Below are 230,686 nucleotides of genomic sequence, written 5' to 3'. Positions count from 1 at the left end.
AGCATAATTATATCTACTTTCTGCAGCAGTACATATATCGTAGTCGATATTAAAGTGTACAAACCATAAGTTATAAGCTCTTTACTGTTGATTTTCGAGATACTTTGTCTTTTTAGTTTGATTGATATTTTTTTGGACGCAGCTATGCTGATTAACAGCATAACAGATACCAAAAAGTTAATAAAAACATATAATATTATAAACCCCTGAAAATCGATCCACTTTACTGCAAGCATTAAAATACCAGCGGTAGTAAACAGCCGCAAAAGAACATCTTTTAAAAGGCCCGAAAAAACAGTTTGGTAAATAACCCTTCCTGTCATTTCAAGAAAATTAAAGCAAATGGTAAAAAAAGTAAGCGGTATCAGGTAATAATAATATTTTAAAAACAATGGCGATTTTTGGATATAACTGGCAACAATAATTGGCTTAAATACTATAAAAAGCAACGTTGCCGCAATAAAGCCAATTAACGAAACCATTGCCGCCCAATGCATAAAACCTTTATGCTCGCGGTCTTCTGTACGGTGATAGGCAAAATACCTGGCAATAATATTAGGGATACCCAACGATGCAATAATTGAATATAAAATGGCTATACCGCCAATTAAGTTAAATAAGCCATATTCCTTAGTGCTTAAATAAATAGGGTACAATAAAACCAAGTTTATATAACCTATAACCATACCGGTATAAGTTATAAGTGTATTTTTATAAGCGTTTTTTTTAACAATGCCCATGCACAGTATTATATAAAGCTGAATTGTTTAAAAATATTTACTAAAAATAGTCCTGTTGTTTAAAAGCTGGCCTGCTAAAACTTTTCGTTATCTGCTTTACCTAATTTCCCCCTGAGCCCATCCTTTATCGCTACCAATAATTTTGAGTACGCTTCCCTTTTCGAACTTATCAAACTTATCACTTTCAGATAGCTTAAATACAACCCTTTGTTGAGTTTAAAAACCAGCATATTGCTGATAAAGTTATTGGAGTAAAAAAACATCCGGTTTCTGACATGATAATATGTTCGGAAATTCCATTGATCAAGTAAATGAGAGTGAAAGGGCCTTCGCTTGTAATCTAATCCTTGCGATTTGTCAATATCAACTATCTTGCATAGAGGTATTAGCCAGATAATGCCCTTATTTTTGGTAATACGATAAGTGTACTCAGAATCGTCGACATATAAAAACAGCCTTTCATCAGGAAACCCAATATCATTAATTATTGTTCTGTGAAGCAATAATCCCCCATAAGGAACGTATGGCATCTGAACCCGGCTTTTATACGGCCCATCTTTCTGAAATTTATAGTTCAACTTACGATATTGGTTAGCTAATATCCTGAAAACATTAAATCCCATAAAATCGTTAAAAGTCAGGTAGCGAAGAGAATTTTCTCCTTTTGCTATTTTTACGTGTTGTATTCTGTCTTCGCGAAGGCAAAACAGAGCCTTCTTGTTGTTGGCACCTTCAATACTTTGCCATTCTGTCAGCAGCTTGGTAAGCACATCGGCATCGGGCAGGTTATCGTCGTCAAGCAGGAAAAAAAAATCGGCTTGGGTGTTTTCTACGGCATGTTCAATCGCCGTTTTATACCCCCCTGCTGATCCTGTATTCTCGGTATTACTTATAACAATTATTCTACTGTCTTCCAGTTTTTTTACTTCATCTGTCACACTATATGCCGAAGCATTGTCAATAACAATCACCTGCGTTATTTGATCATAGGCAAGTACGCGTTTTAGTACTTTTTCCAGAAACCGCCACCTATCGCCATAAGTAACAGTTAAGATACATACACTATTTTCTAAGCCTGACATCGGTCGTCAAAATTATCATTTTATCACTAATAACTAACATGTTTTAATTTATCAAACAATTGCAGTGTCAACCGTATAGTAGCATTTTTCAAGGTGGACGCTACTGTACAAATCCCTAACAATCTGGTATCCGATTTGCGTTAATTGCAAAAGTTGATTTATAAATATTTTAGGATGGCTTATTCATGAGCGGGCAAAACACCGGCAAATGATATTGTAAAGAACCGTTATTTACCTATACGAGGCTATATTTCGATGTTTATCGCAGTACAGCGATAAAAGGCTTTACAACTGACACCTGAAGAAACTGATTTGAAATAGCCCTTCCGCCACAAGCTTAAAAAAAAATCTGTCTGTTATAAAAGTACCGGCGCTGGCTTATGGCATTAAAATCAGGCTATTGCTTAATGCCGACAATGGTTAAATGATGTGGGAAAGATGAATCGGTAATAAGTACGGTAACGTTGAGGTAATTAAATATCTGGGTTAAAAGATCGAGGTTATACACATGTTGGTGCATACAGCGATTATTAATATTATCTAAACAACGTTGTTTAAATTGGTCCATATCGGTCACTCCCCCATCGCGTTCAAAATCATGTAAGGTTAGTACCTCATCAAGATGTGTTAAATCATTTTCATCAGTATTTTTATTATAATCGTCAATCAGGTGCTGCAGTTTAGTGATAGGCCGTTTATGATCAAAGGTATATTTTGGATTCGGCAAGATGAGTGTAAGCGCCCCGCCGGTTTTTAATACTCTGAGCCATTCTTTTAGCGCCTTTATTGGGTTGGCAATATGTTCCAGGCTGTGGCTGGATAAGATAAAATCATATGATGAGGAAGCTATAGGGTTCAGGTCGATACCATCTAAAATATATTGATGCCCAACCAAATTTGCACCTGTACTATAAGTTGGCCCCTCTTTTATCGTGTTTTCCCACACGGTGTTGTTGCTGAAGTTGACTCCATCAACCTGTTTGGCCAAAGGGTAAACAGGTATATAACCTTTAACTCCGAATATCGGACTTGGTCCACCAATTTCGAGTCCTCTTTTTTCGCGGTATAAATAGGATATTTTATTCAACGAACCCAATTTGGTACGAAATTTCGAGTACAAATATTGCGCTAAACGCATTGGGGTTTTAGATAGCGTTGTAATGTACTTTATTTCCCAGTTTAGCTTTTCTTTAAAGGTCATTAGATAAATATAGAGGGTATCGCAGTAAATTAAGCCGCAAATATAGGCATATTCAATATTCATACAACACTAAGGGTGCCAGGCGAAGAAACAAAAGGAACTTTCTTCGTTTTCAAATATCACACCGATACAACCTAATTACAAAAACCGGATCAACAAGGATGAATCGAGATATAATTGGACACCTATGAATGTTGTGCTTGGGCGGCCCAGGGTATTGATTTTGCCGTGTTCCATACTGAAAGCTTCCCGGGTTAGGAGAATAAGCCGGTATTTAATAAAAGGCCATGCCTATTTTCAGCATTAGTATGCTCAATACATGTTTTTGGCTTTCTTTTAGACGCCAATAAAAAAACGGCATTAATTAACAAGTTGGGTAACTGGGAGAAGAATAAAATGCTGCTATTGAAGCTTACCTGTCTTTTTAGTGATAAAATGCAGCCATCCTTTTAGCATAAACCTGAGTTTTATCATCTTATGCTTTTCATATAATAAAACATGCCTCAGATCTCTAAACATGCTTAAAAATACATTATAACAAAAGTTGGGATAATGCCGCCAGTACTTGAATATAAACATTAGTTTATTTCTTGTAATATAATACCGCCTTATCTCGTTGTAATTAAGCGCGGTTATTTGGTAGCCCGCAGGCGATTGGTGTTTGGTTGCATTGCCCAGGCCGTGCGAAAGGTGTACAGTATTAAGCCTTAGCACCTTAAAGTTATGCATATTTAGGCGCAGGCAGTAGTCCCAATCAACCGCATCAATAAAATATCGTTCGTCAAAACCGTTAATCTGCCGGTAAGCAAACAGACTAATTAGGTTTCCCGATGTCATGGTTGTTAGCACCACATCATCATGAGTTGCCGGCTTAACAGAAACATTGGTTTGATGAAATGGCGATACAATACCAGTAAACTCGTCATCCTGCTGTATTGCAAATTCAATTAGCCGTAAAATATCACCCGGCTCAAATTTGCTGTCCTGATCCATCGTGAGCAACCAATCGGCTCCGTTAGCGATGGCCAGCTTTGCACCCTGGTTTAAGGCATTAGCGATGCCCTGGTTGGTTTGGTTTTTTATATATACGCATTTAGAAATGGCGCTTAGCCCGTTAATAATACTTAAATCGGTCTCGCCAGAATTATCAATAATGTACAAATGCTCCAAACCATCGATATATGATTTGATATTACCAACAACCGAAATATCAGGCTGATATAGAACTACCACACCTTCAATTTTATTTTTCTGCATCAGCTTATCAAATTAAAAACGGCAGGCATTCGGGCATTATCGAGCATGTAGCCATGTTTACAAAAATATACAAAAGCAAATAACTTAGGTATCGCATTAATTATTGTTAAAAAAAAGAGGCAAACCTAAGCTTGCCTCTCTCAATATTATAATTCATCCACCAAATTATTGGCTTGTGAATTTCTTAGCGTTAATTTTACGCTCGTTTTCGTTCAGGTAGATTTTACGTAAACGGATGCTTTGCGGCGTAACCTCGATGTACTCATCAGCCTGGATGTATTCCATTGATTCTTCTAACGAGAATTTAATGGCCGGCGCAATCCGCACGTTGGTATCGCTACCAGATGCACGCATGTTGGTTAATTGTTTGCCTTTTGTTAAGTTAATAACCAAATCGTTATCACGGATGTGCTCGCCTAATACCTGTCCTTCGTAAATATCAACTCCCGGATCAACGTGGAACCTGCCACGGTCCTGTAATTTATCAATTGCGAAAGCGGTGGTTTTACCTGTATCCATAGATACCAATACACCATTTAAACGGCCTGGGATAGTACCTTTCCATGGCTCGTATGCTTTAAAGCGGTGTGCCATAATAGCCTCGCCACCTGTAGCTGTTAATACGTTGTTACGTAAACCAATGATACCACGTGCCGGGATATCAAACTCCAGGTGTTGTAAATCACCTTTAGGTTCCATCACCAACAGGTCGCCTTTACGTTGTGTTACCAGCTCAATTACTTTACCTGCAACATCGCCAGGTACATCAACAATAAGCGTTTCAACCGGCTCGCATTTAACACCGTCAATTTCTTTAACGATAACCTGCGGCTGGCCTACCTGCAATTCGTAACCTTCGCGACGCATGGTCTCGATCAATACTGATAAGTGAAGAATACCACGACCATACACCAGGTATGAGTCAGGCGATTCGGTTTCAACAACCTTAAGTGCCAGGTTTTTCTCCATCTCTTTGTACAAACGGTCACGTAAGTGGCGCGATGTAACAAATTTACCTTCTTTACCAAAGAAAGGTGAAGTATTGATGGTGAACAACATGTTCATGGTTGGCTCATCAATTTTGATAACTGCCAGTTGCTCTGGTTTTTCAAAATCGGCAATGGTATCGCCAATATCAAAACCTTCAATACCTACTACCGCACAGATATCGCCCGAGCTAACTTCTGTAGCGCGTACTTTACCTAAACCTTCAAAGGTATAAAGCTCTTTAATTCTTGATTTTTGAATAGTGCCATCGCGTTTTACCAAAGATACCGGCTGGTTTTCTTTGATGGTACCACGTGCTACACGACCGATAGCGATACGGCCTACGAATGACGAATAATCCAAAGAGGTAATCTGCATTTGTAAAGTACCTTCGGCAATAGGTGCGGGAGGAATGTTCTCTAAGATGGCATCCATCAACGGGAAAATATTATCTGTAGGTGTTTTCCAGTCGGTGCTCATCCAGCCTTGTTTTGATGAACCGTAGATAACCGGAAAATCCAGCTGATCTTCAGTTGCTTCAAGGTTGAAGAACAATTCGAATATTTGTTCGTAAACTTCTTCAGGGCGGCAGTTTTCTTTATCTACTTTGTTTACCACCACAATTGGTTTTAAGCCTAAAGCCAAAGCCTTTTGGGTTACAAAGCGTGTTTGAGGCATAGCACCTTCAAAAGCATCGCAAAGCAGCAACACACCGTCAGCCATTTTCAATACACGCTCAACCTCGCCACCAAAATCGGCGTGACCAGGAGTATCTATGATGTTTATCTTAACGTCTTTATACCTTACCGAAACGTTTTTTGATACGATGGTGATACCTCGCTCACGTTCCAGGTCATTGTTGTCCAATATTAATTCACCAGTTTCCTGACCATCACGAAAGATGGCGCAACTGTGTAAAATTTTGTCAACCAATGTAGTTTTACCGTGGTCAACGTGTGCGATAATCGCAATGTTTCTTATTTTTTGCATGAAATATGCCCCTATAAATTTGGCGCAAAGGTACGTTTAATATATGAGAATTTAAAACGTGGTCAAGTTATAGTTGATATAATGATTTAGATTTAACAATTCAAGCAGTTGAAGTTTACATTTTTAAAAAAAACAATTGTAATAAACGTCTTTTCTGATTTTTAAAATCACAGTTGTTTTATAGTTTTACTGCTATGAATGAGGACAAATACATTAAGATAGAAAACACCTCTGATTACAAAATATTTACTTTCATTAGCCAGGGCAGGCATGGCGAACTGCTTAAAATTGTCAGATTTGATGAACTTATAACAAGAGAAAATACCTACAACTTAGCTTTAGGCACTGTGTTACAAAATGGAAAAGTAGATTTTACAAGTACAACCAATAATGGCGACAGAAATAAAATATTGGCAACAGTTGCCGGTATTGTATACATTTTTATAGAAAACCACCCCAACAAAACTGTGTATTTGACCGGCAGTGACGAACGAAGGACATTACTTTATCAGCGCGCTATCGCTTATGGCTACCACGAGTTAATTCAAACGTTTAATGTATATGGCGAAACTTTAACAGATGAAGTGAGTGAGTTTGAATATTTTGATCGGGCAAAAAAATATTGTGGATTTCTTATTGAAAAGAAATAATCAGCTATGGGCAATTTGCTTCCCAAATTTTTCTTCAACCTTTTTTAGCTTTTCAGGTAAAAATTCAGGACCAGCATATTTACTGAGCGCATCATTTACTGTCAGTTTTATTTCCGTTTCACCTTTGATGCTTTGCTTTTTATACTTGCTCTGATCTTTCATCTTTTAATAATTATTGATCGTCAATCCATTACAAATATAACGATATTTTAATTTGTTTGTTATTTCAAAAGCATCCTACAAATCTGCTTTCAACATCCTTTCAGCTATCATCTCCAATTCATTTTGCATCGGTATTGGTAACGCCTCAATCTTTTCGATGAATTTAATGTCCATCGTATACATATAGTCGTGAAATTCTTTTAGCGGCTCGTCAAAATCAGTTGCCATAAGCACTCCGCCAACGTCGCTTAATCTATCTTCGCTCCCTTCTTTTCGGCTTCATTAACCAATTTAATTATAAAATGCTAAACCTGGTACCTCGAACTTAATGGAAGCTTTTCTATCACCTTAATAATTATATCATTCTCCATGTAAGCAATTTAAGCAATCGAAACTTATACTCCAAACGCCCAACACAAAAATTTACCCATTACCCTACCCCAGGTTTCAGTGTTATGGCTGCCGCCAACCACCTCTACATACTGAATATCGGATGGGCGGGAGAAGCCCTTTGCCTCGAGTTCCTTAATCAGATCGATGGTATCGTCAATCGCATCTATAATCCCGTTTTTATTCCTGTCGCTGGTTTCATCTTTTGTACCTGTTTGCAGCCAGAACTTTAAACCGGGTTTACCTTCGGTTTCCCTGATTAAAGTATGCGCAATCCGGTCGTTGTCAGTATATCCCTTAGCTAAATCCTTACTTCTCCACCAAAACGAACCTGAAAATACCCCAACTTTATCAAACACATCCGCGTTGTTCCAACAAATGTCAAATGCCGATAATCCACCCAAAGAAAAACCTGCAAAGGCTGTATTTTCAAATTCGTGAATACCTGTTCCGGCTTTTATCTGTGGCAGCAATTCGGTTATTATAAATTGAGTATAAATATCAGCTTTAGCGCCCCGTTTTTTAAAATCGGGCCGGCCGGCTACGCCATATTCCTGCAGCCGGTCTTCACCGGCATATATGGCTGCAATCATTATTGGCTTCAGTCGGTTGGTATTGTAAAGTTTTTCAAGTGTCTGGCTAAGTTCCAGGTTCTCCAGCTCCTGCCCATCATTCAGCAACAACAGGCTTAACGGTTCTGCAATTTCCTGTTCATCGGGTATTAATAGCGTGCATAATACCTCTCTTTCAAGCAAGGCAGAATTTATCGTTATCCTTTTTTCTATTATCGTCATCTCTGTTTCAACCCAGCCCCAATTCATCTTATGTTAATTTTAAAGGGCACAAAAGTACGCTATGTTTTCAAATTATTACGCTAACGTATTAATTTATCAGTTAGTTGCCTTTTTCAGTTAAAGCACTTAACTTACATCATTTAAAAACTTAAACTGCCCATTTTGACCGAAAAATATCATCGCTGGTACTCGCCAAATCTAAACCTGCATGTAGAAATGCTGGTATTTGGCGACCGTGGTTTTCCTGTCATCCTATTCCCTACTACCAAAGGGCGCTATCACCAAAACAAAGATTTTGGGCTGATTGATCGCGTGAAATGGTTTGTAGATGAAGGCCTGGTGAAGATTTATTGCCCCGATACATTAGACGACAGAACCTGGTACGATAAAGGCATCCACCCGGCCGACCGCGCCCGTAATTACAGCTGGTACGATAAAATGCTTTTACATGAGTTGGCCCCATGGGCCATGCACGAAACGGGTGTTGGTAAAGTAGCAGTTGCCGGATGCAGTTTTGGCGGTTACCATGCAGCAAACTTTGCATTTAAACACCCCGAAAAAGTGGCGCATCTTTTTACAATGGGCGGGGCATTTGACATTAAAATGTTTACCGACGGCTTTTATAACGATGATATTTTTTACAACAACCCTGTAGATTATTTGCCCGGCAGCAACGCGGGCGACTTATGGAACATCAACATCATCCTGGGCACATCTGAGCACGATATTTGTAAAGATTATAACATACAGTTATCAAACATACTAAACAAAAAAGGCATTAAGCATTGGTTGGATATCCGCCCGAATGCCAGCCACGACTGGCCGATTTGGAAGGAAATGTTTCCGCATTATTTATCAACGATAAAATAATTATTGATTTACTTAATTAGTGAATTATTGATTTAAAAGCTACAACTACCAAAAAACATATACATAATGAAAAAAATAGGCATCTTATTCGGACAGGAAAATTCGTTCCCACAAGCTTTTGTGGATAGGATAAACCAGAAGGCAGAGAAAAACATATCGGCGGAATTTGTACGCATTGATAAGGTGATGCAGGCCGAGCCATTGGATTATGCTGTTATTATCGACCGCATTTCGCAGGATGTTCCTTTTTATCGGGCGGCGTTAAAAAACGCGGCCATTTGTGGCACAGCCGTTATTAACAACCCTTTTTGGTGGAGCGCCGATGAGAAGTTTTTCAACAATGCGCTGGCTGTAAAAATTGGGGTACCGGTGCCTAAAACGGTGATACTACCCTCAAAAGAGTTGCCCGATGATACTACCGACAAATCGTTCCGCAACCTTGCTTACCCGTTGGATTGGGATGGCATTTTCAACTACGTTGGCTTCCCGGCCTATATGAAGCCCTTTGATGGCGGCGGCTGGAAAGAGGTTTATAAGCTGGAGGATAAAGAAGATTTTTTTGATAAATACAACAAAACCAAACAATATGTAATGATGCTGCAGGAAGAGGTTGTTTTTGACGACTACTTTCGCTGTTACTGCATTGGCGGCAAGCACGTACGCATTATGCAGTACGAGCCGCGCAACCCGCATCACCTGCGTTACGAGCACGGCAAGGCCCCGGCAGCCAAAAAGCTTTTGGATACCGTTAAAGATTACGTGATAAAACTGAACCAGTTTTTAGGTTACGATTTTAATACTGTGGAGTTTGCTATTCGCGATGGCATTCCCTACGCTATCGACTTTTGTAATCCGGCCCCCGATGCCGAAGTTACAAGCGTAGGCCAGGAAAACTTTGAATGGGTGGTTGAAACTGCTGCTGATTACGCCATTGAACGCGCCAAGAAACAAAAAGGTGGTTTAGATAACCTTACCTGGGGCGAGTTTGTAAAAACATCGGCTGCGAAAACACCGCTGGTTAGTGTGAAAGCAAAACCGGCTAAAGTGGATGTATCCGTAACCAAAGTTGATCATCCTATTGAGACAGAGGGAAAAGTGAAGAAGGAGAAAGTGGTGAAGGCGAAGAAAGCAGCGAAGATGTAATACAATATAGAGATGGGGTTGTAACCCATCGTCATAAAGCCATGGAACAGATACAGAATATAAATGACTAACCGGGAACAACTTAATACAAAACTACAAAACGACATAGCAAAGTTTGGCCTACAAGTAATGTATGTAATGGAAGACGAAACCGGGCCTGGATTTAGTTACTCTATCGGATTATTTGAAAGTTATCAGCACCCTGAGATCATTATAATTGGGCTAAAACAGGAATTGTCCCACACGCTTATAAATAATATGGCATATGATATCAAAGATGGGAAGACTTTTAGACCGTCGACGTTTGATGCCGATATATTGGATAATTTTAAATGCTATATAACCGAAGTAGAAAAATCAAATTATGATAATTATGTGGGCCAGGCCCAGCGATATTATAAAGGAGATGAGTTTCCCTTGTTACAATGCATTTATCCTACAGTAAAGGGTATTTATCCGTGGGAGGATGAATGGCCTGAAAGCATTAAAGACTTACAACCAATATTAGGTCCTGTTAATTTAAGCTAACCAATTATGAACAAGTTTACCTTAGGTGTTGAAGAAGAATTTATGGTGATTGACCCTGTAACCAGGGAGCTAAAATCGCATGAGCAGAGAATTGTGGACAGCGCGCAAAAAATCCACGAAGACCAGGTGAAGGCCGAAATGTACCAGGCGGTTGTGGAGGTAGGCACCCATATTTGCAAAAACACTGCAGAAGCCCGCAAGGAGGTGGGCAAATTGCGCACAACCGTGGCCATGCTCGCCGGTGATATTGGCTTGCGCATTGGCGCAGCGGGAACGCACCCGTTTTCGCACTGGCAGCATCAGCTCATCACAGATCATCCACGTTATTTCGAGATTGTAGATGAGATGCAGGAAGCTGCCCGTTCCAACCTTATTTTTGGTTTACACGTGCATGTGGGCATCCAATCGCGGGATATGGCTATCCACATTGCCAACCAGGTACGCTATTTTTTGCCGCACGTATATGCCTTATCAACCAATTCGCCTTTTTGGGAAGGGCGTAACACGGGGTTTAAATCGTTCCGTACCAAGGTTTTTGATAAATTTCCCCGTACCGGTATTCCCGATTATTTTAGCAGCATCGAAGAATATGACAATTATATCAAGCTGCTGGTAAAAACCAACTGTATCGATAACGCTAAAAAAATCTGGTGGGATATCCGGGTTCACCCATTCTTCGAAACCATCGAATTCCGTATTTGCGATTGCCCTATGCTTGTTGATGAAACCATTGCTTTTGCAGCGCTTTTCCAGGCGCTGTGTGCCAAATTATATAAGCTGCGGCAGCAAAACATGAAGTTTATAACCTACTCACGGGCGCTTATTAACGAGAATAAATGGCGTGCCGCCCGTTATGGCATTGATGGCAAAATGATTGATTTTGGTAAAGAGATGGAGGTAAACACCCGGTCGTTAGTCTTGGAATTGCTTGATTTTGTCGACGACGTAGTCGACGACCTTGGCTCACGTGATGACCTGCAGTATGTACATAAAATACTGGAAACGGGTACCGGGGCCGACAGGCAGCTGGCCATTTACCAGCAAAATAATAACTTTGCGGATGTGGTTGATTACATCACATCGCAAACACTAAAGGGACTATAACGACAGAATGACAACGAAACCGGAAATAAAAGTAGCTATACTTGATTTGTATGATGGGATAGCGAATGAGGGGATGCGCGGTTTCCAGGATATTTTAAACAGATATAAGGCAAAACACGATTTAAATATCACTTATAAAATTTTTGATGTTCGCAGGGGATGCGAAGTGCCGGGCCTTGATTTTGACATTTACATATCAAGCGGGGGGCCGGGAAGCCCGTTACATGAGGGCACAGAATGGGAAAAAAAATATTTCAGGCTGACCGACAAGCTCGAAGATCACAATCTGTCCAACACTATCGATAAAAAACATTCTTTTTATGTTTGTCATTCTTTCCAGCTAATGTGCCGTAAGTACGGACTGGGAGATATCAACACCCGCCGTTCGCCATCGTTTGGCGTGTTGCCGGTAAATAAAACCAGGGCCGGTTTAACCGAACCCCTGTTTGAAGGCCTTGCCGAGCCATTTTACGCGGTTGACTCAAGAAGCTGGCAGGTGATCAATCCGAACGAAAACCGGTTTAAAGAATTGAATATGCAGCTGGTAGCTATCGAAAAAGAGCGCCCGCACATTGATTTGCCACGGGCCATGATGGCCATTCGTTTTGACGAGTACTCATTTGCCACCCAGTTTCATCCCGAAGCCGACGCCAATGGCATGAAAAGCCTGCTTTTAAAAGAAGACAAAAAAGACGAGGTAATTAACGAACATGGCGACGTAAAATATAAGGAAATGCTGAGCCACCTTGCCGACCCTGATAAAATTAGCCACACCCAACAAACCCTGATTCCTAATTTTTTAGATCAGGCTGTAATGAGTTTGCAGGGGTTGGCGTAGCGTTGTTACTCAACCATCGTCATTGTGCCTCGTAGTAATGGCGTGATGATCTCCTTTAGAGAACTATCATGCTGAGGCACGAATCTGTTCGGGAACTTTATAAGTGAAATAAGCATGGTGTAGGATAGATTCTTCGTACCTCAGAATGATAGCAAGGATAGCTTTCAAACCGGTTACAGGTAACATCACGTAGTAAGATGATATCCTAAATCCTGCAAAACAATAAAGCCGCGATCAATTAAAGATCGCGGCTTTATTGTTTTATCTTTTATAGCTTAGTTCGCCTTGTTGTTATTATCGGCATTAAACAGTTTCGATTTGTCAACCTTTTCTACAATCATCCCATCGGCAAGTGTTTTAGTAATTGCTGCATAAGGGGCAGATACCACTTCTTCGCCGCCTTTAAGGCCACTTAATATTTGAATGTAGGTATCATTCTGGATGCCTGTAGTAACCTGCACTTGTTTTAGCTTGTTACCTGCAGTTAACACAAATACGTATTCTTTTGATGGCTGTGTAATTGATGGTTTACTCTTATCGTCGTCCTTTTTAGGCGGCCCGTTCTGATCTTTTTTCTCCTCGCGGGTGGTTACCGATTGAATAGGTACCGATAATGATTTTACCTGGTTGGTATTTATGTCAACAGTGGCTGTTAATCCCGGACGGAAAGGAGACGGATTATCTGCAGATTTTTTTAATAACGACATGTATGAATCTGCATTGATGCGTACTTTAACAGTAAAGTTAGTCACCTGGTCGGCAGTGGTACCAACCACATTGGCCGAACTTCCTATCTCAGAAACAACACCTGTAAATTTCTTACCCAAAAACGCGTCGATCTCAATATTCGATGAATCGCCTAATGAAATGCGGTTAATATCGTTTTCGTTCACATCAACGTTAACATCCATTTTGCTCAGGTCAGATATGGTCATGATCTCGGTACCGGCAAATTGCTGGGTACCTAAAACGCGCTCGCCCAACTCAATAGATAGTTTTGATACTACGCCATCAACCGGCGAGTAAATGGTTGTTTTGGCCAGGTTATCCTGCGCTTCTTTTACCGAAGCAGATGACTGTGCCAAACCATATTGTGAACCAATTACGTTTTGCTTGGCCGCTTCTAACGAAGCTTTGGCACCTTCATAAGCAGCTTTGGCATTTTCATACTCAGATACGGTAAGTACCTTATTTTTATATAGCTCCTGGCTGCGTTTAAATATACCGGCCTGGTTATCAAATGTAGCCTGGGCTTGTTTTAGCAATTGACCAGAGTTACCCACACTGGCTTTTTGAGTATTATAAGATGCGATGGCTCTATCGTAACCCGACTTTAAAATGTCCGGACGGATTTTACAAAGCAACTGGCCTTTTTTAACCACGTCGCCTTCTTTAATGGGCAATTCAACCACTTCGCCAGATACTTCGGGGCTTATTTTAACTTCGATGTGCGGTTTTATTTTGCCGCTGGCAGATACGGTTTCGTTAATAACGCGTGTATCAGCTTTTTCGGTGGCAACCTGGGTTAAAGGCGGCTTACCAATAAGGCCGGTTGCCTTGGCAATGATCAACAGAACAATCAGCGAACCAAGTCCTATCAGAATATATTTAGTAGTTTTTCCCATGATTATGAGTTTGGATATTTACGGTTTTAGTTTTTTTATTTACAATGATATTGGTTTGCCCAGGTAGTAATCAATAACTTTCGCCCTAAACACAACCATATATTGCGCGTTGATCATGTCAAACTGCGATTTATTGAGGTTGGTTAAAGAGGTATTATAGTCAAGCGAGTTTACCAAACCAACATTATAACGCTGTTGTATAATATTAAAGGCTTCTTTATTGGCCTGGTAAGTTTGCGTATATGACAGGTATGATTTTTCGGCAGCTTTTACATCCAATACCGCCTGGTAAATAATCTTGCTCAGGTTATTACGGGCCAGCTGTGTTGTTACCTTAGCGTTTTCATACTGTATTTTTGCTTTGCGTACCGATGTACGTGAGCTAAAACGGTTAAAAATGGGTATCTGCAAACTAACCCCAACCGATTGGTTAAAGTTATCGCTCAACTGCTTAAAAAACGGATATTTATTATATACAGCGGCATATTGTGGTACTGTGGCCGGCTGGTTACGGTTACCATTAACAAAACCAACGGTATCTATCCTGCCGGTGGGTGTTATCCCTCCCAATAAAGTACGTGCGTCTGAATAATTGGAACCTAACTGGCCAAACAATACCACGCTTGGATAATAATTGCCCTGGGCTATTTTAATACCTTGTTGGGTAGCCTTTTCCCGTTGCTCTGCCAGCAATAAATCCGGGTTAACCAATTCGGCGCTTTTTAAAACTTCCTCGGCATTATATAATGTTTGAACGTCTGTCAGCTTACTTATATCCGGTTTCTCAACAACAATATTTGTTTGCGGGGCCATTTCCATGTATTGCTTTAAGGTAAGCAACGAAATTTCATAGGCATTTTGAGCATTGGTATAATTCAAATCGGCTGTTGACACTGTTGCTTTAGCCTGCGAAAGGTCGGCCAGCGTTTGGTTGCCAACATCGAAGTTTTTTTGAGCCCTGTCTAAAGTAATTTTAGATACATCTATTTGCTGCTGAGCCGCTTTTACCAAATCCTGGTTGGTTAATACCTGTAAATAAGTAGTAACTACATTTAAAATAAGGTCGTTCCTTACTTTTGCGGTGGCAGTTTTATCAGCATCAAGCAATAAACGGTTCTGAATGATGGTATTGCGCAACTGGCCACCCTGAAACAAGGTTACCTGTGTTTGTATGGTACCATTCAACGCAAAAATGCGCTGGTTGATGAACTGGTTGGTAGATGGGTCGATGTTACGGCCAAAATTAAATGATGCCTGCGGGCCTGCGGTAAGGTTTGGGAGTTGATTATATTTCGACTGCTTTAAAGTCTCATCATCCAAAGCCTCGGTAAACTGCGATTGTTTGATGGTAAGGTTACGCTCCAGGGCCATATCAACAGCCTTTTGCAACGATATTACCTCCTGCGCATTAGCCCTGAAGCTTAACGACGAAAACATGATGGCGCAAATTACAGTAGCTTTAAAAGATGGTATAAATTTTAGTTTCATAAGGTTTTTCTATACAATGGTAAGCAACTGATTACTACCTTGCGGTGTTGTTTTCTATCTACCGGAAAATTTAACATTAACTTTTGTTTTGAATATGTACCTGGTTAAAACTCCCTGGCTGCTAAAAAAGCTTTATCCCGAGCTTATCTGGAATGTAAACCAAACTAACCGTTGTATTTATCTCACTTTTGACGATGGACCTATACCTATTGTTACACCATTTGTTTTAAATATTTTAAAACAGTACAATGCCAAAGCAACGTTCTTTTGCATTGGCGACAATGTAGGCAAACATCCCGATATTTTTGAGCAAATTGTTAACGATGGGCATGCTATTGGCAACCATACCTACAACCACCTTAAAGGATGGAAAACTGATAACAAAACCTACGTTGATAATTTTCTCTCAGCAGATAAAATACTGCATACTAATTTATTTCGGCCACCTTATGGCCGCATCAAAAAACAACAGGCAAAGGATTTAAAATCTGTTAAACCCGACATCAAAATCATCATGTGGGATGTACTGAGCGGCGATTTTGATATTGGCCTGAAGCCGGAGGGTTGCTTAAAGAACGTTATGAAATATACCGGAGCAGGATCAATAGTTGTATTTCATGATAGTTTGAAAGCGTTTGACAGGTTGGAATATGTTCTGCCAAGGGCGATGGAGGAATGGAGTAAGAAGGGGTATAGTTTTGAGTTGATTGGGTTGGATTGAGTTGATTGGGTTGATTGGGTTGATTGGGTTGATTGGGTTGATTGGGTTGATTGGGTTGATTGGGTTGATTGGGTTGATTGGGTTGATTGGGTTGATTGGGTTGATTGGGTTGATTGGGTTGATTGGGTTGATTGGGTTGAAAATTAACTATGAGGAAGTACTTCACAAAAAATAAAATATTAAATGGCATCATTTATCGGACTGGAAACTTGGAAGCAGGCCCGAAAAATACGGATGTCGATTTCTGACCTTGTCAAAAGCTTTCCAAATGAGGAAAAATTCAGGTTAACGGATCAAATAATTCGTTGTTCGAGATCAATAGGTAGGTAATAATATCGCCGAAGGCCATGGACGTTTCATTTTCAGGATAATATCCGTTTTTGCATCATCGCTCGCGGCTCACTGTCAGAAACGCTTGACCACATGATTATTGCGAGAGATGAAAACTACATTGATGACGCGGTATTTAAATCGTTTCAAAATGACTACGATCAATGCCTTAAACTATTAAACGGCTACATCTCCTTTATCAAAAAGAAAAAAATGACGAGTTAGGTTGAGTGAGTGGTTGATTGGGTTGGATTGAGTTAATTAAGTTATAAATTTCATTAAATTAAATTAAATTAAACAGTCCAACCTAATCAACCTATTCCAACCCGATCAACCCAATCCAACTGAATCAACTTATTCTAACCTAATCAATCCAACCCAATCAACTTATTCCAACCCAATCAAGCACCAACCTATTTAGAACCTATCCAAATAAGAATTGACGAAACCTTGATTATTAATTAGATGTTATATTTTGTAAATTCGCCGCACTAAGTTTCTGACAATCAATTTTAGTGTCAATTTCTTTTACTTTTCACCTAAAAATCAAATACAAATGGCTTTTGATTTAGATATGATCAAAAAAGTTTACGACCGCTACAGCACCCGCGTGGATGCTGCCCGTAAAGCGACTGGTAAACATCTTACTTTAACCGAGAAAATTTTATACGCCCACCTTTCAGAAGGCGACGCTAAGACAGCGTTTGGCCGCGGTGTGGATTACGTTGATTTTGCACCCGACCGCGTGGCTATGCAGGATGCAACAGCGCAAATGGCTTTATTGCAGTTTATGCAGGCTGGCCGTCCGCAGGTTGCTGTTCCATCTACCGTACATTGCGATCACCTGATACAAGCAAAAGTTGGCGCCGTTGCCGATTTAAATACTGCCATTGACATTAACCGCGAGGTTTATGATTTCCTGGCTTCAGTATCTGATAAATATGGTATTGGTTTCTGGAAGGCCGGAGCGGGCATTATTCACCAGGTAGTGTTAGAAAACTATGCATTCCCGGGCGGTATGATGATTGGTACCGATTCGCACACGCCAAATGCGGGTGGTTTAGGTATGATAGCTATTGGTGTTGGTGGTGCTGATGCCTGCGATGTTATGGCAGGCTTACCATGGGAGCTTAAATTCCCTAAGTTGATCGGTGTTAAATTAACCGGTAAATTATCCGGATGGACATCAGCTAAAGACGTTATTTTAAAAGTAGCAGGTATCCTTACTGTAAAAGGTGGTACCGGTGCTATTGTTGAATATTTTGGCGAAGGCGCATGTTCACTTTCGGCAACAGGTAAAGGTACCATCTGTAACATGGGTGCCGAAATTGGCGCAACCACTTCGGTGTTTGGTTATGACGATAAAATTGCCGCTTACCTTAAAGGTACCAAACGTGCCGACATAGCCGAATTGGCCGATGCTGTTGCTGAACACTTAACCGGCGACCAGGAAGTTTACGCCAACCCTGAGCAATATTTTGACCAGGTTATCGAGATTAACCTGAGCGAACTGGAACCGCACATTAACGGTCCGTTCACACCGGATCTGGCATGGCCGATCTCTAAATTTGCTACCGCTGTTAAAGAAAACAACTGGCCTGCAAAATTAGAAGTTGGCTTAATTGGCTCATGTACCAACTCATCTTACGAAGATATCACCCGTTCTGCATCTATCGCAAAACAGGCTGTAGATAAACACCTTACTACCAAGGCTGAATTTACCATCACCCCCGGATCGGAGCTTGTGCGTTATACGGTTGACCGTGATGGCTACCTGGATACCTTTGCACAAATGGGCGGCGTGGTATTGGCAAACGCTTGCGGACCATGTATTGGTCAGTGGGCCCGTCATACCGACGATCCTACACGTAAAAACTCAATCATCACCTCGTTTAACCGCAACTTTGCTAAACGCCAGGATGGTAACCCAAACACACATGCGTTTGTAGCTTCACCAGAAATTGTAACAGCTTTGGCTATTGCAGGCGATTTAACTTTTAACCCACTTACCGATACTTTAACCAATATTAATGGCGAACAAGTTAAACTTGATGAGCCAATGGGTATAGAAATGCCGGTTAAGGGTTACGCTGTTGAAGATGCCGGCTACCAGGCCCCTGCCGAAGATGGTAGCCAGGTACAGGTATTGGTTGATCCAAAATCGGCACGTTTACAGTTATTGGAGCCGTTTGCCGCATGGGAAGGTGTAGACATTAAAGGCCTTAAATTGCTGATTAAAGCAAAAGGCAAATGTACAACCGACCATATTTCGATGGCTGGTCCATGGTTAAAATTCCGTGGCCACCTGGATAACATATCAAACAATATGTTGATTGGTGCCATCAATTACTTTAACAACACTGCCGATAGCGTTAAAAACGAACTTACCGGCGAGTACGGCCCGGTTCCTGCTACTCAACGTGCTTATAAAGCAAATGGCATTGGATCAATAGTAGTAGGCGACGAAAACTATGGTGAAGGTTCATCACGTGAGCACGCTGCTATGGAGCCACGTCACCTTGGTGTACGTGCCATATTGGTAAAATCATTTGCCCGTATCCACGAAACCAACCTTAAAAAACAAGGTATGCTGGGTATCACCTTTGCTGATAACAACGATTACGACAAAATCCAGGAGGACGACACTATCGACATTACCGGCCTAACAGAATTTGCCCCCGGCAAACAGTTAACCGTTGTGTTAAACCACAAAGATGGTTCAGTTGAATCGTTCCCGGTTAACCATACCTACAACGCTCAACAAATTGAGTGGTTTAAAGCAGGTGGTGCGTTAAACATCATCCGTAAACAAATGGCATCTTAATAAGGCTGAAAGCCGAAAGGTTAACGCTGAAAGTTAATTATATGAGCCTCCCTTTGGGGAGGCTTTTTTGTTTGCACCATTAATTGTAATATCACTTTTACATAATATTCAGTAAACTGTCCCGCGATATCTTAGTCTCAGTTATCTAAGTACGCACTTATGAAAAGGTTCCTTTTATTCTCCGCTGGCTTTTGCCTTATTTTATCTGCCTGCAATACTCCCATCACCTATTTTGGCGACAAGCTTAGCCCCACAAATTCCGTCGATATTTATTATTCTGCCCACGATGTCAAGAGGGAATATAAAGTAATTGGGCATTTAACCTGCCCCAATTATATTCACCAGGAAACGGTAATAAAAAAACTCTCTGCTTACTCAAAAACAATCGGGGCTGATGCTATAGTCATTTTAGGTACTGCTGCCGTAAAAGATTCCCAGGCAGCTGTAGTTAATGCCGATGCGCTGAAGTATGCGGATAAATAGAACGGAGGCTTTTCCATTGAATGATATCAGGGTGTTTTCATCACCCGTTTCAACACCAACAAATTCTGACCATTTAAGCTAAAGCCCGATATATTATTCTGATAAAGGTTCACCAATTTATCATAATACAAAACCACCACCGGCGACTGCTCCATTACCAGGTTATCCATTTGCTGGTAAATGGCATAGCGAGCCGAATCGTTTTTTACCTGGTAGGTTTGTTCAAACAATGCATCAAACTTTTTATTGTTGAAGCCGGTATAGTTGGGGCCAAACGGGATCTTATTTTTTGAATAGAAAACCGACAGATAATTTTCACCATCGGGATAATCGGCAATCCATTGACCATAAAAAAAGTTGATGCCATTTTTAGATACTAGTTCGCGCAGGCTTGCCCCCTGCGTAATTTCTACGCTGGTTTTAATGCCTATCCTATCCAGTTGACCTTGCACATATTCAATCAGGCTGCGATAGCCTACGGTAGTAGCCAACGATATTTCGGGTAATCCCTTACCGTCGGGGAAGCCGGCTTCGGCTAATAGCTTTCGGGCTTTATCCGGATCGTAAGAGTACCCTTTAACACATTTGCCATCAAAACCCGGCATGCCCTGGGGGATAAAGCCTGCATAGCCGGGAGTTCCCATGCTATTCCGAAGGTATTTGATCATTTTCTGGCGGTCGATAGCGTAGTTTATCGCCTGCCTCACTTTCAATATTTTCAGGGGCGATTTTTTGACAATAGCCAAATTGCTGTCGACCAAAATGCCGAGGTACATGGTATTGAGGTAAGGCGCCGTATTTAAAATGAACTTCCCCTTATATTTTTGTGTAACCGCGCCCGATTTGGTGAGGATATCATCGCGATAGCTGCCATCTATATCATTTAAAAAATCAAGTTTCTTTTTTACAAACTCTAAAAACGACGTTTGCTTATCGGCAATAAATGTAGCCCTTACGGCATCCAGGTACGGCAGGTGCCTGCCATTTTTATCAGCTTCCCAGTACTTATCGTTTTTAAGCAGCACCAGCACCTCCCCCTCTTTCCAATATTTAAATCTGAAAGGGCCGGTTCCTATAGGATGACTCCTGAAATCTTTGCCATAAAACTCAACAACCTCCCTGGGAACAACCGAGCAATATTGCGCGGTAAGCATGCTTAAAAAAGGCGCGAAAGGTTGTTTCAGCCTAATCAAGAAAGTACTGTCATTGGAGGCCGTAAAGGCACCACAATCTTTTACTTTGTCGCTAAAAATCCAGGAACCCGATGAGGCAACTTTAGGGTCAATTAATCTGCTAAAGCTGTAAACAAAATCAGATGCCACTGCCTTTCGGCCTATGCCATTTTTAAAATGCGGATCATCGTGAAAATAAACATCATTGCGCAGGTGAAATGTATACAGCAATCCATCAGCAGAAACCTCCCAGTTTTTTGCAATGCAGGGCGTAACTTTTAAACTGTCATTAACCTGCACCAACCCGTTAAAAACCTGGTTATCCATCCAGATGGTATAACGATTGCGGCAAAAAGCAGGATCGAGCGAGGTGAGGCCTTCCTCCAGGTTAATGTTAAAAACCGTTTTATGCGAATCTGCAGATTTTGAAGAGCAAGCCGAAAGCTGGACCATCAATCCCAAAAACAGCAATAAGACCAGTTTATTCATCAAAAGCTAATGTAATAATTATTGAATTAGCGATTTAACGCATTAGTGATTTATTACGCAGGGATGAAGGTTTTTGAATAGTGAGTAGTTGGATTAGGTTGATTAGGTGAGTGGTTTTAATCTGCTTGTTAGGACACCATGATCAGTTTAAAAAATCTATAAAAAAAGCCCTCCAAAATGGAAGGCTTCTTTATATCAAATCCGATATCGAAATTCCGTAATCCGAAATCAAAAATTATACTTCGGCTAAATGTTCGCCGGTAACGGTTTCTTTAATTTTAGTTTCCAGTTCTTCCATCAGCTCGGGGTTATCCAATATTAATTGTTTAACCGCATCGCGGCCCTGGCCTAAGCGGGTATCGCCGTAGCTGAACCACGAGCCTGCTTTTTTGATGATGTTGTATTCAACACCCAGGTCGATGATTTCGCCGGCTTTAGAAATACCTTCGCCAAACATGATATCAAACTCGGCAATGCGGAACGGCGGTGCAACTTTGTTTTTAACAATCTTCACCTTAACGCGGTTACCGGAAACCTCGTCGGTATCCTTAATTTGTGATATACGGCGTACATCCAAACGTACCGACGCATAAAACTTCAAAGCATTACCGCCGGTGGTAGTTTCGGGATTACCAAACATTACGCCGATTTTATCGCGCAGCTGGTTGATAAAAATACAGCAACATCCTGTTTTGCTAATGGTACCGGTTAATTTACGCAAGGCCTGCGACATTAAACGTGCATGCAAACCCATTTTTGAGTCGCCCATTTCGCCTTCAATCTCAGCCTTTGGCACCAACGCGGCAACAGAGTCAATAACCAGGATATCAATAGCACCCGAACGGATCAGGTTATCGGCAATTTCTAAAGCCTGCTCACCGTTATCCGGTTGAGAGATCAACAGGTTTTCGACATCCACACCCAGTTTTTTGGCGTAAAAACGATCAAACGCGTGCTCTGCATCAATAAATGCAGCAATGCCGCCTTTCTTTTGCGATTCGGCAATGGCGTGGATAGCCAAAGTTGTTTTACCGGATGATTCCGGCCCGTATATTTCAATAACCCTGCCTTTAGGCAAGCCGCCAACGCCCAGCGCGATGTCGAGCCCCAATGAGCCGGTTGATATTACCTCCGTAGCCTCAATAACAGAATCGCCCAACTTCATGATGGTGCCTTTTCCGTATGATTTTTCAAGCTTATCCAGCGTAAGCTGTAAAGCCTTTAATTTGTCCGAGTTATTTTTATCTGTGTTAGCCATCTTCAAATTATCTTTAGCAAATATAAATGTATTATTTAAAAATACTAATTTTTTTAGTAAATATTTTTGTTTGGTGAGTGGTTGATTAGGTTGGATTAGGTTGATTAAGTTTTAGCTGCCCGAATAGCATCAAATATACAAACTAACTACTCACTCAATCAACTTAATCAACCACTCACCAATTAACCTTTCTCCACACTTCTTTTCTTCAGTTCCTTGCTTATCGAGTTCAGAGCCTTTTTCTTTTTTGCTTCCTTGGCTTTTTTAATCTTGGCGGCCTCGGCTTTCAATAAAGCGGTTTCGGTATTGTTTCGCTCATAATACCTGCAAAACCAGGTAAGCGGGCAAATATCGCATTTGGGGCTGCGGGCCACGCAAATGTACCTGCCATGCAATATCAGCCAGTGGTGGGCTACGGCTATATGCTCTTTAGGGATGTGTTGTATTAATTGCTTTTCAACAGCCAGCGGCGTAGTTGCGTTATTGGTTAAGCCTATGCGGTTGGCTACCCTAAAAACGTGTGTATCTACCGCCATTGCCGGCTCTTCAAATACTACAGATGCAATAACATTGGCGGTTTTACGGCCAACGCCCGGCATTTTCTGCAGGTTATCTATGCCCGATGGTACCTCGCTGTTAAATACATCTACCAGTATTTTGGCCATGCCCACCAGGTGCTTTGCCTTATTATTAGGATAACTTACACTACGTATATAAGTAAAAACCTCATCGGATGTTGATGCCGCCAACGCTTCAGGTGTAGGGAAGCGTTCAAACAGCGCCGGGGTTACCTGGTTAATGCGTTTATCTGTGCATTGTGCCGACAGGATGACCGCCACCAATAACTGGAACGGATTTTCATAATGCAGTTCGGTAACAGGGTTAGGCTGATTTTTCGAAAAATATTCAACAAAGTGTTTGTAGCGGTCGGCTTTCAGCATTCTTTAGTTCATGGTTGATAGTTCATAGATCATGGCCAAAAGCAAAGTTACGTTTGATATCCAGTTATCCAAATTCAATGTATTTTCAAACTATGATCCATGAACCATCAACCACATAGAAATAGAAAGGTTCATAAATCATTTATCGGATCTGGCAGGGTCGATTCACATCGGGTACCGTAATCAACAATTTATGATCTATGAACCAGTGAGGGGATGCAATGCTTAACGCAGGCTCTTCGAATAGTCCAATATCTGGTGTATGGTTTGCACTTTGGGCTTTTTAGCTAAAAGGTCCAAATCGGCACGAATTGAATTATAAAAAATCAACTCGTCGGCGTCCAGGTTTAAATGTACATTATCGTTCATCTCAGCTTGGTTAGCATTAGCATTTAACGTTTTTGTAAAGGTTTCATCCATAAGCTTTATTACTGTAATTTTTATACGATTTATAACGGTGGCTTAAAGATAATATTTTGTTAGATGAAAATTAAATGAAATATTTTTTATTAATTAATTTTTCCCGATTATTTAATTAACTGGAAATGTGATTAATAAAGTTACTTACACAAAAAATCCGGTTAATTGATAATTAATCAACAACCGGATTTAATATTAAAATAGCTTATTACTTAATGTTTAATGACTAATTTTTTAGGCTCAGTTCCCTGCCCTGCATCATTTTGCGCAGGTTATTAAGTGCATAGCGCATACGGCCAAGCGCAGTATTGATACTTACATCGGTAATATCGGCAATCTCTTTAAAACTCATATCGCCAAAGTGACGCATAATCAGCACTTCCTTTTGTTCAGATGGCAAAAGCTGGATCAAACCTTTAAGGTCCTTATAGGTTTGCTCCCTAACCATCTTATCTTCAGTACTTTCATCGTAATTACCAAGCACCTCAAAAATATCAAAATCGTCGCCATTGCTCACCATTGGTGCGCGTTTTTCACGGCGAAAATGGTCGATAACCAAATTATGTGCAATGCGGGTAACCCAGGGCAAAAACTTACCTTCTTCGTTGTACTTTCCGGCTTTAAGGGTATTTATCACTTTTATAAAAGTATCCTGAAAAATATCCTCGGCAAGGTATTCATCCTTTACCAGCAAATAAATAGAGGTGTATATTTTTGATTGGTAACGCCTGATCAATTCTACAAGCCCCGCTTCATCACCGGCAATGTATAGATGGATTAGATCCTGATCACTATTCAATTGAAAATCCATAGAAAGTACTACTTTAAACTTAATTTTTAGTTAAACTCTTAAAAAGTAAAGTATATTCTATAGCGTGCTCGTTAGGGTAAAAAAATTGTTACGTCAAATAAAACAAATTCTACATTAAAAAACAAATTATATTTTTTTTTGCAGTGCTTTTTTAATAATACATCGGGTTTAAAACCCACAAAACAATTTATTATTTGGCAACAATAATATTAGACTAATTTATGTTACCAAAGGTTTAACCAGCACCAAAATAAATTCTAAAAATCAAATTGATTAAAAAATATGATACTGTTAATTTGTATTAAATCCGTTACAAATATTTTGTATTGTAAATTTATTAAAAGACATCAACTTATTGCCCGGCGAGATGTTAAAAAATGTTAAATATTAAATACTATTAGTGTTAAGTTGCAGCGTTTACACATTTCTTAATAAAAGAAAATGTAATTACCGGGCCGGAGGCGAAAATAACATCCTCTTTTATTTTATTGATAAGATCCAAAAGATGCGGGCACATGACAGCCCTAAAAGAGCCCCGGCAGCGATTCAACAAAAGTTGGCTTTAGTTTAATTAACGGATATAAGGCTATCAACTTCAACAATATTCATTTAGCCACAATTTGATTAACGCTCCTATTTAAAAGCTTACCCAATAATTTACATATCTTTAGTAAACCTTTTGCTGCCACCCGTTTTTGTTTCACCGTTATGAAAAAATGCCTGCTTTCATTTTTTTGCGCCACCCTATTGCTTTTGAGCTCGTGCGCTAAAAAAAAGTGCTGCGATTTCCCGGTATACAAGGATTTTATCCTTGCCGATAAAAACGGGGAAGCCTGGAATATTCCTCCTTCAAATTCAACCATTAAACAAGATACCTTCATTATATCGGGCAGTAATACTATCGCAGGTACCGAGGAGCGGTTTGGTTTTAAAATACGGTTTGATGGCCTGGGCTATTACGAATTAAAAAGCAACGAGGCTTATTATACATTTATTAAAAACAACGCCACCGTAAGCAACTATAAACTCAGCTTAACACAGGGCAGCACCATCGCCGTGTTTGGAGCCAATGAAAGTGACAAGATAATCCAGGGCTTTTTTGAGCTTCATTTTACCCGGACAACCGGTACCGGCGGCCCCGGACAACCAGACAGTATACGCTTTTTAAACGGAAAATTCAAAGTGCGGTTACAGAATTAATTGTATTTTTGCGGCTCTAAAATTTATACTTATTATGAGTCAGCGCACAAAGATCAAAGCATTGCTGCAAAGCCAGCAAACGGATATTGATGTAACAGTTAAAGGATGGGTTCGCGCCTTCCGGTCAAATCGTTTTATTGCTTTGAATGATGGCTCAACTAATAATAACATCCAGATTGTTGTTGATTTTGAAAACACCGACCCTGCATTGCTAAAACGCATTACAGTTGGCGCGGCACTAAGTGTATCGGGTAAACTCATCGCTTCGTTAGGCAAAGGCCAAACAGTTGAAGTTATAGCGCAGGATATCGAAATTTTAGGCGACAGCGATCCCGAAAAATATCCTATCCAGCCCAAAAAACACAGCCTGGAGTTTTTAAGAGAAAACGCGCACCTGCGTTTCCGTACCAGTACGTTTGGGTCGATATTCCGCCTGCGTAACAGCCTGGCATTCGCGGTACACCAGTTTTTCCAGGAGCGTGGCTTTATTTACCTGCATACACCGGTTATCACACAATCAGATGCCGAAGGCGCAGGCGAAGCTTTTCACGTAACCAACTTCGACCTGAACAACGTACCTAAAACCGATACCGGCGAGGTAGATTACAAACAGGACTTTTTCGGCAAATCAACCAACCTTACCGTATCCGGTCAGCTGGAAGGCGAGCTGGGTGCTATGGCCCTGAGCGATATTTACACCTTCGGACCAACATTCCGTGCCGAAAACTCAAACACTACCCGCCACCTGGCCGAGTTTTGGATGATTGAGCCGGAAGTAGCCTTTAACGACCTGCGCGATAACATGGACCTTGCCGAGGACATGCTGAAATACGTGATCAAATTTGCCCTGGATAAAAACCCGGATGATATTGAGTTTTTATCCCAGCGCCTGGCCGAAGAAGAAAAGCAAAAACCACAGAACGAACGATCTGACATGACTTTGTTAGAGAAGCTGAACTTTTGCTTAGATAACGATTTTGAACGCCTTACCTATACCGAGGCTATCGGGATATTAAAAGAATCGACGCCGAATAAAAAGAAAAAATTCCAATATATAGTTGAAGGCTGGGGTACCGACCTGCAAAGCGAGCACGAGCGCTACCTGGTTGAGAAACACTTTAAAAAACCGGTGATCCTGACCGATTACCCTAAAGAGATCAAATCGTTTTACATGCGCCAGAATGACGATGGCAAAACGGTAGCCGCTATGGATATCCTTTTCCCGGGTATAGGCGAGATTGTAGGCGGTTCGCAACGTGAAGAGCGTTTGGATTTGTTAGAGAAACGCATGGACGAAATGGGCATCCCTAAAGACGAACTTTGGTGGTACCTGGATACCCGCCGCTTTGGCTCGTGCCCTCACTCAGGTTTTGGTTTAGGCTTTGAGCGCCTGGTGCTATTTGTTACCGGCATGGGCAACATCCGCGACGTGATCCCTTTCCCAAGGTTCCCAAAGAATGCGGAATTTTAATCAGGGTTTCTGTTGAAAAAAAACATGTCATTGCGAGGAGGAACGACGTGGCAATCGCAAACTTTGCATTTCCGCTTTGCAAATTCGCGATTGCTTCGTACCTCGCAATGACATGATGGCTTAATTTTATTTACCATGCCCATTATCGAATTAGCCACCCACATTAACGCCCCCGTTGCCCGGTGTTTCGATTTGGCCCGGAGCATTGATATGCATGTAGATTCGATGCAGCAAAGCGGCGAAACGGCCGTAGCCGGGCGTACCAGCGGCCTTATTGAACTGGGCGAAACCGTTACCTGGCGGGCAAAGCACTTCGGCATCTGGCAAACCTTAACCTCGAAGGTTACCGAAATGGATTATCCCAAATACTTCACCGATGAAATGGTTCGGGGAGCATTTAAAGCCTTCCGCCACGAACATTATTTTTATCCCATCAATAACCAAACCCTGATGAAGGATATTTTTATGTTTGACGCCCCCTTGGGATTTTTAGGAATTATAGCTAACTTCCTGTTTTTGGAACGATATATGACCCGCTTGCTGAAACAACGTAACCAGGAAATTAAAAAAGCGGCGGAAGCCCCCCAGCCTCCTGAAGGGAGAGTTGGAACGCGGCGTTAAGCTTTCAAAAAGCCTGTTAATCTTGTAAAATCATGTTTAAATCAACTATCCTCATAATTCCAGGCCTGGGTAATTCAGGGCCGCAGCATTGGCAATCGCTTTGGGAAAAGCAGTTTGGTTTCATCCGCGTTGAACAGCAGGACTGGGAAACACCCGTTTGTGCCGATTGGATAACTACCCTGCAGGCTTATGTAGACAGACATGATCCTAAAGATGTGATATTGGTAGGCCACAGCCTGGCCTGCGCCACTATAGCCTACTGGGCAAAGGAATATAATGTAGCCATTAAAGCTGCCCTGCTGGTTGCCCCAAGCGACACAGAAGCCCAAAGCTACCCGGCCGGAACAACCGGCTTTGCACCCGTGCCGCTGATAAAGCTGCCATTTAAAAGCACCACGGTAATGAGTACCAATGATTTTTATGTAACGCCCGAGCGTGCCCAACTATTTGCCGATTCCTGGGGCAGTAAGTTGGTGAATATAGGCGATGCCAGCCATATTAACGCGGCATCTGGTTTAGGAACATGGGAAGCAGGCCTGGAGCTTTTGCAGGAACTGGACGGATTTTAGGCGAAAGGTAAAAGGTGAAAGGCCAAAGGCAAGCCGCATACTTCGTAAGTCTAATTCAGCTTATTCAATCGTTTATATTATAAAAAACAAAAAAGGCAGTAAACCAATTAGCTTACTGCCCTTTTTTTGAATTTTTCCTTTTGAATTTTGACTTTAGTCCCTATCTAATAACATTAAACAACCTGCTCCACCTAATCTTGTGCAGGAAGCTGGCCTGGTCATCAACACTCATCCAGATAAACAGGGCTTTGCCAACAATATGATCTTCGGGAACAAAACCCCAGAAACGTGAATCTTCAGAGTTATGGCGGTTATCGCCCATCATGAAATAGTAATTCATTTTAAAGGTATAGCTATCTGCTTTTTTACCATTAATCAGGATGTCTTTACCAACCACTTCAACTTTGTTGCCTTCGTAAATTTCGATAGCGCGGCTATAAATTGGAAAGGTAAAGCTATCCAATTTTACCGTCCACCCCCTTTTTGGTACAATGATGGGACCAAAATTATCTACATTCCATTTATAATCGGGCATCGTTCCAAGTGTTTTGTTATTTGGCACCCATCCCGGAAAAACTGTATTCAACGGATCGGCATGACCACTTGTCGCGGTGTCAGGCCGTATCGATTTGACATTTGAATAACCTTTTAAAGCTTCGACAGCCTGTTTGGTAGTATTAGTTTCAAAGCTGAGATTGTCGTAAGGTTTTATATCCGACAAATGAAGATCAGTTATTAGATCGCTGTTAATTTGGTCGCCATCGGTTTTAACAATGTATTTCATTTCGCCGTTGGGTGGCGTTATCATGGCTTTGCCATTAATATATACCTGCGCCTTAACAACACTTAGCGTATCGCCGGGGGTACCCTGGCAGCGTTTTATAAAATTCTCTCGTTTATCAACCGGGCGGCTCAAAGGGGCATCAGCATCCATAGGGTAGTTAAATACCACCACATCGCCTTTTTTAATGTCGCTTAAACCGGGCAGGCGGTAATAAGGCAGCTCGATGCCGTCCCAATAAGCCTTAGTATTAATAAGGGGCATGGTATGGTGTGCAAACGGAAAGGCTACAGGTGTCATGGGCAACCGTGCGCCATAGTTTACCTTGCTCACAAACAGGTAATCGCCAATAAGTAACGAACTTTCCATAGATGCACTCGGAATTACGTACGCTTCAATAAACAGCGTGCGAATCAGTGTAGCAGCTATCACCGCGAAAATAATGGCATCGGCCCATTCGCGTGCAACAGTTTTTTTAAGTGCCTTTTTATATTTCTCCCTAAACTCCAGGCTGGCCGATGGGCCAACATACTTAGTATCTTTATCAAAACCCCATTTTGGCAAAAATATAAAAGGCAGTGCAACACCGCCGATATGTTCGCTCAATGAAAACTTGCCATACGACTTTAAAAAGTCAACCATAAGGCCAATAAACACCAATATATTTAACCCTGGTAATAACATAAGTGCCAGCCACCATAATGGCCTGCCACTCAGTTTTATCATTACGTAAATATTATAAACGGGTATTACACCCTCCCAACCCGGCCTGCCGGCTTTTTCAAATAATTTATATAAACCAATAAAAGGCAGAACTACAAATAACAAAAACGCAATTATAATATTCACTATATATTTTCTTTAAGTAACAGCTATTTTATGCCCCTGAACAACCTGCTCCACCTTATTTTATTTGCAAACGATGCCGTACTATCAATACTCATCCAGGTAAACAAGGCTTTGCCAACCACGTGATCTTCGGGCAAAAAGCCCCAATAGCGCGAATCGGTGGAGTTATGGCGGTTATCGCCCATCATCCAATAATAGTTCATTTTAAAGGTGTAAGTATCGGCTTTTTTTCCGTTTATAAAAATATCCTTGCCATTAACTTTAACTGTATTATGTTCATAAACGGCAATAGCGCGGCCGTATATGGGAAAATTAAGACTATCCAGCTTAACCGTCCACCCTTTTTTGGGGATGATAACGGGGCCAAAGTTGTCTACATTCCAGCCGTAGCGAGGCATAGTACCTATTTTGTAGTCGGGGTGCGATAGCGGGTAAACCGGGTTAAAATCATCAACCACGCCTTTGATAGCAATATCAGGCGTTACCGACTTAATATTGGAATAACTTTTCAACTTATTGGCCGATTCTATCGTGGTGTTTGTTCTAAAATCGGTAGTCGAATTTTCGTAATAAGCTATGTCGGTCAAATGCAGTTCATTGATCAGTTCGGGGTTAATTGTACTGCCGTCGGTTTTTACCTTATATGCCATCTCGCCGGTTACCGAAGCCAGTTCGGGTTTGCCGTTGATGTATACCTGCGCATTTACCAGGCTTAAGGTATCGCCGGGCGTACCCTGGCAGCGTTTAATAATGTTCTCGCGCCTGTCAACCGGGCGGTAATATGGCGAATCGGCCTCCATTGGCAGGTTAAATACCACTATATCGCCTTTTTTAATGTCGCTAAGGCCTGGCAGGCGATAATAAGGCAATTTTACATCCAGGTACGATTTGGTTTCGGTAAACGGAATGGTGTGGGCCGTAAACGGTATAGCCAGTGGTGTTATAGGCATCCGTGCGCCATAGTTAACCTTGCTTACAAAAAGGTAATCGCCAATTAGCAATGAGCTTTCCATCGATCCGCTGGGGATTACATACGCTTCAATAAAAAGCGTACGGATGAGGGTGGCCGCTATAACTGCAAATAAAATGGCATCGGCCCACTCACGGATGGCCCCTTTTTTCTTTTTCGGCGTGGTTTTATCTTTCTTCCAGAATTTCCAGTTCATTTTTGATCAGATGTGCAAATTTCAAATTTCAGATGTGCAGATGATTAAGATCAATGCACACTTATATTTCACAAATTTGTCTATTTTTTGATGAATATATTATTAATTATTTCCCTATGACTACCATGTAAGCAATATGTTACCCGCTTAGCGGTGCAAATATGCAATTTCAAAAAGGCAATATGAAGATTAAGTCCGAAAGTCTTTTGTCGGGAAGTCCGAAAGTTGAAAAATATGGTTCTTTACTTCAAAAATCTGATACCTAATACTATTTGCAGGTACTTTTCAGGGCAATCTTGAACGACTATACGCATTGCTCATATGGATCGAACCTACGGCGCTCACCCGTTTTCTTCACGGGTTAAAACCCGTGGCTACCAAATTGGCCGAGGCTACGCCTCTGATTCGTGTTGAACAAGCCCTGATGTGCAAACAAAACATATGGCTATAAACAGAACAAACCAAAACAACCTCATTTTAAACCAAATCATTGCTACTTTTTCGAGCCCGGCCGCAGCTCACCCGTATGGCATGGGGATTTCATCTCCACATCTGAAATTTGCATATCTGCACATCCACAATCTGCACATCCACAATCTGCACATCTAAAAACATCACCTGATTATTCGCATCACCCTGTCCCAGCGTATTTTATCGGTAAAAGGGGCATTGGTATCCCAACTCATCCAAACAAAGATGGCTTTGCCTACAATGTGGTCTTCGGGTACAAAACCCCAGAAGCGGGAGTCGATGGAATTGTGCCGGTTATCACCCATCACCCAATAGTAGTCCATTTTAAATGTGTAGGTATTGGTTTGGTGGCCGTTGATGCTGATGGTGCCGCCTTTTATCTGTAGCTTGTTGTCTTCGTAAACTTCGATAGCGCGGCGGTAAATTGGGAGGTTAAACGTGTCCAATTTTACTGTGAGGCCGCGTTTGGGCACGGTAAAGGGGCCAAGATTATCCACATTCCAGCGGTGGCCCGGATTATGCGGAAATACTTCGGGATCATACACGCCCCCAAACTGGATATTAGGCCTGATGTATTTGACACCCCCAACTTTTTTTAACGCCAGCGACGATTGCCGCGTCATGGTCATCAGATAATCGGTACTTGTAAAGCCCTGGATATTGGATATATGAAGTTTATAAATCAGCTCGGGATTTAAGTTAAATGTGTTGCTATCGGTGTGTATGGCATATTCCATCTCGGCATTAGGCGGTGGTGGCACGGGCTGGCCATTAATATACACCTGGCCGCTTATCAACCTCACATTATCGCCGGGGGTTGCCTCGCAACGTTTAATGTAATGCTCGCGCTTATCAACCGGCCGGTACCATGGCGAATCGGCCTCCATCGGGAAGTTAAAAACCACTACATCGCCCTTTTTGATATCGCCAAAACCCGGCAGCCGAAAGTATGGGAGTTTGATGCCATCCCAATATGATTTGATACCCATGCCGGGCATGGTGTTATGTGTAAACGGAAATGAAACCGGTGTTATAGGCAACCGGGCGCCGTAGTTAAGCTTACTCACAAACAGGTAATCGCCTACCATGAGCGAGCTTTCCATAGATGAAGATGGTATGGTATAAGCTTCAATAAGCAGCAAACGGATAAGCGTAACCGCCAGCACAGCAAAAAAAACAGTCTCGGCCCATTCGCGGGCCGATGATTTATGTAAAAGGTGGTGATATTCTTCGCGAAACTCATGGCTGGTCGATTGGCCCAGGTACCGGGTATTTTCATCAAAACCCCATTTGGGCAAAAAGATGAATGGCAAAAGTACCGCGCCGGCTATCTGGCGCATTTTTGTTTTGCCAAAGCTTTTCACAAAATCAATGGTGATGCCAATAGTTACAATAAAACCGATACCTGGTATCAATAACAGCAGCAGCAACCACACAGGCCTGCCGCTTAACTTCAGCATTACATAGGTAGTGTATACCGGGATCAACGATTCCCAGCCATGGCGGCCGGCTTTTTGAAACAGCTTCCAAAGGCCAACCTGCATCAATAACAATACAGGGGCCAACAGCAAATAAACGCCTGCGTAACCCGCTATATCCATTGATAAAACGGGGGTTAGCTTTTAAAATCAAACATGGCATCAACCGTGTAAAAGCCCTTTTTGCCCAGTATCCATTCGGCGGCCAATACCGCGCCAAGGGCAAAGCCGCTACGGTTATGCGCGGTATGTTTAAATTCGATAGTATCCACCTCCGAATCGTAAATAACGGTATGGGTGCCGGGTACGCTGTCAATTCGCAGCGATTCTATCAATAGCTGATCGGGCAGCGGGGTTTCGTCGTCGGGCCGGTCATCTGTAGTCAGCACGTTCAGCCAGTCTTTTTTGGAGTCGAGGTTATCGATAATCCCTTCGGCAATAGTAATGGCGGTGCCGCTTGGGGCATCCAGTTTTTGCATGTGGTGAATCTCTTCTACCTGTACATCGTAGTAGGGATAGTTATTCATCACCCTGGCCAGCATCTTATTGATATGGAAAAATATATTTACCCCTACGCTAAAATTAGTGGCATACATTAATGAAGCGTTACTATCCTGGCATTGTTGTTTTACCTCATCCAATTTATCATACCAGCCGGTGGTGCCTACTATTATGGGTACACCGGCATTAAAGCAATGCTGGATATTGGCCAATACCGTTGCCGGCATGCTAAACTCAATTACGGCATCGGCCTTTTGCAGGTTTTCGGCAGTAAGCTCGTGCAGGTTTTCGTGATCGATGGTTAAAACAATTTCATGATTGCGGCTAAGGGCAATTTTTTCAATCATTTTGCCCATTTTTCCGTAGCCCAGTAACGCTATTTTCATTTTTAATGTATGTGTTGAGTTAAGTCAAGAGTCAAGATGTTAGAGTCAGGAATCAAGACAGAAAACAATATTAGGTTAATTTTAGTTAATTCCGGGAACTTTTGTGTTAACTCATGAATTGCATCGATAGCTAACTATAAATGTGCTCTTAAAACGTAAAGGTAACTTTTACAGCCGGAATATAGCTACCGAATGCCGTTTGCGCATAAACCGGCTGGTTGATTAAGCCCGGGCTAACCTTAAAACCAAAGTTATTATCAACCGAGTACGAATGAATAAACTTGGCATCAATATAGGCATCAATGGCTTGAATGCCCCATGCACCCAAAATACCCAGGATACTTAAATCGCGGTTGCGGCGATAGCTGTCGAGCGCATCATATATATTTTGGGCGGGTACCTGGTTGCTTGTATAAGCTATATACTCGTCATAATAGGCATCGCCCTTTACCGGGGCAACACCGCTTTTATAGTAATGGGCAAGTACATTAAACTCGTTATAATACCGCTGGTTAAATATAACCGCAGACGCCAGCAGACCAATACCTGTGTAAATAATAGGCACTTTCCACCAGCGGTGGTTGTACAGCTGCCCCCAGCCGGGTATCATCAGCGAATGCATTACCGCCTTATGCGGACTATGGGTGGTATCGGGATGGTATACTTTCTCTTTTTTTATAGGCGGCGCAAAGGAACCCGGCGCAGTACCTGATGCCTTTTTAACAGTATCTTTTTTGGTTACCGATGCCGTATCTGTGTGCTGTTGCTGCGCTGTGGCGGCAAAGGCAAACAGCATCATAAAACCAGTAATTAACAAATATTTATACATGCAGCTGATAAAATTTTAATAAACCCGGGCCTTTAAAACAGTGATAAGAGGCCTGATTTTATTTGATTACAAAGGTAATTTTTATAGCCGGATTAAGAAGCTATATCCAACCATTACAAAAACACCTTATTAAACAAATCATTAACAGGTTTAATCACTAATTATTATGTACGTATTAACTATTATACAAAAAGGCCGGCCGCCGATAAATATTTATCAGCGGCCGGCCTTTTATTTCTTGTATTTTAATTACATCTATCCGAATCGCACAAAAATCAGCCTATCATTTTCTATCTTGATTCCTGACTCTTGCATCCTGATTCTCACTACTTACCAGTCCAGCATCTCGAGGATACGGCCAAGGTCGTCTTCCGACAGGAAGGGGATTTCGATAACCCCATTGCCTTTGGCACCAACTTTAAGGGTTACCCGCGAACTAAACCTTGAAGCCAGATCGTCCTGGATTTTTTGCAGTTGATAGGATACCGGCTCGGGCTGTTTGCCCTCTTTTTTTACGGGCGTCTTCTGCATCTCCCTCACTAACTCTTCCACCTTGCGAACGGATAAACCCTGCTGAATAATATGCTGGTGTAAATATAATTGCTTGGCAGGGTCATCAATATTGATAAGCGCCTTGGCATGGCCCATGGTAAGCGCCCCATCGCGGATGGATGCCTGGATGCTTGGCGGCAATTTTAATAAACGCAGGTAATTGGTAACTGTCGACCGGTTTTTGCTTACCCTGTCGCCCAGTTCTTCCTGTTTCAGGTTACATTCCTCAATCATCCGCTGAAAGCTCAGGGCTACTTCAATAGCGTTCAGGTTTTCACGCTGGATGTTTTCAATGAGGGCCATTTCCAGCATTTGCTGGTCATTGGCTGTACGTACATAAGCAGGCAACTGGGTTAGGCCGGCCAGCTTTGACGCCCGGAAACGGCGTTCGCCCGATATCAGCTGGTATTTATGAGCGTTGATACGCCTAACGGTTATAGGCTGTATAAGGCCCTGCAGTTTGATGGAGTCGGCCAGTTCATTTAAAGCAAGCTCATCAAAATCAGTACGTGGCTGAAAAGGGTTAACCTCTATCTCATCCAGCCTGATCTCATTAACCGAGCCCAGGCTACTCACCTCGGCGGCCGAAGTTGATGCCTCTTCCTTTTTGGTATTTTTGTTTTGGTATGGTTGTACGTTTACCGAGTCATTCAACAGCGCACTTAATCCTTTGCCCAGGGCGTTTCTTCTTTCACTACTCATTTACTTATACTGTTGCTGTTACCGTTGTTGCTTCGGCCTTTACAAGGCCGTTTTTCTGGATAATTTCGCGGGCCAGGTTTAAATAATTGATGGCACCTTTACAGGTAGCATCGTGCATAATAACAGATACGCCAAAGCTTGGCGCTTCGCTTAAACGGGTGTTACGCTGTATAATGGTATCAAAAACCATATCCTCAAAATGCGTTTTCACCTCATCAACCACCTGGTTGCTCAGGCGCAGGCGCACATCGTACATGGTTAATAATATACCTTCAATTTCCAGCTGCGGGTTAAGGCGCGATTGCACAATTTTGATGGTATTTAACAATTTACCCAAACCCTCCAATGCAAAGTACTCGCACTGTACCGGTATAATTACCGAATCGGCAGCGGTTAACGCGTTGATGGTGATTAAACCCAACGAAGGCGAACAATCAATTATAATAAAATCGTATTCATCGCGCACGGCCTCAAATACCTGTTTCATTTTGTACTCGCGGCCACTCAGGTTAATCATCTCAATCTCGGCACCTACCAGGTCAATATGGGCAGGCAGCAAGTCAAGATTAGGTGTTTCCGTTTTCTGGATAGCCTCGTGCGGGTCAACCTGGTTAATAATGCACTCGTAAATACTGTTTTTTATGTTGCGTGGATCAAAACCGATACCCGAGGTAGAGTTTGCCTGCGGATCGGCATCAACCAATAATGTTTTAAAATCTAATACAGCCAAACTTGCAGCCAGATTTATAGATGATGTAGTTTTTCCTACGCCACCTTTCTGGTTGGCTAAAGCAATAATTTTACTCATTCTATAGTATAAAAAATTTTGATGTTACAATGATTTATATAAACGAAAAGTAGGGTCAGAAATTTCTACTTTCGTAAAGTTTTTATCTGGTGATAAAGATACGGAATTAAGCAATTAGGAAATCCACAGGTTTAGTCAATTTACAAACATATTCGTTTAATTAGCGAATTAGTGATTGAGTGAATTAGTGATTAGCTTGAAGGTTAATTAGTGAATTAGTGATTGAGCGAATTAGTGATTTTACTAAATGCTAATAATCAAAACTTTAACCGCTTTAACAATTGTTCTTATTCAAAATCACTAATTCACTAACTCACTAATTCACTAATTAAAAAGAATGATAACAATCATCGCATCAACCAACCGTCCCGGCAGTTCTACCTTAAAAATGGCCAAATATTATCAGCAAAAACTGCAGGAAAAGGGAGTTGAAGCGGGTTTACTTTCATTGTCCCAATTACCGCCAAATCTTATTGAAACCGATCTTTACGGTAAAAGAAGCCCTGAATTTGCCGAAATTCAGAAAATCATTACCCAAACCGATAAGTTTATATTTGTAATACCCGAATACAATGGCAGCTACCCCGGCGTACTAAAAGTTTTTATTGACGCCTGCGATTTTCCGGCGAGTTTTTATGATAAAAAGGCAGCGCTGGTTGGCGTGTCATCGGGCAAATACGGCAACATCCGGGGCATCGATCATTTTACCGGGGTTTGCCACTATGTACACCTGAATGTGATGGCTCTTAAACTCCACGTATCAGGCATCCACAAAGAGTTTGACGGAACCGGCCAGCTGTTAAACGCCGATACCATTAAGTTTACCAACGAGCAGATAGATAAGTTCATCTTGTTTTAGTTTTTATTGGTGATTCCACCGGTTAGGATCGATTTTACTGATTTTACATCGCTGGATGATCTCATAATAACCCATTCGGCGAAATCAGTAATCTGTGAAATCACATAAAATCAATATAATCTATAAAACTAATTTACAATCAACACCCATCCGGTTAACCTGGGCTGGCCGGTTTTAAGGTCGATGATGTAGTAGTAAGTACCGGGCGGTAATTTGGCGCCGTTGTAGGTGCCCTTCCAGGGTTTGGCGTAGCCAATGCTTTTAAATACCTGCTGCCCGTAACGGTTAAACACCGTTGTTATGCTTTCCGGGTATGTAAAAAGGCCCTCTATTTCCCAACTGTCATTAACGCCATCGGCGTTGGGCGAAAATGCGTTGGGGATGCCAATCTTATGATAAACTTTTACAAAAACGCTGCTGGTATCTTCGCCGCAATTATAGCTCGATTTTACATGCAGGGTATATTTTATATCATCGGCAGGGTTGGCAACGGGGTTTAACACATTGGCATCGCTAAGGCCGGTGGTGGGTGTCCAGCTGAAAACATCGGCACTCTGCGCCGACGCTACCAGGGTAATTGGCCTGTCCTGGAACATGCTCTGTTTAGTTTGCGTAGTGGCAACCGGCGGCGGCAATACATTAACAGTTAGCATTGCTGTATCGGTACAACCGATATTGTTGGTGGCTATTACCTTGTATATCGTAGTATCTGCCGGCGAAGCTACGGGGTTAGCTATAGTGCTATCGGACAAACCTTTGCCAGGCATCCATTTGTAGCTAATGGCACCCGGGGCGCTCGCGCTTAAATTAGTGGCAGCTCCTTTACAAATGGTAACCGTTGGGCCACTCAAGGTGATAACCGCCCTGGGGATAACCGTAACCGTTGTCGACTTAGAAATGGAGCAGCCGGCGGCGGATGTTACTATAACGTTATAAGTACCGGCATCGGCAGGCTTTATGTTTGTAAGTACCAATGGGTTTTGATTTTTATTAGCCGCAGTAATTCCGGGGCCAGTCCAGTCAACAGTTGCCCCGCCAAATACATTTAAAGTAACGGTTTTGCCCTCGCATTCCTGAACGGGCGGCACATCGGGCACAACGGGGTATGGGTTTACGCCGACACTCAACGGCTCCGAATACACCCGGCAGGTAGCCGAGTTAATGTTTGCGCCCCCCGCCGCGGCAAGCCTGTATTGGTACACACCGGGCGTGTTGCTGCCCACTGTAAAAGTATAGGTATCCGTAGTTTCCCCGGCAATATCAAGCCAGCCATTGCCATCGTTTTTGTTTACCTGCCATTGCATTTTAGGGTTGGCGTACCCGGCCCCTATCTTCGATTTAAGCGTATAAACCTTACTTTCGCCCACACATTGATTTTGCGGCTGATTGGCGTCGACAGTAGAAAATCCGGTTTGCACCACTGGTCCGCATGCCCTAAAGTTAATATCGTCAAGCAACAGGTCGTTGCCGTTGCCGCCGGGCGCCTGGTTGGTCATTTTTAAAACCACCTGGCTGGTATTTGGCGGGGTTGTAAAAAAGAAACTCTTGCGTATCCAGTCATCGCCACTATTTGATTCCAGGATATCGCCGGTAACCAAAGAATCCAGCACAAGGCCGTCAACAGTTTCGATAGTGAATTTAATATTTGGCCGGATGCCTGACGAACCCGCCCTGATCAGGTTTAAAATATATGCCGAAAATTCATACGTAGTATTTTCGCATAACACCGCGGGTGTAGTCTTTGTAAAAAATATACTTGGCGTATACGATGCATTAATCATCATCATATAGCCGTTTGCATCACCGGTATGGTCATGAAACACGTCCTGCCAGGTTGCGGGATGGCAATTGCCTGTTGCCCCACCGTATATATTGGTAGCATTTACAATGGTGTAGGAACCGTCATTGGGGCAATAACTGGTAAACGCCATGTTGCTTATGCCCGCCGGCAGCGGATTACCCGGATTTGAGCCCGATCCAAAGGTTTCGGTAATCACCGGATCGCCCAAACTACCTACACAATTTACCGACTGGCCACGCGCCAGCGTAAAATCAAGAATAGCAGTAAAAAGCAAAATTAATTTAAGGATACGCAATCGCTTCAATTGGTTTAACTTAAAAAGTTATCCATCAAAAATATATCTTTTTATTGAGGCGATGTGTATAAATAACACCCTATATTGAAATACTTACAATGCAGATGGTTATCTAAATAAATGAATATTAAAAAAATTAACTGCAAAGAGAACCAGCAAGAACATCCCGTCTGAAAAAGGATAATGACATTTCAAAATATGTCATTGCGAGCGTAGCGTGGCAATCGCGAACTGCGCATCACCAGCATGCCCCGACATACTTTTTTTTCCGAAATCAACATGACACATAGTCGTACCACCCATTGCTCAAATCATCCCACGATAGATTGTCTTCGATAATTAAATCGATCATTTTCTGCCGGGATCCGGCTTTCAATTGCTTTTCTCTTGCGATAGCGTCCTGTATCCATTGAAATTCTTCGTAATACACCAATTTATTACAGTTATACGTAGCCGAAAAGCCTTTAAATAACTTTTGCTTGTGCTGGTACACACGGCCAACCAGGTCATTGGTAACGCCAACATATAAAACCGTATTTAATTTATTTGTTAAAATGTAAACATAGTATTGGTGTATTTTCATGTGATAAGGCACTGTTTTTGAGTAAGGCAAAATACACAAAAAAGGACTTAGATGTTAGTAATTATTCGTGCTTACAGGGGCTTTTTGTTCCACAAATATCATCCTGCCAGAATAGTTCGCGATTGCCGCGCTGCGCTCGCAATGACATAATTGAGTTATTTGATTTTGCTCCACAAATATAATCCAGCATTCATAGTTTGCGATTGCCGCGCTGCGCTCGCAATGACATAATTTTGAAAGACGCCCCTACTCCCTCTTATAATCCTTGTGCACAATCAGAAAGCTGGCGCGCTCTTCTTTGTGGAAGGGGATATCCCAATTGCCCTGGTAGGTTATTTTAATGGGCAGCAACTGGCCGTTGAAGTTATTGAGTTCGATATTCATCTGCACATTAAAATCGACGAACAGGTTACTGAATTTAAGGTCGATGTAACGGCCCAGGATCTCGAAGGTGCGCTCGTCAAAAATGGTGGTCATTTCCTTAATCATCGTATCACCGTCGGATGTACTCGGTTTGCACCTTACCTTAAAACGATATACAGGAATGCTATCCAGGTATTTGCCGCGGGCAAATTCATAGTAATAAAACTGCTGCATATCCTTGCTGAATATCTCGGTTTTATCGCCAATAAAAGGGATTCCCCGCACCCGCCGACCAGGCGTAAATACCAGTGTTTTTAATTTGGCTTTGTAACCTTCGTTTTTCCCTTCTATCGGGACGCCATCGCCCTGTATAAAATCGGAGTTATAGGCGTTCATAAAAATATAGTCGAACATCTCTACGGTGTACAGCTGGTACTTGCCGTTTTTTTTGTACACTGTGCCGCTATCCTGTTTAACCAAATATTCAATTTTATGCCCACCTACCACATTGCTGTGCTTTAGCTTACGGTAAACCTTGCCATCAACTTTGTTTTTTTTATCGTAGGTATAAATTCGGTTTTCGGCGGTAAAGGCATATTTTTTCATATTTTGAAAAGCCTTATAAAAACTGGTATCGGCCATTACTGCATCGATAAAGTCCTGAGCGCGCAGCTTGTGCGAACGAATATCAACTGCTGAATCGATAACAATGGTGCGGATGGTATCGGGGTTAAAGCGCTGTATTTGCTGAGAGAAGGCAAAACTACCGATAATAGTAAACGCTACAAGTAATAATAATTTCTTCATCATGTTAATATTGACGGTTGCAGGCAGCGATTATTACATAATGTGACTCCCGCCATGTCATTGCGAGGAACGAAGCAATCGCGAACTATGCAGGACGGACCTGCACAGTTCGCGATTGCCACGCTGCGCTCGCAATGACATAATTGTTGTGATGCTCTAAAGCCAGCACATCATTCTTGTTGTTTCAGGGTTATCCTGATGGATGCGCACAATGACATAGTTTACAAACGCGTTTTTACTAATTCCCTAACTGCTTAATAGCCAAATAAGCCATCAGTCCGGTGCTTATTTTAAATGCATCTTCTTCCACATCAAACGTAGGGGTATGTACTGATGAGGTGATACCGCGGGCTTCGTTGCGGGTACCTAAACGGTAAAAACAGCTATTGGCAGCCTGCGAGTAGTAGGCAAAATCTTCAGCTGCCATCCAGATATCCAGGTCCAATACGTTTTCTTTGCCCAGGTAATCTTCGGCGTGGCCGCGGGTGGCGTGGGTTAGCACTTCTTCGTTGATCAGGAAAGGATAACCACGCATGATATTAAAATCGCAGCTGCCGCCCATACTTTCGGCAATGCCTTCGGCCATTTTTTTCATGCGTTTGTGGGCTTCGGCGCGCCAGTTCTCGTCCATAGTACGGAAGGTACCTTCCAGGTAAACTTCGTTCGGGATCACGTTGGTGGCGCCATTGGCTATTACTTTGCCAAATGACAATACCGATGGGCTCTTAGGATCTGCAAAGCGGCTTACAACCGTTTGTAAGGCTGTTAATATATGTGCGGTGATAATTACGGGGTCGATATTTTGTTGCGGCTGGGCGCCGTGGCCGCCTTTACCTTTTACTGTAACGTACAGCTCATCGGTTGAGGCCATGTATTTACCAGCACGGAAACCTACTTTACCTGCCTCAATCAATGGCATTACATGCTGGCCCAAAACGGCCTGTGGTTTTGGATTTTCAAGCACGCCCTCTTTAATCATCAGGCTTGCGCCGCCGGGCAGCTTTTCTTCTGCCGGTTGAAAAATCAGTTTTACCGTACCACCAAACTGGCTTTTCAGCTCTGTTAAAATACGGGCTGTGCCCAATAACGACGAGGTATGCGCATCATGGCCGCAGGCATGCATTACGCCCACATTTTGCGATTTATAAGGAACATCATTAGCCTCCGTAATAGGCAAAGCATCCATATCGGCGCGCAAGGCTACCACATTATCTGACGGCAAATCTCCTTTGATAAGGGCTACCAGGCCGGTATCGGCCATTTTTTCGTAGGTTAAGCCCAGTTCTTCCAGTTTACCGGCCACAAAAGCAGATGTTTTTTGCTCGTGGAACGATAGTTCGGGATTGGTGTGCAGGTGGCGGCGATTGGCTACCACATCATCAAATATTTTTTGGGATAGCTCCTGTATTTTTTCTTTAATCATTGTCAGTGTCGGCTTTGGGCAGGTTTATTTTTTCGGATATGATGAACAGGCTCGGAAACGAAGGCCGCAATTCCTGTATAAGTTTCTGAGCTTCTAACCGCGTTCTGAAATCGCCTGCACGTACTTTAAAATTAGGTTCGCTGTATAATATGTAGGTACGCAATTCCGGATAGTCGCGTTGCAAACGGGCCTGCGCATTATAGGCATCCTTGCGGTTCGATCCGCTGAAAAACTGCACCCGGTAGCCATAAGATGACGTTACCGCCGGCGCTACACCGGTTTCTTTGTTCAGCGTAAAACGCTTGGCAATAAGGGTATCAACAAGTGGGTCTTTAACTACCTCTACCCTGCCGCGGGTTTGGGCAAAGCCTTGGGCAGATACGAGTATTAGCATAAAAAAAAAGCAATACCTAATCAAGCTGTGTTTGGCCTTATGATCAAGTATCGCTTTTTTCATGGTTATTAATCTAAAAAAAACTGTCATTCTGAACGTAGTGAAGAATCTATTCTACGTCATGCATAGTACACTTGCAAAGTTCGCGAATAGATGCTTCGTACCTCAGCATGACAGCCTTTATATTCGAATGTCATTTTCCCTTCAAAATTAGTGGATTTCACCACCCCCGATGACGGGCTTTCTTTCCTCCTCCCTCAGGGAGGCCGGGCTTCTTAATTCTGCCCTACACCGTGGCAGTTTTTATATTTTTTACCGCTTCCGCAAGGGCAAGGGTCGTTACGGCCAATTTTTTGCTCAACCCTTACAGGGGTAGCTTTTTGAATTTCCTGCGGAAAATCGTCCATCGGCACACCGTTGCTTTCGCTTACCATTTCGGCTTTGGTGGTTTTTAGCTTACGCAGATCCAGTTTTGGTTCTGGTTTGGCTTCCCTTACTTCTTCGGCCTGCTGCTGAACCGGGATACCGCCGCGGAACAGGAAGCTTACAATCTCTTTATTCACATTGGCCAACATGCCGCGGAACAAATTAAAAGCCTCAAATTTGTAAACCAACAGTGGATCTTTTTGCTCATAAACCGCGTTTTGAACAGATTGTTTCAATTCGTCCATTTCGCGCAAATGCTCTTTCCAGGCATCATCTATCAGGTACAGGGTAACGTTTTTCTCGAATGATTTAAACACCTCGTGACCATGGTTCTCCACCGCTTTTTTCAACGGAACAGAAACCTGTATGCCATGGATGCCATCGCTAAACGGAACCACAATATTTTCTACATACTGGCCTCGGGTATCGTAAACATCTTTTAATACGGGGTAAGCCTGGGCAGATACAGCATCGCCTTTACGTTTGTAAAAGTCCATCACCGTTTGGAATACGTGATCAACCAGGGCATTAATTGAATTTACAGCGAATTTATCGGCATCAACTTCCACATCAACCGAGAACAGGCGGATCATTTCTAAATTAAATCCTTCGTAATTGTTAGCCTCTTTATATTCCGTAGTGATATCCTCAACCACGTCAAAAATGGTATTGCTCAAATCAACATCCAAACGTTCGCCAAACAGCGCGTTACGGCGTTTGGTGTAAACAACGGTACGTTGCGAGTTCATCACATCATCATACTCCAGCAAACGCTTACGGATACCAAAGTTGTTTTCTTCTACCTTTTTCTGTGCACGTTCAATTGATTTGGAGATCATGGAGTGCTGGATAACTTCGCCCTCTTCGATGCCCATACGCACCATCAGGTTCGAGATCCTTTCCGATCCGAATAAACGCATCAGGTTATCTTCCAGCGATACAAAGAACTGTGAAGAACCCGGATCGCCCTGGCGACCGGAACGACCGCGCAACTGCCTGTCAACCCGGCGCGACTCGTGGCGCTCGGTACCTACAATGGCCAAACCGCCTGCTGCCTGTACACCTGCACCCAGTTTAATATCTGTACCACGGCCAGCCATGTTGGTAGCAATGGTAACTGTGCCTGCCTGCCCGGCTTCGGCCACAATATCGGCCTCTTTCTGGTGCATTTTGGCATTCAGTACGTTATGTTTAATACCGCGCAGCTTAAGCATACGGCTTAATAACTCCGAGATCTCTACCGATGTTGTACCAACCAGTACCGGCCTGCCGGCCTGCGTTAGTTTTACAATTTCATCGGCTACGGCATTATATTTTTCGCGGATGGTACGGTATACCAAATCCTGCCTGTCTTCGCGGCTTGCAGGGGTGTTTGTTGGTATTTCTACCACATCCAGCTTGTATATTTCCCAAAACTCACCTGCTTCGGTAACGGCAGTACCCGTCATACCGCAAAGCTTGTGGTACATTCTGAAATAGTTTTGCAGGGTTACGGTAGCAAAAGTTTGGGTAGCATCCTCAACCTTAACATTTTCTTTAGCTTCAATTGCCTGGTGTAAACCATCAGAGTAACGGCGGCCATCCAATACACGGCCTGTTTGCTCATCTACAATTTTCACTTTGCCTTCGTCCAAAATGTATTCGGTATCCTTTTCAAATAAGGTATATGCTTTCAGCAATTGGTTAACAGAGTGAATACGCTCAGATTTGATCGAGAAATCGCGCATCAGCTCGTCCTTGCGGGCAATCTTTTCTTCGGTACTCAGGTTTGATTTTTCAATCTCGGCAATTTCGGTGCCTACATCAGGCATTACAAAAAAGTGAGGATCTTCGCCCGATGAGGTAATCAGTTCGATACCTTTTTCGGCCAGCTCAACCTGGTTGTTTTTTTCGTCGATAACAAAATAAAGCTCCGAATCTACCTTAGGCATATTCTTGCTTTGATCCTGCATGTAATAATTTTCAACCTTTTGCAGGGTGCTCCTGTTAGCGCCTTCGCTCAGGAATTTAATTAACGCTTTGCTTTTGGGCAAACCCCTGAAAGCACGCAATAAAGCCAATCCACCTTTTTCCGGATCGGTGTCACCATCGTTAATGGCTTTTTTAGCCTCGTTCAATACCGTATTCACATACGCTTTTTGGGCGTTAACCAAACGCTCGATGCGTGGTTTCAACTCGTAAAACTCGTGCTCGTCGCCACGTGGGATAGGTCCAGATATAATTAAAGGTGTCCGGGCGTCATCAATTAAAACCGAATCCACCTCATCCACCATGGCGTAATGCAATTTGCGCTGAACCAGCTCTTCAGGACTACGTGTCATATTGTCACGCAGGTAGTCGAAACCAAACTCGTTATTTGTGCCAAAAGTTATATCGGCCAGGTAAGCGGCGCGGCGTTCCTCGCTGTTGGGCTCGTGTTTATCAATACAATCAACCGATAAACCATGAAATTCGTATAAAGGGCCCATCCACTCGCTATCGCGGCGTGCCAGGTAGTCGTTAACCGTTACAATGTGTACACCCTGGCCGGCAAGCGCGTTAAGGTATGCAGGCAGTGTAGCAACCAGTGTTTTACCTTCACCCGTAGCCATTTCAGATATTTTACCCTGGTGCAATACTATACCGCCTATAAGCTGTACATCGTAATGAACCATGTTCCAGGTAACCTCGTTACCGGCAGCAAGCCAGGTGTTTGCGTGAAAAGCTTTGTCGCCTTTAATCGTTACATTGCTTTTGCGGGCAGCCAGCTGGCGGTCAAAATCGGTTGCGGTAACTTCTATAAATTTATTTGCAGCAAGGCGGCTGGCGGTTTCTTTAACCACGGCAAACGCCTCGGGCAATATATTGATCAATATATCCTCAAGCTCTTTATTACGGTCTTTCTCCAGCTTATCCAGCTGAGTGTATAACTCAACCTTTTCGGATACATCCATATCCAGTTCGTTTTCGGTACGATCTTTTATGGCTTGTATCTCGCTGTCGATGCCCGATAGGCCTTCGGCAATTGTTTGTTTAAAACCTATTGTTTTAGCTCTAAGCTCATCATTGCTGATGTTACCGAGTTTTGCATATTCAGCCTTAATTTTTTCGACTATAGGCTTAATACTTTTTACATCCCGCTCTGATTTGCTTCCAAAAAGCTTACTTATAAAATCTAACATATTATTTTTATATGATGCAACAAACTCAATAATTACGCCACAGCGACAATTAAAGTCATATTGACAGGCAAAGGTACAGTTTTAGTTTTTAGTTTTTAGGGATTTATGAGGGATTTGATGTGTGGGGTGAGGTTTGATGCGCGGGTATTTTGCCGGATTTGTTTGTCCGAATCAGAATTTACAGAATTATAAAAGACTTACTGCTGTGCTCTCAGTTTAAAGACATTCTGAGAATTCTAAAATTCTGTAAACCGCGTAGCGCTCTTGAGCACCCACAAATAATCAAACGCGAGAAATTCTGATTCAGACAGCCAGCAACCTCAGTACATCCACCTTATCCTGCGCCAGTTGCGCCTTCAGCTCATCAAGGCCGGCAAACTTTACATCGCCGCGCACGTAGTGGTGAAATTCCATTTTGATGGTTTGGTTGTAAATCTCCCGGTCAAAGTCAAAAATATTTACTTCGATGTTGCGGGTGAGGCCGTTTACGGTTGGGCGGCTGCCGATGTAGGCCATACCCTTGTAGCTTTCGCCGGCAATTATTACCGTTACCGCAAAAATGCCATCAGCCGGTATAAGCTTGTATTTTTCCTCTACCACGATATTGGCTGTAGGGTAGCCTATCTGCCTTCCAATCTGGTCGCCCCGCACTACCTTGCCGGTTATAAAAAAAGGGTAGCCAAGAAAGGCATTTGCTAAATCGATCTTATCGTTTAACAATGCCGCGCGGATGCGGGTTGAACTTATGGCAACTTCATCAATATCCTGCTCGGGAATTTCCACTACATCAAAACCATAAACTGGGCCAAGTTTCAACAGGTCTTCCAGGCCGCCCTGGCGGTCTTTGCCAAACCGATGATCGTACCCTATCACAATTTTTTTGGTGCCAATTTTATTCACCAGCACATCGCGTATATAGTCTTCGGCGGTTTGATTGCTAAAATCGCGCGAAAATGGGGTGATGATCAAATGATCGACGCCAAGCTGCTCCATCAATTGAGCCTTTTCGGTAATGGTGGTTATCAGCTTAATACTTTCATCCTCGGGATGCAGTATCATCCGCGGATGCGGAAAAAAGGTAAGGATAACGGTTTCACCGCCGGTTTGCTGCGCCAGCTCTTTAATACCCGCAATAATTTTACGGTGGCCAATATGCACACCATCAAATGTGCCAATGGTGACAACCGCGTTGTTTATCGCCGTAAATTCGTCAATATTGTTGTATATCCTCATTTGATGAGTAAAAACGCAAATTTAGTTTTTTAGTTTAAGTTCGGATGTTAAGTCCGTAGTCTCAAGTAGTCAGTCTTAAGTCAAAAGTCGCGCGAAATCACTTCCATTCCAATGACAAACTTAATACTAACGACTTAGGGCTTAAGACTTTTAATAGTATTAAACAACTCCATCACCTCCCAGGCATCCTCTACCTTATAGCTGCCGCTGCGGGTACGCCTTAATTCAGACAGGTATGCCCCGTTATTTAAAGCAGCGCCAAAATCATGTACCAAACTACGTATGTAAGTGCCCTTACTGCATACCACCCTGAAATCAACTTCGGGCAATTCAACGCGTGTAAGTTCAAATTCGCTTATGGTAACGCTCCGCAGGCGCCGTTCCACTTCTTCGCCGCGGCGGGCTTTTTCGTACAAACGCTCGCCGTCTATTTTAATTGCAGAGTGCGCAGGCGGGTATTGCTGTATATCGCCGGTAAACTGTGCGCAGTTACTACGCAGCTGTTGTTCGGTAAGTTGGCTGGTATCAAACTTATTGTCGGGTTCGGTTTCCATATCATACGATGGCGTGGTTGCGCCAAGTACCATGGTACCGGTGTACTCTTTTTCTTCGGCCTGGAAGGTATCAATCTGCTTGGTCATTTTACCGGTGCAGATGATGAGCAATCCGGTAGCCAGCGGATCGAGCGTGCCAGCATGGCCAACCTTCAATTTTAAAGGCTTAAAAGAATTGCGGATTTTGCCCACCACATCAAAGCTTGTCCATTGATACGGTTTGTTCACCAGCAACAGCTGGCCATCGGCAAATTCCTGGATGTTTTGGTAAGTACTTTTCAAGTAATGTTGTTAAAGCGGCAAAGGTATGGAAAAGCCACCTCTAAATTGCATAGCAATCATGAGTACAATAAAAATCAAATCCCGAATACCCCTCCGGGGTTGCCAGGGCAAACGCATCTAAATAGTTGACGGCGATTAGCTGTTGTTTAATAATAGCTGATGTGATAATCTTATAGCGTCGGGAAGATATAAGTATCAAACAACACCTTATTTTTGTTGGCTGATCGTGGTTAATGCTCCAGGTACCAAACAGACCTGCATTGGCCTGCAGCAGGTACAAATATTTGGATGCGCCTAAATTGCCCTATCAGTTTAGCGTTAACCATGTTAAAATACAAAACATTGTCTATCAAATATTTACAAAAAATATATCTGAAATATGTTAAGTTGTGTTAACCCAATTAGACGCGTTAGCCTGCCCCGGTTGGGGAGAATTCAAATAATCTTCAATTTGCTTTTGAAGCCCTCCCTTCCGGGGAGGGTTTGGGTGGGGCTACAATACCTGTAGTTGGTGACCGCTTAATATCAAAACGATAATAAAAGCGCCAACTATAATACGGTACCAGCCAAAAAGCCTAAAGCCTTTGCGCTCCAGAAAAGTAATGAATGATTTAATAGCCAGCATAGCCACAATAAAAGCTATAACATTGCCAACGACTAAAAATTTAATCTGCTCACCGGTAAATAGCGGTCCCGTAGCATGGGCTTTATGAAAATCCCAGATTTCTTTCAGCGTAGCACCAAACATGGTAGGCACTGCTAAAAAGAACGAAAACTCGGCAGCGGCGGTGCGGGTAAGCTTTTGGCTCATACCACCAACTATGGTTGCAGCCGAACGGGAAACGCCGGGGATAACAGCCAAACACTGAAAAATACCAACTTTAAGCGCGGTTGCGTAGCTTATTTGAGCTTCTTCTTTAACGGCCGGCTTATTAAACCATTTATCAACAAATAACAATACTACACCGCCTATTAGTAATGAACAAGCCACTACAAGGGGGCTCTCTAATAAAATATCAATTTTCTTTTTGAATAATACGCCAACTATAACAGCCGGTATAACGCCTACTACCAGTTTAAAATAAAAATCAAACGACTTGAAAAAACGCTTAAAGTATAAAATTACAACTGATAGAATGGCACCTAACTGAATGGCAACTTCAAACAGCTTTACAAAGTCGTCAGTACCGATTCCCATAAACGCCGAGGCAATAACCATATGCCCGGTTGACGATACCGGCAAAAACTCGGTAATGCCTTCGATAATTGCAAGCACGATAACGTGGATCAGATTCATTGTGATTTTTTGGGGTTGGGATAGATATTATGATGTATTGGAAAGATAATGAATCCGGTTGATTTGGCAAACAAAGCTGAAACGGTTAACCCAACCAGCCATTCACCTAATCAACCAATCAGCTACTTGCTAACTTCAGGCTTCTTTAAAATAGCGTAAAAACCTAAAGCAAAGCCAGCCAGTACTACAATAGGGGCTATAACAATTTTGGTATTGCTATAAATATCGGTAGTACCAGACATCAGCACAAAACCAAAGGCTACTATTAATACGCTGATGATTAAAAACTTGTAGTTGCTTTTATCAAAAATAAACTCTACAGGCTCATTACTGATAGTTTTTGCCGCTTTTGGCGCCGATGCAGTTGCCGATGTTTTTAAAGGCGTTGTTGGTTTAAATTTTTGTGCCATGTTTTTTTAATTAGTGATTTAGTGAGTTGGTGAATTAGTGATTACCAACCTGCAAATCAATTTTTGACTTTTTAATTTTGACTTTAGCTTACCTATATAGGTCGTATATTTTTAAACGTAAAAACTTGTTAACAGCCAGGAATGTGCTAAAGGCAGATATAAATATGCCTAACCCTACCACGCCTAAAAATACCATTCCAAATTCCGAATAGCTTTGCAGGAAAACCAGGTCGGGCACTTGTTGATAAGCCAGGTATAGTGCACCAATTAACAGGATTATAGCAATTAAGCCCCCTAAAAGCCCGTGCCAGATGCCATATAGTAAAAATGGCTTACGGATAAAGCCCTTAGTTGCACCAACAAGCTGCATAGATTTAATTAAAAACCGTTGCGAATAAATGGCAAGCCGGATAGTATTATTAATTAAAGCTACTGATAACACTACGAAAATGCCTGCGAAGGCTAAAATGATGAGACTGATAGATTTCACATTCTCGTTCATTTTATCAACCAGCGATTGCTGGTATTTAACTTCCTTAACCAATGGGTTTTTCAGCAGGTCGGCTTTAAACTTTTCGATATCCTTGTTATTGGCAAAATCGGCCTTCATATAAATATCCAGCGATTGTGATAAGGGGTTATATCCAAGGAATTTCACAAAATCTTCGCCTAAGTCTTTTTGCAGGTTACGGGCAGCCAGTTCTTTACTTACATATTGGGTTTGCTTCACCATAGGGTTGGCATCCAGTTGTTTTTGCAACTGCAGTACGTCAGTTTCGTGTGCGGCGTCGTCAACAAAAATATTCAATACAATATTTTCCTTAACGTATCGCGAAATATTATTGGCATCTATTAGCAGTAATCCTAACAAACCCACCATTAACAACACCATGGCAATACCAAATACGGTTGAAATGTATATGGTTTTTACCTTTTTTGACGATGAGCTTGCTTCAAATTCTTCCATATTTGTTTAGATATGAGAAGTGAGATTTGAAATTTGAGATAAAAACAATCGCATTCGGCAGCTTGTCTCACATCTCATATCTCATATCTCACATCTATAATGTGCGAAATTAAGAAACACGGGTTAAAGGTAAAAGTTTATTGTTTATAAAAATGGTTTAATAACGTAATAGTGTGCGGGTTTTAACATTTATTAACGAATTGTCTGAACCGGAATTCATCGAATTAAAAAATTAACAGAATTTAATTGCAGGTTTTACTCTACCCGCGTTTAATCAAATTCGAATAATTCGCTTAATTCTAAAAATTCCGGTTCAGACAATAAACAAATGCCATTACCACCCTGTTATACCTTCATGACAAAGCCAGCAAACGATAAACACAAACAATCGCCATCGGATACACCAACCACCAGGCCAAACGATAACGGCGGCAAAAGCAAGGTAAAACCCCAAGACAAGCAGTATCATTCCGACGAGCCACATGGCGGCAACATTGCCAAAAAACACGAACGGGAAGAACAACCGGTACATTCGGTAAAGGCGGCACCTAAAAATTAACGGGGTTTTACGTGGTACGTTTTAAGTTATACGTTTAGTTAGAACAGTTAAAAACATATAACATCGCACGTAAAACGTACAACCTATCTTGCTATCCCGGCCGAGTTAAACTGCAAATCGTAAAGTTTACGGTAGTGCCCGTGCTCAATTTTAAGGAGTTCCTGGTGGGTGCCCATTTCCATAATCTCGCCGTGGTCAAGTACGATAATCCTGTCGGCATTTTGAATGGTGGAAAGGCGGTGGGCGATAACTATCGCCGTACGGCCCTGCATCAGTTTATTGATCGCATTTTGGATCAGTATCTCGGTTTCGGTATCTACCGACGAGGTAGCCTCATCTAAAACCAAAATGGCCGGATTGTATACCAGCGCGCGGATAAAAGATATCAATTGCGATTGTCCCACCGAAAGGGTCGATCCGCGTTCCATTACATTATAATCATAGCCGCCGGGCAAGCGTTCAATAAACTCGTGGGCACCAACATCTTTTGCTGCCGCGACGATCTGCTCGCGGGTGATTAATTGATTATTAAGGCTGATATTGTTGGCAATGGTATCAGTAAACAGGAACACATCCTGTATAACCGTTGCTATTTGCGACCGGAGGAACTCAACCTCATAGTTGCGAATGTCATGACCATCAACTTTGGCGCTGCCTTTTCCTATCTCGTAAAAACGGTTAAGGATATTGATGGTAGATGATTTGCCCGCTCCGGTAGCACCTACCAGGGCCAGTGTTTCGCCGGGTTTTACGTGGAAGCTGATGTTTTTTAGCACCCAATTTTCGTCGTTATAGGCAAACCACACTTTGTCAAATTCTATTTCGCCCTGCAGTCTGCCGGTTTTTAGGGTGCCGTTGTCAATAGCAACCTCGTCGGTATCCAGTACTTTAAAAATCCTGTCGGCGCCTACCATACCCATTTGCAGGGTATTAAATTTATCGGCCAACTGGCGGATGGGCCTAAAAAGCATATTAAGCAGCACAATAAAGCCGGTTATCAATCCAGGGGTAATCCCTTTTTTTGATGCAGATAAGCTGGCCAGCTGCCCATCGGTAAGCATCCGTTTACAACCATACCAAACCAGGAGGCCTATGCAAATGGCAAACAAAATCTCGACCACCGGGAAAAATATAGAATAATACCAGTTACTGCGGATGTTGGCATCACGGTACTTTACGTTAACCGCTTTAAACTTACGCATCTCCTGGTCCTCCCGTGCAAAAAGCTGGATAACGCTTATACCCGAGATATGCTCGGCCAAAAAAGTATTCAACTGGGCCACCTGGGTACGCACTTCCTGGAACGATGATTTGATGGCCTCCTTAAAAACGTACGTTGATGCAAACAGGAAAGGCATAGGGATAAGAGTAATTAATGCCAGCTTCCAGTCCTGCCAAAGCATCAGGCCGATAACGGCAAACACCAGCAGCATATCGCCCATGATGCTGATGAGTCCTTCAGAAAATATATCGGCAATGGTTTCCAGGTCGGATACCGTCCGCGTGATAAGCATGCCAATTGGTGTCCTGTCAAAATACTTTAGCCTTAAACTGGTGATATGGTTAAAAATGTCAATCCTCAAATCGCGAATAACGGATTGACCCAATGTATTGGTTAAATAAGTTTGATAATACTGGGCCACAGTTTGAATAATCAGTTGCGCCACCATCAGGCCAACCATAAAAACCAGCCCATCGTAATCGTCATTCAGTATATTTACATCCAGCGTACGTTGAATCAGGATAGGTTGCAGTAATGCGCCAACCGCCAAAAACACCGTTAAAAAAACGGCAATCACAAATGTGGTATTGTAGGGCTTTACATAGCGCATAACCCGTTTTAACAATTTCCAATCAAGCGCTTTACCGGTAACGGAGGAGCCTCCCCCGCCCCCTGAAGGGGATGCTTTTTGATTAGCTGCATCACCTGCTTTTTTTTCGGTATCTTGTTTATTTGTACTCACCTATTTCAAAATTAATGTAATTACAAATTATAGAATTTTCTTGCAAGCCACAATTGTCTTAATTGGGTTGGGAATACTAAACGTTTTTATCATCAATTATCTTGAAAAACTCATCGCGGTAGGTGTCGCCAACGGGGATAATTTTTTCGCCTATCTGGATGCGGCTTCGCTCGATGCTGTCAATTTTGTTAAGTGCTACGATGTATGATTTATGCACCCGTACAAAATGTCTTTCGGGCAGGGCATCTTCCATTTTTTTCATACCTTGCAGGGTAATAATCCGTTCTGCAGAGGTAAATATGGAGATGTAATCTTTCAATCCCTCAATAAACAAAATATCGTGCAGGTAAACCTTCTGAATCTTATGTTCGGTTTTTACGAAGATAAAATCCGTCGAAAAATCGTCCTGCTGAGCAGGTTCGGCCTGTATTACAGTTTTGGTTACGGGCTGTATAATGCTTTGGGCTTTTTGTACTGACTTAAAAAACCTATCGAAAGCGATGGGTTTCAATAAATAGTCAACCACATCCAGCTCATAGCCCTCTAAAGCGTATTGCGGGTAAGCGGTGGTAAGTATCACTTTGGCTTTACCGTTGGCTATCTTTAAAAACTGGATGCCGGTAAGTTCGGGCATTTGTACATCTAAAAATACCAGGTCCACATTGCCTGCCTGTACCAGGGTAAGGGCTTCAATCGGGTTGGTTGTGGCTTTCACCAATTGCAAAAAAGGCATTTTAGATATATAATCTTCCAAAATGTGCAGCGCTAAAGGCTCATCATCAACTACCAGGCATCTGATCATGTTGTAAAAATAAGAGTTAAATGGTTTATTAAATAAATTTTATACTAATGATTGTCCACAACGCATTGTTCCAATTTTGTTAAACTCAATTACTTGTTTAAACGCTGTGTCCCATATTGTAAAATTGTGGACACATAGCAGGCTTAAAATATCTTCTTCAACAGTATACTTTGTTGCTGGCCTCGATCCAATGCGCGTAGTGACGATATAAAGTGTTTCTTCACTGAACTGAACGTTAATAGCGTCAGTAACAAGCTTCCTATTTATATTGTCGATATCTCCCAAATGAAGCCATTCACTACCTGCTGTATATTTAGTCCAGATAATTTTGTTTTTTTTGGAATCAGCCACGGTGTATATTAAGTGAGGATCAGTGATGCTTTTCACATTCATCATAGCGGCGTTAACTCTACCGATTTATAAAATATCTCGGCCCCTTCTGATTGTAATAGTATCCTGCCTTCGGTTACCGAACCCGTCCCCCAGTTTACCAGGTGCCCATTTACATAATGCTCAATTTGGTTGCCGTTGCAAATAATCTCCAGCGTATTCCATTCGCCGCGTGGCTTTTCAAAATTTTCTGTGCGGAAAATGTGCTTTTGGTCCCAGGCTACTTCCCATTTATTTGGCGAATCAACGTTGGTGTGCTTAACGCACCAAAAGTCGCCGCAATCTTGTTCCTGTATCTGAAATTCTATTGACTTTGGCCAAACAGTATCTTTTTCCACCAACCCAAAATGATAAAGTATACCGGCATCCCGCTTACTGGTTTGGCGCGGAAAATATTGTTTGGTGCCCCATTTGAATACTACTTTAAGGTAATAATTGGAGTACGATTTGAGGGTGCTCATATAGCCAAAATATTTACCCATTACATGCACCGCACCATTTTCCACTACGAAATTGTTATGGATATCGTTGTTTTTGCCCAGCGTATCTAAAAAAGCATACCAGCCGGTTTTGTCCTTGCCGTTAAAAAGTTTTTGAACGTTGATCTCCCTGATCCAGATGTTGCGGAACGATACGGGGAATTCATGCTCCTGCAGCAATAACGGCTGTGCAAAATTGTGCTTGGTGTATTTAGGCTGGCCAACATGGGCTACTGTGCCTTTTATAGCCACATGGTTTTGTACCAGCACGCCGTTGTGTAAAACCGTAATGTAAGCCGGTGCTTTAAGCGAACTATCTAAATTAAAACGCGGCGCGGTATAAATGATATCATACCTTTGCCATTCACCGGGTTTAAGCGAAGCATTTACCAAAGGCACGTGTTGTTTGTAAACAGAGCCAGCCTGCCCGTTGGAGTAGGTGCGATTTTTATAACTATCCAGTATTTGTAGCTCGTAACGGCTTTGCATTATTACGCCGCTGTTGCCGCGCTCCTGGCCTTCGCCTTTTACAATGGCCGGTGTGCGCCATTCAATATGCAGCTGGCAATCGGCGAAGTTTTTTTTGGTGATGATGGAGCCGCTGCCGGGTTTCACGGTAAGGATACCGTTTTTAATTGTCCAGCCGGGGGGCATTCCTTTTTGATCTATCCATTCGTCCAGGTTTTTTCCATCAAACAAAATAATGGCATCTGACGGCGCTTTATTGCCAACGCCCGGATGCACTATGGCTGGTTCCGGATCCCAAACTTCGGTAAGTTTTGGATCATTTTGTGCCGAGGCGCTGTACCTGCATACGGCTAACAACAGCATTAATAAAATGGTTTTTAACTGGTTCATGGTTTGGGTAATGTTTATGTTTATCCAATTTTCCTGTCATCCTGAGGTACGAAGGATCTATCAGCTTTGCATGACCGATAGAAAAGTTGGCAAGCAGATGCTTCGTACTCAGCATGACAGAGGAACTTTCACAAGATTATTGATAATTCACAAGTATAGGTATCTTCAGTATCCCTGATATTTAAAGTATACTTACCGGGATATAAAAGATTAAGACGCCTTTGTACATTAGTTAGCCCTATGCCGCCAATAGCATCGCGGTTATGGGTATGTTTTTTATTTTGAATGTAAAAGTGCAGTTGGCATTCGTCAACATTAATGAGCAATTTAATAGGCGTCATCACATCATTGGCCACACCGTGCTTAAAAGCGTTTTCAATAAAGGCTATTAATAATAAAGGTACAATTTGCTGGTTGGTTACGTCGCCCATTACCTTAAAATCAATAAATGCCTTATTACCGAAGCGGATTTTTTGCAAATCGATGTAGTTGTGCAGGTATTGCAACTCCTTGCTTAAATCAACCCGGTTGTCATTGCACTCGTAAAGCATGTAGCGCATAATTTCGGATAGCTTCAGGATAGCTTCGGGCGTGGTATCTGACTTTTGATAGGCCAGCGAGTAAATACTGTTTAAGGAATTGAATAAAAAATGCGGGTTTATCTGCGATTTTAAAAAAGCAAGCTCGGCGCTTAATCGCTGGTTTTCAAGATCATGCTGAATGCGTTCGTTCAGGAACCAATCGGTAGTGAATTTAAGCACCGTACTTAAAAAAATAAAAATCAGGCTGGTAAAAACGGTGTTGAAAAAGTAAGCGGCAAAGCTTATTTGCTGCCCCTTGTTGTGTATCAGTATCACATCTTTAAACAACAGGCCTACCCCATATTTAACAACACCGAAAACTATAATGGTTATCAGAGCTACACAGGCATAAGCCCAATACCTTTTTTTATCCAGGAAGCGGGGAATGTATACCAGGAAATTAATGTAAAACAACCCGATATTGATGATAGGGAACACCAGAAATATAATAACCAATTGCCTTGGTGTTATATGGTCATTCATCCGGGCCAGGAAAATGAACAGCGAGATCATCCCAAGCCAAAAAAGTAAATGCCAGAAAATATGCCAGGCCGTTTTTAAACCGCGTGTTTGATTATCAGGTGAAATAGTGTTCTGCATGTGCCGTTTTATCCCTTAATAAAAAGGTTTAATGTGATGTAATTTAGTATTTTGATTGTTATACGGGCGTTTATTTATATATAGTAATTCAATTTGTCGATGAACTGGCTTTTATAATCGATAAACTGGTTAAAATGTTTAAAAAGGCGTTCATCTATAAACTCCGTGTGTTGGTCTAATACTTTTTAGCAGGTGGTAAAATAAGTATTTCTTTGTTCTATCAAATCACTCGCAATGAAAACGCTTATCAAAAATTCTAACCCTTTTATCATGTTGTTGATACCGGTAATGTTCGCCCTTATTTTAGGTGTAAGCTACCAGTTTGAACAAAAAAAGGAATCAGCAGTAATGGGGACATCAGCTGTACACGCTACCTCGTTGTTTTATAAGGGCATTACCCTTGTTAAAACTGTTTGCTCAGTTGCCAAAAGCAACAATGTATGGTAATTAGTACCGAAGGGTTATCCTTCAACTTCGGTAACCAGCAGGTAGTTAAATCACTTGCGCTACAGGTACCCGAAGGAAGCATATATGGTTTTCTTGGCCCAAACGGTGCCGGGAAAACCACTACTATCAAACTCCTGTTAAACCTGCTCAAAATCCAAAGCGGCAGCATCCAAATATTTGAACAGGACATTCAACATCACCGCGCTCAAATTTTATCGCAAATAGGCTCGCTTATTGAGCAGCCTGCCATATACCAACACCTTACCGGGAAAGAGAATTTATTAAACAGGGCCTTGTTATTACAGGTGCCTGTTAAACGCGTTGACGAAATGCTGGCTCTTGTGCAGCTTACCAATGCGGCCCACAAAAAAGCCGGACAATACTCCCTGGGTATGAAACAGCGCCTGGGCATTGCCCTTGCCCTGCTTGCCGATCCCAAACTTTTAATCCTTGACGAACCCACAAACGGCCTTGATCCTAACGGTATAATAGAAGTGCGCGAGTTACTCATTAAACTGGTTGGTCAGTATAAAAAAACGGTATTTATATCAAGCCACCTACTGGCCGAGGTTGAACGCATGGCCACCCACGTAGGTATTATTAACCATGGCGAGCTGCTGTTTCAGGGCAGCATCGGCGAGTTGCAGGCCTTGAGCCAGCCGCTTGTATGCATCGAGACAGATAACACAGTTGATGCCGCTAACCTGCTTACCCGTAACGGTTATACCGTTACCGATGTTACCGATACTTACCTGTATGTTCCGTACGCGAGCAAGCAAAAAACGGCGGGAATAAATGCACTGTTGCACAATAACGGCCATGCCATATTTAGTATAGGTAAACAGCAAAAAGATTTGGAACGCCTGTTTTTAGATATCACCCAAAAAGCCTGAACCCCATGAAAGGATTTATACTATCGTTCCGGTCGGAATTTTACAAAAGCCGAAAAACGTTGGGTTTTTGGGCTGCCATTATACTACCGCTGTTTATTTGCACTTTACTTTTTGTGGGCTTTTACCTCAAGGCCGAAAAACTTACAGGTACACCACCCATAATGCTGTGGCTGCAATTTGCCGGCGCCATATTAGGCGTAATGGGTTCATTACTGCTGCCCATGTTTATTATTTTTATAGCCTACTCGGTAAATAGTATTGAGCACAAGGCCGATACCTGGAAAAGCCTGTTCAGTTTGCCAATTTCGCGTTGGGCGGTATACGGCGCCAAATATACGTATGCAGTATTCCTGGTGTTTTTAACACTTGCGCTGTTTGTGCTGTTTACCATAGGGTTTGGCAACTTATTGAGTATTGTAAAACCCGAACTTAGGTTTGATGATTACCACATGGAAAAGGAGCTGGCGCAGATATATTTTAAATTATTTTTGTCATCGCTGGGCATCTTATCCATCCAGTTTTTGCTCAGTTTACTTTGGGCCGATTTTTTAAAGCCGATGGGCATCGGCTTTGTGTGCACCATTACCGGTGTTATCCTGGCCTCAAAAAACTGGGAGTATTGTTATCTTTTCCCTTATTCGCACCCAATGCAAGCTATTACTACCATGATGCATCGAGGCGAAGCGGTGCAAAAAGGCATTCAAATAGATGTGTTTACAAAAGATGTTTTTGTAAGTATGGCAGTAGCAACTGTTGTATTTATTGCGGGATACTTTATTGTGCAGAAGAAAAGCGTTAAGTGATAGATGTGCGGGTATGCAGATTTTAGATGTGCAAATTGCCTGCAGAATAAAAATTGGATAGACGTGTAGTGCACGTCTATTTTGTTTACAGGACTTTTTTCAATGAGTCCAGGTATCTGGCATTATCCTCTATGCCGTTATGATGCTGCCCTTCCAGGACAATTAGCTTGTCGCCGGGCTTAAAGTATTTTTGGAGTCGGAAGGACGAAGAGTGGTTTATCAACTCATCTTCATCACCGTGAAAAATGACAATAGGAGCAGAAGTATGCTGGATGTACTCATAAGTTTGGAGTGGGTATTTTAAAATAGAAGAGGGCAAAAATGGATACAGCGTTTTCGCCTCATCAGCCAGGCTATAGTAAGGAGCAAGCAGGATGAGTTTTTGCGGATGATTTTGTGATGCCAGCCAGGCTGCCGGGCCTGTGCCGATAGAATAGCCTAATATGACAATTTGATTTTCGGGATATAATGTTTTGACATGTTGGTATGCCATTTTTACAGCATCAAAAAGTTGCTGCTGCGATTTAATATTGCCTGTACTTTTGCCGTATCCCGGATAATCAATCATAAATACATCATAGCCTAACTTATTGTAATTACCTGCAACTGCATGCCAGCTATTAATTGTGTCGCCATTACCATGCAGGTAAAAAACAAGCCCTTTTGGTTTTGGGGTGAGGAATAAAACGCCGTTTAGTATATTGCCATCGGCAGTTTTTATATTATACTCTTTGTAAGCGGACCGAAAATCGTACCGATATCCGGCAGGATATCGCGTTCCCTGGAAGATCAAATCATCCTGCGAAAAATAAAAGAAACAACAAATGACCAGGTAAATGCCTGTAAAAATACCTATAAGCCAAAGTGTTGCTTTTAAAATGATGTTCATGAATTACTTAAAGATAACATTCCTGCTAAACATAGATGTCAAAAAGGGTAAAGAGCAGGGAGATGCGTTTCCAAAGTCATCTTAATCCTGCAAATATCCTTAAATCGTGTTAAACGAAGAAAGCCCCGGGTTATCCGGGGCTTTCGCAAATAATGTTTTATCAACGATTATTTTTGTTTAAACTGAACACGACGGTTTAATACACGACCTTCTTCGGTTGAGTTATCGGCAATTGGCATGGTTTCGCCGTAGCCTTTGATTTTTACTTTTTTAGCATCAACACCAGAGTTAACTAAGTAAGTTTTTACTGAGTTAGCACGATCTTTTGATAAAGACATGTTGTGAGCGGCAGTACCTTCAGATGAAGCAAAGCCGTCAACTTCAACACCTTTGCCAGAAGCACGCAAATCTGCAGAAGTAGCATCTAACACCGGGTAAGATGAAGTGCGTAATACCGAGCTGTCAAATTCAAACTGGATGTTTGAGTAAGCAGTAGGTTTAGCAACAACTGAATCAGCAGCTGGTTTAGGGAATACGATAACGCAACCAGAACCATCAACTACGCTGCCTGCAGCAGTACCTGGACATTTGTCAAACTGATCAGCAACACCGTCACCGTCTGAATCTTTTTTCAGGTCGTTAACAGCAGTTTCTACGTTTGTTACACGGCCTTTTAAAGCTTCAACTTCCTGACGTAATGCAGCATCGTACAATTCGTCATACATCTGAGCAACCGGGTTTACCCACTCTAAGTTCTGTTTTGTTTTCGGACCGAAAGTGTACTCTAAACCACCGTAGGTGTAAGAGTAGTGGCTAAACTGAGGATAAGTGTGAATACCGCCAAAGTTATAACCTTGTACAAAACTAACAGTGTAACCTAAATTTAAGGCCAACGCATCGTTAAGTTTGAATTTTACACCTGCACCAACTGGAGCAAATAATTCTTTAACTGTTTTGTCACCAAAAGGCAAAGTGTTAACAACGCCTGCAGCAGTTGTATTTTCTTTAATTTTGTACATGTCTAAACCCAAACCGGCAGAAGTGTAAAAGTTAACACTGTTTTTGCGATGCAGGAAACTAACGCTTGCAATGTTAAAAACGGCGCTAAGTGCTCCTGAATTAAACGAAGTTTTGTATTCGGTATAACCATATTTTTCAGTGCCGGCTTTATCAATGCCATGAACTTTACCACCCAGATAATCTAACTGCAAGCTAAAGGTATGAGATAATTGTTGCCTTAAAGACACGCCATAGCCCAAATCAGCTTTAAATTTGTTAGTGGTGTTAATTGTAAATGGCACTAATCCATCAGTTATACCAACGTTCACGCCGATACTAAATGTGTTGTACTGTCCGATCCCGCCAAACAATTTGGCAGATCCAGTTTTTGTCGAGTCGGTTTGGGCGCTAGCCATACCCGCAACCAGCAAAGAAGCAAACGACAGTGCTGCTGTTTTCTTTAATGTAGAATAATTCATAGTTTTTAAGATTAAACGATTTTAATTGTGATTTTTTTCAAATTTAGTAATTATGTTTGAAACGATGACCAAACATTGTTCCAAAAATTGTAATAGTTACACAAATAAGGAAAAAAAAATGATTTATTAAAATAATCAAGAGTTAAATATGAAATATTTGGAAATTTTCCATTCACTATTTACAAATAATAGAAAAAATTTCGTTTCGAGAACAAAACCAAACTCACTGGCTGTTTTTCACTCTAATGATGAGTTTCCGGTGAGTGGCGACCAGGTTTTTGCTTTTAAACAAAATCCGGATTTTTTTTACCTTACGGGTATCGACCAGGAGCAAAGCATATTGCTGCTATACCCCGATTGTCCTAATAAGGCATACAAAGAAGTACTTTTTTTAAGACAAACCAACGAGCACATTGCCATTTGGGAAGGACACAAGTATACAAAAGAGGAGGCGAGACAAGTTTCTGGTATCGAGAGTGTTTACTGGCTGCATGAATACGACGTTATTTTACATAGCATTATCAATTATGCCGAAAATATTTACATAAACACTAACGAAAACGACAGGTATGTACATACCGTACCATACCGGGATATACGGATGTATGAAGCATTACGCCAAAAATATCCGTTGCATAAATACGAACGCTCGGCGTTGATATTAAGAGATTTAAGAGTTATAAAATCGGGGCCGGAAATTGATCTGATCCAAAAAGCCTGCAACATCACCAACGATGCTTTTGTGCGTGTACTTAAATTTATAAAACCCGGTGTTGCCGAATATGAAATAGAGGCCGAAATTATACACGAGTTTTTACGGCAACGGGCTACAGGACACGCCTATAGCCCCATAATTGCTTCGGGCAAAAATGCCAACGTGCTGCATTATATTGATAATAACCAGGTTTGCAATGATGATGACGTAATTCTGTTTGATTTTGGTGCCCAGTACGCCAATTACAACGCCGATATGAGCCGGTCGGTGCCGGTTAACGGCAGGTTTACCCCACGACAGCGTGCTGTTTATGACGCAGTGTTAAGGGTAATGCGCGAAGCAAGCAGCATGATTGTAGCTGGTACTGTTTTAGCCGAATACCAGGATGAAGTTGGCAAGATAATGACCGGCGAACTGATAGGTCTTGGCCTGCTTGATAAACACGATGTTGAAAAACAGGATGCCAATGCCCCGTTATATAAAAAATACTTTATGCATGGCACATCGCACCACCTGGGTTTAGATGTGCATGATTTTGCAAGCAGGTATAAGAAATTCGAAGTTGGTAATGTACTAACCTGCGAGCCAGGTATTTATATACCTGAAGAAGGCCTGGGTATACGAATTGAGAATAATATTTTAATTACCGACAATGGTAATCGCGACCTGATGGCCAATATTCCCGTTGAGGCGGAGCATATTGAAGAGATTATGAATAGTTTTTAGTCGAAAATGACAATTCAGGCTCAGAACTTAAGGCTTTCGACTTAAGCCTGGTCAAGTGGTTATAAATACGAATCAACAAAACTATAAAGGTTAAAATCTTTGTGATTTAAAGCTTCGGTAACATCTTGCTGAAGCTTTTTTTTATCTATATGATGCGTTAATTTATGTACTAACAGCTTGTAAGCCTTTTCGGTAAGCAGTAACTGCCGACGCGGATTTTTTACTTGTGTTGATGTTTTGATAAACCCTGCAACCTGGGCAATCCCCGTACCCTGCAATGCCGTTGTTTTGAATACAGGAGGCTGTCCGTCTTTTTTTTGTCCTATAATTTTCTTCAGGTTATTGGCAAATACATCTGCATCGGCCCTGTCGGCCTTGTTAACAATGAAGGCATCGGCAATTTCCATCAGCCCCGATTTAATGTGCTGCACATCATCGCCCCCCTCGGGTACCAGTACCACAAGGGTAACGTCCGCCAGTCCGCTTATCTCAATTTCCGACTGGCCAACACCAACCGTTTCTATCAGCACATAATCAAATCCGGCGGCACGTAATACATCGGTCATTTCTATGGTTTTGGCCGATAAGCCACCTAATGAACCGCGGGTAGCCAGCGAGCGAATAAAAACATCGGGATGGTTAAAGTGCGAAGACATCCGAATCCTATCGCCAAGCAGGGAGCCGAAGTTGAAAGGCGATGTGGGATCAATAGCCAAAATGGCTATTTTGCTGCCATCCTTTAACAGTAAATCTATCAAAGCATTTACCAGGGTGCTTTTGCCGGCGCCGGGCGGGCCGGTTATGCCAATTACCGGTGCAGGTTTATTAAATGTAAGGCCCTTTAATAGTTCCTGGCTCCCGGGCAGGTCGTTTTCAACAATGGTTAAGGTGCGGGCAACCTGTTTAAAGTTAATGCTATTCGTCATTCCGGTTTTGTTAAAAACAGCTGCCACATTCATATTTGTAAATGCAAATGACGAAAATTATCATAACAAAAGGCAATTTAATCTTTATTATTGCACCTGTGCGGCCTGTGTTGAGTTTTAAGTTCTGAGTAAAGAAAGAATAGATACGGTGTTCGGCCCCCATAGCATATTCAACGTTTGCAACAATGCCCCAGCCCCTCAAAACAAAAATACAACACATATTAATAAGCCGTACAGATGCTATCGGCGATGTGGTGCTTACCCTGCCCATAGCCGCTTATATTAAAGAGCTGTTACCGGGATCAGTGGTTTCGTTTTTAGGACGCACTTATACCCAGCCTGTTATAAATACCTGTGCGGCGGTTGATATTTTTATTAATTATGATGAGATAAAAAAGCTGTCCGAGGCAGAACAGATTGACTATCTGAAAGGTAAAAAAATAGACGTAATTATTCATGTGTTTCCCAATAAGCATGTAGCCCAAATAGCCAGGGCGGCGAGTATTAAATTGCGCATAGGCACCAAAAACCGCGTTTTTCATTGGTTTACCTGTAACAAGCTGGTAAAGCTAAGCCGCAAAAAATCTGATCTGCATGAAGCTCAACTCAACCTTATATTATTAAAATCTTTGGGGCTGTCAGCCGTCCCAACGTTGCATGATATTATTGAGCATATCAGTTTTGAAAGCAGGACATTGCTTCCTCCAGAGTTAGCCGGTAAACTATCAGGTGATAAATTTAACCTCATTATCCACCCCAAATCGCACGGTAGCGGAATGGAGTGGGGGCTTGATAATTACGCGATGCTTATTAATGTGCTGTCATCGAATATATTTAATATTATTATAACCGGCTCAGATAAAGAAAAAATATTGCTGGCCGATTGGATTACAACCCTGCCAGCTACCGTGGTTGACATGACCGGTAAAATGAGTTTACCACAGCTTATTGGCTTCATCAGCCAGGCAGACGGGTTGATAGCCTCGGGTACAGGCCCCCTGCACATAGCGGCTATGGCGGGTATAAATACCCTCGGTTTGTTTCCCTCGGTAAGACCGATTCATCCTGGGCGCTGGGCGCCGTTGGGTAAAAAGGCCGGATTTATGGAAAGCGGGACAGATAATCTGCTGCCGCTGTCGGTAAATCTTGTAGCTGAGAAAATAACTGGTTGGTTGCGATAACAGATAAACGGCTGCCTTTAATGCCAATTATTGTACTTTTGCCCAATTCATAACGCATAAAAATTAAAAGTTAATGGCCCTGATAGATAACAAACAGATAAAGCATATTTTAATAAACAGGATTGATGCCATGGGCGATGTGGTATTGCAACTGCCTACCTGTATTTATTTAAAACAGTTATATCCGGATGTTACCATCAGCATGTTAGGCCGTAGTTACACCAAGCCTGTGGTTGATGCCTGCAAGGCCATTGACCATTTTATTAATTATGATGAGATTAGCGCTTTATCAACAAATGAGATAGCTACTATTTTTAAGGAAAAAGGCATTGAAGCCATAGTGCATGAGTTTCCAAAAAGGCATATTGCCGAAGCGGCGAAAAAGGCGGGCGTGAAACTAAGGATAGGTACCACAAGCCGTAATTACCATTTTTTTACCTGTAACCGGTTGATCAGGTTAAGCAGGGGCAAATCAGACCTGCACGAAGCGCAGCAAAATATTTATTTGTGCAAACCGCTTGGCGTTACCCACGTACCAACGCTGGGCACTATAGCATACTATTATAAAGATAACTTTAAGCCATCTATTGAATTACCTGCCCGGTTTAAAGATCAGTTAACTAACAATAAGTTTAATTTAATTATCCACTCCAAATCAAATGGTAATGGCAGGGAGTGGGATATGGATAGGTTTACCGCCCTTATTAAGCTTTTACCGGCCGATAAATTCCGCATTTTTATTACCGGATCTGAAAAAGAACACGAGTTGTTTAAAACCTGGATCCCGAAACTACCTGCACATGTAATTGATTTAAGTGGTAAAATGTCACTTAATGAATTGATTGCCTTTATATATAACGCAGATGGTTTGCTTGCATCGGGCACCGGACCACTGCATGTTGCAGCCGCTTCTGGTATCCACACGCTTGGCTTATTCCCAATTTCAAGATCAATAAACGCCACCCGCTGGGCTCCCTTGGGCATCAAAGCCGAACATATTGAAAGCGACTCGGATACCCTGGACAGTATTTCTGTTGACATGGTTTTTGACAGGATAAGCGACTGGGTAAGGTAGGTAGCAATAATTACTTTTTGAGCCCCGCTTTGAGCAAGCGAAATAAATATCTTGTCCATATTTTAATTCCGAAGTATCTTAAAATAAGTTTTGATTTATCCTTTTCAAAAACGTAGTCAACATTGGTGCCTGATACCCCCCTGTGGTTAAAGTAAGCTATAATGTAATCTTTATACACAAATTTAAAAGCACCGTCTCCATAGCATTGCATGTTTAAAACATTGTCGGCTACAATTTTATATTTTGTATTAAAACTATATTTTTCAAAAACGGCCCTTGGGTAAATTATGGTCTGATGATATATGCCACCTTTAGCCATATAATATGGGCTTAACTCGCCCGATTGCTTCTTGCCGTTTGATAATACACTGCCATAATATATATTGCTGCTATCTTTCAATTCATAAGCCATTGCAGAAAACTCCGGAAAGAGCTCGTCATCTGCACCTAAAAAGTAAACCCATTCTCCGGTAATATGGTCAAGAGCTTTGTTCATGGCATCATAAATACCCCGGTCTTTTTCACTTTTCCAATAGGCAATATGCGCGTTATTGTCTTTTAATAATCGCACGGTTCGGTCCGTGCTCAGGCCATCAATAATTATGATATCAATAGCCGGATATCGCTGGCTGTAAATACTATCAAGGCATTTTTGCAAAGTGGCTGCGGCGTTGTATGTTACAATGATGATATTGATTTTGGGCAGCATACTTTACGCAATAATGTTTTTATAACGGGGTTATGTATTAGGCAAAAGTACAATTCGGTTAAGTATAATGAGCCTCATTTGATGTATTAAAAGTCGTTTTATGTTACCTTGCAAAAAGTGCGGCCATAAATGTGACGGGCTGGTTATTAAACCCGCCAATAAATATTGACTGTAATAGTTACTTTTGCACATTAATTTCTATAAATGAAGACCTATTTCAGGCTGTTATCTTTTGCTCGTCCTATCGGAAAATTCGCTTTTCCGTACTTTATTTTGACATTGCTGTCGATCATATTCAACACTTTAAACTATGCATTGCTGGCTCCTTTGTTGAAAGCAATCTTTGACCCTGCGGCAAGTAAGATACTTGTTAAACCGGAAAATTGGTGGAACCCCCTAAAAGACCTAAACTATTTTGCTCAGGTTGCAAATTTACATTATGGGACTTTAGGGGCACTCAAATTTATTTGCGTGGCCATTGTTGCTTCTGTTTTGCTCAGTAATATATTCAGGTATTTTTCGCAACGAATTATGGAGAACCTGCGCATTTATACCTTGCTTAACCTACGCCGCACGGTTTTCAATAATGTGATGAACCTGCATTTGGGTTATTTTAATAACGAACGCAAGGGTGATATCCTTTCAAAAATATCTGCAGATGTTCAGGTTGTGCAATTTTCGGTTACAGGTACCTTACAAGTAGCTTTTAAGGAACCCTTTCAGTTATTATTTTACCTGATAACTTTGTTTGTTATTTCGGTAAAGTTGACATTATTCTCGATGCTGGTTATACCGATTTCGGCTTTTGTTATTTCAAGAATAGTAAAACGGTTGAAAGAACAAGCTAAAGCATCGCAGGAAACATATGGCAATATGATTAGCAACCTTGACGAGGCGCTTTCGGGGATCAAGATAATCAAGGCCTTTAACGCAACGCAGTTTATAAAAAACAGGTTTGATCGCGAAAATAAGGAATACTCAAGGATAACCCGTTCAATGGCCAAAAGGCAACAATTGGCATCGCCTGTTTCGGAGTTTTTGGGGGTTTTAATGGTGGCAGGTATCGTTTTGTACGGTGGATCGTTGATAATTAATCACGAAGGATCGTTAACAGCGGATAACTTTATTGTTTATATAGCGATGTTTTCCCAAATCATGCGGCCTGCAAAAGCCATTTCAGATTCATTCAGCAACATTCATTCGGGCATAGCGGCGGGCGAGCGTGTATTGGCGTTAATAGATGAAAAACCACAAATTACAAATGCGGCAAACGCAGTTGAATTAACTGATTTTAAAGATAAAATCGCTTTTGAAAATGTATTTTTTTCATACGATGATAAGGTAAGTTCAAAAATTCCTGCTACAATGGGGATTAATCCCACAGACGTTGATAAATCAGTCCTAAAGAATCTTAACCTCGTAATTCCAAAAGGCAAAACAGTTGCCCTGGTTGGGCCTTCGGGTGGTGGAAAAACCACGATGATGGACTTACTGCCGCGCTTCATGGAAACAAAGTCGGGATCAATTTTGATAGATGGTCATGATATTAAAAGCGTAACAATGGAGTCGTTGCGTGCTTTAATGGGGATTGTTAATCAGGAGTCCATCTTGTTTAATGACACCATTTTCAATAACATTGCTTTTGGTAAAACCGACGTTACACAAGAACAAGTTGAGGCTGCTGCACGAATTGCAAATGCTCATAACTTTATAACAGAAACAACTAACGGTTATCAAACCAATACCGGCGATAGAGGTACAAAGCTATCAGGTGGACAGCGGCAACGTATTTGCATCGCACGCGCTGTATTAAATAACCCACCCATAATGTTATTAGACGAGGCTACATCGGCCTTAGATACGGAATCTGAAAAGCTCGTTCAGGATGCTTTGAACAATCTGATGAAAAACAGGACTTCGTTGATTATTGCTCACAGGTTAAGTACCATTCAAAATGCAGACCTAATCATTGTATTAGAAAAAGGAACGGTTGTTGAACAAGGCACACATCAAGAATTATTGCAAAATAACGGTCTGTATAAAAAATTGATTGATATGCAAACCTTTAATACCGATTAATATAAATCAAGTGGTATGAATAAGGCAATAGTTCTTATCCCGGTATATAAGTCGAATTTATCAGTTTTTGAAGAAATTGCCTTAAAGCAATGCAAGGCGGTATTATCAAACTATAAAATTGCAATAGTAAAACCGGCAGGTCTGCAAATTGATTTTGATATTGACGAAACACGTGTTTCGGTAGTTGAATTTGAGGATCATTATTTTGAAGACATTCATGGTTACAACCGACTAATGTTATCGGCAGGGTTTTATCAACGTTTTGCCAGTTATGAGTACATGTTGGTGCATCAACTAGATGCCTTTGTATTTGATAATCAGTTGGAGTATTGGTGTAACCAGGGTTACGATTATATAGGGGCTCCCTGGTTTGAACAGAAGCTAAGAACCAATATTTTTGACAAAGCCATAGCTCGCATTAAAAATTATTTGTATGTGCGCTATAATGTAAAGTATAAAGATGGCATGCCCAAAATTGGCAAGCAATTGGCCGGCCGGGTTGGCAACGGTGGATTTTCCTTAAGAAGGATAGCTGTGCTTGCCCAACTTTGCATTCGCTACAAACCATTAATTGATCATTACTGCGCTTTGCGGCATCCTTGGTTCAACGAAGATGTTTTTTGGTGCATCGAACTTAACCGGAAGAAGCCGCAGGTAAAAATCCCTTCATTTAAAAAGGCATTACAATTTGCATTTGAAACATATCCCGACCGGGCGTTAACTATAAATAAAGAAAAACTACCCTTTGGATGTCATGCCTGGGATAAAAATGTTGAATTTTGGCGGCCTATCTTTAAAACCTGTGGTTACCAGATATAACTTGCTAAAGAAGGTTTCGATTTAATATATTTTTTAAAAATATAAAACTTCAGTTTAAAAAATAGTGTTGAATCGAGCTGGAAAAACCGTTTGTTTTTCCAGAGCATTTTAATGGCGGTAGATATAGGGTAGTTAAACTTGATTAGTTCGTCGATAAAGTATTTAAATGTGTTTTTTTCGATCACAAAAACCTGTTCATGGGTAAGTTTTCCCACGTTTAAGGGCAGATGCCGATTCCACTTGTTGTGCAGTTTTAAGTTTTCCTCCATCCATACATCGTTGTACAATCCTTCAGAAAAATGGTTAAGCAGGATATCAAACGTAACGGCTACTTTATATTTTTGGCTTACTGATAATGAAAAATCAATGTCGTATCCATGAAAACCTTTAAGGGTAATTTCATCAAACATAAATTCCTCTGCTACCTGCCGGGTAGTGGCCATAAATACGCCGTCGATACATACTACTTCGGCAAGGCTTTGCTTATCGGGATTACTATAAACGTGCCTGGTTTTGTTTTTTTTGTATTTGTATGATTGGATGAAATTATGATAATGCGTGTTTACACCGTATCCCCCCACACCTGAAGGTGTCAACGGTTTATAACTGCTGCCGGCAACGCCAATTAAACCTAATTTGGGGTCTTGCTCAAATAAAGCCAGCAGTTTTTGTCCCCAGTTATTGGTTTTTATTAACACATCTTCGTGGATAAAGCATAAAATATCATACTGGGCACCCAACATTGCTTTATTGTAAACCTCGCAGATGCCCATTTGGCCTTTGCTGTTATCGGTGGCAACAATTTCAAACGGTACGCCGATTGTGGCACTGATGTTTTCACTTACCTGTTGCAGGTTAGCTTTATTAACGGATGAAATAATAATTGATATCATTCAGTAATATGTTTTTCCGGTAAAAAAGTAGTTGTTAGTAATGTAACGAATAAACAACGCATTTAATGCAATTTTTATCGTGTTTAAATCAATTACGTGCATTTTTGTTAATGTGATACAGTTTTTACCGGAAAAAGTTTTTATTTTTTTTAGCCGGCAACAAAGAAATACAGCATAGTATTTGTTGATTTGTTGCAGATATATAAATTACGTCGTATTGCAATAAGGCGGCGATCGACAATAAGGAGTACGCCGGATTTCAAATTGATAAAAACAACCAGCCAATTTTGATAAAGGATCCAACTGAAATAAAGTGCCGGCAGGCAACCAGAATTTATATTTTTTGCCCGGCAGGATATGCCACCGGCGGCCCCGAGGCATTGCACCAGTTGGGAGCAAAACTAAAGTGCCTGGATTTTAATGTATTTATGCATTACTATGCTACCCCTGACAGTGTGGATATAGTGCATAAAAACTATGAAAAGTACAGTGTGCCCGTTGCCGAAAGCATCGAAAATAGCGAACAAAATATCATCATATTGCCCGAAACACACCTGCTACCCATTTTTGATGATAGCTATAAAAAGGTGCGCAAAGTTATCTGGTGGCTTAGCGTGGTTAACTATTACGTTACCCAAAACAATCTAACCAAAAGTTTACAGCACAAAAGATATTTTAAACTGAAAAATTACCTGGGTAAATATCCTACAGCATCATTCGGCAGACTTAAACGTCGCAAAGAGGTACAGCACATCAGTCATTCTTACTACTCGCAGGTGCACTTGCTCGAGCAGGGTATAAAGCCGGTTGGTCGGATCTCGGACTACATGAACAGTGCTTTTTTTGATATGGTAAATGAAGGTACGCCCAAAGAAAACCTGGTAATATACAACCCCATTAAAAACGACGTTTTTTTAGACAAGATCATGGCCCTTACACCCACCATAAAATGGGTGCCTATCAAGGGTATGACGCCTGCCGAAGTAGCAGCCCTGATGAACAAAGCCAAACTATATGTGGATTTTGGTTTCCATCCCGGCAAAGAACGTATGCCGCGCGAGGCTTGTATTATGCGCTGCTGTATGATTATTGGCAAAACAGGCTCTGCGGCGTATCAGCAGGATATGCCTATCCCAGAACAATATAGGTTTGATAAAGAGGAGGCTCAAATCCCGGAAATTATCAACCGGATAAATGAATGTTTAACTAACTACAATGAGTTGATAAAAGATTTTGCACCCTACCGGCAAGTCCTTTACACAGAAGAGCGGCAGTTTGAACAGGATATTCAAAAGATATTTGTGAAGGATAAATAAAAAAGAGCCACACGGCAATCCCGCATGACTCCTTTTCAATAGCTTTAAGCTTTAGGCCTTCGGCTTTCAGCTTAAAAAGCTTTTATTGAAATTTAAATCCTAAGCCAATTTGCCAAACCTGGTTGCGGTAGTTAGGCAGATAAGAATTATCGTCGGGGCGACTGGTGGTAAGGTCGATATTGTAGCGTCCCCTAAGCTCAATGTTCCGGCTCAAATCAACACTAAGGCCAATAACGCCGCTTATGTCGGTATGGTCGCCGCGGTTGTTGTAGTATTGCTCCTGCTCGGTAATAAAACCGGTTTCGTAAGTGTTTTTAGTTGATGCCAAAAAGTTGATGGATGGGCCTACTAAAAAGTTGAATTGCGGTGCCAGCTTCACTTTTAACAGCAAGGGAACATCAATGTAATTGGTGCGTTGCGTAAACTTGCCGTAGTCGGTATTGGCTGTATAACCCTTGCCCGAATACAAAATTTCGGGAGCAAATGATATTGGGTAAGCGATAGGGATATCTAAAGTTAAACCACCGTTAAAACCGGCTATAGAATTGGTGCTGAAGTTGGAGTTATCGGCATCAATGGTGTTTGAAATATTTAAGCCGCCGGTTAGGCCAACTTTTATCCTGTAAAAATCGTCCTGGCTTTGGCGCGGGCGTTCGCGGCGTTCTTGGCGGTAACGGGGCCTGCGGCGTGGCGGACCGTAATATCCCTGGGCACTCACGTCATATACTGCAAAAAGGCAGATAGCAAAAAAAATAATCTTCTTCATGTTAGTGTGTTTTTTATATATCCATAGAATAAAAAATATCGCAAAGGTTTAATGCGCACACTAATGGCACAAATTTTTTCTAATTACACCAATCTGCGTGAATTTTGTTTTACCACCGCTATCAATTCGTGAATTCGCTTTAATTAGTAGCAATTCGTGTTGCATCAATTCGTGTTTCGTGTTTACATTTGAACATGCCAAAATTGAAAACCAGCTATCGTTTCGCATTCATAATCGCCCTTAATTTTATCGTTATAAACGCTTTTGCGCAAAAAGAAAGCTATATACAAAGCCTCAATACGCAAAACCATTGGGTGGATTCTGTTTATCATAAACTGAGCCGTAAGCATCGTATTGCACAATTATTATTCGTGCGGGCACACACCAATAAGGGGCAGGCCTATGCCGATTCGGTAGGCAAAGTAATTAAGGATCAGCAAATTGGCGGCCTGGTATTTTTCCAGGGCGGCCCGGGCCGGCAGCTAAACCTGGTTAACCAATATCAAAAACTGGCAAAAATTCCTTTGCTGATAGCTATGGACGGCGAATGGGGCCTGGGCATGCGCCTGGATTCGACTGTATCATACCCATACCAAATGACGCTTGGCGCCATACAGGATAATACACTGATATACAAAATGGGGCGCCAGGTGGCCGCCGATTTTAAACGCATAGGCGCTCATTTTAATTTGGCACCCGATATGGATGTGAACAATAACCCTAATAACCCGGTGATCAATTACCGCTCATTTGGCGATAATAAATATAACGTGGCCAAAAAAGGGATAGCCTATTTTACAGGCATGCAGGATGCCGGTTTACTCACCGCTGCGAAGCACTTCCCGGGCCATGGCGATACCAATGTAGATTCGCATTTTGATTTACCCCTGTTGCCTTATAGCCGGGCCCGGCTGGATTCGTTGGAAGAATACCCTTTTCGTGAGGCTATTGCAGCCGGCATCAGCGGGGTGATGATAGCACATATGAGCATCCCTGCATTGGATACTACCACCCATTTGCCGTCGACATTATCGCGCCCCATCATTACCGGTATTTTAAAAGATTCGCTGAAGTTTAAAGGTCTGGTAGTATCAGATGCCATGGAGATGAAAGGCGTTGTAAAATACTTCCCCAATGGCGAAGCCGATGTAAAAGCCTTTATTGCCGGTATGGATGTTATTGAACTATCCGAAAATTCAGATCGTGCCATTAAACTCATCCGCAAAGCATTGCGTCACGGTGCTATCAGTAGCCAGGAATTTGAAACCAAGGTAAAAAAAGTACTTGCTGCCAAATACTGGGCCGGGCTTAACCAGTACCAGGAAGCATCCCCCTTAAATCTTAACACCGATATTAACAGCCCGGCCCAAAAAGAGTTGGTGCAGCAGCTAAGTGATGCCGCTGTAACCGTATTAAAAGGCGATGCATCAACCATTAAGCTAAACCCGTTTTTAAAAACTGCCATTGTGAGTATTGGTGTATCCTCGCCAACCTTGTTTCAGCAAGAGGCCGCCAAAAGTTTCCCCAATTGCAAGCTATTTATGGTTGATAAAAACACCCCGGCTATCGGCCTCAAAAATATATTGACCTTGTTAAGCCAGTACCAGCAGGTAATAGTTGGCGTGCATGATACCCGCCTTCGTCCCCAAAGCAAACTGGATTACAGCAGCGACGTAAAACTGATGATAGCCGATCTGGCCGGTCGGCCTAATGCGGTGATCAGCGTTTTTGCCAATGCCTACACCATAGCCGGCCTGCCAGGTATCGAAAAAAGTAATGCCCTGATGGTATGCTATCAAAACAGCCCCGAGCTGCAAAAATCAGTAGTGAAAGTCCTTATGGGTACTTTGAAGCCAACGGGTAAATTGTCGGTGAGTGTTAATATGTTTTTCCCTACGGGGGCGGGGATAGGGTTGTAATGGGGGTGAGTTTTTTGCGTTAGGGATGGGCGCGGATACCGGCCCGAGTGTAATGCCTGAAGGCGTATGAGCATACAGCCCGGACCGTAGGTAACGCCCCAAAGGTTATTTTCGAAATCTTTTGTTTGGATTGCGACTGGTATGAAATATAGCCATCACGGTAATCTGTTTCAGATTTTCATCGATTATATAAACAATCAGGAAAGGAAATTTTTCAGTTAATGCCTGGTGAAATTGATTATAGTCGGCCTTGTAGTGATAAGGGTTCCTGCTAATTTGATTTAACTTTCTGCGGATGGCGGTTTCAAACACATCGCCAAGTCCCGATTGTTGCTCTTCGTACCATACAAATGCATTCGAAAATTCTTTTGAGGCCTCCTGGCGGATCTTCAGATCATAATTCATTAACAAAAGGCGGCTATTTTACTAAAGCTTGTTTTGCCATAGCCAAGGTCTCGTCCCAGGTAAAAGATTGACCGACTCCATTTTGATGGTCATGGTATCTCCTGTCTAATTCATCCCTCTGATCTTTGGTGAGTTCGTAGCTATCGGAGATTTCATTTTGCAGCAAGGTATATATCGCTTTTAATTTATCGTCCTCTGCGGTTTCAATATATTCATGCAGTTGTTTCCGTATTTGAGATGTGCGCATATAATTAGCCTTTTCACAAATTTAATAAAATTCAGGCATTGGGAATATGGAATTTAAGATCAAAATAAGTTTAATTTTGAAAAACGAAACAAATCTTCCCTTCAAGTGGAGATTTAAAGAGGGCTTATGCAATCCAACTTCAACAAATACAACGATAAATTTCAATCTGCCTTAGCCGGGCTAAACCCCGAGCAATTGGCTGCCGTAAATAAAATGGACGGGCCGGTTTTGGTAGTTGCCGGGCCGGGTACAGGCAAAACACAGATATTGGCGGCACGTATTGGCAAAATATTAACCGATACCGATGCCCTGCCCAGCGAAATCCTGTGCCTTACCTATACCGATGCCGGGGCCGTAGCCATGCGCAAGCGCTTGTTTGAGTTTATCGGCCCCGATGCATATCGCATTAACATATATACATTCCATGCCTTTTGCAACGAGATTATCCAGGAAAACCTGGAGTATTTTGGCAAGCTTAATTTGGAGTCGTTGTCCGACCTGGAATCGGCCATGCTGTTTCGCGAATTGGTGGATGAGTTTGATAATGACCATTTGCTGAAACGTTTTACCGGCGATGTGTATTACGATACCAAACGCCTGAAAGACCTGTTCAGCACCATGAAGCGCGAGAACTGGGATGCGGTTATGATCGAGACAGCCGTGCAGGAATACCTTGACGACATCCCTAACCGCGAGGAGTTTGTGTACAAACGGGCCAACTCCAAAACCGGCATTAAGGTAGGCGACCCCAAACAAAAGGATATTGATGCCGCGCACGACCTGATGAAAAAACTGGTTGCCGCCGTACGGGAATACCAGAATTACGATGTTAAAATGAAAGCCAAAGGCCGTTATGATTATGACGACATGATCATTTGGGTGCTGCGTGCTTTCCGTGATAACGAGGAGATACTGCGCAAATACCAGGAGCGCTATCAGTATATTTTGGTAGATGAGTTCCAGGATACCAGCGGGTCGCAAAACGAGCTGCTGTGCTTTTTGCTAAACTACTGGGATGTGCCCAACGTGTTTGTGGTGGGCGATGACGACCAGTCGATATTCAAGTTTCAGGGGGCTAACATGAGCAACATACTTGATTTTGCCAGCGATTATGTGAGCACCCTTAAAACGGTGGTGTTGAAGCACAACTACCGGTCGAACCAGCACATACTGGATATATCTAAGGCGCTGATTGATAATAACCAGGAGCGCTTAACCAAACAACTAAAGCTGGATAAGGATTTACAGGCCTCCCATCCGCGCTTCACGGACGTGGCAATTGAGCCGCTGATTCGCGAGTACGAAAACCCCGACCAGGAACTGGTAGATGTATCGGCACAAATAAAACAGTTGATTGACAAGGGCACCGAGCCCGGCGAGATAGCCGTGATTTACCGCAACCACAGCCAGGTAGAGGAAATGATCCAATACCTGGAGGTGAAAAAAATAGCGGTGAACACCAAGCGTAAAATAGATATCCTCACCCAGCCCTTTGGCGAAAAGATCATCAATATCATGAGCTACCTCATGATGGAACTGGATTCGCCTTATAGCGGTGATGAGCTGCTATTCGAGATCCTGCACTATGATTTCTTTAATATAGCACCCATAGAAATCGCCAAGGCCAGCATAGCGGTATCGCAGGAAAACTTTGCTGCCAACAGCCGCGATAAGGTTAAAACATCCATCCGCCGCTACATTAGCGAGTTGCGGCCGCCCGCGCAGCCAGATTTGTTTGCGCCGGATAAGTACATGGAGATGAGGTATCTCATGAACAACATTGATGATTTGCTTAAATCGGCCGTAAATTCAACGCTGCAGGCCTTTTTCCAGGATGTGATTGCCAAAATGGGCATCCTGAAATACATTATGCAGCAAGAGGATAAAGGCGGCTACATGCAGATGCTCACCAGCTTCTTCGATTTTTTAAAGGACGAAAGCCGTAAAAATCCCGATATCAAACTGTCCGACCTGATAGCGACCATCGATCTGATGAAAAAGAACGGTATCCGGCTTGATTTGAACAAAGTGATCTTCAGCGATAACGGCGTTAACTTTTTAACTGCTCACGGCTCCAAAGGGCTGGAGTTTGAGCACGTGTTTTTTATTGGCTGCGACAAACGTACCTGGGATAGCAAAGGCCGCAACAGCGGCTTTAGCTTGCCGGATACCCTTACCCGCGCCGTATCTGACGATATTGCCCAGAAAGAGGAAGCCCGCCGCTTGTTTTATGTGGCGGTTACCCGCGCCAAACAATGCCTCATGATATCATACGCGGGCAAGGATAAAAAAGGAAAAGACCAGGAAGCAAGCCAGTTTATCGGCGAAATTTTGGCCAGTACCGATACACAACTGCAATACCCCAAAGTACCGGCCGATACCATGGTTGATTTTATTGCCACCCAGTTTAGCGAGGTTGAAAAACCAAAGGTGGAGCTGCTGGATAAAAACTACATTAACCAGTTGCTGCAAAGTTATACGCTATCGGTAACGCACCTGAACAATTACCTGGATTGCCCGCTGCGCTTTTATTTTCAGTGTTTGATCAGGGTGCCATCCGGCAAAAGCCCGTCGGCAACGTTTGGGCAGGCGGTTCACTGGGCGCTAAATAAAACCTATCGCCTGTTGAAGGAAAACGAAAACGAGTTCCTGTCAACAGAGCAGTTCATGAACGAATTTAAATGGTACATGGCCCGCAACCGCGATTCGTTCACCAAAGATGAATATAAGCTACGCCTGGCCTACGGCGAGAAGATATTGCCGCCTTATTATGAACAAAACGTAGGCGGTTGGAACAAAATAGCCGTAACCGAAAAATCGATTAAAAACATCGAGATAAACGGTGTACCCATTAAAGGTAACCTGGATAAAATGGAGTTCGACGGTAAAAACGTTACCGTGGTTGATTATAAAACAGGTAAGGTACGGAATGCCAAAGACAAACTGTTGCGGCCCACATTTGATGCCCCCATGGGCGGCGACTACTGGCGCCAGGGCGTGTTTTACAAAATACTGGTTGACCATGACCGCACCAACGACTGGGAGGTTATAGACACCATTTTTGATTTTGTAGAGCCCGTAAGCGAAGGCGAATATTACCGGGAAAAATACGTGATTAGCCCGGCAGATATTGAAATGGTAACGGAACAGATCACCGATACCTACGCCAAAATCATGGCCCACGAATTCAGCACCGGCTGCGGTAAAAAAGAATGCGACTGGTGCCATTTTGTAAAAACGAATTTTAAACAGGCGGAGGTGGTTTTAAACGCGGTGAGCGAGGAAGAAGAGGACATATGACTAATTATTTTTTGTGACTTGTCTTAATAAATCTGGGTTTACATTGTTGTGCCTAATAAACCGTAACCTGATCGAATTTGACTACAGTAGGGACAGATGCTAAACCGGATGAAACAACTAAACCAACCAGCGCATTCTTTTTTACCTGCCTGTTTATTGAGCCAATTTTTGTCCAGTTTTTCCCATCAACAGATGAATAAGCAGAAATTATTGCTCCCTTTCGTTGCAACCGGAGCCAGTAATAACCGGTAAGGCGGCTGAAAGTAACAACCGGTTCGGACAATACAGGGCCCGATGCGATATCTTTTATAGTACCATCCTTACCATTGCGAAAAAAGAGCCTTGTATGCCAGCCTGGTGATTCGGGCTGCCCATTAAGCTCCGGCTTTACTATCAAAGCTGCCTGTATATCACTATCTTCCAGTCCTTCGCGGATGGCCAGGCCGAAACCGGAAAATTGTGAACTAACCTGCGGCACATACCGGGCGGTGATAATCCCGTTAGGTTTTAAAGTTGTATATATAAACTTAAACTGGTTCTGAACACTGTCGATGCCTGTTCCCCCGGATGTTATAGTAAATTGCAGGCCATCAAATACCGCCGAACCTTTCGATCGATGATTACCTCCAATGTTTGCCGCTTTCCACCCGGCCGGAAAACCTGTTGTTATACTAACCGGGCACGCATTCTCACTCCGCCCCGATTTACCAGAAGCAGACACCGTATAATAATAAGTTCTTCCCGGCAGCGCCTTTGTATCCTGATATACCGAACTGGTGATATTGCCGGCCAAAACTGTATAAGGCCCGTTTTTCTGTTCTGATCTTTTTAAGGTATAATAATTTGCTCCCCTGCAGGCCACCCAGCTAATTGTATTGCCATTTGTTGATGTTGTTTGGGCCAATAACCCTGCCGGGGCAGCGGGAATAGTATTTATATCATCACTACCTGCCGTCCTGGAGTAAAGCAATGTTCCAAATCCTACATGATCGGCACCCGGGAGCCCCTGTTGTTCGGGCCTGATTTTTTCGGCTGCCTCCTGGGTATAAGGCGCGGCTAAGCCCATGCGCTTAACATAATGGTTATAAATTTGCTCATATACAGCCCTTAGCATTCCCCTCCCTTCAACCGAGATGCGCTGGTGCCAATATTTACCGGTCATGTCCATTGCAGGCACATAAGGCACATCCTGGCCCAGGTTAAATTTAGCTGTGTATTCAAACCCCTTTAGTAAGCGATTATCGGCATATGCATACAGGTTTAATCCCTGGTGCCATGCCATTTCAGCACAATCACCCAGATGCGCTATGCCCAGTTGGGTGTGGCTTTGGTCGCGCCCGCTTTCCTGGCACTGCCCGGTTTCATTAATAATATAATTAAGCAGGCTGCCATCGCCCGCGCCATTAATATAATAGTGTAAAGCCCGCTCAAATATGGGGCGGTCATTGCAAAAAATACCAATCGCCATCATGGTTTTCATAGCAGCAGAATCCCAGTTGCCGTTGGCAAATGGCGCGAAATCTTTGATAACCGGGTAAATCACTTCCTTAAAATGGCTCTCTGTTCTTTCAATATCCGCCGCCGACCAACCCGAGTGGGTATAGCGCAGTATCTCGGCGGCGTTCACCATTTTGAAAGGCCCAAGGCCGGCCATTAACACAGCGTCCCGCCCGGTTATTGATTTTAATGTTGATGACCAGGCGTTAACTATTTCGATGGCTTTATCAGCATATAATTGCGTGCCGGTAAGCGCCCACATCAATGCATTCTGATAAGCAGCGTTAGCATCAGCGTCATATATACCCTGGCCAACTGTCGGGTTTCTGCCTACCATCTCCATAGGGCCCTGCATATGATAGGTATTTTGCGACTGAGAATGGGCCTGAAAAACCAGGAAACCGCTATATACGGGTTCTTGCTTCGCCAGTATAGCCGCTTTCATCCGCGCTATATCCTGCGCATTTTGCAGCAAGCCCGGATGAATGAATGATTGCGCCTGTAACTGTCCGGATAAGCATACTGATAAAAAACTGCATAATAGTAAGCATAGTCCTTTTAGATAATTCATTGTGTTCTTATTATAGATAATCTCTTTGTTGTAAATACTCAAAAAGCTCATATCTTATTACCTGGATATATAAAAGGTTTGTTCAACCGGTGTGGCAGATTGCCACAAAGGCCCTGTTATCCTCCCCCACTGATAGGCCACGATGTTTACTTTTACCGGGTATTTACTTTTGAGCGGAACAGGGGTGAACTTAACTATACCGTTTTCCACGTATGCCGGCCCCGAAATAATATAATAACCCACAGGCAATCCCGAATCTGAGGTGGCATGTAAAGCCAATTCTTTCGTGCCATATATAACATCTTGTATTTTCTGAAAGGTTATTGCCTGGGGCTTCCCAATTGTTAGTTTAGCAGGTATCGTCATTTTGCCGGGTTGTACAGCGTGGCGATATACCGCATCGCCTGCATCTTCTTCCTGTATCCAAAGCTCGCCGCCCATTCCCATCCTATCAAACTGTAACCTGAATAACGATGGCCCGGTTTGTACCGCCGGGCCAGAAATCACCCTGAAATTAATTGCCCCCGATGCGTGACCCAGTTTTTGACCTGCGCCAATAAGTTCTGGTGGCATTTCCGGTAAAAAACCTCCTTTTAGCCGGAAAGAAACGCCATCTTCTTCCGGTTCAAACTTCAAATCGGCATAACCCAGTTTGGCTACCGGTAATAACCGGCCATCCTGTATAAACGTAAGCATTTGCCGTTTGCGCTTTGCGCGGTCGCCTTCAAATTTCATAGCTGCTACCGCCGCTTCCTGGTCAAAAAACCAATAGCCGTTGTCGCTTCCGCCTTTAAATGAGTTATGAGGAGCCGGTAAAAACGTCTCTTTTTCCATGCCGCCGGCACCGGTTAACCAGCCCGATGATTTTTCAACCGGTTTTAAAACCAGTTGCCCTTGTTCAGGTAAACGGAACCGACATGCTTTACGGATATACAAGGCAATAAAATTTGCCAGACGGGCAGACCAATCGAAATGCCCTCCGCCGGGATCTACCACCACACTAACCAGGTTACCGGCATCACGGGCACGTAAAGCTAATGCAGTTTGTTTTACCACCGGCCAGTAAAAGTCCCGGTCGCCCGGCTGGGTGGCCGGGTCGGGTACCCGGTATTGAGGCCACTCGGTAGTCTCGCCTACGATGTAACAAAGCGGAATGTTTTTAAATTTCAGGGAATCAGGTAGGGGAACGGTTTTTACGGGGATGCATGCTATTGTTCGTTCGGGCAAGGCATTTGCAAAGGTCCAGGCAAAATGCCCGTTGGCCGAATGCCCCATTGGTATTACCGGCGCATTTTTCAATTCATAATAGCCCGACTCCTGTGCCAGGTTATCCATCATTTGCTGAAAAACTATTTCCATGCCGGGCTTCATATCGGCAGTTAAAGATTGGTCGTTCCGTTGCCCCGGCCCAATCCAAATAATGCCTAAACCTATCTCTGCCGCTGTTCGGCGTATCAACGAATCCTCGAGCCAGTTACGTTCAAGCAAGTTGGCCAGGGATATTATTACTCCTTTAACCCGTTTGCAATCCGGTGGTATCCATAAAAAGGCAGTCCGGGTACCAACCTTCACGCTGTATTGATAAACATGCAGAGTCGGACTATCCTGGGCTTTGGAGCTAATTGACACAAAAATAGCCAGCAGCAAAGGAACTATCTTAGCTATCCACAAAAATGCTCTTATTTTGTTGCTCCTTTTCACCTCACCATGTACTTTTAAAATCATCCTGAATAAGGACTTATGGTGTTATCCTAAACCAGTCAAAATCGGCATATCCGCCCGTGCGCACATCCGGTTTGCCAATACAGAACAGGCCTACTTTTGCTCCTATCCATTTATCGGGCAGGGCCGTAAATGATGTTCCTATTTCTTTAAAATTGACTCCATCCTCGCTGTAACTGAAAGTACACCGGGCATCAGGCGCACTTACATGAACCCTGAGATAAACAGCAGATTGACTGATCCTATTTTCGGCCACAACCTGTTCTGTATTGCCGTTTAATGCCTCTTTACAAATTACCTGGCTTATTTTAAACCCTTTTTCATCTTTGGAAACAGATAGATAGGCATAGTCATTCCCCATAATAAGTAAACCTGCTTTTTTACTTTGCCATACATCCCATTCCACTTTATAATTAACCTTTGTTGTTGCCGTAAAATCGGCAGCCGGAAATTTTTGCAACAACAGATTAGGCACAGGCCAAAGGTTAGCCACACCCGGTTCTGTTGGAAAAGCAAACAACCGCAGATAGCCCGACCCCGGGATTAGTGCACTCCATTGTATTTTGGGATTAGCGTGCCATTGCCATTGTAAACCAGGCCGATCTGCATTAAACTCGTCACTTTCAGCAGGAGTTATCACCGGGTAGGTTTTACCTACATTTGGCTTTTTATAGGTAAGTACGGGCTCTCCGATGCCATCACCATTGTCGTCTTTACCAATTACCGGCCAGTTATCGATCCATTTTACCGGTTCCAGGTGGAGGATTCTGCCGTAAGCGCCTTTATCCTGGAAATGAATAAACCAGGGCTCGCCGGTTTGTGTCTGCACCAGCGCACCCTGGTGTGGACCATTCACCGCGGTTCGGCCCTGGTTCATCACTATTTTAGCCTCATATGGCCCATAGATATATTTCGACCGCAATGCAAGCTGCCACCCGGTGGCTACACCGCCTGCCGGCGCCAGTAAATAATAGTAGCCATTACGTTTATATAGTTTGGGGCCTTCTATAGTGGGATTCTTGTCATGACCATCGTAAACATGTTTACCATCATCCATAACATTTGTCCCTTCGGCATTTAACCTAAAGATGGTTAGCAGACTGTTAATACCGGCGCGGCTACCCGCCCAGGCTACCGCCAAATAGGCCTTCCCATCATCGTCCCAAAACGGGCAGGGGTCAATAATTCCCCTGCCCGGCAAAATCAACAGTGGTTTACTCCAGGTACCCGCCGGGTCTTTGGTTTTAATCATGTAAATGCCATAGTCGGGATCGGGGTAATAAATATAAAACTCGCCCTTATGAAAACGGATGCTGGGCGCCCAAACGCCCTTGCCATGCTGTGGCTTATCATAAACAGTTTCGGGAACTTGCTTTTTTAACGCGTAATTAATCAGCTTCCAGTTAACCAGGTCTTTAGAATGAAGAACAGGCAGGCCCGGCATACAATTAAAACTGGAAGCAACCAGGTAATAATCATCTCCAACCCGTATAGCATCAGGATCTGAATAATCTGCGTACAAAACAGGGTTCTTATAAGTGCCGTTCCCCTGATCTGCTACCCAAACTTCAGACACAGGGCCCTCAGCTGTTGCGCCCTGTAAATGCCCCTGTTGCGCTATAACAAACTGACTGCATGCCTGCATGCTCAAGAATAATATGTATAATTTGAACCGCATCAATGTTTCACTTTATAAAATTTTGCACCGAACAAAAAGATCACCACGTAACAAATTATTGGCAGGTAATAGGCTTTGGCCACATTATGGTTGGCAATAAGCCCCATCAGCAACGGGAAGCATGCTCCGCCAACTACCCCCATAGAAATAAAGGAAGAAGCTTGCTGGGTATGTTTGCCCAGATTTTTAAGACCAAGACTAAAAATAGTGGGAAACATGATGCTGAAGAAGAAATTAATCATCATTAACGCGATATATGATATCCATCCATGGCCTTGGGCAACTACAATACACATAATAACATTTCCTAAAGCTAATGCGGCCAATAACTTACTGGGGGCAATAAATCTCATCAGGAAAGTTCCTATAATACGACCAACAGCCATCATGGCCATAAAAACACTCATATACCCGGCGGCGGTTTCATTGCTGAAACCCATAACATCGTGCCCGTAATTAATAAAGTAGGCCCAGGTACCGCCCTGCGCGGCTACGTTAAAAAATTGCGCAATAACAGCCCATACAAAATGACCGTGCTCATATAGCTTTTTTGTTGGGGCGACATCTACATTTACTGCATCGGCGTCCACTTCCGATACTCCTGCATGGGGAGCAGTTAATACGGGTATTTTAAGAAACAAGAAAACAATAGCAATAAATACAATTATGCACCCTATACCAACGTATAATGTTTTAACCGACGACAAATCAGTAGAATGTTCGCCCGCTGTACGGAAAAAAAAATACGCCCCCCGGGCGGGACCAATAATAGTGCCTATGGCATTAAATGACTGCGAAAAGTTGATACGCTGGTCGCTGGTGCGCTGATCGCCTAAAGAAGCTGCAAATGGATGCGCTACCGTTTCCAGCGTGGCCATACCGCAACCTAAAATGAACAAGGCTATTCTGAAAAAGTTAAATGAGTTCGCATTCGCTGCGGGCACAAATAAAAAGGTGCCAACGGCAAACAGCATCAGACCCAAAATAACACCCGGTTTATAGCCGTATTTCTTTAAAAAATACCCTGCAGGTATACTCATGACAAAATAGGCGCCAAAAACAGACAGTTGAATCAGCCCTGACTGTGATTTGGAAACGTTCAATACATCCTGGAAATGTTTATTCAATACATCGCTCATGGAATGAAGCAATCCCCACATTAAAAAAAGGGAGGTGACGAAAACAAACGTCACGATAAATTTCTTTTCGGTAAAAGCTGGTTTATTGGTCATTGATTTTGATTTTTTTAACTGAAGCTACGGCTTTTTCAACTGGCTTAAACAAATTGGCAGCCCCTATAAGCGGCGCGTACTCCCCTAACCGGGCAAGTTCAATAGTGGTGTTTGGTAACCGACTTTTTAAAGCCGGCAAAAAAAGGTCGGACGCAAGGGTTATATTACCGCATAGGATTAAACATTGCGGAGATATGGCCAGGATATGAGGTTCGAGAAAACTACTTAGGTTTTCGGCAAAGTCTTCAAACACCTGTTTAGCAACCACATCCATATCGGCTATAAAAGCAAGCTCCTTTACGTTTTTTACTGATTGGCCCGATAGTTCATGATATCGCTTTACAAATCCCCGGGTTGATAAATAATCATCTGCGATGGTCTCCTTAAATGATAAACTACCCAAATTCAAATCAGTGATTTCGCCATTAATAAAATGTGCCGATCCAAAACCTGTCCCCAGCGTAACCCCCATCACATTTTTATATCCCTTTCCTGCTCCTGCAATGCATTCCCCTGCAACAGTGGCTTCGGCATCGTTCCGGAATTTAATGCGTTTATGATGTATTTGTAATGTGTTGGCCAGGTGAAATTTAATGTTAATACCGTAGATAGATTCGTATTTATTCAGTCCTTTGATGTACGAGATTCCATTGTGGTAATCAAATGGCCCCGGCATGGCCAGCGACAGACCAGATATATGAACATTGGCCCTTTCTGAAACATGTTTTAATATATTGCTCCAGGCAAATAAAATATCTGCCGCCGAACCCTGGCTGTTAATATCAATCCTTACCTGGCTTTGTTCAACAATCGTGTTTGTTTTATAATTACATATTGCTGCCGTTATATGCGAACCGCCAATATCCGCGCTTAAAATATATGGTGTAAATACGTTTTCAATTGACATGTCGCGGTCTGGTGTTACTGTAAAACTCATTATTGATTATGCTCATTTATATAGGATCTGTTAATTAATTTCACATATATTCTTTATCAAAGAGTCTGCTTTAAGCTTTGTGCATTCTGCTTTTAGCTTCTATTTAATTTCTTCTATATGCATTGCCTCACCTCCTGATGGTTGCAGACTAATGTTTAACACTGTTTACTACTAACCACGCTACTGCTAACCCGCACATGCGTAGCTGTAGCCACGGAGGCATCGTCACTATATATTTTGACCCTGTACTTTTTGCCCGGGGCCAGAAAAGTGAGCGGCACGTTCAAAGTTCTTGCTTTGTTATTGGTAATGGTACCTACAAACCATTCCGTTCCTTTGCGCCTGGCAGTAGTAATATATTCCCCCGGTTTACCTTGTATTACCCTTGTTTCGTCCCAACTGGTCGGAATATTGTCCCAAAACTCCAGTTCGGGTTCGTTATGCTCTGCCGATGGCTTATCATACCAGTAAAGCGTTTGCAGGGGGCTGTAATAAATGGCTGCCAATGCCAGCTGATGCGCATGGGTGTTTTTTATACGTTTATCAAAATAACAAATAGTATAATCGGCCGGGCCGGCTATGTAGCGGGTAAAAGGTAATATGGTATTGTGGGTTGCATCGGGCATTTCTTCGTTGCCGCGTACCCCTTCGGCTGTCATCAGGTTGGGCCATGTACGTTGTTCGCCGGTGAGGCGCCAATCGTCATGAATATTAACCATTATATGGCTGGCCGCCGCCTGCTGAATGGCTTTCTCTACCCAGGTAGTCCAGCGATGCGAACCCACCTGTACAAAACCAAATTTTACGCCTTTTACCCCCCACTTATTATATACAGCAAACAGGCTGTCGCTTTGCACCAGCAACGCTTGCTGGTTAACGTATAGCCATATTCCAATGCCTTTATCCTTGCCATATTGAATAATGCCCGGCAAATCAAAATCAGGTATAGCCACTTTTGTCGCATCGGAATTAAAGCTGAATGCCGGCCCATACCATTTCCAGTCAAATAGTATGTATTGCAGCTTATGTTTTACAGCAAAATCGATATTGGCTTTGGCATCGGCAGTAGTTTGAGTCATTACACGCATAATTTTGCCTGGCTTTATCCAATCAGTATTTGTTATTTTAGATGGTTCGTTCAGGTTAAGCATTATGTAATTATGCGTTATCAAATCGCCCGGAGTTGTGGCCACCATAATTACGCGCCAGGGTGTACCAACCGGCGACACGATTTGTGCCCCCCCAAACATAGACGTTACAAGGGTATTTGGCTTATCGTCGCTTAATTTGAATTTGGTGCGGGCATAATCAACCAATTGCGCTTCGCCAAGCGCTACAAACAGCCCGTTGGGTAGCTCTAATGTAAGCGGGCGTTCGCTTTCACCGGGCCAGTTAGCCAGTGGCAGCTTGTAATAAGGTGCCTGGGCCCAGTTGGCAAACCAGGCCTGGGTACCTGCCGGGAAACTAAATCCGGTATTTTCGGCGGTGACGTTGTAATACGTTCCTTTTTCATTTTCTGGGAAATAATAGCGAATGGCGACACCTTCATCATAAGCCCGAACCTGTACCTGCATCACATACATTGGGTTATCATCCTTCACCAAGGTGATATCGGCAGCATTATAATGATCCCTTATCTGGCTGCGTTCGCCATTTACCGGGATCCAGCTGGTATCATGCGTGGTGGTTTTTATATCTTTTATCACCAGGTTTTCGCACCAGTTTTTATGCTGATCTATCTTCAGCGCCATCGCTTTTTCTGACAACTGGTTATCCAGCTGAATATCCAGCACCGACTCGCCTATAACCTGTTTATCCTGGTAAGTTACCTGGTAATACATCGTCCTCTTATTATCGACTGACTGTTTCTGATAAAACTTCAATGTGAGGTTTTTGTCAGGCGATTGAATTACCAGGGGAGCACCCGTCGCCCTGTTTTGCGCTTTGGCAGCTAACGTGATAAATGAAACTACAGCTAATATAAAATATCTCATTTAGTGCGATTTATATTGACGGTAAGCAGCTTTGGCATGTTGTAATTTATCCAATCTTAACAAGGCCTCCAAATAATAGTAATCGGCATAAATAATTGACGCATCAATTTCTGTCCCGGCGGGGTGATGCCCGGTAGAATGTAGTAAAAAAGCGTTGGTTACATTATGGCTTTGGTAAGCCCGCGAGGAAAGCGTTTGCAACATAGCTTCGGCCTTCTGTCGGTAAATTTGTGCCTTGGATTTGTCCTTTACAAATGTTGACAGCTCCAGCAATGCCGAAGCGGTCACGCAGGCTGCCGAAGCGTCTTTAGGAGCATTGGGGATAGCAGGGTCATCGAAGTCCCAAAAAGGGATCAAATCCGCCGGCATGCGGCTCAGGTACACATCTGCTACTTTTTGTGCAAAGTTTAAAAACTCTGGTTTCCCGGTTTCGCGGTAGCACATGGTAAAACCGTATATCGCCCATGATTGGCCCCTGGCCCACATGCTGTTATCCGCATAGCCCTGGTGGGTTATTCCTTTTATCTTTTTCCCGGTAATGGTATCATACACTACAACGTGGTATGAGGTATAATCGGGCCTGAAATGATTGTGCATGGTGGTTTCAGCATGTTTAACCGCGATATCATATAAATGCGGGTTGCCGCCATTTTTTGAAGCCCAGAATAAAAGTTCGAGGTTAATCATGTTATCGATAATGGTATTGTGGGGCCAGGCCATTTTTTTAACCATTGGCGGCCACGATAAAATAGTACCCACTTTGGGGTTAAACAAAGTGGCCAATGAATCTGCCGATCTTAATATAACCTGTTTATACGCTGAGTCTCCCGTTAGCCTGTACCCATTGCCAAAACTGTTAAATATCATAAAACCCAAATCATGGTCGAAGCCACTATGTTGGGAAATTGGCGTTAATTCCTGTGTGAATTTGTCAGCTGCTATTTTCCATTTTTCATCGTGGGTACCTTCGTACAGATACCATAAAATGCCGGGCCAGAAACCGCTGCACCAATCCTGGGAATTTACATATCGCCAGTCTGTTTTGCCTTTATCTATATTACGGGGTAGGTTATTGCTATTTGCCGGAATATTACTTAGCGTTTTTTGCGCCTGGGCGATGCAATAGTTTATATTGGGTAGTACCTGCAAGCTTTTTTGAGCATGGGCCCCGAATCCGGCACCCGAGAGCATCAGGACGAATAAAATTTTGTACAGCGCTTTGGTATCGAAACGTTTTTTTAGATAATTCCTTTTCATACGATTTTATTGGTTCTCAATTTTTGTACTCCGTCTCGGCAGACACCTATGTTGTTAATTGTAAAAACGGCCGATCTGCTAATTGCTAAAACGATCTGCCGCCGAGCGCAAACAAAATTGGAGCAACCATTTATAATTGAGTTTCGAAAGTAGTTTAAAACAAAAACCCGCAGGGGGGTGCATTAGGTCAAATAAGGGGGAGAAGAAGTCTATTTGGCAAAAAAATGATTATCGGGAATGCGGCCTGGCTTCAACAAGCAACAGCATGAGCTAAGTTAATATCGTTGCCGTTATTTCTGTCAAATATCTTCCTCTTTCTTTCAGGGCAAACGCATCTAAATATTTAGCGATGATGATCTGTCATTTAATAATAGCTAACGTAATAAGCTTATGATGTAAAGGAGCTGATCCTGGTCAAACGAGCCAAGTTGCTTCGGCACCTGTTTTGGCCAACAACAGGCACAAACATTTGGATGCACTTAAATGCACAAGCATCAGTTTAGTGTTAACCATGCACATTTACAATATGTTAATTATCAGTTATTTATAATAAATAAAATTAAAATGTGTTAAGTTATGTTAACCTAATTTAGATGCGTGACCCGCCCTTTCTTTACTTCAGATCCAGGGCGTGATCGGCTTTTACATCTTCTCCGCTCCAGATTTTAACTGCCGTCCATTTGAGGGCTGGGGCGCTCCAGAATTCGTCGGTTTCGGGCAGGCCAAGGGGTACAAAAACATTACTGCAAATGTATAAGCTGCCGGTAGTAATATAAAAATCGGCCAGGCCGGGTTGTTTGCCGTAAAGGCCGATGTTGAGCCATCCATCCGCGGTAAATGTAGCGGGCGACTCCAATGTTTTTTTGATAACTGCGGTTAAGGCGCAACGTACCTGTGCCGGTGCCAACGATGCAGGGAGTTGTTTAATATAAGCCATATTGGCCAAATGATGAAAAACCCCTGCCCGGTAAACTATAGATCGGCCGGTTGCCGGGTAACTGCCATCGGCGTTAATTAAGCGTTCCAATATTTCGGCATAGCGTTGGCCTATGGCTTTTACACGCTCCTGCTCGTGTTGGTAATTCTTCTTTTTTTCGCCCTGCACCTGTAGCATGGCGGCTAAATTGGGCTGTATCACAATACTGTTGTAATAATCCAGGTGAAAGGTCATCCCGTCAGAAAACATCCCGTCGCCAACATACCAGTGCTGCATAAACTCGCGGATGCCAAATTCGGTGCGTAAAGGGTCGTCCCCTAAATCGTATTTGCAAAAGAAGGCTTCGATCATCCCCGAAAACAGGATCCAGTTGGAGTAAACCGGCACCGTGTTACGGGTTATCTTCATCGCATCAACCACCTGTTTTTTTACATTATCGTCCAGGTGTTCCCATAACCATGGGCACCTGACAAGCGCAAAGGCTACGTACGATGCATCAACCAAAGGCTGCCCGCCATTCCATTGCAAATAATCTTTAGCCTGCGGATTAACCGCGTTGGCTATCGCCTTTAATGCCCATGCGCGGTACTGGTTACGCAATTTTACTTCGCCGGCATCGCCCCCTTCCAGGTTAAGCCAGGGAGCAATCCCGCTTAAGGTGCGGCCAAACGCTTCAAGGTAAGCAACTTTTGAACGCCCTTCTTTATTATCAATATGGTCAGATAAACTCACCGGCATATTTTGCTTCAGCTTATCTTCGGCCAGGTTTGATAGTACGGGCCGGGCTATTTTATCCATGTACGCCAGCCACAGTTTCCTGTCGGCAAGGCCGTTTGATATATTTTTTTGCGCCCACAGGTTGGATACAACCAACATTGTGCAAAGCAAAAACAGTATTTTTTTCATGGCAATATTAAATTTCATTTCTTCTGCTCTAATTATTAGCCGGTTTCCATTCCAGCACCTGTACCGGCTGGGCGGCAATATTGGCCTGCCCTTCGCCGTCCACCTGTACTACCTTTTGTATAAATAGGTTAAGTATTTTCTTGTCTTTCCATAGTTCGGTATCATAAGTTGGTTCCCAGGCGCCAACGGTAAAAGCCGATAAATCGCTAACCGCCCACTTATTTGCGGCAAGGTTACCGGTAAGCGCGACAGAAATTTTATTTCCCCGTTCTATATCTCTGAATATTAAGGCCGCGGCCATATTTTTACCCTGTTTCCAGGCAATAACCTGCGGGCGTGATATGGGGATACTCTTTGTGCCCATTCCGCTTAAACTAAAAGGCGTTTTGCGAAAATTGAGGTTACTGTTGGCCCACCGGCCATTATTTTTATAGATAATATGATATTGCGGAACCGTTTGCCCTTCCTCGCGCCAGTAGCTGGCTATAAATGGGCTGCCATCGTCGTCAATAACCATAGATGTTTGGTTAATAAGCTCGCTTTTCTGTGGAATTTCGCAGGCGTGTTCGGCAGTAGCGGCGGTAATTGGCAAATTATACCTTTGCCCGGTTGAGCGTTCCCAGTTTATACCGCCATCTTTTGACAGCGCATAACACATATCATGGTTACTGGCCACATCAGGACTTTCGCGCCACACCCACGACAGGTGTATAAATCCTTTTTTATCAATGGCCATTTGCCAATAAGCATTTCGTTTACCTTCGCCGTCAATAAGGTTACTTTGCACATTTACCCATTTTTGGGTTGTTGCCAGGTACCGGTTAATAACCAGGTTGCCATTGCCAGACGCTCCATTCCTGTAAAGAAATAACAAATCGCCTTTGGGCAGCTTATAAAATTCAGGGTAGCTTACACGGTTTTCAGCAATGCCGGTCATTGATTTTTTTGCCGATAAAACAAGGCTGCCGGGCGCAATGCCCACAGCATAGTTTAATGGCTCATTATGCAAGCCCCAGGCCACATGCAGGTATCCTGCCCCGTCAACCATAATGCTGATGGTTTTATGGGCATCGGCAGCATCGCCTTTGTAGGCTGTGGCAGCAACCTGCCATTTATTTGACCCGCTTTTTCTTTTGGCCAGGGTTAATACCTGCTGCTGATCATAATAGGCGGCATATTGCTCGCCTTTAAAAGTAACCAGCGAGTTTTTGCGAAAAATAACTGTATTCACCGAGTTATTAGCCCACCCGGGGCTGATGGTACTAACTTTTACCGGGTAAGTTTGCGCACCTGAATGCAGAAAGCTACCGATCAGTAAAACTATAAACAGGGATTGTTTGAAGTAGTTAAAAAGCATAAGTAGTAAAGTGTGTGGCAATATACACCGCCACACACTATGATTATATTAATAACCCGGATTTTGTTCTAAAACTGCATCCTTATTCAGTTGAATTTCTGATAAAGGGATAGGGAGCAGCAAATTTTTGGCTGCCAGGCCGGTTGTGGGGTGCTGAACGTCATTTGAATTGAGGCGTGTTGCACGGTCAACCAGGGTTCCGGTACGCATCAGCGTCATCCTGCGGTTTTCCTCTCCAATCAATTCGCGGGCACGTTCATCAAGTACAAAATCCAGCGTCATCTGGCTGGCGGTGACCTGCGGTGCCTGCGCTCTTGTGCGCAAAACGTTAATGGTGTTTGCCGCCTCGGCTGTTTTGCTTTGCTTCACCTGTGCTTCAGCAAGCAACAGGTAAGTTTCGCCCAGCCGCATCATCATAAAATCTTTAATCATGGCATAGCCAAAGGTATCGTTAGGGTCAAACGCGCCCCATTTGGTTATGCTTGGGCATATTTTATACAAGGTATCCGGCCCTGTAAAAGGCACCTGCTGGCCATAGTTGGCTGCAGCCGGGTTATTGATATAATAACGCCTCCTGATACTGTATTGCGAGTTCCGTAGATCGCCTGTTGGATATAAACCGTACAACACCCAATTACTCAACCTTAACCTTGCAATACTACGGCCGCCAAGCGAATCGCAAATTACCATGCCGCTGATATTGTAATAAGCAGCTCCCCACACACGGCGTTGCTGGGCATTATCTGTATTACCACCGACTACCGAATTTGGATTTTCCTGCTCAATAACCCATATAGCTTCAGAGTTGCCCTGGCTGCGCCGCTGGTTACCATACACAAACATATCTGAGTAATAATCGCCGGCGCCGCTTGCCCTTACACCGTAACGGCTGCTTATCAGGCTAAATTTACCGCTGCTGATAACTGCCTGCGCCTGTTGCTCGGCCAGGTCGTTTTTACCCATGCGCAGGTAGGCTTCGGCCAATAGCTGCATGGCCATGTATTTATTAGCCCTATCTACAGGCTTGCCTTGCACGTTTAGTTTTGAGGTACCAGCATTTAAATCAGACAGGTTTGTACTTGCAAACGTTAGATCGCTTATTATAAGATTGTTGACCTGATCAAGCGGGGCACGTACAAAATCTGTTTTTGGCGCAGCAAGCGGAGCCGTTACCAATGGCACTTTGCCAAATAATGTAGCCAGGCTATTATAGGCATATGCCCTAAAAAACTTGGCTTCGGCATCTATCATGTTTTTGCCTTTGGCGGTAAGTTTGGTGTTCGACGGATCTTCAACGGCCTTGATAATAATGTTGGCGTTGTTAATTAACGCGTAATATTTACCCCAGATATATGAAGCTGCCCCATCTGTTGGTGTAAGCTGTGCATAATTATAATACGGCACTTCAATACCTTGCTGGTTTGCAGTAGCATTGGCCACATCGGTACCCACCTGCCAAACGCTTGGCCAGCCCTGGGCGCTTGAATAGGTTAAAATAGTACTTTCGTAGTTATAAAGGCCCACGGCGGCGGCTTCAAAGCCCAATGAATCGTTAAGCGTTAGCGGGGTGTATGAGGAGTAAGGCTTTTCGGCCAGGTATGACTTTTTACAGGATGCAAATGCGATAATAAGCACTGATACAGAAGCCACTATAATTGAATACTTTTTCATATCGTTATCTTTTATCAGTTTATTTTAATGAAATGTTGGCACCAAAAACAAATGTGCGGGTAGTTGGATAATTGTTTGTCCAATCGCCGGATCCCCTGGTCGAATAATTATTTTCAGGATCCCAGCCTATCCACCTGGTAAAAGTGTGCAGGTTTCGGCCGCTTACATAAAACGTTAAGCCGTTGATGTGCGCTTTATCTAACAGTACCTGCGGCACAACGTAACTAAATGTTACATCTTTAATGCGGGTGTAGCTGGCATCGCGCGGATAGCCGTATCCCCGGGTATTGGTATAAGATAAAGACTGGAACGAATTGTTGCCATTTGATGGTGTCCAGTATTCTATGGCCGCCGGCGTATTCCTCCTGCCCGATTCATCAGCATAGTTTAAATCGGCATTGTTTTTAAGCATACCTTGTGCTGTTTGTATAAATATGCTCAGGTTAAACTGCTTATAGTGAAAAGTATTGGTAATACCACCGGTCCATTTTGGCGTAGTTTGCCCCTGGATAACCCTGTCATCGGCAGTAATTTTGCCATCGCCATTGGTATCGGCAAATTTCAGGTCGCCTGGTTTTGCACCCGGATCTTGTTTGGAGGCATCCTCGCCTGTTTGCCAAACGCCTGTCATTTTGTAATCATATATTACGCTGATAGGCTTACCTATAAACCACCTGTTGCCTATGTCATCTTTCCCATCGCCATAAAGGCTCACAATTTTATTCCGATTTATGGCATATACAATGTTTGATTCCCAACGGAAATCCCTGCCATCAATGTTCTTTGTGTTCAACGTAACCTCGATACCCTTGTTGGCCACTTTGCCAATATTATCCCATACTGACGAATAACCGGTAATAGCCGGAAGGCTCCGCTTTAACAACAAACCAGATGTGCGCGTTTTGTAAGCATCAACCGATCCGTTAATACGGCTGTTAAATAAGGAGAAATCGGCCCCGATATTGGTTCCCACCGTGGTTTCCCAAAGCAGGTTGGCATTACCCAGGTTACTGGCCTGTACCCCAATAGTGCTTACCCCATTAAACGGCGAACGAACAGTACCATCTGTTGTAATGGTTTGATAAACACTTATTGCCTCGTTTCCGGTTTTTCCGTATGAGCCTCTCAATTTTAAACTGTTAACTATTTTTGAATCCTTCAAAAAGTTTTCTTGACTAATGTTCCATCCAAGCGCTGCCGATGGAAACACACCATACTTGGTAGTATTAGCGCCAAAAACCGACGATCCATCGCGGCGGGCGGTAACAGTGAACAGGTAACGGCTGTTATAGGAGTAATTGACACGCCCCATCTGCGAGTTAAGCGCATACCTGTCTGAATATGACGACGAGGTTTGCGTTGCACCTGCACCAATATTGTTAAATGAAAGTTCATCGTTTACGAAACCAGTAGCAGCTGCTGTCGAAGTAAAATACCTGCGGCGCTGCGCGCTATATAAACCCGTAAAATCAAAGTGGTGCTTGCCAATGTCCCTGTTATAGTATAACAGGTTTTCAATAGTATAGGCTGTTGTTTCGGAGCTTGCCGCACTGGCCGACCCTAAAGGTGTATTTGCCAAACGGCCGCTGTAGCTATCAACACGGGTTGGCAAATAGGTGTAACCGGCATTTACCCGGTATTTCAACCCTTTAAGTACGCCGCCAAATTTAATCTCGGCATAGCCGTTGCCATTTAAATTTACGCTGCGGTTTACCTGGTCGGTAGTTAAACCCAATAAGGGATTGGTATACAACAATTCAGGCGACATAGGGTAAATGGTATAAGTACCATCGGCATTATATAAATTACCATAGGGGCTCATGGCTGTAGCGAATAACAGGTTGGCCCTGCCGCCATCGTAATTATTGTTGGAAAAAAAGGATGACATACCAACAGTTAAAAAATTGGTAACGTTAACATCGAGGTTTGAGCGGATGCTTACCCGGTTATACTGGTAACCTTTTACCACGCCTTTTTGCTTCATGTAATCGCCCGATATAAAATATTTAACATCGGGGCTACCGCCAGAAACGCTGAGGTTATGATCTTGCATTACCCCTTGCTGGGTAGTTTCTTTAACCCAATCAATGGTTTTACCTGCCTGGTAATTAGGCAGCTCGGAGCTATTGGGCACCGGGCTGGTTTGCGTTTGGCCCGTTTGCGAAAGGTAATCGGCATACTTTTGAATATAGGATGCCGGGTCGCGCGGCTCCAGGATATGCGCAAGATTTTCTATACCAGCATAACCGCTATAACGGATAACGGGTTTGCCGCTGTTCCCTCGTTTGGTGGTGATCAGGATAACCCCGTTGGAGCCATTGGTTCCGTAAATGGCCACTGCCGATGCATCCTTTAATATTTCCATAGAAGCGATATCATTAGGGTTGATATCGTTAAGCGAACCGCCGGTTTTACTCAGTGGAATACCATCTACCACCACATACGGGCCTGTACCTGCGTTAATGGAGTTTTGCCCCCTCACTATTGACCCCGGCACTGCCCCTGGTACAGATGATGTATTGGTTATGGTAACCCCTGCCACAGCACCTTCTAAAGCTTGCAGTACGTTGGTAACCGGCAACTCCGATAAACGGGACTTGGGTACTGATGCAACAGCACCTGTAATATCCGACCGTTTTTGGGTACCGTAGCCAACCACAACCACCTCGGTTAAATCCCTTGAAGCCGGCTCTAAAGAGACATTTATCAGGGATTCGTTATTGACAAGCCTTTTTACAGTTTTATAACCAATAAATGAAAACACCAAAGTTTGCCCTGCATTAGCCTTAATGGTATACTTACCATTATAATCGGTTGATGTGGCGTTGGCTATACCCTCAACAGCTACGGTAACACCTGGCAAAGGTTCGCCTTTTTCGTCCTTAACGGTACCGGTAATGGTTATTATAGCATTACTTGTTTGCTGGTTGTCCTTTTCCTTAATTACAATGGTGTTGTTGCTGATGGTATAGGAAAGCGGCTGATCATGAAATACCTTATCGAGTATAACATCGATAGAAGCATTACTAACATGAATGTTAACCGGCCTGGTATCCTTCATCATACCTTCGGTATAAATAAAGTTGTAGCCGCTTTGCTTCCTGATCTCTTTAAAGAGTTTTTTTAACGGTGCGTTTGTTGCTGAAAGATTAATGTTTTGCGCATAAGATGAAGCGCTGACATGCATAATAGCGACAAAAAAAAGGAGTACAGTTATTTTCACAACTAATAATAACTTTTGAGGTATGCATAGTTTGGGCATACCTATGTTAAAAGTAGATATTTTCATACTTTTGAATAGTTTGGGTTAAAACAAGGTTTATTGACAAATAATTTTTCTATGCGCCGGAACGGCGAACAGATTAACGGGTTAACTCAAATTTTTGGCGTGGAAGTGGTGGTACACTTTCACGTTTTTTTTAAGTCCCGTTTTTAGGGTTACGTTCGTAGTTTTCTTTTCATTTTTTTCTCGGTTTTTTAGATTATTATATTGGTTGTTTATTGGCTTGGTTATAATTTATTCCGATACGGATATTTTTTTACCCGATACTTTAAAATGCACTTTCCGGGTAAGCTGCAACGTATTCAACACTTCAGAAACATTGCTGAACCTGGATACAGAACCGCTGAACTTGTCGGAGGGCAGGTTGCCGGTGTATGCCACATCTACGTCGTACCACCGGGATACCATCCGCATAATTTGCTGTATATCATTACTTTCAAAAACAAACAATCCATTTTTCCAGGCAGTGGCCTCATCTACATCAACATCACTTACATTAAATGCAAGCGCATTTAAAAAAGCCTGCTGCCCTGGCTGTAATATCCGGGTTTGATTTTTAGCGGTTGATGTTACTTTTACCTTACCTTCAAGCAGCGTGGTTTTAATGGCCGGCTCATCATCGTAGGTATTAATGTTAAAATGTGTGCCCAGCACCTCTACTATTTGCGATTTACTGTAAACCCTGAACGGTTTGGCAGCGTTATGCGCCACTTCAAAATAGGCCTCTCCGGTAAGCTCAACTTTACGCTCGGTGCCGCTAAATGTAGTTGGATAGGTTAACGAAGAAGCCGCATTTAACAACACCCGGCTGCCATCGGGCAAAACAACCCAATATTGGCCGCCGCGGGGCGTAGTCATGGTGTTGTAGGTATTTAATTCCGCCTCATCAGATCTCGATTTTTCAGATGAATCGTAAACTATTCTTCCATCGGCAGTTTTATTAATTACTACCGCGCCCTGTACAGCAAGGGTGCCGTTACGGGCGCCGGTTAAAGTAATCTGTTTGCCATTTGCCAGGGTAAGTATGGCTTTATTGCCGCCTGGCAAAATGTCATTTTTAGGGTTAGACTGATGGACAAGCTGCGCAGGTGCCTGCCGTTTTTTAATAAACAGATAGGCGCCAAATGAAACAAAAACAAGGATGGCAGCAGCCGAAGCAATAGAGTACCATTTTTTAAAGTAACGGATTTTGGCAGTTTCGGGAATTTCATCAACAATCCTGTTCCACATCAACTCCTCTTCCATTAAAGGATCGGCCGGCCCTTCGGCTACAGGTTGCTTATCGGCTTCGTGCAAATACCAGTTATCCAGCATTTGCTGTTCTTCGGGCGTGCAGTTGCCGAGTTGATACTTATTTAATAATTCCTGTGCTTGTTCCCTGGTCATGGTTTATTGGCTGTTATTTAATGAAACGGCCTGCCAGGGATGAAGTAGTAGATAAAATTAAAAAAAAGTGAAAGTTTTTGATTTTTAGTTTTCACCGGCACTTTTTACTTTCCATGGTACAAAATTACCGCGAACAGCGCCTTTTAAACAAAGCATATTGCGCCTTTTAAACAAAACACGCAATCTTCTGTAAAGCGAACTTTGGTTCATCAAACAAAAGAAAATGAACACAAATTCAAATAAAGAAAATTTAGTACTGGTTACCGGCGGCTCGGGATTTATCGCGGTGCACTGCATCCTTCAACTGTTAAACGCGGGCTACCGTGTAAGAGCAACATTACGTTCCCCGGACCGTGAGCAAGCAGTGAAAGACATGCTGCGCGAAGGCGGCATGGAAGGGAGCGACCGTGTAACCTTTATTGAAGCTGACCTCTCTTCCGATACCCGTTGGAACGACGCGGTGAGTGACTGCACATATGTGCTGCATGTGGCTTCGCCGACACCAAAAGTTAATTACAAACATGAGGATGAAATGATCATTCCGGCACGGGAAGGGGTGCTACAAGTATTGCGCGCATCAAGGGATGCCGGTGTTAAACGTGTTGTGCTAACTTCTGCCATAGGTGCCGTTGTTTATGGCCACCCTAACCAAACGACGCCCTTTGATGAGCATACCTGGACAAATACGGCAAATGCGCCGGCTTACCAAAAATCAAAAACTTTAGCGGAAAGAGCGGCCTGGGAATTCATCAGAAAAGAAGGCAATGGGCTGGAACTCGCAGCCATTAATCCTGTAACGGTTATGGGGCCGGTATTAGGGCCGGATTATTCGCATTCCATTCACCTGATCAAAAATCTCCTGACCGGAAAGATGCCGGGCTGTCCGAAGATCAACTCCGGTTTTGTAGATGTGCGTGATGTAGCCGACCTGCACCTGCGTGCTATGGAGAGCCCGGCTGCAAACGGAGAGCGTTTTATTGCCACTGCCGGCGAAAGCATTTGGTTGGTAGCTGTGGCAAAAATACTCAAAGAAAACCTTGGAGCTGCTGCCGATAAGGTAAAAGCAAAAGAATTGCCCAATACCTTGCTGCGTATTGCCGCCCTGAAAGACCCGATGGTTAAATCAATGATCCCCCTGTTGGGCAAAGTGATGAACGTTACAAGCGCTAAGGCCATTCGCCTGCTCGGATGGTCGCCGAAATCAGCCGAAGAAGCGATACTGGCTACGGCAGAAAGCCTGATCCGTTTGCATTTGCTTGATCAATAAGCTTAACTTTATGCCAATGGAAATAGCCGAAGTATTTATCGCCTGCAAGAAAGAGGCGCATTACAGCCGCGAGCTTATCTTGCCACAACCGGCGCTGGTGCACATAGTTTCCGGCGAAATGAAAATTGTAACCGCAGAACGCAGCCACCAATTTTTTGCGGGCGATACGGTTTTATTGCCCCGAAACCAATTAGGCAGAATGAGCAAGCTTCCTTTAGAGGGTCAGCCTTGCATCGCCATATCGGTATTATTCCGCAGGGAAAGGCTTCAACATTATTATACCGCCAACGAGCTTCACTTAAAGGTACGGCATAGTTACGGGCTTAAAAAATTCGGAGAACACCCCTTATTAAAAAGCCTGTTTAATTCACTCCAACCCTATTTTGGATTGGCAGAGGCTTTACCGGCAGATATAGCTGCTTTTAAGGTTGAGGAAGCAATCCGGGTGCTTCGTGCAATTGATTGCGAGGCAGATGAACTGCTCGGATACTTTGAAGAACCGGGCAAATTGGACCTGGTGGAATTTATGGAGCAAAACTATAAGTTTAACCTACCGCTGGAGAAATTCGGCTACCTGACCGGCAGGAGCCTGACAACCTTTAAAAAGGATTTTAAAAAAACATTTAATATTACGCCCGGAAAGTGGTTAACCCAAAAGCGACTGGAACTGGCCCATTATCAAATATTTGAGCAAAAAAAAAAGCCGTCTGAAGTTTACCTCGACATCGGTTTTGAAGACCTTTCCCACTTCTCGTTTGCCTTTAAAAAGCATTTTGGCTACAATCCTACCGGTTTACCGTCCTTGTAACTCAAAGTGAGCAACCTTAAGTAAAAATGGCCCATTAAGATGAAAAACCACAAAAGTTTATAGTCCGGACAATATTAAAACGATTGCCGAAAGATGGTTAAGCTTAGGCCTTATTATCCTGATAGCGTTGCTGATTTGTTTTTTAACGGTTTTGTCGGATATATCGAGCTCGTCGGCAATTTCTTTGTAAGTAAGGTGCTGATGTACCCGCATTTCAAATATTTGCTTCATTTTAAGGGGAAGCTGTGCAATTTCTTTTTCCAGCGCTTCCATTATTTCTTTTTCCTCTATCCGCTCCATCGTCTGGTTACTATTGGCTTCGGCAAAGGCGGCTAACGAATCCAGGTAATCCAGCCGTACCCGCTTGCGCGCTACCAGGTCAAGCACCTTATTTTTTGTCGATATAAAAAGATAACCGGCTAAATTAGCGTCTGAGCTTATGCATTCCCTTTTCAGCCATAACGAAGTGAAAGTTTCCTGTATAATATCCCTGGCGTCATCTTCGTCGCGAAGCATTTTCAGCGCATGCATATACATTACCGTCCAGTACCGTTTATAAATTTCGGCAAAGGCCTCCCTGTCGTCGTTTTTTAACAACGCTATCAACTCCTGGTCAATAAGCAACCGTTTTAGGGGCATAACTGGTTTAATTAACGAATGTAATGCATTTTTTACAAAAATTGCAATACGTGTAAACCATCGTGACCTTCCCCGTCTTTTTACAAGAAGGTTCTTTTTTTCCATGCCGGCAAGGCTCAACCTATCGGTTTTCACAAACGCCTGGCTTAAAGTAGTAAGTAGTATTCCACTCTATCACCAGGTGAGAAATGAAACTGGAACCGGATATTGCTTTAAAACAAAAAATTGTAGTTAAGTAGTATTGTTATTTAAAATCGGCCGCGATAGTTGTGGATTTCCACTGTTCTAATTCTGAAGACATGGCGGCCAGTTTTTCTGATGCCCTATTATATGCATCGTTCCCCAGAAACAGGTGCATCGGCGGCTGCGGAGTTTCGGCTAATTCAATAAATATCTCCGCGGCGCGATCTGGATCCCCGGCCTGCTGTCCGTTCATGGACAGGTAACGGTCCTGCGTATTTCTTACGGCTTCATAGCCTTCTATCTTGCTGACTGTTAGGCAAAGTGAGTTTTTGGTTAAAAAACCTGTGCGGAAGCCTGATGGTTCGGCTACAGTTACCTTTATTCCAAATTCTCTTACATCAAGCGCAATCACTTCCGAAAAAGCGGCCACCGCAGCTTTGGTGGCCGAATAAACAGACCAGCCTGGGGCACCCACAAAACCGGCCACCGAACCGATATTTATAATATAGCCCGATTTTTGACTACGCATTACCGGCAGTACCGCCCGTACCACATTTATGGTTGCCAGCACGTTAACATTAAAAATATTCCTGATTTCCTGTTCGGCTATTTCTTCCACGGTTCCCGCCATTCCGTAGCCGGCATTATTAACTACCACATCAATCCGTCCGAATGCGCCCAGCGTTTGTTGTATCGATTCATCAATACAATCCGGGTTATTTAAATCGACAGCCAGCGCAAGAAAACGCTCTTTGTCTACCAACCCAACGGACTGGCTTAACGCCCTGGCATCGCGCGAACTTGCGGCCACCCGGTAGCCACGATCAAGCAGCTTTTTTACAAGGGTCAGCCCCAATCCCTGGGAGGCCCCGGTTACATACCATACTTTTGAAGTGTTCATGATATCATACTTTTAAATGGTCAAAATACACTGTGGTTTCTTCCAATATAGACTTCATCAGTTCGGCGGCCTTTGTATGTTTCAGCACCGGCGCTATCTGCCCACCCCAGAACAGGATCATATCCCATTTTTCCTGTTCATTAGCGGCTTTTCGTAAATGCGCCATAAACTGTGTTTGTAGCGGGAAGGGAAGAAAACCTTTTTCCTTATACACCAGGTCCTTTGCAATGCGGCTGGTTATGCCTCTGCCCAATCTCCCGGTAAATGCCCTCGATAAGGTGGTGTACTTAGCCGCATCAGAAAACAGCATTTGCCGGTGGATTGCAGTAGCATTCGATTCATCGGTTGCCAGGAACGCGGTACCAATTTGTGCGGCATCTGCGCCAAGTGCCAACGCGGCGGCAACACCTTTTCCGTTGGCAATACCACCTGCAGCTATAACCGGGGTTTTTACCTTCTCCTTAATCAGTTGAAGCAACACAAAGGTCCCCGTGGTAGATGATTCTGCAGCCGCCAGGAATGATGGCCGGTGCCCACCGGCTTCAAAACCTGAAGCGATAATGAGGTCGACCCCGGCTGATTCCAGCACTATGGCTTCATCCAGCGTGGTTGCGGCTCCTACGGTAGCAATACCAAGCCTATGGCATTGTTCAAGAATATCGGCAGATGGGATGCCAAACATAAAGCTAAATACCGGCGGCCTTTGATGCAGGATAACTTCGACCTGATTTTCAAAACGCGATGTAAACACCATAGGTTTTTGGGGCAGGGCAATTCCCAACTCATCAAAATAAGGCCTGAATAATTCTTCGGCCTGTTTAAACTGCTCGTCCGAAACAGTACCGTTCACGGCATCTGTATCCGAAACCCACAGGTTAATATTGTAGGGCTTATTGGTTGCCGTTTTGATTTGCTTATCTACTTCGATTATTTCCTGCGGACTTAACGTGTAAGCTCCGTAACCACCAAGCCCGCCGGCCTTAGATACTGTTGACACCAGCTCAACAGACGACAGGTTGCCGCCGAATGGCCCTTGCAGGATAGGGTATTGGATACCCAGTATTTGGGATGCTTTTGTTTGGTACCACATCATCTTTAAAATTTATTGGGCTACATCGCTAATCATTTTATTAACGATAAGCCAGCTGTTATCAATTTTATGAAACGACAGGAACTCATCATAATTAAAATCGTACATTTTAACATGCACCCTGGCCACCGCTATTGAATTGACCACATTAATTGAGATGATTGTCCCCTTAAAAGGCTTGCCGGAATCTTTCGGGCTTTGACGATGAGCGACGCCATCCAGATATTCATCGAGCGTTTTGGCATATGGCTGCCCCTTAACATCGCCGAATAATAAAGTGCCGGGATTGTAAATCTGTTTCAGTGTATTAATATCACCTTCGTAGATGCCTTTGAAGTAATAATTTTCCAGCACCTGGGTGATGGCTAATGAATCTTGATTATTAGTTTCCATTTTCTTTGAATTTTGCGCTTTTAATACCAGCAAGGTGCATGACAAAAAAGCGGTCAATAAAAGCGTTTTCATATTAATTCAAATTGTGACCGGCTCCCATACCACCGTCTACGTTGATGATGGCACCGTTTATAAAGTTGCTTTTAGCAACGGTATAAACCATTTGAGCGATATCTTCCACCTCGCCAACGCGGTTCACCAGGTGCAATCCCGCGCCTTTATCAACCTCGGCGCCGTGCATAGGTGTACGGATAACGCCAGGCGCAATTGTATTAACCCTGATGTTATCTTTGCCAAATTCGGCCGCAAGTTGTAAGGTGAGCGAATGGATTGCCCCCTTTGATGCAACGGGTGCGGTGGAGGGAGCGCCTCCAAGAGCATGGACTACCAGCGGTGTGCCGATATTGATAACTACCCCATCACGCTGTTTAAGCATTTGCGGAATAACAGCCTGGGTGGTGAAGAATGTACCCTTCAGGTTGGTATCCAAAAAACGGTCGAGGTAGGCTTCGTCCACTTCAAGGAAGGGCCTGGTTTCATAGATGCCTGCGTTGTTCACCAGTACATCTGCCGAGCCAAATTTCTCAAGTGCAATTGCCAGGAGTTTCTCCCCGGTACTTTTGTATTTCACATCACCGGCTACCATAGCCAGGTTTTCGCCACCGCCCAGTTCCTGGTAAACCTGTTCTAATTTTTCGGCAGTTGCCGAATTGATCACTACATTGTCGCCGTTGGCCAAAAAGTGGCGGGCTACTTCTTTGCCGATGCCGGATGAGGCACCTGTAACTATTATGGTTTGCTTTTTCATTTTCTTATTTTCTATCAGCAGTTATGCCTCTTTCTCTCAACACAGATACCTGCTCTCCGGCATGGCCCCAGTCGTCCAAATCATATTCCTGGATCACAACAAAGGTTAGTTGCGGGTCTTTATTCAGTACATCACTCAACAGGTTGGTAACCCCTTTTATTAGTTGCTGTTTTTGTTCCCTGGTAACACCTTCACGGGTTACTTCAATTTTTACGTATGGCATGGCTTTAACTTTTTTGCTAAAACTGCTTATCAGGCAGCTTTAGCGGTTACATTTACATTCAGTTCAAAATCATTGTAAATCAGCGTATCGCCCAGGTCTTTGAAGAAATTACCTGAACGAAATTTTATGCCGTATTTAGTACGGTCAATTACCAGTTTTCCGGTTGTAGTCAACAGGTTACCATTTATATTGATGGCTGCATCAAAACCAACAGGATGTGTAATGCCTTTGATGGTCAGATCACCTTCAACATGATTGCCCGAAACTGAGGTGATATGTAAAGTTGCCTCCGGATATTTTTCAATAGAGAAAAAATCATCAGAAGCAAGGTGACCAGCAAACTGCGCATTGGTTGCAGGGTCGGTTACATCCAGTATTTTGATGGATGTGGTATCGATAGTGAATTTACCACCGGCAAGTTTACCATCATTTAAAATAAATTCGCCTTCTTTAACGGCGATGGTACCATTGTGTGCCCCGGTTACCTTACGGCCTACCCAGTCAATATTGCTTTGGGTACTTACGATTTCAAATTTTTGAGTTTCCATTTTATTTGTGTTTTTAATTACACAACAAAGTACGGCAGGAAATTTCAGGGGCACGTGTGACCTACATCACATTTAAAATGAATCGATATTTATGTGATATACATCACTTTCAGGTGTTATAAAGCCGGCTCAGGGTTTCTCTCGAAACGCCTAAGTATGCTGCAATCAGGTTTTTAGGGACTATATTATAAAGCTCCGGATAAAGCTTCAAAAGCTCTTCATACCGGTATTTCACATTATTATTCATGAACGATAACAGCCTTTTTTGAGCGGCCACGTATCCTCTATTAGTCCTCCATCTAAAAAAATGTTCGGCATTGTGGAGTTCATTACATAGTTTCTCCCTATCCTCATTACTAAGGCAAAGAACCTCCGTATTGGTAATACAATCTACATTGATGGTAGCCCTGGTATTGTTATATAACGCATTATAATCTGATGCCCACCAGGTGGGCATGGCAAATTGCAGGATAAACATTTTGAGATCGTCGTTGATAAAGAAGGTTTTCAAGCAGCCGGAGATTACAAAATATTCACAATCTACCTTATCACCTTCGGTAATAAGGGCCTGCCCTTTTTGAAAACGCTGCTGTTTAAAATGCGAAAAGAAATAGTCAAACTGCTCGTCGGTCAAACTGGCTATTTTAGCTACGTGCGCTTTTAAAATTTCTTTGGTTTCCATTGGCAGTTATAACTGGTGCAACTAACAATTTAAAGTTAGGAATTAATTGTAAATTCCTCATCAGTTGGCAATGCACTTCAGGGCAAACGCATCTAAATAGTTAACGGCGATAAGCTGTTATTTAATAATAGCTAACGGAATAAGCTTATAGCGTCGGGAAGATATAAGCATCAAGCGATACCTTGTTTTATTGGCTTATCGCGGTTAAATGATCCAGGTACACAAGGGACTTGTATTGGCCAACAACAGGCACAAATATTTGGATGCACCTAAATTGCACGATCAGTTTAGTGTTAACCATGCCAAAATTCAATATGTTGATTATTAAGTATTTAAATTAAATATATCTGAAATGTGTTAAGTTATGTTAACCCAACTATGTGCGATTTTCCTGGCAATGCGCTTGTGGGAAAATCACTTTTGAAATCTTCTGCCATATAATCGCTGTTTACCGTTTCTTGCCAAAAACACTAAGAAAAAACAAGCCAGTCATTTTGCTTATCAGCGTCTTTTGCGTGAAATAAATGTCATAATTGAGGTCGCTGCTTATTCATAGTTGTAAAGCTTAATACGTTGAATGCCATATTCGCCCGTCGGGATCCTGAGGTGCCGGCCCTGGTGGTCTTCATCGCCGTTTAAACGACGGCGTGCCTGCCATTTACCATTAACAAAAGTGCCCTCATCAACACTTTGTATTCCTGCCCGTTGCGACTGGTTTTTGGGTTTAAAACTTATTACCAGCCCGGTGCCACCCACATAAAACTCATCTTTTGATAAAGCGATGATGATGCCGCCCGTCAGCGGCCAGGTTGCTTCTTTGGCCTTTGGTGACCAACCTAAGGTTAAATCGTGCGCAACGGTTAATATATAATCGCCCATTTCCAATTTCACAGTATCGACAACCTTACTTAACAACATCCCTTCCATCAAACCTTGTTTTTTGGCTTTGCTAATCTCGCCCGATAACTGGTTAATAATATCATAGCATTTGCCCAACGATTCTGTTTCGGGCTTTTTGCCGGACTCAATCGAAAAAGGAGAAAAACCCAGGGCCTTATAGTGGCCAATTGCATAAAAAGCCTTTGCATCCACGCCTTCTTCAAAACGGTGTTCGGGAATCAGCAAAGCATTATCCGGCCGGGTATAGCGGTCATTCCAATACTTAAAATTGGGGTTATAAAAATCAGGCGAAAGTAGGTCGATATCCGGGGCGGCAGCTTTCCAAACATCAATTAAATGGGGTAACGGGCCACCGCTTGGGTATTGCCCGGGCTGCTTACCGGGCGCGTTAAGGGCCGCGTTTACATACATTGGCAGCGGGTAAACCGCTTTACCTGCCCTGGCTACTTCATTGGCATAGCTGGCAAAATACCAGGCTATAAACATTTCATCGGTAGCCGTGCTTTTACCAAAAACAGCCTCCCAGCTACCTGCTTTTTTATAGCCATTGCCCTCCCAGGCCGTTTGAATTTCGGGTACAAGTTTATCCCGATGCAAATTCAAATAAGCGATTAGCTTTTCGGGAACAGCCTGGCCAAAAGCAGCGTCGGCCGACTTTGAATGGTCGCGGGCACTGGGCAGCATGCCTATTTCATTTTCTACCTGTATCATTACTACCGTATGCTGCTGGCTGTCTGTTTGTTTTAAGTGCTGCATGAACGCGGCAAAAGCTTTACAATCTGCCTTCAATGCGTTTTCAGAAAACGGCGTAATGATCTCCTCAGATCGGCCTTCGCTGCTTTGCACACGCGGAAAGCGTTTTTGATCTGTTTTAATCCACGCTGGCGCGTAACAGCTCATGCTGTTTTTCCAGGTGCCAAACCAAAGTAATACCAGTTTAATTTGATGTTCCCTGGCGCTTTTTATAAGGTAATCAACCAGCGTAAAGTTATAAACGCTTTCCTTTGGCTCCATCAACTCCCAATATACCGGGGCTATCAAGGTATTCAGGTGCATTTTTTTGAGTTTGAGCCAAATAGAATCCATGTACGCTGTACTTGAAGCGCTTGAGTTTCCTAATTCCCCGGCAGTCATCAGTAAGGGTTTGCCATTCACCAGCAATTCGGCATTATCACCCCAGTATTTAATTTGCGGCATTGCCGGGCTGCTGTTTTGCGCTTTGGTTTCAAAAGCCATCAAGCAACACCAAATAAATGCTAAAACAACTGATTTCATAACGGTTGAATTACTTTAATGCTTAATCCCAATGATAAAACAATTAATACCTTTCCAAATGATCCTGTTACTTGCCCGCGTATACCCACTGTAGCGCCTTAAGCATTGTAACCGGCTTACCCGATAAATGGGTAACATCGTCGATAATGATGTGCTTAAAAACAAGCTTTTGGTAATTACGCTCATCAAGTAAAGCAACCAGTTGTTTATTGGGCACTACCTGCCCCGGCGCTTCAAGCCCGCCTACTTCAATAAAAATATTTGCAGGCAGGCTTTTATGTTTGCCGAAATAGCTTTTTTCTACACCGAAAATACTGCCGTTATCATAACCTAAAGCCGGACTACCTATAAGAATGTTTTTAAAAAGGGTTGGCTGCGTAAACAAGGCATACGTGGCAAATAAGCCGCCCATAGAATAGCCATATAAGGTTCGATTAGCAGTATCTGTTTTTAAACCCGCGTCGATAGTGGGGATAAGTTCTTTTTCGATAAAGGCTAAAAAACCAGGTGCCCCACCGCTTTCGGGTATTGCAGGGTTCTTTGTCGGCGTAAAATCGCGATTGCGTTTATTACCCGGCGTACCTATTAAACCGCCATCGCCAATGGCCACCAATATAGGCTCGGGAATATGGTATTCCGCCATCAAAAGCCCAAGATATTCCAGTGAAGGCGAAAAATCATTATCGCCATCAACAACATACAATACCGGGAATTTTCGCTTAGCGGTATCATAACCCGTCGGGTAATGGATATAAATATCATATTGATTACCCGCCAGTTTGGAATGCATCTGCAGATGATTAGAGTTGGGTATGGTAACCAGCCTTGCCTGCTGGGCAAAGCCATACCCGCACAGCATACAGCTCAACAACAAAGTTGTTGATATTAATTTGAGCACCTTCATAGCAACGTTATTACAAAAATGGATCGATTAGTTTAATAGAGCCATCGGTATTATGCTGTAGTTCCGTCACCTTTACATTACGCAGGTGGGTTTTGCCCGATATTTGGGTATCATGGTAAAATATATACCATTTGCCTTTTATTTCGATAATGGAGTGATGGGTAGTCCATCCTTGTACCGGTTTCATAAATACGCCTTTGTAGGTGAATGGCCCAATCGGTTTATCGCCTATCGCGTAGCAAAGCAAGTGCGTATCGCCGGTTGAGTAAGTGAAGTAATATTTACCATTGTATTTGTGCATCCATGACCCTTCAAAAAACCGGCGGTCATGATCCTTAGTTAATAACGGTTTGCCAAGGCTATCTAAAATAACAACATCTTTTACTGCACCGTCAAAGCTTTTCATATCAGGTGTTAACAGGGCTACACGGCAGCTGATGGCCGGGGCATCTTCCTGTTTCGAATCGGTTTTTGAGCCATCTGCCTCATATTTTCCGGTCGACCAGCGCTGCAATTGTCCGCCCCAGATACCGCCAAAATACATATAGGTTTTACCGTCGGTATCGGTAAATACAGCCGGATCAATGCTGTAGCTTCCGGCAATAGGTTCAGGCTCTGCCTTAAACGGCCCAATGGGGCTGGCCGATGTAGCCACGCCGATATGGAAAACGTCTTTTTTATCTTTTACCGGGAAGTAAAGGTAATAGGTACCGTTTTTATAAGCGGCATCGGGCGCCCAAAGCTGGCGGCCAGCCCAGGGAATATCTTTAATATCAAACCCAACGCCGTTATCGGTAACCTTGCCGCCAATGCTATCCATCGAAAGAATATGATAGTCTTTCATGGCAAAATGATCGCCATTGTCATTTTCGGGGATGCCTGCATTAATATCATGCGATGGATAAATATAAATTTTGCCGTTAAACACATGAGCCGATGGATCGGCAGTGTAAATGGAGCTGATAAGCGGTTGCGAAAGGAATTTTACCTTTTTGCCGGTATCAGCTTTGCTGCTGTCTGCATCGGCGGCCTTTTTTGTGGGAGGGTCGCATGCACTTAACATGCCTGCGGCTATAAAAAGCGTAGTAATTAATTTTGCGGTGGTAAATTGCTTGCTCATTGGCGTTTGGTTTATGGTGATGATTAATTGGTCATATAATTGTTGCCCCCGATACCCGGCACATAGTAATACTTCATTTCTTTATAGTAAGATAGCGGATGCTCCGGCTTAGGATATACGGCCCCGACAGGCATTTTTGAAAAAGTTTGAAAGTATAAAACACAGGCATCCCGCCATGCAGTGGCTTCAGTTAATTGAACTTTCATTAGCTGCTGTACCTGGTTAAAACGTTCCGCATCTATTTTGCCCTGCATTTTATCCCAGGTTAAACCTATTTGCTTAACAGAATCGGCACCCATATAATAGTGGTGAACCAACTCGTCCCATAACGACCTGCCAGAACGCATTTTAAAGGTCCAGCTTAAATGGTGGAACCATAAAATGTATTCATCGGGGCAGGTTTGAAGGTTTTCCCAATACGATTGTACCTGTGGCGCGTATTGCGACAGTGCATTGCTGCCTGTACCTGTTCGGTTAAAGCCAATCCCGGCCGAATCAGCCTTGTGATAGTAAGTGGCATTCCAATCGGGCCGGCCGGCATTGTCAACCCATGGGCCGGGGCCATAATGGGTAGATACACCCATGATGTGGTGCAAACCAAGCGGAGTCATATAATTAACTGTATTCTCCCTTGATTGTAGCATAATTTTTTTTACCGGGGATACAAAGCCAGCGTCATTGGTAAAAGTCATTTTTAGCCAGTCATCGGCTATAGCCGCCGGTGACCGATCGGGGTTCCAGGCCATGCGGCCAAAGGCATACCAGTTAGCCTGGGCAAAGGGATGACCGCACCAGTTTAAATCTGTGCCAATATTTGCTACACCGGCCATACCTGTTATTAGTTTTTTATTGAAATTACCCTGCAGGATACGTGATACGGTTGAACCCGTCCCCTGCGTGTAGGTGTCTGATTGCAGTGTTTCTGCAAATAACGGCGCTTCATAAACCAAATGGGTCGAAAAGCCAAGGTACTCCTGTGTTAGCTGGAATTCCATCATCAAGGCGGTATTGGGCATAGCTCCAAATAAGGGATGAAAAGGTTCCCTCGGCTGAAAATCAATCGGTCCGTTTTTTACCTGGATGATTACATTATCTTTAAACTTCCCATCAAAGGGCTTAAATTCATTATATGCCTGTTTCGATCTATCGTCGGGCACGTTGTTATCATACACAAAGGCGCGCCACATTACTATTCCGTGGTGTGGGGCCATCGCATCGGCCAGCATGTTGGCGCCATCGGCATGGCTGCGGCCATAGGCTTGGGGACCAGGCTGCCCTTCGGAGTTTGCCTTCACTAAAAACCCGCCAAAATCAGGAATGTAACGGTAAATTTCGTCGGCCTTATCAGCCCACCATTTTTTCACATCGTCATTAAGCGGATCGGCTGTTTTCAGGTGACCTAACTCTACCGCGCTGCTGAATTTTACCGACAAATAAATTTTAATACCGTACGCCCTGAAAACATTGGCCAGCGCCTGAATTTTAATTAAATACTGAGGCGAGAGTATTAACGCGTCGGCATTCACATTATTGATAACCGAGCCGTTGATGCCTACCGAGGCATTGGCGCGCGCGTAATCAATATACCGCTGGTCTATAATCCCCGGCAGCTTATGCCAGTTCCAGATAGATGAACCTGCGTAGCCACGCTCTACAGTGCGGTTCAGGTTATCCCAATGATCAAGCACCCGGTACGTTATGCGCGGGCGATCTGTGATACTAAGATTATTGATTGGCTGTCGGGTTTGCAGCAGCTTTAAAAAATTAAAAACACCATACAACACGCCAACATCGGTATTGGCTGTGATGAGGATACATTTTTTTTGATTTATAAGCGCTGTCTTTATAAGATAACCCTCGCTTCCTACGCTGTCCGCAACGACAACAGCCAGCCCTTTTAACGATTGCGGTGTGCCAATGATAATTGTTTGCCCGCCTGCTATGGTTTTAGTATCGGCAAGATGCATCGATAACATACCCTCCAACCCTTTTGTCAGTTCGGCTTTAGCGGCCTTTAGCTGATCGGATTCCGCCGGGAAAATCATATACTTCAGTTGCTGTTTATAAACCGCTACCGCCGCCCGGTTGGCTATTTTGTTATACCCGAGCCAAAGTTTATAGCCATTATCGGCAAATGCGTTGCTTACCACACCTAACAAAAGCAGGATTAGCAAACACCTATTTTTTTTTACAAAATATTTGGCCATGGCGTTAATATTTCAGCGTTGGTAAAGTTTTTTGCCCGGTTATAAAAACAATAAAATGATGCATTAAAATTTCTGAAAGCACACGTGTTATACATGTCCTATCCACAATGGTTTATAATGACTTAAGCTTTATGCAATCGATTGCAAATATATAAACCTTTATTTATATTTAGCAATTCAAAACCAATTATTCAATTATTGCTGAAATCATTTTGGTCAGTCCCAGGTAATAGGACATAAATCGATGCAATCGATTGCCCTAAATTAGCTAAACAAGCATTTAATTTTTACATTTATCCATTAAATAATCGTCGGCCATTTATGGCACGTTACGCAGTTAGTTTTAAGCGCTTTAATTAAACCCATGCCCGGCAGCGAAAAAGAGATTACCATTTACGATATAGCCAAAAAGCTCAATGTTTCGGCAGCTACAGTAAGCCGCGCACTCCAGGATCATCCACGGGTAAACAAAAACACCAAAAAGATGATTGTTAAGGCCGCCGAAGAAATGGGTTACCGTTCCAACTCGTTTGCCAGCAACTTACGCCGCAAAAACAGCAACATCATTGGGGTAATTGTACCAAGGCTCAATAGCAGTTTTACATCTGATGTGATAGCGGGTATAGAGAAAGTGGTGAACGATAATGATTATAACCTCATCATCAGCCAATCATTGGAAACAATGAAAAAAGAAATTAATAACGCGAAGGCAATGCTAAATAACCGGGTTGATGGCCTGCTGGTTTCGTTGGCCTATGATACTACCAATGTTGAACATTTTGAACCGTTTATAAAACGCAAAATCCCGGTAATTTTCTTCGACCGGGTGTTTGAGCACGACCATTATCCGCAAATTTATATTGATAATTTTAAAGCAGCTTACGAAATTACCGGGCACCTTATTGAGCAGGGCTGCACACGGATAGTGCATATTACTGCCAACGTTTTAAGAAATGTTTATTCGGAAAGGTTACGGGGATATAAAGCCGCGCTGGAAAAACACGGTATTCAATTCAACGAAAGTTTACTGTTCATTAATGATTTGAGCGTCAAAGCATCAGCCATAACCGCCCAGGAAATACTAAAAATGAACCCGCTGCCCGATGGTTTATTCTGCGCTAACGACGCAAGTGCGGTAAGCTGTATACAGGTACTCAAAAAAGCAGGGATAAAAATACCCGGGGATATTGCCGTGGCGGGTTTTAACAACGACCCGGTATCGTGCGTAATTGAACCCAATTTAACCACCATTAACTACAAGGGATTTGAAATGGGCGAAGTTGCCGCCAATTTGCTCATCAACCATTTGGTAAACAAAAACGACCTGCAACAAACCCATAGCCTGATACTAAGATCGGAGTTGATTGTACGGGAATCATCGACAAGGAAAAGTAATGACCACTAACAGATAATGGAATCAAAAACAAAACTCGCTATAGTTACAGGAGGCGCTTCGGGCCTGGGATTAGCCACGGCAAAAAAATTTATTGAACAAGGCATCAGGACAATTATTATCGGTCGTGACGAGCAGAAGCTGGCCCATGTGGCTCATGAACTTGGCGAACTTTGCAGTTATAAACCGTATGATTTGAGCCAAACCGCGGGGATACCAGCTTTAGTGGCTTCAATTGTGCAGGAGTTTGGTATACCAGACATCCTGGTGAACAATGCCGGCATTAACCATAAAAAGCCGTTTACAGAGGTTACCGACGAGGATTTTCAGCAAATTATACAAACAAACCTGGTGGCAGTATTTGCCCTGAGCCGCGAAGTTATAAAAAACATGCTGACTGCAGGCTGCGGCAGCATTGTTAATGTAAGTTCGATGGCGGCGCAGTACGGTATTCCTTACGTGATAGCTTATACGGCATCAAAAACCGCTATTGAAGGCATGACCCGCGCTATGGCCACCGAGCTTTCGCCGCAGGGCATCCGGGTTAATTGTGTGGCTCCGGGTTTTATCGCTACAGATATGTCGGCAAAGGCATTAGATAACGATCCCGCCAGGAAACAAAAAGTTTTAGGCCGCACCCCAATGGGCAAACTGGGCGAACCAGCTGACGTAGCCGAGGCCATTTATTATTTAGCCACAGATAGCGCCAAATATGTAACCGGCGTAATATTGCAGGTGGATGGCGGTAATTCGATTGGGTTTTAATTTATTTCACCTTGCTGCCTTCGCGCCTATTATTCAAATTTGTTATATCAGCACACATTTGCAAACCTGCCCGATTGGGCAGCAGGCTTATCATTTTTGCTGGCCGCTTTTGATGTAAGTGGCAACATCAACCATTGGGGCAACCCAAATGTCCTTTTGGTGTTGTTTAAGGTAGTGCAGCAACTTACTGTGGGCATCCAGGCTGACGTTAAGATTGTGCCCGCCCCCAACACCATGAAACAAAAACACCAGCAAAGTGCGCGATTGCATGGCCTGTTTAACCAGGTTAATCAAATAATCGGCAGATTGCCCGTTAATCATGAAACTATCAATGTTATCCAGGTTTACCTGTTTTAATGTCTGTAGTCCTGGGGCAACGCCCCGTGCGCCTGCAAAATCATTTTTAAGGTAATCGTAAAAATATTTATCCCCTATTTTAAGATCGCCGCATGGGAATGCAAAGGTACGCGCCGTTTTGCCGTCAATCGCTTTAAGCAGGGTATTGGTTGCTTTTATTTCTTTAACGGCACGGTCAAGCGAGTATTTGCTCAGGTCGGTTTCGGCGGTTACAAACCCGCGGCCGGGCAAACTGCCATCGCAGGGGTGATACAGGGAATGATTGCCCAACTCGTGGCCATGCGCCGCAGCTTTTCGCCATTCTGCCATCCGGTTTACCACAACCGGCGATGAGCCGATAAGGTAAAATGTTCCTTTCAAGTTGAGCGAGTCGAGCGCAGGCAGTACGTTATCAAGGTCAACATTGATTGCGTCATCGTAGGTTAATACAACCGCGCACTGTTTATTATTCCACAAGGGCTTATCCTGCGACCTTGAAATTAGCGCAAACAGTAGTAAAAAAAACAGGATGGCGTATTTGACTGGTTTCATTTAATATTCCGTTTTTTGATTTGGTTATTTAGCTGCGGGATTACCTGCCTTCTCCTGTTCCATCATTTTTTTAGCCCAGGCAATAAAGTATTTTACGTTTGGCGCATCGGTATGGCCGCCGTCGTGCTGCCGCCAGGCCAATGCCCCGTCCAGCATCCCGGTGTTTACGGGCGGCATTTTTTCTGTTTTATAATCGTTTGATACGCCAATGTCTTTTACCCCCAGTAATTTAAAAACCGCCCCGGCTGCAACGGTAGCCATATAACTCCCCTGCTGATCCAGCCACTTGGCGTCGCCCTGTTCGGGAATGCCGTAGCTGATAAATGTAAGCCTTGGCGCGCAAAGGGCTATCAGTTCATGCGCATCTACGGGTAAGTCCTTAGCTGTTTTAGCGCCAAAGGTGGCCTCGCTGGCCCCGTATTTCATAAAGTTACCTGCCATCCAATAATACTCGCCGCCGGTTAAACTTTCAACCGCTTCACCAAAATTGCGGCGGTGTAATTTGGCGCCACCCTCGCCAGACGAACCGATGAGGCCCATGGCAAAGCGCCGCTCAAAAGCAAGTGTCACCAAAGCGGCTTTGCCATAGCGCGATACCCCTTCAATGCCTACGTGTTTGGCATCAACGGCGGCTTCGGTCTCCAGGTAATCCAAAGCCCTTGCTGCGCCCCATGACCATGCGCGTAAGGCACCCCAATCCTCGGGTTTACGGGGCTGCCCTTTATTTACCAGGCCAATTATACCCCTGGTAAGCCCTTCGGCATTATCTGCCTGTATCGATGAAGGATCAATCAGCACATAACCCCAGCCATTGGCTATCAGCTGCATGGCCGTAGGCGGATCGCCCTTTATTACCGGGAAACCGCCCGGCCCAAACGGCGATTGCTCTGCGACAGGGTTATAAGCGGGATATTGCTCAAAAATGGCTTTCAGCTCCGGGTGTTCTTTTACAAGTAACTCCTTCAAAGCGCTGTTTATCTTTTCCAGGTCAGCAGGAGATGGTTGCGCCGGCGCCGGAAGCGCGCTGCGGGCAAACATCATTAGTACCGGAACAGGGCCCTTGGCAAAGGCCGGCAGCACAAGTGTCATTTCAATGTTGACGTTGATTGAGGGGCATGCGGTATTATCAACATGACCTATCAGCTGTTTGGCTATTACGGGATAAAAACCTACACGTTCTTTGTCGGTTACCTTAACCGTCCAGGTTACTTTGGGTACATTAGCCGGTATCCTGCCGTAAACTTCACGCTCCATATCCTCTATAATTTCGGGGCGGCGTTGTTTCCACCATACATCGGCAGTGGTTACTTTTTTACCATTTTTAAGGGTAAGGGCATCCGGTAAACCGGGGAAAGGGTTGGCTAAGGCCTCATCATAGTTAGCGTGGTTGGGGGCATTTTCATCACCACTTGGGCCATTACGCAATGTTTTAATACCCAACTGTTTCATCATATTCTGATGATCCTGTTCGGCCGTAAAATTTACCGGGGCCGGGCTTTGGGCACTAACTACTACGGGTAATGCGAGTAAAAAAAAGAAAATGGCAGTTTTCATTTTTACGGATTTTATGGTGAATTATGGTTTATCAGTACGGAAAGGCGATGCAGGCAAACCTTCTTTGTTATACAGGTTGGCTCCATCGGGGTTATCGGCCCAGGCATACCTTACATATAATGGCGTTGGTATCTTATCACTCCATACCAACACTTTATCGCCCTTAATAACGGCACTGGCCCAAACAAACTTTTTATCGGCACCGGCTATAGCAAATTGCGATAGTTCATCCCCATTTTTAGCAACAAGCCCGGTGCCTGTGTATTTAAAAGTCAGTTCAATTTTATTACCATCTACCCGTGCCGATTGATAAACCGGGCCGCAAGGGATTACATTGCTATCACCATAAGCCACATTTTGGGCAGCTATGGCCAGGCGCTCGCCTACCGTTTTTTTATCAAGCGGATGAATATCGTTCCATTCGCCTGCATCAATGTTTACAGCCATGCCTGTGCCGGGTAAGGCAAGCGCCTCCAGTTGTCCCTCCCGCAACATAGCCCAATCACTTTCGGCCGGCGCGTATTGCGCCTCGTTAAAATTAGGGAGCTGGGCATATACAAACGGAAGGTTGCCCTGCTGCCATTTATCGCACCAGTCGGCAATAAGGGCTTTTAATAAAACGCCGTATGCTTTTGCGCTATTGGCGTTACTTTCGCCCTGGTACCAGGCCAGGCCTTTGATGGTGTAGTTAATAACCGGCGCAACCATGGTATTGTAAAGGCCGGTCGGTTCATTTTGGGCAATAAATTCGGCAACGGGCTTAACCGGCTCAAACACTTGCCCTACTTTATATTGCCAATCGCCGCGCAGGTCGATGGTGTCGGCCGCTACGCCCAGGTAATATCTTTTATCGGGCACAAAACCGCCTTTGCCGGCAGTGTTTACCACACGCACAACTATTACATTTTTGCCCGATTTTAGCAAACCTGCAGGCACATCATAACGCCGGGGCGGATACTGGTAGGTAATGCTGCCTACAAGCCTGCCATTGACATAAGTTTGATCGGCATCAATTATCCTCCCTAAAAACAATTTGGCTGCTTTGCCATCAAAAGATGCCGGCAGGTTAACTTCTTTACGAAACCACACCACGCCATTCAGGCCTTTAATGCCCTGGTCGGCCCAGTAACCGGGGAGCCAGTAATGGTGCCAGTTATGCGGTATGTAGGCGGTATCGTACCACGGTTTATTTTCTGTTAAGCCCTTGTCAATTCCGAGCGCTGATGTATTGAGCGGATTATTAGGCGGCAAATGCTTTTTTAAAACGCTATCTATAAAAACGGCATTGCCAAATTGCTTTACCCTGTCGTTATAGGGTTTGATATCCATGAGTCCTTGTTCACTAATCCAGGCTTCTATGGGTGTGCCGCCTACGCTTGAGTTAATGATACCTATTGGCACATGGTATTTTTGATAAAGCCGCTTGGCAAAAAACCAGGAGGTAGCGCCGAAACCCAGCACCGTTTCCCGATCGGCCTTTACCCATTTCCCGGGCAACAGGTTGGTGTGCTGTTTGGTTACATCGGCTTCGGTTTTTACAAAAAAGTTCCTGATTTGCGGGTAATTGGCAGTTGCTATCTCATCGGGGTATTTTTCCTTTACCCGCTCCATTTGTAAAGCCATATTTGATTGGCCCGAGCAAAACCAAACATCGCCAATTAAAATATCGCTGATGGAGATATGATTGGTGCCCTGTATATCCATTGTGTAAGGTCCGCCGGCAGGCATTGCCGGTAAAACCACTTTCCATGAGCCATTTTTATCGGTAACCGTACGGAAAACCTTATGCTGAAATTCAATGCTGATCTTTTCGCCTGCCTCCGCCCATCCCCAGATATTCACATGTGCATTGCGCTGTAGCACCATGCCGTTTGCAACCAGCTGCGGCAGCCGCACCAAAGCATAAGTGGGCAGTATAAAACTGGCGCACAGCGCGATAAGCAATAGCTTCACTGATTTCATAATTTGCGGGAACTTTTAGTCTGGAGGTTTACTTTTACGAAGTAACAAATAAAAAAAGATTTGTGCAATCGATTGCACAAATCTTTTTTACGTTATTGCTCAAAACAACCATGTTATTGACCCTGCGGTCGGTTGTCTTCGTACCTACCTATGACATAGTTAACTTTCCTGTCATCCTGAGGTACGAAGGATCTGTCAGCTGTGCATGACCGATAGAAAAGTTCGCGAGATGCTTCGTTCCTCAGCATGACAGTCTTTTATTTTTGAATGTCATTCCTCCTTCAGAATTCGCGGGTTTTGTGCCTCATTAGAAGCAACAACTTGATAACCGACTAAATCCAGCTTCATAAGGCTCAATGTATAAAATCAAACCAAAGTATTCCGCTTATCTTATCGCCGCTGGCATGGTTGGTTTGGCTTTGTGGCCCCATTACTTTTGCCGGCTGAAATTTGGTGCCGATGGGTGCAATGGCATTTAAAAATCCGATACTTCCTTCAGGAAAAGCCGGCTCCACATTGTTATTGCTCAGCGCATCTTTTTCCCTTGCCGGGTGCAGCATTTGCAGGTAAGTGTTTTTATCGGCAGAATAAACGGTAAACGGCGACTCCTTATTTTCGATAGTTACCCAGTTAACTTCGGCATGGTAACCTTTAAATTCCGGGTATCCCCAGGTTTCGCCGGTAATAGTATTGTTATAGGCTTTATGCCAAATGCCAAACTGCTGGCCTTTCAGCCGGTTTTTCCAAACGCGGTAGGGACCGCGGCCAAGCCATTTCATGCCGGTAATTTTTTCTTCGGGGTAATTGAAGGTGATACCCATAAAATCGGCGTCGCCCTGTTGCACGTACTGGTACTCCAGTTTAACAGGGTGCCCGGCAGCGAAAGTCCAGGTTACGTGTAATGAGCCCGCACCCTGGTAATCGGCTTCTACAACATATTTGCCGACATCGGCTTTGTGTGTCAACTGTTTTAACTGGGTATTAACACCGGCCAATACAGGCCCGCCCGATAACGAAATTGCGCCTGCCGGTTTACGCACTTTTTGAATGTAACCCGTAACCTTATCAAAATCATAGCTGATGCCATCGCATTTGATGGTTAATATTTTATCTGTCTCGGTTGTTTTTATAGCCGATTTGGCCGGAGATGACGCGATTTTGCCGGCAATGTCAGCCGGTGCGCCAATAGCCCAGCTCCAGGTAAATAGTTCTTGCTTATCCGGCCCGTAAGCTGTTAGATATAGTGCATCATTCTTTTTCCACGATGCGGGCAGTGTTAAGTTCAATGTCCCTTTCTCGCCGGGTTTAAGCTCAATGGTTTTTAGTAAGCCCGTTGCGGTTACTATAGCATCGGTTGTTTTACTTTGTGCTGATGGGAATTTAACCAGTTTCCACTTAAAACTGCATTGATTAAGGTTTGTGAACGAATAGCGATTTTCGACAGCTATTTTACCATCAAAACCTGCATCAATTGGTTGCGGGTTAATATAAACCGGCGACCATATTTCTTTTATTGCATAAAAGCTGCCTTCTTTTTCGCGGTGCGGCCCAACAATACCATCAGGGGCATGGTTGCCGTCAGAATCATAGGTGTTGTTTTTATCGGTACGGATTACAGCCTCGTCTAAAAAAGCCCAGATAAAGCCGCCTGCCCCATGCGGATGTTTTACCATCTGCGCCCAAAAATCATCAAGCCCGGCTGCAGCGCCGCCATCATACAGGCCGTGCATAAACTCTGTGGGGAAAAAGACTTCCTGTCCGTTGGCCGCTGCATTAACCATATAATTGTAATCAGGGTAATGTTTAGTATCGGTGCCGTTAAATTTTTCCCAGGGGTGTATCACCGTACGTTTTTGCGGATCATATAAAGCATAGTCATTATCAAGCCCCCGGTTAAAGCCTCCCTCGTTACCGTTATCCCAAAACAGGATGGAGGGGTGGTTTACATCGCGTACTACCAATTCTTTAACCAGTTTGCGGCCTACCACGGTATCGTATTTAGCCTGCCAGCCGGTAAGCTCATCCAACGCATATATGCCCAGGGAATCGCAAACATCCAAAAAATCACGGTCGGGCGGGTAGTGCGACATACGGACTGCATTCATGTTCATTTCCTTCATCAGCTTCACATCCATTAAGTGAACGCCATAGCTCAGGGTACGCCCGGTTTCGGGCCAAAAGCTGTGTCTGTCGCTACCCTTCATCATTATTTTTGCACCGTTTACATACAAGCCATCGTTGGTGCGCAGCTCTACCGTACGAAAGCCAAATTTTTGTTTAACCCTGTGAAGAATGCCTGTTTTGTTTTTTACAGCAACCACAACCTGGTATAAGTTAGGGAACTCGGCACTCCATAATAGCGGTTTAGCAAAATTGGCTTGTAATTCAACATGGTCGGCTGCCAGGTTTGCTTTTGCATTAAATGGCTTACCTACATTTTGGCCATTAAGGTTTTGTACCTGGGCTTCAATCAGCTCATCGCCCTTTAAGTTTTGAGCATATACATCTAAGCGGAAGGATCCATCGGCCTTCGCGTTTACCGCCATCCTGTCAATAAAAGTTTCCGGAACAATTTCCAGGTAAACGGGCCGGTAAATTCCGCCGAAAACCCAAAAGTCGCTGTTGCGGCGCTCGGCATCATTTACCGATGAGTTTGCCGATGTTTTATCAACTGTTACTTCGAGCAGGTTTTGCGCATTGGGCTTTATCAAACCGGTTATATCATATTTAAACTGATAAAAACTACCCTGGTGTACCGGCCCGGCCAGCTTGCCGTTAATTGTAACTTTGGTATCGGTCATCGATCCTTCAAAAACGATATATACTTTTTTACCGGTTAGGTTACCTGCAAAAAAATCATGCTTATACAACCCCTGCTCGTTGCTTTTAACCTTGTCATGCCCGTAGTTATAGCTGCCAAAGCCCTGTAATTCCCAGTTTGACGGTACCGCGATTTTTGTCCATACGCCGCTTTTTCTTCCTCCGGTGCAGTAAAAATCCCAGGGTACGGTATGGTCTTTATCCGTTCCCGACAGGTATTTAACAATGGTTTCCTGCGAAAAAACATCGAGGCAAACAAGCATGAGCAATAATGGCAATAGTATCTTTTTCATAGTTGGGTTTACAAAAACAGGTGGCACAGGTTTAATCAGCAAACAAGGTTAATTACTACCAGGCGATTTAAAAAAAATATCCCCAACTAAAACTGTGCAATCGTTCCCGGAACTATTTCAGGAAACTTGAATTAGCGGGGCGGCATGCAATATTTTCTGTCAAATAGCGGTAATCACATTGTCAGGCAGTTGTTAAAATCTGTTAAATACCTCGATTTTCATTTCAACTACAGATTTTGCCGGTAATATTGAAGTATAAAGATTAACGTCAGCTGGTTAATCGACACAATATTGGCATTCATCCGTACCTGCACCTTTACTAAGCTGATTAAGTAGAACTTAGAATATTAAACAAGGCAAAATGGATAGAAAAGAGTTTCTTTCGGCAATCGGATTGAGCGCAGCATCATTAGCTGTTATAACATGTATAGGGTGCTCCAAAAAAGGTGATTCAACATCTACCTCGGGCACTACCGGCCCCACCGGCGTTGATTTTACACTTGATTTAACAACATCGGCAAATTCGGCCTTAAATGCAAACGGTGGGTATTTATCGTCAAACGGGGTACTTGTAGCCCGAACTACAGCAGGCGCTTACATTGCTGTTCAATTATCATGTACGCATGAAAATTATCCTTTAGTATACCAGGGCTCGGCCGGGCATTTTTACTGTAACAACCATGGTTCGGCGTTTACCGAGGCAGGTGTTGTTTTAAACTCACCGGCAAACAGAAATTTAACCACTTATCATACCGCCCTTACCGGCACATCATTAAGAGTTTACGCATAATTAAAACAAAATGAAGTTATTATTTATATCCTTGATCGCAGGTTTATTTGCCAACGTTACATGGCTGGGCGATTATAGCCAGGCCACAAATGAGGCTGCAAAAACACATAAACTAATTTTAATAAACTTCTCCGGATCAGACTGGTGCGGCCCCTGTATCAGGGAACGTAAAGAGATTTTAGAGAACGATGCCTTTACAAATTACGCTGCCGATCACCTGGTTTTGGTGAGGGCCGATTTTCCGCGCCAGAAAAAAAATCAGCTTAGTAAAGAACAGGTAAAGTTAAACGAGGCGCTGGCCGATAAATTTAACCCTGACGGTAAATTCCCCTACACCATTTTGGTTGATGAGCATGGTAAGGTTTTAAAAGACTGGGACGGTTTTCCTAATGAATCGCCAGATCAGTTTGTTGACCAGATTGCCGCAGTTGCCAATACAGGCAAATAATACGATAACACATCGGTTATGTGTCCTGAATATTTTAATAAATAAAACCCCTGATATGAAAAAGTTCCAAAAAAATATTGGAGTTATTGTGTTTTGCCTGTGTATTACGGGTTTGTTGCAATCATGTATGTCGGTTAAGCAATATCAAAAAAGCCGCATCAATGATTCCGAAATGGAACTTTCGGCCCGAAAGTCTCAAAAGTTCGAACAAAGTTTCCAATTATACCGCGAAGGTGGCTCTGGTGCCAATGGAGGCAAAAGTGGAGGTGGCTGTGGTTGTAATTAATTAAGCATCGTATTAAATGAGAAAAATATATTTAGGGGTGCTTGCGCTGTACATGGGCATCCTGTCATCGCACGCGCAAACCAAGGATACTACCGGTTACCAGGCCCGCAAACTAAAAGTTGATGAGGTTAATTTTGTTTCCGCGTATTACCACCAAAACGGTAATAATTCGGCAGTTACCGGTGGTATCGGTACAGAAAATTTAACCGATTTTGCAAACACGCTCGATCTGCAAATGTCTAAGCTTACCAAAGCGGGCAATAAAAACACCTTTGTGTTTGAATTAGGGGTTGATCACTATACCTCGGCCTCGTCAGATAAAATTGACCCTTATAGTGTATCATCAGCTTCAAGGCAGGATACCCGCGTTTACCCTTCTTTAAACTGGACACACTCCAACGAAAAAACCGGAACCGCTTATGGTTTCACCGGATCTTATTCGCACGAGTTTGATTACCAGTCAAAAGGTGTTGGGTTTAACTTTACCAGTGTTTCAAAAGATAAAAACACCCAGTTTGATTTTAAAGCGCAGGCATTTCTTGATAGCTGGAAAGTGATATTACCGGTTGAATTACGGCCGGCAGGCTATGGTTCCGGATCCGACCGGGACGGGCGGGGCTCAGTACCGCATAGTCCGCGTAACTCATTCAGTACATCGTTCTCGTTGTCGCAGGTTATTACGCCGCGTTTGCAAGCTTTGCTGATAGTTGAACCCTCATACCAGCACGGATTGCTGGCCACCAAATACCAGCGCGATTATTTTACAGATGGTACTGAAAGGGTGGAGAACCTGCCCGGCCAGCGGTATAAGCTGCCTATTGCTGTGCGCTTCAATTACTTCCTGGACGATCATTTTATTATCCGCACATTTTACCGGTATTATATGGATAACTGGGGGATAAGAGCGCATACTGCCGAAATTGAGCTGCCTGTTAAATTAACTTCATTTGTTTCGGTAAGTCCGTTTTACAGGTATAACAACCAACAAGGTACCCGGTACTTTACACCTTACGGCCAGCATAACCCAACGGATACTTATTACACCAGCGACTATGACCTATCAACCCTGCACAGCAATTTTGTGGGTGCCAATTTCAGGTTATCCCCGCCAAACGGTGTATTAGGATGGCAGCATTTAAATACGCTTGAGCTTAGGTATGGGCACTATATGCGATCGACAGGTTTAAACAGCGATGTGGTAACGCTGGCTTTAAAATTTAAATAGGACAGTAATTTTTTCTTATAAGATATACGCAGCAACCTGTGGCAACCTGAAAACTAAGCCACCAAACATGTAGCAGCCGAACACGAATATTATCGATAAATGTTAAAATATGCCTGATCTTCAAATTTTTAAAAGGAGCTGCAAACTGATGGGCAACCGCTTTGAATTAAGCGTTGTGGCCGATAGCGAGCAATGGGCAAATGACCGGATTGATGATGGAATAGCCGAAATAAGCCGGATTGAAAAGCTGCTTACCACCTTTAGCGAGGATAGCGAAACCAACCAGGTAAATCAAAACGCGGGCATCAAACCCATGCCCGTGAGCCGCGAAACTTTTGAATTGGTAAAACGATCTATCATGATATCAAAAGTAACGCAGGGTGCTTTTGATATTTCGTACGGCTCGATTGACAAACGGCTATGGAATTTTGATCAGCAAATGACGGCTTTACCCGATGCAGAAACGGCCAGGCAAATGGTTAGGCTTATAAATTACCGCAACATTATATTAAACGATAATGACTGTACTATTTTTTTAGCCGAAAAGGGCATGCGCATAGGCTTTGGCGGGATAGGAAAAGGGTATGCCGCCGAGCGTGCCAAACTGATTATGCAACAACAGGGTGTTACAAGCGGCGTGGTAAACGCATCTGGCGATTTAACAGCCTGGGGTACGCAGCCAAACGGCAACAAGTGGACGGTTGGTATAGCCAATCCCGATGCATCGCAACAAATTTTCTCCTATTTGAGTATATCGGGCCTTGCGGTAGCTACCTCGGGTAACTACGAGAAGTTTATTATGATAGATGGAAAAAAATACTCGCATACTATAAACCCGCGTACAGGGCTGCCAGTTACCGGCATTAAAAGCGTAACCATTATTACCACCAATGCCGAAATTGCCGACGCCATGGCCACGCCGGTAACCATAATGGGTGTACACGCCGGCCTCGATATGATTAACCAGATGAAGGATATTGAGGCTATAATTATTGACGATAACGACAGGCTTTACACCTCAAAAAATATAAACATTAAATAAATCCCCTATAAAAATGACTAAACAATTGATTAAAGTTACGGCCTGCCTGCTATTGGCAGGCTCGTTTACATCATGTGTTCAACTAAAAGAATACCAAAAAAACAGGATAAACGATTCTGAAATGGCGTTAAGCAACCGTAAAGTTGAAAAAAACGAGCTGAATTTTCAATCGTACCGTGAAAGTGCTTCAGGAGCCAATGCCGGTAAAACCGGCGGCGGTTGCGGCTGTAACTAATCGTTTTCATTCCCTTTCTATTGGTTTCTTAAAACATGAAAAAAATATATTTATCCGTATTAGGGTTTTCCCTGATATGCAGGATGAGTGCGTATGCACAAACATCAAAAGATAGCATTATTCGCCTTAACCCGGCCTTCAGCCTGGCAACATCAACCGGGCAGGATACCAACGCCTACCGACCGCGTGCTTTGCGGGTTGACGAAGTAAATTTTGTATCCAGCTACTACAATCAAAATGGTAACCACTCGGCCGTAACCGGCGGCATTGGTACCGAAAAAGTAACCGATTTTTCAAATGGTATCGATCTTAAACTGGTTTGGCTAAACAATGCGATGAACAAAAACACGCTATCTGTGGGCCTCGGTATCGATCATCACACCTCTGCTTCGGCAGCTTATGTATCAACAACCGGGGCATCAAATACCGGCGGCAGCAGAATATACCCATCGTTGGATTGGACTGTTGAAAACTCAAAAAAAGGCACCAGTTTTGGTATTGGCACTTACTATTCCAGCGAGTATAACTACAAATCGCTGGGCGCCGACCTCCACTTTTCGGCAAAAACAGCCAATAAAATGGGCGAGTTTGGTGTAAAACTACAAGGCTATTTTGACCATGTAAAGCTGATATATCCATCGGAGTTTATCCCGCAATCAACCACAACGGTTACAACAATTACAACAGCAAGCGGCAATTCATCAAGTTCCGAAAGTGAGGGCAAAGCCAGGATTCCATCAAGCCCAAGAAATACTTATACAGCATCATTCTCTTATTCACAAATAGTAACATCAAGGTTGCAAATCATGTTCCTGGCCGATGTGGTTACCCAGCATGGCTTTTTAAGCCTGCCATTTCACCGGGTGTATTTTTCGAACGGAAAAGATACCATAGAACGATTGCCATCGTCGCGGTTTAAGCTGCCTTTAGGCTTCAGGGCCAATTACTTCCTGGGCGATAATGTTATCCTGCGGTCGTACTACCGCTATTATACCGATAATTGGGGCAGTAAATCAAACACCGCCAATCTGGAAATAGCATACAAGGTTACGCCATTCTTTTCCATATCTCCGTTTTACAGGTACTATACACAAACCGCTGCCAAATACTTTGCGCCTTATGAGCAAAACAGCCCAACGCAGGCATACTTTACCAGTAATTACGAGTATGCAAAGTTCAACAGCCAGTTTTTCGGCGCAGGTTTCAGGATAGCACCGCCAAAAGGTGTGTTAGGCTGGGAAAGTTTACATGAATTGGAACTACGATACGGCCATTATAAACAAAACGTTGGTTTGGTATCCGATGTGGTATCGTTAAGCCTTGGCTTTAAATAAAATAATCAAAATTAAAAGCCTGGTAAAGTTTTAAATTTTACCGGGCTTTGCCTATTTTGTTCGTCACTATGGAAAACACCGACGACCTTTTTGACAAACCCCTGAGCGACGACCCGGAAGAAAACCTGCGGATGGAAAACGAACTGCTGCGTTTAAAATTGCAGGCCGAATTGGGCGCCGACCCGCACATGATTAACCCTGTTGACCCGGAAATTGAAAATATATTTTTAAAGAATATTTTCGATTTTGAGCATAACTACGCCAACGCCAAACGGGTTAAGGTTTACGATTTATTGGGGCAGCCCGAATTTGAACCGGCAGGCGGATTAACTGATGAACAGGTAGAGGACGCCTTGCAGCAAATTACCGATTTGCTATTGAGCAAGAATATCGTTGTCGATTTTTCTGAAGATTTGGACAACCGCACCAAATATGTTTTTATTACCGAAGAGTTGTTTGATCACGAGACTGACGACTTTACGATCCCGGGCATGACAAGCCATTTTGATTATGAAGAGTTTCATCCCAACCATAAAGCTAACATTGAAAACAAGGCCCTGGAGTTTTTATCCAAATGGTTTAAGCAAAGCTTTGACGACCACAGCTGGGTACTGGGCGATTCGTTTGTTGCCCCCGACCGGAAAACCTATAGCAGGGCTGAAATAGTACACCAGCTTAACAATATTTTTAACGCTTACACAGCCTTTAGTAACGAAGAATATTTTATTTACGATATCGGTTTTCAACTGCAACCTGGCTCAAATTCGGGCCTTGGCCATGCCGAGGGATCGGTAAAATATGATGCCGTATTGGAAAACAACGAAACCATTCATTTTGAAGGGCCTTTTAAACTATACTTTTCCCTGGAAGACAATTGGTGGAGCATTTTTCATCTTGTATTCCCCGGGTTTAAATATCCCTGAAAGCAGGCTTTAAGTCGGGAAGTCCGGAAGTCGGAAAGTCAAAAATTTGATGGCTCTGACTTTCGGACTTCCGGACTTTCGGAGGTTCTGGCTTCAGACTACTCGCTTTCCAGCGTTGTAAAGCACCTGGCGCTTAGCTTAAACGCTGCCTGCTTATTATTAACCTCAATGTTGCCATTTTGGCTAACGTTATGGTCTTTGTCGGTAACGTAAACCTTAAGCCGTGTAACAGATGCCGGTAAGCCCTTTAAATAAACTTTACGCGCCGCACTGTTATTTACCATGTGGATAACGTATTTGCGCTTGCCTGCATCGCCCAAAGCCGCGCATGATATGGCAGGGTTATCAACAGTAACCGCCAGCGCTTTCAGGCCGGCCGGGGTTGATGCCAGCTGCTTTAGCTGCCAAAAACGCTGTGTTGGTTTCAGGGGCCCATTATTGCCAAAAATGCCGCCGCCGCTCAATGGCGAATAATCTGCCGTGAGCTGCCATTGCAAAATAGATAAGGGCTGGCATATAGCCAGTAGCCGGGTGTACAGGTTAATCTCTTCAAGCGCGTATGATTGCTCTTCAAAGTAAGCCGGGTACTCCCATGCGGCGGCATCAATACTACCTTCGCCAACCAAAAGGGGCAGGTTTAGTTTGGTAGCGGCATCGGCCCATTTTTGTAGTGTTGGGGTATCCCAGCCGCGCCAGGAGTGAAACGATACCGCGCCGATGTATGGCCTGGCTTCCGGATCATTCATGGCCGGGTAAATAAATTTGTAGGTGGTGGCATCTGAGTTATCGCCCAGCAGCAATTTGGTTTTTAGTCCTTTATCGGCAAAATATTTACCCAGGCCTTTTATCAGTGCCAGGTGTTCCTCGCCGGTTTGGCGAATATTGATACCCAGGTCCGATTCATTAAACGAAAAGTAAGTAACCTCAACGCCGTAATGGTTTTTGAGGTAGATGATGTAATCGGTAATTGATTTGTAAATCTGCTGCGTGTTATCATTATTAAGCGGGTTGCCCCAAACGCCATCCGGTGTAGGGCGGTACTTTAGCTTACCAACAACCGCCCATTGCGGCGGCGCCCATGCCGTTAATACCACAGGCATATTCATTTGCCCCAGCCGTTGCGCCATCTCCATCGACTGTTTGACGTGGTTATTCAGTTTACCACTATCGGCCACAGCTACAGGATCGGTGCTGATATCGGGTTGCCAATCGCGCCATGGCATCTCAACCCGGCCCCAGGCTACGCGCAGGTTGTTCAAACAATAGTCTATCACCTGCGGGTCGGTTTTGGCATTTTGCAGACGGAAGTTGCCACCCAGCCCGGCAAATTCACGGCCCTGTACGGCGGTATCCAGCTGCATAGTTGCATCGGTGTTATCAATATCGCCGGCCACTTTAATCTCGAAGGTTTTCTCAAATAAATCGCCCTTTTTAAGCGTGCCTTCGCAAATGGGAAAGTACAGCTGGATGTATTTTAAATCTTCGCTTTGCGGCCTTATAATAAGCGCAGCCTCATTGGTAGTGATGCTGAATTGTTGCCTGGGCGATTTAAAGTTAATGCCCTTAGCCGTTACAGTAGGCATATCATCTTTAAGTACTTCAGTGGCCATGGCCTGGTCTTTTAGCGTAACCTGGCTGGCTGCATATGCCGCCTTGGGCAACCGCAGGCCCAGGTAAACGCCTATGATGCTGGTATCCCTGCGTACATTGCATATGATGTTTATTTTGATTTTACCCTTGCCTACGTCGGTAACAGTTTCGGTAAATACCAGGCTATCAATAGCTGTATTTACGATTTCAACATTGCCCTCCCGTTTAAACTTCGGCCGTTGATGTTCCTTTGCTGTCGCGTTTATTTTGTGCCAGCTGTTGCCAACCACATCAATACTGGTGTTAAAACCCATTAGCTGGCCTTTTACGCGAATACCGTTGAGGTTGCCATAGGGCATCAGTTCGGCCTGGGCCTGGCTTTTTTGGACAGCAAGCGTGCAGATAGCGGCCAGGAAAACGATGATTTTGGTAAAATATCCCGAATGTTGATGAGTCATGATGTTATTAAACTATTTGAATATTGGTTTGATCAGCGATTTTGGATCAGGCAAATTTCGCTAACCTGTTTAAAATAGATTGTCCAATATAGTTCAATAAACACGGCATCATGTCTATCGGTTTATTTTGTACCAGCTTTTATCAAATGAATACCAGTTGGGCCACCTGCCTACCATTCAAACGAGAGGATTTCCTCACTATCTATAAGCCATTGATTAAACGAAGCAAGGTTTTTCTCCCGCCCGGATATTTCAAACTCAAGGATAGTTTGTACATCCTTACGTGAAGTTTTCATTTTAACTATTTTCAGCTTAAGCGGGGTTACCTGGTTGTACAAGGTACTTAACTGGCAGGTGTTTTTAAAAACCAGCCGGTAATGGCGGTGTTCAAATTTATTATCTATCCAAATCTGTATAAAATCAAGGGCGTACAATACAAACAGGGTGGCCACCAGTGAAACGCCGGCAAGGGCAAATTCGCCAATACCTAAAAGCATCCCTAAGGCCGCCGATATCCATATAGATGCCGCCGTGGTAATTCCCGATACGGAGGAGTTGGTACGAAATATCACCCCGGCACCAATAAAGCCCACACCGGTAATAATATTGGCCGCAATCCGGTCGCGGTTGGTTTCAACCCCCAGCATATAGGAGCATATGGTAAAAACAGTGGCGCCAAGGCAAATGAGCGCCAAGGTTCTGAACCCCGCCGATTTACCCCTGATCTCCCGCTCCAGCCCAAGAATACAACCGGTTACAATGGCCAAAAACAGTTTTAGTATTTCGTGGCCATATATGTTATGGTTAGGGTTCAGCAAAATGGTACTATAAAAATTCATGTATAACAGGAATTGGTTTGGCTGTTTAATAACAGCCTGTTAGCAATAATAAAAATAAAAATTTGGCACATTAAACTTACAACAAATACCGGGTATATTTTAGCAATGTCAAATCCATTCAAAAAACCATCGTTCATCAAGTAATAGGCTTGCTTCATGTAAAATAATATAGCCATCGGCTTTCTTTATCTTTTTTAGCGGTGTAATTCATTAACCAACAAAAAAAGATAACCGTTATGAAAACCCATTTCCGCCCCGAAGAGGCGTTAAACCCTGAAGCCAATAACGACGGTATTGACCGTCGCGGGTTCCTGGAATGTATGGCCTGGGCAGGTACCGGCGTACTCTGGATGATGACCGGCGGCATCCTGAAATCATACGGCATGAGCCAGATGATTGATAAAACTTCAGGCGGCCTCAAAAAAGGCTTGCTGATGCCCAAATCCGATTTTAGCTTTGTGCAGATTAGTGATAGCCACATCGGCTTTGCCAAACCGGCCAATACCGATGTGGTTGGTACGCTAAACGCAGCCATCGCCAAAATCAATACAATGCCAGTAGCGCCATCCTTTGTGCTGCACACCGGCGATTTATCGCACCTGGCACAGGCCGAAGAGTTTGACACGCTGGAACAATCGTTAAAAGCGGTAAAAACCGAAAAAATATTTTACGTTCCCGGCGAGCATGACGTAACCGACAACGGCAAACTTTACCTGGAGCGTTATGGCAAAGGTACGCTGGGCGATGGCTGGTACAGTTTCGATTCGCATGGGGTACATTTCATCGGCCTTGTAAATGTTACCAATCATGTTGATGGCGGGCTGGGGTATATTGGTGCTGCCCAGTTAAAATGGTTGGAGAACGACCTGAAGCCACTAACCAACAGCACACCAATAGTGGTTTTTGCACACATCCCGCTTTGGGCCATTTACCCGGCCTGGGGCTGGGGAACTGATGACAGCGCACAGGCTTTGGCGCTGCTCAAACGCTTTGGCTCGGTATCGGTTTTAAACGGACACATCCACCAAACCATTCAAAAGGTTGAGGGCAATATAACCTTCCATACCGCATGCTCCACCGCATTCCCACAGCCGGCACCGGGAGCGGCACCCTCACCGGGTCCTTTGAAGGTACCAGCCGAAAAGTTGCGCAGCATGTTGGGCTTAACTATCGTAAATTATGTTGAGCATAACCACTCACTGGCCATTACCGATACGCCATTGATTGAGGCCGATAAAATAGAGGAACATCAATAGGCATGAAAAAGATAATTTTATTGTTGCTGATACTTTGCGGGGTAAACATCACGTACGCGCAATACAAACCAGTAAACCAGGGATCGTCATTAAAATTTACCATTAAAAACCTGGGCTTTGGTATCGACGGATCTTTCGGCGGCCTGGATGGGGTTATCAATTTTGATCCTGACAATGCGGATGCAGCGAATTTTGATGTTACGGTTGATGCGGCAACGGTTAACACAGATAACAACCTGCACGATGAGCATTTAAGGGGCGATAGCTACTTAGATGTTAAAAATAATCCTAAAATAAGGCTGCTATCAACAAAAGTAACCGGCAAAAGAGGCATCTATTTGCTAACCGGCAAACTAACCATTAAAGGTAAAACCCAGGCAATAGCGTTCCCTTTTACAGCAGCACCCTACGCAGGTGGCTACCAATTTAAAGGCTCATTCAAAATAAAGCGCAAGGATTTTGGCATTGGCGGCGCAAGCACCATTGCCGACGAACTGGATGTTAACCTGGATGTACTTGCAAAAAAAGGGTAACAGTTTTATACCAAATTCAAATGAAAATAAACCGGAAGTTTATAGCCGTTATTGCATTGGCCGCTATAGTAAGTGTTACTGTGGCCGCAACTGATAAAATCCCATATACACCACAATACACCAATTTAAAAGTGCTGCCAAAAAACATAAGTTCCAAAGAACTGCAGGGCATTATGGCCGACGATTTTGACGACGGCCTTGGGGTAAGTTGTGGTTTTTGCCACGCCGGTAATAAAGATGGCCACGGGCTTGATTTTGCCAGCGATGCAAAGCCCGAAAAACAGATTACGCGCACCATGATGCGCATGACCCTCGGTATCAACAAAAAATATTTAAAAGTAAAGCATCCTGAAATTGGCAATGCTACGCTGATTGTATCTTGCACCACCTGTCATAAAGGGCAGGCCTTTCCCGATGGTGCGGAACCTAAATAACCAATCGATTTTTTTTGTACATCATATTAACGTACTTTAATAAACAAATCCGGGCGTATACCTTGAAAACCAGCAAAACAATATATCACCTTACATTTTGGGTAATAGCGTACCTGTCCTGGGTGTTTATCTTCAGGAATGGTACGCTGGTATTTACACATGCCATTACCATCCAGTTTTGCTACCTGTTGTTTATATCGGCAAATTACTATTTCAACGCGCTGTATACCATTCCGCAATTGCTTAATAAAAAACGGTATGTAAAATTCGGCCTGTGTTTTTTAGGTGGGATTGTTATTACAGCGCTCATGAGGGTGCCGGTATCAATAGCCGTTATTACCTATGTTTTTAAAGTTAAAAATACCAGGTTTAGTTTTCCCGGCATTTTTTTAGATTCGTTTGTAAATATTTTCTTTTGGGTGGCCTGCATCCTGGCGGCGCACCTGGTTATCGAAAAAATACGGTCGCAATTGTATATCGAACAGATTGAAAAAGAAAAGGCCACCAACGAACTTAATTTTTTACGGGCGCAGTTTAACCCGCATTTCCTGTTCAACTCCATCAACTCTATTTACGGGCACATTGATAAATCAAACAAAGATGCCCGCGAAATGCTGCTGGTATTTTCAGAAATGTTGCGTTACCAGCTGTATGAATGCAATGTTGAACAAATAGCCCTTGACAGCGAAATTAACTACATACGCAATTACATAGCCATACAAAGGGGCCGCATTGATGAGCGTATAGTCGTTTCTTTTTGTGCCGATGGTATAAACGGGCAAATTAACGTAGCGCCGCTGCTGTTCATTACTTTTATAGAAAATGCTTTTAAATATGTTGGGTTTAATGAGGATAGGCAAAACCAGGTGAGCATTGGCCTGCAATACCAAAATAGCAACCTGGTATTCCATGTGTTTAACACTAAAGATACCTTTGTGAATCAAACCGAAAAGTCATCAGGCCTGGGGATTGCCAATACAAAGCGCCGGCTTGAAATTTTATATCCCGGCAGGCACCATCTCCAAATTGTTAATACCGATACTGATTATGAGGTAACCTTAACCCTGTTTAATGTATGACGCTTAACTGCCTTATTATAGATGATGAACCCATTGCACGCAAACTGCTGCAGGAGTATATTGAAGAAATTGATTTCCTGGTGTTGGTTGGCGCGGCCGAAAACCCGTTGAAGGCAACGGCGATGATGAATGAGCTGGATGTTGACCTGGTGTTCCTGGATATTAATATGCCAAAAATGAACGGGCTTCAGTTTCTTCGCTCGGCCAACAACCTCCCCATGGTAATCATGACTACGGCATACGGGCAATATGCGCTGGATGGCTTTGAGCTGGCAGTGGTTGATTACCTGGTAAAACCATTTTCGTTAGATCGATTTTTAAAAGCATCACAAAAAGCCCTGGAGTTAAAATCATTAAGGCAAAAACAACTTACCCCGGTTAAAACGGAGCCCGACCATTTTTATGTTAAATGCGATGGCAAAATTGAGCGTGTGTTGTATGACGATCTGATTTATGTGGAGGCTATGGCCAATTACGTAGTGCTGTATACCATCCCCAAAAAACTGGTGGTTTATTTAACTATCAAGAGTATCCAGGAAAAACTCCCTGCCGAAAGGTTTTTACAGGTACACAAAAGCCATATTGTTAACCTTAAAATGATTAACACCATTGAAGGCAATATGCTTAACCTGGGCAGCGCCAGGGTAACCATAGGCCAGCGTTTTTATGACGAAGTAATGGACAGGATTTTAAAAGGGAAGTATTTTAAAAGATAAAAAGCCGCCTGTCTTATTCCGTCCGATCAGACTATTTTTAAACCTTTTATAGCTATTTTAAGTTCATGACTGTACCGACATTTGATATACAATATCAAAACAAAAAAAACATGAACACTATATTAGCTCCATACACCCAAAAAACACTTCAGTTAAAAAACCACCTGGTAATGGCTCCCATGACGCGTAGCCGGGCCATTGGCAATATCCCTAATGATTTAATGGCCGAATACTACCACCAGCGCAGCGGCGCGGGCCTTATTGTTACCGAGGGTACATCGCCATCGCCCAATGGTTTGGGTTACGCACGTATCCCCGGCATCTTTAGCGGTGAACAGGTTGAGGGCTGGAAAAAAGTTACCGGCGCGGTACATGCAGGTAACAGTAAAATATTTGTACAACTAATGCATACAGGCCGCATAGCCCACCAGGCAAATTTGCCAGCGGGGGCTACCGTAGTAGGCGTATCTGCAATAAAAGCGGCAGGCCAGATGCATACCGATAGCATGGGAATGCAGGATTACCCAATTGCTGTAGCCCTTACTACCGAAGCTATTAAAGCAACCATTGCAGAATATGTACAGGCCGCTAAAAATGCCGTAGAAGCAGGCTTTGACGGCGTTGAAGTACACGGCGCCAACGGCTACCTGGTTGAACAGTTTTTAAACCCCAACATAAATAACCGTACCGACCAATATGGAGGCGACTATAAAGCCCGCGCTTCGTTTGCGCTGGAAGTGGTGCAGCAAATTGCCGATGCTATTGGTAAAGAAAAAGTAGGTATCCGTTTTTCCCCCTTCTCAACCCTTGGCGATTTGCAGGAGTATGATGCCGATGAAGTACACAATACCTATGCCTACCTGGCGCAGGAGTTAAACAAAATAGGTATCACTTATATTCATATCGGTTTTTCGCCAAAAATCCCACAGAAAACATTTGATGCTATCCGTACCGCGTTTACAGAAACCATTATACTTTGTAACGGCAATACACCCGCTACAGCGGCCGATACCTTAGCCAAAGGCTTTGCCGATGTACTTGCATTTGGCCGCCCGTTTTTGGCTAACCCCGATTTGGTGACCCGTATGGAGCAAAACGCCCCTTTGAATGAGGTTGATTTTACAACTTTATATACTCCGGATGCTCATGGCTATACCGATTACCCGGTAATGGCTGTGGCCTGATGTTGGCGGGCAATACTTATCTTACATTTATCTATTTTTAGTTGACGATGGAAAACACAAAAAAAACAATAACGTTTGTTGGCCCGGAAGAAGGGCAAGGGATTGCCATGGCAGGCAACTCGTACCGGGTAGTGATATCGGGCAGGCGAACCGATGGTGAATACGCGTTGATAGATATGCTGGTACCACCGGGGGGCGGCCCTATACCGCACGCCCACCCCAATGTACAGGAAAGTTTTTACGTTGTTGAAGGCGAGGTTGAGGTAAAATCTGAAGCGGGCAATTATATTGCAGGCAAAGGCTCGTTTGTGAATATCCCTTACGGAGGTATTGTTCATTGCTTCCGCAATAAATCCAACCAAATGGCTCATTTGCTTTGCACGGTAATGCCCGCCGGTATGGAAGATTTTTTTACGGAAGCGGGCGAACCCGCACCTTTTGGTACATTTTTACCTTTGCCGCCAATGACCAACGAGCTAAAAAGCAAAATGGGTGCACTGGCCGAAAAATACGGACAAAAGATGTTTCCGCCGGATTATCTGGATAAATAAGCCTCATTTTGTGATGCTGAGTTGTAAAATTCTGAAGGAGGAAATGACATTCAAAAATAAAAGACTGTCGTCCTGAACGTAGTGAAGGATCTGTTCGCCAACTTTTCTATTGGTCATGCACGACTAACAGATTCTTCGTGCCTACCCATGACAAGTTAAAAAACGGAAGTCATCCTGAGCTTGTTTCAGGATCTCACAAGACAGGTGACCCGCATGAAGTATACTTAGCACGTGGGTTGCTGAAACAAGTTCCATTAGGGAGAAATCATTGTCATTCTTCCTTCAGAATTGCGCGAAATTTTACAACTCATAATGACAGAAAATCGGGTATAAGCTATTCAATAACAACCGTTTAAATATATTTTATGCCGATAGAATTTGAATTTGAAGTAGGCAAAGGTTTTCATTTTGGCTTGGCTTTTGCCAGGCGTTTTGGTGCCCAAATAACCCATAACCGGGTAACGCTGCCCGAATCAATTGGCGAGGGTTTTATACAGGAAGTATTCCTGAATAACGGCCTGTCGCTGTGCATCCATCGGTATTGGCTTAAGGATGATCTTGTTTTGCGCCGCCTGGCAGCTTCATCATCAACCATGCTCACCTTAAAGTTTGATTGCAGGCGCATCCCGGTGGAGGAGGCCGACCTACCGCACGGGCCTTTATTTACAGGTAGCAACGGCTGCGAGGTTGAACTGGGTACCGGCAACTTTTTTTCGGAATTAATTGTTCCGGCCAATCAGCATGTTAATTTCCTGGTTATTGGTGCATCCCGCCAAACGCTCATCAATATTTTGGATTTGCAGGAGGCCGGCTGCCCCATAGCATCGCTGTTGCAGGAAAGCCCATCGTTTGTGCTGCATGAGGTGATGACTTTAGAGATGGAACGCGCGCTAAAACAATTAAGCCGAATTGACGAAACTACCACCCTGGCCACACTGCTTTACAAAAACAAGGCCGAAGAACTCATATACCTGCTGTTCAGCAAGCTGATGCACCGTGCCGAAACCGCTTCTATCACGGTAGACCAGGCCGATGCCGAAAAGATATACAAACTGCGGGCCGCCATTTTAGCCGACCTTAGCTTAACCCCGCAGCTTCCCGAGTTATCGGGCAAGATAGGTATCGGCCTTACCAAAATGAAACAGCTTTTCCGGCAGATTTTTGGCGATAGTATTTATAACTATTACCAGTCGGCCCGGATGAACGAGGCCGCCCGTTTGCTGGCTATGCAATCCGTATCCGAAACCGGCTACCAGCTGGGCTTTACCAATTTGAGCCATTTCGGGCGCTTGTTTGAAAGGCACTTCCAGGTAAAACCCAAGCGATATAAAGATGGATTGGCGTTGAGATAAACTTATTACGGGTATAGCCGGGGATATGATTTGCAGAAACCGTATCAACTAAACCAATTTAGCTGTTATATTAGCGGCCTTAAAAACATGCAACCTATTATGAAAACGGGCATTTACCATAAAATTCTTTTAACGGCGGTTATGGCAACCGCAATGACGATGCCAGTCCGGCAAGTTTTGGCGCAGGATAAAAAAACATCGGGCAACCCCGTGGTTGAGGGTTGGTATGCCGATCCGGAGGCTAAAATTTTCAACAAGCAATATTGGTTATACCCAACTTACTCGGCTAAATACAATGAGCAGGTTTTCATGGATGCCTTCTCATCGCCCGACCTGGTACATTGGACCAAACACCCCCACATTGTTGATACCACCGGCGTAAAATGGGTTCGCCGGGCGCTTTGGGCGCCTGCCGTTACCGAAAAAGGCGGTAAATATTATATCTTCTTCGGCGCAAACGACATCCAGAACAATAACGAAAAAGGCGGCATCGGCGTAGCCGTAGCCGATAACCCGGCGGGCCCGTTTAAGGATTACCTGGGCAAGCCGTTGATTGACCAGATTATTAACAAAGCCCAGCCTATAGATCAGTTTGTTTTTAAGGATGATAACGGCCAGTACTATATGATATACGGTGGCTGGGGCCAGTGCAATATTGTAAAACTAAAAGACGACTTTACCGGCGTGGTGCCTTTTGAGGATGGTGTCACCTACAGGAAAATAACCCCCGAGGGCTATGTAGAGGGACCGGTAATGTTTAAACGCAAAGGCAAATACTACTTTATGTGGAGCGAAGGCGGTTGGACAGGCCCCGATTACCGGGTAGCTTACGCTGTAGGCGATACCCCATTTGGTCCGTTTAAGCGGATAGCTACTATTTTAAAGCAGGACGCCAGTATTGCCACCGGCGCGGGCCACCATTCGGTTATTAACGTACCTGGTACCGATGAATGGTACATTGTATACCACCGCCGACCATTGACCGAAACCGACGGCAACCACCGCGTAATGTGCGTTGATAAAATGTACTTTGATAAAGATGGCATGATACAGCCGGTGAAGATTACCAACGAAGGAGTTGCGGCGAGGGAGATAAAATAATTTGAAGATGTCTGAATCAGAATTTTCAGAATTAAAGAACGCCCAGACTTATAAAAGTATTGAATTTACAGGATTTTGTTAATTCTAAAATCCTGTAAATTCTGATTCTGACAATTACTTCAACTTACTCAAAGCCGCTTTCACCCTCGGTATCAGCTGCTCAATATCCTCCAGTGTGCTTGCACCTACTGATGCACGGAACCAGTTAACCGAATCATCTGTACCGAAGGCCGAGAATGGCACCAGGGCCACTTTGGCTTCCTTGATGAGGTAAAAGTTAATATCAGCCGAATCCTTTAATACATGCCCGTCTGGGGTGGTTTTGCCGGTGTAATCGATTTTAAGAGTAAGGTATATTGCGCCCATTGGCGTTATCGAATCTACCTGGAAACCTTCGGCTTTCAGTGCCTGGAAACCTTCGTGTAGGGTTGTTAAGCTGGCGCGGATTTTTCCTTTCAAATCATCCAGGTAGGTATCTACAGCGGCGGTATCGGTAATAAAATGAGCCATGGCAACCTGCTCGGCCTTTGGCGACCATGCCCCCATATGGCCTACAATGGCTTTCATATTATCAATAATGTTTGCAGGGCCAAAACCCCAGCCTACGCGTACGCCTGTTGAGGCAAAACATTTAGATGCACCATCAACAAATACGGTATATGGCCTTAGTTCCGGGCGTAAAGTAACCGGATCGTAATGTTTAAAATCACCGAAGGTTAGTTGCGAATATATTTGATCGTACAGCAGGTACAAAGGCTTTTCGCCGGCTGCGCGTTTTTTGTTTTCGGCAATTACCAGGTCGCAAATCTCTTCCAGGTCTTTTTTATTAAACATGGTACCCGTTGGGTTCAGGGGCGAGCAAAGTGCCAGTAAAGTTGCGCCTTTTAAATGCGGTGCAATTTCATCAGCCGTAGGCATAAAGTTGTTTTCGGGTTTGGTTTCTACAATAACTGCATTTGCACTGGTAAGGTCGCTGTAGTGATTATTGTTCCATGACGGTGCCGGAAAAACCACCTTATCGCCCGGATCAACCAGGGCCAGAAAAGTTGAATAGATCAACGGACGTGAGCCGCCCGAAATCAATATCTCGTTAGCTTTATAATTTAAACCCATGCGGCTGCTTAAAAATGCCGATACACTTTCGCGCAGGTTAAGCATGCCATCAGCCGGCGGATAATTAGTTTGGTTGTGGTTATAAGCATCAACAATACCGTCTTTTAAGTCGGCAGGGATGGAGTAAATATTGGAGTCGAAATCGCCAATAGTTAGGTTGGCAATATTTTGCCCCTGGCGTTTTAATTCATTTATCTCGCCCGCAATCTTAATGATCTCCGAGCCGCGTAAATTTTGAGCTAATTTAGAAACACTCATGTTGTGGATTTTATGAGCGGCAAATATAGGGGGAAAAAGGTGAAAGGCTAAAGGTTAAAGGCGAAAGGTGAAAAAAGTAAAAGTCGAAAGGCAAAAGGTGGTTATTAGGGGGTCAGGCTAAAATGGCTCAAAACAAAAAAGCGAAAAGCTAATCCATTCAGGTCGCTTTTCGCTTCTATATATGGGCAAAAAACCTTTTACCTTTCGCCTTTATCCTTTTACCTTCTATAAATATGCTTTCCTTAGCCTGATGATATGCATCCAGTGCATTACTTTCATTACGGGATAAACCGGGTCAATCTCGAACCATTTGGCGCCGAAGTTGGCACGGTTAGGGCGTTTGTGGTGGTTGTTCTGGAACAATTCGCCAAGCATTAAAAAATCAAACGGGGTAGTGTTTTTTGATTTGTCGCCGTTGTCAAAATTGGCATAACCATATTTATGACCGCACCAGTTAACAATAGCACCATGTATTGGGCCCATTAAAAAGTGAACGGGAATTAACAGGTAAAACCACGGTGAAGTTGCAAACACAACATAAAAAGCAACATATAACACACCAAAGGCTATGCGCGATACCATTGACGAACCAATGTAATCAACCGTACGCCATTCCGGAATGTTTCCTTTAAAACGTTCTTCAGGATCTTTCAGCCTTTTTTCGTGCATGCGGTAACTTTTGGCGGTGTACACCATCATCTGGAAAACATCCCTGAAAAAATGTGGCGAATGCGGGTCTTTCTCCGTATCGCTATAAGCGTGGTGCTCACGGTGCATAATTGCATAGGCACGCGGGTTTAAAAACGATGAACCCTGACAAATAAATGTCAGCAGATAAAATGTACCCTCAAAAAATTTATTGGTAGTGAACATTTTATGAGATGCATACCTGTGTAAAAAGAACGTTTGGAAAAAGAGCGACAGGAACCAGTGCCCGATGAAGAAAATTATTATTACCACTGAATTAGAATGATTAGAATGAACTGTTATTTATAATCTTTCCAAAGATACGATTAAAACACATAAAAAGTTTTAACCTGTTTTTTTTTGAAACTATTCTATATCCAATAAAAGCTGCTCATGTATGCAAAAACCGCCTTTTTGGTTAAAATATTTATTTTGCTCACTTACTGTATTTCAAATTGTTGGGCTGGCAGCCGGTATCATTGCAGCCTGTAGTTAAAATCTTCGCAGATGATAATTGCCATAATTTCATCAACATCATAATAGCCGGCCAACCAGGTTAGCTGCAGTTTAATTGGGGATGGCGTGCCGGTAATTACCTGTAACGGTTGTGGCGGATTATACTCAGCCCGGCAGCAGCACCTCTCCTGGCCGGCCACTATCAAGCGCTCTACCAGTTCAAATTTTCTTTGTATCTATAATAATTATCTCGGCACAAAAATACGCATGGGGTTGCTGCAGGGATATGGTTTAAGTTTTATGGCCGGGGGATTATTTTAGTAAAACACCACGAAGTTTGTAACAAACTTATTACGTTTTTCATGGCTTTTGCACCCTCCGGGCTAATCAATACCCTAACTTTTTAGCCTTCACATGATTTATCAGGCGCTATCTGGCACTACACCAACATCATTTCCAGTTCTTAATCAGTACGTTTATCCGGGCTAAAACCATCTTCATCAATAAACCGTCATTATTGCCGGTTTAATTTAATCAGGGCATAAAATATTTTAGTAAAATACCGTTTTTGGGGGTATAACCTTTTAATTTAAGGTTCCGTATAAAGCATATCGATTTTAAGCGTATTATGACAATTAACACAAAATCCGTTAGTGTATTATTGGTTGATGATGATGAGATAAATAACTTCATCTCCATTAAATTGATAAAGAAAGCTTTATTAAACACCGAGATCATGGCTTGTTTAAACGGTAAATTTGCTATTGAGCAATTATCCGAAATCCAACAAAAAGACCCGGCTAAACTGCCCGATTATATTTTGCTGGATATTAACATGCCCATTATGAATGGTTGGGAGTTTTTGGACGAGTACAAACGTTTAAACCTCGATCCGCTGGGCAAAAGCAAAATCTTCATTATCTCATCATCAGTATTCAGTAACGATATTAACAAAGCGCGCTCATACCCGCTGGTAAAAGATTTTATCAGCAAACCATTAAACGTCGAAAAAATTAAGGAGCTTTTTGAAGTTCAGCCACAAGACTAAGCCGGCGTTACCTTAAAGTGTTCGCCGCCATCATCGCTGCTTACATTGCCAATAGCAATTGTTTTGGCATGATAAAACAGACAGGTCCATCCTTCTTCGGATGCTAATTTTCCATATTCCTGGCGCAGCTCCATTGCCTTACGCCCATCCATATCATATTTAGCTATAAACTTTCGTATCAGTTGCTCAGGCTCAGGTAATTCGTCGCCGCCAAACAGCGCTTTTGAGCCTTCTATATCTATCCAGAATACCTGGTGATTGGGGCAATGCCCGCCGGATAATTCATAACGGATGCCCGGAAGCAATTCGCCGCTGCCCTCTACAAACATAATATCTACTGCACCGTCAAGGGCTTCAAAAATCTCTTTATGGTATGATGATGATTTGCCGGTAATGCCAAACTCCCACTCCCCTTTTTGTATCACGTGCCTGGCCTGCGGAAAGCTGGGCTGCAGCTTGCCATTACGCTCCACAACCAAACCGCCCGAGTGGTCATAATGCAGGTGCGACATGAGCACCAGTGTTACATCGTCCGGATCAAATCCCGCATTGCGGATGTTTTGATGCAGGATAAGCTCATCGCGGGTATCTTTAAAACCAAGGCCCGTATCCAGCACAATAAGGTGGTGGCTGGTTTTTATCAGGAATGGGTTTACATGGATGAACAATGAACCCGGGCGGTCCCTGAAATTGTCGGTTTCGGGATTAAAAGGGATAAATTTTTTAGTCGAATCAACTGAATATGAGCCTTCTCCTAACGCGAAAATTTCCATAGCTGCGATGTATCAGATTTTGAATGTAACTTTGGCCGTTTAAATACCAAAAAAATATATTTACTGTTATAAAAGCTGCAAAGATATGAATAAACGTTGGGCGATAAGGGATAATGCCGATGAGGATTTGGTACGCAAATTATCTGCCGAACTGAATATTGATACCGTTTTAAGCAGCCTGTTGGTACACAGGGGGATAAGTGATTTCGAGAGCGCCAGGTACTTTTTCAGGCCCGATCAGCGGCACCTGCACGATCCTTTTTTGATGAAGGATATGGAGGAAGCCGTTATACGTATTGAAACCGCCATTGCCGCCGGCGAAAAGATACTGGTTTATGGCGATTACGACGTGGATGGTACAACCGCTGTTGCCACTGTTTACAGCTTTTTTAACAAGCAGTATAAAAACATGGAATATTATATTCCGGATAGGTATAAAGAGGGCTATGGCATATCAACCCAGGGGATTGATTATGCTGCACAAAATGGTTTCAGCCTTATTATTGCACTTGACTGCGGCATTAAATCGGTTGATAAAATTGACTACGCCAATACCCTGGGGATAGATTTTATAATTTGCGACCATCACCTGCCCGGAGCGCAGCTACCCGCCGCCGTAGCGGTGCTTGATCCCAAACGCGCCGATTGCGAATATCCTTACAAAGAATTATCGGGTTGCGGTATTGGCTTTAAGCTGATACAAGCTTATGCCGAAAAAAACGGGATCCAATTTGAAGCGGTAGCGCAATACCTTGACCTGGTCTGCATCAGCATATCCTGCGATATTGTACATATTACCGGCGAGAACCGGGTGCTGGCACACTTTGGCCTGCAAAAAATAAATACCGACCCGTGCATTGGTGTAAAAACGCTGATTGAGGTTGCCGGCAAAACACCCGGAAACTTAACTATATCTGACGTAGTGTTCCTGATAGGCCCACGGATAAACGCCGCCGGGCGTATTGACGATGCCAAACATGCCGTTGAATTGCTGATAGCTTGTGATGAAAACGTGGCCAGGGCAAAAGGCCTCATGATAAACACCCGCAATACCGAGCGCAAAGGGCACGACCTTACCATTACCGACCAGGCGCTTGATATAATTGATGGCGACGAAGTGCTGATAGGCCGAAAATCAACCGTGGTATTTAACAAGGATTGGCACAAAGGCGTTATTGGTATTGTGGCATCGCGCCTTACCGAAAAGTATTACCGCCCCACCATTGTGCTTACCCAATCAAACGGGCATGTGGCAGGTTCGGCACGCTCTGTTTTGGGATTTGACCTTTACGAGGCGCTTTGCGAGTGCAAGGATCTGCTTATCCAGTTTGGCGGGCACAAATATGCGGCAGGCTTAACACTGTTGCCCGAAAACGTAGAAGCCTTTAAGGATAGGTTTGAAGAAGTGGTGAGCGCTACAATATCGCCGGAACAATTAATTCAGCAGATACAAATTGATGCCGAATTACGTTTAAGCCAGATAGAACCGAAATTTTTCAGGATACTGAACCAGTTTGCGCCTTTCGGGCCCGAAAATATGGCGCCGGTTTTCATAAGTAAAAATGTGTATGTTAGCGGTAACGCGAGCCTGGTAGGCCAGGCACATATTAAAATGACTGTAATGCAGGAAGGTACGGCGGCGTTTGATTGCATTGCCTTTAACCACGGCGAATACCTGCCGCAATTAAAGCCAGGCGTACCCTTTGATATTTGCTATAGCATTGAAGAAAATATTTGGCGCGAACGAAGAACGATACAATTGAATATAAAGGGGATAAGGTTTAAAAGTCAAAATTAAAAAATTTTGGCTGGAGGAATGACACACGAAAATAAAAGACTGTCATGCTGAGGAACGAAGCATCTATTCGCGAACTTTTCTATCGGCCATGCATAGCTGATATCCTTCGTTCCTCGGGATGACAAAAAAGCATCACCCGGGAAATGATAGATTTGTTGATGAACATTCCGTCGGCAATGCATGTCGGCGAAGACTCACCCCGACGAGGCTACGGCCGTCTGCCCCTCTCTCCGACTGCGTCGCATAGAGGGGCGAAAAAAATAAAATATGGGGTTTACCCTCTTGGCGGCGTAAGCCGGAGAGAGAGTCGGCCAGCGAAGCGTTGCCGGGGTGAGTCGTGACCAGCGTTCAGGCCGGAGTAAAACGCGTTAGGGATTGAAGCGGATACCGGCCCGTGACTAAGGCCTGCAGGCGTATGAACGAAAAGCCCGGCCGAAGGAACGCCCGGGTTAAAGTCAAAATTAAAAAGTCAAAAGTCAAAAATTTTGGCCGGAGGATTATAGATATAGGTGGAAAGCAAAGGTAAAGCGACAGGTTTTTACTTTTGAATTTTGAATTTGAAAAATGATACTACGAGCAGAAAATTTAGTAAAAAAGTACAAACAGCGTACCGTTGTTAACGATGTATCGTTTGATGTGGCGCAGGGCGAAATTGTGGGTTTGCTGGGGCCGAATGGCGCCGGTAAAACTACTTCGTTTTACATGATAGTTGGCTTGATAAAGCCTAACGAAGGCACTATTTTTCTGGATGATAAGGATATAACCCAGGACCCCATGTATCGCCGCGCGCAAAAAGGCATTGGCTACCTTGCGCAGGAGGCGTCGGTATTTCGCAAACTGACGGTTGAGGATAACATTAAAGCGGTGCTGGAGATGGGTGGTATGCCTAAAGACCGGCAAAAAGACAAACTGGAAGAATTGATTGACGAATTCAGCCTGCATAAAGTACGCAAAAACCGGGGCGACCTGCTCTCGGGTGGTGAGCGCCGCCGTACCGAAATTGCCCGTGCCCTGGCAGCCGAGCCTAATTTTATTTTGCTGGATGAACCTTTTGCCGGGGTTGACCCTATTGCCGTGGAAGAGATACAGGCGATGGTAGCCAAACTAAGGCACCGCAACATAGGCATCCTGATTACCGACCACAACGTACAGGAAACACTGTCGATCACCGACCGCGCTTACCTGCTTTTTGAAGGTAAAATTTTAGAATCGGGCGTGCCCGAGGTACTGGCCGAAAATGAGATGGTGCGGAAAGTATATTTAGGTGCTAACTTTGTACTCAAGAGAAAAGTATTCCCTCAATAATAAAACCTGCTGTATGACAATATTTAACTCCGTATTTACTTGGTTCATGAAAAAGCGCATCCACCAGATTGAGCTTTTTATGAAATATCCCAACGAAGTACAGGAGGAGTGGTTTGAGCAGCTGATATCAATGGCCGAGAGTACCGAGTGGGGCCGCAGGTACCAGTATAAAAGCATTGAAAACCTTACCCAGTTTAAGGAGCGGGTACCCATACAAAATTACGATACGCTGAAGCCATATATAGAGCGCATGCTCAAAGGCGAAAAAAATGTATTGTGGCCGTCAGAGATCCGCTGGTTTGCCAAATCATCCGGCACTACTAATGACAGGAGCAAGTTTATACCCGTGAGCGAGGAAGCCCTGGAAGAGTGCCACTTTAAGGGCGGCAAGGATGTGCTCACCATCTATTTTAACAACCAGCCCAACGCACGTATGTTTACCGGCAAAGTGCTTACGCTTGGCGGCAGTCACCAGGTAAGCACCATAAACCCGGATGCTTCGTTTGGCGACCTATCGGCCGTGATCATGAAAAACCTGCCCCTTTGGGCCGAGCTTCACCGTACACCGCAACTGGAAATTGCCCTGCTGGATAACTTTGAAGAAAAATTAGAAAAAATAGCCCAGGCCACTAAGGATGTAAACGTAACCAGTATTGGTGGCGTACCTACCTGGAATTTGGTGCTGTTTAGACGGATACTGGAAATAACAGGCAAAAAAAACATGCTGGAAGTTTGGCCCAACCTGGAGATGTATTTTCACGGAGCGGTTAACTTTGGCCCCTACCGCGATCAGTTTAAAGCCCTGATCCCCAGCGACGACATGTACTACCTGGAAAATTACAATGCATCCGAAGGCTTCTTCGGCATCCAGGATACCCGCGAACCAGGCGATATGCTGTTAATGCTGGATTATGGCATTTTTTACGAATTTTTACCTCTTGAACACCTGCACCACGATAATCCTGAAACGCTTACGCTGGATGAGGTGGAGCTGGATAAAAACTACGCGCTCATCATCAGTACCAATGCCGGGCTTTGGCGGTATATGATAGGAGATACCATTAAGTTTACATCGTTATCGCCATTCCGCATCCGGGTAACCGGCCGTACCAAACATTTCATTAATGCCTTTGGCGAGGAAGTGATTATTGACAATGCCGAGCAAGCCCTGGAAGAAGCCTGCCAGCAAACCGGCGCCGTCATTTGCGAGTATACTGCCGCGCCTGTTTATTTTAACGGTAACGATTGTGGCGCCCACGAATGGATAATTGAGTTTGAAAAGCAACCCAACGAATTTGAACGTTTTGTGGATATCCTTGACGAAACCCTGCGCCGCATCAACTCCGATTACGACGCCAAACGCTTTAAAGACCTGGCCCTGCGCCGCCCCATAGTACGCCGCGCCCCCGAAGGCACTTTTTTTAGCTGGATGAAAGAAAAAGGTAAATTAGGCGGCCAGCATAAAGTACCCCGCCTGGCTAATGACCGCGAGTATGTGGATGCTATTTTGAAAGTAATGGAGTTGGTGGAGGAATAGGCGTTAGAGTCAAGAATCAAGAGCCAAGAATCAAGAATTAAGACAAAAACCTTGAATCTCATTAATCTCCCGCGAGATTAGCGTAGCGTAGCTCGTGGGTAAAACTGGTTGAAGCCTTTGGCTTCAGTTCAGCTGAAAGCATGGGTAGCTGCGGGATTAAAAGACCTTGGCAGCGAATATTTATTCTCAACTGTAAGTATTTGTATATCAAATACAAATACTATACCTTTAATCCCTACAATAAACCAATTATCACATGGACTTCAAAGATCAGATCCTACAGCTTGCCGCGCGAGCTGAAAAAATGCTTCCACAAATTCAAACAGAAGAAGCTACAAAAAATGCATTGATAATGCCTTTTATTCAAATAATGGGTTACGATGTATTTAATCCATCCGAAGTCAACCCAGAATTTATTGCGGATATCGGTATAAAAAAAGGCGAAAAGGTCGACTACGCAATTATGAAGGATGGCGAACCCGCGATTTTAGTAGAGTGCAAACATCACCTTGAAAACCTTGATCCACATAACTCTCAACTTTTTAGATATTTCCATACTACTAAAGCTAAATTTGGTTTACTTTCTAATGGGATGACCTATCGTTTTTATACAGACTTGGTCGAAAAAAACAAAATGGACTCTACTCCATTTTTTGAGTTTAAATTGACGGAGATAAAAGAAGTAGAGATCGCTGAACTTAAGAAGTTTCACAAATCGTATTTTGATGTCGAAAACATAACTAATACTGCGAGTGAATTGAAATACCTTAATGAGCTTAAAGGCATTTTAACAAGGGAAATTAACGCGCCATCTGAAAATTTTGTCGCATTTTTTACCAAGCAAATTTATCCCGGCGTTTTAACTGCCAAAATTAAAGAGCAATTTGTCCCAATAGTAAAAAGATCCTTTAGTCAGTTGATAAATGATACAATAAATGAAAGGTTGAAGTCCGCTTTAAATCAAGAAAAACAAAAAGACGCTGAGGAGGCCATAAAGATAGAAGAAGCCCAGGAGAATCCGGTTTCGAATATAATTACAACGGAAGAAGAACTTGAAGGTTTTTATATTGTAAAATCAATTTTAAGAAAAACAACTGATTCGAAAAGAATAACTTACAGGGATGCCCAATCATATTTTGCAATTTTGCTGGACGATAACAACCGTAAAACTATCTGTCGTTTATATCTAAACAGCAAAAAGATGCTGGCCATTCTTGATGAAAATAAAAAGGAAATTAAATACGATATAAGTGGAATAGATGAAATATTTGCGTATAGCGACGCATTACTAAAAACAGTTGAAAGATTAGAAAAGAAATAACCCTAAATATCAAACCCTTCAAAATTATTGAGGGGTTTAATATTTTTTATATCTTGAATCTTCCGCGAGATTAGCGTAGCGTAGCTCGTGGGTAAAACTGGTTGAAGCCTTTGGCTTCAGTTCAGCTGAAAGCTGAAACCATGTTTAGCCACGAGTTGGAACCTCGCGGCAGTCGGGAAATCATCTTCAGCCCAATTTTGATTTCAGCAGATTGATATCATCCCAAACAATCCAGTGCGGGTTTAAAAAAGTGCCGCCATATTTCAGGTAAATTTGTTGATATGGATTTTCCGGGGCTATGCCCACACACAAACTTTTGGCATTAAGGTTCATAGCCCAGCTTGCGACCTCCTTTAAAAGTGCCGTACCAATGCCGCGGCGCTGATATTCTTTCAACACGTAAAACGATTGAATTTCGGCATCCTTATCATAGCGGCTTGTAAGGTGTACCGCCAGGTACCCTACCATCCTATCCTGGTCAATAGCCTTAAATATAACCCTTTGCGGCCTGGCGCTGGCGGGCGATTGTTTTGCAAAATAAGTTTTCCAGCGGTAGGCCCTTATCTCAAAGTCGATATCGTGCGGCTCCATCAATTCGGGAAACGATTGTAATTTACTGTCAATCTCCACGCGGGTTATCGCCTCAATATCTGCCGTTGTAACTACCTGGATTTCCATATGAAATACTTACTGGCAAGCCTCCCATATCTTCACCGCCTCAACAGCCTCTTTTACATCATGTACCCGCAAAATATTGGCGCCTTTACTTAGTGCGATGGTATTTAAAGCGGTTGTGCCATTTAATGCATCCGCAGCGGTGCCTCCCAATAAACCGTAGATCATTTTTTTGCGCGATATACCTGCAAGCAACGGCAATTCCAAAATATCAAAATCCTGCATGCGCTTCATCAGTGCATAATTGTGTTCCTGTTTTTTGGCAAAGCCGAATCCGGGATCGATAATCACATCATGTACGCCCAGTTGTTTTAGCTGCTGATATTTACTTACAAAATAATCCAGCACCTCGTTAAAAACATCATCGTACTGCGCCATTTGCACCATGTTTTGTGGGGTGCCCTTCATGTGCATTAAAATATAAGGTACCTGCAGGCGGGCCACCGTGGCAAACATACCGGCATCCAACGTGCCGCCCGATATATCGTTAATCAAATGCGCACCCGCTTTAACCGCCGCTTCGGCAACCTGTGAGCGGAAGGTATCTACCGATAAAACAGCATCGGGAAAGGCAGCTACAATTGCCTCAATAACAGGCAGCAACCTGTCGGCCTCTTCGGCAGCAGTAATATCAACAGCACCGGGGCGAGACGAATAAGCACCGATATCTAAAAACGCAGCACCGTCGGCCAGCATCTTTTGGGCTTGCTGCAAAGCTTCATCAACAGATGACTTGCGGCTGGTGGCATAAAAAGAATCGGGGGTAATATTGATAATGCCCATTACCTTCGGCGCAGCCAGGTTGATAAGTTTCCCTCCTGCATTCAGGGTTATCTTTTTATGAAAAAATGTATCTTTAGCCACTTTGTTTGTTGTAATATTGACAGGGGTTAATGCGGTAAAGTTAATAACTTTATAGCGGTAGCATATCCCCGTAATTACAACGCCCCAACTTTAAAATATTCAGACCATTGGCTAACACATCAGCAGAATACGACGCGGTAATAAACAATTGTAAGGGTCTTTTCATGAAAAAGACCCGCGACTATGGCACCGCCTGGCGCATCCTTCGTTTGCAATCTATCACCGACCAGATTTTTATTAAAGCACAACGCATCCGCACACTCGAAGAAAAAAAGATTTCGAAAGTGGGCGACGATATTACCGGCGAATACATTGGAATTGTAAACTACTGCGTTATAGCCATGATGCAGCTGGACAGCTCGCCCGAAACACCTCAGGAACTGGCGGTTAACCATGTGGAACGCATGTTTGACGACAGAGTACTGGAAACCAAAGAACTCATGTTTGCCAAAAACCACGATTACGGCGAAGCCTGGCGCGATATGCGCATCAGCTCATTAACCGATCTGATACTCATGAAACTGCTGCGTGTAAAACAAATTGAAGATAACCAGGGCCTTACCGAAGCATCTGAAGGGGTAAAAGCCAATTACCAGGATATGCTGAATTACGCGGTATTTGCCCTTATAAAACTTGGAGTAAAATGAAGAACGCTTTGATTTGGTTTTGCAGGATAGCGGTAGGCTTACTGTTCATATTTTCCGGACTGATAAAAGCCAACGATCCATTAGGCTTTTCTTATAAACTGGTGGAGTATTTCGAGGTTTTCCATATCACGTTCCTTAATGATCTTTCGTTAACCATAGCTATTTTGCTTTGCGCCCTGGAAATGATCCTGGGTTTTGCCCTGCTTATTGGCGTGCGGCCGGTAAAAGTAGCTTGGGGCTTATTGCTGCTCATTATCTTTTTCGGTTTTTTAACTTTTTACTCAGCCTTTTTTAAAGTGGTGCAAACCTGCGGCTGCTTTGGCGATGCTATACCGCTTACCCCATGGCAATCGTTTAGCAAGGATATGGTATTACTGGTTTTAGTAGCCGTGATATTTGTAAACCGGGCTAAAATAAAACCCATATTTAGCGCAAAAGCAGGTGACAAATGGCTTATCGGCGCTGCCCTTGTTTCGGTAGGGTTTGGCCTTTACACCTATAACTTTTTGCCGGTAATCGACTTTTTGCCCTATAAAATAGGCGCCAATATTTCGGCCGAAATGGATACCCCGCCCAATGCGCCCAAAGATGTTTTCGTGCTTACTTATAAACTAAAAAACAAGAAGACTAAGGAAACTAAGGTAATGACCGATAAGGAATACCTGACTTCCGGCATCTGGAAAGATGCCAATTGGGAAACCGACGGCGACCCGGAAAACCGCCTGGTAACAAAAGGTTACGAGCCGCCAATCCGCGATCTGTCTATCCAGGATGCCCAACGTAATGATTTCACCAAAGAGTTGCTGGCAAGCCCTTTTTACAGCATTATCATCGTAGCTTACGATCTGGATAAAACCGATGATGACGCGATAAACAAACTGAATGCCCTGGCCATCAACGCTACCCAAAACTTTAATATCCGCACCATGCTGCTTACCGCAAATTCGCCGCAAAGCGCGCAGGCGTTCGTAAAAAAACACCGGATGATCAGCGAGGTTTTTTATGCCGATGGCGTGCCGCTTAAAACCATGATCCGTTCTAACCCCGGAGTAATCCTGCTGAAGAATGGTGTCATCATCAATAAATGGCATTACCATTCGGTGCCGAAGTATGATGACCTGGCGAAAACGTATTTTCAAAAACAATAACCATGATCAGCTACCTTATCCGCAAATTATTTTACGGGCTGGCCGTAATGCTGGGGGTGGTGCTGGTAGTTTTCTTTTTGTTTAACATTTTACCCGTTGATCCCGCCCGCATGACGCAGGGCCAGCGGGCCGACGTGCAATCGTTACAAGCCGTACGCAAAGAATTTGGGCTGGATAAGCCAAAGCCTGTACAATTTCTATATTACATCAATGATCTTTCGCCCGTAGGCATCCACCTGAATACTGCCGAAGAACAGCAACGGTATCACTACGTAAAACTATTTGCGGTAAGCGATGCCAAAGTGCTTGGGCTAAAATGGCCTTACCTGCGCCGCTCGTACCAAACCCATAAGGATGTGGCCAGTTTACTGTTAGAGGTTATCCCCAATACTATGGTATTGGCTACCACGGCTATGATCTTCGCTATTGTTATTGGCGTATTTTTAGGCGTGCTGAGTGCTGTACATAAAGATACCTGGATTGATAAACTGGCAATAGGCTTTTCTACTTTGGGTATCTCCGCGCCGGCTTTTTTCGCGGGTATCATCATCGCCTGGATATTTGGTTTTGAGCTGAGTAAATATACAGGCCTCAACATGTCGGGCAGTTTATTTAGTTACGATCCTTTCCGGGGCGAAGTGATGACACTTAAAAACCTGGTGCTGCCAATGATCACCCTCGGCTTGCGTCCGCTGGCAATTATTGTCCAGCTCACCCGTAATGCCATGCTCGATGTTTTAGGGCAGGATTATATCCGTACTGCAAAAGCCAAAGGATTAAGCAACAATACCATCATTTATAAACATGCGCTAAAAAACGCGCTAAACCCGGTAATAACCGCCATAGCCAACTGGTTTGCATCGCTGCTGGCCGGATCTTTTTTTGTGGAATACATTTTTGGCTACAATGGCTTGGGCAAAGCCACAGTTGATGCACTGGAAATGTCGGATTTTCCGGTAGTGATGGGTTCAATCCTCTTTATTGCCTTTATATTTGTAGTGATTAGTATCCTGGTAGATATAATTTACGTTTGGATAGATCCGCGGGTAAAATTAAGTTGAAAGCGGAGCAAGGATTTTTGGATATTGGATAAAGGAGCAAAGGCGGAAGGATAAAGGAGTTTTGGAGTCGGATTTTTTTGAATAATCTGAAATCTGCATATTTGAAATTTGCACATCTATAAAAATTATGAAGTACTTTTTAGTCGGGTTTATGGGTTGTGGCAAAACTACATGGAGCCGTAAACTGGCTGCCAAATTAGGCTACGAATTTATTGATCTTGACCACGCACTGGAAGCTAACGTAGGTATGAGCATAGCCGAATATTTTTCGAGTTTTGGTGAAGACGCCTTCCGCCAGATGGAATCAGATTTGCTGAAGCAAACCGAATATCCCGAAAACGTAGTGGTATCAACTGGCGGCGGTCTGCCCTGCTTTTTTGATAATATGGATTGGATGAATGCCAACGGCAAAACCCTGTACGTGAAATTATCGCCCAAAACACTGGCCGACAGGCTGGAAAACAGCAAAACGGTTCGCCCGGTACTGCAAGGCAAAAAAGGCGATGAACTGGTTGAATTTATTACCGGCAAACTGGCCGAGCGGGAAAGCTTTTATTTGAAAGCACATCATCATGTAGATGGTATCGACATGTCGGTTGAGAAACTGGAAGGTGCTTTGGGTTTGGGCGAGGTGGTATAGAAGAAATATAGACCTCACGACTGATAATAAATGTGCCGGGGGATGTACGATTCCTTCCTTGGGGAAGGGAAGATAGGGGTTTATGAGCTTTCGGGACTACATGGCGTAGAAACCCCTCCCTGCCTTTGCGCTCATTTTCCAGCCACACCCCTCCCACAATGTCATTAAGTTAAGGGTAATCATTTGATTGTCAATTATTTACATTGTTTTATTGTGTATTTTTTCGTATATTTAATTCATAATCAAATAGTTAAAGTGCAAAAAAAACCTCATTTTTAATCTTGGAAAAACTGAGGCAGGCAATTCTAAGTAAAGAACTTGTGCTAAAATTTAAAATGAAAGACCAAGACTTTACAAGAAATAGAAAGCAGACATTTGGAGCAACTTTGCTTTTTATGTTTAATTTATTGCGAAAGAGTCTCACTGTTGAAATCGATGGATTTGTGCGTTATTTAAACCTACGTTTTTCTTCAGACCCTACTCAGTCTTTTACTTCAAGTGCGTTTATTCAAAACAGGAAAAAAATCAGTCCAGCAGTATTCAGTCATCTGTCGGAGATAATAGTTGAAAATTTCTATGTAGCTGATAATGATTCACAAACCCTTCTAAATGGGTTTAGGGTACTTGCTGTGGATGGTTCCAGGATTACGCTGCCTTTTACCGAAAAACTAAAAAAGAGCTATGGAGCAACAAAAAATCAATTCGGAGAAACTATTGTACAGGCAAGGGCATCTGTTTTATACGATGTTTTAAATGGCATTGCATTAGATGCTTCGTTAGATAATCTAAGCGAAGGGGAACGTGATTTAGCATTAAATCATGCACATCAATGGAAGACAAATGATTTGATTATATATGACAGGGGCTATCCCTCCTTCGATTTTGTATACGAGCATGTTAAACTGAAAGTTGATTGTTTGATAAGGGTAAAATTGACTCATAATAATGTAGTTATCGCATTTGTGAAAGGAGGCAAAAAGTCTATAATTACAGAAATACGACCTCAAAAGAACCAATCATTCAAAGATAAAGAATACGGCAGGCACAGTACTTTACAAGTACGGTTTTTGCGTGTTGACTTGCCCGGAGGAGAAGTAGAAGTATTAATGACAACCCTATTAGATAGCCAAAAATACCCCACTAAAATGTTTAAGGAATTATATTTTCTAAGATGGGGAATTGAAACATTCTATGACGAATTAAAAAACAAACTTAAGGTAGAACATTTTACGGGCTATTCGGAAGTAAGCATTCAGCAGGATTTTTTTTGTGCCATTTTCATTAGCAATCTTCAGTCGGTTATAGTGAATGACCTTAAAGATGACTTACATATACAAAATCAAGGGAAAAAGTACGATTATAAAGTAAATACCAATTTATCATATGGCTTTTTGAAAAATAGGGTGATAGACCTTCTATATAAAAATGCGCCTTTAGAAAATATATTTCATGAATTGGAAATCCTGTTTCTAAAAAATACCATTCCGATAAGAAATAATCGAACTAACTTGAGAGATATGGATAAATATAAGAACAAAGAAAAACCGATTGTGACTAAAAACCAGAGAGATGCAATATGAGTTATCCTTAACTTAATGACATTGACCCCTCCCATGGGAGGGAATTAAAAACGATATGCTAAATTGTTTTATCACACCAACAAATTTATCACCATGGAAAACCGCATTGAAGTAAGGCATCTTTTTAAACCATTGGATGGAAAACTGATGGAATTGCTGGAATCATTAACTCCGGCAGATTGGAACAAGCAAACTGTGGCCAAAGCCTGGAAAGTGAAAGATGTAGTATCGCACCTGCTTGATGGTAACATCCGCGCCTTATCCATTCAGCGCGATAAATATTTTGGCGACCTGGCGCCTGCCAACAACAACTATCATGACCTGGTTGACTGGCTGAATAAACTCAATGCCGATTGGGTGAACGCCACCAAAAGAATAAGCCCCGATATATTGCTCCTGCTGCATAAAACAACCGGGCGGTTGGCATCTGCCTATTATGAATCGTTGAACCCTAATGACACCGCCATCTTTTCTGTTGGCTGGGCCGGCGAGCATGAAAGCCTTAACTGGATGCACCTTGCCCGCGAATACACCGAAAAATGGCATCACCAGCAGCAAATAAGAGAAGCAACCGGCCGCGATGGCATTATGACGCGCGAGTTTTTTTATCCCTTTATCGATACTTTTTTCAAAGGACTGCCCCATACTTTTAAAAACACGGGGGCACCGGTAAATACCCTTATAAAAATTACCATCACATCCGGAATTGGCGGTAACTGGTACCTTAAGAAAATAAAAGACGGATGGCATTTATTAAAAGAGGCCGATACAGAGAGCTTTGCCGCTACCGTAAAAATCCCCCCGGATATCGCCTGGAAATTATTTTCGAAAAGCATCCGCCCGGACGATGTAAAAACGCGGGTTGAAATAACCGGGAATGCGACGCTTGCCGGGCAGGTGCTTAATATGGTATCGGTGATGGCTTAGAGGAAGTCCGAAGTCTATAGTCTTTAATCGGAAGTTTGAAGTAGTTTTATTATTTTTTGACTCAAGACTCCCGACCCCGAACTTAAGACTATTATCAGGCCTCGTCTTTAGTATTGCGCACCAGGCTGATACCTGTAAAGAAAAATAAAATAGCTATTATGGCTACTACAATTAGTGTGGTAACCTGGCTACTATGGTTTATAACACCAATGCCTGCATAAATTAAGCCGATGATACCGAGTACGGTAAGTATGGCCCCGAAAGTGCGTTTTAAGTTCATGATAGTGTATGCTGTTTAAATAAGCTTTTTTATAAAAACAAATAGCACACCAATAATTTACCTATATTTATTTAATTAATAATAAGCCCTTATGACAGGTTCAATCATCACATTACTCATTGTATTTATTATTTTGGCAATCATATTATCATCCTTTGTGTCTGTAAAACAGGGCACAATAGTGGTAATTACCGTATTTGGCAAGTATCGCCGCATACTTACACCGGGGCTTAATTTTAAGCTGCCATTTATCGAAAACATTTACTCCAAAATCTCAATTCAGAACCGATCGGTGGAATTAGAATTCCAGGCGGTAACTTACGATCAGGCTAACGTTTACTTTAAGGCGATGTTGTTGTACTCGGTATTGGATCAGCAGGAAGAAACCATCAAAAATGTAGCTTTTAAATTTGTTGATGAACGCAACCTGATGCAGGCGCTTATCCGCACCGTTGAAGGTTCAATCCGTGCGTTTGTGGCCACCAAACGCCAGAGCGAGGTTTTGATACTGCGCCGCGATATTGTGGAGCATGTTAAGGAACAATTAGATGTGATACTGGAAGGCTGGGGCTACCACCTGCAGGATTTGCAGCTGAACGACATCACTTTTGATGATGTGATCATGAAATCAATGAGCCAGGTAGTGGCATCAAACAACCTGAAGGCCGCCGCCGAAAACGAAGGCCAGGCCCTGCTGATAACCAAAACCAAAGCCGCAGAGGCCGAAGGTAATGCCATTAAGATTTCGGCCCAGGCCGAGCGCGAGGCTGCACAGCTGCGCGGCCAGGGTATAGCCTTATTCCGCGAGGAAGTTGCCCGTGGTATGACGGTTGCCGCCAAAGAAATGGCCGGTGCCAACATGGATACCTCGGTAATACTGTTTACCATGTGGACAGAATCTATCAAACACTTCTCTGAAAACTCAAAAGGGAACGTGATTTTCCTGGATGGATCTACCGATGCCATGCAGCATACATTAAAAGAAATGATGGCCTTAAACCTTTTACATACCGACGACGTCAAAAAGTGAAAGTTTTAAACCCTGCACTTAATGGAAGTACGATTAGTGAAGTTGATTGGCGCTGCCGCCATATGTTTAACGACGATGACTGCCAAAGCACAGCAGTACCAACGTTATCATCCGCTAACTATTAATGATTTTTTAGGAACCCCGAGGCCAGATGCCCGTGGTGTTGTTGCATACACCAACTGTACCATCGATTTTAAATACGAGGCCAGTAACCGTAGCGGGTCCTATATCCTTACGGCAACTGTAAACCTGCTGATCAATAACTACAAATCATGGCTCGATAGGAGCCGTGTAACATCGCAGGAGATGCTTTCTGAAATACTGAAGCACGAACAAGGGCACTACCTGATTGCTTACCTGGAGCAGCAGGAGATATTAAGGCAGATAGGTAAAACCCGTTTCAGCTACAATTACCGCAATGAAGCGATGGCGCTTTTTAACCGCATAGATGCCAAATACAAGCAGCTTAACTCCAACTACGACGACGACACCCAGCACATGACCAACCGCCAGCAACAACGCAGCTGGGATTTATACTTCCAAAAACGACTGGAGTTTGAACCATCTGAGGAGTGAGTGGTCAGTGGTCAGTGGTCAGTGGTCAGTGGTCAGTGGTCAGTGGTCAGTGGTCAGTGGTCAGTGGTCAGTGGTCAGTGGTCAGTGGTCAGTGGTCAGTGGTCAGTGGTCAGTGGTCAGTGGTCAGTGGTCAGTGGTCAGTGTGAAAAGTTGATTTGACGAAGATTGTTTTAACTATTTAACAAATCCAACTCACTACTCACTACTCACTACTCACCACCGGGTTTACTCAATAGATTCACAAACAAACGATACGCCCCCGGTACTCCGGCGGGCAGTTCCCTGAAAAAGGCAAGCGAAGTATAAACAAACCTGCCCTTGCCATAGTCGCCAACTATGAGCGATCCGTTAAGGGGCGATTCTCCTTTATCATTCATCTGCAAAATGGATTTGTATTTGGGGTCCACGTCGCTTACAAAGTATAGGCCGCGTTCCTGAATCCAGCCTTTAAAATCATCCTGGGTAATTTTGTTGGGGTAGTTGAGTACGGGGTTGGGCTGATCTAAAACGGTTACAATCGCATCCTCATCTGTAACCCTCCTGTTAACTACGGTAAAAGGATACGGACCAATTTGTTTGGTAACCAGTCCTGAGTTATTGTTGTATTGTACTACCAGGTTGCCACCATTTTTTACATATTCCATTAGCTTGGGCTGCTCAAAAGCAAGGCGCTCGTTTACGTTGTAAGCACGTACCCCGGTAATAATGGCATCATAGGTTGATAAATCGCCGTTCATGATCTCGTTTTCTGATAGCATGTGCACATCATAACCAACCTGGCGCAGGGCCTCGGGCATCAAATCGCCTGCACCGGCAATGTAGCCTAATTTTTTGCCTGCAGTTTTCAGGTCCAGGTTTACCAGCTTGGCTTCGGCCGCAGGGAACAGGGTAATAGCAGGCACATGATCGTACCTTATCCTGCGTAACGATAGTGAATACGGCTTGCCGTTTGCCATCACAATAACCTGCAAGTCGGCAGTTTTTGGCTTATTATCGGCGGGCGCTACAGTAAAAGAAACCGTCCACTCATCGTTTTTATTTTTATCACGGAACTCAATTTTTTCCGGGCTTATTTTCCAGCCATCTACAGGTTTTATGCTCACGTTACCGCTGGCTACAGTGAAGCTTTTGAGTTTAACCTGGATGCTTTGCGGTTTCTGGCTGTTAAAAATGTAATCTTTCCCGTCGATATTAGCGGTAACCGGCGGTGTAATTTCTAATGGCTGATAAACTTCACCACGTACCGGGTCAACATATTTGTATACCAGGCGGCGTTCAAAGTTTATCGGTTTCCCTTCTATTATAAACTGAAAGCTTACTTTAAGCAGATCCGGATTTTCGGGGTTGCCGGGCATTGCATCATCAGGGATATTGTAGGTGCCTATCTTATGATCTGACGCTAACCAATAAGGCTGTGTTATTTTATCGGCTATAGTTGAACTTTCAAAACTTTGCTGCTGGTTGGCAGGGATAACTTTTGGCCCCAGGTCCAAAACATCGTTGCCAACGCCTATTTTATTGATCTTCACCTTATCATTATACCTGTCTACTACTGCCGATCTGATCTGGATCTTATCCCCTACCGCATAAGTGGCCTCGGTGGCATAAGCCTCAAACCACAAGCCTGCGCAGGTAGCTATTAAATCGCCCAGTTCTTTTGTCTTTTGGGTGCGCCAGTATACGTCTGATATCTTTTCAACCTTACCCAGCAATGCCACCAATGGTGTTACCGATTTTTCGGGTGCTTCCACATCAAAATTCCGCCTGATCACTTTTATCGATTCGCCAATATCCGCGCCGTCTTTAACACGTTTCCAGCCGGTTTCTACCCCATCCATCAGGTCGGTTTGCGGGGCATCTCCCAAAATGGTTTTAAAATATTCAAACGACTCGCCCCTTTGCTTAGCCGAGCCAAAGCCCTGGGTTTTATGGTTGCTGCGGCTCTCGGCAGCTATTTCGCCATAGCTTTTGCCAAGGGTAGTGTTGTATACGCCTACATCAATCTTAAACTGGTCGGCGGCGGTGGTATTGGTACTGCCAAAGTTGAAGGTGTTCCACATCAGGCGTTTGGCCTGCCATGGTTTTACATATTTTAATTGTTCGGGATACCTGGCTGGGTCGGCAGCGGCGCTAAAAGCCTCCTGGGCCAATATAGCCGATGAGGTATGATGCCCGTGGCCACCTTCGCCCGTAGTAGGGAAACGGCAAATGATAACATCGGGCCTAAACTTGCGGATAACCCAAACCACATCGCCCAAAACTTTTTCTTTGTCCCAAATTTTCAAAGTTTCTTCGGGCCCTTTGGAAAAACCAAAGTCGTTGGCACGGGTGAAGAATTGCTCGGCACCATCCACCTTTCTGGCGGCCAGCAGTTCCTGCGTGCGTATAAGCCCCAGCAACTCGCTTTGCTCGTTACCTATTAAGTTTTGTCCTCCATCACCGCGCGTGACCGATAAATATCCCGTGCGGTAATGCTTTTCCTGCGCCAGGTAGGCCAGCAGGCGGGTATTTTCGTCATCGGGGTGGGCGGCCACGTACAATACGCTGCCCAGGGTATTTAGCTTTTTAAGGTTTTGCTGAATAGTGCCGATATCCGTTGGTGGCGAAGTTTGGGCGGTTACACAGCTATAAAGGAATAATAAGGCTATAACAAAGGAGGTACGCTTCATGAAAACAAATATATTGAAAGATACCTATTTACAATTTTCTGTATCAATAATATAACATTAGGCCGACTTTTGGCACAAAGCGCAGTAGAATCACTGGCGCTGCTTAATTTATTGGTATCGCACAGGCCCGATACCCCGGAGATAAATAAATTTAGATATCATCCCTTAAATTACGTATCTGTTCAAGCGCCAAAACATCGCTTTGATCTTTCGGCCTGTTAACCCGTTTTTTGTTGATTATCAGTTGATTGATATGCAGGAATGGTATTTTTACATTTTCAATATCGGCCACAGAAGCCATTTGCAGACATTCCTCAAAGCTGTATTGCTCCAGGCCCTTCATTTCGGTGAGTATATCAAGCCGGAGACTGTTGTTTAGGTGAAATTCAGTCCAGCCAGGCACAAATTGCATGGTTTCTATTATTGGATAATCACCCATATTACAGGCTATGAAAGCTTTACGTAAGGCTTGCCTGTTTTCTAAATTGTCGTTAATCCAAATATCCAGGTCACCTGTGAAACGCTGATAACCATGGAAATTTATAGCGTAGCCACCTATCAGAATATATTGCACATGGTAATCTTGCAGGGCTTTCCAGAAATTAACAATTTCCTCATCAAATACATCCACAATTATTTACTGATAAATGGTTTATGAGTTACTGAAGCTTTGCTGGCAGCTTGCTGTATTTTATATAAACGGGTAGCCATTTCAAAACGCTCTTTATAGCTTCGCTTTAAACCTTCTTTTAAAAGTTCTAATTCGGCCTGATCAAATGATTGCTTCACTTTTTCCATAACTTAAGCCATTAAATATTATCAAATTTAAGGAAAATACCGGTGAAAATAATTAACACAGGTATTTAAGCATAACGACTAAAGCTAAAGTGATTGCAAACTTGATCCGGCTTATAAAAATATGACATGTTTTTATTCAAGCTGATTACAATTAAGTAAATTTGTATTACATCCAAAAAGTTTGTTATGCAAATACTTGAAATAAATGTACCAGATAATAAAACCCGCCTTGTTAAGCAATTTTTAAAGGAACTTGGAGTGACTGTTAAAGTAAAAAAGCAATCCGGCATTCCAAATGCGGATACTATTGCCGCTATGGCGGAACTTAAAGCCGGAAAAGGACGGAAATACAAAAGCGTAGATGAATTGTTCGACAGTATCTGATCAAGGAAGATGTTTGAAATAGTTACTTCCACAAAATTCTTAAAAGATCTAAAACTGCTTAAAAAACGATCCGTTAAAGATTTACAATTATTGCAACAGGTTATTACTACGCTTGCTGAAAAAGGGCATAGCGGACTGTCAAAAAAACACAATGCCCATAAACTCAGCGGCGACTATAAGGGTTATTGGGAATGTCACGTAAAACCAGATCTGCTACTTATTTGGGATGAAAATGAACAAATAATGCTTCTTGAGTTGGTGCGCACAGGCACGCATTCCGATCTTTTTTAATCAAATCCTATTTAACCTTACTCACCCCCTCGCTTGTCATCACCACTCTTTTTATTGTACCATCTTTATTATAGTACAAATAATCGATACATACCGAGCGATGGAAGCTGCCGGCATCGGGCACCAGGGCGCCGTTATGGTATATAAAATAATCTTTGCCTTTAAAGTTGATGATAGCCTGGTGATTGGTGTTGGAGTTGCCGGCAATTTCGTTGATGATGCCTTTATAAACCCAGGGGCCATTGATATTGCGGCTCATGGCGTAGGCTATTTTCTCGGGAAACTCATAGGCGTATGAAAGATAATACCATCCATTACGTTCATGAATCCATGGCGCTTCGGTATAATGCGGCAGGGTAATGGTTTTAATTTCTCCGTCAAGTTCGGTCATGTTGGGTTTTAGCTTGGCATAATAGCAAATGCCGTTGCCCCAAAACAGGTAGGCCTGCCCGTTTTTACCAATAATAACCGATGGGTCGATGTCGTCCCAGGAGTGTTTAACGGCTTTGGTCATATCGTTGGTAACCAGGGCCGTTCCGCGGGCGTCTTTAAAGGGGCCGGTTGGGCTGTCGCTAACGCCTACACCAATGGCTTTGCCGTGTATGGTGGCGTGCTCAACAGCTACATACCAATAAAATTTGCCATTGCGCTCAATTACCTGCGATGCCCAGGCATCATCACGCGCCCAGGTAAAATCCTTTACATTCATTGGCGAAGGATGCTCCGTCCAGGTGACCATATCCGACGACGAGAAGCACGTCCAATTATGCATTACGTAACCGTTGTGGTTGGTTGGCGCTTCGTCATGGCCGGTATACAGGTATACTTTGCCTTTATATAACATCGCAGCCGGATCTGCCGTAAATTCGTGACGGATGATTGGGTTGCCATCGGTATGGATAACAGAATCCGATTTTACCGTTTGGGCTTGTACCGAGGTAAGGCAGCCCAAAATGGTTGTCAATGCAAGTAGATATTTTGATGTTTTCATAATGTGTTACATGAACCGTCATTGCGAGGCACGAAGCAATCCCAAACTATTTGGGACTTAGCTTATCGGGGATTGGTTCGTACCTCGTAATGACGCAACTTTTATTTCGAGTTTTTTACCGTCCCCCTATCACCGGCCATCCATTAACCCAGTTCAATTTTCTTAATTGCAGTTTGGATATGCCCCGGTCTGCTGCATCGTAGCCATGATAAATGATGTAATCGTCGTCATCAAAGTGGGCAACGCCATTGTGCCCTACGCCATACCAGTTACTATCGCCTTCCAATAAAATGCTGCCGCCGCCTTTGTTCATGGCCAGGCCGGCTTTATCAAGGTAAGGCCCTTTTAATGTTTTGGAACGGCCAATGATCATTTTATAAGTACTCTTAGGTCCTTTGCAGCAGTAGTCTATCGATGCAAAAAGGTAAAAGTATTTATCGTGCCTGTAAATAAACGGGCCTTCAATGGCGTTACCACCGGCATCAACCGGGTTGCCATCCACAGCGGGCAGATTTTCGTTAACTGCTTTTCTGCGCGTTGCGATGGTTGGGATATTATCTATATTTTCGGCAACGCTTAACCTGTCGTTATTAAGCTTAACCAATTTCAACCCATCCCAAAACGAGCCGAATACAAGGTATGGCGTGCCATGTTTATCCGTAATTAAATTAGGGTCGATAGAATTCCAATTGGTTTTACCGGGGACAGATTGGATCACTTTACCATGATCAACCCATTTATAAGCCGCATCATTAGGATGTAAAGTAGTATTGGTAGCCACGCCGATAGCCGAGGTATTTTTACCAAATGCCGATACCGAATAAAACAGGTAGTAAAGGCCGTTATAATACGAAATATCGGGTGCCCAGATATGCCCTTTAAAACCGGGAATAGCATCAACAGCCCATTGTGGCGCGCTTGCAAACACAGGCTGTTCACGCTTCCAATGCAACTTATCTGCCGACGACCACATGGATATACCCATGCCGGTGCAAAAAATGTAATACGCGCTATCCTGCTTCATGATCACCGGATCATGCACCGATATACCAGTTTTTAACTCCTGCGCATGGGCGACGATGCAGGAGGTCATCAAAAGGATGGCTATGGTTAGTTTTTTCAAAATCAATTGTTTAACTGAAGTTTTACTCCCCGTCATTGCGAGGTACGAAGCAATCCCCGACATGCTTAGTCCCGCATAGTTCAGGATTGCTTCGTACCTCGCAATGACGGTAGTTTAGAACACTCATCTAACGATATCCGTTGCACATCATAACAATTCTCAGGTTTCATCCGATGGATACTCGTGACATAATCATAACCGGTTTTACTTATTCTTCAGCCTGATTATCTTAAACGTATTAGCCTCTACGCTAACATTTACCAATTTACCGCTTACCGCCATGGTGCTTTGTACCGGGCTTATTGCTGTTGGGTTATCCAACGAGTTTTCGTCGCTGCCTTTTTCGCTATGCAGTGTTATTACGGTAGCTTTTTTCTGGTAGCTTCCGCCGTTTATTTTAAAGCTTACGTTTTGGGCAGTAGCGGCAGTATTTACAAATTTGATGATCAGCTCATTGGTGTTTTTATCCAAACTGGCGGTGGCATAACAGCCATCCTGCCCGGCAACCGACTCATTGCCCAGCATCAGGGGCACTACGTCGGTGCCTTTGTTAAGCGAGAATAACTGCTGTACGTAGTAGTTTGGCGTACCGTAGCTTTTCAGGTTATCAAACCAGATCAAATCGGGGGTCCATTGCCAGCCGTCTACATGGGCAAAAAGCGGCGCGTATGATGCCATGTTAACAACATCGGCGTTACGCTCAAGGCCGGTCATAAAGGCTGCTTCGGCAAGGGCGCATTCCCAGGTGTTTTTGTTTAGGGGGCTACCGGTTTGTACACTTTGTGCGGCATATTCGCCGGCAAATATTTTTGGCCCTTTGCGGTCATAATTATCATAACGGCGTGCATTGTCCCTAAACCATTTTGGCGATGCGTAATAATGCTCGTCCAATATGTCGGCACCCAGGCTGCGGAAAGTTTTGTTCAATAGATCAAACTCCGGCCCTTTAGGGAACGGGCCTAAGGCCGATACAATTTTTACATCGGGATATTTTTCTTTAATGGCTTTGGTAAATATTTTCCACCTGTCAATATATTGCGGGCCCCATTGCTCATTGCCCACACCAATCAATTTCAGGTTAAAAGGTGCAGGGTGACCAAGATCGGTACGCAGTTTGCCCCATTTGGTATTTACATCGCCATTGGCAAATTCAATCAGGTCAAGTGCATCCTGCAAATAAGGATCAAGCTGATCAAGCGGAACCATTTCGGATGTGTTAAACTCGCAGGCCATACCACAATTCAGAATAGGCAGCGGCGATGCGCCAATATCTTCGGCCGTCATGAAATACTCCATAAAGCCCAGGCCAAATGTTTGGTAATAATCAGGTGCCGGACGATGCGCAAACTCGGTGTTCCAGCGGTTAATAATGTTGGTACGTTTATCAATATCGCCAATACTTTTTTTCCATTGGTAGCGGGTATTTAGTTCGCGGCCTTCTACAATACATCCGCCCGGGAAGCGCAGGAAGCCAGGTTTAATATCGGCCAGTTTTTGCACCAGGTCGGCGCGTAAGCCTCCGGGCCTGTTTTTCCAGGTATGTTCAGGAAACAGGGAAATCATATCCAGGTCGATAACACCTTTGCCTGTTAGCCAAACATAAACCTTTGCTTTTTTAGCTGTGGCCGATGCCGTAAATTTTACGCTGTAACGGTTCCACTCCTTATCAGGCGCACTCAAATCGGCTTTGCCAATAATGGCGTCATTATCGCCATGCAGTTCTATATTCAGTTTTACGTTACTGTCGCCATTTTGCCTTGCCATTACCGAAAAGCTGTATGTTTCGCCTTCCTTAATACCGGTTCCACCGCGGAAGCCTTCATTTTCCAAACCGAATGATCCGGTTTCTGATGTTACATAAGCCTTTATAAAGTGCGGGTTTTCCGGCCTTTCTGTCGCGCGGTTAATTACTTCTATCCGGCCATCGCCGCCGTCTTTTTTATGATCGTCCCAGGCCATCATCGGCATGTTAAACTCAAACGACCGGTTTTTTATTAATTCGGCATAAACACCGCCATCAGCAGCCTGGTTAATATCTTCAAAAAAGATACCGTACATGGTTTTTTGTATGGGCGTTTTAATTTTATCGGCTTGTATGGTATAAACCCGTGGCGTTTGCGCTTGTGCAGATAAAAGCATGCCTGCACCGCAAAAAGTAAAAAAAGCTTTCCTGATCATTGTTGGTTTGTATTGGTACGCTAAAACTACAAAAAAATATTAATAAGTGTAATTTTCACAATCATTATTTTAAAAAATAAAAAAATGTCATTTCGAGTTTTAAAATCCACGGATTCTGACGGAGGAAATGACATTCAAAAATAAAAGACTGCCATCCTAAGGCACGAAGGATCTATTAGTGAACTTTTCTATCGGTTATGAACGGCTGATAGATCCTTCGTACCTCAGGATGACAGGAAAATTGGACAAGCGAGAATGACTATATCCTACAACTTGTTGCTGTTTACCGCTTCTTCCCCCAAACAGCCGTGCCTATATTATCCAGCCCGGTAAATATTAAGGTTGATGCTACTTTGTTTTCCCAGTCGCGTTCGCGTTCAACTTTTAATTTGTAGGTGGCGCCGGCAGCGTATTTTAGGGTGATGTATGGCGATGCATAAGTCCAGGTATCGGTGGCGCTGCCATCTATGGTACCGGCAGCATCCAGTTTAAATGTAGTAGCTACCTGGAAATCGGGATTGGTTTGCTCGGTTCCGTAGCCAGGTACAATATGGTAACCTAAAGTTATCTTCTCGTAAGTACCCACGACATCGGCATTAGCAATAGCTGTTTGGGCAACATTGGCATAACGCTCCGGCGAAACCACCGGCCAGCCATCAGGTGTCCATGATATTTTGCGAACATGAAGGTCCATGAAATAGGAGTTAACGCCCGGCCTGCCCTGGTGTGCCATAAAATATTGCCCGCTGCCATCATCAAATACCGCGCAATGCCCGGTTCCCTGCCAGCCGCCATGGCCGTTAAACTGGTATGGTGCTAAAATCATCGGCCCATGATCAACATTGGTATTGATATCCTGCCCGTTATAATCATAAAACGGACCGGTTGGGCTATCGCCCCTGCCTACCCTAACGTTGTATTTGGTTTGCAGCCAATCGTAGCTGATAAACAGGAAATATTTTTTCAGGTCGGGATTATAAATCACCTCGGCACCTTCAATGTTGCCATTGTATTTGCCGCCTGTAAAACCGCGGTTGGCAATCCGTTTGCCTTTATCGCCGGGTGATGCCGCAAGGCCGGTTGAAGCATCCAGCTTTAAAATATAGATACCATCCCATGCCGAACCGTAATACATATACTGCTCGCCTGCAGTTGTAGTTACCACCGTTGGATCGATAGCGTTGGTTTGGATGGATGCATCATTGGCCGATGTTACCACTACCCCCTTCTCTGTCCACGGTCCTTCGGGCGATGTGGCGGTTGCCATACCGATAACGCTTAACCGCGCTACGGCCGATGACAGGGAGTAATACAGCCGGTATTCTGATCCTACCTTCATTACATAGGGTGCCCATAGCGAGTTGAACGGGGTACCTCCTTTGCCTGTGATATATGCCGAGCCCTGCCCTGGTAATGTTGAAAACACCCAGCCTACAAATTCCCATTGCACCAAATCCTTAGACCGGCGGATTTGCAAACCCGAACGGACATCGATCCCAAAACCAACATCGGTACTGTAGCAATAATAGTAATCGCCAAATTTTTTGATGGATGGATCGTGTACATTGTATACCGTCCATTTTGGGTAATAAGTAAAAGCCGAGATATCGGCATAAGTATCCGTAATCGAATTAATATCGAAAGCTGCCGGCGTTACCGGTGTTGTAGTTGTATCCGTTTTGGTTGGCGTAGGCGTGTCCTTTTTTGAGCAGGATATCATTACTGTTGCCAGCCCTGTTATCGCCAATAGGTATTTTGCTTTCTTCATCATGCTATTTCCCGGTTTTGTTATTGTTTAATGTTCAGTTCAAATAGTGTTACGCTTAACGGCTCGGTGCTGAGCGACTCGCCGGCATTTTTAACTGCCGATGGCACAATGCCGATAGTTGGTTTAGCTCCCGGCACATTGATGGCTTTTAAATCAGTACCTGCTATAGTCCATTTTTGCCCATCTGCAGCAATACTTATATTTTTATATAGTATTTGCAGTGTTTGTGTTTGCCTTGTTGGGTTAACCACCGCGATGGTTATTTTTTTACCATCGTTTGTAAGCGCGGCCATTACATCTAATGGATAAGTGCTGCTACCTGATGATACAGCCGGCCTGTCGGCACCGGTGGTACCGGCAACCTGGGGCTGATTGGCGTTGCCGCTTACCAATACCGGGATACTGCCAAAATGATGGGTATATAGTTTAATAACGAGGCCGTTGGGCTGCATAGCGCTTGCAGTTGCGTTGTAAAGCAAACCCAGCGGCGCGCTTGTTGATGTATAGGCCGACATTTTGATAATATCGGTGTGCCGGGCTATCTCATTAAACCCTTCGGCGGTTGCCAGGGCGTCTTCCAATCCCCAGCCATCTTTCATACGCCATTCGTCCATCGCCATCAGGATGTTCCGGCTTTTTACTTCGGGAATGGTATTCACGTATTGTTCAAAAGCTTCGGCCGCGCCTTTGATGCGGTTGGGCAGGCGCCTGATGCGTTGCGGCAATGAATCGTTCACATGATCAAACCGCTGCGTTTTTTCGTTGTAGGCCGAATCGGATATGGGGTATAAATGTTCGGCTATAAAATTCATGTACCGGGCATCGCGGGCCAGCAAATTGCCCGACCAATCCTGTTCCGAGCCGTAGCTATATGGCACATGTGCAACTTCGGGGTGGCTAACGTATACCGATGTCGCGCCCATTTCAAATGGCGATGCACCGGATGCCAACAGGATTATTGATGGATCTTGCTTTTTCATTTCCCGGGCAAAAACCTCGTGTTTAATCACGTAGTATTTTATAGGCATGTGGCCCAGTTGCCACTCGCCATACATCTCGTTACCTATACCCCACCATTTTACATTATAAGGTTGCGGATGCCCGTTTTTAGCCCTTAGTTTACCCATTGGTGTTGATACAGATCCATTAACATATTGTACCCATTGAGCAGCTGAATATGCCTCGCCAAAACCGGCATTTACCCCTATGTAGGGCACCACATTCAGTAACTTGCAAAGGGTCATATACTCATCTGTGCCCACATCATTTGACTCCATGGCGCTCCAGGCGTAATCATATTTGGGGGCTCGCTTGTCCCTGTCGCCAATACCATTGCGCCAATCATAACCGGATGAAGCATTACCGCCCCAGCGGATGATACCCAAATTCATCTCCTTTAAATGATGTAAAATATCGGCCCTGAAGCCTTGTATATTATCAGCAGGCATTAAAGAAACCGCACCAACATTAAAGGAACCATTGCCTTTTGCCCATACCTTAAAAGTGGCGTTGCCTGCAGTAGCCCTAAACTTAAAGGAGTATTTATGAAACCCGTTATCTATCACCGGGAGGGCAATGTTCAGGTTACCTAAGTTATCATCAGCAATAACATCAATGTTAATTATTGTACCTTTTTTGGCTTTAACAATTATGTAACCGGCATATGCCTTATTCTTTAAAAAGGTGAGCCCGCCTTGCTGTATACCATGCGTTGATTTATTGTCCATAACAACCTTAACCGAATGCTCGCCGGTATAGGCGTTCGCGCTATCCATTTTTACAAATGCATCGGGGCCAAGCGGTTTCCATCGACCTAAATAATTACGGGAGTTGCCGGGGATTAATTTTTCATTTGAGCTTACCGGGTAAAAAAATTTCCTGTCGCCCAGCATTTCGGCCCACAGGCCGCCTTCAAAATAATTAAACAGCAATTCAATAAACTGCCCGTATACCAGTTTTGATATTACCGGCCCTTTATGGCCCGCATCAATGGTAACATCAACAACAGCTTCCTTTTGATTTACGGATTGCGCATTAACCCATTGCTGAAACGCGAGGCATATGCAAGTTATAAAGCAAAGTTTTTTTATCACCGCAAAAATTTTGTTTGGAGTTAAATAAGCTGCACCGTTTATAAAAAACGGCACAGCTTTAACCTAATCTGTGTTCATTTTATGCAGGGGCGTAAACAAGCGCCCCTGCATAACATTTAACCTTACTTAATAAGTAGCGTTTTGTTTAAAACCAGGGTTGTTATCAATTTCTGATTGCGGGATAGGAAAATATTCGCGGCCTGCCTGGTAAGTATTAAACTCAGCATCGCGCGATTTTAATAAAGCCAGTTTGGCCGGATCCTGCAACCATCCCCAACGGCGGATATCATCAAAACGGTGACCTTCCAAACAAAACTCCAACAACCTTTCATGTGCAAGCTGATCGCGCATCTGGGCCTGGGTCATGCCTGGTTTGGTAGTTGCCAGGTCGGGAAGTTTGGCACGGGTACGTACCATCTGTATGTACGGATAAGCCTGTGCGGTTTGGCCGGTCTCGTTCAGGCACTCGGCATACATCAGCAATACATCGGCGTAGCGCATAATCCTTTCGTTGATGCCCGAGCGCCAGTCAAATTCATCAGCACGGGTATCACCGTTTTCATATTTGCGGCAAAATATGTCGTTCAAATCGGCAGGGTTATTCTTGTACCTGTCAAAAAACGATTGGCCATACAAGGTCTCGCCGGGTTTGTTGTAATAAATGGTGGCATCAACCCTTGGATCAACGTTACCGTCAACTGTTTTTTCGATCATGTATTCGTTCAATGCCGAAAATGTAGGTTGCACGTCTGTCCACCCAAAACTGCGCGGAGCAAATGTAATGGCCCTTGCCGATGTACGGCCCCAGGTTGATACCGGTGCACCGCCCCAGCCAAGATCTGTACCCCCGGCGTCGCGTGAAAACTGCACTTCAAATATCGATTCTGAATTATTTTCGTTGGCTTCGGTAAAATTGTCTTTGTAGTTTGCAACCAGGCTGTACACGTTTGCGTCAATAATCGCTTTAAACTGCGTAGCGGCTCCGGCAAAATCTTTGTTAAACAATAAAGCTTTGCCCAGGAATGCCATGGCGGCGCCTTTAGTGGCACGACCAATCTGTCCTGCATCCGGTCCGTTGGTTGATGTGTAGGATGCCGGCAGCAAAGCAGCAGCCGCGGTAAAATCATCTTCTACCTGTTTCCAGCCTTCGGCCTCGGTTGATTGTTTTACAAAATAATCGGCCGATGTTTTTACATAGTGGGTAGGCAACGATACCTTGCCAAAAAAGTTAACCAGGTGAAAAAAATACAATCCCCTTAAAAAATGGGCCTGGCCCAGTATGCGGCTTTTTAAGCCGGCATCCATTGTAATGTTGGGCACATTATCCAGCACCTGGTTGGCACGGGCAACACCTTCATAATATGCGCCATAAGCCCAGCCGTAGCCTGCACCATCTGCTGTGCCTAATGCAAAACGGCCAATGTTATAAAATGCTGTCCATGGGCTGTTACTACGTACATCGTCGCCCCTGATATCCAGCATAGCCGGTGTAAAACGCATGTAAGTACCATCAATAATTAAACTGCCATAAGCGGCATTTAAGCCAGCGATAGCATCGGCCTGCGTTTTCCAGAATGACGCTGCTGTTTGCTGATTTGGATTTACCTGGTCTAACTTCTTAGTACAGGCGCTAAGGCATACTACAGCTGCGAATGCCCATATAAAATATTTTGTGTTTGTTTTCATGACTCTGTTTTTAATAAATTTTTACAATCCTACCTGTACACCTAACATAACCGTTCTTGGATTTGGAAACGATCCATAATCATAACCACGGCTAAATAAACCGTCGCTTATAAAATCAGGGTCGTAGCCACGGTATTTAGAAATGATCAATAAATTCTGACCAGACAGATACACTCTTAAGCTGCTGAAAACATGTGTTTTATTTAAAATATTTTTAGGTATGGTATAACCTAACTGCGCGTTTTGTAATTTGATATAGCTGCCGCTTTCCACAAAACGATCAGAGAAGCGCGAGTTGCCGTTCGGGTCGCCAATGATTGGTCGCGGTATGTTGGTATTGGTATTGGTCGGGGTCCAGAAATTCAGTTCGGCTGTTGATGAGTTGCCGTACTGGCCAACCATCAGGTCGTGATATACACCGTTAAATACCTTGTTGCCGGCGCTGCCTTGCAGGAAAAACGATGCATCAAAGTTTTGGTACGATGCCCCCACGTTTAAGCCGTAGTAAAGTTTTGGAATTACCGAACCCAGGTAAACCCTGTCGGCATCAGTAATCACATGGTCGCCGTTAACATCTTTAAATTTAACATCGCCTGGCGCGGCCAATGTTTGAGTAGCGTGACTGGTAATATCGGCCTGGTTTTGGAAAATGCCTTCAGTAACAAAGCCATATAGCTCGCCTACTTCGCGGCCAACTTCAGTTTTACTGCCCGCGCCGTATATAGGGTTGTTGGTACCGCCCAATTTTAATACTTTATTTTTAAGCGTATTGGCATTGGCTGTAACGTTCAATTGTAGTTTGCCAATGTTTTCGCGATAGCTTACAGAAAACTCAACACCTTTATTTTCTGTTGATGCTGCGTTGGTAGTTACCGATGCAGGCACCGAACCTACTGATAAAGGCAACGGAATACCAGCCAGGATATCAGTAGATTTTTTATAAAAATACTCGGCGGTAAGTGCCAGTTTATCATTAAAAAAGCCAAAGTCAACCGCAGCATTTGCTGTTGATGTAGATTCCCATTTAATGTTAGGATCACTAACGGCAACTGTGGTTGCACCAGGTGCAAGGGTATTGCCAAACAGGTAGCTGGCGTTGCCATTGATGTATGACTGGTACATGTAGTTGGCAAAATTTTGGTTACCCAATACGCCATAACCGGTACGGAGCTTTAAGCTGCTAATAAATGATGGTAAATGGAAAGCTTTTTCGTTACCAACGTTCCAGGCGGCGGCAATTGAAGGGAAGTTACCAAAGCGGTTTTTAGGACCAAACCTTGATGAACCATCCCGCCTGAAGTTTACGGTTAACAAGTAACGGCTATCGTAATTATAGTTTAACCTGCCAAAGTATGATAATAATGTGCTGGCATCTTTATAACCATCTAACCCTTTTGAGGTTGGATCGGCAATGGAGCCAAAGGTGAAAAACTGAAGGCTGCCGGCGGCCGATGCTGTACCGGTAACAAACTGGTTATGATCTTCCTGGTATGATGTACCCGCCAAAACATCCAGCTTATGTTTGCCTGCGGTTAACTGGTACGATAAGGTATTTTCAACCAGGCCGGTATGCGCGTTACCGTTTTGATCGTTAAGGTAATACTTGGTGTTCAGGTAGTAAAAACCAAGGTCGTATGATGGTTCGTAATGGAAGTTCTCATAATCGGTACGGTCGTAGCTTACGTTAACCTTGTATTTAAGGTTTTTAACCAGTTCCAGTTCGCCCCAAAAGTTACCAAACATCCTGTTACGGTTGCTGTAATCGGTTACCAGGTTATTCATACCAATAACGTTAAGGGTAATAGCCCTTTGGGTTACGTTATCGCTACCCCCGTAGCCGCCCAGCCTGTTAGGGTCGTAAACCGGCATAGTTGGTATAGCGGTCAGCATGCTGGTAAGGCCGCCGCCAAATACCGCGTGCGAACTTGTAATAGCCGGGTTATTTTTGTGCGATTGGGTGTAGGCTGTTTTACCACCAAAGCTAAATATGCCTTTTTTACCCTGGAAGCTACCTGTAAAGTTATAACGCCTGTAGCTTTGCGGACCAGATAATGTGCTGGTATTATCAAAATAACCAAGACCAACATTATAGCTTATGGCATCGCTGCCGCCGGATAAGTTCAGGTTATGATCCTGTATTTTGCCGGTTTTAAACATTTCCTTTTGCCAGTCGGTATTGGTTTTACTGATGAAGGCCGCGTTTGAAGGATCATTTGCAGGGGCTATGGTTAAGCCGGCATTTAACTCCGCAGCGGTAGTTATTTTTTGATAACCTACCCTATCGGTAACATCCATTCGTTTTGCAATATTTTGCAGGCCGTAATAACCGTTATAATTAACTTTTAAAGGACCCGATTTCCCTTTTTTAGACGTGATGATAACCACTCCTGTAGCAGCACGCGAACCATAAATTGCAGCTGCTGACGCATCTTTTAATACCTGTATGGTTTCTATATTATCGGTAGGGAAATCAAACGGGGCATCAACGGGTACGCCATCAATAACAAACAGGGGGCTGTTGTTACCAAATGTAGATATACCCCTGATTTTGATTTGTACAAAACCACCCGGCTCGCCAGATCCCTGTACACTTACACCGGCTGCCTGGCCCTGTAATAGTTTGGCTACATCATATGATGCTGTTTTTTTGGCATTATCAACGTTTACTACCGATACAGAGCCTGTAAGGTCTTTCTTTTTTACCGATCCGTACCCTACAACAATAACTTCGTTTAATGAATTTGACGATGCTTTAAGCTGAACATTAAGCGACGAACTGCCATTTAACGGTACTTCCTGCGTAGTATATCCTATAAACGAAAACACCAACACCACGTTACTGGCGCTGGCATCCGGAATGTTCAGTACATACCTTCCCTGCACATCAGTTTGCGAACCGGCGCTTGTTCCTTTTACTTTGATGCTTACGCCGGGCATCGGCATGCCGGCCTCGTCGGTAACCTTACCGGTTACGGTAAGTATCGATACTGTGGCACCTTTTTCTGACAGTATCACCAGGTTATTTTCGCTCAGCTTGTAAACCAGGTTGGTTTTGGCAAGCAGGGCGGCCATTGTTTCATCTAACGATGCATTGGCAACGTTAAGACTGGCGGGCAATTCATTTTTTGCCAGTATATCGTCGTTATACAAAAAGCGGTAGTCAGATTTTTTTTCGATCTCCTTGAATGCCTTTTTTAAGGTAACATTCTGGAAATTAACATTGATAACTGTCTGGCCATATCCTTTTGCAAAAACCTGAAATGACGATACAATCACCAGGGCAAGGATAAATTTAAACATAAGAAATATTTTCAAAAATTGGTTTAACCGCACTTGGTTAATGCGGGGTACATTTTTTTTCATAATTTAGCATTAAGGTTGTTTTAACTATTTGGTTTTCAAAAGGGCTGGTAGTTAACTTTTACCGTATTAGCGGGGGAATGGTGGAACATTCTTCCGCTTTTTGGTTTTCAGTTTAGATACTTATTTAAGCATAGGCTATTTGATTAATGGTTTAATGGTTAATAAATTAAAACTTGATTATTGTCGGTTTTATAATGGAAGTAGGTTGTTGTTTTAAGTGCTTTTAAGGCTTTGGCTATGGTTTCGTTTTTAAACTTGCCGGTAAACCTTAATTTTTTCAGGTCATCGTTTTTAAAAACAATGGTAACATTATAGCGGCGTTCCAGCTGTTTGGCCAGGCTTTCAAAGTCTTCGGCGTCAAAGGCCAGCTTGTTTTCAACCCACAGGGCTTCAGAAGGCAGCGTGTCTTTTTTTGCCTGATGAATCTGCCCCAAAACCATCAATGGCGTTTCTTCGGTTATGCTTTTATCTGATGGCACTAAAGCCTTGCCTGTTAAAACAGGCTGCTCATTATTAATGGTGAGCTTATCGGCGGCTTTTAAAATAATCTTTTTCTCGGGGGTTTTTAAAATGGTTAATTCTATACGCCCATGTATCAGCGAAGCTTCGGATGTTTTATCGTTGTTATAGGCCCTTACATTAAACCGGGTACCCAGTACTTTAATGCTGATTGTTGATGTGGTAACTATAAACGGGTGTTGGGCATCCTTAACCACATCAAACAGCGCCTCGCCCTGCAGGCTAACTTTTCTTTGTTCAAGTCCGTAGCTGGCATCGTAAATTAGTTTACTGCCGGCGTTTAACCATACTCTGGTGCCATCAGACAGCTGAATTTTACTGATGCCGTTTTGTGGAGCGGTTATTTGGTTTGACTTAACAGGGCCTGTTACATCTTTTTTATTTATCACAAAAAACACCAACGCAAAACAAGCGGCCACTACCATCGAAAAAAACTTAAGAAACTTAATTATCCCCGATTTGGATTTACCGTTTTCCTGGTTTTCTGGTTGGGCCAATTCGTCGGCCTCTGCTTTATCGGCTGTATCAAGTTTATCTTCAAAGGCAGCCCATTTGGCTTCCAGCTTGTCGTCAGCTTTGGGTTTATTTTCTTCGCGCCATAAATTTTCCAGTAAATCAACCGGGTATAAATCGGTACCGCCTTGCCGCAAAAGTTCTTCAAGTTCGGCCAGCTCTTCGGCGGTAGCCTCCCCACTTAACTTTTTACCAATAAGTATCCAGATATTGTTGATCATTATTTACGTCTCTCTAATTGTAAAGACTGTAATTAATGGAAACACCCTGGTGGGAAATGAAAATTATTAAAAAAAAGATTACCGTGAGATTTTTGTTACCCGCATCTATCATTGGGTATAATGATTCTTAGTAGTTTTGACATAGCAGCATATAAAAATGAGATCAAAAAACAATCCCTTCCCACTTTTTGAAAATATCAAAACCATAATAGCCGAGACGCAGCATTATATTGTCAGGAATGTTAACGCTGCTATGATCCTTACTTATTTTCAAATAGGTAAAATGATTGTAGAAGATGAGCAACATGGAAGCCAACGAGCAGAATACGCTAAAGAAACGCTAATATATTTAAGCAATGAATTAAATAAAGAATTTGGGAAAGGGTATTCCGTCTCTAACCTGGAGTATATGAGAGGCTTTTATATAACCTACCAACATCGAATTTCCCAGACACTGTCTGGGAAATTCGATCAACTATTAAAATCCCAGACACTGTCTGGGAAATCTCCCATCCCGTTTCCATTGGGGTGGTCACAATATGTTTTGTTGCTTAAAATTAAAAATGAAGATGAACGCAACTTTTATGAAATAGAAGCTGCAGCAAATAATTGGTCGGTAAGAGAATTGCAGCGGCAATACAATTCGGCATTATTTGAAAGATTAGCTTTAAGCAAGGATAAAAACGAGGTTAAACAGCTTGCAACAAAAGGACAAATAATAGAAAAGCCTGCCGATGCACTTAAAAGCCATTACGTGTTAGAGTTTCTTGGGTTAAAAGAAGAAAGTAAATACTCTGAAAATGACTTTGAAACCGCCATTATAGATAAGTTAGAGCATTTTATGTTGGAACTTGGTAAAGGGTTTCTGTTTGAAGGACGGCAACGCCGGTTCACATTTGAAGGAGATAGCTTTTTTGTCGATCTTGTATTTTATAATAGGCTACTTAGGTGCTTCGTTCTTTTCGACTTAAAAATCGGGAAGTTAACACATCAGGATATTGGGCAGATGCAGATGTATGTAAATTATTACGACAGAAAAATAAAAACAAAGGATGAAAACCCAACAATAGGTGTTATTCTTTGCAAAGAGGAAAACAGAACGGTTATAGAATTTACCCTTCCACAAGGTAGCAATCAAATATTTGCCAAGGAGTATAAAGCGGTATTACCAAGCAAAGAAGCCCTTAAAAAGCAGCTGGAGTAAAGCACCTTTTATGTTAACTTTAAACCAACAACCGCACCACAGCCAATGAAACAATCCAATAACAACCCCAAACTGGTAGATCTCAGCCACGTTATTTTCGACGGATTGATAACCTATAAAGGCCTGCCAGCCCCAATCATTTGCGATTATTTAAGCCGCGAAAAATCAAAAGAGTTTTATGAAACCGGTACCGAATTCCAGATAGGAAAAATTGAAATGGTAACCAATACGGGCACATACATTGATTGCCCTTTCCACCGGTTTGAGCACGGCGCCGATATGTCTGAAGTTTCTTTAGAACAATTTGCCAACCTTGAGGCCACCACCATAAATGCCTGCAATGTAACGGCAATTGGCCCCGATTTCTTTCGTGATAAAGAAGTTCGGGGTAAGGCAGTAATTGTATTTACCGGCTGGAGCAAACACTGGAATACCGATACCTATTTTGAAAACCACCCCTACCTTACAGCCGAAGCTGCCCAATATTTAAAAGAACAGGAAGTAAAATTGGTTGGTATAGATAGCCATAACATTGATGATACTACAGGCAAAAGCCGGCCGGTACACACCACTTTATTGGGCGCGGGGATTTTAATAGTAGAGCATTTATGTAACCTGGACAAACTCCCCCCGGATGGTTATAAATTTAACGCCGTGCCACCTAAGTTTAAAGGTGTGGGCACTTTTCCGGTAAGGGCTTACGCGATGGTGGCGGGCTGACGAGGAAGCTTCGTGGTGTTAACAAAGCAATTTTCAATAGCCTGTTTAGCTTTATATACCAGATAGTTGATTAAAAAATAATAAAATGACCAGGAAAATATTATCGGTAATTGTGGGCTACATTGTATTTGCAGCAAGCTCGGTTTTGCTGTTTAAGTTAACGGCACAGCCTCCTCACCAGGATGCGCCACTCACTTTTAAAATGTTGACCATAGTTTACGGCACATTTTTTTCGGTTTTAGCCGGATTTATATTGCAATTGATAGCCAGGCAAACAAAACTTACACTAAATTTCATTTTAGCTTTGGTTATCTTTTTGCTGGCAGCCATCTCAATGCTGACATCTGCCAGCAGCCATTGGACGCAGCTATTTGCTATGTTGATTTTTGCGCCGGTATCTATTTTAGGTGGGTATTTAAAGCTTAAGTTGATCAGCAAAAAATAAAGCGGAAAAAGAAACCGCTACTGAAGCATATCACAACCAAATTAAAGAAGCAACAGACCTGTTTATTATGGCCAGATTAGCCACCCTGTAACTCATACATAGGCAAACAGGCTGCCTTTGAAAGCATAAACAGATGCCATCCCCCATTATTTTTCAGAAACCACCTTTCCCTGAGCAGGCAGCTGGTCTTTTTGCGAGTTAACTATCCCGACCGAAATCTGCCGCAGCGCGTTACCCATGTGGTATTCTACCGTTTTGATAGATAGGCTTAACAGTTCGGCAACTTCTCGGTATTTTAAACCATCTTCTTTTACCAGTTTAAAAACCAGTTTGCATTGGTCGGTTAATTTACTGAGCGAATTGTTGATAAGCGCTGTAGTATCATTACAGATCAGCCGGTCTTCGCCTGTAGCTGCCGAATCGGCAATGTCTACCTCAACATCATCAATATTTACCTGGTTCAGCTTCGCTTTTGAAACATGTGTTAATGATTTATTTTTAACCGACATATAGCAATAGTTACTAAAATTACCAATATCGGTTAGCCTCGCGCGCTGCATCCAAAGGTTTAAAAACACGTCGTCTATGATCTCCTCGGCGGCCTCATCGGTTTTTACAAACGATTTGGCAAACCAAAATAATTTGCTGTAATAAAACAGGTACACCCTTTTAAAGGATGCCCTGTTGTTATTTAAAGCAATATCATTTAGCAGATATTTTATTTCGGTATCCAACATCTCAATTCGGGATAATAATCATCAAACGATAACACTAATTAAACAAGGCCTACTTATTACTGAATTTGTAAATGGTTGTAGTATGATAAGTTTGCCCAGGCTTTAACACGGTTGATGCAAACGCAGGCTGGTTTGGCGCATCAGGAAAATGCTGCGTCTCCATGCAAAATGCCGAACGGTGCGGGTAAGATTTACCGCCTTTACCGTCTTTGGTTGCACCGGTTAAAAAGTTACCGCTATAAAACTGCAGGCCCGGTTCGTCGGTATATATGTCCATCACAATACCTGTTTTTGGGCTGCTTACAGTAGCTATAGATTTGGTGATATCATGCTTATTAAGCGCGAAGTTATGATCGTAGCCTTTACCATTTTTCAGTTGGTCGTCCTTATCGTTTATGTTGGCACCAATGGCTTTTGCAGTAGTAAAATCAAAAGGCGTGCCTTTTACCGGCTGCAATTTCCCTGTCGGGATCAGTGTGGTATCAACCGGTGTTATGTTGTCGGCATCAATTTTCACTATGTTATCTAAAATAGTAGAGTCGCCCTCGCCGTTCAGGTTAAAATAGGCGTGGTTGGTGAGGTTCACTATGGTAGTTTTATCTGTTGTAGCCGTATATTCTATCTTAAGCGCGTTATCAGCTGTTAAGGTGTATGTTACTTTACTTGTAAGCGTGCCGGGGTAACCGCCTTCACCGTCTTTAGATACATAAGTAAGGTTAAGGGTACTGTCGTTTGGTTGCGCGGCATCAAACACCTGTGCATAAAACCCTTTAAAGCCGCCATGCAGGGTATTAACACCATCGTTTATATCCAGTTGGTAAGCTTTGCCGTCAAGGCTAAATTTTCCTTTGCCTATGCGGTTACCATAACGGCCTATAATGGCGCCAAAAAATGGTTCTTTAGGCTTTTGGTAAGTTTTTACGCTATCATAGCCCAAAACCACATCGGTTAAAGCTGCTTTATTATCGGGTACCAGCAGGCTTACAACGCGGCCGCCATAATTGGTGATGGCTACGCTGGCGCCTTTGTTGTTTTTTAATGTGTAAAGCTTAACAGCCTTGCCGTTTATAGTAGCCTCAAAGTTTTTGGCATCAGGTGCCGCGGCGGCTACTGTTGATGTAGAATCTGCCGCTGCTTCCTTTTTTTCGGCCGGGCCACTGCAGCTTACCAATAGCGATAACGCGAAGCTGTAAAATAAGTACTGTTTTTTGTATACTTTTTGCATAATTCCTGAAAGTTTTTGTCGCTTTTTTAAACTTCTTTGAAGTTTTTGAGCGGTTTAACTGGTTATAATTTGGTGTTTGGTTTTGTGATTGGGGCAATTGGCCACCCTAATCAAAATCTAAGGTAGAATAAAATTTATTTAATTGTGAAAAAAACAATTAAAATATTTTTACTTTTATTGGTGTAAGCCAAACACCAATAAAGCCTGCTAAATCAATTTTAAAGCTGTTTTGCCAGTAAAATGGCATTATATTTAGATTTTTAGCGGTCAAAAAAATTACATTTGGCGCTTTTTTTTACCCCATCACATGCAAAAATATTCGAAACAAACGCGACTTTTACTGGCAGTTGACTGCATTATATTTGGATTTGATGGTGATACTTTAAAAATTCTGCTGATAAAAAGGGGCTTCGAACCCGAGAAGGGGAACTGGAGTTTGATGGGTGGTTTTGTACAGGTTGCCGAAAGCCTTGACCAGGCCGCCAACCGTATTTTAAAACAGCTTACCGGGCTCGAAGGCGTCTATTTAGAGCAATTACACACATTTGGCAGCACAAAACGCGATCCTATTGAACGCACCGTGTCAATTACCTACTTTGCATTAATAGATATCAATAAATATGAAATTCAGCTAAGTAAAGATTACCACGCCGATTGGTTCCCGCTAAAACGCGTACCTAAACTCATTTTCGATCAGCAGGAAATGGTAGAGGCAGCCAAAAAACGCATCAGGTACAAAGCCGCCATGCACCCCATTTTGTTTGAACTTTTACCGGCAAGGTTTACAATTCCGCAATTGCAAACCCTTTACGAGAGCGTTTTTAACACCCAGATTGATAAACGGAATTTTAGCAAACGCGTTTTGGCCACAGGTTTACTCATTAAGCTAAACGATAAAGATAAAGCCGGCTCAAAACGCGGCGCATACTATTATCAATTGAATATGCAAAATTACTATGCTAAATTTCAGGCATTTATGAATTTTATTCCCAACCCGGATACACTTTAAACTAAGCTTTTAAGCCCCTTGTTTCAGTAACAATTTAAATGTTTTTTAATAAAAATTTTTTATTGTAAAAAAATAAGTGTTACTTCAACACGAATTATTTAACCAATATGAGAGAAGACCAATTTGTGATTGGAGTGGACTATGGTTCCGACTCCGTTCGCTCCGTGTTAATCAACGCGCACAACGGCGAAGAAATAGCCTCATCTGTATTCAATTACCCGCGCTGGCAGCAAGGTTTATTTTGCAAACCAGCCGAAAACCAGTTCAGGCAACACCCTCTTGACTATATAGAAGGATTAGAAACTACTATAAAAGATTGTATTGCAAAGGCAGGCGGCGCCGAGGTAGCCAAAGCAGTGAAAGGTTTATCGGTAGATACTACAGGATCAACCCCTATTGCTGTTGATAAAACAGGTACGCCATTAGCTTTAACCACGGGTTTCGAGCAAAACCCCAACGCCATGTTCATTTTATGGAAAGACCATACTTCGGTATTGGAAGCCGCCCAGATAAACGAACATGCTACAAAATTCGATACCAATTATTTAAAATATGTTGGCGGCATCTACTCATCCGAGTGGTTTTGGGCCAAATTGCTGCATATTGTAAGGGTTGATGCCCAGGTACACGAAGCCCTGCACTCCTGGGTAGAGCATTGCGACTGGATCCCATTCTTGTTAACCGGAGGTACCGATGTTAAAGAAATTAAGCGCGGCCGCTGCTCTGCCGGCCATAAAGCTTTATGGGCCGAGGAGTTTGGCGGTTTGCCGCCTGACGAATTTTTCTCGTCGCTTGATCCGCTATTGACGGGCATTACCGATAAACTATTTAAAGATACCTACACCGCCGACGAAGCCGCAGGAACACTGAGCGCAGAATGGGCCGAAAAATTGGGCTTATCTACCGATGTTATCGTCGGCACCGGCGCTTTTGATGCGCACATGGGCGCGGTGGGCGGCCAGATTGAGCCATACCATTTAAGTAAAGTAATGGGTACATCCACCTGCGATATTTTGGTTGCGCCATCTGTTGAGGTTGAAGGCAAACTGGTAGCCGGTATTTGCGGACAGGTAAATGGCTCGGTTATACCTGGGATGACAGGGTTAGAAGCTGGTCAGTCGGCCTTTGGCGACACTTATGCCTGGTTTAAAAATGTGCTTTTATGGCCTTTAAATAACCTATTATCGCAGTCAGCCATTATTGATACAGCCACCGCCGAGGCGTTAAAAGCCGAAATGGCCGAGCTGATCATCCCTGAATTAAGCCGCCAGGCCGATTTGTTGCCTTTGGATTTTGATAACGAATTATCTATCGATTGGTTTAACGGCCGCCGTACACCGGATGCCAACCAGGAATTAAAAGGCGCAATAACCGGCTTAGGCCTGGGCAGCGATGCACCGCGCGTATTCCGCTCATTGGCCGAAGCTACCTGCTTTGGGGCTAAAAGCATTGTGGAGCGTTTTATCAGCGAGGGTATCCCGGTTAAAGGTATTATAGGGATCGGCGGTGTGGCCAAAAAATCGCCATTTGTGATGCAGATGATGGCCGATGTATTGGGTATGCCTATCCGCATTCACCAGTTTAAACATACCTGTGCACTGGGCGCGGCCATGTTTGCAGCTGTTGTTGCCGGCATTTATCCAACGGTTGAGGATGCCATGCAGGGTATGGGCCGCGGATTTGATGTAGAGTATTATCCGAATAAAGAAAAAGAGGCCTTATACCTGGCCCGTTACAATAAATACAAAACCTTGGGCAGTTTTATCGCGCAGCAAATAGCTGCAAAAGCCACCCAGGGCGTTAAAGATAATTCTGTTTTGGCATGAGTAAGTATCAACACATAAAACAAGCGGCTTATGAAGCCAATATGCAGCTGCCCAAATTGGGGCTGGTGCTTTTCACCTTTGGCAACGTAAGCGCTGTGGATAGGGAACTGGGCGTTTTTGCTATAAAACCAAGCGGTGTGCCTTATGAAGATCTTTCGCCAGAGAAAATGGTGATCGTTGATTTTGATGGGGTTACTTTAGAGGGCGACCTGCGCCCGTCGTCGGATACCAAAACGCATGCGGTACTGTATAAACACTGGCCAAACATTGGGGGTATTGTACATACACACTCCACTTATGGCACTGCCTGGGCGCAATCACAGCGTGACATTCCTATCTTCGGCACCACACATGCCGACCACCTGACAGCCGATATCCCCTGCGCGCCGCCGATGAGCGATGAAATGATTGAGGGTGACTATGAACACCAAACTGGCTTCCAGATCATGGATCATTTTACAGCCGCTGGCCTGGATTATAACGAAGTAGAAATGGTGTTAGTAGGCAACCATGCGCCATTTACCTGGGGCAAAACAGCACATAAAGCCGTTTATAACAGCGCCGTTTTAGAAGCTGTTGCCCAAATGGCCTACTTAACCGAGCAAATTAATAACCAGGCCCCACGTTTAAAGGACTCGCTTATCAAAAAACATTTTGAGCGTAAACACGGACCAAACTCATACTACGGCCAATAATTATGAAATCATTACGCTATATCATTATACTGGCAGCCGGTCTGCTTGGAGCACAGGCATCATCGGCACAAACCGTTGCTGCTACGCCACCTATGGGTTGGAACAGCTATAACTGCTTCGGCTCGGCTGTGCATGAGGATGAAGTAAAGGCCAATACCGATTATATGGCCCAAAACCTGAAGCAACATGGCTGGGAGTACATTGTGGTCGATTTTTTATGGTCGTACGATAACCCGCCGGGCAGCAATATTGGTAACCCCTTTCAATTACGCTTGCAGGATGGCTCCTACGTGCCCTGGCTTACTATGGACAAATGGGGGCGTTTAACGCCACAGCCTACCAAATTCCCTTCGGCCTTTAGCGGCAATGGCTTTAAGCCTTTAAGCGATTACGTACACGCCAAAGGACTAAAATTTGGTATCCACGTAATGCGTGGTATCCCAAGACAAGCATACTGGTCAAAATCACCTGTTAAAGGCACCAACGGTATCACTGCCGATATGGTGGCCGATACCAACAGCAAATGCCCCTGGATGAACCACATGTACGGACTGGACATGAAAAAGCCCGGTGCCCAGGAATATCTTAACTCTATTTTAGAATTATATGCCTCATGGGGCGTAGATTTTATTAAAGTAGATGACTTATCGCGCCCTTATAGTAATGCCGAGGTGGAAGGCTACCAAAAAGCCATCCAAAATTGTGGCAGGCCTATAGTATTAAGCCTTTCGCCAGGCGAAACTCCGGTTGCCCAGGCGGCACACGCAACCAAATACGCCAATATGTGGCGCATGGCAGATGATTTTTGGGATAACTGGAAAGAGATACTGCACATGTTTGATTATGCGAAAAGCTGGGAAGGCGTAAGCGGCCCCGGTCATTGGCCCGATTGCGATATGATACAAATTGGCAAGCTAAGTAAACGCGGCCCTGTTGGGCAGGAGCGCTACAGCCGCTTTACCCAGGATGAAGAAATTACCCACATGACCTTTTGGAGCATTTTCCGCTCGCCTTTAATGATTGGCGGCAACATGCCCGAGAACCGGGAATTTGAACTGAAGCTATTTACCAACGATGAGGTTTTGGCAGCCAACCAAAAAGGGGCCAATCCCAAACAGTTGTATAAAAAAGATGGCGCCATGGTTTGGTATTCCACCATCCCCGGCAGCAAAGATGTTTACGTGGCCCTGTTTAACATTGGCGATGTAAATAAAGGCGTTGCGGTTGATTTTGCTGCACTGGGCCTTAAAGGCAAAGTAAAGGTGCGCGATCTGTGGAAAAAACAGGATGTTGGCCAGTTTAATAAAACTTACCAGCAAAACATTAACCTGCACGGCGCGACGTTATTAAGGTTATCGCCGGCAAAATAATAATTATTGAATTATTGATTGACTGAATTATTGAATATAAAACCATTAACAAGCATGTATCGCGATTTTAATTTTTAATTCAATAGTTAATCAAGCAGTAATTTAATAATACAATGACTCAATAATTCATTAATTCAATAAATCACTAATTATAAAATGATCGATCTTAAAAAATTTGAAGTTTGGTTTATTACAGGAAGCCAAAACTTATACGGGGAAGAAACGCTGAAAAAAGTTGCCGAACATTCGCAGGAAATAGCTGCAGGCATTGATGCTGCCGGCAACATCCCCGTTCGCGTGGTATATAAACCTGTGGTAAAATCGACTGAAGAAATTTATGAAACCCTGCAGGCTGCTAACGTGGCCGAAAACTGTATCGGTATCATTACCTGGATGCACACATTTAGCCCGGCCAAAATGTGGATCCGCGGGTTAAGCATTCTTAAAAAACCGATGCTGCACCTGCATACCCAATATAACCGCGATATTCCATGGAGCTCGATAGACATGGATTTCATGAACCTGAACCAGAGCGCCCATGGCGACCGCGAGTTTGGTTTCATGGTATCGCGTATGCGCATGAACCGTAAGGTAGTTGTTGGCCACTGGCAAGATCCTGAGGCTTTGGCCCAGATTGAAACCTGGACCCGCGCTGCTGCCGGCTGGTACGACTGGCAAGGCGCCAAATTTGTACGCTTTGGCGATAACATGCGCTTTGTAGCCGTTACCGATGGCGATAAAGTGGAGGCTGAATTAAAATTCGGCCTCTCGGTAAATACTTATGGTATCGGCGACCTGGTTGCGGTGATTAACGCGATAAGCGAAGAATCGGTTAGCGAACTGATAGAAGAATATGAGGCTACCTACACCATGGCCGATGACCTTAAAAAAGGCGGCGCTAAACATCATTCGGTATATGATGCTGCTAAAATTGAGTTGGGCTTACGCAAATTTTTGGTCGACGGAGGCTTTAAAGGCTTCTCGGATACGTTTGAAGACCTGCACGGCATGATCCAGCTGCCAGGTATTGCTGCCCAGCGCCTGATGGCCGATGGCTTTGGCTTTGCCGGCGAAGGCGATTGGAAAACTGCTGCTCTGGTACGCGCATTTAAAGTGATGGGCGCCGGCCTGCCGGGCGGTAACGCTTTCATGGAAGATTATACCTATCACTTTGACCCTAACAATGCTTTGGTATTAGGATCGCACATGCTGGAAGTGGATGCTTCATTGGCAAACGGCCAGGCCGCTTTAGAGGTTCACCCATTAGGTATTGGCGGCAAGGCCGATCCTGCGCGTTTGGTATTTAACGTGGCCGGCGGCGCAGCGCTTAACGCGTCAATTGTGGATATGGGCAACCGTTTCCGCCTGCTGGTGAACGAGGTTGAAGCCGTTGAACCGGTTGAAGACCTGCCAAACCTGCCTGTAGCCCGTGTACTTTGGAAACCACTGCCCGACATGAAAACCGGCTGTGCAGCCTGGATTTACGGCGGCGGCGCTCACCATACCGCTTACAGCCAGAATTTAACAGCCGAGCATATGCAGGATTTTGCTGATATGGCGGGCATTGAATTTTTAAGGATTGGCAAGGACACAACCATACCACAATTCAGGAATGAGATTTTGTGGAACGAGGTTGCTTATAAATAGGAAGAAGAAGCCCCCTCTAAATCTCCCCCTGAAAGGGGAGACTTTTGATTCGCAGGATTGCTCTTTTTAGTTCCCCTCTTGAGAGGGGGTGGGATGGAAAAGTGTGGGAGCAGGGGTGTGTTATACGAGCGATAAAACGAATGATGTCATTGCGAGGACATATCAGGATGATCCTGAAAAAAAAGGGACGACATGTCGGCTTTAGAGCCTCACAACAACCATGTCATTGCGAGCGTAGCGCGGCAATCGCGAACTATGCAGATCCGCTGTGCATGCAACGAGGTTGCCGCGCTACGCTCGCAATGACATATTTATAACGAAGTTTCCGCGTTAGGGATAGCAGCGGATACCGGCCCGTGATTAAGGCCTGTGCAGTATGAGCGGATAGCCCGGGCCAAAGGCAACGCCCGGGGAAAGAGTCAAGAAATTAGAATCAAGAGTTAAGACTTTTGAGGATTGGTGGATAACGACGGAAGAAATAAATACATAAAACTATGTCATTGCGAGCGCAGCGCGGCAATCGCGAACTGTGCAGAGCCGCTGTGCATACTACGAGGTTGCCACGCTGCGCTCGCAATGACAAATGTTTTAGCAATGACAAGTGTTTTAATAACATGCGTATTAATTGAAATAAATACAATCAAACACACAACCCAAGATGGGATTCCGGTCGTGCGTTTTTAAATAACAGCAAAAGAGAGAACGAATACAATAAAACTAATTTAAACCCAATTTATGAACAAATTTTCAACCATTGATTACGTCATATTCGTGATCTATTTTATTGTGGTATCCAGTTATGGTTACTGGGTGTACAGCCGCAAAAAAAAGGCCAGCATATCGGCGAGTCATGATTTCTTTTTGGCCGAGGGTTCGCTTACCTGGTGGGCCATCGGAGCCTCGCTTATTGCATCCAACATTTCGGCCGAGCAATTTATCGGCACCAGCGGACAAGGTTTCGCGGTTGGTTTAGCTGTGGCAGCTTACGAGTGGGTGGCAGCAATAGCGCTCATTATAGTAGCCGTATGGTTTATCCCGGTATACCTGAAGAACAAGATTTTCACGATGCCGCAGTTTTTACATACGCGGTATAACGAAACGGTGAGCTTTATTATGGCCATCTTCTGGCTGTTTTTATACGTGTTTGTTAACCTTACCAGTATATTATACCTGGGCGCACTGGCCATTAATAACCTGATAGGCGGCGACATCAGCTCGATGCACAACATCATCATTGCGCTGGCTGTGTTTGCCTTATTCATCACCCTTGGCGGTATGAAGGTTATTGGCTTTACCGATGTAATACAGGTATTGGTGCTTGTAATAGGCGGCCTGGCTACTACTTACATAGCTTTAACGCTGGTGAGCGAGCATTTTGGTTTAGGCAAAGATGCTATAGCCGGTTTAAAAATGATGTTCAAGGATTCGCCGGAGCATTTTAAAATGATGATGGCTAAACCAAAGCCAGGAGCGCCACAGGCCGAAATTACCAAATACCTGGCGCTGCCGGGCATTGCCATGTACTTTGCAGGCCAATGGATTGTGAACCTGAACTATTGGGGTTGTAACCAGTACATTACCCAACGCGCTTTGGGCTCGGATATAAAAACCGCACGTACAGGCATCCTGTTTGCCGGTTTGATGAAACTGGCTATGCCTATCATCGTGGTAATACCGGGTATTGCGGCTTATGTATTATACAAAAATGGTGGCTTGCAACACGAAATGGCATCGGGCGGGCATTTCAATTCGGATAATGCGTACTCGGCTATATTGGGCTTTTTGCCTACCGGGCTTAAAGGACTTTCGGTTGCGGCGCTTACGGCGGCTATCGTTGCTTCACTGGCCGGTAAAGCCAACAGTATATCTACCATTTTTACGCTGGATATTTACAAGAAGCACATGGTTAAGGATGCCGACGAGAAAAAGATGGTTTGGGTAGGCAAGCTCACTATTTTAGCCGCTTTGGTGTTCTCCATCATCCTTACCTGGAAAGATCTTTTAGGCATTGGCGGCGAAGGTGGTTTTACCTTTATCCAAAAATACACCGGCTTTATCAGCCCGGGTATCTTCGCCATATTCATTTTGGGTTTCTTCTGGAAACGTACTACTGGTGCGGCAGCTATTGCGGGTATCCTGACAGGTTTTGCTATGTCGGTACTGTTTAATAACTATGCGCCGGCTTTGTTTGGTCACGAAACGTTCCTGTACACCGCCTTCCCTAATGGCAAAGGTGGCTGGGAAATTCCATTCCTGATTTGTATGGGCTTATCGTTCATGTTTACCATTATTGTGATGGTTATCATCAGCCTGGCCGGACCTAAAATAAACCCTAAAGCTTTTGATATTCCGCGTGCCATGTTTAAGGTTGATAAACAAACCCTGGCATTAATTATAGTTACGCTGTTATTACTTACCATGCTTTATGCCAAGTTCTGGTAGTGTTAAGTCAACAGTACTAAGTCGTAAGTCTAAAGTTGAATTTTTTTTGGCTTAGAACTTAAGACTTTGGGCTAAAGACTATCCGTCAATTTATCGTTGACGCGACAGTAATACAAAAACTTTGTTATAGGTTTCGTTGATTGAATCCCCGCGGCTTAATTGCCGGGGGATTTTTTATTGCATAAAGGCCCCGGGCCTGTTATAATCTGTTACGATAAATCAACAGCATCATTAATTTTGTTGTGAATCAGGTGAACGATGCCGTCCATCTCGTTGATAGTAACTTTCAGCAATTCAAATGCTTCTTCTTTCTCGTCATTACTGTCGGCTATATCTACCAGGTACATCAGCCCCAGCATGGTAGCAACCGGTCGCCTTATCTCATGCGAGCTTAGCCAGGCCACCTCTTTTAAAAATTCATTCTGCCGTTTATTTTCCTGGATAGATTGTTTTAAATCGTTAATATCCTTAATAACGCCTATCAGCCTTACAGGTTCCTTTTGTTCGTTATAAATAAAGTATCCCTGGTCCATAATATACTTATATATGCCATTGCCGCAATTTATACGGTACTCGCAAGCCCAGTTGGTTTTACCTTCGTTTTTAATTTTTTGCTGGCTTGTTACTACTTCGGCAACATCATCGGGATGGATCAAACTGCGCCACCACTCCAGGTTATAGGTTATTTGCTCATAAGAAACATCAATAAGCTGGGTTAGGCTGGCATTGTAAACAATGGTGTCGGCAGGTATATTTAAATCATAAATCACATCTTTGGTAGCCTGCGCCAACAGTTCATACCGCTCTACGGCTTCTTTAAGCTTAATATCTTTCAATTTATTTTCGGTTATGTCCGAAAAATAAACTGCCACGCCGTCATCCGTTGGGTAGGCGGCCAGCCTGATCCATTTGTTTAGCACCATCGAATACTCTTCCATCCGTACAATTACACGCTCTTCCAGCGCTTTTTGATAATAAGGATACATACGGTTCCTCTCTTTGGGGAACAGCGTAAAAATACTTTCGCCAACAATTTTGGTAAATCTCCCGTTAACAATGTCTTCAAAAGCCTGGTTAATACGGGTAATGCACATGTTATAGTCTAACGCAAAAAAGGCATCACTAATACTGTTCAGGGTATTTTCAAGGTTGCTTAAATGCCTGTTTTTTTCAACCTCCAGCTCCTTAAGTTCGGTAATGTCCTGCATCGAACCAATTACTTTCAGTGTCATGCCCGGTACGCTTTCTAAACGGGCCAATTGCCGCATATACCGGGTTTCGCCGTTTAGCACTTTGGTGCGGTGAGTAACATCCAGGGTTTTGCCATTGGTCATTAAATCGTTAAGCCCGGCAATCATCATCGGCCTGTCTTCCGGAAAAATATGCTCCAGGTAAATATCAAAGGGTTCCCGCTCATCATCCTTACTAATACCGGTAAGTGCGTACAACTCATCCGACCATAGCAGCTTACGGGTATCAGGAAAGTATTCCCAGCCGCCCACTTTTGATATCAGCTGCGTTTCTCTTAAATTTCGTTTCTTGTTTAAAATCTCCTGGTTTATTTTCTCCAACCGCTGCTCAAATAATAGCTGTTCGGTCATGTCCCGTACCATCACCAGCACATTTGGGCTGTTGTTGAAAGTTATTTTATGCGATGTAATACTTACCTGTATAACACTCCCATCCTTTTTAATATGCCGCCAGGTGCCGCTTAAATTCAGGTTAGGCGATAAGTTTCTGGCCGATTCAATAGCCTTTTCAGCATCTTCGGGCGGGCTGATGTCCAGGATGCTTTTTGTTAAAAACTCGGCCCTGGTGTAGCCGTATGTGCTAACGGCGGCATCATTAACCGAAACTATATTAAGAGCCTCGTCATATATCCACATAGGCACCGGGTTAGCCTCGTACATATTGCGATACTGGCTTTCCCGTTGCAGAAGTTGCTTGTCGTTCCTTTTTATCAGGTAGTATAAAAACAAACCGCTGGCAAGTACAAAAAAATACCCCTTGGCGCTGCTAATAAGTAAAACCTGTTCGCGGGTAAAATTATCCTGCAGTTGGAAAAGCAAACGATCGCCAAAAGTGATCCAGAGCAAACTGATAATGATGTAAATAAGGGCTATCCGTAAAGCTCCGTGCCGCATTAGCTTCGGGTTAAATTATTTAATTAAATTAAACGTTTAAATACAATATTGGTTACAATAAATATCTATACGTGTATGCTGTCAATGTAATGAATATATATCTTCAAACATCAAAAGCTTGCAAATGCAAAGGGAATGTGACAATTGGATGCGGGTGTTCGATCCTTTTATGCCGTTGCCTGCGGCCCGCGCTATCTGCTCATACGGCACAGGCATTAGGCGCGAGGCCGGTATCCGCGCCTATCGCTAACGGGGGAGGGTAGCGAGCTGTACCCGGTTTTATCAATTGTTTTAGATATCTTTAGAAACGAGAACTATTTGTTTAATTGAAAACCTATTCCAATTTATAGCGATTAGGAGGGCTTTAGCAACCAATAACGTTTTTTCACAAAAACTTTATGTTTGGTGCCCAAAAGAACAAATGGGGACTCCAGGAAAAAACCTCCTTAAGAATTTATGCTAAACGCTAATCATAATAGCGACATTAACAATTACAATGCTTACAAATCGCTATAAACTTAATTTATTAAACTTTATACTGCGGCCGCGCATGTTTATCAAGGTTGCCGACGAAAACAGCATAGTAAGTTTTATTGAAGGTTACGAATTTGGTCAAAATTTGGAATGTGATTTCACCGAACAATTGAAAAAACATTTGATAAATAATTTTAAAATAACCTATAGCAACGATGGATGGCCTGGGCAGATTACACGTTACTCGAAAAAGAAGTCAATTTCGTGGGTAACCACTTTTAGACAGTTTGGGCTTGAAATATTAACTTCTGACGAAAATGGTGGGTTAACCGAAGAAATGCAGGAATTAATTAAAATGAGGATCCAAAACTTAATCAAAAACATAGGCTGCGAAAACCCTTGGTTTAAAGAAGAGTGGGCTAACGAATGCATTGCATTATTTGCAATAAAAAGTACATGGTTTAAAAATTTATGGAACAAGTGGGAATATGCCGCATTAAAATCAATCCTTAGGGTGATTAAACAAGGACAAGCTTTTGAAGGGCTGTTTTTTAAGCCAACAAAAGCCCTTTTAGATTTAAAGACTAAATTTACCGGCGACTGAACTTCTGTGGAAATCTATCAAACCCGAACACCGTAATCCAATTCAATATTAACTTCAAAAGTAACGTTTGTTGCCCCATCAATCGTTGGCACAGCAACCATTAGTATCGGAGATTCCAATCCGGGTATATCCTCAACAACAGCCCAGCCATCCGCCGCCCATACCGCTATTTTAGTTAACATTTGAGTTGGGAAATAATATTGGGCAGTAGCATAGTAAGCCGTATCTTTTATTTTTAAAGTGATAAAAGGATCAACCATATCGGCAGTCGCATTCGTAGTGCTAATAACCGGGCGCTGATAACATTGCTGGTCGTCGATTCCGCCCTCGTTAAATGTATTTATCCAAATGGGATATTGGAGGTAATCGTTAATAGTAATAATTTCCTCCAGTTTTGCGGAACCAGTGATGTAACTCATGGCACAAAAATAGATAAATAGTTTTTCTTATTGCGCAATGGTGCCAACACCAATGGAGCCATGCACTAAAACAAAGTTTCCTTGATCTCAAACCTACATAACGACGCTCTCCGTTAACCTTCTAAATGTGAGACTTATCCTCTCACTTTGCGAATTATTTTTATCGGGCAACACGGCATGCAACCAATGCTTTTGTATCTCTTGGGACATATAAAACAAGGTACCGGCGTCCAGCGTAAAATCAATTTCCTTGCCTTTGTCGATTTTATTTCTGAAGCGAATAATGCGGGGGTCGCCAAGCGACACTATGGCTATTCCGGTGCCATGGACCAGTTGGTCAACCTGATCGGAATGAAAACCCATTTTTGAATCGCCATTTACGTAGTAATTAATCAGGCAATTGTTCGGGAAAAATCCGATTTGGTCATGTACAAAATCCATTAGCGGATGCAAATAGCGGGGCATGGCACAAAATTGATATTCCTGTCCCGAATAATTATAGGGAACGCCATAACTAACCGTCTTCCGCGAAACCATTGAATTGTCCCAAACCGTATTAAGCTTAATCATCTCAAAAAGCTGATTGTCGAGAGATGGTATTTTCACCATCATAATCTCATTTGCCAGCTCCTTCATTCCATTTTCCATGTCAATTGTTTGATTATTAAAAGTAGTTAAATAAAGAATATTTAACATAACAGGTTAACCGAAATTATCGACCAATCGCCCATTTGTGCCGATGAAGCGCTACCCGCTATACTAAAACATCCCTCCGTCCCGGTGATTTGCCCCGTGGTCGATTATTTCTTTATGCCCGTCTATCGCGTTTTACCAAACGGTTGTATTGGTTTTTATTTGGTGCATGAAACTAAAAGTACAATTCCTGCTGTTGTTCCTTTTACCATTCACCATGGTAAAGGCCGCTAATATAATTACCGATGCCGGCACCGGTATTACCGGAACTGTTATCGATTCGGTGAGCCAGAAACCCGTGGATTATGCTACCGTATCTGTTTTTGACCAGGCGAGCAATAAGGTTGTAAACGGCACAATAACTGCCACCGACGGCAAATTTACCATCGACAAATTACCGGCCGGCACTTACCGCTTAAGGATAAATTTTTTGGGCTATGCCAATAAAACAATCGCTAATATTAAAGTTGATGGGGGGATGCTTAAACTGGGTCGCATATTGCTTAGCCCCGATAGTAAGTTGCTGAAAGAAGTACAGGTTACCGGCAAAAAAGCATTAATTGAAGAAAAAATAGACCGCACCGTATACAATGCCGAAAATGACCTGACTGCCCGCGGCGGCGATGCCACAGATGTAATGAAACGCGTACCCATGGTATCGGTTGACCTTGACGGTAATGTGAGCGTGCGTGGCAGCGCAAACATTAAAGTGCTTATCAATGGCAAACCCTCGGCTATGGCTTCGGCAAGCGTATCTGACGCGTTAAAGCAAATCCCTGCCGATTTGATTAAAAGCGTGGAGGTGATCACTTCGCCATCGGCTAAATACGATGCAGAAGGATCGGGCGGAATCATCAACATCATCCTGAAACAAAATACGTTGCAGGGGCTTACGCTAAACTTAAACTCGGCAGCCGGCACACGCGGCGCCGACCTGGGCCTTAACGGCGGCTACAAAACAGGTAAGCTCACTTTTTCGTTGGGTGGTTTTGGCCGTACAGGCTACAATATCCCCGGCGAGTTTAACAATAGCCAAACCATAACCAGCCTTACCACGGGCGATGCCCTGCTCACCACACAATCGGCCAATACGCATAATAAATTTTTGTTTGCCCGTTACAACGCGGGGGTTGATTATGATATTAACGAGCACAATTCACTTAGCCTTGGCGTGGTATTTGGCGCTAACAACCACCCAACTGTACAGGATAACTTTTTGACCAATAGCTATCTGAATGACGTACTTACCGGTTTGTCCCTACAAAAAAACAATATCACCAACAACTCCACTTCGGTTGATGCTACGTTAACCTATACCCTCACCGGCAAAAAGCCCGAGCGCGAATTCAGCTTCCTGACAGAGTACAGCCAGAATAACCGCCACAATAATTTTGAAAGTATTTTTCTTGATCAAAGCGATGGATCGTCAATTGGCGGATTAAAAAATAATAACAACAGCGTTAATAAGGAGCTTACCCTGGAGGCCGATTACCAAACACCGCTTGCCAAAAACCAGCTGCTGGAATTTGGCGCCAAGGATATTATCAGAACAGTAACCAGCGATTACACGTACCTGTCGGCAGCCGACGGCTCACTAAATTATCAGCCGGTATCGTCGGCCAGCCTGTCAAACGCGTTTAACTACAAGCAAAATGTGGCATCGGGATACGTGTCATTTACCTTTAACCCTTTTAAAAATTACACCATTAAAGCAGGTACCCGGTACGAGTATACCTCCATCAGCGCCGATTTCCTGAGCGGGCAGGCAGTTACCATTCCTAACTATGGCATATTGGTACCCAGCCTCAACATCAGCAAAAAGTTTGATAATGGCGATATGATTAAACTGGGCTACAACCGCCGCATACAGCGCCCCTCTATCGAGTTTTTAAACCCCAATATCCAGGCATCCAACCCACTGAATATAACCAGCGGTAACCCTGGCCTGCAGCCCGAGTTTACCAACAATTTTGAACTGGCCTACAGCACCAATATTAAAAGCAACCATTTCAATATTTCGGCATTTATGCGCAATACCAACGATGCTATCCAAACCATCCGGACAAGCAGCGGCGATACCATAAAAACCAGCTATCAAAATTTGGGCAAGCAAAATGCCTATGGTATGAGCCTATCGGCCAACCTTACCCTCACCAGCAAGCTAAGCCTTAATGGCGGCCTTGATATGTATTACCTTGATTTGGATAACCAGGACCCCGATCCGCTTTTCCGGGCATCCAACCATGGCTGGGTGGCCAACTACCGCATATTTGGCAGCTATGACCTGTCAGACAAGTACTCGGTACAGGCATTTGCCTTCCACCGTTCGCGCCAAATACAGCTACAGGGTTACCAGGGAAGTTTCGGAGTATATAATTTAAGTTTTAACAGGAAGTTTGCCAACAAAAAAGGCAGCATTGGCATTGGCGCAGATAACTTTCTGACTAACGGCTTCAGAATACCTACCGTTGTTAATTCGGGCAACATTAACCAGAATGCCGTAAACATAATGCACAACCGCAGCATCGAGGTAACGTTTACTTATAAATTTGGTGGCATGTCTGTTCAAAAGCCCAAAAAACCTAAAAAAACCATCAATAATGATGATTTAAAGGAAGGCAGCAGCAATAACAATAATTAATAAAAACCGCCCCCATTCAGGGTGCTATGCACTTGTGGCGGGCGGATAGCCTTCACCTTATCTTTTAATTTAAATCTTGCAGGGCAGGTTTGGATTTCAGGGTTAAGATTTACTTCTTTTTATATACTTCCTGTACAGGTATTCGGCATATCCCACGCTAATATAATCCGGAAATTTCCAGGTGGGGTAATATTTTCTTTGAATATATTTTACCCCGCTAAAAAACAGAATAGCCGCTATTAATAAAATACCTAAACCCAATAGTATGGCACCCAGTATTACAACAATATCCATAATTTAATCATTTTGGATTTGTACGCACCGCTTAAACAAAGGTTACATTTGTTTTAATAATTAATATTTGCCAACCCGGCCACTAATAATAATATAATAAACCTGTTTTATAAACACCTTCCTGTTATAACCCGGCTGGTTACTAAAATGCAAACAATAACAACAAGTTGCGTTTAACCTGCGTAAAAAAGGGGAAGTTAATTACACCGGATGCCTGCCGAACAGCACTATTTAAACTTTGAGCAAATTGTTGACACCCTGAACAGGGGCGTATATGGCATTGATACCCAAGGCAATTGTATGTTTATTAACCAGGCGGCCACACAGATGCTTGGTTACCCGCGCGAGGCCTGCATTGGCAAAAACATGCATAGCCTTATCCATTATCGCGACATAAATGGTAACGTATACCCCGAAAGCGAATGCGCCATATGCACCGTAAATAAGGCCGTTAACGGACAGCACAATCTTGACCATGTTTACCGGAGGGCCGATGGATCGGCGTTCAATATCAGGCATTCCTCAAGTCCAATTATTGATAATGGCATTTTTAAAGGAATAGTTATTGCTTTTAGCGATATATCCGATCAAAAAAACAAGGAAGCAGCCTTAACCGAATCTGAAAAAAAATACAAGCTCCTTTTTGATAACAACCCATCGCCCATGTTTATCTGGGATTTTGAAACCCTGCAGATAGTGGATTGCAATGAAGAAGCATTGATAAAATATGGCTATAGCAGGGAGGAGTTTTTAAAGTTAAACATCAGGCAGGTACGCCCCCCGGAAGATATCGCCCTTATTAATGAAGCCACAAAAAGTGAAGCATCTTATGGCTCCATCCACAAAAAAAACTGGCGGCACCTTAAAAAAAACGGCGATCTGATACACGTTGAAGTTACCGGTCATGTCATTGAGTTTAATGGCCGCAAAGCTTCACTGGTACTCATAAATGATATAACAGAGAAGCTAAAAGCAGAAAACGAACTAAAAAACTCGGAAGAGAAGCTACGTATTGCTACAAAAATTGCCGGGTTAGGCTATTGGCAGGTACAATTGGATGGCAAAAACAGGTACTGGTCTGACGAGGTATATACCATTTGGGGGGCCGACAGGGATTCGTTCGCGGCCGATTACAGCCTGTTTTATAAAACCATTCACCCCGATGACAGGGAGCGGTTTGCCCGGGAGCAGGCCTTTGCCGTAAATAACGCCAGGGAAATAGATTTTGAATACCGTATTATTTTGCCCGATGGATCGATGAAATGGGTACATGAAATTGGCAAACTGGTTGCCGGTAACAGCAATCAGCCGGCAGTTTTCCGGGGAACGGTGCAGGATATTACGCCCCGGAAGCTTTTATCGTTATCGCTGGAAGAAATTAACCTGCGCTATAATTATGTAACCAAGGCAACTTCAGATGCTATTTGGGATTGGGATTTAACAAATGACAACTTGTACTGGGGCGAGGGCTTCGAAATTATTTTTGGATATAACAGCGAAAGCATTCAGCGCAACATCAGTTCATGGACAAACCATATACATCCCGAAGATATAGATCAATTAATAAAAGGCATTTACGCCGTAATTGACGGAACCGAAACCAAATGGAAAGACGAATACCGCTACCGGAAAGCCGATGGCACTTACGCTTATGTTGTTGACAGGGGATTTGTCATACGCAACGCAAAAGGTAAAGCCATAAGGATGGTAGGCGCTATGCATGATATTACCAAACGTAAAACAGAAGTGCACCATTTAAAACTAATCCAATCTGTAATAACGCACACTACCGATGCTGTTTTAATTACCGATGCCAACATGTTTGATGGATTGGGACCGCACATTGTTTATGTAAACGAAGCATTTACCAGGATGACGGGTTATAATGCCGATGAAGTAATGGGTAAAACGCCACTGATATTGCAAGGCCCAAAATCGGACGCGGCCGAATTGCGGCGGCTGGATATAGCATTGCGTAAAAGTAGACCATGCGAAATTACCACCATCAGCTACAAAAAAAACGGAGAAGAGTTTTGGGCAAACTTTTCTGTTAATCCGGTAATGGACGACAAGGGCATTTTAACGCATTATGTGGCCATTCAACGCGATGTTACCGAACAAAAAAAGGCAGAGCTGGAGCTTAAATTGTTTGCCGGCGATTTATATGAACGTAACAAGGAGCTTAACCAGTTTGGATACATTGTATCGCATAACCTGCGGTCGCCGGTGGCAAATATCATGGGGATAGCCAATTTATTGGAACTGGATAGCGACGACCCCGACACGGTAGCCAAATGTACACACGATTTAAAAATTGTAGTGAACAGGCTGGATAGCGTTATAAAAGACTTAAGCCAAATTGTATCCATCACCGATGGCTCGACAGCCCTTACCAAAGAAAAAATTGATTTAAACGCATTGATAGCCCAGGTAGTTACCGACCTTGAAGATGTTATATACCATACGGAGGTTGAGGTTACTATACACGGCGGCTCGCATATCATTTACTCGCATAAGGCTTATTTGTACAGTGTATTTTATAACCTGGTGAGCAACGCCATCAAATACCGATCAAACAATTCGCCACGCGTAACTATCACTATTGCTGATGATGTTACAGGTACCATAGTTACCGTAGAAGATAACGGCATAGGCATTGATTTAATAAAACACCGGGACAGTATTTTTAAACCCTATAAAAGGTTCAATTTAAATATTGAAGGTAAGGGACTGGGCCTATTTTTGGTCAAAAGCCATATCGAGGCGCTCGGCGGCTATATTACCATCGATAGCGAGGAAGGCCGCGGATCTGTCTTTACTATAGACCTGCCCGCATCAAGCCATTTAGCGCCCGAAGCCGTCCAGGTCTCCGAATACCGTTAACAGCAATACCCAATCGCTTGTACCGTGTATCAAAATTTAGCAGGAAATGCCTAATTCCCCTGTCAATCCTGGGTAATAAAATCCGCGGATTCAGAAGGGGGATGACGTACGTCGGCGAGTCGACTCACCCCGACGAGGCTCCGCCCGTCTGCCCCTCTCTCCGACTGCGTCGCATAGAGGGGCAATAAAACCAAAATTGAGCTTCACCCTCTTTGCGGCGTAAGCCGGAGAGAGATTCTGTGTTAATTATCAAATTCTTTTTAATTTTGTTTTCTTAAGGCGGCTTTATGTCAGCCTGTTTAGGGCGGTATAACTTCGTGTTTTATTCGCCCTAACTCTTTTAAGCGGTTGCTATATTTTCTTTTTGTAAGTATTCTTTATCATATTTCTTTTCCGTTGTCCAGATCGTATAGATCATTTCCAGTATTTTTCGTTGTACAGCTACTACTGCCTTCATTTTGATCCCATGTTTAGATACCAGCCTGATGAATATGGCTTTAAAGCGCTCGTCGTGCCTTATAGCGGTTAAAGCTGGCATGTGCATCGCTTTCCTCAGATGTCTGTTCCCCCGCTTTGATATCCTTGGTTTTCCCTTGACTGATGTACCTGAGTCTTTTACGATCACATCCAGACCTCCCAAACTTACAACTTGCTTCTTATTCCGGATCAGTTCAAATCCATTGGTCTCGGCAACTGCTGTTACGGCCGTTAAACCTCCTACTCCTGGTATTGACATGATAAGGTTTATCTTTCTATGAAGCTCTTTGTCCAATTTTACCAGTTCGGCTATTTCCCGCTTGATCTCCTTTTCCTGCCCGTTGAGTAGTTTAATCCGTTGGTTTGCCCGGTATAAACTCCTATCGTTAGGAAAAGCTTCTGCCTGTTCTGCATGCAATTGATTTTTAGTCATTGTACGGTCGGCTACAATCTGGTCCCGTTCCCGTGTCAGCTGTTTCAAATCCCGGAATATCTTTTTAGGCTTCTGCCATACTTTAAGGTTTCTTTCTAATCCAAACTGGCAAATAGCCTCCGATGCTGTTTTGTCTGTGATCGTTTTTATCTCCAATGTTTTCATGTAACTACTGATCTTATTCGGCAGTATAATACTTACTTCAAAGCCCTGATCGCTAAGATGATAAGCTGCTTTTTCATGGTAAACACCAGTTGCTTCCATTACATAATGGACATTTACCTGGTTATCTGTATGTTTCTTTATCCATACCAATAACGCTGTAAACCCCGACGGCTTGTTGGCAAATGTTTTGTAAGCATACACTTCTTTATGAAGGGATCGATCCATCCGTCCTAAAGAAACTACCAGTTCATTTTGCGCCACGTCAATGCCGGCTACCTGTTTTAAAATCTTTGTCATCACCTGATTTGATTAATAATATCAAAAGTGAATAACCCCTCTTCGTTTGCTCTCCTGGTTGGATATCCTGGATATATCGCTATGCAATATTCCTTACATTCTGTTCAAACTCTAAAGGGTAAAAAGAAATGAGGCAGGATCTCTCTCTGAACATACCTTAATGGTTGTTGGGGTCGCCATCTGCTCTCATTTCCTTTTCACTTTATAATGCAAATCTATTTGCTTATATTATGATAACAAACATAGGAGGGTCGGCCAGCGTAGCGTAGCCGGGGTGAGTCGTAGCCGGCGTTCAAAGCCCAATGTTTATCCAAAACCCAATATGTCGTGGGTAGTTATCAAATTTAGGTAAACTATGAAGGAGGAATGACATTTAAAAATAAAAGACTGTCATGCTGAGGAACGAAGCATTTGCCAACTTTTCTATCGGTCATGCATAGCTGATAGATCCTTCGTTCCTCAGGATGACAGGAAAATGGGATTTGTAATAGGTAAGTAGGAAGGATCTATCAGCTATTCATTACCAATACAAAGGTTCCCGATAAATCCTTTGCGCCTACCATGATATGTTGAATTTTGAGCTGCGGAGGCTGTAAACAAGATTTTGTAACAATTTGGTAACGCCCCATCCGTCAAAATAATAATCCTTAAAGCCAGGCGTTTCTACATCATTATTTACAATACCCCTATTGATAATGAATATACAAGTTAACCTTGCCCAAATCCGTTTTAATACCGAAAGCAACGGCCATGACAAATGCTGGCGGCTGGTGCTGGATGGCCAAGAGGTCCTGGTAGAATCTGTAAACATCCAGGCCCCTGTTTTTACCTCGCGCGATTGGATTGAACCCATCGGCAAATTCAAACACCATATTTCTGTTGCCGATTGCCGCGTACACATCGACGAAGCCGGAGCTGCGCTGATTACGGCTGTTTGATAATAGATAGCACTCAAAACAATTTTGTCGCCCGGGCCCTTTTTAATGCTATTAAGTTAAGGAATTAAGATCGATTTAATATCGAACACCGAATGTCCAATATCGGATAATGAAGGAAAAATTTCGGCGTTGGACATTCGAAATTCAGTGTTCGATATTATTTGTCCTTTTGTTTTTCTTCACTTCTCCCGCGCTTTTTGTCCCCTCAGGGTCTCTTTGAAAAAGGCCCTTGGGGCCGCATGCCAGGTGAATGAGTCATCTCAACGTACAGGCGCATCCTCTCCCGCACTTTATGCTTCCAAAATCAATCTGTTATGCCTAAATAATCAAAAACTGTATCTGTTATGTTTTTAAATATTTGGTCAAATTTGTTGCGTTAATTTAAACTCAGGATCATGAAAAAGTACACCATTACGCTATTGCTTTTATTGGCAATATCTTTTGGCAGCAAAGCACAAAATACAACTATGAACACTACACAACAATCAGAAAAAACAGTAAGGGATTTTTTAGAAATCGTCCGTTCCGGAAAATCACCCGAAAGGGCTGCAGAATTTATGGCAGATTCGGTAAAAGCACATCAGCTTAATGCAGAGCACCCGGAAACCGTTGTCAGGACACCGGAAAACTACGGGCAGCATGTCAATGAATTCCTGCAAAGCTATGGCCGTTACCAATTTGAAATTACCGAACTTATTGCCGGTAACGACAAAGTTTATGCCCGCTGGAAACAAACCGGTAATCAAATTGGGGATGTGGACGAATTTAAATCTACAGGACTCCCTGTAACTGAAATAGGAAGCGCAGTTTACAGGGTTTACAACGGAAAAATAGTTGAATACTGGGTGCAGGTTGACAGGAAAGGTACAGAAATTCAGCAACAGAATAATGGGAAGGCTAAATCCGGCGAAACTAAAACAGGCCTGCCCTTTTCTGATGCTTATATTTACGGCGATGCATTGTATATATCCGGCCAGATTGGCATTGATCATACAGGTAAACTGGTAAGCAACGGATTTGAAGCAGAAGCAACACAGGTAATGGAAAACCTTGGCAAGGTATTGCGTAAAAATAAACTTAACTACCAGGACCTGGTCAATGTAACCATCTACCTTACCAGCATGGATAACTACGCTGCTGCCAACACTGTTTACAGCAAATATTTTCACCATAAATTCCCGGCCAGGGTTTGCATAGCCGTTAAGGAGTTACCACGCCAGGCGCAGATTGAGATTGCGGCGGTTGCAGGCTTTAATAACTAATTATTGCATGATGTCCCCTCAGGGTTTCTTCAATGCTATTAAGTTAAGGAAAAACAGAAGTAAAATAATATCGAACACTGAATTTCGAATGTCCAACACCGAAGTTATGTCCCCTCAGGGTCTCTTTGAAAAAGGACCCTGAGGTTGCAAGCAAAGCGATGAACTATTTCAATACAACAGGCCCCCTCCCTCTGGTTCCTCTCCTTGAAGCTATTAAGTTAAGAAAATGACAGGCTGCTCCATCGGAGCAAAACATTTGTAGCAATCGTAATTTAACATTTTTGCGTGCCGTAGGTACGCCACATAAGTTCCGTACCTACGGCACGGGCATTATTTTTCTATCTTTTCTACAAATGGTATACCCCTACGGGATTGAAAATGCTTAATCGCTTGTGTCCTCTCAGGATCTCTTTGAAAAAGGACCCTGAGGTCGCGTACCGGGCTATGGACTATTTTTACACATCAGGCATCCATTCCCTCAGGTTCCTCTCTGAGAGAACCTGAGAGGCCAAAAGGCCCGGAAAATTTTAAACGCTACCCCCTGAATACTAATTGCGTTTTTCAAACGTTTCACATCATCACAATATTTATTAATTACCGGTGAAACCTTATCTTAAATTCCTCGCCCTATTGCAGTTCCTGCTGTTAACCGCAGCCGCTAACGCTGCTGCCCCGCATATCGACGTTAACCGTACCAGGCAAAAGGCCAAACAAAGCCTTGCTTTTTGCAAACAGAAAGGCTACAATACCCGTTACTGTATTTTGATAGACATGAGCCTGCACTCGGGTGTTAAGCGATTTATGGTTTGGGATTTTCGTAAAAACGATACCATGATTACCGGCCTGGTAAGCCATGGCTGCGCCAGTGCGCCGTGGTCGGGCGTGTGGACAAAAGACAAACCCGTTTTCAGCAATAGTGACGGCAGCCATTGTACCGCCCTGGGGAAATACCAGATTAATGGCCGGGCTTACAGCGCCTGGGGCATCCACGTAAAATACTTTTTAGCCGGGTTGGAGAGCACCAATAATAATGCCTATGTCAGGCAAATCGTATTCCACTCCTGGGAAAAAGTTGCCGAAGCCGATGTATATCCCAACGGTACGCCCGAAGGCTGGGGCTGCCCCGCCATATCAAACAACACCCTTAAAATTGTCGATGCGCTGATCAGGAAGCAAAAAAAACGGATGCTGATGTGGATATATAGTTAGTGACGGGGCAACGATAAATTGACTGGTTGTATTTAGCCCAAAGTCTTAAGTTCTAAGGCAAAAGGCAAAAAAATCAACTTTATGTCCCCTCAGGGTCTCTTTGAAAAAGGACCCTGAGACCGCGTACCGGGCTATGAACTATTTTGTAACCGGCATTCCGATAGATTCATCTGCAAAAGGATCTCGCAGAACACAAAAACCTTAAACCGAAACACCTTCCAATATTTTATCAATAGAGGAGGCTAACGATCTATCCTTATCAGTAACGATATCTCCCTGGTCGTGAGTCGACAGCCAGATTTCAACTTTATTCCATTCATTTTTCCAGGTGGGGTGATGATTATTCGATTCGGCCAGCAAGGCCACCCGGGTCATAAAAGAAAATGCTTCCGAAAAGTCTTTAAATTTAAATGCCCTGTAAAGTTTGTTATCAATTTCCTGCCACATCATTTTTATTTTACCTCCTTCTGTTTAACAGGCGAAATAACATCGTGTTTTATTTATATCTGATAAGTATCTAATCTTAATTATTCAACTGCGCCATGCGAGCTACCTGAAAAAAGCCCCGAGGCAGGATGGCGGGCATTGAACTATTTGATGTGGCAAATAAATCTATTTACTTCGGTATAAATAACAACTCCTTCTATCAGAAAGTATTTCTGCAGCAAATTATACTTCCTTTTTTACCTGACTAAATTCAATTATCAACGCAGCGTCTGACACCTGGTCATCCAATCGCCTTGATGACAAAACAAGATACCAGCCTGCCGGCGCTAAAAATAAACAAAGCAAAAAGCTGGTGAAGCCCCCGATAACGCGCTTAGAGCCGATTTTGGCAAAAATAAAAGCTACAATGATCATCATGTGCAAAGCGGTGAAAAAGGTCGTCCTTAAAATAAACATAAAAAAGGAAAAGCCACTAATCAATTATTGATTATACGTCCACACATCACCCGACCGCATAGTAACCTGCGGGCTGGTATACAGCAGGGTGGTGCCGTCGGTATCGTAAACATAAAAGCGGCCGGTTTCCATCACGGTACTCATGTATAGTACAACCTGGTTGGGCCCGTGCGCTCTTTCAATATCGCCCCAGCGGGCGTTTGTTCTGTCGCTTATAAAAATTATTTTTTTTGTAAGCCACCTGGCGTGTAACGAATTGTGGCTCAAATCGCCGGTAGGCCCTGCGCCATAAATAATGCCGTATAACCTGTTGGCATTGGTTACAAACCCCATCGACACAATATATAAATCGGCTGCATTGTAATTGCCCAGCAAAAAGCTGCTGGCCGGAAAACTGGTCAGGCTGTTGCTTAGGCTGTATCTTAATTCCTGCCGGTTATGGTGCATTCCCATTAAATAGTAAGTGGCATTGTTGTACGTAAAGGCTTTTACGTCCTGTGCAACAAGATTCTCGGCCAGCGCATCGCCGGTGTAATTGAAATTTATCCCATCGGTACTTACCGCATGATGGACCGCTTTGGGCCTGGTTGCAAAATCATTAAAATACAAATGATAGATGCCGTTTTCAAGATAGGCAACATTTGATCCGTTTACATCGGCAGTGGCCCAGTTAGGGTAATTGGCCATATTTAAAAAGGCATTGCCCGAGCCGGTATTTGGGGCCCAGGCAATGCCATCGGCCGAGGTTGCAAAGCTGGGCTTATTGGCAACCGAGTTTTGAGCTAACGAAGTATAATACATCAGCCAGCTGCCATCTGGCTTCTTTAATACAGTTTCGTTGTTTACGTGGCGCCTGTCGCCATTGCCAATCACTAAAGTATGGGTGCCAAAAGTTAAAAAGTCGTCATAAGTAACCGTTGTAAATATCCGGTCGTTTTTTGCTGATGTATTGTCCCAGCCGCCATAATAAATATGCCAGTTGCCGCCATTATAAACTATGTTTGGCGCATATATATTAGGGTTAATAGCATTGGTTGTGCCCCGGATGATGGGGTCGCGGTCGTCTTGTGTCCAGTTGAAAATGCGGTCCGGGTTAAATGAGTCCGAACCTGCGTTATTAATCCGGTTTTGCCTGACAGCGTTATCATTGCCGGTCCATTTAAAATGATTGAAGCCGTCATCAAATCCCGCGGCAACTTCAGCCAGCTGGAAATAATAGTTGGGGCCATCGGCGCGTAGCCCGGTAACTTCTATTTTTATGCCGCTGGCATGCACAGTAACCGGCAGCGGTATGGTCACCGGCAAATCATAGTTGTCGCTTTTTTGGGGATTGGCAAAATTAGTGAACGATTTTGCTGCCACCCATGATGCACCCGTATAATAATAAATTGTAAAATTTAAGGGGAAGCATAAGCCTGCATTATTGCTGCCGTACCTTGGGGTAAGCTTCACATAATTTATATCAACGGCACCGCTAAAATAAAATTGAACAAACTCCACACCATTTGAACTTAAATGCCTGGCCGAGCTCCAGCTGGTAGCAGTATTACTGTCAATTGCATTTGATGCGTCCCACGTAGGATAGGTTGATGATGCCGAAATGCTGACAACAGGAATATCGGTATGTACCGGCGATATTTTCAGGCTTTGGCTGTTAGACGTAATTGCAGATTTTGTGTTTATTTCTACTACATCTTTGTTGCAGCCCGCAAATAAAGTAGCAATTATTAGAAGCAATATGCGCAAAATTTTACTCATGATAAAGGTTGGCAGGTTATTAACACGAGGTAGCGCGGCTGCTATTTAACGTAAATATATCTCAATATTTTATTCCCGTCAATACGCAAAAATAATTTTTTCCTGGCAGTGCCGAAAGGGTGATTGCGGGTATGCTTCGGTGTGTTAACGGGGGCCATCGGGTGGCCATTGGGTTCATTTCGGGAGCCGACAGGTACCAAACATCGCACCGTAATGTTGCCCGGAAAATTCGAAATTTCATTCAAAACAGGTGTTCGGGGCAAACTAAACCTAAATACATAACTAATTGATTATCAACAAAATTTATTTTTACACCTTAAACAATCCGAACACCTAAACAACTGTAAAACAACAAATTAACAAACAAAGCCCGAACACTGCCTGTATCCACTCAAAAAAGCGAACACCCATAGTAATGCTACTCATCCAAAAAAACTATCTTTGCCCCCATGAATATCCTGATCCTCGGTTCGGGCGGAAGGGAAAGTGCCTTCGCCTGGAAAATTGCGCAAAGCCCTAAATGTGAAAAGCTTTTTATAGCCCCCGGCAATGCCGGCACTCACCAGTACGGCACCAACGTTAACATTAAGGTTACCGATTTTGAGGGCATTAAAGCACTGGTATTGGAACAAGCCATTAACCTGGTATTGGTAGGCCCCGAGGAGCCGCTGGTAAAAGGCGTTCATGATTTCTTTTTGGCCGATGAGCAATTAAAAAATGTACCCGTTGTAGGCCCCCAACAGGAAGCAGCCCAGTTAGAGGGCAGTAAGGATTTCAGCAAGCAGTTTATGCAAAGGCATAACATCCCTACGGCTGCTTATAAAACTTTCACTAAAGATACTTTGCAAGAGGGTCTTACTTACCTGGCCACCGCCGGCCTTCCCGTTGTACTTAAAGCTGATGGCCTGGCCGCCGGAAAAGGTGTGCTTATCTGCACCTCGCTTGAAGAAGCCCAATTGGAGCTTACCCAGATGCTTGCCGAAGCCAAATTTGGCGACGCCAGCTCAAGCGTGGTCATTGAACAATTCCTGCAAGGCATTGAACTATCTGTCTTCGTAATGACCGATGGCAGTAACTACAAAATACTACCTGAAGCTAAAGACTATAAACGTATTGGCGAAGGCGATACCGGGCTGAACACCGGCGGCATGGGTTCAATCTCGCCCGTACCGTTTGCAGATGCCGCCTATATTAAAAAGGTTGAAGATTTAGTGATCATCCCAACTGTCGAAGGTTTGAAAAAAGATGGAATCCCATATAAAGGCTTCATCTTCATCGGCCTGATGAATAAAGATGGCGAACCTTGGGTAATAGAATACAACTGCCGCATGGGCGACCCTGAAACCGAAAGCGTAATGCGCCGCATCGACAGCGATTTTGTTGACCTGCTGCAAGGCGTTGCCGAAGGCAACCTTAACGAAAAGGAACTAATTATTTCGTCAAAAACTGCCGCCACCGTGGTTATGGTAGCAGGCGGCTACCCGGGCGAATACCTTAAAAATAAAGTAATAACCGGCACCGAAAACGTGCGCGACAGTATAGTATTTCACGCAGGCACCAGCCTTGACGGCGAAAACGTGATTACCACAGGCGGCCGAGTTTTGGCAATAACTACCTTGCAGGACAACATGTTTAACGCCCTGCAACAAGCCACAGCCGATGCCAGCCGTATTTATTACGACGGCATGTACTTCAGGAAAGACATTGGATTTGACCTGCTTTAGAAGGCAGTTGATTAGGTTGATTGAGTGAGTGGTTGATTGGGTTTTTACCTGGCTAACTTAATCAACCTAATCTAACTCAATCAACCACTCACCAAACTATATTTTCCCAAAAATCTCGGCAAGTTTATCTTCCAGATCGTCGCCGCGCAGGTTTTTGGCAATTATTTTTCCGTTGGGATCTAACAGAAAGTTTTGCGGGATGCCGCGAACGGCGTATAAACCTGCCGCTTTGCTATCCCAAAATTTAAGATCAGAAACGTGGTTCCAGGTTAGGCCGTCTTTGTGAATGGCAGCCAACCATTTGTCTTTAGCATTTGGCTTATCAAGCGATACGCCCAGGATGGTAAATTTTTGACCTTTGTAATGGTTATAAGCTTTTACCACATTGGGGTTTTCCCTGCGGCAGGGGCCACACCATGATGCCCAAAAATCAATCAAAACATATTGCCCGCGGAATGAAGACAGGTTGATAACTTTTCCGCTGGTATCAGCCTCGGCAAATTCCGGTGCAACAGCGCCCAGGGCTACAGCCTTAAGCTTAGGCATCCTCTCGCCTAATGCCTTACCTGCGTCGGTACTTTTTACAGCAGGCGTTAGGGCGTCATATAAAGGTTTAAGATCTACATAATCGGCGCTGTAGGCTAATGATTCAAGGGCATTCAGGCTGATGATTGAATTGGGGTTTTCTCTGATGAATTTTTTATCTATAGCCGCGCTCATCTCGTCAATCGCTTTTTCGTCGGCTTTTGCTTTTTTAATATATTCAGGAGAGGCCTTTTGCTCGTCCGTGGCCGCTTTCTGCTTTTCGTCCAAAGCGGTATAAGCTTCATTTACGGGCTTTTGCAGCAACTGATATTTCTCGTTTTCCTGGTTGGTTTTAGGGCCATCAACTGTCGCATTTTCTATTTTATCAGTTGCGTTTATGTTTATTAAACCAGGTTCAAGATAAATGGCCCGATAGCCATCGGCCTTACCCGTTCCGGTACCTTTTGAGTTAAACAATAAATAAGCGTTAAGTGGTGCTGCACCAACCGAGCCTGCAAAATGGAATTTACCATTAACCACGGCACATGAATCATAAATGGGTTTACCCTTCGGGAACCTGTATTCCAGGTACATTTTGGCAGGAGCATTAAAATCACCTATTTTACCTTGTATATCATACTTGTTATCCTGGGCAAAAACAATAGCAGGCCAAGTAGTTAATGCAAATAATATTATCTTTTTCATAAAGCGATAAAGTTTAAACTGCAATATAATATGTAAAAACTATATATTACTTATAGTCAACAAAAAGTTACATTGTTTTGGATTTACTCAAACAATGACAATTAACCACTCAACAACTTTTTAATTTTTTCGAGCCAACACAATCAACCTAATCTAACCCAATCAACCACTCACTAATCTATATCTTCCCAAAAAGCTCAGCCAGCTTGGCATCAAGGTCTTCGCCACGAAGATTTTTGGCGATGATCTTTCCATCGGGGCCAATCAGGTAGTTTTGTGGGATGGAGGTTACCGAATAAAGGGCCGCGGCAGCGTTATTCCAATACTTAAGGTCAGATACCTGGGTCCAGTCCAATCCATCACTTTTAATTGCCGCAAGCCATGCCGATTTGCTGTCGGCCCTGTCTAACGACACGCCAACAATGGTAAAGTTTTTGGTTTTATACTTATTATAGTTACGCACCACGTTAGGATTTTCCTGGCGGCAGGGGCCGCACCACGAAGCCCAAAAATCAAGCAAAACATATTTTCCCCTGAATGATGATAATTTAACCGGTGTGCCGTTTACATCGTTTTGTACAAAATCGGGCGCAATTGCACCTATTGCTGTAACCCTTAAGGCATCAAGTTGTGCTTTCAACACCTTACCCGCTTCGGTATTCCGTACGTCGGCCGAAAGCGAGTTGTACAAAGGCTCAATTTCACCCGGATCAGGAGCCGGGCCACCTACCGAACTTAAAGCCAGCAAGCTTAGGTAACTGTTGGGGTTATCGGTTATAAAGCTCTTTAAGGTATAGCTCTGCAGCGTTTGCAATGCTTTATACTTACTTTGTATAGCGCTTTGAAATGCAGGCGACTTCTGTTGCTCAGGTGTGGCAGCCTTAACTTCGGCCATCAGGTGTTCGCCGCGCATGTTGATGCTTTTCAGCTGGGCCTGCAGTTTAATATTATCAAGGTTAAGCTGCGAACCGGTTATCTGCGCTTTTGAAACAGAATCTTTACTGGTAATAGTCAGCGTGCCTTTATCAATAAAAAAGTTAAGGTTATCGGCATTTTTTGATAATGCCCGGCCATCGCTATATTGCTGGGTAAATTTTTCTATCCCCAGGCCTTTGTAATCAACCACCAGCGTGGCATTAACCGGGTTTAGCATCGAACCTTTGAAACTAAAAACACCATTTACAACATCGGCCGAATCAATAACGCTGTTGGCGCCCAATTGATACGATAAATAAACTTTTGCAGGCGCGCCTACATTACCCAATTTACCATTTATAGTAAAGGTATCGTTACTTTGGGCATATGCAATGGCCGGTAATAAGGCTATAATTAAAAAAAATATTTTCTTCATCAGAGTTAAAAACTATAAGGATTGATAACGTTAAAATGCTGCTATAATTGCAATTATCAGTTTAATTTTTGATAAGTGCGCCACCAAAGGTCGGGCAACTCGCCGGATGTGGCCGTTTTATAGTCGGCATAGCTACAGGGCACCAGGTGGAAGCGTTCGTTTTTTGAGCCCCCCGTTGGGTAAGGTACCTGCATCCACCAGCGGTCGGATTTTTTGCTTTTTACAAATACAACCTCCTGGTCTTCATGCTTCAGGCTGGTTTTGTAAATAAGGTATTGTGATTTTGGATTGAGCGGAAAATCGCGCTTACGGCCGTAAAACCCATCAATAAAATACCAGATCATCTGCGCCAGCAACATAGCCGTTTGGCCATTATTATCGTAGGCCGGGTTAAACTCATAAAAACCTATCGAGCTTAGCTTATCGTTAAACCCCGCGTAGCGGCATAGCTGGCAGGCCTCCTGCCCGTTAAAGCCATTGGGGGTAGCATTGGCGTTGCCTGCAGCATCAGCCGATCGGATGGCCCCCACATCAAAACTTACCATGCTGGCGTTACGGATGGCAGGCTCGGTTACGGCAATGTTGCCGCTTAGCTCGCCAAGGCGGTGTACATCAAAGTAAAGCTTATCCATCACCCGCAAACTTTCCTGGCTGGCAAAATAAGTTTGGTACCCCAGGTTGCTAAAATTGAACAGGTAATTGGGTTCGTGCAAAAATATTTTGTTGAGATATGATTGCGAAGTTGTTTCCAATCCTGCCGGGGTTTCGTCCTCATCAAGGTCAAAACGGGCATCTACTACTACCAGGTCAACCTTCTGTTCCAGGTCTTCGTAGCCAAGGTATTGGGCGTAGGTTAAATCCTGCCCGCCACCTAAAATAATGGGGATAATATCTTTTTTCACCAGTTCGGATACCACGGTTTTAAGGGCAAAGTAGGTATCAGTAACCGATGCGCCTGCTGCAATATTGCCCAGATCGGCAATTTTTAAGTTATAGCCACCTTCATTAAGCTGGTAAAGTTTTTCGCGGATATAGTCGGGGCCAAGGGCGCAGCCCTGGTTATCGGTAGCATTTCTATCGTCCATAACGCCAATAATGGCCATGTCGGTTTTCTCCTCAAGGTCGGGAAAATCGACAGAATAATGCACAATTTTATCGCCAAGCTGACTGGTATAGTAGCCCTTTTTAGGAGTGATCTTTTTCAGATCGATGGGTTTAAAAAAATCAGCTAAGGACATAATGTTCGATGTGCAAATGTGCAGATGTGCAAATGTGCAGATTGATGGGCAGATGTGCAAATGATTGATGGGCAGATTTCAGGTGAACATTTTTTGTCTGAACTGAATTTTCAGAATTAATGAATGAGTAGAATTGACGAATAACAAACCAAACAGGCACTCAAAAATCAAAATCCTGCATCTGCATATCTGCACATCTAAAATCTGCACATTTATGAACATATTTGCACATCTGAAATCCGTATATATGATTCTAATTACTGGCGCAACAGGTTTTCTCGGGGCCGAACTGGCGAAACTGCTGGTTACATCTGGCTCAAACATTCGTTGCACCAAGAGGGCTACATCAACCATACCTGCGTTACTTGTCCCTTTTCAATCACAAATTGAATGGGTGGAGGCCGACTTGTTGGATATTTTTGCTTTGGAGAATGCTTTAGCTGGCGTAACCCAGGTTTATCATTGCGCGGCGTGGGTATCGTTAAAATCGGCCGATAAAAAGCCGATGATCAATACTAACGTGACCGGCACGGCCAACCTGGTTAATTTATGTGCCGAAAAGGGCATCAGGATGGTGCACGTAAGCTCGATAGCCGCTATAGGCCTGGCCAAACCCGGCGATCTTACTACCGAAAACCACCACCTGGAGCAATCAACAGAAAATGATGGTTATGCCATATCAAAGTTAGAGAGTGAGATGGAAGTATGGCGCGGTATTGCCGAAGGGCTGGATGCTGTAATTGTGAATCCATCGCTTATTATTGGCGCAAGCGCGGGTAAAGCTGGCAGCGGCGCGTTGTTTGAAACCATCCGTAAGGGCCTTAAATTTTATACCTCCGGCACCATTGGTTTTGTTGATGTAGAGGATGTAGCCAAATGTATGGTTGGCTTGATGAACAGTGTTATCACCGCCGAGCGCTACATTATCAGCGCCGAAAATCGCACCTATCAATCTATAACTACCGAGGCAGCAAACGGATTTGGGATTAAACCGCCCGCCATTTTAGCCAAACCCTGGCTGATGGAAATTGGCTGGCGCGGTGCCGCAGTAATAGCCGCGTTAACAGGTGGCGATCCGGCTATCGACAAAACATCGGCACAGGCGGCATCGGTAACACGGGAGTTTGATAACTCGAAAATCAAGAATGCTATTGGCATTGAATTTAAGCCGATCAGCGAAACCATTAAGGAGATTTGTAAGGCATTGCACTAATTGAAGATGGCTTTATGGATATGGTAAAACGCTATACATTTAATCCCCGGCGCTTAATTTTTGAGTCGGTGTTTACTTTTGCATTGGTCGGCTTTGCTATTTGGTTTACTATAAAAGCAGTATTATTGTTTCCCCCAACAGCGCCTCTGTTCTTTTTTTTGCTATTGTTTTTTAGTGGTTTGGTAGCAATACTATACCAACAAATAAAGACTTTGCTTGTACTGAAGCAGTATTACCAATTCGATAGCTATAAAACAATAACACTAAGCGCCGACAGACTAACATTCAACATGGGTCAAGATGACCTTGATATACACATTAACAGTGATAAAGTTGTAAAAGTCGAGATTTATGAAGGTCAACACTGGGGCAGATTCCAGGGTTTTAGTTATATAATATTACACACGATAAATAAACAAAAGATAATCATTACCCAGTTTACCGTACCATTGCTTGTTCAGGATAAGATATTTAAAAAGTTTTTGAGGAAGAAACCAAGAAAATATTTTAAAAAGAGATTCAATTTTATCGATCTGAATTAAAGCGCAAACAGAACAGTCAACTCGCCGTATTGAAGCTAATTGGTATGTTTATTTACACCAATATCATTACTTTGCCCATTCATTTTTTACATGCAACCCGATAAAAGAAACCACCTGATAGATTTGCTGAGGATATTGGCAGCTTCATGGGTAGTTTTTTTTCATCTCAACCAGCCTATAAAACCTATTGATAACTGGTATCGCGATTTTTGTAAGTACGGGCACCTGGGGGTACCTGTATTTTTTATCATAAGCGGTTATTGTATACTTATAGCGCTTCACCATGCCAAAAAGCCAACCGAATTTATTGTAAGGCGTTTCTTCCGTATTTTCCCACCTTATTGGTTCAGTTTGGCTATAACCGCCGTGATAATTTTATTGCTAAAGTTTACAACCAGCGTGAATTCAGTTGCTGTGATCCCTAAAAATATCACTGGTATAGTGGCAACCCTCACCCTTACCACAACACCCATAACCGATATAAAAACTATCAACTGGGTGTACTGGACACTATCGTACGAGATGTTTTTTTACCTGGCTGTATTTGCCTGCGCCTTTTTTAAAAAACAATATTTTGTAATTGCTTTAACAGTTGTTACGCTGTTGAGTACTGTTTTACCCCGGTTTGAATCGGGGCCTTTGTTCTTTTTAAACCTGTGGCCATTGTTTAGCCTTGGTGTAGCCTTATACCAGTTGCTGCATCAGCCTGCCTATAAATGGTTTAATATAGCCTTATTGGCTTTTACAGCAGTTGATTTTTATGCAACCCATCAATCCTATATTTACATTGTACTTTGCTTAATTACTGGGGCGCTTATTGTTATCAACCACTTTAAACCGCTAAAAAACAACTTGCTTAGCCGTTATGGCGATGTTTCCTATTCGCTTTACCTGGTACACGTGCCCATCGGCATCTATTTGTTAGGGCATTTGAAAACCACCGCGATACAAACCAATGTTGCTTTAAATATTGTTTTTGACGTGGCGATATTGATATTCCTGGTGTTTATTTCCGGGCTAATGCACCGGTATATCGAATTGCCCGCTATTAAATATGGCAAGCGGTTTGGGAAGTGAGTTGCCACATGACAACAAAAAAAACTCTACTTATCCTATCAACAAAAAAATTCGCACATTTGCACCCAAGATGGAGCAGTACTTTATTATTGATTTCGACAGCACGTTTACACAGGTTGAGGCCCTTGACGAACTGGCCCGCATATCCCTCAAAAATCATCCCGACCGTGAGGGTATTTACAAGCAGATAGAAGATTTAACTAATGCTTCGATGGAAGGCAGGCTATCCTTTACACAAAGTTTAGAAGCCCGCGTTAAACTACTGAATGCCAACCGCGATCATTTAAAGCAGCTTATCAGTCATCTTAAAAAAAAGGTATCTACCTCATTCTCGCGCAATACCATCTTCTTTAAAAATCACCAGGACGAGGTATTGATTGTGTCCGGGGGGTTTAAGGAGTTTATTACGCCTGTAGTTACCGAATATCACATTAAAAAAGAAAATATTTACGCTAATACTTTCGAGTTTGACGAAGAAGGTAATATTATCGGATATGATCGTACCAATCCGCTGTCACAAGAAGGTGGTAAGGTTAAATTACTTAAAGAGTTACAATTGCCCGGCGATATTTACGGCATAGGCGATGGCTACTCCGATTTCCAGCTGAAGGAATCGGGCATGATCAAGAAATTCTATGCTTTTACCGAAAATATTGAGCGTAAATCGGTAACCGAAAAAGCCGACCACGTTACCCCGAGCTTTGACGAGTTCCTGTACCTGAACAAATTGCCACGCGCCATATCATATCCCAAAAACCGCATTAAATGCCTGGTAGTTGGTGCAATTGATGAAGAGGCACAGGCTCAAATGAAAAAAGAAGGGTACAACATCCGCAACAGGGATGAGATTGAAGATAAATATTTAGAAGAAGCCGGTGTTTTATTTTGCGATGAAGACCACCAGCCAACGCCAGAGCAGGTACAAAATTCCGGCCGGTTAAAAGTGATAGGTATTTTTGGCAAATGCAATAACAAACTTGCCGAAACAGCCACCGAAAATGGCATTATTATATTTGACGACCCGAGGCATAACCCGCATAACAGCGATTTTTTGCCAAAAAGGGTGTTGGCTTTCATGAACGAGGGCAAAACACATACCAGCTGCAATTTTCCGGATTTACAGCCGCCCAGGGTTAACAATGCACACCGTTTAATCCACATCCACAAAAACGTGCCCGGCATCCTGGCCAAAATAAACGATGTATTTGCCCGCCACAACATCAATATTGTTGGCGAGTTCCTGGTTACCAACCCACAAATTGGGTATGTAATCACCGACGTAAATACGGGCTACGACACCCAGGTACTCAACGAGTTAAAGGCGATTGAGCATACCATCAAATTCAGGCTATTGTATTAATCGGGCTCGAGTTGCCAGGATCGGGTTGCGGGATTTGGGATATGCGTTACGGAGTTATTGACCTGCGCTCCGGATTTAAAGTTTTACACGCACCTTGCGACACGAACCCCGAACCTTGCAACACGCCCCCCCGAACCACACAACACGAATCCCGAACCTGCTTAAGCGATAAACGGCACAACCAATACCGGGATAGTTGAATGGCGAACAACGTTTTCCGCTACGCTGCCCATAAAGAAACGATCAAGGCCAGTGCGGCTATGAGTGCCTAATACAATCAGATCGGCATTAAATTGTTTTGCACAGCTAAGTATACCATCGGCAGTAATATTAAAATCGGTAAACGAGGTAACTTCAAGCTCGCCCGCATATTCCTTTTTAATATTATCAATTAGCGATGAAGATTGCCTGGATTGGATATCAATTAACTCAGACTGATCTATCCCCATAGTTCCCATCGGCATTCCTACTAAGCTATCATTGGCGTCTGGCGGAAAAACAGCCGGCTCGATAATATGAACCAAACCAACTGCAGCCCTGTAAGTATGTGCAATATCAAACCCATATGCTGCGGCATTATGCGCGTATGTGCTATCATCAATGCCTATTAATATTTTATTGATTTTCATGATGTTTAAGGTTGTTTGAATCAGAATTTTTCACATGTATATTGTTTTTCAAAGGTGTTCAAGAGGGCTATGCCATTTACAGAATTTGAGAATGAACAGAATAAATCGGACAAAATATTAAGCCACGCGTTTTCATGTTTTTTATTCTGAAAATCCTTTAATTCTGTAAATTCTGATTCAGACATAAGACAGCCCGCAGTAAAAAATGTTTTAATTTTCGATGTTACTTTGCCCTGGTTAACCTCATCTCATTTTTGCTACCTTTGATTATGCAATTCTCTCCCGAAATTGAAGGGCGCCTGGCGCAGTTACAGGAAAAATACGAAGCCATGGGCCAGGATATGAACTCCTATCTTGACGGACTGCTATACGCCGATTTTTTAACCTACTGGGATTACATACACCTGGATACATTATTGAGCCTGCAAAGCCCTAAAACGCCCTTTCCCGACGAAGAGATCTTTATCATCTATCACCAGATAACCGAATTATATTTTAAGCTGGCATTGCATGAGTGCCAGCAGATAGCTGCCGCCCAGCCCTTAACTGTCGTTTTTTTTACTGCGCGTTTAAAGCGCATTAACAGGTATTTTGGTGCGCTAACCCAATCATTTGAGATTATGGTTGATGGGATGGAAAAAGAGCAGTTCCTGAAGTTCAGGATGTCGTTATTACCCGCCAGCGGTTTTCAATCGGGCCAGTACAGGATGATCGAGATATACGCCACCGATTTTATTAACCTGGTAGCTAAGGATAAACGCGAAGAACTAAATACAGCCACTATTGAAGAGCAATTTGAATACCTGTATTGGAAGTTTGGCGCCACCGAACTATCAACCGGAAAAAAGACATTGACGCTTAAACAGTTCGAAAAAAAGTACGCCAACATATTCATTGAACTTGGTAAGGCAAATGTTGGCTATAATTTTAACACACTGGCCTTAAAATTTGAGGCCGAAGGCCAGCTTACACCTGACTTAAGAGCCGAGCTGCGCCAGCTGGATGTAAATGTAAACGTAAACTGGCCGCTATCACACTACAAATCGGCCGTGCGTTACCTTAACCGCGAACCCGAAGAAATAAAAGCCACCGGCGGTACCAACTGGCAAAAATACCTGCCTCCGCGCTTTCAGAAACGCATTTTTTACCCATCACTCTGGACAGCCGATGAAGTGGAAAACTGGGGTAAGGCCTGGGTGGATAGCGTGCTGGGGTAGAGCGCAATGACATAAACGTTATCTCGGACTTGTTTTCAGGTCCCAGAGGGTAGGTGGCCCGCCTGAAGTGTACTACTTGGTATTGGGTTACCGAAACAAGTTCCTTCCGCGCGCTATTTTATTTAACAGCCATTTCTCCCTTCGCAACGCTCGGTGGCTGTATTTGGCTTAAGGATAGCGGTACAAGCCGTTTGGTTTTTAAATACGTTATACCCACAATGAGCATAGTCATGCTACCGCCAAATATAACCGACGGCACCGTGCCTAATAAACGTGCCGCCGTGCCCGATTCAAAAGCTCCTATCTCATTTGATGAGCCGATAAACATCTGGTTAACAGCCGATACCCGCCCGCGCATATGTTCGGGCGTTAATAACTGCATAATTGTACCACGGATAATTACGCTTACACTGTCAAAAGCTCCTTCGGTAAATATAAACAACAATGACAGGTAAAAGCTTTTAGATAAACCAAAGCAAATGATAGACAACCCAAACCCGGTTACCGCTATCAACAAATTGCGCCATGGCTTGCCCATAGGCGAAAACCTGGTCATCACCAGCATGGTTAATACAGCCCCCAATGACGATGTTGCCCGCATAATTCCCAAACCTTCGGCTCCTACCTTCAATATTTCGTTGGCAAACACTGGTAGTAACGCAACGGCGCCGCCAAAAAACACCGAGAATAAATCGAGGCTCATGGCCCCTATCATCATTTTATTGCCAAACACAAAGGAAATTCCTTCTGAAAGACTTTTATAAATACTCTCCTTAGGCACAAAAACAGGCGGATATTTGCGTAAACGCGCAACCAGTATTAATGATACTATGAGAAAAAAGATAATACAACCAAAAGTTGCAGTAATGCCGCTTATACCAAAAAATTTATCAGAATAGCCATAGATCAACCCGCCCGCAGCCGGGCCCACAATGGATGCCACCTGCCAGCTCGAACTGCTCCAGGTGCTGCCGTTGGGGTAAACTTCCTTAGGAATACTGTGCGCGTAAATAGTAAAAGTAGCCGGACCATAAAACGCCCTTGCAATTCCGTTACAAAATATCATCACGTAAATTATAGGAACCACCCAACCTACGTGAATAATATCGCTCATGCTTTTAAGCGTAACAGTAAACATCACCATCGAGGTGAATATCACCCCACTGAATATTAACAGCAACATCTTACGTTTCTCAGATTTATCAGCAATATAACCGCCGTATAAAGCGATACAAACCGCGGGAATAGCCTCGCATAAGCCTACCAAACCCAAAGCAAATGGGTCTTTTGTTAACTCATAGATATAAAAACCGATTATAACGGCTTGCATAGAATATGCAAAGGTGAAACAAAAACGCATACCGATATAAGACCGGAAATCTTTATATCGCAATGCTGCAAAGGAATCAATTTTGGGTTTACTCTCGCCTTCTTCGGTCACAGTGTTGTTTTAGATGTGCCGCAAATTTACAACACGATTTTCAGGATTTTTAAAAAATCTGCAGATTTCAGATTACAAATGTGCAGATTTTAGCAAAAAACGCCTGTGGAAGTGCCGGTGGTAAATCGTACCTATTAAAATTCAGATTGGGGCATTACCCTCGTTCCTCGGGTCAGGCTATGCGCTTATACTGCACGGGCCTTAGCCACATTGACTGGTATTCGCTACTATCCTTAATGCAAAAAGCCGCATGTGAGAACACATGCGGCGGAAAAATTAATTCATCAATAAATAATCATCTACGCATCAAAATCCGTGCTGATCTATCAGGTAAATCAGCGCTGCGATACCGGCCCCCCCCAGTTCAAGCTCGCGTTTGTTTACGTTTTCAAATACGTCGTTTGGTGTGTGGTGGATATCAAAATAGCGCTGAGAATCAGGGCGAAAGCCGATCAGCACAACGCTTGGCAACTTTTCTTTCATCGGCTCAATGTCTGTTCCCGACCCACCTATAGTCAGCTGGTCAACTTCGTATGGCTCTAATATTGATTTCCAGTTGGTGTTCACTTTTGTTATAAAATCTTTAGATACATCCGAAAAGCTGAAGCCCCGCGGGGTAAAGCCGCCTTCGTCGGTTTCTATAGCGGCAATGTGCTCCTCCTTATTTTGAGCGGCAAGTTCGGCGTATTTGGTGCCACCTTTGTGGCCATTCTCCTCGTTCATGAAAAACACCGCCCGAACGGAGTTTTTAGGTTTGTAACCTATTGCCTTAAAGATCCTTAGCACCTCAGCCGATTGCATTACACCGGTACCATCGTCGTGCGCGCCTTCGGCCAGGTCCCAGGAATCAAGGTGGCCGCCTACGGATATAAACTTATTAGGATGCTCTGTACCAGTAAGTTCGCCAATTACGTTGTAGGATAAAACATCGGGCAATAACTGGCAGCTTTGTTTGAAGTAGAACTTGGCTGCAGGGAACTTACGCATTTTAAGCATGGCGCTCAGCTTGTTGGCCGCTTTGGTAGAGATTGCCGCAGCCGGGATATTTTTGCCATCCTTATCGGTCAGGGTAGCGCCGGTATGGGGGTAATCATCTAAACTCTCTGTCAGCGAACGCACTATAACGCCTACTGCGCCATATTTGGCGGCGGCAGCAGGCCCCATAAAGCGCTGATCTCCAGCGGTTCCGTAGGCTTGTCCGGTTTCAATAAACCGTGGATCAAAAGCACGGTTAAAGAATACGATTTTGCCTTTAATAGCCGCTTCGCCAAGGGTTGCCAGTTCTTTAAGGCTCTGTACCTCAATAACATTGGCTGTAATACCTTCTTTAGGGGTAGCAACTGTCATCCCCAGGGCGGCAATAGGCACCGGGATACGTTTTTTGCCATCAATAATAAAAGCTGTTTCTTTGGCACCGCGTACCCAATGGGGCACCATAACTTCCTGTAAATAAACCTTATCGAAGCCATAGCTTTCCATCAGTTTTTTGCTGTATTCCACAGCTTTTTGGGCGTTGGCCGAGCCGCTGATACGCTGGCCTATGTTTTTACACAGGTAGCGCAGGCTTTCATAACTTTTGCCGTTTACCAGGGCTTCGTCGTAAATTTTGCGGATCATTAATGAATCCTGGGCATGAATGAGGTTGGCTGATAACAGCAGCGAGGAGATTAAAAAAGTAAATTTTCTTTTCATTTAAATGTTTGTTTTTTATGCGATAAGCACTCTTGCGGGTCACCGTTCAGTACCCTTTGGCCACCTTTCGAATAACCTTTCGGTTACCTGCAGATACCTTTACAACACCTTTGGATCACCTTTCTTGCAAAGAAATTTCTGTGCGCTTATCAAATGAAGTCAGTCGGAAACAAATTTAATATTTTGCGGCAATAATGGAAGCCTCAGGAAATTTTATCCCAGCTTAAACCGGCATTTTTTGTTTCGAAGGCATGGTGCAACACCTGGTTTTCGGGTAGGGCCAGTTGGGGGTCTTTGGCAAAAATTTGCTCTACCGTTTTGCGGGCTTTAAATAACAGCTCCTGGTCGGTAGCAAGGTTGGCAACCTTCAGGTCGAGCACGCCGCTTTGCTGGGTACCATCCAGGTTGCCGGGGCCGCGCAGCTGCAGGTCGATCTCGGAGATTTCGAAACCGTTATTGGTTTTCACCATGGTATCCAGCCGAATTTTGCCGTCGTGGCTTAGCTTGTGGCTGCTCATCAAAATACAGTATGATTGCTCGGCTCCGCGCCCTACCCTACCGCGCAGCTGGTGCAGTTGCGACAGGCCAAAACGCTCGGCATTTTCAATGATCATTACCGAGGCATTGGGCACGTTAACCCCAACCTCTATCACGGTGGTGGCCACCATAATTTGAGTTTGCCCTTTGATGAAGCGCTGCATCTCAAACTCCTTATCGGCGGGTTTTAATTTGCCATGCACAATGCTGATCTTATACTCGGGCAATGGAAACTCGCGCGAGATAATTTCGATACCCTCTTCCAGGTTTTTAAGGTCGAGTTTTTCGCTTTCCTTAATCAGCGGGTACACAATATAAATTTGCCGGCCCAGGGCAATTTCCTTTTTCATAAAACCAAACACCCGCAGGCGCTGGTTATCAAAAAAGTGCAGTGTTTGGATAGGCTTACGGCCGGCAGGCAACTCATCAATTACCGATACATCCAGGTCGCCGTACAAGGTCATGGCCAGGGTGCGGGGGATGGGCGTTGCCGTCATCACCAGGATGTGGGGTGGCATCATGTTTTTACGCCAAAGTTTGGCCCGCTGTTCTACCCCAAAACGGTGCTGCTCATCAATCACCACGAAGCCCAGGTTTTTGAATTGTACTTTGTCCTCTATCAGGGCGTGGGTACCAATCAGTATCTTCATTTCGCCGCTTTCCAGTTTCTGGTGCAGCACCCTGCGGTCTTTTTGCTTGGTTGATCCGGTGAGCAGGGCCACCTCGATAAAACCATCGCCAACCAAACTGCTGATGGTTTGGTAATGCTGGCTGGCCAATATTTCGGTGGGCGCCATAATGCAGGTCTGGAAGCCGTTATCAATAGCAATCAGCATCGCCATCAGGGCAACAACGGTTTTGCCGCTGCCTACATCGCCCTGCAACAGGCGGTTCATTTGCACGCCGCGCTGGGTGTCCTGCCTTATCTCCTTTAGCACCCGTTTTTGCGCCGTAGTTAGTTCAAAAGGTAGTTTATGGTGGTAAAAATCATTAAAGTAATGCCCTACGGTACTAAATACGTTCCCCTTAAACTTTTGGGTATGCAGCAGTTTATTGCGCAGGAGTTTAAGCTGCAGCAAAAACAGTTCCTCAAACTTAAGCCGGTGCAAAGCCTCGTTCAGCAAATTGGCATCGGCCGGGAAGTGGGTGTTGCGATAAGCCTCGGCCCTACCCAGGAGTTTAAAGTGCTGAATTATGTACAGCGGTAAATTTTCTTTAATATCCTTAGCATGCAGGCCCAGTAAGGTAGCGGTTAGTTTTTGAATACCCTTGCTGTCCAGTTGAAACTGCTTAAGCTTTTCAGTAGAGTTATATACCGGCTGCAAGGTAGCGTTGCCCTGCCGCTGCATATTGGCAGGCGAGTAGATTTCCATTTCGGGATGCGCCATTTGGGCTTGCCCGTTAAAGGATCCTGCCTTGCCAAACACAATGTATACCGTGCCGGGCACAATAGTTTTATCTATCCAGTTGATGCCTTTAAACCAAACCAGTTCCAACGTGCCGGTATCATCACGGGTTTGTACAACCAGCCGTTTGGTGTGCTTCTCGCCAACAATTTGCTTGCTAATAACACGGGCCAAAACCTGCACGTAAGGCAAATCGGGATTAATATCTTTTACCTTGTAAAATTTGGTCCGGTCGATATACCGGAAGGGGAAATGGCGCAGCAAATCCTCAAAAGTGGCAATACCCAATTCCTTTTTCAACACCTCGGCCCGGGTTTGGCCCGCGCCTTTTAAATATGTAAGTGGTGTTTGAAAAGGATCCATAGGCCTCACCTAAATCCTCTCCAAAGGAGAGGACTTTTGATTTGCGTGTTTGTTAAACCATGTGTTACAATCGTCATCCTCAGTATCTCTCCATCACAAAGGATTATGTCATTGTGAGGAACGAAGCAATCTCCTACTTTTCAGGGCGGATGTTCGTAGTTCGCGATTGCTTCGTTCCTCGCAATGACATATAGTCGCTCCTCCCTCTCCTTTGGAGAGGGCCGGGGTGAGGCTTTATTTTACCGCAATAACCGATATCTCTACATTAACGCCTTTTGGCAGTGCCGATACCTGTACCGTTTCGCGGGCAGGGAAGTTTGATGTAAAATAGGTGCCGTATACTTCATTTACCTGGCCAAAATTACCCAGATCGGTTAAAAATATGCTGGTTTTTACCACGTTGGCAAAGCCGAGGCCTGCTTCGGTTAAAATAGCTTTAATATTTTCCATTACTAAAACGGCTTCATCTTTAATACCGCTGGTAACCAGCTCGCCGGTGGCGGGGTTAAGGGGTATCTGGCCAGATACAAATACAAAATTACCGGCAACAGTAGCCTGGCTGTACGGCCCGATAGGTGCAGGCGCGTTATTGGTGTTTATTATTTCCATCATTTTTTGAGTATGAACACTTGTATCAGCTTATAGATGATGCCCGCTAAAAACATCAGGATGGCCAGTGCATTTATAAAATGCATAATGCGCAGGTTAATGTTATCCGGCCTGTTGGGATCTTTTTTTCTAAAGAAATACATAATACAAACTTAGTAAAAAAAAGAGCCTCACCCAACCCTCTCCAAAGGAGAGGGCTTTTGATTTGCGTACATCGCTCCCGCGAGCTTTTAGCTCGTGGGTACCATGGTTGCAGCTTTCAGCTGCCCATGCCAAGCGGGTATTGATATGTTTATACCTGGTTGCCCCTACGAGTTACGCCATGCCAATTTTGGGGTTTGCTATATCCAACCTACATTCCGAACAACTCTTTGAGATGCAGGGCGTAAAAGATTTCGAGCCCTTTCTACGCTGCTGCCCACCCTTCAAGGGTTCGAAATGACCAGGTTCTTTAAATAAGCTTTTAGCCTGCAATACATTAACCTTCCGGTGTTATGTTGCCCATCTCCTGCCGGTTACCAATTGTTGCTCCGGCGCTGGCGATTACAACCAGTATAACCGCGACATATTCCTGTATCGAAAGATATTCTTTCAAAAATATCAACCCGCAGATGGCGCCAACCGCTGGTTCCATGCTCATAAGGATACTGAATGTTTTGGTGGGGATATATTTAAGTCCGTACATCTCTAAAGAAAACGGAATGGCGCTGCAAAATAACGCCAACCCCATAGCCGGGATAATCATACTGCTTTTAAAGTTCATCATCCCGTCACTTGCGAAAGCAAATGGCAATGTCGCCATTAACGCAAACAGCATACCTATGGTAACGGCCTGACCGCCATTTAACACCGCAGATACCCGCCGGCCCAACACAATATAGCCGGCCCAAAAGGCACCGGCCAGCAAAGCCATGCCCGCGCCAAACAAATCAATATTGGTGTTATTCCAGGGTGTCATTAATACAATCCCGCCTGCGGCCAGTAGTACCCATAAAAATTCGATGGCGCGTTTTGAACTAAACACCACAAGCAGCAACGGCCCCATAAACTCAAGGGTGACTGCTATCCCCAACGGAATGCGCGATAAGGCCAGGTAGTAAATTAAATTCATGGCACCCAGGCATAAACCGTAAGGGATAACCGCATTCCATTGTTCGCGGGTTAATGTTTTTAACCCTGGCCTGTTCACGACAAGCAGTATCAATGCCGATAATCCTATCCGCAAGGTGGCGGTAACTGAAGCACCGAGAGCCGGAAATAATCCCTTAGCAATAGCAGCCCCTACCTGAACGCTTAATATCGAGCCTAAAACCGCCAGTAAGGGGCGTATGGGTATTTTGTTTTTTTGCATTGAATTTGAATCGGCGATAGCATAAAGGTAATTTAAACAAACTTATAAGTTGCTGGCTTTTTGCAAAGGTGACAGGGAGATAGCTTTTGAAAAAAAACAGGGAAAATCCTCTTCAGAGAAGTAGAGTTTTGATTTGAGTGACGGATTATTAATCACACTATGTGCTTATTGGTCGCGCTACCTTTCTATTCAAAATCATATACGCAGATACTAACATTACCATGTAAATCCCCAATCCCCCAAGGTAACTCATCGAGATCCTAAATTCCCTGAGAATCCCAACTATCCCGAACGGTAGTTGTGCAAGAATATTAATAAACAGCCAAAATGAAATAATAATTATTGTCGGGCTAAAAGAACTGCGAAACTTTTTGATCCATAGCATCTGCGGCAGCAACACACTGCTGACCAGTGAAGCAAACGCAGCCCACCAATAAGAACCAAACAGTCGATTGGTTAATGTATATTGCTCGTACTCCCCCCCCGAGTAAAAAGCCACAAAAATTTCCATTACCCACATTACGGTATAAATCATCGCGCCAAAAAGCAACACGATGTTAACTGCTTTTATTAGAACAGCTTTGTTAATATTAGTCAGTTTGATTTTAAAAAGACTAACCACAACAAGGCACAGGCTTATTATAACCGTGCCGCTGAAAATAGCGGAGGCTATAAGATTTGCTGCGGT

At 43.5% G+C, this 230,686-nt stretch carries 198 protein-coding genes and 2 pseudogenes (2 of these 200 running past the window's edge); 87 read left to right on the top strand and 113 right to left on the bottom strand.

The features are described 5' to 3' along the window. The 5 genes from PQ469_RS01970 to typA all read right to left on the bottom strand — a co-directional run. A protein-coding gene (locus PQ469_RS01970; RefSeq protein ID WP_274211484.1) for an oligosaccharide flippase family protein crosses the window boundary here: on the bottom strand, window positions 1–740 show its 5' portion. It extends 757 nt beyond the left edge of the window; only the first 740 of its 1,497 coding nucleotides appear in the window; its start codon is at window positions 738–740; its stop codon lies off the left edge, out of view. Between the two features lie 74 nt (window positions 741–814). Beyond that, window positions 815–1,822: a glycosyltransferase gene (locus tag PQ469_RS01965; RefSeq protein ID WP_274211483.1), complete on the bottom strand. Its 1,008-nt coding sequence runs from the start codon at window positions 1,820–1,822 to the stop codon at window positions 815–817. A 397-nt stretch (window positions 1,823–2,219) separates the two neighbouring features. Further along, a complete protein-coding gene (locus PQ469_RS01960) occupies window positions 2,220–3,023 on the bottom strand; it encodes a methyltransferase domain-containing protein (protein ID WP_274211482.1) in 804 nt (267 codons plus the stop codon). A 402-nt stretch (window positions 3,024–3,425) separates the two neighbouring features. After that, complete coding sequence (locus tag PQ469_RS01955; RefSeq protein WP_274211481.1) at window positions 3,426–4,280, bottom strand: glycosyltransferase; 855 nt, start codon at window positions 4,278–4,280, stop codon at window positions 3,426–3,428. A gap of 165 nt (window positions 4,281–4,445) precedes the next feature. After that, a complete protein-coding gene (typA, locus tag PQ469_RS01950; protein ID WP_090642122.1) occupies window positions 4,446–6,257 on the bottom strand; it encodes a translational GTPase TypA in 1,812 nt (603 codons plus the stop codon). A 194-nt stretch (window positions 6,258–6,451) separates the two neighbouring features. Between typA and PQ469_RS01945 the strand changes: the two genes are divergently transcribed. Then, a complete protein-coding gene (locus PQ469_RS01945) occupies window positions 6,452–6,907 on the top strand; it encodes a DUF6934 family protein (protein WP_274211480.1) in 456 nt (151 codons plus the stop codon). On the opposite strand, the gene PQ469_RS01940 is transcribed toward PQ469_RS01945, so the two are convergent. Both PQ469_RS01940 and PQ469_RS01935 read right to left on the bottom strand, forming a co-directional pair. Then, window positions 6,908–7,069: a hypothetical protein gene (locus PQ469_RS01940; protein ID WP_274211479.1), complete on the bottom strand. Its 162-nt coding sequence runs from the start codon at window positions 7,067–7,069 to the stop codon at window positions 6,908–6,910. It abuts the gene before it with no gap. 395 nt (window positions 7,070–7,464) lie between these two features. Continuing rightward, complete coding sequence (locus PQ469_RS01935; RefSeq protein ID WP_274211478.1) at window positions 7,465–8,280, bottom strand: alpha/beta hydrolase; 816 nt, start codon at window positions 8,278–8,280, stop codon at window positions 7,465–7,467. Window positions 8,281–8,415: 135 nt separating this feature from the next. Here PQ469_RS01935 and PQ469_RS01930 point away from each other — a divergent pair, with 135 nt between their 5' ends. From PQ469_RS01930 to PQ469_RS01910, 5 genes are all read left to right on the top strand, one after another. Continuing rightward, entirely contained in the window at window positions 8,416–9,123 is a 708-nt protein-coding gene (locus PQ469_RS01930; RefSeq protein WP_274211477.1) for an alpha/beta fold hydrolase, read from the top strand. A gap of 66 nt (window positions 9,124–9,189) precedes the next feature. Further along, window positions 9,190–10,266 carry an ATP-grasp domain-containing protein gene (locus PQ469_RS01925; RefSeq protein ID WP_274211476.1) on the top strand — a complete coding sequence of 359 codons (1,077 nt, stop codon included), beginning with the start codon at window positions 9,190–9,192 and terminating at the stop codon, window positions 10,264–10,266. Between the two features lie 63 nt (window positions 10,267–10,329). Then, window positions 10,330–10,794: a DUF4262 domain-containing protein gene (locus PQ469_RS01920; protein WP_274211475.1), complete on the top strand. Its 465-nt coding sequence runs from the start codon at window positions 10,330–10,332 to the stop codon at window positions 10,792–10,794. A gap of 6 nt (window positions 10,795–10,800) precedes the next feature. Then, window positions 10,801–11,898: a carboxylate-amine ligase gene (locus PQ469_RS01915; RefSeq protein ID WP_274211474.1), complete on the top strand. Its 1,098-nt coding sequence runs from the start codon at window positions 10,801–10,803 to the stop codon at window positions 11,896–11,898. A gap of 7 nt (window positions 11,899–11,905) precedes the next feature. After that, the gene (locus tag PQ469_RS01910; RefSeq protein WP_274211473.1) at window positions 11,906–12,736 is read left to right on the top strand and encodes a type 1 glutamine amidotransferase; all 831 of its coding nucleotides are present in this window, start codon (window positions 11,906–11,908) and stop codon (window positions 12,734–12,736) included. Between the two features lie 275 nt (window positions 12,737–13,011). Here PQ469_RS01910 and PQ469_RS01905 read toward each other — a convergent pair whose 3' ends face one another. Both PQ469_RS01905 and PQ469_RS01900 read right to left on the bottom strand, forming a co-directional pair. Further along, complete coding sequence (locus PQ469_RS01905; protein WP_274211472.1) at window positions 13,012–14,361, bottom strand: efflux RND transporter periplasmic adaptor subunit; 1,350 nt, start codon at window positions 14,359–14,361, stop codon at window positions 13,012–13,014. A 39-nt stretch (window positions 14,362–14,400) separates the two neighbouring features. Continuing rightward, a complete protein-coding gene (locus PQ469_RS01900) occupies window positions 14,401–15,849 on the bottom strand; it encodes a TolC family protein (protein ID WP_274211471.1) in 1,449 nt (482 codons plus the stop codon). 94 nt (window positions 15,850–15,943) lie between these two features. On the opposite strand from PQ469_RS01900, the gene PQ469_RS01895 reads away from it, so the two are divergent. From PQ469_RS01895 to PQ469_RS01880, 4 genes and pseudogenes are all read left to right on the top strand, one after another. After that, window positions 15,944–16,570 carry a polysaccharide deacetylase family protein gene (locus PQ469_RS01895; protein ID WP_274211470.1) on the top strand — a complete coding sequence of 209 codons (627 nt, stop codon included), beginning with the start codon at window positions 15,944–15,946 and terminating at the stop codon, window positions 16,568–16,570. Window positions 16,571–16,753: 183 nt separating this feature from the next. Then, window positions 16,754–17,125, top strand: a pseudogene (locus tag PQ469_RS01890) (four helix bundle protein). A gap of 331 nt (window positions 17,126–17,456) precedes the next feature. Then, window positions 17,457–19,724: an aconitate hydratase gene (locus tag PQ469_RS01885; protein WP_274211469.1), complete on the top strand. Its 2,268-nt coding sequence runs from the start codon at window positions 17,457–17,459 to the stop codon at window positions 19,722–19,724. 159 nt (window positions 19,725–19,883) lie between these two features. Beyond that, window positions 19,884–20,207, top strand: a complete 324-nt coding sequence (locus PQ469_RS01880) for a hypothetical protein (protein WP_274211468.1) — start codon at window positions 19,884–19,886, stop codon at window positions 20,205–20,207. A 26-nt stretch (window positions 20,208–20,233) separates the two neighbouring features. Here PQ469_RS01880 and PQ469_RS01875 read toward each other — a convergent pair whose 3' ends face one another. From PQ469_RS01875 to PQ469_RS01855, 5 genes are all read right to left on the bottom strand, one after another. Further along, the gene (locus PQ469_RS01875) at window positions 20,234–21,868 is read right to left on the bottom strand and encodes an ABC transporter substrate-binding protein (RefSeq protein ID WP_274211467.1); all 1,635 of its coding nucleotides are present in this window, start codon (window positions 21,866–21,868) and stop codon (window positions 20,234–20,236) included. A gap of 235 nt (window positions 21,869–22,103) precedes the next feature. Beyond that, window positions 22,104–23,126: a recombinase RecA gene (gene recA, locus PQ469_RS01870; protein WP_090642077.1), complete on the bottom strand. Its 1,023-nt coding sequence runs from the start codon at window positions 23,124–23,126 to the stop codon at window positions 22,104–22,106. Window positions 23,127–23,308: 182 nt separating this feature from the next. After that, window positions 23,309–24,067, bottom strand: coding sequence for an endonuclease III (nth, locus tag PQ469_RS01865; RefSeq protein ID WP_274211466.1), 759 nt, complete (start codon window positions 24,065–24,067; stop codon window positions 23,309–23,311). A 225-nt stretch (window positions 24,068–24,292) separates the two neighbouring features. Then, window positions 24,293–24,487 carry a hypothetical protein gene (locus PQ469_RS01860; RefSeq protein ID WP_090642070.1) on the bottom strand — a complete coding sequence of 65 codons (195 nt, stop codon included), beginning with the start codon at window positions 24,485–24,487 and terminating at the stop codon, window positions 24,293–24,295. A gap of 226 nt (window positions 24,488–24,713) precedes the next feature. Further along, window positions 24,714–25,298, bottom strand: a complete 585-nt coding sequence (locus PQ469_RS01855) for an RNA polymerase sigma factor (protein ID WP_090642067.1) — start codon at window positions 25,296–25,298, stop codon at window positions 24,714–24,716. A gap of 708 nt (window positions 25,299–26,006) precedes the next feature. On the opposite strand from PQ469_RS01855, the gene PQ469_RS01850 reads away from it, so the two are divergent. The 4 genes from PQ469_RS01850 (at window position 26,007) to PQ469_RS01835 (ending at window position 29,159) form a co-directional block, all read left to right on the top strand. Further along, entirely contained in the window at window positions 26,007–26,498 is a 492-nt protein-coding gene (locus PQ469_RS01850; RefSeq protein WP_274211465.1) for a DUF6252 domain-containing protein, read from the top strand. 34 nt (window positions 26,499–26,532) lie between these two features. Beyond that, window positions 26,533–27,969: an asparagine--tRNA ligase gene (gene asnS / locus PQ469_RS01845; RefSeq protein ID WP_274211464.1), complete on the top strand. Its 1,437-nt coding sequence runs from the start codon at window positions 26,533–26,535 to the stop codon at window positions 27,967–27,969. Between the two features lie 135 nt (window positions 27,970–28,104). Then, a complete protein-coding gene (locus PQ469_RS01840) occupies window positions 28,105–28,590 on the top strand; it encodes an SRPBCC family protein (RefSeq protein ID WP_274211463.1) in 486 nt (161 codons plus the stop codon). 32 nt (window positions 28,591–28,622) lie between these two features. Then, a complete protein-coding gene (locus PQ469_RS01835) occupies window positions 28,623–29,159 on the top strand; it encodes an RBBP9/YdeN family alpha/beta hydrolase (protein WP_274211462.1) in 537 nt (178 codons plus the stop codon). A gap of 160 nt (window positions 29,160–29,319) precedes the next feature. Here PQ469_RS01835 and lepB (PQ469_RS01830) read toward each other — a convergent pair whose 3' ends face one another. From lepB (PQ469_RS01830) to PQ469_RS01800, 7 genes are all read right to left on the bottom strand, one after another. Further along, a complete protein-coding gene (gene lepB, locus PQ469_RS01830; protein ID WP_443192817.1) occupies window positions 29,320–30,783 on the bottom strand; it encodes a signal peptidase I in 1,464 nt (487 codons plus the stop codon). A gap of 29 nt (window positions 30,784–30,812) precedes the next feature. After that, the gene (gene lepB / locus PQ469_RS01825; protein WP_274211460.1) at window positions 30,813–31,955 is read right to left on the bottom strand and encodes a signal peptidase I; all 1,143 of its coding nucleotides are present in this window, start codon (window positions 31,953–31,955) and stop codon (window positions 30,813–30,815) included. Window positions 31,956–32,569: 614 nt separating this feature from the next. Further along, window positions 32,570–34,027, bottom strand: coding sequence for a signal peptidase I (lepB, locus tag PQ469_RS01820; protein WP_274211459.1), 1,458 nt, complete (start codon window positions 34,025–34,027; stop codon window positions 32,570–32,572). Window positions 34,028–34,041: 14 nt separating this feature from the next. Then, window positions 34,042–34,791 carry a 4-hydroxy-tetrahydrodipicolinate reductase gene (gene dapB, locus PQ469_RS01815; RefSeq protein ID WP_274211458.1) on the bottom strand — a complete coding sequence of 250 codons (750 nt, stop codon included), beginning with the start codon at window positions 34,789–34,791 and terminating at the stop codon, window positions 34,042–34,044. 148 nt (window positions 34,792–34,939) lie between these two features. Next, window positions 34,940–35,620, bottom strand: a complete 681-nt coding sequence (locus tag PQ469_RS01810; protein WP_274211457.1) for a DUF5683 domain-containing protein — start codon at window positions 35,618–35,620, stop codon at window positions 34,940–34,942. 330 nt (window positions 35,621–35,950) lie between these two features. Beyond that, entirely contained in the window at window positions 35,951–36,874 is a 924-nt protein-coding gene (locus PQ469_RS01805) for a ParB/RepB/Spo0J family partition protein (protein WP_274211456.1), read from the bottom strand. A 4-nt stretch (window positions 36,875–36,878) separates the two neighbouring features. Beyond that, window positions 36,879–37,682 (bottom strand): ParA family protein, encoded by an 804-nt coding sequence (locus tag PQ469_RS01800; RefSeq protein ID WP_090641197.1) that lies wholly within the window; start codon window positions 37,680–37,682, stop codon window positions 36,879–36,881. A 337-nt stretch (window positions 37,683–38,019) separates the two neighbouring features. Between PQ469_RS01800 and PQ469_RS01795 the strand changes: the two genes are divergently transcribed. Then, on the top strand, window positions 38,020–38,541 hold the full coding sequence (locus PQ469_RS01795) for an NADPH-dependent FMN reductase (protein WP_090641195.1): 522 nt from the start codon (window positions 38,020–38,022) through the stop codon (window positions 38,539–38,541). Between the two features lie 128 nt (window positions 38,542–38,669). Here PQ469_RS01795 and PQ469_RS01790 read toward each other — a convergent pair whose 3' ends face one another. From PQ469_RS01790 to PQ469_RS01740, 11 genes are all read right to left on the bottom strand, one after another. Next, a complete protein-coding gene (locus tag PQ469_RS01790; RefSeq protein WP_274211455.1) occupies window positions 38,670–40,637 on the bottom strand; it encodes a T9SS type B sorting domain-containing protein in 1,968 nt (655 codons plus the stop codon). 274 nt (window positions 40,638–40,911) lie between these two features. Next, window positions 40,912–41,220 (bottom strand): GIY-YIG nuclease family protein, encoded by a 309-nt coding sequence (locus PQ469_RS01785; RefSeq protein WP_274211454.1) that lies wholly within the window; start codon window positions 41,218–41,220, stop codon window positions 40,912–40,914. 246 nt (window positions 41,221–41,466) lie between these two features. Further along, window positions 41,467–42,393: a hypothetical protein gene (locus tag PQ469_RS01780; protein ID WP_337993751.1), complete on the bottom strand. Its 927-nt coding sequence runs from the start codon at window positions 42,391–42,393 to the stop codon at window positions 41,467–41,469. A gap of 235 nt (window positions 42,394–42,628) precedes the next feature. After that, complete coding sequence (locus PQ469_RS01775; RefSeq protein WP_274211453.1) at window positions 42,629–43,813, bottom strand: M20 metallopeptidase family protein; 1,185 nt, start codon at window positions 43,811–43,813, stop codon at window positions 42,629–42,631. Then, a complete protein-coding gene (locus PQ469_RS01770) occupies window positions 43,806–44,270 on the bottom strand; it encodes an SPOR domain-containing protein (RefSeq protein ID WP_274211452.1) in 465 nt (154 codons plus the stop codon). The genes PQ469_RS01775 and PQ469_RS01770 overlap by 8 nt, the downstream gene beginning before the upstream one ends. A gap of 212 nt (window positions 44,271–44,482) precedes the next feature. Next, window positions 44,483–47,794, bottom strand: coding sequence for a preprotein translocase subunit SecA (gene secA / locus PQ469_RS01765; protein WP_274211451.1), 3,312 nt, complete (start codon window positions 47,792–47,794; stop codon window positions 44,483–44,485). A 303-nt stretch (window positions 47,795–48,097) separates the two neighbouring features. After that, complete coding sequence (locus tag PQ469_RS01760) at window positions 48,098–49,027, bottom strand: bifunctional riboflavin kinase/FAD synthetase (RefSeq protein WP_090641183.1); 930 nt, start codon at window positions 49,025–49,027, stop codon at window positions 48,098–48,100. Between the two features lie 134 nt (window positions 49,028–49,161). Further along, on the bottom strand, window positions 49,162–49,863 hold the full coding sequence (gene truB, locus PQ469_RS01755; RefSeq protein ID WP_274211450.1) for a tRNA pseudouridine(55) synthase TruB: 702 nt from the start codon (window positions 49,861–49,863) through the stop codon (window positions 49,162–49,164). Between the two features lie 493 nt (window positions 49,864–50,356). Then, window positions 50,357–51,160 (bottom strand): undecaprenyl-diphosphate phosphatase, encoded by an 804-nt coding sequence (locus PQ469_RS01750; protein WP_274211449.1) that lies wholly within the window; start codon window positions 51,158–51,160, stop codon window positions 50,357–50,359. Window positions 51,161–51,282: 122 nt separating this feature from the next. Continuing rightward, window positions 51,283–51,570, bottom strand: coding sequence for a DUF3098 domain-containing protein (locus PQ469_RS01745; protein ID WP_090641179.1), 288 nt, complete (start codon window positions 51,568–51,570; stop codon window positions 51,283–51,285). An 88-nt stretch (window positions 51,571–51,658) separates the two neighbouring features. After that, entirely contained in the window at window positions 51,659–52,537 is an 879-nt protein-coding gene (locus tag PQ469_RS01740; RefSeq protein WP_090641177.1) for a cell division protein FtsX, read from the bottom strand. A 355-nt stretch (window positions 52,538–52,892) separates the two neighbouring features. On the opposite strand from PQ469_RS01740, the gene PQ469_RS01735 reads away from it, so the two are divergent. Then, window positions 52,893–53,096: a hypothetical protein gene (locus tag PQ469_RS01735; protein WP_274211448.1), complete on the top strand. Its 204-nt coding sequence runs from the start codon at window positions 52,893–52,895 to the stop codon at window positions 53,094–53,096. Window positions 53,097–53,179: 83 nt separating this feature from the next. On the opposite strand, the gene PQ469_RS01730 is transcribed toward PQ469_RS01735, so the two are convergent. The 5 genes from PQ469_RS01730 to PQ469_RS01710 all read right to left on the bottom strand — a co-directional run bounded on the left by PQ469_RS01730 (window position 53,180) and on the right by PQ469_RS01710 (window position 58,770). After that, complete coding sequence (locus PQ469_RS01730; protein ID WP_274213857.1) at window positions 53,180–54,928, bottom strand: ABC transporter ATP-binding protein; 1,749 nt, start codon at window positions 54,926–54,928, stop codon at window positions 53,180–53,182. Between the two features lie 208 nt (window positions 54,929–55,136). Then, window positions 55,137–55,862 carry a LytR/AlgR family response regulator transcription factor gene (locus PQ469_RS01725; protein WP_090641173.1) on the bottom strand — a complete coding sequence of 242 codons (726 nt, stop codon included), beginning with the start codon at window positions 55,860–55,862 and terminating at the stop codon, window positions 55,137–55,139. 39 nt (window positions 55,863–55,901) lie between these two features. After that, a complete protein-coding gene (locus tag PQ469_RS01720) occupies window positions 55,902–56,213 on the bottom strand; it encodes a hypothetical protein (RefSeq protein WP_274211447.1) in 312 nt (103 codons plus the stop codon). 41 nt (window positions 56,214–56,254) lie between these two features. Beyond that, a complete protein-coding gene (locus tag PQ469_RS01715) occupies window positions 56,255–57,589 on the bottom strand; it encodes a 3-keto-disaccharide hydrolase (RefSeq protein WP_274211446.1) in 1,335 nt (444 codons plus the stop codon). Window positions 57,590–57,717: 128 nt separating this feature from the next. After that, window positions 57,718–58,770 (bottom strand): sensor histidine kinase, encoded by a 1,053-nt coding sequence (locus tag PQ469_RS01710; protein ID WP_274211445.1) that lies wholly within the window; start codon window positions 58,768–58,770, stop codon window positions 57,718–57,720. A 234-nt stretch (window positions 58,771–59,004) separates the two neighbouring features. On the opposite strand from PQ469_RS01710, the gene PQ469_RS01705 reads away from it, so the two are divergent. Genes PQ469_RS01705 through PQ469_RS01695 form a run of 3 tightly spaced genes read left to right on the top strand, consistent with a single transcriptional unit; the run spans window position 59,005 to window position 60,913 of the window. After that, window positions 59,005–59,217, top strand: a complete 213-nt coding sequence (locus tag PQ469_RS01705; RefSeq protein ID WP_090641167.1) for a hypothetical protein — start codon at window positions 59,005–59,007, stop codon at window positions 59,215–59,217. Beyond that, complete coding sequence (locus PQ469_RS01700; RefSeq protein WP_090641165.1) at window positions 59,211–60,110, top strand: ABC transporter ATP-binding protein; 900 nt, start codon at window positions 59,211–59,213, stop codon at window positions 60,108–60,110. The genes PQ469_RS01705 and PQ469_RS01700 overlap by 7 nt, the downstream gene beginning before the upstream one ends. 5 nt (window positions 60,111–60,115) lie before the next feature. Next, complete coding sequence (locus PQ469_RS01695; RefSeq protein ID WP_274211444.1) at window positions 60,116–60,913, top strand: ABC transporter permease; 798 nt, start codon at window positions 60,116–60,118, stop codon at window positions 60,911–60,913. Window positions 60,914–60,998: 85 nt separating this feature from the next. On the opposite strand, the gene PQ469_RS01690 is transcribed toward PQ469_RS01695, so the two are convergent. Further along, the gene (locus PQ469_RS01690; RefSeq protein WP_274211443.1) at window positions 60,999–61,802 is read right to left on the bottom strand and encodes an alpha/beta hydrolase; all 804 of its coding nucleotides are present in this window, start codon (window positions 61,800–61,802) and stop codon (window positions 60,999–61,001) included. Between the two features lie 167 nt (window positions 61,803–61,969). Then, on the bottom strand, window positions 61,970–63,280 hold the full coding sequence (locus tag PQ469_RS01685; RefSeq protein WP_274211442.1) for an OmpA family protein: 1,311 nt from the start codon (window positions 63,278–63,280) through the stop codon (window positions 61,970–61,972). Between the two features lie 148 nt (window positions 63,281–63,428). Between PQ469_RS01685 and PQ469_RS01680 the strand changes: the two genes are divergently transcribed. Further along, complete coding sequence (locus tag PQ469_RS01680; RefSeq protein WP_274211441.1) at window positions 63,429–64,721, top strand: aminopeptidase P family protein; 1,293 nt, start codon at window positions 63,429–63,431, stop codon at window positions 64,719–64,721. A 59-nt stretch (window positions 64,722–64,780) separates the two neighbouring features. On the opposite strand, the gene meaB is transcribed toward PQ469_RS01680, so the two are convergent. Further along, window positions 64,781–65,647, bottom strand: coding sequence for a methylmalonyl Co-A mutase-associated GTPase MeaB (gene meaB, locus PQ469_RS01675; protein WP_274211440.1), 867 nt, complete (start codon window positions 65,645–65,647; stop codon window positions 64,781–64,783). A gap of 185 nt (window positions 65,648–65,832) precedes the next feature. Here meaB and PQ469_RS01670 point away from each other — a divergent pair, with 185 nt between their 5' ends. Both PQ469_RS01670 and PQ469_RS01665 read left to right on the top strand, forming a co-directional pair. Further along, window positions 65,833–66,828 (top strand): glycosyltransferase family 9 protein, encoded by a 996-nt coding sequence (locus tag PQ469_RS01670; RefSeq protein WP_274211439.1) that lies wholly within the window; start codon window positions 65,833–65,835, stop codon window positions 66,826–66,828. Window positions 66,829–66,901: 73 nt separating this feature from the next. Then, window positions 66,902–67,903, top strand: coding sequence for a glycosyltransferase family 9 protein (locus PQ469_RS01665; RefSeq protein ID WP_274211438.1), 1,002 nt, complete (start codon window positions 66,902–66,904; stop codon window positions 67,901–67,903). Between the two features lie 10 nt (window positions 67,904–67,913). On the opposite strand, the gene PQ469_RS01660 is transcribed toward PQ469_RS01665, so the two are convergent. Next, the gene (locus tag PQ469_RS01660) at window positions 67,914–68,612 is read right to left on the bottom strand and encodes a glycosyltransferase family 2 protein (protein WP_274211437.1); all 699 of its coding nucleotides are present in this window, start codon (window positions 68,610–68,612) and stop codon (window positions 67,914–67,916) included. Between the two features lie 204 nt (window positions 68,613–68,816). On the opposite strand from PQ469_RS01660, the gene PQ469_RS01655 reads away from it, so the two are divergent. Next, a complete protein-coding gene (locus PQ469_RS01655) occupies window positions 68,817–70,691 on the top strand; it encodes an ABC transporter ATP-binding protein (RefSeq protein ID WP_274211436.1) in 1,875 nt (624 codons plus the stop codon). 15 nt (window positions 70,692–70,706) lie between these two features. Next, window positions 70,707–71,510, top strand: a complete 804-nt coding sequence (locus tag PQ469_RS01650; RefSeq protein ID WP_274211435.1) for a DUF5672 family protein — start codon at window positions 70,707–70,709, stop codon at window positions 71,508–71,510. Here the strand turns inward: PQ469_RS01650 and PQ469_RS01645 are convergent. After that, on the bottom strand, window positions 71,498–72,403 hold the full coding sequence (locus tag PQ469_RS01645; protein WP_274211434.1) for a glycosyltransferase: 906 nt from the start codon (window positions 72,401–72,403) through the stop codon (window positions 71,498–71,500). The two genes, PQ469_RS01650 and PQ469_RS01645, sit on opposite strands and share 13 nt — an antisense overlap. Before the next feature lie 287 nt (window positions 72,404–72,690). Between PQ469_RS01645 and PQ469_RS01640 the strand changes: the two genes are divergently transcribed. Further along, a complete protein-coding gene (locus PQ469_RS01640) occupies window positions 72,691–73,719 on the top strand; it encodes a hypothetical protein (RefSeq protein ID WP_274211433.1) in 1,029 nt (342 codons plus the stop codon). Window positions 73,720–73,801: 82 nt separating this feature from the next. Here the strand turns inward: PQ469_RS01640 and PQ469_RS01635 are convergent, their stop codons facing one another. After that, on the bottom strand, window positions 73,802–74,485 hold the full coding sequence (locus PQ469_RS01635; RefSeq protein ID WP_274211432.1) for a porin family protein: 684 nt from the start codon (window positions 74,483–74,485) through the stop codon (window positions 73,802–73,804). Between the two features lie 194 nt (window positions 74,486–74,679). On the opposite strand from PQ469_RS01635, the gene PQ469_RS01630 reads away from it, so the two are divergent. Next, window positions 74,680–76,404 carry a glycoside hydrolase family 3 protein gene (locus PQ469_RS01630; RefSeq protein ID WP_274211431.1) on the top strand — a complete coding sequence of 575 codons (1,725 nt, stop codon included), beginning with the start codon at window positions 74,680–74,682 and terminating at the stop codon, window positions 76,402–76,404. A 105-nt stretch (window positions 76,405–76,509) separates the two neighbouring features. Here PQ469_RS01630 and PQ469_RS01625 read toward each other — a convergent pair whose 3' ends face one another. Then, entirely contained in the window at window positions 76,510–76,809 is a 300-nt protein-coding gene (locus PQ469_RS01625) for a type II toxin-antitoxin system RelE/ParE family toxin (protein WP_274211430.1), read from the bottom strand. Between the two features lie 13 nt (window positions 76,810–76,822). Continuing rightward, the gene (locus tag PQ469_RS01620) at window positions 76,823–77,056 is read right to left on the bottom strand and encodes an addiction module protein (protein WP_274211429.1); all 234 of its coding nucleotides are present in this window, start codon (window positions 77,054–77,056) and stop codon (window positions 76,823–76,825) included. Window positions 77,057–77,182: 126 nt separating this feature from the next. Between PQ469_RS01620 and PQ469_RS01615 the strand changes: the two genes are divergently transcribed. Further along, window positions 77,183–80,356 carry an ATP-dependent helicase gene (locus PQ469_RS01615; RefSeq protein WP_274211428.1) on the top strand — a complete coding sequence of 1,058 codons (3,174 nt, stop codon included), beginning with the start codon at window positions 77,183–77,185 and terminating at the stop codon, window positions 80,354–80,356. A 52-nt stretch (window positions 80,357–80,408) separates the two neighbouring features. Here the strand turns inward: PQ469_RS01615 and PQ469_RS01610 are convergent, their stop codons facing one another. From PQ469_RS01610 to PQ469_RS01555, 12 genes are all read right to left on the bottom strand, one after another. Next, complete coding sequence (locus PQ469_RS01610) at window positions 80,409–82,424, bottom strand: alginate lyase family protein (RefSeq protein ID WP_274211427.1); 2,016 nt, start codon at window positions 82,422–82,424, stop codon at window positions 80,409–80,411. Window positions 82,425–82,481: 57 nt separating this feature from the next. Then, window positions 82,482–84,149, bottom strand: coding sequence for a hypothetical protein (locus PQ469_RS01605; protein ID WP_274211426.1), 1,668 nt, complete (start codon window positions 84,147–84,149; stop codon window positions 82,482–82,484). Between the two features lie 13 nt (window positions 84,150–84,162). Beyond that, window positions 84,163–85,791, bottom strand: coding sequence for a glycoside hydrolase family 43 protein (locus PQ469_RS01600; protein ID WP_274211425.1), 1,629 nt, complete (start codon window positions 85,789–85,791; stop codon window positions 84,163–84,165). A 32-nt stretch (window positions 85,792–85,823) separates the two neighbouring features. Beyond that, entirely contained in the window at window positions 85,824–87,056 is a 1,233-nt protein-coding gene (locus PQ469_RS01595; protein ID WP_274211424.1) for a sugar MFS transporter, read from the bottom strand. Beyond that, complete coding sequence (locus tag PQ469_RS01590) at window positions 87,046–87,993, bottom strand: ROK family protein (protein WP_274211423.1); 948 nt, start codon at window positions 87,991–87,993, stop codon at window positions 87,046–87,048. Before PQ469_RS01590 ends, PQ469_RS01595 begins: the two co-directional genes overlap by 11 nt. Before the next feature lie 155 nt (window positions 87,994–88,148). Next, window positions 88,149–89,987, bottom strand: coding sequence for a glycoside hydrolase family 97 protein (locus tag PQ469_RS01585; RefSeq protein ID WP_274211422.1), 1,839 nt, complete (start codon window positions 89,985–89,987; stop codon window positions 88,149–88,151). Continuing rightward, window positions 89,988–91,244: a glycoside hydrolase family 88 protein gene (locus PQ469_RS01580; RefSeq protein ID WP_274211421.1), complete on the bottom strand. Its 1,257-nt coding sequence runs from the start codon at window positions 91,242–91,244 to the stop codon at window positions 89,988–89,990. A gap of 613 nt (window positions 91,245–91,857) precedes the next feature. Next, entirely contained in the window at window positions 91,858–93,105 is a 1,248-nt protein-coding gene (locus tag PQ469_RS01575; protein ID WP_274211420.1) for a DUF2264 domain-containing protein, read from the bottom strand. 10 nt (window positions 93,106–93,115) lie between these two features. Beyond that, window positions 93,116–94,444: a BNR repeat-containing protein gene (locus PQ469_RS01570; protein ID WP_274211419.1), complete on the bottom strand. Its 1,329-nt coding sequence runs from the start codon at window positions 94,442–94,444 to the stop codon at window positions 93,116–93,118. A 48-nt stretch (window positions 94,445–94,492) separates the two neighbouring features. Further along, window positions 94,493–96,115 (bottom strand): RagB/SusD family nutrient uptake outer membrane protein, encoded by a 1,623-nt coding sequence (locus PQ469_RS01565; protein ID WP_274211418.1) that lies wholly within the window; start codon window positions 96,113–96,115, stop codon window positions 94,493–94,495. A gap of 19 nt (window positions 96,116–96,134) precedes the next feature. Next, window positions 96,135–99,404: a TonB-dependent receptor gene (locus tag PQ469_RS01560; protein WP_274211417.1), complete on the bottom strand. Its 3,270-nt coding sequence runs from the start codon at window positions 99,402–99,404 to the stop codon at window positions 96,135–96,137. Between the two features lie 228 nt (window positions 99,405–99,632). Continuing rightward, window positions 99,633–100,784, bottom strand: a complete 1,152-nt coding sequence (locus PQ469_RS01555) for a FecR family protein (RefSeq protein WP_274211416.1) — start codon at window positions 100,782–100,784, stop codon at window positions 99,633–99,635. 223 nt (window positions 100,785–101,007) lie between these two features. On the opposite strand from PQ469_RS01555, the gene PQ469_RS01550 reads away from it, so the two are divergent. After that, complete coding sequence (locus PQ469_RS01550; protein ID WP_274211415.1) at window positions 101,008–102,051, top strand: SDR family oxidoreductase; 1,044 nt, start codon at window positions 101,008–101,010, stop codon at window positions 102,049–102,051. 16 nt (window positions 102,052–102,067) lie between these two features. Continuing rightward, on the top strand, window positions 102,068–102,859 hold the full coding sequence (locus tag PQ469_RS01545; protein ID WP_274211414.1) for a helix-turn-helix domain-containing protein: 792 nt from the start codon (window positions 102,068–102,070) through the stop codon (window positions 102,857–102,859). Between the two features lie 57 nt (window positions 102,860–102,916). Here the strand turns inward: PQ469_RS01545 and PQ469_RS01540 are convergent, their stop codons facing one another. The 12 genes from PQ469_RS01540 to PQ469_RS01485 form a co-directional block, all read right to left on the bottom strand. Then, window positions 102,917–103,498 (bottom strand): RNA polymerase sigma factor, encoded by a 582-nt coding sequence (locus PQ469_RS01540; RefSeq protein ID WP_274211413.1) that lies wholly within the window; start codon window positions 103,496–103,498, stop codon window positions 102,917–102,919. Window positions 103,499–103,742: 244 nt separating this feature from the next. Continuing rightward, window positions 103,743–104,582, bottom strand: coding sequence for an SDR family oxidoreductase (locus PQ469_RS01535; RefSeq protein WP_274211412.1), 840 nt, complete (start codon window positions 104,580–104,582; stop codon window positions 103,743–103,745). Window positions 104,583–104,586: 4 nt separating this feature from the next. After that, window positions 104,587–105,675 (bottom strand): NAD(P)H-dependent flavin oxidoreductase, encoded by a 1,089-nt coding sequence (locus tag PQ469_RS01530; RefSeq protein WP_274211411.1) that lies wholly within the window; start codon window positions 105,673–105,675, stop codon window positions 104,587–104,589. A 9-nt stretch (window positions 105,676–105,684) separates the two neighbouring features. Further along, a complete protein-coding gene (locus tag PQ469_RS01525) occupies window positions 105,685–106,065 on the bottom strand; it encodes a nuclear transport factor 2 family protein (RefSeq protein WP_218152372.1) in 381 nt (126 codons plus the stop codon). 73 nt (window positions 106,066–106,138) lie between these two features. Continuing rightward, window positions 106,139–106,873, bottom strand: a complete 735-nt coding sequence (locus PQ469_RS01520; RefSeq protein ID WP_274211410.1) for an SDR family NAD(P)-dependent oxidoreductase — start codon at window positions 106,871–106,873, stop codon at window positions 106,139–106,141. Between the two features lie 4 nt (window positions 106,874–106,877). Next, the gene (locus PQ469_RS01515; RefSeq protein ID WP_274211409.1) at window positions 106,878–107,096 is read right to left on the bottom strand and encodes a tautomerase family protein; all 219 of its coding nucleotides are present in this window, start codon (window positions 107,094–107,096) and stop codon (window positions 106,878–106,880) included. Window positions 107,097–107,125: 29 nt separating this feature from the next. After that, entirely contained in the window at window positions 107,126–107,644 is a 519-nt protein-coding gene (locus PQ469_RS01510) for a YceI family protein (protein WP_274211408.1), read from the bottom strand. 109 nt (window positions 107,645–107,753) lie between these two features. Continuing rightward, window positions 107,754–108,326 carry a Crp/Fnr family transcriptional regulator gene (locus tag PQ469_RS01505; protein WP_274211407.1) on the bottom strand — a complete coding sequence of 191 codons (573 nt, stop codon included), beginning with the start codon at window positions 108,324–108,326 and terminating at the stop codon, window positions 107,754–107,756. A gap of 546 nt (window positions 108,327–108,872) precedes the next feature. Next, a complete protein-coding gene (locus PQ469_RS01500) occupies window positions 108,873–110,501 on the bottom strand; it encodes a GH35 family beta-galactosidase (RefSeq protein ID WP_274211406.1) in 1,629 nt (542 codons plus the stop codon). A gap of 67 nt (window positions 110,502–110,568) precedes the next feature. Then, window positions 110,569–111,405: an alpha/beta hydrolase gene (locus tag PQ469_RS01495; RefSeq protein ID WP_274211405.1), complete on the bottom strand. Its 837-nt coding sequence runs from the start codon at window positions 111,403–111,405 to the stop codon at window positions 110,569–110,571. 10 nt (window positions 111,406–111,415) lie between these two features. Next, window positions 111,416–112,525 (bottom strand): glycoside hydrolase family 43 protein, encoded by a 1,110-nt coding sequence (locus PQ469_RS01490; protein WP_274211404.1) that lies wholly within the window; start codon window positions 112,523–112,525, stop codon window positions 111,416–111,418. Window positions 112,526–112,548: 23 nt separating this feature from the next. Beyond that, window positions 112,549–114,699, bottom strand: coding sequence for an alpha-glucuronidase family glycosyl hydrolase (locus PQ469_RS01485; RefSeq protein ID WP_274211403.1), 2,151 nt, complete (start codon window positions 114,697–114,699; stop codon window positions 112,549–112,551). 397 nt (window positions 114,700–115,096) lie between these two features. On the opposite strand from PQ469_RS01485, the gene PQ469_RS01480 reads away from it, so the two are divergent. After that, window positions 115,097–116,137, top strand: coding sequence for a LacI family DNA-binding transcriptional regulator (locus tag PQ469_RS01480; protein ID WP_274211402.1), 1,041 nt, complete (start codon window positions 115,097–115,099; stop codon window positions 116,135–116,137). Between the two features lie 6 nt (window positions 116,138–116,143). Next, window positions 116,144–116,890 (top strand): SDR family NAD(P)-dependent oxidoreductase, encoded by a 747-nt coding sequence (locus tag PQ469_RS01475; RefSeq protein ID WP_274211401.1) that lies wholly within the window; start codon window positions 116,144–116,146, stop codon window positions 116,888–116,890. Between the two features lie 90 nt (window positions 116,891–116,980). Here PQ469_RS01475 and PQ469_RS01470 read toward each other — a convergent pair whose 3' ends face one another. The 4 genes from PQ469_RS01470 to PQ469_RS01455 form a co-directional block, all read right to left on the bottom strand. Then, a complete protein-coding gene (locus tag PQ469_RS01470; RefSeq protein WP_274211400.1) occupies window positions 116,981–117,778 on the bottom strand; it encodes a polysaccharide deacetylase family protein in 798 nt (265 codons plus the stop codon). Between the two features lie 24 nt (window positions 117,779–117,802). Beyond that, a complete protein-coding gene (locus PQ469_RS01465) occupies window positions 117,803–119,332 on the bottom strand; it encodes a glucuronyl esterase domain-containing protein (RefSeq protein ID WP_274211399.1) in 1,530 nt (509 codons plus the stop codon). A 21-nt stretch (window positions 119,333–119,353) separates the two neighbouring features. Continuing rightward, window positions 119,354–121,294 carry a sialate O-acetylesterase gene (locus PQ469_RS01460; RefSeq protein ID WP_274211398.1) on the bottom strand — a complete coding sequence of 647 codons (1,941 nt, stop codon included), beginning with the start codon at window positions 121,292–121,294 and terminating at the stop codon, window positions 119,354–119,356. 353 nt (window positions 121,295–121,647) lie between these two features. Then, a complete protein-coding gene (locus tag PQ469_RS01455) occupies window positions 121,648–124,407 on the bottom strand; it encodes a glycoside hydrolase family 2 TIM barrel-domain containing protein (RefSeq protein WP_274211397.1) in 2,760 nt (919 codons plus the stop codon). Between the two features lie 361 nt (window positions 124,408–124,768). Here PQ469_RS01455 and PQ469_RS01450 point away from each other — a divergent pair, with 361 nt between their 5' ends. The 8 genes from PQ469_RS01450 (at window position 124,769) to PQ469_RS01415 (ending at window position 130,690) form a co-directional block, all read left to right on the top strand. After that, window positions 124,769–125,197 (top strand): QcrA and Rieske domain-containing protein, encoded by a 429-nt coding sequence (locus PQ469_RS01450; RefSeq protein WP_274211396.1) that lies wholly within the window; start codon window positions 124,769–124,771, stop codon window positions 125,195–125,197. Between the two features lie 10 nt (window positions 125,198–125,207). After that, entirely contained in the window at window positions 125,208–125,645 is a 438-nt protein-coding gene (locus PQ469_RS01445; protein ID WP_274211395.1) for a thioredoxin family protein, read from the top strand. Between the two features lie 55 nt (window positions 125,646–125,700). Continuing rightward, window positions 125,701–125,931, top strand: a complete 231-nt coding sequence (locus tag PQ469_RS01440) for a DUF4266 domain-containing protein (protein WP_274211394.1) — start codon at window positions 125,701–125,703, stop codon at window positions 125,929–125,931. A gap of 16 nt (window positions 125,932–125,947) precedes the next feature. Next, a complete protein-coding gene (locus PQ469_RS01435; RefSeq protein ID WP_274211393.1) occupies window positions 125,948–127,156 on the top strand; it encodes a DUF3570 domain-containing protein in 1,209 nt (402 codons plus the stop codon). Window positions 127,157–127,265: 109 nt separating this feature from the next. Continuing rightward, window positions 127,266–128,198: an FAD:protein FMN transferase gene (locus PQ469_RS01430; RefSeq protein ID WP_274211392.1), complete on the top strand. Its 933-nt coding sequence runs from the start codon at window positions 127,266–127,268 to the stop codon at window positions 128,196–128,198. Between the two features lie 13 nt (window positions 128,199–128,211). Next, a complete protein-coding gene (locus PQ469_RS01425; RefSeq protein WP_090641074.1) occupies window positions 128,212–128,433 on the top strand; it encodes a DUF4266 domain-containing protein in 222 nt (73 codons plus the stop codon). A 35-nt stretch (window positions 128,434–128,468) separates the two neighbouring features. Then, window positions 128,469–129,767: a DUF3570 domain-containing protein gene (locus tag PQ469_RS01420; RefSeq protein WP_274211391.1), complete on the top strand. Its 1,299-nt coding sequence runs from the start codon at window positions 128,469–128,471 to the stop codon at window positions 129,765–129,767. 68 nt (window positions 129,768–129,835) lie between these two features. Next, complete coding sequence (locus PQ469_RS01415) at window positions 129,836–130,690, top strand: hypothetical protein (RefSeq protein ID WP_274211390.1); 855 nt, start codon at window positions 129,836–129,838, stop codon at window positions 130,688–130,690. A gap of 98 nt (window positions 130,691–130,788) precedes the next feature. Here the strand turns inward: PQ469_RS01415 and PQ469_RS01410 are convergent, their stop codons facing one another. Together PQ469_RS01410 and PQ469_RS01405 are read right to left on the bottom strand one after the other, a co-directional pair. Further along, window positions 130,789–132,738 carry a glycoside hydrolase gene (locus PQ469_RS01410; RefSeq protein ID WP_274211389.1) on the bottom strand — a complete coding sequence of 650 codons (1,950 nt, stop codon included), beginning with the start codon at window positions 132,736–132,738 and terminating at the stop codon, window positions 130,789–130,791. 170 nt (window positions 132,739–132,908) lie between these two features. Next, the gene (locus tag PQ469_RS01405; protein WP_274211388.1) at window positions 132,909–133,577 is read right to left on the bottom strand and encodes an MgtC/SapB family protein; all 669 of its coding nucleotides are present in this window, start codon (window positions 133,575–133,577) and stop codon (window positions 132,909–132,911) included. A gap of 236 nt (window positions 133,578–133,813) precedes the next feature. On the opposite strand from PQ469_RS01405, the gene PQ469_RS01400 reads away from it, so the two are divergent. The 9 genes from PQ469_RS01400 (at window position 133,814) to PQ469_RS01360 (ending at window position 141,783) form a co-directional block, all read left to right on the top strand. Continuing rightward, on the top strand, window positions 133,814–134,833 hold the full coding sequence (locus PQ469_RS01400; RefSeq protein ID WP_274211387.1) for a metallophosphoesterase family protein: 1,020 nt from the start codon (window positions 133,814–133,816) through the stop codon (window positions 134,831–134,833). Between the two features lie 2 nt (window positions 134,834–134,835). Continuing rightward, window positions 134,836–135,366 carry a YceI family protein gene (locus PQ469_RS01395; RefSeq protein ID WP_274211386.1) on the top strand — a complete coding sequence of 177 codons (531 nt, stop codon included), beginning with the start codon at window positions 134,836–134,838 and terminating at the stop codon, window positions 135,364–135,366. Between the two features lie 20 nt (window positions 135,367–135,386). Then, window positions 135,387–135,800, top strand: a complete 414-nt coding sequence (locus tag PQ469_RS01390; protein ID WP_274211385.1) for a c-type cytochrome — start codon at window positions 135,387–135,389, stop codon at window positions 135,798–135,800. A gap of 62 nt (window positions 135,801–135,862) precedes the next feature. Continuing rightward, window positions 135,863–136,879, top strand: coding sequence for a sensor histidine kinase (locus PQ469_RS01385; protein WP_274211384.1), 1,017 nt, complete (start codon window positions 135,863–135,865; stop codon window positions 136,877–136,879). Further along, the gene (locus PQ469_RS01380; RefSeq protein ID WP_274211383.1) at window positions 136,876–137,595 is read left to right on the top strand and encodes a LytR/AlgR family response regulator transcription factor; all 720 of its coding nucleotides are present in this window, start codon (window positions 136,876–136,878) and stop codon (window positions 137,593–137,595) included. Before PQ469_RS01385 ends, PQ469_RS01380 begins: the two co-directional genes overlap by 4 nt. Window positions 137,596–137,705: 110 nt before the next feature. After that, the gene (locus PQ469_RS01375) at window positions 137,706–138,779 is read left to right on the top strand and encodes an alkene reductase (protein ID WP_274211382.1); all 1,074 of its coding nucleotides are present in this window, start codon (window positions 137,706–137,708) and stop codon (window positions 138,777–138,779) included. Between the two features lie 47 nt (window positions 138,780–138,826). Continuing rightward, on the top strand, window positions 138,827–139,330 hold the full coding sequence (locus PQ469_RS01370; protein WP_274211381.1) for a cupin domain-containing protein: 504 nt from the start codon (window positions 138,827–138,829) through the stop codon (window positions 139,328–139,330). Between the two features lie 365 nt (window positions 139,331–139,695). Continuing rightward, entirely contained in the window at window positions 139,696–140,682 is a 987-nt protein-coding gene (locus PQ469_RS01365; protein WP_274211380.1) for a helix-turn-helix transcriptional regulator, read from the top strand. Window positions 140,683–140,781: 99 nt separating this feature from the next. Further along, window positions 140,782–141,783 (top strand): glycoside hydrolase family 43 protein, encoded by a 1,002-nt coding sequence (locus PQ469_RS01360; RefSeq protein WP_274211379.1) that lies wholly within the window; start codon window positions 140,782–140,784, stop codon window positions 141,781–141,783. Between the two features lie 114 nt (window positions 141,784–141,897). Here PQ469_RS01360 and PQ469_RS01355 read toward each other — a convergent pair whose 3' ends face one another. Then, the gene (locus PQ469_RS01355) at window positions 141,898–143,154 is read right to left on the bottom strand and encodes a pyridoxal phosphate-dependent aminotransferase (protein WP_274211378.1); all 1,257 of its coding nucleotides are present in this window, start codon (window positions 143,152–143,154) and stop codon (window positions 141,898–141,900) included. A 225-nt stretch (window positions 143,155–143,379) separates the two neighbouring features. Then, entirely contained in the window at window positions 143,380–144,114 is a 735-nt protein-coding gene (locus tag PQ469_RS01350) for an acyl-CoA desaturase (protein WP_274211377.1), read from the bottom strand. An 811-nt stretch (window positions 144,115–144,925) separates the two neighbouring features. Between PQ469_RS01350 and PQ469_RS01345 the strand changes: the two genes are divergently transcribed. Then, window positions 144,926–145,345 (top strand): response regulator, encoded by a 420-nt coding sequence (locus tag PQ469_RS01345; protein ID WP_090641044.1) that lies wholly within the window; start codon window positions 144,926–144,928, stop codon window positions 145,343–145,345. On the opposite strand, the gene PQ469_RS01340 is transcribed toward PQ469_RS01345, so the two are convergent. After that, window positions 145,342–146,118 (bottom strand): MBL fold metallo-hydrolase, encoded by a 777-nt coding sequence (locus PQ469_RS01340; RefSeq protein WP_090641043.1) that lies wholly within the window; start codon window positions 146,116–146,118, stop codon window positions 145,342–145,344. The two genes, PQ469_RS01345 and PQ469_RS01340, sit on opposite strands and share 4 nt — an antisense overlap. An 85-nt stretch (window positions 146,119–146,203) precedes the next feature. On the opposite strand from PQ469_RS01340, the gene recJ reads away from it, so the two are divergent. From recJ to PQ469_RS01320, 4 genes are all read left to right on the top strand, one after another. Next, window positions 146,204–147,916: a single-stranded-DNA-specific exonuclease RecJ gene (recJ, locus tag PQ469_RS01335; RefSeq protein WP_274211376.1), complete on the top strand. Its 1,713-nt coding sequence runs from the start codon at window positions 146,204–146,206 to the stop codon at window positions 147,914–147,916. 564 nt (window positions 147,917–148,480) lie between these two features. Next, window positions 148,481–149,221: an LPS export ABC transporter ATP-binding protein gene (gene lptB / locus PQ469_RS01330; protein ID WP_090641041.1), complete on the top strand. Its 741-nt coding sequence runs from the start codon at window positions 148,481–148,483 to the stop codon at window positions 149,219–149,221. A 13-nt stretch (window positions 149,222–149,234) separates the two neighbouring features. Further along, on the top strand, window positions 149,235–150,758 hold the full coding sequence (locus PQ469_RS01325) for a GH3 auxin-responsive promoter family protein (protein WP_274211375.1): 1,524 nt from the start codon (window positions 149,235–149,237) through the stop codon (window positions 150,756–150,758). A 256-nt stretch (window positions 150,759–151,014) separates the two neighbouring features. Further along, on the top strand, window positions 151,015–152,079 hold the full coding sequence (locus PQ469_RS01320) for a type I restriction endonuclease (protein WP_274211374.1): 1,065 nt from the start codon (window positions 151,015–151,017) through the stop codon (window positions 152,077–152,079). Between the two features lie 186 nt (window positions 152,080–152,265). Here the strand turns inward: PQ469_RS01320 and PQ469_RS01315 are convergent, their stop codons facing one another. Further along, window positions 152,266–152,757, bottom strand: a complete 492-nt coding sequence (locus PQ469_RS01315) for a GNAT family N-acetyltransferase (RefSeq protein ID WP_274211373.1) — start codon at window positions 152,755–152,757, stop codon at window positions 152,266–152,268. A gap of 9 nt (window positions 152,758–152,766) precedes the next feature. Beyond that, window positions 152,767–153,618, bottom strand: a complete 852-nt coding sequence (gene folP / locus PQ469_RS01310) for a dihydropteroate synthase (RefSeq protein WP_274211372.1) — start codon at window positions 153,616–153,618, stop codon at window positions 152,767–152,769. Window positions 153,619–153,782: 164 nt separating this feature from the next. Between folP and PQ469_RS01305 the strand changes: the two genes are divergently transcribed. The 6 genes from PQ469_RS01305 to PQ469_RS01280 all read left to right on the top strand — a co-directional run bounded on the left by PQ469_RS01305 (window position 153,783) and on the right by PQ469_RS01280 (window position 159,621). Continuing rightward, a complete protein-coding gene (locus tag PQ469_RS01305; protein ID WP_274211371.1) occupies window positions 153,783–154,265 on the top strand; it encodes a DUF1599 domain-containing protein in 483 nt (160 codons plus the stop codon). Beyond that, window positions 154,262–155,413, top strand: coding sequence for a BT_3928 family protein (locus tag PQ469_RS01300; RefSeq protein WP_274211370.1), 1,152 nt, complete (start codon window positions 154,262–154,264; stop codon window positions 155,411–155,413). Before PQ469_RS01305 ends, PQ469_RS01300 begins: the two co-directional genes overlap by 4 nt. 2 nt (window positions 155,414–155,415) lie before the next feature. After that, complete coding sequence (locus PQ469_RS01295; RefSeq protein ID WP_090641030.1) at window positions 155,416–156,474, top strand: ABC transporter permease; 1,059 nt, start codon at window positions 155,416–155,418, stop codon at window positions 156,472–156,474. 127 nt (window positions 156,475–156,601) lie between these two features. Beyond that, complete coding sequence (locus tag PQ469_RS01290; RefSeq protein ID WP_274211369.1) at window positions 156,602–157,114, top strand: shikimate kinase; 513 nt, start codon at window positions 156,602–156,604, stop codon at window positions 157,112–157,114. A gap of 281 nt (window positions 157,115–157,395) precedes the next feature. Next, window positions 157,396–158,694 (top strand): IS4 family transposase, encoded by a 1,299-nt coding sequence (locus tag PQ469_RS01285; RefSeq protein ID WP_274208853.1) that lies wholly within the window; start codon window positions 157,396–157,398, stop codon window positions 158,692–158,694. A gap of 93 nt (window positions 158,695–158,787) precedes the next feature. Further along, on the top strand, window positions 158,788–159,621 hold the full coding sequence (locus PQ469_RS01280; protein WP_274211368.1) for a maleylpyruvate isomerase N-terminal domain-containing protein: 834 nt from the start codon (window positions 158,788–158,790) through the stop codon (window positions 159,619–159,621). Between the two features lie 94 nt (window positions 159,622–159,715). Here the strand turns inward: PQ469_RS01280 and PQ469_RS01275 are convergent, their stop codons facing one another. Then, window positions 159,716–159,901, bottom strand: coding sequence for a hypothetical protein (locus PQ469_RS01275; protein WP_090641022.1), 186 nt, complete (start codon window positions 159,899–159,901; stop codon window positions 159,716–159,718). 91 nt (window positions 159,902–159,992) lie between these two features. Here PQ469_RS01275 and PQ469_RS01270 point away from each other — a divergent pair, with 91 nt between their 5' ends. The 4 genes and pseudogenes from PQ469_RS01270 to PQ469_RS31355 all read left to right on the top strand — a co-directional run bounded on the left by PQ469_RS01270 (window position 159,993) and on the right by PQ469_RS31355 (window position 161,666). Next, window positions 159,993–160,931 (top strand): SPFH domain-containing protein, encoded by a 939-nt coding sequence (locus tag PQ469_RS01270; protein ID WP_090641020.1) that lies wholly within the window; start codon window positions 159,993–159,995, stop codon window positions 160,929–160,931. 21 nt (window positions 160,932–160,952) lie between these two features. After that, window positions 160,953–161,507, top strand: coding sequence for a DUF922 domain-containing protein (locus PQ469_RS01265; protein ID WP_274211367.1), 555 nt, complete (start codon window positions 160,953–160,955; stop codon window positions 161,505–161,507). After that, window positions 161,504–161,581, top strand: a pseudogene (locus PQ469_RS31360) (hypothetical protein); the annotation flags it as partial. The gene PQ469_RS01265 and the pseudogene PQ469_RS31360, both read left to right, overlap by 4 nt. Then, a complete protein-coding gene (locus tag PQ469_RS31355) occupies window positions 161,550–161,666 on the top strand; it encodes a hypothetical protein (RefSeq protein WP_443192816.1) in 117 nt (38 codons plus the stop codon). The pseudogene PQ469_RS31360 and the gene PQ469_RS31355, both read left to right, overlap by 32 nt. Before the next feature lie 50 nt (window positions 161,667–161,716). On the opposite strand, the gene PQ469_RS01260 is transcribed toward PQ469_RS31355, so the two are convergent. From PQ469_RS01260 to PQ469_RS01250, 3 genes are all read right to left on the bottom strand, one after another. After that, window positions 161,717–164,176: a PIG-L family deacetylase gene (locus PQ469_RS01260; protein ID WP_274211366.1), complete on the bottom strand. Its 2,460-nt coding sequence runs from the start codon at window positions 164,174–164,176 to the stop codon at window positions 161,717–161,719. 151 nt (window positions 164,177–164,327) lie between these two features. Then, window positions 164,328–164,807: a nucleotidyltransferase gene (locus PQ469_RS01255; RefSeq protein ID WP_274211365.1), complete on the bottom strand. Its 480-nt coding sequence runs from the start codon at window positions 164,805–164,807 to the stop codon at window positions 164,328–164,330. 2 nt (window positions 164,808–164,809) lie between these two features. After that, entirely contained in the window at window positions 164,810–164,974 is a 165-nt protein-coding gene (locus tag PQ469_RS01250; RefSeq protein WP_274211364.1) for a hypothetical protein, read from the bottom strand. A gap of 186 nt (window positions 164,975–165,160) precedes the next feature. Here PQ469_RS01250 and PQ469_RS01245 point away from each other — a divergent pair, with 186 nt between their 5' ends. Together PQ469_RS01245 and PQ469_RS01240 are read left to right on the top strand one after the other, a co-directional pair. Then, window positions 165,161–165,358: a hypothetical protein gene (locus PQ469_RS01245; protein WP_090641012.1), complete on the top strand. Its 198-nt coding sequence runs from the start codon at window positions 165,161–165,163 to the stop codon at window positions 165,356–165,358. Window positions 165,359–165,367: 9 nt separating this feature from the next. Continuing rightward, window positions 165,368–165,649, top strand: a complete 282-nt coding sequence (locus tag PQ469_RS01240; RefSeq protein ID WP_090641010.1) for a type II toxin-antitoxin system YafQ family toxin — start codon at window positions 165,368–165,370, stop codon at window positions 165,647–165,649. A 7-nt stretch (window positions 165,650–165,656) separates the two neighbouring features. Here the strand turns inward: PQ469_RS01240 and PQ469_RS01235 are convergent, their stop codons facing one another. The 8 genes from PQ469_RS01235 to PQ469_RS01200 all read right to left on the bottom strand — a co-directional run bounded on the left by PQ469_RS01235 (window position 165,657) and on the right by PQ469_RS01200 (window position 180,104). Continuing rightward, entirely contained in the window at window positions 165,657–166,640 is a 984-nt protein-coding gene (locus tag PQ469_RS01235; RefSeq protein ID WP_274211363.1) for a glycoside hydrolase family 43 protein, read from the bottom strand. A gap of 115 nt (window positions 166,641–166,755) precedes the next feature. Next, entirely contained in the window at window positions 166,756–167,763 is a 1,008-nt protein-coding gene (locus PQ469_RS01230) for a family 43 glycosylhydrolase (protein WP_274211362.1), read from the bottom strand. 204 nt (window positions 167,764–167,967) lie between these two features. Beyond that, a complete protein-coding gene (locus PQ469_RS01225; RefSeq protein WP_274211361.1) occupies window positions 167,968–169,941 on the bottom strand; it encodes an alpha-L-arabinofuranosidase C-terminal domain-containing protein in 1,974 nt (657 codons plus the stop codon). Between the two features lie 283 nt (window positions 169,942–170,224). Further along, window positions 170,225–171,712, bottom strand: coding sequence for an arabinan endo-1,5-alpha-L-arabinosidase (locus PQ469_RS01220; protein WP_274211360.1), 1,488 nt, complete (start codon window positions 171,710–171,712; stop codon window positions 170,225–170,227). A gap of 17 nt (window positions 171,713–171,729) precedes the next feature. Further along, complete coding sequence (locus PQ469_RS01215) at window positions 171,730–173,802, bottom strand: alpha-L-arabinofuranosidase C-terminal domain-containing protein (RefSeq protein ID WP_274211359.1); 2,073 nt, start codon at window positions 173,800–173,802, stop codon at window positions 171,730–171,732. Between the two features lie 126 nt (window positions 173,803–173,928). Next, entirely contained in the window at window positions 173,929–175,488 is a 1,560-nt protein-coding gene (locus PQ469_RS01210) for a RagB/SusD family nutrient uptake outer membrane protein (RefSeq protein ID WP_274211358.1), read from the bottom strand. Between the two features lie 21 nt (window positions 175,489–175,509). Next, window positions 175,510–178,788 carry a TonB-dependent receptor gene (locus PQ469_RS01205; RefSeq protein ID WP_274211357.1) on the bottom strand — a complete coding sequence of 1,093 codons (3,279 nt, stop codon included), beginning with the start codon at window positions 178,786–178,788 and terminating at the stop codon, window positions 175,510–175,512. Window positions 178,789–179,009: 221 nt separating this feature from the next. Continuing rightward, entirely contained in the window at window positions 179,010–180,104 is a 1,095-nt protein-coding gene (locus tag PQ469_RS01200) for a FecR family protein (RefSeq protein WP_274211356.1), read from the bottom strand. A 157-nt stretch (window positions 180,105–180,261) separates the two neighbouring features. Here PQ469_RS01200 and PQ469_RS01195 point away from each other — a divergent pair, with 157 nt between their 5' ends. From PQ469_RS01195 to PQ469_RS01185, 3 genes are all read left to right on the top strand, one after another. Further along, window positions 180,262–181,308, top strand: a complete 1,047-nt coding sequence (locus tag PQ469_RS01195; protein ID WP_274211355.1) for a PDDEXK nuclease domain-containing protein — start codon at window positions 180,262–180,264, stop codon at window positions 181,306–181,308. Window positions 181,309–181,353: 45 nt separating this feature from the next. Beyond that, a complete protein-coding gene (locus tag PQ469_RS01190; protein WP_274211354.1) occupies window positions 181,354–182,028 on the top strand; it encodes a cyclase family protein in 675 nt (224 codons plus the stop codon). Window positions 182,029–182,113: 85 nt separating this feature from the next. Beyond that, window positions 182,114–182,473, top strand: a complete 360-nt coding sequence (locus PQ469_RS01185; protein ID WP_274211353.1) for a hypothetical protein — start codon at window positions 182,114–182,116, stop codon at window positions 182,471–182,473. Window positions 182,474–182,619: 146 nt separating this feature from the next. Here the strand turns inward: PQ469_RS01185 and PQ469_RS01180 are convergent, their stop codons facing one another. After that, window positions 182,620–183,210 carry an RNA polymerase sigma-70 factor gene (locus PQ469_RS01180; RefSeq protein ID WP_274211352.1) on the bottom strand — a complete coding sequence of 197 codons (591 nt, stop codon included), beginning with the start codon at window positions 183,208–183,210 and terminating at the stop codon, window positions 182,620–182,622. 49 nt (window positions 183,211–183,259) lie between these two features. Then, the gene (locus PQ469_RS01175) at window positions 183,260–184,435 is read right to left on the bottom strand and encodes an aldose epimerase family protein (protein WP_274211351.1); all 1,176 of its coding nucleotides are present in this window, start codon (window positions 184,433–184,435) and stop codon (window positions 183,260–183,262) included. Window positions 184,436–184,742: 307 nt separating this feature from the next. Here PQ469_RS01175 and PQ469_RS01170 point away from each other — a divergent pair, with 307 nt between their 5' ends. The 6 genes from PQ469_RS01170 (at window position 184,743) to PQ469_RS01145 (ending at window position 193,424) form a co-directional block, all read left to right on the top strand. After that, window positions 184,743–185,444, top strand: a complete 702-nt coding sequence (locus PQ469_RS01170; protein ID WP_274211350.1) for an NUDIX hydrolase — start codon at window positions 184,743–184,745, stop codon at window positions 185,442–185,444. A gap of 107 nt (window positions 185,445–185,551) precedes the next feature. Continuing rightward, the gene (locus PQ469_RS01165) at window positions 185,552–187,270 is read left to right on the top strand and encodes a ribulokinase (RefSeq protein WP_274211349.1); all 1,719 of its coding nucleotides are present in this window, start codon (window positions 185,552–185,554) and stop codon (window positions 187,268–187,270) included. Then, window positions 187,267–187,965 carry an L-ribulose-5-phosphate 4-epimerase gene (locus PQ469_RS01160; protein WP_274211348.1) on the top strand — a complete coding sequence of 233 codons (699 nt, stop codon included), beginning with the start codon at window positions 187,267–187,269 and terminating at the stop codon, window positions 187,963–187,965. Before PQ469_RS01165 ends, PQ469_RS01160 begins: the two co-directional genes overlap by 4 nt. A 2-nt stretch (window positions 187,966–187,967) precedes the next feature. After that, complete coding sequence (locus tag PQ469_RS01155) at window positions 187,968–189,335, top strand: glycoside hydrolase family 27 protein (protein WP_274211347.1); 1,368 nt, start codon at window positions 187,968–187,970, stop codon at window positions 189,333–189,335. Between the two features lie 156 nt (window positions 189,336–189,491). Further along, the gene (gene araA, locus PQ469_RS01150; protein WP_274211346.1) at window positions 189,492–190,982 is read left to right on the top strand and encodes an L-arabinose isomerase; all 1,491 of its coding nucleotides are present in this window, start codon (window positions 189,492–189,494) and stop codon (window positions 190,980–190,982) included. A 735-nt stretch (window positions 190,983–191,717) separates the two neighbouring features. Continuing rightward, a complete protein-coding gene (locus PQ469_RS01145; protein ID WP_274211345.1) occupies window positions 191,718–193,424 on the top strand; it encodes a sodium:solute symporter family transporter in 1,707 nt (568 codons plus the stop codon). A 209-nt stretch (window positions 193,425–193,633) separates the two neighbouring features. On the opposite strand, the gene PQ469_RS01140 is transcribed toward PQ469_RS01145, so the two are convergent. Then, the gene (locus PQ469_RS01140) at window positions 193,634–195,568 is read right to left on the bottom strand and encodes a PAS domain-containing protein (protein ID WP_274211344.1); all 1,935 of its coding nucleotides are present in this window, start codon (window positions 195,566–195,568) and stop codon (window positions 193,634–193,636) included. Between the two features lie 124 nt (window positions 195,569–195,692). Here PQ469_RS01140 and PQ469_RS01135 point away from each other — a divergent pair, with 124 nt between their 5' ends. Together PQ469_RS01135 and PQ469_RS01130 are read left to right on the top strand one after the other, a co-directional pair. Continuing rightward, complete coding sequence (locus PQ469_RS01135) at window positions 195,693–195,818, top strand: hypothetical protein (protein WP_274211343.1); 126 nt, start codon at window positions 195,693–195,695, stop codon at window positions 195,816–195,818. 300 nt (window positions 195,819–196,118) lie between these two features. Further along, window positions 196,119–196,646, top strand: a complete 528-nt coding sequence (locus PQ469_RS01130; protein WP_274211342.1) for a hypothetical protein — start codon at window positions 196,119–196,121, stop codon at window positions 196,644–196,646. 17 nt (window positions 196,647–196,663) lie between these two features. Here PQ469_RS01130 and PQ469_RS01125 read toward each other — a convergent pair whose 3' ends face one another. Both PQ469_RS01125 and PQ469_RS01120 read right to left on the bottom strand, forming a co-directional pair. After that, complete coding sequence (locus PQ469_RS01125; RefSeq protein ID WP_274211341.1) at window positions 196,664–197,065, bottom strand: hypothetical protein; 402 nt, start codon at window positions 197,063–197,065, stop codon at window positions 196,664–196,666. Between the two features lie 93 nt (window positions 197,066–197,158). After that, complete coding sequence (locus tag PQ469_RS01120; RefSeq protein WP_274211340.1) at window positions 197,159–197,713, bottom strand: alpha-ketoglutarate-dependent dioxygenase AlkB; 555 nt, start codon at window positions 197,711–197,713, stop codon at window positions 197,159–197,161. Window positions 197,714–197,927: 214 nt separating this feature from the next. Here PQ469_RS01120 and PQ469_RS01115 point away from each other — a divergent pair, with 214 nt between their 5' ends. Then, window positions 197,928–200,399: a TonB-dependent receptor gene (locus PQ469_RS01115; protein ID WP_274211339.1), complete on the top strand. Its 2,472-nt coding sequence runs from the start codon at window positions 197,928–197,930 to the stop codon at window positions 200,397–200,399. A gap of 102 nt (window positions 200,400–200,501) precedes the next feature. Here PQ469_RS01115 and PQ469_RS01110 read toward each other — a convergent pair whose 3' ends face one another. Then, on the bottom strand, window positions 200,502–200,693 hold the full coding sequence (locus PQ469_RS01110; RefSeq protein ID WP_090640963.1) for a hypothetical protein: 192 nt from the start codon (window positions 200,691–200,693) through the stop codon (window positions 200,502–200,504). 210 nt (window positions 200,694–200,903) lie between these two features. Between PQ469_RS01110 and PQ469_RS01105 the strand changes: the two genes are divergently transcribed. Further along, window positions 200,904–203,576 carry a PAS domain-containing sensor histidine kinase gene (locus tag PQ469_RS01105; RefSeq protein ID WP_274211338.1) on the top strand — a complete coding sequence of 891 codons (2,673 nt, stop codon included), beginning with the start codon at window positions 200,904–200,906 and terminating at the stop codon, window positions 203,574–203,576. A 340-nt stretch (window positions 203,577–203,916) separates the two neighbouring features. Here the strand turns inward: PQ469_RS01105 and PQ469_RS01100 are convergent, their stop codons facing one another. After that, window positions 203,917–204,948 carry an IS110 family RNA-guided transposase gene (locus PQ469_RS01100; RefSeq protein WP_274211337.1) on the bottom strand — a complete coding sequence of 344 codons (1,032 nt, stop codon included), beginning with the start codon at window positions 204,946–204,948 and terminating at the stop codon, window positions 203,917–203,919. Between the two features lie 695 nt (window positions 204,949–205,643). Between PQ469_RS01100 and PQ469_RS01095 the strand changes: the two genes are divergently transcribed. The 3 genes from PQ469_RS01095 (at window position 205,644) to PQ469_RS01085 (ending at window position 208,357) form a co-directional block, all read left to right on the top strand. Continuing rightward, a complete protein-coding gene (locus PQ469_RS01095) occupies window positions 205,644–205,886 on the top strand; it encodes a hypothetical protein (protein ID WP_274211336.1) in 243 nt (80 codons plus the stop codon). 395 nt (window positions 205,887–206,281) lie between these two features. Further along, window positions 206,282–207,148, top strand: coding sequence for a Rid family detoxifying hydrolase (locus PQ469_RS01090; protein ID WP_274211335.1), 867 nt, complete (start codon window positions 206,282–206,284; stop codon window positions 207,146–207,148). A gap of 600 nt (window positions 207,149–207,748) precedes the next feature. Then, window positions 207,749–208,357 (top strand): murein L,D-transpeptidase catalytic domain-containing protein, encoded by a 609-nt coding sequence (locus PQ469_RS01085; RefSeq protein ID WP_274211334.1) that lies wholly within the window; start codon window positions 207,749–207,751, stop codon window positions 208,355–208,357. Window positions 208,358–208,558: 201 nt separating this feature from the next. On the opposite strand, the gene PQ469_RS01080 is transcribed toward PQ469_RS01085, so the two are convergent. The 3 genes from PQ469_RS01080 to PQ469_RS01070 all read right to left on the bottom strand — a co-directional run bounded on the left by PQ469_RS01080 (window position 208,559) and on the right by PQ469_RS01070 (window position 211,018). Continuing rightward, window positions 208,559–208,807 carry a 4a-hydroxytetrahydrobiopterin dehydratase gene (locus PQ469_RS01080; RefSeq protein ID WP_274211333.1) on the bottom strand — a complete coding sequence of 83 codons (249 nt, stop codon included), beginning with the start codon at window positions 208,805–208,807 and terminating at the stop codon, window positions 208,559–208,561. Window positions 208,808–209,026: 219 nt separating this feature from the next. Beyond that, complete coding sequence (locus PQ469_RS01075; RefSeq protein ID WP_274211332.1) at window positions 209,027–209,221, bottom strand: hypothetical protein; 195 nt, start codon at window positions 209,219–209,221, stop codon at window positions 209,027–209,029. A 63-nt stretch (window positions 209,222–209,284) separates the two neighbouring features. Next, a complete protein-coding gene (locus PQ469_RS01070; RefSeq protein ID WP_274211331.1) occupies window positions 209,285–211,018 on the bottom strand; it encodes a discoidin domain-containing protein in 1,734 nt (577 codons plus the stop codon). A gap of 449 nt (window positions 211,019–211,467) precedes the next feature. On the opposite strand from PQ469_RS01070, the gene purD reads away from it, so the two are divergent. Next, window positions 211,468–212,742 carry a phosphoribosylamine--glycine ligase gene (gene purD / locus PQ469_RS01065; protein WP_274211330.1) on the top strand — a complete coding sequence of 425 codons (1,275 nt, stop codon included), beginning with the start codon at window positions 211,468–211,470 and terminating at the stop codon, window positions 212,740–212,742. A 96-nt stretch (window positions 212,743–212,838) separates the two neighbouring features. Here purD and PQ469_RS01060 read toward each other — a convergent pair whose 3' ends face one another. The 3 genes from PQ469_RS01060 to PQ469_RS01050 form a co-directional block, all read right to left on the bottom strand. After that, complete coding sequence (locus PQ469_RS01060; RefSeq protein WP_274211329.1) at window positions 212,839–213,972, bottom strand: TlpA disulfide reductase family protein; 1,134 nt, start codon at window positions 213,970–213,972, stop codon at window positions 212,839–212,841. Between the two features lie 178 nt (window positions 213,973–214,150). Then, window positions 214,151–215,323 carry a TlpA disulfide reductase family protein gene (locus tag PQ469_RS01055; RefSeq protein WP_274211328.1) on the bottom strand — a complete coding sequence of 391 codons (1,173 nt, stop codon included), beginning with the start codon at window positions 215,321–215,323 and terminating at the stop codon, window positions 214,151–214,153. Window positions 215,324–215,379: 56 nt separating this feature from the next. Next, window positions 215,380–216,561 (bottom strand): formimidoylglutamase, encoded by a 1,182-nt coding sequence (locus PQ469_RS01050; RefSeq protein WP_274211327.1) that lies wholly within the window; start codon window positions 216,559–216,561, stop codon window positions 215,380–215,382. A 247-nt stretch (window positions 216,562–216,808) separates the two neighbouring features. Between PQ469_RS01050 and PQ469_RS01045 the strand changes: the two genes are divergently transcribed. The 4 genes from PQ469_RS01045 to PQ469_RS01030 all read left to right on the top strand — a co-directional run bounded on the left by PQ469_RS01045 (window position 216,809) and on the right by PQ469_RS01030 (window position 220,753). Then, window positions 216,809–217,774: an NAD-dependent epimerase/dehydratase family protein gene (locus tag PQ469_RS01045; protein WP_274211326.1), complete on the top strand. Its 966-nt coding sequence runs from the start codon at window positions 216,809–216,811 to the stop codon at window positions 217,772–217,774. Window positions 217,775–217,788: 14 nt separating this feature from the next. After that, a complete protein-coding gene (locus tag PQ469_RS01040; protein WP_274211325.1) occupies window positions 217,789–218,316 on the top strand; it encodes a PH domain-containing protein in 528 nt (175 codons plus the stop codon). 90 nt (window positions 218,317–218,406) lie between these two features. Beyond that, a complete protein-coding gene (locus PQ469_RS01035; protein ID WP_274211324.1) occupies window positions 218,407–219,393 on the top strand; it encodes an acyltransferase family protein in 987 nt (328 codons plus the stop codon). 70 nt (window positions 219,394–219,463) lie between these two features. Continuing rightward, a complete protein-coding gene (locus PQ469_RS01030; RefSeq protein WP_274213856.1) occupies window positions 219,464–220,753 on the top strand; it encodes an HAD-IB family phosphatase in 1,290 nt (429 codons plus the stop codon). Between the two features lie 161 nt (window positions 220,754–220,914). On the opposite strand, the gene PQ469_RS01025 is transcribed toward PQ469_RS01030, so the two are convergent. Continuing rightward, a complete protein-coding gene (locus PQ469_RS01025) occupies window positions 220,915–221,382 on the bottom strand; it encodes a universal stress protein (RefSeq protein WP_274211323.1) in 468 nt (155 codons plus the stop codon). Window positions 221,383–221,651: 269 nt separating this feature from the next. On the opposite strand from PQ469_RS01025, the gene PQ469_RS01020 reads away from it, so the two are divergent. Continuing rightward, entirely contained in the window at window positions 221,652–222,599 is a 948-nt protein-coding gene (locus PQ469_RS01020; protein ID WP_274211322.1) for a tryptophan 2,3-dioxygenase family protein, read from the top strand. A gap of 118 nt (window positions 222,600–222,717) precedes the next feature. Here the strand turns inward: PQ469_RS01020 and PQ469_RS01015 are convergent, their stop codons facing one another. From PQ469_RS01015 to PQ469_RS00985, 7 genes are all read right to left on the bottom strand, one after another. Then, window positions 222,718–224,040 (bottom strand): MFS transporter, encoded by a 1,323-nt coding sequence (locus tag PQ469_RS01015; RefSeq protein ID WP_255369761.1) that lies wholly within the window; start codon window positions 224,038–224,040, stop codon window positions 222,718–222,720. A 306-nt stretch (window positions 224,041–224,346) separates the two neighbouring features. Continuing rightward, on the bottom strand, window positions 224,347–225,732 hold the full coding sequence (locus tag PQ469_RS01010; protein ID WP_274211321.1) for a M20/M25/M40 family metallo-hydrolase: 1,386 nt from the start codon (window positions 225,730–225,732) through the stop codon (window positions 224,347–224,349). 203 nt (window positions 225,733–225,935) lie between these two features. After that, window positions 225,936–228,038: an ATP-dependent DNA helicase RecG gene (recG, locus tag PQ469_RS01005; RefSeq protein ID WP_274211320.1), complete on the bottom strand. Its 2,103-nt coding sequence runs from the start codon at window positions 228,036–228,038 to the stop codon at window positions 225,936–225,938. Window positions 228,039–228,272: 234 nt separating this feature from the next. Then, entirely contained in the window at window positions 228,273–228,650 is a 378-nt protein-coding gene (locus PQ469_RS01000; protein ID WP_274211319.1) for a RidA family protein, read from the bottom strand. Next, complete coding sequence (locus PQ469_RS00995) at window positions 228,647–228,790, bottom strand: DUF6728 family protein (RefSeq protein ID WP_177183700.1); 144 nt, start codon at window positions 228,788–228,790, stop codon at window positions 228,647–228,649. The genes PQ469_RS01000 and PQ469_RS00995 overlap by 4 nt, the downstream gene beginning before the upstream one ends. A gap of 335 nt (window positions 228,791–229,125) precedes the next feature. Further along, window positions 229,126–229,998 carry an EamA family transporter gene (locus tag PQ469_RS00990; protein ID WP_274211318.1) on the bottom strand — a complete coding sequence of 291 codons (873 nt, stop codon included), beginning with the start codon at window positions 229,996–229,998 and terminating at the stop codon, window positions 229,126–229,128. A 157-nt stretch (window positions 229,999–230,155) separates the two neighbouring features. After that, a protein-coding gene (locus PQ469_RS00985) for a hypothetical protein (protein WP_274211317.1) crosses the window boundary here: on the bottom strand, window positions 230,156–230,686 show its 3' portion. It continues 12 nt past the right edge of the window; 531 of the gene's 543 nt are visible here — the last part of the coding sequence; its start codon lies beyond the right edge, outside the window; its stop codon occupies window positions 230,156–230,158.

The sequence above is a fragment of the Mucilaginibacter sp. KACC 22773 genome, from assembly GCF_028736215.1.
In the GTDB taxonomy this organism is placed as follows: Bacteria; Bacteroidota; Bacteroidia; order Sphingobacteriales; family Sphingobacteriaceae; genus Mucilaginibacter.
The sequence above is the reverse complement of the archived record's forward strand: the minus strand, read 5'-3'. Positions and strand labels throughout refer to the sequence as shown.

Coding starts and splice junctions, on each gene's coding strand:
- PQ469_RS01965 (WP_274211483.1), bottom strand. CDS start 1,822: ATGTCAGGCTTAGAAAATAGTGTATGTATCTTAACTGTTACTTATGGC.
- PQ469_RS01960 (WP_274211482.1), bottom strand. CDS start 3,023: ATGACCTTTAAAGAAAAGCTAAACTGGGAAATAAAGTACATTACAACG.
- PQ469_RS01955 (WP_274211481.1), bottom strand. CDS start 4,280: ATGCAGAAAAATAAAATTGAAGGTGTGGTAGTTCTATATCAGCCTGAT.
- typA (WP_090642122.1), bottom strand. CDS start 6,257: ATGCAAAAAATAAGAAACATTGCGATTATCGCACACGTTGACCACGGT.
- PQ469_RS01945 (WP_274211480.1), top strand. CDS start 6,452: ATGAATGAGGACAAATACATTAAGATAGAAAACACCTCTGATTACAAA.
- PQ469_RS01940 (WP_274211479.1), bottom strand. CDS start 7,069: ATGAAAGATCAGAGCAAGTATAAAAAGCAAAGCATCAAAGGTGAAACG.
- PQ469_RS01935 (WP_274211478.1), bottom strand. CDS start 8,280: ATGAATTGGGGCTGGGTTGAAACAGAGATGACGATAATAGAAAAAAGG.
- PQ469_RS01925 (WP_274211476.1), top strand. CDS start 9,190: ATGAAAAAAATAGGCATCTTATTCGGACAGGAAAATTCGTTCCCACAA.
- PQ469_RS01920 (WP_274211475.1), top strand. CDS start 10,330: ATGACTAACCGGGAACAACTTAATACAAAACTACAAAACGACATAGCA.
- PQ469_RS01915 (WP_274211474.1), top strand. CDS start 10,801: ATGAACAAGTTTACCTTAGGTGTTGAAGAAGAATTTATGGTGATTGAC.
- PQ469_RS01910 (WP_274211473.1), top strand. CDS start 11,906: ATGACAACGAAACCGGAAATAAAAGTAGCTATACTTGATTTGTATGAT.
- PQ469_RS01905 (WP_274211472.1), bottom strand. CDS start 14,361: ATGGGAAAAACTACTAAATATATTCTGATAGGACTTGGTTCGCTGATT.
- PQ469_RS01900 (WP_274211471.1), bottom strand. CDS start 15,849: ATGAAACTAAAATTTATACCATCTTTTAAAGCTACTGTAATTTGCGCC.
- PQ469_RS01895 (WP_274211470.1), top strand. CDS start 15,944: ATGTACCTGGTTAAAACTCCCTGGCTGCTAAAAAAGCTTTATCCCGAG.
- PQ469_RS01885 (WP_274211469.1), top strand. CDS start 17,457: ATGGCTTTTGATTTAGATATGATCAAAAAAGTTTACGACCGCTACAGC.
- PQ469_RS01880 (WP_274211468.1), top strand. CDS start 19,884: ATGAAAAGGTTCCTTTTATTCTCCGCTGGCTTTTGCCTTATTTTATCT.
- PQ469_RS01875 (WP_274211467.1), bottom strand. CDS start 21,868: ATGAATAAACTGGTCTTATTGCTGTTTTTGGGATTGATGGTCCAGCTT.
- recA (WP_090642077.1), bottom strand. CDS start 23,126: ATGGCTAACACAGATAAAAATAACTCGGACAAATTAAAGGCTTTACAG.
- nth (WP_274211466.1), bottom strand. CDS start 24,067: ATGCTGAAAGCCGACCGCTACAAACACTTTGTTGAATATTTTTCGAAA.
- PQ469_RS01860 (WP_090642070.1), bottom strand. CDS start 24,487: ATGGATGAAACCTTTACAAAAACGTTAAATGCTAATGCTAACCAAGCT.
- PQ469_RS01855 (WP_090642067.1), bottom strand. CDS start 25,298: ATGGATTTTCAATTGAATAGTGATCAGGATCTAATCCATCTATACATT.
- PQ469_RS01850 (WP_274211465.1), top strand. CDS start 26,007: ATGAAAAAATGCCTGCTTTCATTTTTTTGCGCCACCCTATTGCTTTTG.
- asnS (WP_274211464.1), top strand. CDS start 26,533: ATGAGTCAGCGCACAAAGATCAAAGCATTGCTGCAAAGCCAGCAAACG.
- PQ469_RS01840 (WP_274211463.1), top strand. CDS start 28,105: ATGCCCATTATCGAATTAGCCACCCACATTAACGCCCCCGTTGCCCGG.
- PQ469_RS01835 (WP_274211462.1), top strand. CDS start 28,623: ATGTTTAAATCAACTATCCTCATAATTCCAGGCCTGGGTAATTCAGGG.
- lepB (WP_274211460.1), bottom strand. CDS start 31,955: ATGAACTGGAAATTCTGGAAGAAAGATAAAACCACGCCGAAAAAGAAA.
- lepB (WP_274211459.1), bottom strand. CDS start 34,027: ATGGATATAGCGGGTTACGCAGGCGTTTATTTGCTGTTGGCCCCTGTA.
- dapB (WP_274211458.1), bottom strand. CDS start 34,791: ATGAAAATAGCGTTACTGGGCTACGGAAAAATGGGCAAAATGATTGAA.
- PQ469_RS01810 (WP_274211457.1), bottom strand. CDS start 35,620: ATGTATAAATATTTGTTAATTACTGGTTTTATGATGCTGTTTGCCTTT.
- PQ469_RS01805 (WP_274211456.1), bottom strand. CDS start 36,874: ATGAGTAGTGAAAGAAGAAACGCCCTGGGCAAAGGATTAAGTGCGCTG.
- PQ469_RS01800 (WP_090641197.1), bottom strand. CDS start 37,682: ATGAGTAAAATTATTGCTTTAGCCAACCAGAAAGGTGGCGTAGGAAAA.
- PQ469_RS01795 (WP_090641195.1), top strand. CDS start 38,020: ATGATAACAATCATCGCATCAACCAACCGTCCCGGCAGTTCTACCTTA.
- PQ469_RS01785 (WP_274211454.1), bottom strand. CDS start 41,220: ATGAAAATACACCAATACTATGTTTACATTTTAACAAATAAATTAAAT.
- PQ469_RS01780 (WP_337993751.1), bottom strand. CDS start 42,393: ATGATGAAGAAATTATTATTACTTGTAGCGTTTACTATTATCGGTAGT.
- PQ469_RS01775 (WP_274211453.1), bottom strand. CDS start 43,813: ATGATTAAAGAAAAAATACAGGAGCTATCCCAAAAAATATTTGATGAT.
- PQ469_RS01770 (WP_274211452.1), bottom strand. CDS start 44,270: ATGAAAAAAGCGATACTTGATCATAAGGCCAAACACAGCTTGATTAGG.
- secA (WP_274211451.1), bottom strand. CDS start 47,794: ATGTTAGATTTTATAAGTAAGCTTTTTGGAAGCAAATCAGAGCGGGAT.
- PQ469_RS01760 (WP_090641183.1), bottom strand. CDS start 49,027: ATGAGGATATACAACAATATTGACGAATTTACGGCGATAAACAACGCG.
- PQ469_RS01750 (WP_274211449.1), bottom strand. CDS start 51,160: ATGAATCTGATCCACGTTATCGTGCTTGCAATTATCGAAGGCATTACC.
- PQ469_RS01745 (WP_090641179.1), bottom strand. CDS start 51,570: ATGGCACAAAAATTTAAACCAACAACGCCTTTAAAAACATCGGCAACT.
- PQ469_RS01740 (WP_090641177.1), bottom strand. CDS start 52,537: ATGGAAGAATTTGAAGCAAGCTCATCGTCAAAAAAGGTAAAAACCATA.
- PQ469_RS01735 (WP_274211448.1), top strand. CDS start 52,893: ATGACAAAGCCAGCAAACGATAAACACAAACAATCGCCATCGGATACA.
- PQ469_RS01730 (WP_274213857.1), bottom strand. CDS start 54,928: ATGCGCTATGTAAAGCCCTACAATACCACATTTGTGATTGCCGTTTTT.
- PQ469_RS01725 (WP_090641173.1), bottom strand. CDS start 55,862: ATGATCAGATGCCTGGTAGTTGATGATGAGCCTTTAGCGCTGCACATT.
- PQ469_RS01715 (WP_274211446.1), bottom strand. CDS start 57,589: ATGAACCAGTTAAAAACCATTTTATTAATGCTGTTGTTAGCCGTATGC.
- PQ469_RS01710 (WP_274211445.1), bottom strand. CDS start 58,770: ATGCAGAACACTATTTCACCTGATAATCAAACACGCGGTTTAAAAACG.
- PQ469_RS01705 (WP_090641167.1), top strand. CDS start 59,005: ATGAAAACGCTTATCAAAAATTCTAACCCTTTTATCATGTTGTTGATA.
- PQ469_RS01700 (WP_090641165.1), top strand. CDS start 59,211: ATGGTAATTAGTACCGAAGGGTTATCCTTCAACTTCGGTAACCAGCAG.
- PQ469_RS01695 (WP_274211444.1), top strand. CDS start 60,116: ATGAAAGGATTTATACTATCGTTCCGGTCGGAATTTTACAAAAGCCGA.
- PQ469_RS01690 (WP_274211443.1), bottom strand. CDS start 61,802: ATGAACATCATTTTAAAAGCAACACTTTGGCTTATAGGTATTTTTACA.
- PQ469_RS01685 (WP_274211442.1), bottom strand. CDS start 63,280: ATGAATTATTCTACATTAAAGAAAACAGCAGCACTGTCGTTTGCTTCT.
- PQ469_RS01680 (WP_274211441.1), top strand. CDS start 63,429: ATGAAATATTTGGAAATTTTCCATTCACTATTTACAAATAATAGAAAA.
- meaB (WP_274211440.1), bottom strand. CDS start 65,647: ATGACGAATAGCATTAACTTTAAACAGGTTGCCCGCACCTTAACCATT.
- PQ469_RS01670 (WP_274211439.1), top strand. CDS start 65,833: ATGCCCCAGCCCCTCAAAACAAAAATACAACACATATTAATAAGCCGT.
- PQ469_RS01665 (WP_274211438.1), top strand. CDS start 66,902: ATGGCCCTGATAGATAACAAACAGATAAAGCATATTTTAATAAACAGG.
- PQ469_RS01660 (WP_274211437.1), bottom strand. CDS start 68,612: ATGCTGCCCAAAATCAATATCATCATTGTAACATACAACGCCGCAGCC.
- PQ469_RS01655 (WP_274211436.1), top strand. CDS start 68,817: ATGAAGACCTATTTCAGGCTGTTATCTTTTGCTCGTCCTATCGGAAAA.
- PQ469_RS01650 (WP_274211435.1), top strand. CDS start 70,707: ATGAATAAGGCAATAGTTCTTATCCCGGTATATAAGTCGAATTTATCA.
- PQ469_RS01645 (WP_274211434.1), bottom strand. CDS start 72,403: ATGATATCAATTATTATTTCATCCGTTAATAAAGCTAACCTGCAACAG.
- PQ469_RS01635 (WP_274211432.1), bottom strand. CDS start 74,485: ATGAAGAAGATTATTTTTTTTGCTATCTGCCTTTTTGCAGTATATGAC.
- PQ469_RS01630 (WP_274211431.1), top strand. CDS start 74,680: ATGCCAAAATTGAAAACCAGCTATCGTTTCGCATTCATAATCGCCCTT.
- PQ469_RS01625 (WP_274211430.1), bottom strand. CDS start 76,809: ATGAATTATGATCTGAAGATCCGCCAGGAGGCCTCAAAAGAATTTTCG.
- PQ469_RS01620 (WP_274211429.1), bottom strand. CDS start 77,056: ATGCGCACATCTCAAATACGGAAACAACTGCATGAATATATTGAAACC.
- PQ469_RS01615 (WP_274211428.1), top strand. CDS start 77,183: ATGCAATCCAACTTCAACAAATACAACGATAAATTTCAATCTGCCTTA.
- PQ469_RS01610 (WP_274211427.1), bottom strand. CDS start 82,424: ATGAATTATCTAAAAGGACTATGCTTACTATTATGCAGTTTTTTATCA.
- PQ469_RS01605 (WP_274211426.1), bottom strand. CDS start 84,149: ATGATTTTAAAAGTACATGGTGAGGTGAAAAGGAGCAACAAAATAAGA.
- PQ469_RS01600 (WP_274211425.1), bottom strand. CDS start 85,791: ATGCAGGCATGCAGTCAGTTTGTTATAGCGCAACAGGGGCATTTACAG.
- PQ469_RS01595 (WP_274211424.1), bottom strand. CDS start 87,056: ATGACCAATAAACCAGCTTTTACCGAAAAGAAATTTATCGTGACGTTT.
- PQ469_RS01590 (WP_274211423.1), bottom strand. CDS start 87,993: ATGAGTTTTACAGTAACACCAGACCGCGACATGTCAATTGAAAACGTA.
- PQ469_RS01585 (WP_274211422.1), bottom strand. CDS start 89,987: ATGAGATATTTTATATTAGCTGTAGTTTCATTTATCACGTTAGCTGCC.
- PQ469_RS01580 (WP_274211421.1), bottom strand. CDS start 91,244: ATGAAAAGGAATTATCTAAAAAAACGTTTCGATACCAAAGCGCTGTAC.
- PQ469_RS01575 (WP_274211420.1), bottom strand. CDS start 93,105: ATGAAATTTAATATTGCCATGAAAAAAATACTGTTTTTGCTTTGCACA.
- PQ469_RS01570 (WP_274211419.1), bottom strand. CDS start 94,444: ATGCTTTTTAACTACTTCAAACAATCCCTGTTTATAGTTTTACTGATC.
- PQ469_RS01565 (WP_274211418.1), bottom strand. CDS start 96,115: ATGAAAAAGTATTCAATTATAGTGGCTTCTGTATCAGTGCTTATTATC.
- PQ469_RS01560 (WP_274211417.1), bottom strand. CDS start 99,404: ATGAAAATATCTACTTTTAACATAGGTATGCCCAAACTATGCATACCT.
- PQ469_RS01555 (WP_274211416.1), bottom strand. CDS start 100,784: ATGACCAGGGAACAAGCACAGGAATTATTAAATAAGTATCAACTCGGC.
- PQ469_RS01550 (WP_274211415.1), top strand. CDS start 101,008: ATGAACACAAATTCAAATAAAGAAAATTTAGTACTGGTTACCGGCGGC.
- PQ469_RS01545 (WP_274211414.1), top strand. CDS start 102,068: ATGGAAATAGCCGAAGTATTTATCGCCTGCAAGAAAGAGGCGCATTAC.
- PQ469_RS01540 (WP_274211413.1), bottom strand. CDS start 103,498: ATGCCCCTAAAACGGTTGCTTATTGACCAGGAGTTGATAGCGTTGTTA.
- PQ469_RS01535 (WP_274211412.1), bottom strand. CDS start 104,582: ATGAACACTTCAAAAGTATGGTATGTAACCGGGGCCTCCCAGGGATTG.
- PQ469_RS01530 (WP_274211411.1), bottom strand. CDS start 105,675: ATGATGTGGTACCAAACAAAAGCATCCCAAATACTGGGTATCCAATAC.
- PQ469_RS01525 (WP_218152372.1), bottom strand. CDS start 106,065: ATGGAAACTAATAATCAAGATTCATTAGCCATCACCCAGGTGCTGGAA.
- PQ469_RS01520 (WP_274211410.1), bottom strand. CDS start 106,873: ATGAAAAAGCAAACCATAATAGTTACAGGTGCCTCATCCGGCATCGGC.
- PQ469_RS01515 (WP_274211409.1), bottom strand. CDS start 107,096: ATGCCATACGTAAAAATTGAAGTAACCCGTGAAGGTGTTACCAGGGAA.
- PQ469_RS01510 (WP_274211408.1), bottom strand. CDS start 107,644: ATGGAAACTCAAAAATTTGAAATCGTAAGTACCCAAAGCAATATTGAC.
- PQ469_RS01505 (WP_274211407.1), bottom strand. CDS start 108,326: ATGGAAACCAAAGAAATTTTAAAAGCGCACGTAGCTAAAATAGCCAGT.
- PQ469_RS01500 (WP_274211406.1), bottom strand. CDS start 110,501: ATGAAATCAGTTGTTTTAGCATTTATTTGGTGTTGCTTGATGGCTTTT.
- PQ469_RS01495 (WP_274211405.1), bottom strand. CDS start 111,405: ATGAAGGTGCTCAAATTAATATCAACAACTTTGTTGTTGAGCTGTATG.
- PQ469_RS01490 (WP_274211404.1), bottom strand. CDS start 112,525: ATGAGCAAGCAATTTACCACCGCAAAATTAATTACTACGCTTTTTATA.
- PQ469_RS01480 (WP_274211402.1), top strand. CDS start 115,097: ATGCCCGGCAGCGAAAAAGAGATTACCATTTACGATATAGCCAAAAAG.
- PQ469_RS01475 (WP_274211401.1), top strand. CDS start 116,144: ATGGAATCAAAAACAAAACTCGCTATAGTTACAGGAGGCGCTTCGGGC.
- PQ469_RS01470 (WP_274211400.1), bottom strand. CDS start 117,778: ATGAAACCAGTCAAATACGCCATCCTGTTTTTTTTACTACTGTTTGCG.
- PQ469_RS01465 (WP_274211399.1), bottom strand. CDS start 119,332: ATGAAAACTGCCATTTTCTTTTTTTTACTCGCATTACCCGTAGTAGTT.
- PQ469_RS01460 (WP_274211398.1), bottom strand. CDS start 121,294: ATGAAATCAGTGAAGCTATTGCTTATCGCGCTGTGCGCCAGTTTTATA.
- PQ469_RS01455 (WP_274211397.1), bottom strand. CDS start 124,407: ATGAAAAAGATACTATTGCCATTATTGCTCATGCTTGTTTGCCTCGAT.
- PQ469_RS01450 (WP_274211396.1), top strand. CDS start 124,769: ATGGATAGAAAAGAGTTTCTTTCGGCAATCGGATTGAGCGCAGCATCA.
- PQ469_RS01445 (WP_274211395.1), top strand. CDS start 125,208: ATGAAGTTATTATTTATATCCTTGATCGCAGGTTTATTTGCCAACGTT.
- PQ469_RS01440 (WP_274211394.1), top strand. CDS start 125,701: ATGAAAAAGTTCCAAAAAAATATTGGAGTTATTGTGTTTTGCCTGTGT.
- PQ469_RS01435 (WP_274211393.1), top strand. CDS start 125,948: ATGAGAAAAATATATTTAGGGGTGCTTGCGCTGTACATGGGCATCCTG.
- PQ469_RS01430 (WP_274211392.1), top strand. CDS start 127,266: ATGCCTGATCTTCAAATTTTTAAAAGGAGCTGCAAACTGATGGGCAAC.
- PQ469_RS01425 (WP_090641074.1), top strand. CDS start 128,212: ATGACTAAACAATTGATTAAAGTTACGGCCTGCCTGCTATTGGCAGGC.
- PQ469_RS01420 (WP_274211391.1), top strand. CDS start 128,469: ATGAAAAAAATATATTTATCCGTATTAGGGTTTTCCCTGATATGCAGG.
- PQ469_RS01415 (WP_274211390.1), top strand. CDS start 129,836: ATGGAAAACACCGACGACCTTTTTGACAAACCCCTGAGCGACGACCCG.
- PQ469_RS01410 (WP_274211389.1), bottom strand. CDS start 132,738: ATGACTCATCAACATTCGGGATATTTTACCAAAATCATCGTTTTCCTG.
- PQ469_RS01405 (WP_274211388.1), bottom strand. CDS start 133,577: ATGAATTTTTATAGTACCATTTTGCTGAACCCTAACCATAACATATAT.
- PQ469_RS01400 (WP_274211387.1), top strand. CDS start 133,814: ATGAAAACCCATTTCCGCCCCGAAGAGGCGTTAAACCCTGAAGCCAAT.
- PQ469_RS01395 (WP_274211386.1), top strand. CDS start 134,836: ATGAAAAAGATAATTTTATTGTTGCTGATACTTTGCGGGGTAAACATC.
- PQ469_RS01390 (WP_274211385.1), top strand. CDS start 135,387: ATGAAAATAAACCGGAAGTTTATAGCCGTTATTGCATTGGCCGCTATA.
- PQ469_RS01380 (WP_274211383.1), top strand. CDS start 136,876: ATGACGCTTAACTGCCTTATTATAGATGATGAACCCATTGCACGCAAA.
- PQ469_RS01375 (WP_274211382.1), top strand. CDS start 137,706: ATGAACACTATATTAGCTCCATACACCCAAAAAACACTTCAGTTAAAA.
- PQ469_RS01370 (WP_274211381.1), top strand. CDS start 138,827: ATGGAAAACACAAAAAAAACAATAACGTTTGTTGGCCCGGAAGAAGGG.
- PQ469_RS01365 (WP_274211380.1), top strand. CDS start 139,696: ATGCCGATAGAATTTGAATTTGAAGTAGGCAAAGGTTTTCATTTTGGC.
- PQ469_RS01360 (WP_274211379.1), top strand. CDS start 140,782: ATGAAAACGGGCATTTACCATAAAATTCTTTTAACGGCGGTTATGGCA.
- PQ469_RS01355 (WP_274211378.1), bottom strand. CDS start 143,154: ATGAGTGTTTCTAAATTAGCTCAAAATTTACGCGGCTCGGAGATCATT.
- PQ469_RS01345 (WP_090641044.1), top strand. CDS start 144,926: ATGACAATTAACACAAAATCCGTTAGTGTATTATTGGTTGATGATGAT.
- PQ469_RS01340 (WP_090641043.1), bottom strand. CDS start 146,118: ATGGAAATTTTCGCGTTAGGAGAAGGCTCATATTCAGTTGATTCGACT.
- recJ (WP_274211376.1), top strand. CDS start 146,204: ATGAATAAACGTTGGGCGATAAGGGATAATGCCGATGAGGATTTGGTA.
- lptB (WP_090641041.1), top strand. CDS start 148,481: ATGATACTACGAGCAGAAAATTTAGTAAAAAAGTACAAACAGCGTACC.
- PQ469_RS01325 (WP_274211375.1), top strand. CDS start 149,235: ATGACAATATTTAACTCCGTATTTACTTGGTTCATGAAAAAGCGCATC.
- PQ469_RS01320 (WP_274211374.1), top strand. CDS start 151,015: ATGGACTTCAAAGATCAGATCCTACAGCTTGCCGCGCGAGCTGAAAAA.
- PQ469_RS01315 (WP_274211373.1), bottom strand. CDS start 152,757: ATGGAAATCCAGGTAGTTACAACGGCAGATATTGAGGCGATAACCCGC.
- PQ469_RS01305 (WP_274211371.1), top strand. CDS start 153,783: ATGAAAAAGACCCGCGACTATGGCACCGCCTGGCGCATCCTTCGTTTG.
- PQ469_RS01300 (WP_274211370.1), top strand. CDS start 154,262: ATGAAGAACGCTTTGATTTGGTTTTGCAGGATAGCGGTAGGCTTACTG.
- PQ469_RS01295 (WP_090641030.1), top strand. CDS start 155,416: ATGATCAGCTACCTTATCCGCAAATTATTTTACGGGCTGGCCGTAATG.
- PQ469_RS01290 (WP_274211369.1), top strand. CDS start 156,602: ATGAAGTACTTTTTAGTCGGGTTTATGGGTTGTGGCAAAACTACATGG.
- PQ469_RS01280 (WP_274211368.1), top strand. CDS start 158,788: ATGGAAAACCGCATTGAAGTAAGGCATCTTTTTAAACCATTGGATGGA.
- PQ469_RS01275 (WP_090641022.1), bottom strand. CDS start 159,901: ATGAACTTAAAACGCACTTTCGGGGCCATACTTACCGTACTCGGTATC.
- PQ469_RS01270 (WP_090641020.1), top strand. CDS start 159,993: ATGACAGGTTCAATCATCACATTACTCATTGTATTTATTATTTTGGCA.
- PQ469_RS01265 (WP_274211367.1), top strand. CDS start 160,953: ATGGAAGTACGATTAGTGAAGTTGATTGGCGCTGCCGCCATATGTTTA.
- PQ469_RS01260 (WP_274211366.1), bottom strand. CDS start 164,176: ATGAAGCGTACCTCCTTTGTTATAGCCTTATTATTCCTTTATAGCTGT.
- PQ469_RS01250 (WP_274211364.1), bottom strand. CDS start 164,974: ATGGAAAAAGTGAAGCAATCATTTGATCAGGCCGAATTAGAACTTTTA.
- PQ469_RS01245 (WP_090641012.1), top strand. CDS start 165,161: ATGCAAATACTTGAAATAAATGTACCAGATAATAAAACCCGCCTTGTT.
- PQ469_RS01240 (WP_090641010.1), top strand. CDS start 165,368: ATGTTTGAAATAGTTACTTCCACAAAATTCTTAAAAGATCTAAAACTG.
- PQ469_RS01235 (WP_274211363.1), bottom strand. CDS start 166,640: ATGAAAACATCAAAATATCTACTTGCATTGACAACCATTTTGGGCTGC.
- PQ469_RS01225 (WP_274211361.1), bottom strand. CDS start 169,941: ATGATCAGGAAAGCTTTTTTTACTTTTTGCGGTGCAGGCATGCTTTTA.
- PQ469_RS01220 (WP_274211360.1), bottom strand. CDS start 171,712: ATGATGAAGAAAGCAAAATACCTATTGGCGATAACAGGGCTGGCAACA.
- PQ469_RS01210 (WP_274211358.1), bottom strand. CDS start 175,488: ATGAAAACAAACACAAAATATTTTATATGGGCATTCGCAGCTGTAGTA.
- PQ469_RS01205 (WP_274211357.1), bottom strand. CDS start 178,788: ATGTTTAAATTTATCCTTGCCCTGGTGATTGTATCGTCATTTCAGGTT.
- PQ469_RS01200 (WP_274211356.1), bottom strand. CDS start 180,104: ATGATCAACAATATCTGGATACTTATTGGTAAAAAGTTAAGTGGGGAG.
- PQ469_RS01195 (WP_274211355.1), top strand. CDS start 180,262: ATGAGATCAAAAAACAATCCCTTCCCACTTTTTGAAAATATCAAAACC.
- PQ469_RS01190 (WP_274211354.1), top strand. CDS start 181,354: ATGAAACAATCCAATAACAACCCCAAACTGGTAGATCTCAGCCACGTT.
- PQ469_RS01185 (WP_274211353.1), top strand. CDS start 182,114: ATGACCAGGAAAATATTATCGGTAATTGTGGGCTACATTGTATTTGCA.
- PQ469_RS01180 (WP_274211352.1), bottom strand. CDS start 183,210: ATGTTGGATACCGAAATAAAATATCTGCTAAATGATATTGCTTTAAAT.
- PQ469_RS01175 (WP_274211351.1), bottom strand. CDS start 184,435: ATGCAAAAAGTATACAAAAAACAGTACTTATTTTACAGCTTCGCGTTA.
- PQ469_RS01170 (WP_274211350.1), top strand. CDS start 184,743: ATGCAAAAATATTCGAAACAAACGCGACTTTTACTGGCAGTTGACTGC.
- PQ469_RS01165 (WP_274211349.1), top strand. CDS start 185,552: ATGAGAGAAGACCAATTTGTGATTGGAGTGGACTATGGTTCCGACTCC.
- PQ469_RS01160 (WP_274211348.1), top strand. CDS start 187,267: ATGAGTAAGTATCAACACATAAAACAAGCGGCTTATGAAGCCAATATG.
- PQ469_RS01155 (WP_274211347.1), top strand. CDS start 187,968: ATGAAATCATTACGCTATATCATTATACTGGCAGCCGGTCTGCTTGGA.
- araA (WP_274211346.1), top strand. CDS start 189,492: ATGATCGATCTTAAAAAATTTGAAGTTTGGTTTATTACAGGAAGCCAA.
- PQ469_RS01145 (WP_274211345.1), top strand. CDS start 191,718: ATGAACAAATTTTCAACCATTGATTACGTCATATTCGTGATCTATTTT.
- PQ469_RS01140 (WP_274211344.1), bottom strand. CDS start 195,568: ATGCGGCACGGAGCTTTACGGATAGCCCTTATTTACATCATTATCAGT.
- PQ469_RS01135 (WP_274211343.1), top strand. CDS start 195,693: ATGCAAAGGGAATGTGACAATTGGATGCGGGTGTTCGATCCTTTTATG.
- PQ469_RS01130 (WP_274211342.1), top strand. CDS start 196,119: ATGTTTATCAAGGTTGCCGACGAAAACAGCATAGTAAGTTTTATTGAA.
- PQ469_RS01125 (WP_274211341.1), bottom strand. CDS start 197,065: ATGAGTTACATCACTGGTTCCGCAAAACTGGAGGAAATTATTACTATT.
- PQ469_RS01120 (WP_274211340.1), bottom strand. CDS start 197,713: ATGGAAAATGGAATGAAGGAGCTGGCAAATGAGATTATGATGGTGAAA.
- PQ469_RS01115 (WP_274211339.1), top strand. CDS start 197,928: ATGAAACTAAAAGTACAATTCCTGCTGTTGTTCCTTTTACCATTCACC.
- PQ469_RS01110 (WP_090640963.1), bottom strand. CDS start 200,693: ATGGATATTGTTGTAATACTGGGTGCCATACTATTGGGTTTAGGTATT.
- PQ469_RS01105 (WP_274211338.1), top strand. CDS start 200,904: ATGCCTGCCGAACAGCACTATTTAAACTTTGAGCAAATTGTTGACACC.
- PQ469_RS01100 (WP_274211337.1), bottom strand. CDS start 204,948: ATGACAAAGATTTTAAAACAGGTAGCCGGCATTGACGTGGCGCAAAAT.
- PQ469_RS01095 (WP_274211336.1), top strand. CDS start 205,644: ATGAATATACAAGTTAACCTTGCCCAAATCCGTTTTAATACCGAAAGC.
- PQ469_RS01090 (WP_274211335.1), top strand. CDS start 206,282: ATGAAAAAGTACACCATTACGCTATTGCTTTTATTGGCAATATCTTTT.
- PQ469_RS01080 (WP_274211333.1), bottom strand. CDS start 208,807: ATGATGTGGCAGGAAATTGATAACAAACTTTACAGGGCATTTAAATTT.
- PQ469_RS01075 (WP_274211332.1), bottom strand. CDS start 209,221: ATGATGATCATTGTAGCTTTTATTTTTGCCAAAATCGGCTCTAAGCGC.
- PQ469_RS01070 (WP_274211331.1), bottom strand. CDS start 211,018: ATGAGTAAAATTTTGCGCATATTGCTTCTAATAATTGCTACTTTATTT.
- purD (WP_274211330.1), top strand. CDS start 211,468: ATGAATATCCTGATCCTCGGTTCGGGCGGAAGGGAAAGTGCCTTCGCC.
- PQ469_RS01060 (WP_274211329.1), bottom strand. CDS start 213,972: ATGAAAAAGATAATATTATTTGCATTAACTACTTGGCCTGCTATTGTT.
- PQ469_RS01055 (WP_274211328.1), bottom strand. CDS start 215,323: ATGAAGAAAATATTTTTTTTAATTATAGCCTTATTACCGGCCATTGCA.
- PQ469_RS01050 (WP_274211327.1), bottom strand. CDS start 216,561: ATGTCCTTAGCTGATTTTTTTAAACCCATCGATCTGAAAAAGATCACT.
- PQ469_RS01045 (WP_274211326.1), top strand. CDS start 216,809: ATGATTCTAATTACTGGCGCAACAGGTTTTCTCGGGGCCGAACTGGCG.
- PQ469_RS01040 (WP_274211325.1), top strand. CDS start 217,789: ATGGATATGGTAAAACGCTATACATTTAATCCCCGGCGCTTAATTTTT.
- PQ469_RS01035 (WP_274211324.1), top strand. CDS start 218,407: ATGCAACCCGATAAAAGAAACCACCTGATAGATTTGCTGAGGATATTG.
- PQ469_RS01030 (WP_274213856.1), top strand. CDS start 219,464: ATGGAGCAGTACTTTATTATTGATTTCGACAGCACGTTTACACAGGTT.
- PQ469_RS01025 (WP_274211323.1), bottom strand. CDS start 221,382: ATGAAAATCAATAAAATATTAATAGGCATTGATGATAGCACATACGCG.
- PQ469_RS01020 (WP_274211322.1), top strand. CDS start 221,652: ATGCAATTCTCTCCCGAAATTGAAGGGCGCCTGGCGCAGTTACAGGAA.
- PQ469_RS01010 (WP_274211321.1), bottom strand. CDS start 225,732: ATGAAAAGAAAATTTACTTTTTTAATCTCCTCGCTGCTGTTATCAGCC.
- recG (WP_274211320.1), bottom strand. CDS start 228,038: ATGGATCCTTTTCAAACACCACTTACATATTTAAAAGGCGCGGGCCAA.
- PQ469_RS01000 (WP_274211319.1), bottom strand. CDS start 228,650: ATGATGGAAATAATAAACACCAATAACGCGCCTGCACCTATCGGGCCG.
- PQ469_RS00995 (WP_177183700.1), bottom strand. CDS start 228,790: ATGTATTTCTTTAGAAAAAAAGATCCCAACAGGCCGGATAACATTAAC.
- PQ469_RS00990 (WP_274211318.1), bottom strand. CDS start 229,998: ATGCAAAAAAACAAAATACCCATACGCCCCTTACTGGCGGTTTTAGGC.